Below are 230686 nucleotides of genomic sequence, written 5' to 3'. Positions count from 1 at the left end.
CGACGCGCTCTCCGAGGACTGGCTGCGCGAGGCCGCCCTGAGCCCGCGCACCAAGGACATCGTGCTGGCGGTGACGAAGCGGGAGGGAGAGGCGCCGGAGTCGTACGCGCGGCGTATCCGCACGACGCCGGGCGCCCTGCTGGTGAAGGCCTCGGACCTGGCGCACAACGCGGACCCGGTCCGGCTCGCCGTCCTCGACGAGCACACCCGGGCCCGGCTGACCAAGAAGTACGCGACGATGCGCGCCCTCCTGGGGCTCCCGCCCGGCTGAGGGCTGCGTGCGCCCGCCGGGGATCACGGGACAGCCCTCAGGACGACAGGGGCCGAACAGCGAAGTGCGGGCCCGGAGTTCTCTCCCGGACCCGCACTCCCGCCCGTCAGGGGGCCGTACGACCTGCCGATGTGTGCCGCACGACTCGCCGAGGTGTGCCGTACGGCGCCGCCTACGCCCTGGCCTTCTCCCGCTCGCGGGCCAGCTCCTTGGCGTCCCGCTTGAAGGCCCACTCCATCTTCGGCTCCATCGCGAAGCGGAAGATCCGCTGGAAGGGCCGGGTGCACAGCACGGTGACCGCCGCGGCCGCGACGAGCGTCACGGCGATCTCGCCGAGCGGCCTGTGCAGCCAGGAGGGCTCGTACCAGCCCCAGTAGTCGGCGGCCTTGACCAGGAATCCGTGCAGCAGGTAGCCGTACAGCGTGCCCGCGCCCAGTGCCGTGAACCAGAAGGTGCGCCGCGGCACCCAGGCGAAGAAGCAGGCGGTCAGCAGCAGCGAGCAGCCGAAGAGCGCGAAGGTCATGACCGCGCCGGACCACCACGGGGCGCCCAGGTTCTGCGCCGCGTCACGGTGGTAGAACCACGCCGTGTTCATCCGGGGCACCGCCCACCAGCCGACGACGAGCGCGGCGGCGAAGACCGGAACCGACAGGATCCGCACCTCGCGCCGGCGCACCAGCTGGAAGTGCTCGGGCTTCATGACCAGACCCAGTACGAAGAACGGCAGGAACTGCAGGACGCGCTGGAGGTCCAGGTCGTCGCCGATGTCGGGTGACACCGAGGCCAGCACCGCGATCGTCAGCGCGAGCGGCAGCGGCCAGCGGACCACCTTCCACAGGGGAGTGGTCAGCCGCCAGACGAAGAGCGCGACCAGGAACCAGGTGAGGTACCAGGGGTCGAGCAGGGTGATCGACTGGCTGGGGTCCGGAGCGGCGTAGCGCTGGAAGAGGGAGTACGCCGTCTCGAAGAGGACGTACGGCACGAGCACGCCCGTCACCAGGCGCTTCAGCCGGTCCGGCCGCATGTCGAAACTGCGGGAGAAGTAGCCGGAGATGATGATGAAGGCCGGCATGTGGAAGCTGTACACGACCGTGTACACGGCTTCGACGATGCGGCTCTGGCCCTTCAGCGGCTCCCATGCGTGGCCCATGGCCACGAGCACGATCGCCAGGTACTTCGCGTTGTCGAAGAACGCGTCGCGTTGCTTGGCGGGCTTGGTGCCCGCCGGGGCGGCGTCAGCGGCCGCTCTCGGGGTCTGCGGGGAGCGCGGGCTCGGCACTCCGTCCGCCGGCTCCTGTGCCGGGGGGAGTGGCGCTCTGTGGTGGCCGTTCGGTCGGAGCGAGTTCGTCACAGGCCCTCCCACCAAGCACTCGTGGAGAAGATCCTGGACCTCGCTGCGCATGCGGGGGACGTGGCGGCGTGGAACATCTGAGGCACCCTAGCGTTGTCTGTGCGAGTTAGTAAAACTCTCGACGTCATTCCTGCTTATCGCCTGCGAGTACCCCGTATTTGAAGATGTGTGCCTGCCTCTTCGCAAGTGGTTCCACATACCGATTCGCTTACCGTATGGGTGTGTTCTGTCCTCTTTCATCCTGACTAAATGGTGCATAACGTCTGCGGGCGACTCTGGCGATATGTCCGATTGATTGGTCTTTCAGGTCGGCTTGTGGGGGCCCGGGTGTGCCCGTGGCAACAATTCGAATTACCTGCGAACAGGATGTGTGGACACAGCAACGGTTCCTCTGAATTACATCCGCCGTACTCGTGCGAGGGGAGTCTCGAATTGCCGTACGGGGCCACTCCGTTCACGCACCCCGAGGCGTTGCGCCTGTGCAGGCCGGGCGCGTCCCTGGCCGACGATGCGTCACCGGCCGCATACGCAGGCCGGGTTGGTGGCACGATGGTTTCTGGCGGGGGTGTGCGGGGCTTGCACCTCCGGGCCGGGAGAGCGGACCGACCGTAGGGTGTGATCAGTTGTGGCCATTTCGCTGTCAGTGGTGCTGCTGTTGGCGATCATCCTCGTGGTGCTGATCCGAGGGGGATCGATCAAGGCGGGACCTGCCATAGTCGCGGTGCTCTTCGGCTTCTTCCTCGCGTCCACCGGCATGGCTCCGTCCATCAACCGCTTCCTCAACTCATTGGCGGAGACCATCAACTCGATCAGCTTCTGAGCGGAACCGGACGGATACGCTCGCCCTCGGAACACCGGCGGAAGCCGGGTGACGCGGAAGCGGGGGGCGTACGAGGATGGCGCTGCGTGCATCGGACCCGCCGGAGGTGGGCGGGTACCGCATCGAGGACCGCCTCGGATCGGGCGGCATGGGCGTCGTCTACCTCGCCCGCTCCGCCTCCGGCCGCCGCCTCGCGATCAAGGTCGTGCACGGCCAGTACGCCGACGACGACGAGTTCCGCATCCGCTTCAGCCGCGAGGTGGCCGCGGCCCGGCAGGTGAGCGGAGCCTTCACGGCCCCCGTCGTGGACGCGGACGCCGACGCGCCGCGCCCCTGGATGGCCACGCTCTACATACCGGGCGAGAACCTCGGAACCCGCGTGCGCGACCACGGCCCGCTGCCGCCGGACCGGCTGCGCGAGCTCGCCGCGGGCCTCGCCGAGGCGCTGCGCGACATCCACCGCGCCGGGGTCGTCCACCGCGACCTGAAACCGGCCAACGTCATGCTCGCCGACGACGGGCCCCGCGTCATCGACTTCGGGATCTCGCGCGCGGCCGAGTTCGGCGGCGCCGACGCGCTCACCCAGACCGGGCGCGTGATGGGCACCCCGCCCTTCATGTCCCCGGAGCAGTTCTCGACCCCGCACGACGTCGGCCCGGCCGCCGACATCTTCTCCCTCGGCGCCGTCGTCGCCTACGCCGCCACCGGACGCGGCCCCTTCGACAGCCCCAGCCCCTACGAGACGGCCACCCGTGTCGTCGAGGGCGCCCCCGAACTCGACGGCCTGTCCGCCGGGCTGCGCCCCTTCGTCGAGCTGTGCCTGCAGAAGCACCCCAAGTCCCGGCCGAACCCCGACGAACTCCTCACGCTCCTGCGCGACGGCACCCGTCCGCACCCGAGCCCCGGCCCCGACGGGCCCCCGGAGCAGCCCCCGGGTCCGCCCACCGGGCCCGGCCGCCCCCGGCGCCGCCGTCGCCTCCTCGCCGCCTGCGCGGGGGCCCTGCTGATCGCCGTCGCCGCCTCGGCCGCCGTCGTGCGGTACACCGGCGCCGACCCCGTCCGCAGCGACCTGCCGCCCGGCTGGCGCCCGTGGCACGCCGCCGCGGAGCCGGCCCACCCCGCCGACCGGGCCGGCGGGCCGTTCAGCAGCTGCGGTGCAGCCGGCGGGTCCCTGGTCTGCGCGGGGGACGACGTCAAGGCGGCCCGCTTCTCCCTCGCCACGGGCCGGCACCCGTGGACCCGGCCCGTCGACTCCACCCCCGACGACTTCGGCAGCGACGAGGGCTCCGTCCTGGGTACCCGCGCCGGCCACGTCTACGTCTACGCCAACGACGAGACGGAGTCCCCCAGGGGCCGGGAGACCGGCACGAGCCACGCCCACTACTCGGTCCAGTCGGTGGACGCCGCCACCGGGCGGGTGATCTGGCGGACGCGCACCGCCGACGGCGACAGCGCCCTGGCCCCCGACCTCCAGGACGGCGGCGCCGCGGCGGTCCCCGCGGGCGTCGTCACCGTCTTCGGCGACGACGCCCGCGCGTACGCCCTCCTCGACGCGGACGACGGCCGGATCCGCTGGACGCGGCCCATGCCCGAGGACACGACCTGTGTCGTCGTGGCCGCCGCGCACCGCCCCTACCTGGTGTGCCGGCCCGACGACGGGCAGACCACCAGCGTGTCCGCCCTCGACACCGCCACCGGCAGGCCCCGCTGGACGGCCGTCGCCAAAGGCTCCCTCCACCTCCTCGGCCAGGACCAGGGCCGCCTGATCCTCGCCGAGACGGATCCGGAGACCGCCCACCGCGCGCTCACCACCGTGGACGCCGCCACCCACCGGCTGCTCAGGGTCCCGCTCGCGCGCCCGCAGCCCGCCGGAGCGGCCGTCCACCTCGCACGCGGCACCCTCTACTTCACCCTCGGCAACGGCAGTGTCCGCGCGGTCTCCCCACGCACCGGCCGCCAGGCCTGGGAGAGCAACTCGTCGGTGGAGTTCCCGGGCCCGCCGCTCGCCTCCGCCACCCATGTCTACGTCGCCTCGCCGAACGGCCGCCTGGCCGCCCTGGACCGCCGCACCGGCCGCGTCGACGCCACCCGCCCCGGCCGCAACGACGCCGGCCCCACCGGCATGGCCGACTCCGGCGCCCCGCTCCTCCTGGTCGGCGACGCCCTGTACGTCCCGTACGGAACGCGCTGCGTGTACTCCGTCGACGTACGCCGCCTCTGAAGGCCGGCCTCGAACGCCTGAGCCGAACCCCGAACCCCGGACGCCGTGGCCGAACGCCGTCGCCGGCGGTCGCGCCAGGCTCGCCCACGGTCGTGGTCGGTCGGGTGCACGCGGATCGGGACTCTTCGCCCACCTGGCCTCGCTCGTGCTCGGCTTCGGGGCCGTCCTGGTGGCCGACTACTACGCGCTCCTGTATCTGACGGGCCGGTGCACCCTGCGCGATGCCCTGAACTGCACGGCCCACCTCCACGTCCCCATCTGGACCGGCCTCGCCGGTCTCGTGGCCAGCGGCGCGATGCTCCATCCGAACCTCGCCTCCACCCTGACGCGCGTCAAGCTGGGGCTGGTGCTCGCCCTCACCCTCAACGGCCTCCAGGCCGGGCTCCTGAACAGACGGATGGCGCAACAGGGCGGTGCGGCGCTCACGCCGCGTCTCCTGGCCTGGGGAGCCGCGACGGCTCTGGTGTCCCAGGTCTGCTGGTGGGGCGCCGTGGTCATCGGATTCCGCAACAGCCGGCACTGAAGCCGGTGGCGCCGTCGACTCCTCCTGGGCTCCGCCCGCTCACGGGGCACGGCGGAACGGACGGAGTCCCGGGAAACAGCAAGGGCCAGGCGGAGGAGTGGTCCTCTGCCCGGCCCTGAGCCATGTGGAGCGGGCGACGGGAATCGAACCCGCGTAGCTAGTTTGGAAGACTAGGGCTCTACCATTGAGCTACGCCCGCACAAGCGGCGCCGCAGGTCAGTGACCGCGGCACAGGAGGCATCGTAGCGGGTCGAACCCCTCCGCCGCACACCCCGTTTCCGCGTCGCCCGCACACCCGGGAAATGCGGCAGCCGCACTGCCTGCGGGCATGTACCCTACGTGTCGCACCGACGGGGTGTGGCGCAGCTTGGTAGCGCGTCCGCTTTGGGAGCGGAAGGCCGTGGGTTCAAATCCCGCCACCCCGACCACGAGCCGGAACCCAGCGGGGCTCCGACCCTCCGAAGATCACCTTTTGGGGCGTGTACCGCCTGCGGTTACTATGCAAGCTGCGCGCCCGTGTGTCTGCACTCTCACGTCTCTCAAGGGCCGCGAATCCGCTGAAGGCCCTGCCGGATCCGGCAGGAGCACGCAGCAGAACCCCCAAGAAGTCAGCCACAAGGAGACCGAACCGTGAAGAGCGCCGTGGAGAACCTGAACCCGACCCGGGTTCGGCTCACTGTCGAGGTGCCCTTCGAGGAGCTCAAGGACAGCCTCGACGCGGCGTACAAGAAGATCAACCAGCAGGTCACGGTGAAGGGCTTCCGGAAGGGCAAGATCCCGGCGCGCGTCATCGACCAGCGGTTCGGTCGGGGCGCCGTGCTCGAGGAGGCCGTCAACGACGCGCTCCCGAAGTTCTACACCGAAGCGGTCAACGAGGCTGAGCTGAACGTCCTCGGCCAGCCCGAGGTCGACATCACGGAGCTGAAGGACGGCGAGACGCTGAACTTCACCGCCGAGGTCGACATCCGCCCCGTCATCGAGATCCCGGACTACTCCGGCATCGAGGTCGAGGTCGACGCCGTCGAGGTCACCGACGAGGACATCGACAAGGCCGTCTCCGACCTGCGCGAGCGCTTCGCGTCGACCTCCCCGGTCGAGCGCGCCGCCGAGGACGGCGACGTCGTCACCATCGACCTGGAGGCCAAGGTCGACGGCGAGGTGCTGGAGGACGGCATCGCCAGCGGTGTCTCGTACACCATCGGCTCCGGCGAGCTGCTCGACGGCATCGACGACGCCGTGAAGGGCCTGGAGGCCGGTGGCGAGGCCACCTTCGCCTCGGAGCTCAAGGGCGGCTCCGCCGCCGGCAAGGAGGCCGAGGTCACCGTCAAGGTCACCCAGGTCGCCGCGCGTGAACTCCCCGAGCTCGACGACGACTTCGCGCAGCTCGCCTCGGAGTTCGACACCCTCGACGAGCTCAAGGCGGACAGCCGCAAGCGCCTCGAGAACATGAAGCAGTACGACCAGGCCACGCAGGCCCAGGAGCGCGTCCTGGAGAAGCTGCTCGAGCTGGTCGAGGTGCCCGTCCCCGAGAAGCTGCTCGAGGACGAGATCAACACCCGCAAGCACAACCTGGAGCACCACCAGCTCGGCCAGATGGGCCTCGACCTCGCGAAGTACCTGGAGATCCAGGGCAAGACCGAGGAAGAGTTCGACGCCGAGACCAAGGAAGCGGCGATCAAGGGCATCAAGACGCAGTTCGTCCTTGACGAGCTCGTCAACAAGGAGAAGCTGAACGTCAACCAGGAGGAGCTCACCGAGCACCTCATGCGGCGCGCGGCCTCCTCCGGCATGTCCCCCGACCAGTTCGCCCAGGCCGTCGTCGAGGGTGGCCAGGTGCCGATGCTCGTCGGCGAGGTCGCCCGCGGCAAGGCCCTCGCGGTCGTCGTCGAGGCCGCCACGGTCAAGGACACCAACGGCGAGATCGTCGACCTGGACGACGAGGAGGACGAGACGGCCGAGACCGTCGAGGCCGCCGACGCCGAGGCCGAGGACAAGCCCGAGGCCTGATCGCCTCAGCGGTAGACATTGACGGGCCCCCGGGGACTTCCCAGTCCCCGGGGGCCCGTCGCCGTCCCCGGCGGCGCCCGGGGCCCCTCGTCGCCCTCGCCCAGGGACGCCCGGGGACCTGTCCGCCAGGGTCCCCGTCGGCTCGCTCAGGGGCGCGGGGGACTGCGCGAGCGACCCCCACCTCGCCGCAGCCGCGTCCCGGCCCTCGGGGACCCCCACCGGGTGCGGCCTTTCGGGGGTACACGCGGCCGACCCGAGCGGGCGGACAAGGGGCCCGGGGCCCTGGTGAAGCCGGCGCAGCGCATGCGCTCACAGCGAACAGTTCCCTCTGCGGGATTCCCCGGAGGGAGCCGCGCGTTAGGGTCCATGAATACGAGGGCAGGGGAGTCCCCGGACGCCGCCGGGAGGCGGTGCGGAACCCGGGGTCCCAGGCCCCTGCAGAAGACGTGAGACGGCCCGGCGCCGTCGTAAGACGAGCAGGTGGATACGTGACGAATCTGATGCCCTCCGCCGCCGGTGAGCCCAACTTCGGTGGTGGCCTCGGCGACCAGGTCTACAACCGGCTGCTCAACGAGCGGATCATCTTCCTCGGCCAGCCGGTGGACGACGACATCGCCAACAAGATCACCGCGCAGCTGCTGCTCCTTGCCTCCGACCCGGACAAGGACATCTACCTCTACATCAACAGCCCCGGCGGATCGATCACGGCCGGCATGGCGATCTACGACACCATGCAGTACATCAAGAACGACGTGGTGACGATCGCCATGGGCATGGCGGCCTCGATGGGCCAGTTCCTGCTCAGTGCCGGTACCCCCGGCAAGCGCTTCGCCCTGCCGAACGCCGAGATCCTGATCCACCAGCCCTCCGCCGGCCTCGCCGGCTCCGCGTCGGACATCAAGATCCACGCCGAGCGGCTGCTGCACACCAAGAAGCGGATGGCGGAGCTGACCTCCTTCCACACCGGGCAGACGGTCGAGCAGATCACTCGTGACTCGGACCGCGACCGCTGGTTCGACCCGATCGAGGCCAAGGAGTACGGCCTCATCGACGACATCATGCCCACCGCTGCCGGTATGCCGGGCGGCGGCGGCACCGGGGCGGCGTAACCGGCGTACGCGGCGCACTGTGGCGTGAGCCGGAGTGCATCGACGTACACGCGCCCCTCAAGGCCCCCAGCCGACCGCCTCAGCCCTTTTCAGGCTCTTCAGGAGACACAGTGAACGACTTCCCCGGCAGCGGCCTCTACGCCCGCACGCAGGCCGAGTACACCGGCCCTCGCGCGGAGTCCCGCTACGTCATCCCGCGCTTCGTCGAGCGCACCTCGCAGGGCGTGCGTGAGTACGACCCGTATGCGAAGCTCTTCGAGGAGCGCGTGATCTTCCTCGGCGTGCAGATCGACGACGCCTCCGCCAACGACGTCATGGCACAGCTGCTGTGCCTGGAGTCGATGGACCCCGACCGTGACATCTCGGTCTACATCAACAGCCCCGGCGGCTCCTTCACGGCGCTCACGGCCATCTACGACACGATGCAGTTCGTGAAGCCGGACATCCAGACGGTCTGCATGGGCCAGGCCGCCTCGGCCGCCGCGATCCTGCTGGCCGCCGGTACGCCGGGCAAGCGCATGGCGCTGCCGAACGCCCGTGTGCTGATCCACCAGCCCTACAGCGAGACCGGCCGCGGCCAGGTCTCGGACCTCGAGATCGCGGCGAACGAGATCCTCCGGATGCGTGCGCAGCTGGAAGAGATGCTGGCCAAGCACTCGACCACGCCGATCGAGAAGATCCGCGAGGACATCGAGCGCGACAAGATCCTCACGGCCGAGGACGCCCTGTCGTACGGCCTGATCGACCAGATCATCTCCACCCGGAAGATGAACAACGCCGACGTCCGCTGACGCGGACTCTGTATCGTCTGCCGCCCCTTGGCGTGGTTCACGACAAAGTGAACCACGCCAAGGGGGGCCCGAACGGGGGGCTCGGCAAGGTACCGTCGGACATAAGGCAGCACCAGGAGCCGCTGGACCTAGGCGTCTCCCAGGCGAAGGGGAAGCACACCGTGGCACGCATCGGTGACGGCGGCGATCTGCTCAAGTGCTCGTTCTGTGGCAAGAGCCAGAAGCAGGTCAAGAAGCTCATCGCAGGCCCCGGTGTGTACATCTGCGACGAGTGCATCGATCTCTGCAACGAGATCATCGAAGAGGAGCTCGCCGAGACGAGCGAGGTGCGGTGGGAGGAACTCCCCAAGCCCCGCGAGATCTACGAGTTCCTGGAGGGGTACGTGGTCGGCCAGGAGTCGGCCAAGAAGGCCCTCTCGGTCGCGGTGTACAACCACTACAAGCGGGTCCAGGCCGGCGAGAACAGCACCGGCCAGAACCGTGACGACGCCATCGAGTTGGCGAAGTCGAACATCCTGCTGCTCGGCCCCACGGGCTCGGGCAAGACGCTCCTGGCGCAGACTCTGGCCCGGATGCTGAACGTGCCGTTCGCCATCGCCGACGCGACCGCGCTGACCGAGGCGGGGTATGTCGGCGAGGACGTCGAGAACATCCTGCTGAAGCTCATCCAGGCGGCGGACTACGACGTCAAGAAGGCCGAGACCGGCATCATCTACATCGACGAGATCGACAAGGTCGCCCGTAAGAGCGAGAACCCGTCGATCACGCGTGACGTGTCCGGTGAGGGCGTCCAGCAGGCACTGCTGAAGATCCTGGAGGGCACCACCGCCTCCGTACCGCCCCAGGGCGGCCGCAAGCACCCGCACCAGGAGTTCATCCAGATCGACACGACGAACGTGCTGTTCATCGTGGGCGGTGCCTTCGCGGGCCTGGAGAAGCTCATCGAGGCGCGGGCGGGCGCGAAGGGCATCGGCTTCGGTGCGACCATCCGCTCCAAGCGGGAGCTGGAGTCCAAGGACCAGTTCGAGGACGTCATGCCCGAGGACCTGGTCAAGTTCGGCATGATCCCCGAGTTCATCGGGCGTCTGCCCGTCATCACCTCGGTCCACAACCTGGACCGCGAGGCCCTGCTCCAGATCCTCGTCGAGCCGCGCAACGCTCTGGTGAAGCAGTACCAGCGCCTCTTCGAACTCGACGGCGTGGAGCTGGACTTCGAGCGTGAGGCCCTGGAGGCCATCGCCGACCAGGCCATCCTCCGCCAGACCGGTGCGCGTGGTCTGCGCGCCATCATGGAGGAAGTCCTGATGTCCGTGATGTACGAGGTCCCCTCCCGCAAGGACGTCGCCCGGGTCGTCATCACGGCGGACGTCGTCCACTCGAACGTGAACCCCACCCTGATCCCCCGCGACGCCCGCCGCGGCGGCTCGGGGGAGCAGAAGACGGCGTAACGCCGGCCAGGCATACGCAGAAGGGCGCCCGGTGCATCTCACCGGGCGCCCTTCTGCGTGCGAACAGCCGGTGCGCGTCGGCCGGCCAACTGCCCTGAGCGCAGACGGAGGTGGGGCCCGGCCGTCCGGCCGGGCCCCACCTCCGTCGTCAGGTCCGCGCGTCAGATCTTGACGCGGACGTCCTTGCGGAGCTTGGCGGCGATGTCGGCCGCGGCCTCCGGAGTGCTGCCCTTGCCGGCCATCATGCTGGCGATGTCGATCGGCATGACGAACCCGAGGGTGCTGTGGTCGCCCCAGATGCAGACCGGCATCGTGAACTCGCTGGGGCCGCCCGAGGAGGACTTGTCGTTCTTGACCTTGACCTCCTGGCACTTGAGGACGGCACCGTCGAGGCCGCTCGGCTCGTAGGCCTTGGGGCTGCCGACGAGTTCGCCGTCCTCGGTGCCCTCCTTCTCCTGGTTCTTCTTCATGTCGGCGAACATGTTGTCGACGGCCTTCTCGGGGTCGTCGATGGTGCCGTAGACACCGCCGAACGAGATCTGCTTCATGGCGAGCGGGTTGCTCTCGTCACCCGACTGGTACGCCGCGCTCACGTCCTTGGGGTCCTGCACACCCCAGCCCTCGGCGTCCTTCAGGTCCGACTTGGTCATGCCGCCGGTGTCGTCGGACTTGTCGCTCTTCTTGTACTCGCCGTTGATCACCGTCGCCGGCGTCGTCAGCTTGTGCGGGCCGTCGTCCGCGACGTCCGAGCCGCCGCCTCCGCCGCCGATCACGAAGTACGCGCCCACCGCGATCGCCGCGACGACCGCGACCGCGCCGATGATGAGGCCGGTCTTCTTCTTGCCGCCTTCCGGGGCCGGCGGCTGCGGCACGGCGCCGTAGGGCTGCTGGCCGTACGGCTGCTGGCCGTAGGGAGGGGTCTGCGGCGGGACGCCCTGGGGGGCCTGCTGCGGGTAGCCGTAGCCGGGCTGCTGCTGCGCGGGCGGTGTCTGCTGGGGGTAGCCATAGCCGGGCTGGGGGGCCTGCGGCGGCTGCTGGCCGTACGGGCCCGGCTGACCGTGCGGTCCGGGCTGCTGGGGCTGCCCGCCGTACGGGCCCGGCTGGTTGTAGCTCATTACTGGGTTCCCCTCCAGATGCTTATGTGTTCCGAACATCCTGACGCACAGGTCAGGCGCCCCACCCCCCGGGGGCCGCACCGTTACGAAAGAATCGTGTTTCGGGACAGGGGCGTGACGCCCCTAAACTGACCCCGTGACCGACAACGCTCAGCAGCAGCCGCCAGCATCCACTCCCGAACTGCCGACCCAGTACGCGCCGGCCGAGGTAGAGGGGAAGCTGTACGAGCGCTGGGTGGACAAGGGGTACTTCGCCGCCGACGCGAAGAGCGAGAAGCCGGCGTACACCATCGTCATCCCCCCGCCGAACGTCACCGGTTCCCTGCACCTGGGCCACGCCTTCCAGCACACGCTGATGGACGCCCTCACCCGCCGCAAGCGCATGCAGGGGTACGAGGCCCTGTGGCTGCCCGGCATGGACCACGCCGGCATCGCCACCCAGAACAAGGTCGAGCAGCAGCTCGCCGAGGAGGGCAAGTCCCGGCAGGACCTCGGGCGCGAGGAGTTCGTCGAGCGCGTCTGGCAGTGGAAGGAAGAGTACGGCGGCAAGATCCTCGGCCAGATGCGGCGCCTCGGGGACGGCGTCGACTGGGACCGCGAGCGGTTCACCATGGACGAGGGCCTGTCGAAGGCCGTCCAGACCATCTTCAAGAAGCTGTACGACGACGAGCTGATCTACCGCGCCGAGCGCATCATCAACTGGTGCCCGCGCTGTCTGACGGCGATCTCGGACATCGAGGTCGAGTACCAGGAGGACGACGGCGAGCTCGTCTCCATCAAGTACGGGGAGGGCGACGAGACCCTCGTGGTCGCCACCACCCGTGCCGAGACGATGCTCGGCGACACCGCCGTCGCCGTCCACCCCGACGACGAGCGGTACAAGCACCTGGTGGGCAAGCGGATCAAGCTGCCGCTCACCGACCGGACCATCCCCGTCGTCGCCGACACCCACGTCGACCCCGAGTTCGGCACCGGTGCCGTCAAGGTCACGCCCGCCCACGACCCGAACGACTTCGCGATCGGCCAGCGCCACGGCCTGGAGTCGATCACGGTCATGGACGAGCGGGCCGTCATCACCGTGCACGGGCCCTTCCAGGGCCTGGACCGCTTCGAGGCACGCAGCACCATCGTCGCGGCGCTGCGCTCGCAGGGCCGGATCGTCGCCGAGAAGCGCCCCTACGTCCACTCCGTGGGCCACTGCTCGCGCTGCCGGACGACCGTCGAGCCGCGCCTGTCCATGCAGTGGTGGGTCAAGGTCGGCCCGCTGGCGCAGGCCGCCGGTGACGCGGTCCGTGACGGCCGGGTCGCCATCCACCCCGCCGACATGTCGAAGCGCTACTTCGACTGGGTCGACAACATGCACGACTGGTGCATCTCGCGCCAGCTGTGGTGGGGCCACCGCATCCCCGTCTGGTACGGGCCGGACGGCGAGGTCGTCTGCGTCGGTCCCGACGAGGAGGCGCCGACCGGTGAGGGCTGGCGTCAGGACACGGACGTCCTCGACACCTGGTTCTCCTCGGGCCTGTGGCCGTTCTCCACGCTCGGCTGGCCGGAGAAGACCCCCGACCTGCAGAAGTTCTATTCGACCGACGTCCTGCTCACCGGCCACGACATCATCTTCTTCTGGGTCGCCCGGATGATGATGTTCGGTCTGTACGCGATGGACGGCGAGGTCCCGTTCAAGACCATCGCCCTCACCGGCCTGGTCCGCGACGAGCGCGGCAAGAAGATGTCGAAGTCCTTCGGCAACGTCGTCGACCCGCTCGACTGGATGGACAAGTACGGCTCCGACGCCGTCCGCTTCACCCTGGCCCGCGGTGCCAACCCCGGTACGGACGTGCCGATCGGCGAGGACTGGGTCCAGGCGTCCCGGAACTTCGCCAACAAGATCTGGAACGCCACCCGCTTCGCGCTGATGAACGGCGCGACGGTCGAGGGCCCGCTCCCCGAGCCGGAGAAGCTGTCGGCGACCGACCGCTGGATCCTGTCCCGGCTCAACAAGACCGTGGCCGCGGTCGACGCGTTCTACGAGGACTTCCAGTTCGCGAAGCTCTCCGACGCGCTCTACCACTTCGCCTGGGACGAGGTCTTCGACTGGTACGTCGAGCTGTCCAAGACGACGTTCATGGGCGGCGGCGAGGCCGCGAAGGTCTCCGGCCGGGTCCTCGGCGAGGTCCTGGACGTGACGCTGCGCCTGCTCCACCCGGTCGTCCCGTTCGTGACGGAGACCCTCTGGACCACCCTCACCGGTGGCGAGTCGGTCGTCGTCGCCGACTGGCCGAAGGACAGCGGCTTCCGTGACGACGCCGCGGAGCGGGAGATCGAGTCGCTCCAGCAGGTCATCACCGAGGTCCGCCGGTTCCGCGCCGACCAGGGCCTCCAGCCCGGCCAGCGCGTCCCGGCCCGGCTGACGCTCGACGGCACGGCGTTCGCCCCGCACGAGGCGGCCATCCGCCAGTTGTTGCGTCTGCAGCCGGAGGGCGACGGCTTCTCGGCCACGGCGACCCTGCCGGTCGCGGGCGCCGAGGTCGCCCTCGACCTGTCGGGCACCATCGACGTGGCCGCGGAGCGCAAGCGCCTCGCGAAGGACCTCGCGGCCGCCGAGAAGGAGAAGGCCCAGGCGAACGCCAAGCTCGGCAACGAGGCCTTCCTCGCCAAGGCACCGGACAACGTCGTGGAGAAGATCCGCACGCGGCTCGCCAAGGCGGACGAGGACATCGCCCGTATCCAGGCACAGCTGGACCGCCTGCCCGAGGCGTAGGCACCGGTGCGTGACACCCCGGGGAGCCCCGCTCCCCGGGGTGTTCCGCTGTCCGGCCCGTCCAGCACCCGGGGTGCCCTTCACGCGTGCGGCGCCCGGCGACGGGGATGTCCTCCCGCCCGTCCGGCGCCCGGCGAGCGCGGCGCCCGCCGGCCTGTCCGACGCCCGGCGCCGAGGCCGTACGCGCCTGTGCGGGGCCTCAAAAGCCTCACGTGCACGGACCCGGGACGGGTCGGGCGGACGGGGCGAAAACCCCACACGAACACAACCCCGCGGCGCTCCGTAGACTGGCCTCGTGAGTGACCTGCCCCCGCACGACAGCAGCGAGCCGGACGAGCCGGAGCCCCGCGATCCGCTGGGTCTCTTCGACGAGATCGTCGCGGCCGAGACCGACCGAGACCCCGACCTGGCGGTGATCGAGGCCGGCAGCCGCACCCTGCGCACCCAGGGCGGTGGCGCCCCGACGGCCGACGTCCCCGCGCGCCCGGCCGACCCCGAGGTCGACAAGGCGCTGCGCGAGGTCGAGGCGGAGCTCGCGACCCGCTGGGGCGAGACCAAGCTGGAGCCGTCCGTCGCCCGGATCGCCGCCCTGATGGACGTGCTCGGGGAGCCGCAGCGCGCCTACCCCTCCATCCACATCACCGGGACGAACGGCAAGACGTCCACGGCCCGCATGATCGAGGCCCTCCTCGGCGCCTTCGACCTGCGCACCGGGCGGTACACCAGCCCGCACGTGCAGTCCGTCACCGAGCGGATCAGCCTGGACGGGGCGCCGATCTCCGCCGAGCGGTTCATCGAGACGTACGAGGACATCAAGCCGTACGTGGAGATGGTCGACTCGCAGCAGGAGTACCGGCTGTCCTTCTTCGAGGTGCTGACCGGCATGGCGTACGCGGCCTTCGCGGACGCGCCGGTCGACGTGGCCGTCGTCGAGGTCGGCATGGGCGGCAGCTGGGACGCCACCAACGTGATCGACGGTGACGTCGCCGTGGTGACGCCCATCGACCTCGACCACACCGACCGGCTCGGCGGGACGCCCGGCGAGATCGCCGTGGAGAAGGCCGGCATCGTCAAGCAGGGCGCCACCGTCATCCTGGCGCAGCAGCCGGTCGACGCGGCCCAGGTGCTGCTGAAGAAGGCCGTGGAGGTCGACGCCACCGTCGCCCGCGAGGGCCTGGAGTTCGGCGTCGTCGCACGGCAGGTCGCCGTCGGCGGACAGCTGGTGACGCTGCGCGGGCTCGGCGGGGAGTACGAGGACGTCTTCCTGCCGCTGCACGGGGCGTACCAGGCGCACAACGCGGCCGTGGCGCTCGCCGCGGTCGAGGCGTTCTTCGGCGTCGGCGCCGCCCGCGCCGAGCGGCTCGACATCGACACCGTCCGCAAGGCCTTCGCCTCGGTCTCCTCGCCGGGCCGCCTGGAGATCGTGCGCCGCTCGCCGACCGTCGTCCTGGACGCCGCGCACAATCCGGCCGGAGCCCGGGCGACCGCCGAGGCCGTCAGCGAGGTCTTCGACTTCAGCCGGCTGATCGGTGTCGTCGGCGCGAGCGGCGACAAGAACGTACGCGGGCTGCTGGAGGCCTTCGAGCCGATCTTCGCCGAGGTCGTCGTGACGCAGAACTCCAGCCATCGCGCGATGGACGTGGACGAGCTGGCCGGGGTCGCCGTCGAGATCTTCGGCGACGAGCGGGTGCAGGTCGAGCCGCGGCTCGACGACGCCCTGGAGGCCGCGATCACGCTCGCCGAGGAGGAGGGCGAGTACGCGGGCGGAGGCGTCCTCGTCACCGGTTCGGTCATCACGGTCGGCGAGGCCCGGCTGCTGCTGGGGAGGGGCTGACCCACATGCGTACGCTCTGTGCTTCGACGCTGATCGGCGAGTTCTTCGTGATCGGTTTCGCCGGGCTCGTCGCCATGAAGGACCCGGATCTGTCGACGTCCACGGTGTGGACCGTCAGCGGGATCGTCATGGCGTTGAGCGTGCTGCTCTGCGGCATGATCACCCGGCCCGGGGGTGTCCAGCTCGGCTGGGCGCTGCAGATCGCGCTGATCGCCGCCGGGTTCGTGGTGCCGTCCATGTTCTTCCTCGGCGCGATCTTCGCCGCCCTGTGGTGGGCGTCCGTCCACTACGGTCGCAAGATCGACGAGGCGAAGGCGAGGTTCGCCGCCCAGGCGGAGGCCGGCGGCAACGCGGCGTAGCCGCCCGCGACTTGTCCCTCCCGCGCGCCGCGTGGGAGGGCCCGTCCCGGGAGGCCGGGCGCGTCCGAAGCCCGTCACGGCTGACTCTGCGTAACAGGCACCCGGACACGCCCTGTAGCCTCGGTCATCCGCACACTTGTGACCTGAAGGAGCCACCCCGTGAGCCAGCGCACCCTCGTCCTGCTCAAGCCCGATGCCGTCCGTCGGGGACTGACCGGCGAGATCATCAGCCGTATCGAGCGCAAGGCGGGCTGGCAGATCACCGCGCTGGAGCTGCGGACGCTGGACCAGGACACGCTGGAGCAGCACTACGGCGAACACAAGGGCAAGCCCTTCTACGAGCCGCTCGTGGCGTTCATGTCCTCGGGCCCCGTCGTGGCGCTGGTCGTCGAGGGCGAGCGCGTCATCGAGGGTGTGCGGGCGCTGGCCGGCCCGACCGACCCGATCGCCGCGGCCCCGGGCTCCATCCGTGGTGACTTCGGTGTCATCGTCCGCGAGAACCTGATCCACGCGTCGGACTCCGAGGAGTCGGCCGAGCGTGAGCTGAAGATCTTCTTCCCGGGTCGGGTCTGAGGGTCGCGGACGTCAAGTTTTCGAATTATTTTCTGAGGGGCCGTCACGTCACTCGGATGCCTGACCTGGGACGGCCGATGATTTTCGGCCGTCCCGTGGCATATGCGTGGCGATCGGGGGAACGCATGCCTCCGATGGCCCGTCTCCAGAAGCGAGGCGGTTCATCATCTGCTGACAATGGCGAAGACCCTCGCGCAGTGTTCGGGCAGGCGCGTCTACGATGGAAGCCTTCACGTCGCTGCACCCACCTCGCCGTCCTAAAAAGCCGTCAAAGCTCCACTTGGGAAGGCCAGACGAATCCTGATGGGGAACTCAATGTCGTTCATCGGCCGTGACATGGCTGTCGACCTCGGGACCGCCAACACGCTGGTGTACGTCAGGGGTCGCGGGATCGTACTCAACGAACCGTCCGTCGTCGCGATCAACACCAACACCGGTGGGATCCTGGCGGTCGGCGCGGAAGCGAAGAAGATGATCGGCCGGACGCCGGGCAACATCGTGGCCGTGCGCCCGCTGAAGGACGGTGTGATCGCCGACTTCGAGATCACCGAGCGCATGCTCCGCTACTTCATCCTGAAGATCCACAAGCGGCGCTACCTCGCCCGTCCCCGTGTCGTCGTCTGTGTCCCCTCCGGCATCACCGGCGTCGAGCGCCGTGCCGTCATCGAGGCGTCGTCCCAGGCCGGCGCCCGCCAGGTGCACATCATCGAGGAGCCCATGGCCGCGGCCATCGGATCCGGCCTGCCGGTCCACGAGGCCACGGGCAACATGGTGGTGGACATCGGCGGCGGCACCACGGAGGTCGCGGTCATCTCGCTCGGCGGCATCGTCACCGCCCAGTCCATCCGCGTCGCGGGCGACGAGCTGGACAATGCGATCATCCAGCACATCAAGAAGGAGTACAGCCTCCTCCTCGGTGAGCGCACCGCCGAACAGATCAAGATCACGATCGGTTCGGCGTACGACCTGGACGCCGACGAGCACACCGAGATCCGTGGCCGGGACCTGGTCTCCGGACTGCCCAAGACCGTCGTCATCTCCGCGGCCGAGGTCCGCAAGGCGATCGAGGAGCCGGTCAACGCGATCGTCGACGCCGTGAAGACGACGCTCGACAAGTGCCCGCCCGAGCTCTCCGGCGATGTGATGGACCGCGGAATCGTTCTGACCGGCGGCGGCGCGCTGCTGCGCGGTCTCGACGAGAGGCTGCGGCGCGAGACCGGCATGCCGATCCACATCGCCGAGGACCCGCTGGACAGCGTGGCGCTCGGTTCCGGCAAGTGTGTCGAGGAGTTCGAGGCGCTCCAGCAGGTCCTGGACGCCCAGCCCCGCAGATGACGTAACACTTCGATTCCGCCGTACGAGATCATCCCTTCTCGTGCGGCGGATCGTTGATATGGAGGCATAAACTCCTCCGACATGGAGTCACATCCTCCCCATAACAGCCTGATCGCCCCGTGAGCATCTTCTTGCTCGGGGTTCGCCCCTGTTGAACCATTCCAACGAGGAAGGCACGGCCGCCGCACGTGAGGGACACACGAGAGAGCCGGCTGCTCCTGGTGCTGCTGATCGCCATCGCGTTCGCACTGATCACGGTGGACATCCGCGGCGGGCAGGACTCGCCGGTGGACGGTGCCCGACAGGCCGCCGCCACCGTCTTCGGCCCGATCGAGAACGGGGTGTCGTCCGCGGTCGACCCCGTCGGCAACGCGATCTCGGCGGTCCGTGACTCCGGCGACCGGCACGACCGCATCGCGCAACTGGAGCGTGACAACGCGGCGTTGAAGGCGAAGCTCGGAAGCGACGACCGCAACCGCAGCCGCCTCAAGCAGCTCGACAAGATGATCAAGGTGGCCGGTGAGGGCCAGTACGGCATCAAGGGAGCCGAGGTCATCGCCATAGGGGCCGCCCAGGGCTTCTCCTGGACCGTCACCATCGACGCCGGCGCCAACGACGGCGTCAAGCGCGACATGACCGTCCTGAACGGCGACGGCCTGGTCGGCCGCGTCACCACGGTGGGCCCCGACACCGCGACCGTCCTCCTCGCCAACGACCCCGACTTCACCGTCGGTACGCGCATGGAGTCGACCGACGAACTCGGCTTCGCCTCCGGGCAGGGCGACCGCCCGCTGCGCGTCGAACTCCTCAACGGCAAGGCCAAGATCAAAAAGGGTGACCGGCTGATCACCTTCGGCTCGCAGGCCGACAAGCCCTTCGTGCCCGGCGTCCCCGTCGGTGTCGTCTCCCGTGTCGACCCGTCCGGCGGCGGCCTGACCCGCACGATCTACGTCAAGCCGTTCGTCTCGTTCACCAAACTCGACATCGTCGGCGTCGTCGTCACGGCCCCCCGCAAGGACCCGCGCGACGAAGTGCTGCCGCCCAAACCCAAACCGACGCCCACGCCGACGGTGACCGTCACGGTCACCCCCTCGGCGGACGCGACCGACGACGGCCAGCAGCAGTAGCAGGAGGAGCCGAATCCCATGCGTTTCAACCGGATGCTGCTCTCCGCCACCCTGGTGGTCGTCGCCCTGGTGATCCAGGTGAGCGTCCTCGCCCGGCTCCACCTGCCGGGCGCCGTCCCGGACCTGGTGCTGCTGACCGTCCTCGCCCTCGCCATGGTCTACGGCCACGTCGGCGGAGCCCTCATCGGCTTCGGCGCCGGTCTGCTCGCCGACCTGGCACCGCCCGCCGACCACGCCGCCGGACGCTACGCGCTCGTCCTGTGCGTCATCGGCTACCTCGCCGGACTGGTGAAGCCCGAGACCGGCCAGCTCAAGTCCGCGACCGGACCGATGGCCGTGGTCGTCGCCGCCGCGATCGGATCCACGCTGCTGTACGCCGGTGTCGGCGCCCTCGTCGGCGACACCGCCGCCCGCCATGTGGGCCTCAGCAGCCTGCTGCTCTCGGCCGCGCTCTACGACCTGCTGCTCGCGCCGTTCGTCGTCCCCGCGCTGATGGCCCTGGCCCGGCGGGCCGACAACGACCCGCTCGCCGAGGCCGGTTCCGCCAAGGCCGCCGACGTCTCCGCCGGCTGGCTCTCGTCCGGCACCGGCCTGCGCATCGGCGGTCAGCGCGGCGGCCTGCGCGTCAAGGCGGCCAAGGCGCGTGTCGCCCGCGCCGGACGCATCAAGGGGGTCAAGCGGCTGTGAGCGCACCCCAAGCGCCGCACGCGGCACGGGACTTGACGGGCCCTGGCGCCGCCGCGCACAGGTTCGCCGTGTACTCGTATGTCCCGTACACACACTGAGAGGGGGAGGCACCAGTGACCAACATTCCCGAGACCGGCCGGACCCCACGGGTCCAGATCCGGCTCGTCGTCATCCAGATTCTCGTACTCTCCCTCCTCGGCACGCTCGGCGGACGCCTCTGGTACCTCCAGATCCGCAACGGGGACGAGTACGCCAAGGAAGCCTCCGGCAACCACGTCCAGCAGGTCGTGCAGCCCGCCGTGCGCGGCTCGATCCTGGACGCGCGGGGCGTGCCCATCGCCGACAACGAGACCCGGCTCGTGGTCTCCGCCTCCCGCACCGACCTGCTGAAGATGAAGGACGACGGCAAGGCCGTCCTGACCAAGCTCGCCGCGGTCCTGGGCATGAAGCCCAAGGACGTCATGGAGAAGGTCCGCCTCTGCGACGCCAAGACGCCGCAGCCCTGCTGGAACGGCTCGCCCTACCAGCCGATCCCCATCACCGACGAGGCCACCCCCAGGCAGGCCCTGCAGATCCGCGAGCGCTCCGAGGACTTCCCCGGCATCACCGCCGAGCCCGAGGCCGTGCGCCGCTACGCGGCCCCCGGCAAGGCCAACACCGCACAGGTCCTCGGCTACCTCTCGCCCGTCACCGACGACGAGATCACCAAGGCCAAGGACACCGACTCGCCCTACCTGCGCTCCGACCAGGTCGGCCGCAGCGGCCTGGAGCGCGAGTACGACAAGGAATTGCGCGGCAAGGCCGGCGTCACCCGCTACGAGGTCGACAACCTCGGCCGCGTCATCGGCAAGGCCAAGAGCGACGAGGCCGAACCCGGCGCCAACCTGGTCACCAGCATCGACGCCCGGGTGCAGCGCGTCGCCGAGTACGAACTGAACGAGGCGATGAAGATCGCCCGCACCCAGTTCGACAAGATCACCGGCGAGAACTACAAGGCCGACTCCGGCGCGGTCGTGGTGATGGAGGCCAAGACCGGCCGGGTCGTCGCCATGGCGTCCAACCCGTCGTACGACCCGAACGCCTGGGTCGGCGGCATCTCCGGCAAGGACTACGCGCGGCTCACCGGCAAGAAGTCCAACTACCCGCTGCTGAACCGCGCCATACAGGGTCAGTCGGCGCCCGGCTCGACGTTCAAGGTGGTCTCCACGGCCGCCGCGGTCGAGGCCGGATACGACTTCGACGGCCGGTACCCGTGCACCAGCTCGTACTCCGTCGGCGGCCAGACCTTCAAGAACTTCGAGGGCGAGAGCTTCGGTCCCATCTCGCTCGGCCGGGCGCTGGAGGTCTCCTGCGACACCGTCTTCTACGGACTCGCCGACCGCGAGTGGAAGAAGGACGGCGGCATCAACCCCAAGAAGGGCCAGCCGAAGGACTTCTTCTACAAGGCCGCCCACCAGTTCGGCCTCGGCAAGGAGACCGGCCTCGACCTGCCCAACGAGGTCACCGGCCGCATCCCGGACCGGAAGTGGAAGGCCGACTACTGGAAGGCCAACAAGGACGCCTGGTGCAAGACCGGCAAGAAGAACGGCAGCTACGTCGAGAAGATCGCGTACGAGAACTGCCTCGAAGGCAACAAGATGCGCGAGGGTGACTCGATCAACTACTCCATCGGTCAGGGCGACACGCTCGTCACCCCGATCCAGGAGGCCGTGATCTACGGGGCACTCGCCAACGGCGGCACCATGTACAAGCCGACCATCGGCAAGGCCGTCGTCAGCGCCGACGGCAAGACGGTCCAGGAGATCAAGCCCCGGGTCAGCGGCAAGCTGCCTATCACCAAGGCCACGCTCAAGGGCATGGACGCCGCCCTCGAAGGCGTCGTCACCCGCGGTACGGCCGCCTGGAAGTTCGGCGGCTGGCCGCAGGACAAGATCCCGCTGCACGCCAAGACCGGTACCGCCGAGGTCTACGGCAAGCAGACCACGTCCTGGCTCGCCACGTACTCCAAGGACTACACGATCGTCATGACGATCGCCCAGGCCGGTACGGGTTCCGGCGCCTCCGGTGAGGCCGTGCGCAGCATCTACAACGCGCTCTACGGCGTCGGCACCGACGGCTCGATCGACAAGAAGAGGGCCCTGCTGCCCACCCCGCAGAAGAGCCTGCCGAAGATCCAGAGCGACGGCTCGATCGACGCACCGGCGATGTCCAAGGACCCGGCCAAGGATCTTCAGGCCACCGAGAAGGACACGTCCGAGGACGACGACCAGCAGCTGCCCGCCGGCACCGCACCGTCGCCGACCACGAGCAACCGCGACACCCGCAGGCGCACCGCCCGCCCGAAGAAGCGGCGGAGGAACCTGACATGACGACCGGAGCGACCACGCTGCTGAGGATGCCGACATGACCGGAGCGAACAACTTCTCCGTCTCCGGGTACGGACCCGAACGTGCCGGCTGGACCCGCCTGTTCGCCCGCGACTCGCTGGCCCGCCGGCTCGACTGGCCGATACTGCTGTCGGCGATCGCGCTCTCGCTGATCGGTACCGCGCTCGTCTACTCGGCGACCCGCAACCGCACCGAGATCAACCAGGGCGACCCGTACTACTTCCTCGTCCGGCACCTCATGAACACCGGCATCGGGTTCGCCCTGATGGTCGGCACGATCTGGCTCGGCCACCGCACCCTGCGCACGGCCGTGCCGATCCTGTACGGCGTCTCCGTCTTCATGATCCTGCTGGTGCTGACCCCGCTGGGCGCCACCGTCAACGGCGCCCACGCCTGGATCGTCTTCGGCGGCGGCTTCTCCCTCCAGCCCTCCGAGTTCGTGAAGATCACGATCATCCTGGGCATGGCGATGCTCCTCGCCGCCCGTGTCGACGCGGGCGACAAGCCCTACCCCGACCACCGCACGGTCCTTCAGGCCCTCGGCCTCGCCGCCGTACCGATCATGATCGTGCTGCTCATGCCCGACCTCGGCTCGGTCATGGTGATGGTGATCATCATCCTCGGTGTGCTGCTCGCCTCCGGCGCCTCCAACCGCTGGGTCTTCGGCCTGCTCGGCACCGGCGCCCTCGGCGCGATCGCCGTCTGGCAGCTGCACATCCTGGACGAGTACCAGATCAACCGCTTCGCCGCCTTCGCCAACCCGGACCTCGACCCGGCCGGCGTCGGCTACAACACCAACCAGGCCCGCATCGCCATCGGTTCGGGCGGTCTCTTCGGCACCGGGCTCGGCCACGGCTCGCAGACCACCGGCCAGTTCGTCCCCGAGCAGCAGACCGACTTCGTCTTCACGGTGGCGGGGGAGGAGCTGGGCTTCGTCGGCGCCGGGCTGATCCTCGTCCTGCTGGGCGTCATCCTGTGGCGCGCCTGCCGCATCGCCCGCGAGACGACCGAGCTGTACGGCACGATCGTCGCCGCCGGCATCATCGCCTGGTTCGCCTTCCAGGCCTTCGAGAACGTCGGCATGACCCTCGGCATCATGCCCGTCGCCGGCCTTCCCCTGCCGTTCGTCTCGTACGGCGGCTCGTCCATGTTCGCGGTGTGGGTCGCCGTCGGGCTGTTGCAGTCGATCCGGGTGCAGCGGCCCATGTCGGCGTAGCCGGTGCGGGTGGGGGTGCCGGCGCTGGTCCGGGCCGATGCCGGCCCGAGCCGGGCGCCGGTCCGGGGCCGGGGCGAATTCCGGCCCCTTCCCGCACTCCCGCGGGGCCGGGCACTGCCATCCCGGCCCCGACGGCACTAGATTCGGTTCATGGCGGACACGAAGCGCGAAATCGAGCGGAAGTACGAGGGTTCCTCGGCCGGAGGGGATACCGGCCTGCCGGACCTGACCCGCGTACCGGGAGTCGCCGGCGTCATCGACAAGGGTCTGGCCGAGCTCGACGCCACGTACTACGACACGGCCGACCAGCGGCTCGCCGCGGCCTCCCTCACGCTGCGCCGCCGCACCGGCGGTGACGACGCGGGCTGGCACCTCAAACTCCCGGTCTCCGAAGGCGTCCGCGACGAGGTCCGCGCGCCGCTCTCCGACACCGTCCCCCGCACACTGAGCGGCCTCGTCCGCTCCCGGGTGCGCGACGCCGAACTCGTCCCCCTCGTCCGCCTGCTGTCGGCCCGCGACGTCCGCCACCTCGTCGACGCCTCCGGCGCCCTGCTCGCCGAGGTCAGCCTCGACCGCGTCCACGCGGAGCGGCTCAGCGGCGGCAAGGGCACCGCCGACTGGACCGAGATCGAGGTGGAACTCGCGGACGACGGCGACCCCGCCTTCCTCGACAAGGTCGAGAAGAAGCTCCGCAAGGCGGGCATCAGCCGCTCCTCCTCGCCCTCGAAGCTCGCCAGGGCGCTCGGCGAGACGGGCAAGAAGAAGAAGAAGTCCGCCACCGCCGGGCCCGAGGACACCCCCGTCACGGCGGGGGACCACGTCCTCGCCTACCTCCGCGCCCAGCGCGACGCGATCGTCGAACTCGACCCCGCCGTCCGCCGCGACGTCTACGACTCGGTGCACAGCATGCGCGTCGCCACCCGCCGGATGCGCAGCGCCTTCCGCTCGTACGCCAAGGTCCTCGACCGCTCCGTCACCGATCCGATCGGTGACGAATTGAAGTGGCTCGCGGGTGAGCTGGGCGTCGACCGCGACCAGGAGGTGCTCACCGAACGGCTCACCGAGTCCCTCGACGGCCTTCCCCGCACCCTGGTCGCCGGGCCCGTCCGCACCCGGCTGCGCACCTGGGCCCACGCCCGCCGCGGCGGCTCCCGGCGACGCCTGATCGCCGTACTGGACGGCAGCAGGTACATGGACCTGCTGATCGCGCTCGACGCGCTCGTCACCGGCCCGCCGCTGCTCGAGGCGGCGGGCGGCGACCCCTCGAAGGTGATCGCGAAGGCCGTCCGCAAGGACTACGGGAAGGTCGCCGGCCTGGTCGGACAGGCCCTCGACCTGCCCCCGGGCATCGACCGAGACACCGCGATGCACGAGGCCCGCAAGAAGGCCAAGCGCGCCCGGTACGCGGCCGAGGCCGCCACCCCCGCCCTCGGCGGGCCCGCGGCCGACCTGGTCAAGTCGATGAAGTCCCTGCAGACCCTGCTCGGCGACCACCAGGACAGCGTGATGACCCGCGAGGCGCTGCGCGAGCTGTCGGCACAGGCCCACGGGGCGGGAGAGAACGCCTTCACGTACGGCGTGCTGTACGGGCGCGAGGAGCAGCGGGCGGCGGCGGCCGAGGCGGCGCTGCCCGGCCTGTGGCAGGCCGTGGAGGAGCAGACAGCGGTCTGACCGCCCGGCGGGCCTTCGTGCCCGCCCCCGGGCAGCCTGGCTGGGGCTGGGGCTGGGGCTGGGGCTGGGGCTGGGGCTGGGGCTGGGGCAGGGGCCGGGTCCGCGGCCGACGGTCCGGTGCTCCCCTCCGGCCGCGTTAGGCTAGATGGTCACCCCTGTCAGCTCACGAAGGTTCGCGAGATGCCCGCCGAAACCGCCGAGGCCGCTGAGTCTGTGTTTCCGCAGCTCGAAGCTCTGCTCCCGCACGTGCAGAAGCCGATCCAGTACGTCGGCGGAGAGCTCAACTCCACGGTCAAGCCCTGGGACGCCTGTGACGTCCGCTGGGCGCTGATGTACCCCGACGCCTACGAGGTCGGACTGCCCAACCAGGGCGTCATGATCCTCTACGAGGTGCTGAACGAGCGCGAGGGCGTCCTCGCCGAGCGCACCTACAGCGTGTGGCCGGACCTGGAGGCGCTGATGCGGGAGCACGGCGTCCCGCAGTTCACCGTGGACAGCCACCGCCCGGTGAAGGCCTTCGACGTGTTCGGCCTGTCCTTCTCCACGGAGCTGGGCTACACGAACATGCTCACGGCCCTCGACCTCGCGGGCATCCCCCTGGAGTCCAAGGACCGTACGGTCGACGACCCGATCGTCCTCGCCGGCGGCCACGCGGCCTTCAACCCCGAGCCCATCGCCGACTTCATCGACGCGGCGATCATCGGCGACGGCGAGCAGGCCGTGCTCGACATGACCGAGATCATCCGCGCCTGGAAGGCGGAGGGCCGGCCCGGCGGCCGCGAGGAGGTCCTCTTCCGCCTCGCGAAGACCGGCAGCGTGTACATCCCGGCGTTCTACGACGTCGAGTACCTCCCCGACGGCCGGATCGGCCGCGTGGTCCCGAACAAGTCGGGCGTCCCGTGGCGCGTGTCCAAGCACACGGTGATGGACCTGGACGAGTGGCCCTACCCGAAGCAGCCCCTCGTCCCCCTGGCCGAGACGGTCCACGAGCGCATGTCCGTGGAGATCTTCCGCGGCTGCACGCGCGGCTGCCGCTTCTGCCAGGCCGGCATGATCACGCGCCCCGTGCGGGAGCGAAGCATCACCGGCATCGGCGAGATGGTCGAGAAGGGCCTGAAGGCGACGGGCTTCGAGGAGGTCGGCCTGCTCTCCCTGTCCTCCGCGGACCACTCGGAGATCGGCGACATCGCCAAGGGCCTCGCGGACCGGTACGAGGAGGACAAGATCGGTCTGTCCCTCCCCTCCACCCGCGTGGACGCGTTCAACGTCGACCTGGCCAACGAGCTGACCCGCAACGGCCGCCGCTCCGGCCTCACCTTCGCCCCCGAGGGCGGCAGTGAGCGCATGCGCAAGGTCATCAACAAGATGGTCTCGGAAGAGGACCTCATCCGGACCGTCTCCACCGCCTACGGCAACGGCTGGCGCCAGGTGAAGCTGTACTTCATGTGCGGCCTGCCGACGGAGACGGACGAGGACGTCATGCAGATCGCCGACATGGCGATGAACGTGATCGCCGAGGGCCGCAAGGTCTCCGGCCAGAACGACATCCGCTGCACGGTGTCCATCGGCGGCTTCGTCCCCAAGCCCCACACCCCCTTCCAGTGGGCCCCGCAGCTCTCCGCCGAGGAGACGGACGCCCGTCTGGAGAAGCTCCGCGACAAGATCCGCGGCGACAAGAAGTACGGCCGCTCGATCGGCTTCCGCTACCACGACGGCAAGCCGGGCATCGTCGAGGGCCTGCTCTCCCGCGGCGACCGCCGCATCGGCGCCGTCATCCGCGCCGTCTACGAGGACGGCGGCCGCTTCGACGGCTGGCGCGAGCACTTCTCGTACGACCGCTGGATGGCCTGCGCCGAGAAGACGCTCCCGTCGTTCGGCGTCGACGTCGACTGGTACACCACCCGCGAGCGCACCTACGAGGAGGTCCTCCCCTGGGACCACCTCGACTCGGGCCTCGACAAGGACTGGCTGTGGGAGGACTGGCAGGACGCCCTCGACGAGACCGAGGTCGAGGACTGCCGCTGGACCCCGTGCTTCGACTGCGGCGTCTGCCCGCAGATGGACACCCACATCCAGATCGGCCCCACGGGCCAGAAGCTCCTGCCTCTGACGGTCAAGAACGCCGGCCCGACGCCTGCTTCGAGCGGTCACACGCACTGAGGTGAGGGGGGCGCTCGGTCGAGTGATTGAGGCGCTGGCGGGGGTGAGCGAGGGGGAGGTGGCGGCTGCAGTGGCAGCGGCTGGCGTTTCGCTCCCTCGCCCGTCGGCGCCGTCGACACCCTCTCGGACGCCGCTGCCGGGTCCCGAGGCTTCGCTGCACATCGTTTCTGAGGTGGAGTGGGTCTGAGCGTGACTGTGTGGCCGCGAGCCCCCTTCCCTGACCGGGAAGGGGGCTCGTTGGCGTTTGTCGGTGCGTGGATGTGTGCGACTGAGCGCCCTACGTGCTTTCGTGGTGGGTTCTACTGGCCTGTCTGGTAGGTCTCCCGGTCCTTAAGAAGCTCCCACGCTTTGATGTTCCAGTTTTGCGGCTCTATCACGATCGTCTTTCATACCTTGCTGGTCGTGGTGATCTTTATCCGGTGGTGCGGAAGGCTCCGGTCGATCTTGACAATCTCCACAGGCGGGAACTGATGGGACCCGCCGCTCTCCGTGAAGAAGTGGAAGCCACCCGTGTAGATGGGCACGGCCGTCCCGACGGCATGCCGCTCACCGACCTTGGCGTCCAGGCAAGCTGCGGGACTCGGAGCGCCACTTATACCGATGGCGCTATCCGCCACAACACGGCGGTTCCACGCAAGCACCACACGATTCCGTATCTGAGTCTCCCCGACCCATCCGGCTACAAGCAGCACAGCAAACGCCACCCACGAGTAGTCGTGCGTCATGTCGGCCAGTCCCCATGCGAAGAACCCGAAGAAGAGTGCCGCACCAACAATCTGGCTCGCATCTGCACCAGCCACCTGCTGGTTATGCGCGATTCCGCCTCTTCGACTGCTGCGATCTCTTGCCACTGCTGCTCCTCGGGCGCCTGGTCACTGTGTTGACAGCGGCACTGATACCTACCAGGTCCGCAGCCGGGCGGTCCGGAAACCCCGTCGACAGACGGTCCAGGAGGCCCTGCCGGTATGCGCTGAACAGTGCCACGACCACCTAAACAGGACTCGGGTTTCGACCCACAGGCACAACAGCGACTTGGTTCGGCGCGGTCGGTAGGCAGCCTGCCAGGCCGTGGATGCAGCACTCGGTGCCGCGCGTCACTCGTCCCCAGGGTCCGGGATCGAGTCGAGCAGCGCGTAAGCATCCTCCTCAACCTCCGCCCTGCCCATGCACACGTCCATTTTGACGGCCTGCAACTCAGGCAACTTGAGCCACTCCAACTGCTCCAGCGTGTACGGTCCGTCGGTCTCACCAAACGCCGTCAGCAGCCTGGCAGAGAACCGCCCTACCTCGACCTCGGCCCCACGCCTCTCACACATGGCTTGCCCCATTTGCTGGATGACCGACACATCCTCCTCGCGAACATCCCGCAGCACGGCGAGGGGGGACCGCAGATGCTCGGGCACCGTGTCGTCCGGCCGCACCCCGCACCACTGCTCGGCAACCATTTCCGCGACCCGGCGCACGGGCACCTCCAGGGCCCTGGCCAAGTACGGGTAGAGGCTCGGCTTGGGTGGGGCCTCGATCTCGTCCCACCGCACCTTGTTCCACCAGGTCACCGATCGCTTGAAGTCACAGTCGGCAGCCATCTCCTGGTACGTCTTGCCGGCCTTGAGGTTGAGCTGGGTGACCCGCTCACTAAACACGTTTCCCATGACGGGAGCGTCATCAGAAAAATACAAACTGTCAATTCTCGTTGATGTAAATCCGCGCTTCTGGTAAGGGCTTTGCCCCCTGTTGCGCTGCCCAGGGAGCCGCTGCCTCTGGGCCCGTAGCCATCGGCCGTTTATTCGACTGCTTTTACAGGGGCGTGCTGCCGGAATCCGGGGCATGAGCTAAACCTCCGAGCTGCCGTGGCCCGTACCCGACGAGCGATTCCGCCACTGGGTCGGCCAGTTCGCTGACATGCACGACCTGGTTCGTGACCTCGTGATCCCGTCTGGTCTGCCCCAGGCTGCGGAAAGCGTCCTGACCACGGCACGCGAATTGATCCGCATGAGCTATTACCGCTACGAGTTCATGATGATCGGCGCTGCGACCTCCGTCATCGCCATCGAGACCGCGCTAACCGACCGCTACGGCAAGGGCACCCTAAGGGCTGTCCCGTAATCCCTGGTGGATCAGCGCGCGGCGTCAGATGCGGTGCATCGCAAGGCGGAGGGCCGTCCTCATACTGGGCGTATTCGGGCGATCCGACAACGCGGCGAGGTGCCGTAGCTGTCGTCGTGCGCCCGCCAGGGATTACGGGACAGCCCTTAGCCAGCCACCTCAGGAAGGCCCGCGCTGACGGACTCCTCGCCGAGGAGCAGTACGACCTCCTCGATAGCTGCGGGCGGCCGATCCGGAACAGGTATGCGCACGGGGATCTCACCCATGCCGTGCTGACCCCGCCCCTGGCCATCGGGATGGTCCGTACGTCGATCACGATCCTCGCCAAGTTGCATGCCACGCCCCATCCCGGGACCACGGCCGCGAGCGGATGAGTGTTTCAGCGTGGCCGCAGATGGATACGGCTGCCATACAAATCGCCCCGACCAACGAGAAGTTGCTGCCCAGGCGCTGGAGCAGAGCAGCCGGATGGTCGCGTCGTACTCCGCCGCCTACTCACGGTCTACGGTCACTTCAGGGCGTGGAATGCAATCAATCTCGCCCGCATCGACGCCCACCTCACCCACGCACCATGGGCCCGCACCCGCACCAGCCTTCGCAGCGCTTCGCCCCGCCGACCGGTAGATCGACGGGGCGAAGCGCCAGGGCTGGAATTGACCGACGGCATCGAAGTGTCCGGCGGGTCCCGCGGTGCCGTCGACGGCTACTTCAGCAGGTAGGCCTTGATGACGGTCTGCTTGAAGGAGTTGCCCGCGGCGTCCTTGACGTAGGTGCGCAGGCTGACGGCTCCGCCGGCGGCCTGGCGCGGGCTGTCCACGGTCACGGTGCGCTTCATACCGGAGCCGTGGACCTCGGCGGCTTGCCAGGTCTTGCCCTCGTCGTAGGAGACCTCGACGGTGAGGGTGCGGATCGGTGACTCGGCGGCGCCGGGCGCTCGCTGGATCAGGACCGGGATGTCGAGTTCGCGTCCGGCCCTGGCTCGGTTCCACTCGTCCAGCTCCGGCGACATCCGCACCGCGTACAGCGGCAGAGCCTGGCGTGTCGTCGTGGTCTGCGACCGGAACCGCCACTCCGCCCGCACGTCGGAGGAGATGGAGGAGACGGGGTTGCGGTCGCGCTGCACCTCGAGGTTCAGCTGGTAGTCGGCGGGGGTGGCATCGGCCGGTACCGGGGCATAACCCCACCATTCCGAGACCAGTTCACCGTTGCGCCTCAGCTGCGCCGTGGGCCGGCTGGCGGTCGACGTTCCCGCCGCCAGGTCGAGATTCCCGTTGGCGGAGTCCTGGATGGCGTACTGGATCGTGTCGCCCTCACGGAAGGAGTTCATTCCCTGGGGAGCGAACCCCATGGCCTGTACGCCCTGGTTCCAGCGCTCCTCGACCGTCGCTCCGGCCTTGTAGCCGTGCCGGGTGCTGATGTACATCTGCCCGTTCGGGCTGTCCGGAGCGAGGAAGTCGAACTGGTCGAAGGCGGTCTGCCGGAGCAGGCCGTCGGCCGCCGAGAAGTAGTCGACCCGCTGGCTCGGAACCGGAACGCCCTTCATCATGTGCCAGCCGATACGCAGGTCGTCGACATCCGTGTAGACGAAGCGGAAGGCGGGGGCTCCCGGCGCGGTGGCGGCGAAGGTGGTGTTCACCTTGGCCAGCTCCGACTTGCGGGGGTTGTAGCCGGGATCGGCCGGGATGGCGCCGTGCACCGGCCGGGTGAGGTAGTAGACCGACGAGGGGTTGCCGTCCGCGCCGGCCGGGTCGCCCCAGACGGTGCTGACGAGGTAGGTGAACTTCGAGTCCTGGGCCTGCGCCGTCGGCGTCGCGTACACGCCCTCGATGTGGTCGGTGCCGATCGCGTTGCTCATGGTGACGGAGAGCAGCTCGTGGTGCAGGCTGATGGTGCCGATCTCGGCCGAGATGATGCGCGCGGCGCGGCTCGGCGCCGAGACGGTGACGGGCTTCGCCTTCCGGGCGTCGATGGCGACCTGCCGGTCGGCGGTCATCACGACCTTCGGCACGCCGACGATGATGCCCTCGGTGTACGACGCGTCGAAGAAGAAGCCGCTCACCGAGTAGGTGTCCTTCGGCACGCGCACCACGGTGCTGTTCTTGCCGAGCGCTTCCACCTCGTAGGCCTTGCCATCGGCCGATTGGACGAGCAGGTAGGCGATGTCGGGGGCCGTGCCCGTGCGGCTCTTCAGGTCGATGCGCAGGTCGTAGGAGGGCTGCTCGAGGTCCATGCCGAACGGGACGCGCACCGAGACCTGTCCGTCCGCGGTGGCCGCGCTCACCACGCCGCTGTAGGCGGCGTACAGCGTGGTGGCCTCCGGGGTCGCGGTGAGGGTGACGTCCGCCGTTCCGTGCGCGGGCACGGTGACCGTGTCGGCGCTGAGGCTGAAGAGGCCCTCGGGGGCGGGCACGTCCTTCTTCCCGCTGCGCGCGTTCTGCTTGAGCTGGAGGGTGACCGGCTCGGGGCCCGGGTTGCGGTAGGTGATCGTCTTGGTCACCGGCGGCCGCGCGCCGTCGGTCCAGCGGATCAGCCCGAAGTCCAGTCCGGCTGCGTCGGCGGTGACCTCCTGGTCCACCGCCCGCGCGACGTCGACGCGCCCGGCGCCCTGGAAGTACGCGCCGTGCTCCTTGGCGCCGGTGGCCGACTGCATCAGCTGGCGCTTGACCTGCTCGGCCGTCCAGTTGGGGTGTTGCTGGAAGAGGATGGCGGCGGCTCCGGCCACATGCGGCGTGGCCATGGACGTGCCGCTCATCGCGATGTAGCCGTCGTCTTCGGTGGTGCCGCCCGCCCTGGCGGCGACGACGCCGACGCCCGGGGCGATGAGGTCCGGCTTGAGGCCGGAGTCGCCGGTCCGCGGACCGACCGAGCTGAAGACGGCGACGTCGTCGTCGTCCTCGGCGGCTCCGACGGCCAGCGCCCCACTGGTGGAGGCGGGCGAGGAGACCCTGCTGCCGGAGCCGTTGTTGCCGGCCGCGGCCACGACCAGGGTGCCGTAGTCACGGGTGACGGTGTCGACCATGGCCTCGAGGGCGTCGGTCTCCGGGGTGTCGGTGTCGCCCAGGCTGAGGCTGATCACCTTGGCGCCGTGCTGGGCGGCCCAGGCCATTCCCTCGATGATGTCGGAGTTATCACAGTTGCCGTCCGCGGTGCAGACCTTGCCGAACAGGATCTGCGCGCCCGGTGCCACGCCTTTGTACTTGCCGCCGGAGGCCGCGCCGGAACCGGCGACCGTCGAGGTCACGTGAGTGCCGTGGCCGTTCAGGTCGTCGGTGTTGGGCTCGGTGGTGAAGTTCGCCGAGTCCGCGACGAGGCCCTTGAGGTCCGGGTGGTTCGGGTCGTAACCGGTGTCCAGCACCGCGACCTTGACCCCGCCACCGGTGTAGCCCTTCTCCCAAGCGTGGGGGGCGCCGATGCGCGGCACCGTCCGGTCGAGCTGGACCTTGGAACGGCCGTCGAGCCAGACGCGGCTCACACCCGCGCCGAAGGAAGTGGCACCCGCCTTGGCGGGAGCGATGCCCTGCCAGAACTCCGCGGCGTCCTTGCGCTGTTCGGCGAGGGTTGCGAAGCGGGTCCCGGAGATGGGGCGGACCTTGTCGGCCCCGGCGGCGGTGAGCCGGCGCTCCGCGGTGCCCGCGTCACCCGCGTACTGGACGATCAGCGGCAGGCCGGCGCGCGCGGCGTATTTCCCCTCGACCAGGGCCGAGACGTTGAACAGGGCCCGGTCGAGGCGGTCCGCGGCGAGCAGCGGAAGGGCGTCGACGGGTATGACCGTCCAGTCCCCGCCGTCCTGGCGCTTGAGGAACCTGAGGTGCTCGCGGCCTTCGGCGGGCTCGACCGAGACGCTCTGCTTGCCCGAGCGGTCCGTCTCCAGCGTGACGCGGTCGCCCGTGATCAAGGTGACCTGGTGGCGGGAGACCAACGCCGTCCGGGCGGCGGTCGCCCCGCCCTGCGCGCCCGTGCTGCTCCGTGCGGTGTCCGCGGCGACGTCCCGAGCCGCGGCGGGGGCGGCGGCCAGGCCGGCCAGCAGCGCTACGACGGCTGTGGTGGCCGCGGCACTCCGCGACGCAGGACGCCGGCCCCCGAGGCGCCACCTGTCGTTCATGTATCTCATGAGGTGACAGCGTGCTGTCGAGAAAGGCGCCGGTCAGCAGTTTCCTGTGTCCACAAAGCGACAAGTCGTGGTTACGCCACGGATGAACCTCGATGAATGGTGACGAACACGGGAATCCGCAACCCGACCAAGGGGCACCCGGCCATACGGATCAAAACACTTCTGACATCTACGGGTGACATCGACGACGCCAGACGAAGGCGTACACCAGCGCCTCTGTCCGGCCGCCGCACCAGTCGCTGACACCAGCCGGAGCGGCCTCGGATCGAACTCCTGAAGCGGTGGTCGACAGAGCGTGGCGCGGGTGTGGTTGCCTGACTGCCCGCAGATGGACACCCACATCCAGATCGGCCCCACGGGCCAGAAGCTCCTGCCTCTGACGGGCAAGAACGCCGGCCCGACGCCGGCTTCGAGCGGTCACACGCACTGAGGTGAGCGGGGCGCTCGGTCGAGTGATTGAGGCGCTGGCGGGGGTGAGCGAGGACGAGGTGGTCGCTGTGCTGACTGCTATGGCTCCGTCGAGCCACCGGCGGCCTGCACTCCCGGCTGCATCGCACACGCCTCTGCCGGCGCCTAGCAGAGCCTCGGACATTCACTCTGAGGTGGAGTGGGTCTGAGCCTTCGCAACACTGTGAGGCCTGCTGTAGACGTCGCGAAGCCCCCTTCGATTCGGAGGGGGCTACGCCGTTTCTGGGTGGGGCTGGAGGCCTCGTAGGACATGGCACCGCGGCGCTGTGCGCGCGCTGAGACCTGCGCGGACCACTGATTTCAGCCGCCCGTGGCAAGCGGATGTTCGGGACGGTGATTGCTGGATAAAGTCGTTTTGTCACAACTGGTTGCGGGGGCAACCAAAGTTTGGTCGGTGCTGCCGACGTCCTGGGGAGGGCCTGAGCGTATGAGTCGTCGCTCTGCTGGATTCGTCAACACATGGGCCGAGGCGCAGCGTGCGTACCAGCGCCAGATCGAGGCCGAGCAGAGGCGGCGTCGAGAGGAAGACCGAGCGGCGCGTGCCCACCAGCGACGAGCGGCCCAGGAGTACCGGGAGTACCGGCAGGCGGAGGCCAGGCGACGGACGGACGAGCTGGATGCGCAGGTCGCGACACTGCAGGGATTGCTGAGCGAAGGATGCCGGGCGTCTGCTTTCAGGGCAGCGTCCTTGATGCGGGTGGAAGACGTCCCGCCGTTCGACCCGGGCCCGCTCGCGTGGCCGGTGCGTATGCCGGATCAGAGTCAGTACCGGGCACAGGGCGGCTGGACGGCCAACCGGCGTGCCCAGGCGGAGGCCGAGGCGCGGGCCCGTTTCGAGCACGATTGGCACCAGGCGCAGGTTGCCGAAGCGCAGCGTCAGCAGCAACTGACTGCATTACAGCAGGATTATGAGCAGAGGGCTGAGGCGCACAGAGCCGAGGTGCGACGGCACAACGCGGGCATCACCGAGGTGGTGGCAGGTGTCAGGCGGGGTGACCCTGACCTCGTGGTCGAGTACTTCTCCGCTGCCCTCTATGCGTCGACCGCCTGGCCTGAAGGCTTTCCCCGGCAATTGGCGGCCGCCTTCGATCCGGCGGCCAGGCAGTTGGTGCTGAACTGGGAGCTGTCGGGTTATGAGGTCGTGCCGGAGGCCAAGGCGGTGAGGTACGTACCGACCCAGGACCAGGACAAGGAGACGGCGCGCCCCGTGACGCAACGCCGCGCACTGTACCGAGAGGTACTGGCGCAGAGCGTGCTGCTGGTTCTGCACCAGCTCTTCGCTGCGGACGAGCACCGCATTCTGGATTCGGTCGCCTTGAACGGCTTCGTCGACGCCCCCGACCCCGCGACGGGCAGGCAGTCCCAGATCTTCCTGGCCACCGTCATGGCCGAGCGAGCCGCCTTCACAGACTTGTACTTGGAACAGGTGGACGCGACCAGCTGCCTGACAGAGGCGCTTCGGGGGCAGCTCACGGTCCGGCCTGACCAGCTCACGTCCGTGCGGCCGAGCCGGCAGCCCGAGGAGGTCGGGAACCAGGTCGTCACTCATGGCGGTGGGGGCGAGGAGCCGGACCTGTACGACATGGATCCGCTCGCATTTGAAGCCCTCGTCGCCGACCTCTTCCGCGCCATGGGTATGCAGGCGGTGACGACGCAGCGTTCGAACGACGGCGGCGTGGATGTCGACGCGCTGGACCCGACTCCCATCCGGGGCGGCAAGATCGTCGTCCAGGTGAAGCGGTACCGGAACACCGTCCCGCCCACCGCGGTACGCGACCTGTATGGCACGGTGCAGGACGCGGGCGCCAACAAGGGCGTTCTGGTGACGACGTCGGGATTCGGCCCCGGTTCGCACACCTTCGCCCGCGGCAAGCCGCTGGAGCTGATCTCGGGTGGCGAACTCGTCGACCTGCTGCACCGGCACGGACTCCGCGGACGGCTGGGAGACGGCGGGCGACCGGCTCCCGCGCAGCCTGAGCCGACAGGTCCCGCGACTTCGTCTGATGACTACAACGTGCTCGGCATGATGTGGTCCGGCAACGTTGCGCTGGACGTCTGTGCACTGGTCTGCACGGGCAACCGAGTCCTCACCGAGGACCACTTCGTCTTCTTCAACAACCCGCAGACCCCTGACGGTTCGGTACGCGCGGTGCCGGCCTCGGCGCCAGACAAGGCGGCGATCAGAGTCGCCTTCAACGCGCTGCCACAGGGCGCCGACCGGTTCGTCCTCGTCGCGGCCGTGGACCCTGAGGTCAATCCGGACGCGGATCTTTCCGGGTTCACTGATGCCTGTATCCGGTTGCTCGACCGGTCGATGAGCGACCTCGACCGGCTTGAGGTCTCTGACGGACGCGTAGGCGAAACGGCGTTGGTCCTCGGTTCCTTCCGCCGTAGGTCAAGTGGCGACTGGGACTTCGTACTGGGCGGAAAGGGCTACAGGGGAGGCCTGGAGGAACTCGTCCAGGATTACGGCATCGAGGTGGAGTAGCCGGGGTGATCTCGGGACTATTGCTGAGCCTGCCCGCAGATGGACACCCACATTCAGATCGGCCCCACGGGCCAGAAGCTCCTGCCTCTGACGGTCAAGAACGCCGGCCCGACGCCGGCTTCGAGCGGTCACACGCACTGAGGTGAGCGGGGCGCTCGGTCGGGTGATCGAGGGCCTTGCAGGGGTGAGCGAGGCCGAGGTGGCTGCCGCACTGTCTTCGGCCGGCGCTTCGCGCACTCGCCCGTCTGCGCCGACGGTGTCCCCCTGGACGCCGTTGCCAGAGCCTGGACGAGTTTCGGGGATCGTCTCCGAGGTGGAGCGGGTCTGACTGCAGTCCGGCGCTGCTGTGCGACCGAGACCGGTTGAGGCCACCTTTGAAGTTCTGGTCGGTACCTCGTCCCGAAGCAGGGGCTGTTCCGTGCGTGCAGGGCCGCCGGAAGTTCGGAGCCGCCATTTCGGTGTGTCCCTCACCGAGGCAGGTACCGGCGCTGTTTGAATCGTCATATGACTAGGCGTGACGACGCGGACCTTTTCGGCAACAGGTTCTTGACCGTGCCCGCTCCTTCGGAGGCTTTCCCCGAGGAAGGCATGGATGCGACGGACGCGATGAGGCTGCTGGATGTGGACCTCGCCATGGAGGGCGACCCACAGCGTAACCTCGCCACGTTCGTCACCACGTGGATGGAGCCGCAGGCGCAACGGATCATTGCCGAGAATCTCCACCGCAATTTCATCGACCATGCGGAGTACCCGATCTCCGCCGAGATCGAGCAGCGTTGCGTGCGCATGCTCGCCGACCTCTTCAACGCGCCGGGCAGGACAACGGGATGCCGGACCCAGGGCTCGTCCGAGGCGATCATGCTCGGGGCGCTGTCGCTGAAGTGGAAGTGGCGGGAGCGCCGCCAGGCGGCCAATCTGTCGGTCGACCGACCCAACCTGGTCTTCGGCGGGGACGTCCACGTCGTCTGGGAGAAGTTCTGCCGCTACTTCGACGTCGAGCCGCGGATCGTGCCGCTTGCCGAGGGCAAGTACACGATCGGTCCGGAGGACGTGGAGCCTCACCTCGACGAGAACACGATCGGCGTCGTCGCCGTGCTCGGCACCACGTTCACCGGTCACAAGGACGACGTCGTCGGGATCGACAAGCTCCTGCGCGACGTCCGCAAGGAGCGGGACCTCGACATCCCGATCCACGTCGACGGAGCCAGTGGCGCATTCGTGTGGCCCTTCCTCTACCCGGACTCGAAATGGGACTTCCGGCTCGAGCAGGTCCGTTCGATCAACGTCTCGGGACACAAATACGGGCTGGTCTACCCCGGCATCGGCTGGCTGGTCTTCCGCGAGGAGTCCGACCTGCCCAAGGACCTCGTGTTCCACGAGAACTACTTGGGCAAGACCGACGCGACGTTCACGCTGAACTTCTCCACCGGCGCGTCGATGGTGCTCGCGCAGTACTACAACTTCGTCCGGCTCGGTCGCCAGGGCTACACCTACGTCATGAAGATGTTGCAGGAGAACGCCCACGCATTGGCGGACAACCTGCGTAGCGGCGGTCGCTTCGAAGTGATCGGGAGTGGCCTCGAGCAGCTGCCGCTGGTGGCTTTCCGTCTCGACGGCAAGCACGCCTACGACGAGTCCGACGTCGCCTGGCAGCTGTCGGCCGAGCGCGGCTGGATGGTGCCGGCGTACACGCTCCCGCCCGACGCGGAGCGGGTGAAGATCATGCGTGCCCTGGTCAAGGAGACCCTGAGCCGTGAGCAGATCGATCGCCTGAGCCAGGACATCGAGGACGCGTGTCGCACGTTGGACGACAAGGGTGCGGCCCATGAGAACGAGCGGGCCCAGGTCAAGCGCGGCACCGGCTACTGACGCACCTCTCCTCCCCGGTTGCGTACACCTGCCGGCTCTGTGGGCGTCTCCACCGCGAACCCTGCCTCGGGTGGGTCTGCTGTGTCAGGAGGTGAGGATGCCGATGCCGTCACCGAGCAGTTTCAGGCCGAGAACGAAGAACAGGACCGCCATCACGGCGACGTTGTTCTGGGCTGCCCAGTCCTTCCAGCTTCCGAGCCTGGTCCTGGATCGCTCTCCACCGAGCAGGAAGACTGCCAGCGGGGCCAGCAGGCCGAGAGTGGCGACCAGGACGAAGATTGCCAGCGAGCCGATCTGCTCCCCGACCGGCAGTCCGGCGGAGCCGATGGAGGCGGCCGCGGCGATGGTCAGCGGGGCGTTCTTGGCGTTGAGCGCGGCCAGGGCCAGTCCGAGTCCGAAGACCTTGATCGGCGTGAGGTGGTCGATCGCGCCCATCCACTTCGGCAGCTGAGCTTGCGAGGGATCCTTCGGGCGCCGGTGCCATTGCCGGGCGCCGAAGAGGAGGAGGAACAGGCCCAGGGCGAGCTTGAGGGCTCCCACCCAGGTGGCCGGCTCCTTGTGGGCGGAGGCACCTGCGGGGGAAGCGATCGCCAGCATGACCGCGCCCAGTGCCGAGAGCCCCAGGATCCAGCCGACGGTGAAGAGGACTCCGTTGAGACGTCCCCGAGGCGTGGCAAGTATGAGGATGATGGCGATGATCGGAAGCGGGCTGACCGCGACGGCAGCCGCGAAACCCAGCACGTCACCGAGAACTGCGCCCATGATTGCCTCCGTATGGGGTCAGGGTGGCGATCAAGGTGAGCAGAGCTCGGCGCGAGATGGTGCTCCGACCGCCTCGGCGGCGCAACGGGCTGGTGTCTGATCGGCTGCGCCACCGTCTTCACGACTGTGGGGCAGTGGCTGCCCGTGAAGGGTGACGACGACGTGCACGGCACGTCTCACCGGTTCCATCTTCCTGCGCCTGGCCGAACCTGTCCTCAGGAGTTTCTTGGGACGGGAGGGGACAGGCTGGCCCCCCAGGGACCGGAGTTTCCCGGGAATCCGCCCAGGCGACCACAATGCCCAGGGCCCGGGATGCGAGGCAGTGCATCCGCAGTGAGGATTGATGTGTGGGGGCGATGGCGTCCCATGTTCGGGCGCTTGGTGACCCTCGCGACGATCTGTGACAGGAGGACCTCGCGATGGCTGCGACAGGCGCGACCCAGCCGGCTCACCCTGAGCACCCGGGCAGGACGGATGGGGTCAGTAACGAGTTCACCGTCTTCACCAAGATCAAGCCGGGCGAGGCGGATGCGTTGCGTGAGGATCTCACTTGGCTCGGCGACGCGGCGAATGACGAGAATGTCCATGCGGCGCTGCGCCAGATCGGCACGCTGCACGACGCACGGCACGTCATTTTCGACAACGACACCAGGTTCATGTTCGCCAGCGTCTTCGACGGCTCCTGGGACACCTACATCGACGACTTCGCCAAGACGGTGGTCGGGGCCCGCTTCGACAAGGTCTTCTCACACAGCGAAGGGTTCCCCGGCATCAAAGATCCAGGGGTCAAGGACTGGTTCCTCGCCCACCAGCAGCCCGCGGGGGTCTTCGTCAGCGCCTACCCCGACCTGACCGTTCAGCAGATCTACAAGGACCAGCGCGTGGACGACGCGTTCCAGGATGTGCTGGACACCGCCGAATTCCGGGCCATGTTGGACAACCCGGCCAATTCGGCGTTGGTGGGCACACCCGCCTTCCAGAAACTGCTGGAGGAAGCCTCGGCCTAGGGTCCGAACACAACGCTCAGAGCCCGATCCGTCGAAGGAAGAATCCAAGGATGACTGCGACGCCAGGTGCAGCCCAGCCGACGCACCCCGAGCGGCCGGGCAGGTCGGAGGGGGTCGCAAGCGAGTTCAGCGTCTTCACCAAGATCAAGCCGGGGCATACGGAAGCGCTGCGTGCATTGCTGGCCGATATCGAAGGAAAGTCGGCCGGCGAGGGGAACCGTGGGGCGATACGACAGATCGGCACCCTGCTGGACACCCCTGAGTTCCGGCCGGCGTTGGAGAACCCGGCCAACGCGGAGTTGGTGGCCACGCCCGCCTTTCAGAGGCTGCTGGAGCTGGCCGCGAGCTAGGCATGTCGCGAGCGACACGTCCAGCGTTCATGGCCGGTCCGACGCCGGCGGACCGCGACGGCGGGTGCGGCCGGTCCCTGTCGGGCTGCCCAGGACGAGACCGATACGGAGCACAAACGATCATGAGCACGACGGCAAGCGGCACCGCGGGCCCCGTACGCGTCGAGATCGATGACGTCCAGAGCGGGGCACTGCGCCCACGGCCCGTTCCGTACCACGGGAAGTACGTCTTCCTGCGCGTCGATGACCGGCACGCAGGGCGCGCCCTGCTGCGGCGGCTCCTCCCGTTGACCTCGGGTGGCCTGCCGAGCGCGGACCGTGGTCAGGATGCGTGGGTGGCTGTGGCGTTCACCTTTGAGGGGCTGAGGGCCCTGGGGGTGCCGCAGGAATCGCTGGACAGCTTTCCGCAGGCGTTCCGTGAGGGCATGGCCGCACGGGCGGAGCTGATCGGCGACGTGGGCGAGAGTGCACCGGCCCATTGGGAGGCACCGTTCGGAACCGGCGAAGTCCACATCGCGCTGAGTGCCCTCTCCTCCGATATGGCGCAGCTGGACAAGGAGCTGGAGCGGGCCCGTGTCGCCTACGAGGACACACCCGGTGTCGAGGTGATCTGGCAGCAGGACGTCCACCAGCTCCCGACCGGGCGTACCACCTTCGGATTCCGTGACGGCATCAGCCATCCGAACATCGAGGGTGTCGGCCTGCCCGGCTCCAACCCGCAGGAGACCCCCATCAAGGCCGGCGAGTTCATCCTCGGCTACCCCGACGAAACCGGCAGCCTGCCCCCCATGCCCCAACCTGATGTGCTGGGACGCAACGGCACCTACGCCGCCGTTCGCAAGGCCCACACCGACGTGGCGGCCTGGCGCCGGTTCCTCCGTGCGAACAGCTCCAACGCCGAGGAGGAGACACTCCTGGCGGCGAAGATGGTCGGCCGCTGGCCCAGCGGGGCGCCCTTGACGCTGACGCCGGAGCACGATGATCCGGAGCTGGCGGCCGATCCGCACCGCGTCAACAACTTCCTGTACCGGGAGAACGACGACCGAGGGTTCCGGTGCCCCGCCGGTGCCCATGTCCGGCGCGTCAACCCCCGGGATTCGACGATCATCGGCGACGCGCGGATGCACCGCCTCATCCGCCGCGGCACCACCTACGGCCCGCCGCTGCCCGAGGGCGTGCTGGAGGACGACGGCGCCGACCGCGGCCTGGTCGGAGTCTTCCTCGGAGCCCACCTTGAACGGCAGTTCGAGTTCATCAAGGCCGAATGGGTCAACGACGGAAACTTCATCGGCTACCCCGGCGAGAAGGACCCGGTAGCCGGGCACCACGGCGGAACCGGCAGCCTCACCATCCCGGAGAAGCCGGTCCGGCGTCGCCTGCAGCACCTGCCCAGCTTCGTAGTCATCCGAGGCGGCGAGTACTGCTTCGTGCCGGGTCTGCGCGCCTTGCGCTGGCTCGCCGAACTGGAGGGCTGAAGGCAGTCCCGAGCCGCTGAGGTGTGATCACGGTCTCCAGGAGGAGAGGTCGGAGTCATGGCAGCACAGTTCGTCCGCTACACACCTGACGTCGAAGACGACGACCCGGACTTCGACCGCAACGTGCAGACGGTGATCGAGAAGACCGAGAACTACATCGCCGAGTCGGTCGAGGCCGGCGGCACCGGGCGGGCCCTGCGCGACGCCCATGCCAAGGGCTACGGGCTGGTCCGGGGGGAGGTGGAGATCCTGGACGGGCTTCCCCCCGAGTACGCCCAAGGCATCTACGCCACCCCGGGAACCCACGACGCGCTCATCCGCTTCTCCAACGGCTCACCCCACGCCGGAGCCGACGCGCGACTGGGCGCCGCCACCGGACTGGCGCTGAAGATGTTCGACATCCCCGGCCCGACCCTGCTGGAGGACGAACCGGACACGGGCACGTTCGACTACGCCAACATCAACGGACCGGTCTTCTTCTGCAATACGGTCGAGCACTACCTGTTCATCCAGGAACTGTTCCTGAGCGCGCCGGCCTACTTCGCCCAGGGCCGACCCGGCGCACATCGCTTCTTCACCGATTTTGTGACCGGAAAGGGAACGCTGGACCAGGACAACTGGGCGTGGGACGAGTTCCTGGCCTTCCTGCGCCTGTCGAAGACCCCTCCCGCAAACATATTGCTGTCGAGCTACTGGACCATGGGCGCGGTCCGGCACGGGGACTACATCGCCAAGGTGCGCATCACCCCCGACCCGTCCGCCGCCGCCGCGGTGGTCCGGCGCACCATCGACCCGACCTCGGCGGCGGAGGTCTTTCGGCCGGCCCTGCAGGCCGAGCTGCAGGAGCGGCCCTACGCCTTCGACATCCAGGTCCAGCTCTGCACCGACCTGGAGCGCATGCCGGTGGAGGACACCACGGTGGAGTGGCCCGAGCAACTCTCGCCGTCCGTCACCGTGGCCAAGCTGCGGCTGCCGCAGCAGGACATCTCCGCGCCGGAGAATCTGGAGAAGATGGACGCGCTGTCCTTCACGCCCTGGCGGGTCACCGCCGAGCACGCGCCCCTGGGCAACATCATGCGGGCCCGCAAGGAGGTCTACCGGCGATCCTCCATCGAACGCCACAAGCTCAACAAGCAGCCGCGGACAGAGCCCCGCAGCGTCGATGAGGTATTTGGCGCTTCGTAGACCCTTGCGCCGAGCAGCACCACATCAGCGGATGTACAGCGGGGCAGCACCGCAGCCGTCACGACAGAAGCCGGCCGGGCCGACCGACGGGAAGCAGATCGCTCAGCCTGGCTGACGGTTTTCGAGATCAGTGCGGCCGTCGGCCGTCAGTCGAAGGGAGAGAGCCCGGCAGTCTCGAGGTGATCAAGCAGATCTTGAAGACATGCGTCCGGCGAGGGCTGGTCAGTACGGAAGAACGAATCCTGGCCCAAGGCTCCGCCAGAGACGATCACCATCCATCGTGTGCCCGGGGTGCGCTCGCCGTCAGCTTTGAGGACTGCGCAGCACCCCTGCTCGATCAGCCATTCCATGAGTTCCACGATGTCCATGCCCACCCCTCCCCAGCAGATCTTGCCAGCATCATCACCAGGGGTAGCCTTACCCTCCATTCGAAGCCCCTTGGAGGCTCCCCGTGCACACCGGCGTCTTCTTGCTGCGGAGCGCGCTGGGCCTCGGTGGCGGTCTGATGGCCGTCTGGGAGTTGACCCGACAGGCTTCGGGACCAGGCTGGAGGAAGCGGCGGATCCTCTTCGCTGTGGGAGCTTTGACGCTCGCCGGGCTGCTCGCGGTCTAGGGACGGTCTAGGAGTCCAACCCCGAGCCAAGAGTGATCCACGGACTGCGTTGTCTGTCCGCAGAGGGACACCCACATCCTCTGCTGGAGGAGCGGGAGCCGGCCGCACCGGAGCGCGCGCAGGGGCCACGGGAGGAGGCGGACCGGGTGTTCGCCCCGCTCGCCGAGGCAGAGATCGCCTGGCAGGGGCGTGCACCCTCAGAGACCAATGAACCGGTGGCAGGCGTAGAAGTCGCGCCTCGCCGAGGTCGACAGCAGATGCCTTGCTATTGGTCCGAGCCGCAGGCAGCCTCGGCGGCCGTGAGCCATCCCAGATACCAACCTGCGAAGTCCAGCAGAGAGCCGCCGGCGTCACGTACCGGATGCAGATCCTTGCCATCGGAGCGCGGGTCACGCCATATGCGGCCGCGCTCCGATCCCGTGACGACCAGCCAGGCCGTCAGCCCGCAGCCCTCATCACACAGGCACAGCGCGCCCGCGGTAGAGCGGGGGTCGTACTGCACATCTGCCAGACGCTCTTCCCACACCTCAAGGGCCGCTTCGAAATCGGCGAGGTCGTCGAAGTCCTCCACGAACGGCTGCTCGGCCAGGATCTCTACTGCTGCCTCCGGATCCGCCCCGCCCGGAAACAACTCGGCGGCCATGCCCGGCTCGACCTCCTCAGGGGCATCGCCCATCCAGCGCCAACCGCCGGAGTCCACGCGCCGCACCGGAAAAACGCCGTAAGCCGGACCAGCTCCGCCGGCGCCGACGTGCAGGAGGAACGAGCGATAGTCCTCGGGCAGCTCAACACTCAACCAGGCCTCGAGATCGGCCACCTCGGCCGCCGTCAGAGGTGCGTCGAGCACAAAGCCGTGCCCCATCGACCCGAACACCTTGTTGCTGCTCGAGCCTGCGGCCAGAGCCAGAACCCGCTCGCGTACCCCGGTCCAGTCGGTCATGGCGCCCGACGATATCGGCTGTCCCTCACCGCCCACAGCGCGGCCGCGCACGCCGCACCGCGCCGCGAACGAACTGGCCGGAGTGAGCGGGGTCTTCCGGATGGGGTCGGGTTCACCGACCTCCGCCGGTTCCGGCATGGAACCTCGTCAGCGCAAAGATGATCAGGAGATCGAGTGTCATCACGGGGATGGACCACGCCGGATAGTACGGAACGAACATGAACTGGGTGATCAGGCTGACCCCTGCCACCGCTGTGCCTGCCCCGCGACCCCAGCTCTTGTTCGTCAAGACCCCCAGGCCGGCAATGACCAGCGCCACTCCGATCAAAAGGTGAATCCAGCCCCAAGCGGTCAGGTCGAATCGGTAGGCGTACCGGGACGCGGAGAACACGTTGTCCTGTGCGATGCCGGATGCCCCCATGAGAATGCTGAGCGGCCCGCTGAGCAGCAGCATGGCCCCCGCGAACAGGGACGGGCCGTTGATTTCGCTGCTGTCGGGGCCCCCGCGCCCTCTCTGTGTCTCGCCAGGCACTGCTGTCATGGCCGCTGCCTTCCTGTCCAGCGCGCGCGGTCACTGACGCACCATGCCCGTGCGAAGCCGGCCACGCTCCCCTGACAGGATCACCGCGATCCTTCGGGACCGCGACTGCAAGCCACCAGAGGTGATCCACCGTAGGTGAGGAAGGATCACCGAGTGCAGCCGTGTCCCCCTGGGTGCCTGACTGCCCGCAGATGGATACGGCCCTACCAATCGGCCCGACCGGCGAGAAGCCGCTGCCCCTGACGGTCAAGAACGCGGGTCCGGCGCCGGCATCGAGCGGCCACTCTCGCTGACGTGAGTGAGACACGCGATCCCGTCGTCGCGAAGCGGGCCCCCGCCCATTGACATCAGGATTTGAACACGTTCAAAATGATGTTCGCCGCTTCCTTGAGGCGTGGTTACCGGGCATGTGCGAGACACGAGGGGCAGGGCCGTATGGCTGCCGAACAGCATCAGCGGATACGACGTGCGTTCATGGGCGCTGCGTCGGTATGTGCGGCGACATTCCTGTTGGCCTCCTGCTCCGACTACCCGGTCGAGGTCGACACCGTCGATCAGCTGACGGGCGTGTGGTCGGACTTCGCCGGGAGGACGGTTGAGTTCAAGGACGACGGCACGTTCACGGCCAAGGGCTTGGACAAGGCGGACGTCGGCGCCGACTGCTCCGGGATCGCCGACCGGCAACGGGGAACCGTGTCCCTCTCCGGAACGTATGGCGAGGTCACCTTCGACGGCGTGGACTGCGAGGGCATGAAACTCGCCTTCTACGGCTCCCCGAGCTCCTTCGTCGCCTGCTTCACTCAGGACATGACGTCCGGGGGGTGCACGGACGAATTCAGTCGGAAGGATGACTGATCCGGGTGATCCTGGCCGCGAACCGACTACTTGATCGCCGCGTCACGGGACATGCGCGGGACAACTCGTCAGCCGGAGGGCCGGAGGGCGTATCGGACGAACCGTGACGGCTTCCATGGGCGGCCCGGGCGCCATGGTGCGGGTTCGTTCGATCGACGATGGCGCGTCCGTCGCCGTCGATGGGTTCGCCGGCGCCCTGAGCCGGCTGCGTCCGACAGGTCTGGGCGAGCCGGTCAGGGTGAGTGGACCGTCAGTCCTCCAGGCGGACCGGCATCAGGATCGAGAAGGTGCCCTCGTCGTCGGGCCAGCGGATCGCGATCGGCGTTGCGGGGGTGTCGAGTTCGAGAATCAGTCGGTCCCGGGTCCCGGCGGTCAGCGCGTCCAGCAGGAACTCCCGGTTGACGGCGATGCGGTTCGGGTCTGCGTCACCGTCCGTGCAAAGGGTCGCCGTGCCGCCGTCCTCCACGCTGAGCACACTGAGGTCGGGCGCTCCGGCCCCTCCGCAGCGGACAGGACCGGTCTCCAGGGCTTTCCGGAAGGCCGCCACCTCGACGACGGCGCGGCGCCCCGCGGCCCGGGGGAGGAGACGACGGTAGTCGGGGAAGTCGTGGTCGAGGCACTGACCGGCTGCCTGCCTGTCTCCCGCCTCCAGCGTCACGCGGTCACCGTCGACAGACAGCCGCACAGGTCCCTCGCCGTCCAACAGCGCCCGCATCGCGTCGACGAGCGGGGTGGGCACGACGACCTGCACCCGACTCCCGTCGTGCCCGGCGACATCGGCCTGCGCGACAGCCATCCGGTACCGGTCGGTGGCGACGACGTGGAGTCTCTCGCCCTCGATGTCGAACAGGACCCCGCCGAGCATCGGCAGTTCAGGGTCCGTGCTCGCCGCGAAGCGGACCGCGTCCAGCGCGGCCGCCAGCTCGGGTGCGGCGCCGGACAGCCGGACGGTGGCGATGCGGAGCGAAGTCATGGCATTCTCCCGGTGATCGAGTAGTGCTCGGAGCGCGGAGAACTCGCCGCGGGCGTCGGACAGTTCCTGTTCGAGACGGCGCAGGTGCCCCTCGAGCAGTTTCCGGACCAGATCGGTGTCCGCGCCGGACCAGCTGGCCAGCACCAGCCTGATGTCCGGCAGTGGCATTCCGGCCCGGCGCAAGCGGGCCAGCAGCCGGGCCTCTTCGAGCTGCTCCGGTTCGTACCAGCGGTAGCCGCTCACCGGATCCACCCAGGCCGGGACCAGCACACCGGCACGGTCGTAGAACCGCAGGGCGCTCACGCCCAGACCGCTCTCGCGGGCCATCTCGCCAATGCTGCGCATGTCGTTCTCCACACCCAGCACTCTGGACCCTGCACAAGGTCGAGGGTCAACCCGGCCCGGGTGCGGATCTCGCGACAGCCGAAGGCAGCCCGCCACGGAATGGACCGCCCCTCGACCGGCCCGGTGGTGATCAAGCCTTCACCTGGCGGTGCTGTGTGTTCGGGCCTTGGCGGGCGGCCGGAGGGTTACTGCCGCCGACAGATGATCGGCGAGGTCCGCCCATGAGGGTGGTCCGGTCAACTGCCCTCGCCTGTCGCGTCAGTCGGCGCCCTGTTCGACGTGCAGATGGATCGGGCCGCGAAGCACGGGGCTGCGTCGGTACGGCGGTGGATCGGTGACCAGTCTGGGGCGGTCGAGGCGGCGTACGAGCTCGGTCAGCGCGATCTGAGTTTCCCGTCGGGCCAGTGGGCCGCCGAAGCACAGGTGGATGCCGCTGCCGAAGCCGAGGTGCTGGTTGTCCCGCCGGTCGGGGTCGAAGCGGTCGGGCTCGTGGAAGCGGTCAGGATCGCGGTTGCCCGAGGCCAGCATGAGCATGATCCGGGAGCCCTTGGGGATGACGGTGTCGGCGACGGTGATGTCGCTGTAGGCCGCCCGCCAGGGAATGATGTGCACGGGAGGCTCGTAGCGCAGGAGTTCCTCGACCAGCGGGACGACGAGGTCCGGGTCGTCGCGCAGCCGCTGCAGCACGTGCGGGTGGCGCAGCAGCGTGAGCATGCCGTTGGTGATGAGGTTGACGACGGTCTCGTGGCCGGCGATGAGCAGCAGTTTGGCGGTGGCGACGATTTCGGCGTCGGTCATCCGACCGTCGGGCCCGTCGTCGTCGGCCAGCCGGCCCAACAGATCGTCGCCCGGCCGGCCGTGGCGCTGTTCCACCAGCCCGACGAGGCACTGGCGCACGTCCTTGCGGGCCTGTACGCCCTTGTCCAGTTTCTCCTTCGGGTCGGTCTCGGGGTCGTAGTCGACCGAGTTCATGATGTCGTGCACCCAGAGGTGGAACCTCGGTTCGTCCTCGCGTGGCACGCCGAGCAGGTGGCAGATCACTGTGACGGGGAGCGGGAAGGCGAAGTCGTCGACGATGTCGATCCGCTCCTTGCCCGCCACATCGTCGATCAGGGTGCCGACGGTGGCGGTCAGGAAGCCTTCGAGCCCGGTCACCAGCCCAGGTGTGTGTGGGGGGCCGAAGTGACGCATCGCCGTGTGCCGCAGGCGGTCGTGCTCGGGCGGGTCCTTGTGGATGAACGAGGACGTGGCCCCTCCCTCGACCGACGGCGGACGGGACAGATTGCGCAGGTCGGAGCTCAGGTGCGGGTCATTCAGTGTGTCCCTGATCTCGCGATAGGTACTGATGACGTAGCTGCCGTCCTCCTGCCGGGCCACCGGCGTCCTGCGCAGCTCGGCGTACAGCGGGTACGGGTCGGCCCGGGAGGAGTAGTCGAAGATCCGTTGCAGGGTGCCGGGCGTCTCGGCCGTGGTCGTCCGGCCTTCCTCCCGCCGATGCCGGCGCACGGCCGTGACGCGGCGCTCACCCGGGTCATGGCCTGTGACGACCACCGTGGCTCCCTGGGCGAGCAGGGTGGGGCCGGGGAAGTCGACGGGCACCGGATTCATGTCGGCCGGCTGGTCCGGCGTGGGGCAGGAGGGCGGGAAAGGTGCCGCCGTCTCGATCAACCGCCGGTAGTGGTCCAGCCACCTGGCGTCGTCGAAGCTCACGGCGGCCGTGACGCGGCCCCGATAGCCGTATGCGGTGACGAAGCGGCGGTCGTCCAGTGATCCATGGGTGACGACGGCCTCGTCGGCGAAGGTCGGTACGCCGACGGACTTGATGTTGGCGCCGAACTGGATCGACCAGAACAACGGGATGGACAGGTGGGGCCGGTGGTCGGCCTGGGCGCTGACCATGTTGTGCGCCGCGACCTCGGCCTGCTCCACGGCGTTGGCCCAGTGCTCCAGAGAGATGAGCCGGTATTCGTAGATCGGGTTCGGGCACAGGGCCACGTCTCCCGCGGCGAAGACGTCGTCGGTGACGCGGCCGTTGACGTCGAGGGCGCGGCAGCCCGTGTCGCAGGTGACTCCCCACACGCCCGCCGCCAGCTTCGATTCCCGCAGCCACTCGGTGTTGCGGATGCTCCCGAGTGCCACCACCACCACATCGGCGTCGACCGTATCGCCGTCGGCGAAGTGAGCACGGCGAAATCGTCCCCGCGCGTCGCCCTCCAGCCGGGTCACCTTGACGCCGCAGCGCAGGTCGACGCCGTGCGCGCGCTGCATGTCCGCCGCGACCTCACCGATCATGGCGCCGAGCGCCCCGACCAGCGGGGCCTGCGCGAGTTCGGCGACGGTCACCGGGATGTCCCGCTCGCGGCAGACGGAGGCGATCTCGGAGCCGGTGAATCCCGCGCCGATGATCAGAACGCGGCTCGGTCCGGCGGCGAGGGCCCGCTGCAGGCTTTCGGCGTGCTCGCGCGTACGCACGACGAACACCCCGTCCAGGGCCGCCTCGCTCTCGATGAACCAGGGCCGGGCCCGTACCCCGGTGGAGATCAGCACCCGGTCGAAGGGAACCCCGCGTCCGTCGGCGAGCAGGACGTGGTTCGTCGCGAGGTCCAGCCCGCTGGCGGGCACCCCCAGCAGCCACTCCGCATCGATGTCGCGACGGCGGGGCAAAGTGGTGTCGCAGGCGGGCACCCATCCGGTCAGTACCTGTTTGGACAGGGGAGGCCGGTCGTAGGGCTCGGCCGGCTCGTCGCCGATCATGGTCAGCGAGCCGGTGAAACCCTCGGCGCGCAGCGCCTCCGCGGCCCGCAGCCCCGCCAGCGAGGCTCCGACGATCACGATGCGGCCGTCGCGCTTGAACGCCTGCGGATCGTCGGCACTGGTCATGACGGCGACGCCTCCACCGGTGTCTCCAGCCGCTCCAGCTGGTCGACCAGGATCGCCTGGACCGGGCAGGCCGCCGCGGCGCGCAGCACCCGCTCGTGCTGGGCGTCATCGGGGTTCGAGTCGTACTTGAGCGCTTCCTCGCCGTGCATCCGGAACACGCCCGGAGCCAGGTACGCGCACTGCGCATACGTCTCACATCGGGGAAGACCAGCGACAACTTTCACCCGGACCTCCGCGGGGAGCGGGAGCTGCAGACCATCGAGCCGGCGCCACTTCGGAGCGCAACGAGGGGGATTCGGCCGCTGACCACCCCTGCGAAGTGCGAGGGGGTGCGCCGTGCTCGTCGGGTCTCTATGGAAAGAATTGATCATCGCGGCCAAGGCGGTCGCCGCCTGCCCAGGGACGTATCCCTGGTCGCGGCTGCATTCAGCTTACGTAAGCGGCGCTCTTTTGGATTGCCGTGGCAAGGAGACCGTGGGGCACGGTGCGCCGGAATGCCGTCAGAGAATCAGCGTGGCAGCGGCCACGGCCTCCTGTCTCCCCCGGGCTCCAGCCCGGTCGGCGCCCGTGCCCCGGGCAGCGCGATCAGCCGCTCGGTCCCGGGAAAAGGGGTCCGTCACAGCCGGGGCGGCCGGCTGCGCAACTCAATGGCCATCGAAGCCGCAGCAAGCCTCCGATGGAGCAGCGACCGCCCAGGCAGACCAATTGGAGTGGACAGGCCCCGAGCACCCGGGGCCAACTGGGAGAAGAGGTCCGCCGGGGTCGCTTCCCGCGGCTGCACGGATGCGCCGTCCGACACCATGGAGCGCTCATGAGAGGAACGGCCGCGGCGACAGTGCCGGCGGTCTCCGCCGTGCCGCGTGCTGCTGAGAGCGGCTGTCCCAGCCGGACGACCTCGCAGCACGGCTTCGCGACCGACACGCCGACCTATGACACCGACCGCGAGGAGACCGGCGCGTCCGGCGCCACGGTGGTACGTCCTCAACGCGTCCGGCAGCAAGGTCCAACACGATCGATGGGGGACCGGTGACCGGGCACACGGGCGAGCAGAAGCGGCGTCCCGCACGGACGATGGCGGGCTTCTTGCTGCCCGTAGCGGTCGCGGTGGCGGTGTATGTGTTCGGCCGCACGCACACACCCGACTACACCAGGGGTCTGTTCGGGCAGCACGGCGTCGGCGTCATCGATCTCAAGGCGCGCCTGGGCAGCGCTCTGATGGCACTCGCGGTCGTCCAACTGCTGCTCGGGCTGTGGATGTACCGGCGCCTGCCGGGAGCGGGCGCCGCGCCGCGCCGGGTGCAGCCCACGCACCGGCTCATCGGCCTGCTTGCCTTTCTGCTGTCGCTGCCCATCGCCTACCAGTGCGTCATCGCCTACGGCGTCGAGTTCTCGAGCAGCCGAGTGGCGGTGCACTCCATCGCGGGCTGCCTCCTGTACGGCGTGTTCGTCGCCAAGGTGCTGGTGGTACGCAGCCGCCGACTGCCCGGTTGGGCACTCCCGGCCGCCGGCGGCGCCCTGGTCGTCGTCATCGCACTGCTGTGGTACACGGCCGCCTTGTGGTTCTTCGCCGGATCCGCCCCCGGCTTTTGAAGCCGCCTCCGTGGTCCACGGGGTGAGCCTGGCCGGGGCCAAGGCCGGCGAAGCGCTGCGTGAGTGCGGCTTCGACGTGGGCCGGAGGGCGGGCCGCCGCTGCCGAGCGGTCCGCGTGTCACAGAACGTCGGCGTGGCGGCCCGTCCGCACAATGAGGCGACAGCACTCGAAAGGACACGACCGTGGCCGGTCCGGACCGCACCAGCCTCGACGGCCTGCCCCCGGGCGGCAGCCGATCATGACCGGACGGCACCCGTCGGATGCGAGCATTCCGCGCGAGCCGCAGCAGGCGGTACACGGTGAGGCCCGCTGGCCGATGGCCGCCGCCGTCATCGCCGCCGCGGGGCTGACCCTGCTGCTGCCCGACGACCTGCGCCTGGGACCCCGCTGGGCGCTGCCCCTTGTCGAAGGACTGTTCCTGGTGGCGCTGATCGCGGGCGACCCGGTTCGCATCAGCCGCCGCTCGGCCGCCATGCGTGCCGTATCGATCGCCCTGGTCGGCGTGCTGGCGTGCGGAGCCATCTGGTCGACCGTCCGGCTGGTCGACGACCTCATGCACGGTGGTAGCGAGACCAACTCCGCCGATGCCCTGCTGCGGGCCGGCGGCAGCGTGTGGGCCCTGACCGTCCTCGCGTTCTCCCTGCTGTACTTCGAACTCGACAGCGGCGGGGCGGCCGCCCGGGCTCACTGCACGCCGCCCACTCCCGCTCTCGCCTTCCCTCAACACCTCACCCCCGAACTGGCCGCCACGAACTGGCGCCCCCGCTACGTCGACTACCTCTACCTCGGATTCACCAACGCCACCGCCTTCAGTCCCACCGACGTCATGCCGCTGGTCCCTTGGGCCAAGATCGTCATGGCTGTCCAGTCCGTCGTCTCCCTGCTCATCCTCGGACTCGTCGTCGCCAGGGCCGTCAACGTCCTCGCCTGACAGGCTCGCATGCACCTGCATTTAATGCTCACGCATTAGATGCTCTTGCATTTCAATTACGAGCATGTCAGCGTATCGGCATGAGCCCTTCCGCGCCATCACCCTTGTCCACGTCCCCCCTCACCTGGGACGCACGGCAGTGGGGAATCCTGCTCACCGTTTCGATCGTCGGGTTCCTCGACCCGCTGGACGTGAACATGGTGGGTGTCGCCCTGCCCTCGATCCAGGCCGACGTCGGCCTGTCCACGAGCGCACTGCAGTGGATCGTCAGCGGTTACGTCCTCGGCTACGGCGGCTTTCTGCTGCTGGGCGGACGCGCCGCCGACATCCTCGGCCGCCGCCGCGTCTTTCTGGTGGCGGTCGCCGTCTTCACCCTGACCTCGCTGGTCGGCGGCCTGGTCGACGACGGGACCCTGCTGATCGTCACCCGCTTCCTGAAGGGCGTGTCGGCGGCGTTCACGCTGCCCGCGGCGCTGTCCATCATCACGACCACGTTCGCCGAGGGGCCGGCCCGCAACAAGGCGATCGGGATCTTCACCCTCATGGGGGCCAGCGGCTTCTCGAGCGGTCTGGTGCTGTCCGGCGCGCTGACCGAGCTCGGCTGGCGCTGGACTTTCCTCGTGCCGGTCCCCGTCGCGCTGATAGCCCTGGTGGCGGCCATCCGCATCCTGCCGAAGGACGGCCCGCGCAGCGTCGGCGGCTACGACCTGCCCGGCGCGCTCACCCTGGTCGGCGGAATGCTGCTGCTGGTCTACACCGTGGTCGAAGTGCCGCAGAAGGGCTGGGCCGCGGCGAGCACGCTGGTGCAGTTCGGGCTCGCGGCCGCACTGCTGGCCGTCTTCGTCGTGGTCGAGCTCCGTGGCGCGCATCCGCTGATCCGTCTGGGCATCCTGCGCTCAAGCTCCCTGGTGCGTGCCAACGTGGGCCTGTCGGTGTTCTTCGGCGCCTACGTCGGCTTCCAGTTCGTCGCGACGCTGTACTTCCAGCAGGTGCTGCAGTGGTCGGCGCTGCAGACCGCATTCGGCTTCCTTCCCGCCGCCGCCGTCGTCACCGTCGCCTCACCGCGCATCCCGCACCTGATCGCACGATTCGGCACCTCGCGCACCATCGTCGCCGGCGTCAGCACGCACGTCGCCGCCTACGCGCTCTTCCTGGCCGTCGCCCGGGACAACCCCTACGCCGTGGGTGTGCTGCCGACCATGCTCCTGCTCAGCATCGGCATGACACTCGCGTTCGCGCCCTTCCAGATCGAGGGCACCTCGGGAATCCCCGACCACGAACAAGGCCTGGCCGGCGGCCTGTTGAACTCCTCCATGCAGGTCGGCGGCGCCGTCGGCCTCGCCGTCGTCACCGCGGTCCTGACCGCGGGAGGCGAAGGCAGGAGCGGGCCCGACGCCCTGCTCGCCGGTTTCACCCCCGCCATGACCACCGTCACCGTGCTCGCGGCCATCGGCCTGCTCACCGCCCTGTCCGGAACGCTGGGACGCCGCACGGCGACAGCGCGGACGGACAGCAGCACCGACCGACCGAAGCTCGACAAGGTCGTCTGACGCCACCGGGGGACGGCCGACCGCCGGGCCCGAACCGCCACATCCGCCCCAGACTCGAAAGGCAAGACAATCTCATGAGCAAGATCGTCCGTTTTCACGCCGCCGGCGGCCCCGAGGTCCTGACCCTGGAGGACGTCGAGGTCCGCGCACCCGGACAGGGCGAGATCCGTATCCGCACCCGGGCTCTCGGGCTGAACCGAGCGGATGCCATGCTCCGCGGCGGCCACCTCGGGGAGTTCCCCTCCGGTATCGGATGGGAGGCCTCCGGTGAGGTCGACGCCATCGGCCCGGATGTCGAAGGTTTCACCGTCGGTGATGCCGTCAGCCTGATCCCCTGCTTCAGGGCCACCGACTACCCCGTCCACGGCGAGCTGGCCATCGCGCCCGCCACCGCGGTGGTCAAGCACCCCGGCACGCTGTCCTGGGAGCAGGCCGCGGCCCTGTGGGGGCAGTACCTGACCGCATACGGAGCCCTCGTCGAGACCGCGGACCTGAAGACCGGTGACACGGTGCTCATCCCGGCCGCCTCCAGCAGCGTCGGGCTGGCAGCGATCCAGGTCGCCCGCAGTGTGGGGGCCCGCCCGGTGGCACTGACCCGCAGCAGCGCGAAGCGCCGGCGGCTCCTGGACGAGGGCGCCGAGGCAGTGGTCGTCACGGGCGAGGAAGACGTGGTCACCCGCGTGAACGAGCTCACCGACGGCCACGGCGCGCGCGTCATGTTCGACCCGGTGGGAGGACCCGCTCTGGCGGACCTGACCGGCGCCGCCGCACCCGGCGGGACCGTGATCCTCTACGGCGCGCTGAGCGGCGAGGCCACCACGCTGCCGGTGCTGCAGGTGATCGGCAAGAGCCTGACCATCCGGGGATACAAGGTCTTCGATCTCACCACCGACGTCGAACGCCGCAAGGCCGCCGTCAACTGGATCGTCGACGGTGTCGCCCGCAAGGTCCTGCGGCCGGTCATCGACACCGTCTTCCCGCTGGAGGACATCGTCGGGGCCCACCGTCGTCTCGAGTCCGGAGCCCAGGTCGGCAAGATCGTCGTGACCGTCCCCCGCTGACCCGGCACACCTCACGGGCGCCATGAACCCGCGTCCACGCCCGCACAACGCAAGTGACTCGACTTACTCGTCTCAGGGAGATGTCCACCCATGCGATACACCACCTTCGGGCGCAACAACGGCCTGCGCGTGTCCGAGTACGGCCTCGGCACCGCCAACTTCGGCACCGGCTGGCGCGCCGGCGGCGGCTGGGGCCCCGGCGCCGAGCCCGCCGAGGCCCACAAGATCTTCGACCGGTTCGCCGAAGCCGGCGGCACGCTCATCGACACCGCCGAGAACTACCAGGCCGGCGAATCCGAGCAGTTGCTCGGCGAGTTCCTGGGCGCCGACCGGGACCACTTCGTGCTGGCCGGCAAGTACGGCATGAACGGCGCCGGACCGCAGACCGTCTCCAACACCGGCAACAGCCGCCGGTACATGGTCCAGGCCCTCGAGACCACCCTGCGCCGCCTGAACACCGATCACCTCGACATGTACTGGGTGCACGCCCCTGACGGCCTGACCCCGATGGAGGAGATCCTGCGCGGCCTGGACGACCTGGTCAGCGCCGGAAAGATCCGCTACTTCGGGCTGTCGAACTTCCCGGCCTGGCGGGTGTCGCGGGCCACCGCCATCGCCGAGCTGCGCGGCTGGTCCCCGGTCGCCGGCATCCAGGCCGAGTACAGCCTGGTCGACCGCACCGCCGAGCGGGAACTGCTGCCCATGGCGCAGGCGCTCGGCCTCGGCGCGGCGCTGTGGAGCCCGCTCGGCGGCGGTCTGCTGACCGGCAAGTACCGCCAGGGTGCCACCGGCCGGATCAGCGACCTCAAGGCCGTCGGGTTCTTCGAGGACACCCCGCAGAAGTCCGCGATCGTCGATGCCGTCCTCGACATCGCGGCCGAGCTCGGCGTGCCGGCCTCCCGTGTCGCCATCGCCTGGATGCGGGAGCAGGGCGCGCGTGCGGCCACGGCGTACGTGCCGATCATCGGCCCGCGCAGCGTCGCGCAGCTCGACGACTACCTGGGCGCGCTGGACGTGACGCTGACCCCGGCGCAGTTCGCCCGGCTCGACGAGGTGAGCGCCATCAGGCTCGGCACCCCGCACGAGCTGAACGCGTGGAGCGTGGGTGCCCTCCGTGGCGGTGACGCCGGCGTGATCGACGAGCCCGTGATCCCGGCAGCGTGATCTGCGGGGCCGGACGTTCCGAAGGCTTTGCGTCAGGCGCACGAATGCGAGCCTGGGGCCCAGGTCTCCTCCAGGAGCCGGACCGCCCCGGAGGAGACGTGAATCGCGGGCCCCATGACCGGTTGACGGCTGCCGCGCTGTTACTCGTGGCGGGCGGCCTGTGGCAGACGTTCGGGGCCGGTACGTCAGGCGGCGGCCGCTTCTGGGGCGTCGTCATCGCGTTCCCGGCGGCGGTCTCCCTCTGGTTCTGCGTCAGAGCGCAGGCCAGGGCCGTCAAGGAGGGCAATCGGCAGGCGCGGATCCGCAGAGAGCAGCGGAGGCGGTCGCGTGGGTGACGACGCACGGCGGACGGACGGCACCGGGCAGGGAGCGGGCTCGGCCCGGACCGCTGAAGCGGGTGTCGCAGATCCGAGTCCTTCCGGGGCGCAGGCAGAAGGGCCGGTTCGGGAGGGGGTCCTCCAGGACCGGCCCTTCGTCGTTCCGGTGCCGTGCCACTCGTGGGCCCACTGTGTCCGGGCGAAGTCGGCTACCGGAGGCGCAGCCCCACCACCAGGCCGGCGTGGTCGGACGGCCACAAGCCCTTGGGAGTGCGGTCCCTCACCTTGTCTCCGATCAGGTGGGCGGAGACGGCGGAAAGGTGTGTGGGCTGGTGGAAGACGTAGTCGATGCGCGCGCTGAGTTTGGACGGCAGGTTGCGCAGATCGGGGTCCTGGACGGCGGTGAATCCGCCCCCGGGGCCGTGGACGGTCCGCCAGGCGTCGTCGTAGCCGCCGTCGGTGAACGTGGCGTACGGTCCGGTCGTTTTGACGGGCAGGGTGTTGAAGTCACCTAGAGCGGTGACGGGATACGGCGACTGTGCCAGCGCGGCGTACAGCTCCTGCCCCTGGGCGTTTCGGATGTCCGGCACCCCTGGCTGCAGGTGCGTGGTGGCCACCCGTACCCGTGTCGGCTCGCCCTTGACGGCGACGTCCACCGCGGACCAGCCCCTCGCGGTGGTGAAGGTGACTCCGAACGGGGTGGTGACGACGAGCTTCGCGGCATAGAGGTGCGACTGCGCGTTCGTCACCGGGAGGCCGTCCTGCACCAGGATCGCGTCCCGGTTCGTGAAGCTCGCCCGTTCGGTGGCACTGATCGGCAGGGTGGTGGTGCCGGTGTTGTCGACCGCGGCGGCCCGGTAGTGGAGACCGGCCCGGCGCAGCTCGCGGAGCAGGATGTCCAGGAAGTCGTAGGTGGTGTGGAGGGGACCGGTCAGCGGGCCCTTCTTCCACAGGGCCACCTCCTGCAGGCCGATGACCTCGGGGCGCTCGTTCCTGACCAGGCGCGAGATGGCCCGGGCGCGGGACGGGAAGTCGGTGGCGACCACCTGGTCGTAGGCGATCCCGGCTCGCTCGACGAGCTGCTGCGGGGTCTGTGCGAGGGCCAGAGGCGCGAGGTCGGCGCCCAGATAGATGTTGTACGTGGCGACCTTGAGCTGCCGCGTACCGGCTTGAGCCGGCGCGGCCAGGCCGAGTGTCGCGGCGACCAGTCCCACGGCGACCAGAAGTGACGCCCATCTTCGTGCCATGCGCTTCTCCTTTCACTGTCCGGGTCAGATCACGACGTCCGGGGCGTGAAGCCGTCCCGGATGTGTTTGTCTGTTCCGAACAATCCGATAACGTCCTGTAATCGCATGATTGCCCGGACGTGAGTGCGAGAGCCCGTGGGTCGGGCAGCGCCACTCAAAAGCACTCGTTTTCATGAAGTGGCAGTGGCAACGGCAGTGGCAGCGGCAGTGACGGTGGCAGTGACAGCACCGAGCACCACCGTGACTCGCGGTGAAGGAGGCCGGGACGGGGCGGGAGTGAGGCATGAGTCTGGTGCTGTCCGGGTCAAGGCTTAGTGTTGGTGGGTAGACGAAGCGGCCAGTCGGGGACCTGTGACCGGCCCCGTACGGCTGCACCGGGTGCTCATCTCGAGCCGGGGTCCAGCGGCTCGTGAGGGCGAGGCGACGTGAGTGATGGGCCTGCGCAACGCTCACCGGCCACCGCGGTCTCGGAGAGTTCTGCGGCGGGACGGGCGCGGGTGCGTCGGGAGGCCCGCCGTACGCAGCTGCAGACCCTTTCGGTCATTGCCGTGGGCGGTGCCCTGGGTTCTTGTGCCCGCTACGGAGCGGCGGTGATCTGGCCCACGGGGAAGGCGGCGTTCCCCTGGACGACTCTGGGCGTCAACGCGGTCGGGTGCTTCGTCATCGGCGTGTTCCTGGTGATGATCACTGAAGCCTTCACCGTGCATCCATTGCTGCGGCCGTTCTTCGGGACCGGAGTCCTGGGAGGCTTCACGACCTTCTCCACGTACTGCGTCGACATCGAACGTCTGGTGCGAGCGGACAGGGCCGGCCTCGCTCTGACGTACCTGGCGGCGACCGTGGTCATCGCACTGGCCGCGGCGAAGATCGGCATGGTCTCCACCAGACGCATCCTCGCGACGAGAGGACCGTGATCATGCGACTCCACGGACACGCACTGCGCCTGACGATCATCGTGGACGACACGGACACCTGGCAGCACAAGCCCCTGTTCACGGAGATCGTGCACCGGGCCCATGCCTTCGGCCTGGCCGGTGCGACGGTTCTCCGAGGTGTGGAGGGGTTCGGAGCGACCTCGGTCGTGCACACCACACGGCTGCTGTCCATGGCCGACGACCTGCCGACGGCCGTCATCATCATCGATGAAGAGGACCGCATCCGGGCCTTCATGTCTCAGCTCGAAGAACTGCCCATCAGTGGCCTCGTCACCGTCCAGCCGGTCGAGGTGGTCCACTACAAGGGCCGGGAGGCTGCAGCCACATGAGGTACTTGCTCGTCATTCTCGGAGGGGCCATCGGCGCCCCCATGCGGTACCTGATCGACCGGAGCGTCCAGGCGCGCCATGGCACCACATTCCCCTGGGGCACGTTCGGAGCCAATGTCACCGGATCGGTGATCCTGGGCACGCTGACCGGGGCGACGCTCGCCGGGGCCGCCTCGCAGAACGTCCAGCTCTTCCTGGGCTCGGGCCTGTGCGGGGCCCTGACCACCTACTCGACGTTCTCCTACGAAACGCTCAGTCTCGCCGAGGCCGGAGCGCGCTTTCTCGCCGCGGTCAACGTGGTCGCCTCGATCGTGGCCGGGCTCGGCGCCGTGTTCATCGGCATGACCTTCGCGCAGGCGGCTTTCGGCTAGGCCGACGCCCAGGGGGTCCCCGAACGATCCGTACCCGCCCCCTCGGGCGTCTGCCGGGAGCCGGCCCCCTCAGACATGTGCGGGCACGGAATCCTGGTCGGTGCACTGCATGATCCCGACCCTTTCGACGATCACGAGCCCTTCGTCGATCAGCTCGCGCAGTGTCGGAAGGAATCCGCGTACCCGTTCCTCGTCGTCGACGATGACGATCACCAACGGCAGGTCCTGCTTGATCGACAGCAATCGAGGGGCATGCATGACCGATGAGGCTCCGAAGCCCTCGACGCCACGGAAGGCCGTCGCGCCGGCCAGCCCCGCCTCATGGGCGCGATGCACGATCTCCGCGAACAGTGGCCGGTGATGCCAGGTGTCGCACTCCTCTATGAAGATCGTCAGCTGCAGGGCCGATCCCATGGGCATCATGACGTCCTCCCGGCCATCACACAGGCGCCTTGCGCTGCGCCCGCGGCCAACCCCGGCGGCAACCGTCGTGTCCCGGGCTCTACCGAGCCGCGACAGATCCAACCCGAAGAACCGGCCTCTACGCCCACCCGGACGGCCGGACGACATGAGCTGCGGTCGGGGCCTTCCATTCCGTAGCCCTCCTACTCGCGTGGGCCGACAGAAGGGCCAAGATCACTTCACGAGTAGGGACTGTTGGTGGCATCGCATGCCACGGTTGGGGTACGGCGAGCCCCACCGCCGCGTAACCGCAGCCGGCAGACGACTTCGGCCACACGTCCAAGATATCGCTCTTCAGCACACTATGGAATGAATTCTTCCGGCGCCCGTACGCCTCCGGCGAGGTGCTGCTGGGGATCCGGACGAGGGCCGGGTACGGCTGTCTCCCGCGATCAGGCCGGCGCAGGCATGAAGCCACCCCGCGCGGTGCCCGAGGACAGCAGGGCAGACCAGTCGAGTGCCTCGGGCAGCTCGTCCAAAGACATCACGACTGCTCCGCCGGCCTGCGCCGCGTCCGCGCACCAGTCGCCCATGTCGTTCGATGCCGTGCCACCGTCCGCCTCACCGACCACCGGCGCGGCGAGGGCGGGGACGACGAGTCCGTGGTCGCCGGGTCCGTCCACGACGCACAGGGTGAGTCGGGGGACGATGCTCCATCCCTCGCACAAGGGCACCGCTCCGTCCGGCGCGATCAGGGGCGGCAGGGCATCGTGGACGGTCGCGCCGGCCAGCAGGAGCACGGGCGTGGCACCACGAACGAACAGAGTGTTCTCAGGATCCAGCAGCACGGGAACACTCTCGCAGGCCGGAGCATCGGGGCGGCAGGCGGGTGCCGAGAGCATGGCATCCGGAACCGCGGGCCTGCAGCGGGACCTGGGAGGCGCGCTGATGCAGTCGGTCTTCGGCGCGCCGCTCACCGCCTGTCATGAGATCCCCCCCGGCCCCCCGAACGGCCCAACTCGCCGGGCCTATCCGCCGGAGATAGGTTGGTGAGCGGGGCGCGATGGCGGCCGGGGCTGATTTTTCCTTCGCCCCGGCAGGACCGGACAAGGCTCCGAGGGCGGTGGCCGGCATGACCGAGGCGCAGTACTACGACGTCATTGTCATCGGCACCGGTGCGGGTGGTGGCACCCTCGCCCACCGGCTGGCGGACACGGGAAAACGTGTCCTCCTCCTCGAACGCGGCGGCTATCTGCCCCGTGAGCGCGACAACTGGGATTCCACCGCGGTCTTCGTCAAAGGGAAGTACCGTGCCCCGGAGTTCTGGTTCGACAAGGACGGAAACAGATTTCCGCCCGAGGTCAATTACTACGTGGGCGGCAATACCAAGTTCTACGGCGCCGCGCTCTTCCGGATGCGCCCGGAGGACTTCGGCGAGGTACGTCACCACGACGGCGTCTCGCCCGCCTGGCCGCTGCGCTACGAAGACTTCGAGCCGTACTACACACAGGCCGAACATCTCTACCTGGTGCACGGCCGGCACGGCGAGGATCCCACGGAGGGTCCCACCAGCGCGCAGTACGCCTGCCCGCCGGTCCGGCACGAGCCGCGCATCGAGCAGCTCAGCCACGATCTGGAGAAGCGGGGGCTGCACCCCTTCCATCTCCCGATCGGGGTGAACCTCATCCAGGACGACCGGGGCCGGGCCGTACACACCAGCGCCTGCATCCGCTGCGACCGCGTCGACGGCTTCCCCTGTCTGGTCGGCGCGAAGTCCGACGCCCAGGTGATCTGCGTCGACCCCGCCCTGGAACGCGCGAACGTCGAGATGATCACGTACGCGGACGTACAGCGCCTCGAAACGGACGCGACCGGCCGGACGGTGACCGCGGTCGTCGCCACCGTGGGGGACAAGGACCCCGCCACCGTGCGGTTCGGCGCCGACATCGTGGTCGTGGCCTGCGGCGCCGTCAACTCCGCCGTCCTGTTGCTGCGTTCGGCCGACGACCGGCATCCGCGGGGGCTGGCCAACAGTTCGGACGTGGTGGGCCGGTACTACATGCGGCACAACAACATGGCCCTGATGGCCGTGTCCCGGGAACCGAACGACACCAAGTTCCAGAAGACTCTGGCGCTGCACGACTGGTATCTGGGATCCGACGACTGGGACTACCCCTTGGGCGGTATCCAGATGCTCGGAAAGTCCGATGCCGAGCAGATCCACGGCGAGGCGCCCCGCTGGGCCGGGGCGGTCTCCCCGGACATGCCGTTCGAAGTGCTGGCCCACCACGCGGTCGACTTCTGGCTGTGCGGCGAGGACCTGCCGGCCTCCGGCAACCGCGTCACCCTGGACGGGGACGGCGGGATCCACCTCGCCCTCGACGAGAAGAACAACATCGCCGGGCTGGAGCGCCTTCGGCACAAACTGCAGGACATGCTCGGCCACTTGGGCATGCACCCGCACCGTCTCCTGTCGCGCAGCATCTACCTGCACAAGGGCATGCCCATCGGTGCCACGGCGCACCAGGCGGGCACGGTCCGTTTCGGCCGGGACCCCGCGAGTTCGGCCCTGGACGTCAACTGCAAGGCCCACGACCTCGACAACCTGTACGTCGTCGACACGAGCTTCTTCCCGAGCATCGCGGCAGTGAATCCCTCACTGACGGCCATGGCCAACGCCTTGCGGGTCGGCGACCACATCGCGGAGCGACTGCGATGACGTCCCGCGTCCCGTCCGACAACGGCACCGGGCACGTTCGCCGGGCTCTGCGCCCACCGGCACGAGAGGGACCGCCAGGCCTCGTCGATGCCGTTCGTGCGGGACGGGTCCCGGCGGCAGGAGCCTGAGCGGGGAACCAGCAAGGAGACCGTCATGGACCGCTATCCGCCCATCGCCGACCACGGGCTCGTCGGGGACCTGCAGACCACGGCTCTGGTGTCGTCGCACGGCGTGGTCGACTGGTTCGCGGCGCCGCGCTTCGACTCGCCCAGCGTCTTCGCCGCCCTGCTCGACCACGACGGCGGCGGCTACTTCCTCCTCGCGCCGGACCACCCCGAAGGCACCTGGAAGCAGCTCTACTACCCGGACACCGCCGTCCTGGTGACCCGCTTCATGTCGCCCGACGGAGTGGGCGAGATCATCGACTACATGCCGGTCCAGCCGGGTCCGCGAGCGAGTGACCGGCACCAATTGGTGCGTGTGGCCCGCACGGTGCGCGGCACCGTCCGATTCGCCCTCGAATGCCGGCCGCGGTTCGATTACGCGCGGGCCGGCCACCGACTCGAGGTGACGCCCGGGCGGGCGACGTTCCACGCCCCGGGCGCGACCGCCCACCTCCAGGGTGACATCCCGCTGGAACAGGACGGGCAGGACGTCCGGGGCTCCATCACGCTCAACGCGGGAGGGGTCGCCGCCATGGTGTTCACCATGTGCCCGCCGGGCGGAGAGGCGCCACCGTCACCCACCACCGAGGGGATCACCGAGGACGTCGGGGACACCATCAACTTCTGGCAGCTGTGGGTGCGCACCTCGCGTTACCACGGCCGCTGGACGGACATGGTGTACCGGTCCGCCATCACCCTCAAGCTCCTGACCTACGCCCCCACGGGCGCACCGGTCGCGGCCGCCACCATGGGGCTGCCCGAGCAGGTCGGCGGTGAGCGCAACTGGGACTACCGCTACACCTGGGTGCGCGACGGGTCCCTGTCGGTCCGGGCCCTGCTCGATCTCGGCTTCGTGGAGGAGGCGACCCGCTTCACCCACTGGCTCGGCGACCGTCTGGGCGCCCGCGAGGGACCGGACGGCGAACCCCTGCAGATCATGTACCGGGTCGACGGCGACGCTCACCTGACCGAGGAGATACTGGACCACTTCGAGGGCTACCGCGGCTCCTACCCGGTCCGGGCCGGGAACGCCGCCTCCGACCAGTTGCAGCTCGACATCTACGGTGAGGCCCTGTACGGGCTGACCGAGGGCCGTGAGGTCGGCGAACACGCGGGATACCACGGGTGGAAGAGCCTCGCCGGCACCTTGGACTGGCTCGCCGACACCTGGGACCGGCCCGACGAGGGGATCTGGGAGACCCGGGGCGGACGCAAGGACTTCACCTACAGCCGGGTGATGTGCTGGACCGCGTTCGACCGTGGTCTGAAGCTGGCGGCCGAGTTCAGCAGGCCCGCCGACACCGCGCGCTGGACCCGCGCCCGGGACGAGATCCTGGAACAGGTCATGCAACGCGGCTGGAACGAGAAGGAGCAGGCCCTCGTCCAGTACTACGGAGGCGACGTCCTGGACGCCTCCCTCCTGCTCGCACCCCGGGTCGGATTCATCTCCCCCCGAAGCCCCGGCTGGCTGAGCACCCTGGACGCCATGGACCGCGTCCTCGTGTCCGACAGCCTGGTCTACCGGTACGACCCCCAGGCGTCCCCCGACGGACTGCGCGGCACCGAAGGAACCTTCAGTCTCTGCACGTTCCTCTACGTCGACGCCCTCGTCCGTGCCGGGCGGCTCTCCCAGGCGCGCTACGCCTTCGAGAAGATGCAGACCTACGCGAACCATGTCGGTCTGTTCGCCGAGGAGATCGGCCCGAGCGGTGAACAACTCGGCAACTTCCCGCAGGCCTTCACCCACCTCTCCCTCATCATGGCCGCCACGACGCTCAACGACGCGCTGGACAGGCTCCGGCACTGAGCGCCGTTCGGCCCGTCCGGCGGGCTCGCCGGCGAGCAGCGGCCACGAGAACGAACGCGAACTACGGGTCCCGCTCGGCCACCGCCTGCAGCGCCGCCGCCAGAACCTGCTCCCGGTCGCCGGAAGCGTCGACGGTGAGACCCGGCTCGTCGGCCTCGAGCGGATCCAGGATCTCGTACTGGGAGTCGAGCAGCCGCGGAGGCATGAAGTGTCCCTTGCGACGGGCGATCCGCTCCGCGGCCACTGCCCGGTCCAGGGCCAGGTGGACGAAGCACAGGTCGGCGCCGGTCCGCCGGAACCGGTCCCGGTACTCACGTTTGAGCGCGGAACACGTGGCGACGCCCCCGCGCCCGCCTGCGGCCGTCGCTCGGATCCACTCCGTGAAGGCGGCCAGCCACGGCTCGCGATCGGCGTCGTCGAGGGGATGCCCGGCAGCCATCTTGGCGCGGTTGGCTGGGGGGTGGAGGTCGTCGCCGTCCAGGAACGGCACGTCGAGCCGTCGCGCGAGGCGTGGTCCGACGGTGGACTTGCCGGACGCCGACACACCCATCACGATCACCACGCGTGAACCGCCGACCGCGCCGGTCAACGAGCCTCCCTGGGACGACGGCGGAGGACTGGGGCCACCTCCACTATCACCCGTCCCTCCCGGACGTGCTGGACGAGCCGGCTCGCCGCGGGACGCGTCCCGCTCGCTCCGGACCTCACCCGCGGCGGATCGTCGCGCGGGGATGCGCCCGGTGACTTCCGCCAAGACCTCGGACGGGGCCGGAAGACACGGCCGCACAACAGGACGCTCCCGGCCTGACGGTGGAAAACGTCAGGCCGGGAGTGGCCCGTCGGTGGGTCTTCGGCTGTCGCGTCAGCCGGTGCCCTGTTCGACGTGCAGATGGATCGGGCCGCGAAGCACGGGGCTGCGTCGGTACGGCGGTGGATCGGTGACCAGCGTGGGGCGGTCGAGGCGGCGTACGAGCTCGGTCAGCGCGATCTGGGTCTCGCGTCGGGCCAGTGGGCCGCCGAAGCACAGGTGGATGCCGCTGCCGAAGCCGAGGTGCTGGTTGTCCCGCCGGTCGGGGTCGAAGCGGTCGGGCTCGTGGAAGCGGTCAGGATCGCGGCTGCCCGACGCTAGCATCAGCATGATCTGCGCGCCCTTGGGGATGACGGTGTCGGCGACGGTGATGTCGCTGTAGGCCGCCCGCCAGGGAATGATGTGCACGGGAGGCTCGTAGCGCAGGAGTTCCTCGACCAGCGGGACGACGAGGTCCGGGTCGTCGCGCAGCCGCTGCAGCACCTCCGGGTGGCGCAGCAGCGTGAGCATGCCGTTGGTGATGAGGTTGACGGTGGTCTCGTGGCCGGCGATCAGCAGCAGGTTGGCGGTGGCGATGATCTCCTCGTCGGTCATCCGTCCGTCCGGCCCGTCGTCGTTGGCGAGCCGCGTCAACAGGTCGTCGCCCGGCCGGCCGTGGCGCTGCTCCAGCAGTCCGCCGAGGTACTGGCGCAGGTCCTTGCGGGCCTGTACGCCCTTTTCCAGTTTCTCCTTCGGGTCGGTCTTGGGGTTGTAGTCGATCGAGTTGACGAGGGCGTCCACCCACACGTGGAACTTCGGTTCGTCCTCGCGTGGCACGCCGAGCAGGTGGCAGATCACCGTGACGGGGAACGGGTAGGCGAAGTCGTCGACGATGTCGATCCGCTCCTTGCCCGCGAAGCCGTCGATCAGACCGCTCACGACGGCGGTCAGATCGCCGTCCATGCCGGACACCAGCCCCGGGGTGTGCGGGGGCCCGAAGTGACGCATGGCCATACGCCGCAGGCGGTCGTGCTCGGGCGGGTCCATGTTGATGAACGCCGGTGTGGTGTCCGACTGGACCGAGGGCATCGGATGCGCCAGATTGCGGACGTCGGAGCTCAGGTGCGGATCGTGCAGCAGTTCGGTGAGCTCGCGGTAGGTGCTGACGACGTAGCTGCCGTCCTCCTGCCGGGCCACCGGCGTCCTGCGCAGCTCGGCGTACAGCGGGTACGGGTCGGCCCGGGAGGAGTAGTCGAGGATCCGGCGCAGCGTGTCGGGCATCTGGGTCGTGGTCATCTTCCCTCCTACCGGTGGTGCTGCTGCAGAGATGTGACGCGCCGCTCACTCGGGGCGTTGCCGGTGACGACCACCGTGGCTCCCTGGGCGATCAGGGCGGGGCCGGGGAAGTCGACGGGCACCGGTTTGGAGTCGACGGGCTGGTCGGGCGTGGGACAGGGCGGCGGGAAGGGCGCGGCCGTCTCGATCAACTGCCGGTAGTGGTCGAGCCACTTCGCGTTGTTGAAGCTCACCGCCGCGGTGACACGGCCCTGGTAGCCGTACGCGGCGACGAAGCGGCGGTCGGACACCGACCCCTGGGTGACGACGACCTCGTCGGCGAAGGTCGGCACGCCGACGGACTTGATGTTGGCGCCGAACTGGATCGACCAGAACAACGGGATGGACAGGTGGGGCCAGCGGTCCGCCTGGGCGCTGACCATGTTGTGCGCCGCGACCTCGGCCTGCTCCACGGCGTTGGCCCAGTGCTCCAGCGAGATCAGCCGGTACTCGTAGATCGGGTTCGGGCAGCGTGCCACGTCACCGGCGACGAAGACGTCGTCGGTGATCAGGCCGTTGATGTCGAGGGCACGGCAGCCCGTGTCGCAGGCGATTCCCCAGATACCCGCCGCCAGTCCCGAGTCCCGCAGCCAGTCGGTGTTGCGGATGCCCCCGAGCGCCACCACCGCGACGTCGGCGTCGATCGTGCTGCCGTCGTCGAAGTGGGCGCGGCGGAGGTGTCCCTGTGCGTCGCCCTCCAGCCGGGTCACCTTGACGCCGCAGCGCAGGTCGACACCGTGCGCGCGCTGCATGTCCGCCGCGACCTCACCGATCATGGCGCCGAGCGCCCCGACCAGCGGGGCCGGCGCGAGTTCGGCGACGGTCACCGAGATGTCGCGCTCGCGGCAGATGGAGGCGATCTCGGAGCCGGTGAATCCGGCGCCGATGACCAGGACACGGGAGGGCCCGGCGGCGAGGGCCCGCTGCAGACCCTCGGCGTGCTCACGCGTACGGACGACGAACACCCCGTCCAGGGCCGCCTCGGACTCGACGAACCAGGGCCGGGCCCGTACCCCCGTGGAGATCAGCACCCGGTCGAAGGGAACCTCGCGTCCGTCGGCGAGACGCACGACGTTGCTTGCCATGTCCAGGCCGCTGGCGGGCACGCCCAGCAGCCACTCGGCATTGACGTCACGGCGTCGCGGCAGCGTGGTGCCGTCGGCCGGCACCCATCCGGTCAGTACCTGCTTGGACAGGGGAGGCCGGTCGTAGGGCTCGCCCAGCTCGTCGCCGATCATGGTCAGCGAGCCGGTGAAACCCTCGGCGCGCAGCGCCTCCGCGGCCCGCAGCCCCGCCAGCGAGGCTCCGACGATCACGATGCGGCCGTCGCGCTTGAACGCCCGCAGATTGTCGGCACTGGTCATGACGGCGACGCCTCCACCGGTGTCTCCAGCCCCTCCAGCTGGTCGACCAGGATCGCCTGGACCGGGCAGGCCGCCGCGGCGCGCAGCACCCGCTCGCGCTGGGCGTCATCGGGGCTCGGGTCGTACATCAGCGCTTCTTCGCCGTGCATCCGGAACGCGTCCGGAGCCAGGAAGGCGCATTGCGCATAACCTTCACATCGGGAAAGATCAACGACAATTCTCATCCCGGCCTCCACGGGCACTGCACACTGCGGACCCTGGAGCCGGTGCCACTGCGGCACGCCCTGCGCGGGACATGCATGGGGAGGAATTCGGTCGTTGCTCGGCCCTGCGGACTGCGAGGGGTGCACACCGGGTCTGTCGGGTCTCCACAGAAAGAAATTGTTCGCCGCGAACAGAACGACTGGCATCTGCAGGAGCGACTGGCGTCTGTAGAACCGCCCAGAGAACCTGACTTGTCGAGAAAAGCCTATCCCGCGCGCCCCTCACCTGCACTTGGGGAACCAGGGCCGCAATGCGGTCCGTCCCCCGCATGCCGCGTGCCCCTGCGGCCATGACCGTGGTCGGTGATCCTTTGTACGTGGCTGGAGCGACCCGGTCCGCGGAGTGCTCCCGCATCGGGGTGTTCGGGTGTCCGTCGCGCCGACGGTCGCGATCGGTGCAGTTCTTCGATGTGCCGGAGGCACGCATGGGAAACGTACTGGGCGATGTACTGGGCCTGGCGGCGGCTGTCGCCATCAGTCCGCTTCCGATCGTGGCCATCATCATCGTGCTGGCAACGCCCCATGGACGCGTGAACGGTTTGGTGTTCGCCACCGGCTGGGTGGTGGGGCTGTCGGCCCTGGGCGCGGTGATGCTGCTGATCGGCGGCAAGGGGAGTGCCGACAGCCACGGGCATCCCGCCGACTGGGTGGGGATCCTCAAGCTCGTGCTGGGAGTGGCGCTGGCCCTCTTCGCCGTGCGGCTGTGGCGTCGCCGCCCCACCGATGTCACGCGGGCGCAGTTGCCGCAGTGGATGGCCGCGATCGACGGCTTCACGCCGGTGAAGATCTTCCTCCTCGCCCTCCTGCTGTCGGCCGGAAACCTGAAGAACGCCCCGCTGACCATTGCCGCAGCGGCGTCGATCAGCGCGTCGGGGCTGCCGGTCGGACAGCAGATCGCCGCGATGGCGATCTTCGTCGTCATCGCTTCCCTCGGACTCCTGACCCCGCTCGGGGTGTTCCTGGTCATGGGGGACCGGGCGAAGCACATGCTGGGCAACTGGAAGGAATGGGCCGCGCGGCACAACATCGCCATCATGGCGGTCCTGTTCTTCGTGTTCGGGCTGAAACTGCTGGGGGACGGGATCGACGTGCTGACTTCCTGACCGCGGGTGTGCGGTGCCGCCCGGCCGGGATGTGGAGTGCTCCCGGGCCCCGGTGCGCGGGCCGCTGTGCGGACTTCGATGTGAGCGGCAACAACGCGCCGCCCGGCTGCGCCAAGGGCCCGCCCTACCGTCTGCGCTGAATGCGCGGAGACGCACGCGTCGGCCCCGCGCCGCGGGGGAGGGAACAGGCCCGGTGAGCCCGTCCGTCGTGGTGCGCCGTGTGCGTGTGCCGGGGGCGACGTGCCGGGGCGGTGGTTGCGTCCCGCGTGGGGGACGGCGACCGTGAACGGGTGATTCTCGTTCCGGGGTGGCTGTGGCAGCGCGGGGCGGTGAGCCGCGCCGTGGCCGTCGGCCTCGCCGCCGGCGTCTTCTTCGGGGCGTTCGTTCTCGTCGAGTCGGGGTCCTGGGCGGGCGCCGCGGTGGTCTTCGTGGTGCTGAGCCTGTTCTGCGGGATCCGCACGGCGCGCCGGATGGACCGGATCTGGCCCGCGGCGAAGGACATGCCGTACGCCGACCGCGTGGCCGTGGTGCGCGCCACCCGGCACGGCGAGGCCGTCGACGATCCCAGGCTGGCGCCCTCGGTCGTCGCCTACGCCGATGGCCTGCACCGGGCCGCCGAGGACGACCGCCTGCACCGCCCGCTCGTCCTGCTCGTCACCGCGCTCGCGGTCGCTCTCGCCGTGTACGACACCCTGACGGGCGAGACCGGCGAGACGGTCGTCTCGTGGCTGGTGGTCGTACTCCTGCTGGCCGACCTGATGTGGTGGCCCCGCAGACGGGAGCGCCTGCTGGCCCGTGCCGGTCGGGCGGAGGCGTCGGCCCTGCGCATGACGGACACGGACAGGGGCCGCGCGACGGGCGACTCCTGATCACGGGCGGCGGTCCGCCTGTCCGGTCGAGCCCCCTGCCCGATGGAGAGGGGGCCCGACCGGGTTCGTGATCCGTTCAGTCGCGGCCGGAGCCGGGACCGTAGACCGCGGCGATGTCCTTCGACGTCACCCACCGGCTGTAAGTGGGCGACTGGGGCCAGCCTTCGGGCGAGTCCTGCCATTCCTCCTGGCGTCCGTACGGCAGGAGGTCGATCAGCGGGAAGGTGTGGCTGAGCTGCTCGGTACCGCGTCCGTCGGTGTGCCAGGTGCGGTAGACGGTGTCGCCGTCGCGCAGGAACACGTTGACCGCGAATCCTCCCTCGGGCGGTGCGCCGACGTCGGCCCCGAACGAGCTGTTGGCGGTCGAGTACCAGGTCATCCGGTTGCCGACCCGCTGCTTGTAGGCGAGCGCCTCGTCGATCGGCCCCTGGGTGACGACGACGAAGCGCGCGTCGTAGTTGTCCAGGAATTCCAGGCGGGTGTACTGCGAGGTGAATCCGGTGCAGCCGGGGCACTGCCATTCCTGGCCCGCGGACCACATGTGGTTGTAGACGATCAGTTGCCGCCTGCCGTCGAAGACGTCCGCCAGCCGGACGGCGCCGTCCTCGCCTTCGAGGGTGTAGTCGGGCATCTCGACCATCGGCAGGCGGCGACGCTCGGCGGCGATGGCGTCGAGCTCCCGCGTCGCGGCCTTCTCGCGGGCACGCAGTTCTTCGAGCCGGCGCTCCCAGGTCGCGGTGTCGACGACAGGTGGTAGGGCGTGGGTGGTCATGGTCCCCTCACAGAGCTCGTGCGCGACTTTCGCTTGTGCAGGGGTGGACTCCGGCGGACTCCGGAACTCATCGGCCGCCGGCCCGGCAAAGCGGTGGTGTCCCGGAAACGGGCGCACTGGGGGGCGCGTGGCGTCCGGGGGCGTGCGCCGAGCGCGAACCGACTCCTGGGATCCGCCGTTTGAGCTTCTTTCCAGGTCGGAGGCCCTCTCAAGTTCACCGTCGTGATCACCGAATGATCTTGCAGGAGCGATGAAGTCGAGAAAGGGCTGGTTCCTGTGACGTTTGTTTCGGTGCCGCGGTCGGACGCGGGGCTGGACTCGGTGACGGTCGCCGTCGAGGAGTTGCGGGCCGGCCGGCCCGTGATCGTGGTGGACGACGTGGACCGCGAGAACGAGGGCGACCTCGTCATGGCGGCCCAGTTCGCGACCGCCGAGTCCCTGAGCTTCTTCGTGCGCTGGACCAGCGGTCTGATCTGCGCGCCGATGGCGCCGGAGGTCGCCGACCGGCTGGAACTGCCGCTCATGGTCCCGACCGCCTCGGCCGTCGACTCGACGGCCTACACCGTCTCCGTGGACGCGGTCGGTGTCGGCTCGGGCATCTCCGCCGCGGACCGGGCGCTGACCGCCCGTACGCTCGCCGACCCCCACTGCCGTCCCGACGGGCTGATCCGTCCCGGGCACGTTCTTCCGCTGCGCGCCCGCTCCGGGGGGATCGCGGAGCGGCGCGGGCACACCGAGGCCACCGTCGACCTGCTGCGCCTGGCGGGGCTGTCCCCGGTCGGTGTGATCAGCGAGGTCTGCGAGGACGACGGCTCCGTCGCCCGCTTCGACCGGCTGCGGGCGTTCGCGGACCTGCACGGGCTGGCGCTGGTCTCGATCGAGCAGGTGTCGCAGGCGCTGCGGCGCCCGGACCCCGCGGCGGTGTGACGTCGGTGCGGCGAGCAGCGACGATCTTCGATCTGGACGACACGCTGGTCGACAGCGGCGCGGCGTGGGGACGGGTGTGCGCCGCCTTCGCCGCCCGGCACGGGCACCGCTGGCGAGCCGAGGACGACGCCGCGCTGCACGGCAACGGCGGCTGGGCGTCGTACGTCGCGGGGTTGTGCGGCGGCGCGGCGGGCGTCGCGGAGGTGGTGGAGACCTGCACGGCCGCGATGGCCGTCGAGTGCGCGGCGGGCCGGGTTCCGGCGCTGCCCGGAGCGCTGGACCTCGTGCGTGAGGCCGGTCGCCACGGGCCGGTCGCCGTGGCCACGGCCAGCCCGCGCCGCTACGTCGTGGCGATCCTGGCGGAGCTGGGCCTGGCGGCGCGGTTGCGGGCCGTCGTGTGCGGCGAGGACGTGACCTCCGGCAAACCCGCTCCCGACGCCTACCTGCGCGCTGCCGCGGGCATCGGCGTCCCGCCCGCGGACTGTGTCGCGGTGGAGGACTCCGCGAACGGCATCCGGTCGGCGTTCGCCGCCGGCATGCGCGTCCTCGCCGTCCCCCGCGCGGGATCCACCTTGTCGGCCGATGTGGCCCGGCTGCCCACGGCGCAGGCCCGCAGCGCGGCCGACGCGCTTCCCCTGCTCACCCGGATGCTGGACCTCCGTCCCGAGCCGCGGGCCGCCGAGCCCTCGGGCCCGCGGCTGGTCCGCGAGGGCGCGCCATGACGCGCCGCACGACCGGCGGAGGAGGCCACGGAACGCGGAGCCCACGGCAGGGGGCGACACAAAGGCGACAAAGCGACGGCAGGGGGGCGATGCAAGCCGCACCGCAGGGGGCGACGCCGGCCTCACGACACGGGGCGACGCAAGCCCCACGGCGGGTTTCTCCGCCAGGCCGTGTGACCTGCTGAGCCCCTTCCCGGTCCGGAGGGTTCCGCGGCGTTTGGGCCCTGCGGACGCCCCGCTGTTGCGGAGGGCCGTGGCCCGGCGTTGGAATCAAGTGTGAGGCACTTCGGCGGAGCCGAGTCCCCCGCCCGCCCCGCACCCGGGACGGGGGCCGGCCAAAAAGGGCTCAAGAACGACGCCCTCGGCATGTTCTCCTCGGTGGTCATCGGGCTGGCTTCCACCGCTCCCGCCTACAGCCTCGCCGCGACGCTCGGCCTCATCGTGGCGGCGGTCGGCCTCCAGGCCCCGATCGTCACCATGCTGGCGTTCGTCCCGATGCTGCTGATCGCGTACGCCTTCCGGGAGCTCAACGCGAGCAACGCGGACTGCGGCACCACCTTCACCTGGGCGACCCGCGCCTTCGGCCCCCGCACCGGCTGGATGGGCGGCTGGGGCATCATCGTCGCCAACGTCATCGTCATGGCGAGCCTCGCCGAGATCGCCGGGATCTACAGCTTCCGGCTGGTGGGCCTGGACGGGCTGGCGGAGGACCGGCTGTGGACCACGGTCGCGGGCATCGTCTGGATCGCCGTGATGACCGCGGTCTGCTACATCGGCATCGAGTTCTCTGCCGCCATCCAGCGCTGGCTGCTGTGCCTCGAAGTGGGGATGCTGGTCGTCTTCGCCGTCGCCGCGCTGGTCAGGGCCTACACCGACGCCCCGCCGACGGCGATCCACGTCTCCGCCTCCTGGTTCAACCCCTTCGAGGTGTCGTCGGTGAAGGGCCTCACGTCGGGCCTGTTGGCGGGCGTCTTCATCTACTGGGGCTGGGACACCGCGGTCTCGATCAACGAAGAGACCGTCGACAGCACCCGGATCCCCGGACGCGCGGCGGTCATGTCGACCGTACTGCTGCTGATCATGTACGCGCTGGTGACGACCTCCGCGCAGGCCTACGCCGGGATCGGTACCTCGGGCATCGGGCTGGGCAACTCAGGGAACTCGGACGACGTGTTCTCCGGACTCGGCGAGGCCGTCTTCGGGAACGAGGACGCGGGACTCGTCCTGACGGCCCTGCTGGTCCTGATGGTGCTGACCTCGGCACTGGCCTCCACCCAGACCACCATCCTGCCGCTGGCCAGGACCGTCTTCTCCATGGCGGTCCACAAGGCCCTCCCCTCGCGGCTCGCCCGGGTCCACCGCCGGTTCCTCACCCCGACCTGGTCGACCGTCGGCATGGGCGCGGTCTCCATCGCCCTGCTCGTGCTGCTGACCTCCTTCAGCGGGAACGTACTGGCCGACTCGATCGACTCGGTCGGCCTCGCGATCACGTTCCACTACGGGCTGACCGGGTTCGCCTGCCTCTGGTACTACCGCAAGATCCTCACCCGCAGCACCAAGGACTTCGTCTTCAAGGGCGTACTGCCGGGGCTGGGCGGGCTGTTGATGCTCTGTCTGTTCGTCTACGCCACCATCGTCTACGCGGCCCCCGACTACGGCGCGACCAGCGTCGACCTGCCCCTGATCGGGCCGACCGGCGGGGTCACCGTCGTGGGCCTGGGCGCCCTGCTGCTCGGCTTCCTGCTGATGCCGGTGGTCACCCGCGGCCATGGGGTGACCCTCAGACTCCAGCGCAGTCTGCTGCCGCGCCGCCTGCCGCAGCACACCGCCCTCGACTCGGCGAGCCGCTACCTGCCCGCCGACAGCGGAAGCGGCGTGGGCGGCGACTGGTACGACGTCATTCCCCTGTCGGGAACCCGGATCGGCCTGGTCGTGGGGGACGTGCTCGGCCACGGCCTGCGCGCCGCGGCCACCATGGGGCGGCTGCGCACCGGGGTGCGCGTCCTGGCCCGGCTGGACCTGAGCCCGGACGAACTGCTGTCCCGCCTGGACGACCTGGTCGAGCAGACCGAACACGAGCGGCGCCTGACCGGCCACGGCCGGGGTCATCTGAGGATGCCGGCCGACGCCGCCCTCGGCGTGACGTGCCTGTACGCGGTGTACGACCCCGTCACGGGGAAGTGCAGCCTGGCACGGGCCGGGGAGTCGGTGCTGGCGGTCGTCGAACCGCACAAGGGCGTCGTGCACTATCCGGAGCTGCCTCCCGGACCACAGCTGGGATTCGGGGGCCCGCCCTACCAGAGCAAGGAGCTGGACCTGCCGGCGGGCAGTCTCGTCGCCCTCTTCACGGGTGGCCTCCTCCAGGCGGCCGACAGCCGTGAAGAGGGGCTCGCACAGCTGTCCCAGGCCCTCGCCGACGACACCGCGTCCCTGGACGAGCTGTGCGACCGGGCGGTGACCGCACTGCTGCCGGGGCCGGTGGACGAGGACGCGACACTGCTCCTGGCCCGTACGCGCCTGCTCGACCGGAACCAGTTCACCCAGTGGGAGCTGCCCCCGGACCCGGCGGCGGTCGCCACCATCCGCACCGCTGCCAGCAAACAGCTCCGCGACTGGGGCCTGGACGACCTGACGTTCACCACCGAGCTCATCGTCAGCGAACTGGTCACCAACGCCATCCGCTACGTCGGCGGCCCGATCCAGGTTTGCTTGATCCGCGACCGGACCCTGATCTGCGAGGTCTCCGACACCGGCCACACCACCCCCAACCTGCGGCATGCCGCGAGCGACGACGAGGGCGGCCGGGGCCTGTTCATCATCGCGCAGATGACCCGCCACTGGGGCACGCGCTACACGCCCACCGGCAAGACGATCTGGACCGAGCAGGACCTGCCACCGGCGGACGAGGGGTAGCCCCCGCCACACGTGATCGGCGTTCCCGACTTGCGATCAGCGTCCGCGCGGCTTGGAGTGGAGTCAGCCCTGTCTGCACGCGGCCGGAGGCATATGCGTGTGCCTGTGCCGGGTGCCGCGCCGGGGACCCTGTGCCGTCCGGAGGACGAGAAGAGGGATGGCCATGCGAACGAGCATCATCCGCAGCGAGCGCCTGGCCATCAGTTACGACGTGGTCAACGGCTGGACCGTGCTCGAGGTCGACGGCGAGATCGACGTCCACACCTCGCCCGGCATCCGGCAGGCAGTGGTGGAACTGCTCGGTGAGGGCCACCGTCACTTCGTCCTGGACCTGTGCTTCGTGCCGTTCCTGGACTCCGTCGGGCTGGGGACGGTCGTGGCCAGCACGAAGCGCATCCGGGAGCAGGAGGGTTCGCTCCGGATCGCCTGCCCCTCCGGCCGGTTGCTCAAGGTCTTCGAGATCAGCGGCCTCCACGACGCCTACGACTTCTACGTCTCGCCGGAGGAGGCGACGGTCGACGCCCCGTCGGCCGACGGGCTGGCGCACTGGCCGCACGGCGAGGCCGGGGCGTGAGCCGTCCGCCGGGAGCGGCGGCGCGGTCGCGGCGCTCGGACGTCCGGCGATCAAGGGAGGGCGCCACCACCGTGCGAGCCGTGACCGGCACCTGGAGATGCGCATGACGGGCGCCACGGCCGGTGGTCCCGGCACCGACGGCCGGCCCGGTCTCGACGGCCGGACCGTCGTCGTGATCGGCGGCAGCTCGGGCATCGGACTGGAGACCGCGCGCCAGGTCCGCGCGGACGGCGGGCAGGTGGTCCTGGTGGGCCGCGACCCCGAACGGCTGCGGCGGGCCGCCGATGAGCTGGACGCCGTGAGCACGGCGGCGTTCGACGCCGCCGACAGCGATCGGGTAGCGCGGTTCTTCCACGACCTGCCCGGCCCGGTCGACCATGTGATGGTCACCGCGGGCAGCCCTTCGTACGCACCGCTGGCGGAGCTGGACCTCGACGTGGCCCGCCGTGAGTTCGGCGACCGCCTCGCCCTCACGCTCGGGATCGCCCTGCACAGCCGTGACAAGGTCAGAGCCGGAGGCACGCTCGTGTTCATCGGCGGCACCGGCGGCCGGCGTCCCGGCGTCGGCCTTGCCGTCGTCTCCGCGATGACCGCGGCGCTGCCCGCCCTCGTCGCCAACCTGGCGCTCGAACTCGCGCCGGTCCGGGTGAACCTCATCGCGGCCGGATTCGTCGACACCCCCCTGTCCGCCTCGCTCCTGGGCGATCAGCTGGAGGCCCGGCGTGAAGACCTGCGCGCCAGGCTCCCCATCGGACGCGTCGTCGGTCCGGCCGACGTCGCCGCCCTGGCCGTGCACATCATGTGCAACGACGCGCTCACCGGGGCCACGTACGACATCGACGGAGGCCAGCAGCTCCTGCCGCACTGACGGGACCGCAGTGGTCCGGGCCTCCTCGCAGGGCACGGCGGGGCGTGAATCACCCACGGAGGGTGAGGCCCCGGCGCCCGGGCCGGGCGGAAGCTGCTGGTGCACGACGAGCGGGCGCCCGAGGGCGCCGCGGGCCGGGCGACGAGAGGGCGTGCGGTGATGGCCGAGGACAGAGCCGAACGCATTGCGGAGTTCATCAGGCCACTGAGGGTCGAGCCCGGTACGAAGGTGCATCTGGCGAGGGACTTCGACCCCGGGTACAAGGCGGGCATCCGGAAGAAGAAGGACGGCGTCGAACTGCTCCGCGAAGGCGTCGAGTTGCTCGCCGACTACCAGCGGCGGCTGGCCGCCCAGGACACGTACGGAGTGCTCATGTGCCTCCAGGCGCTGGACGCCGGCGGCAAGGACGGAACGATCCGCCATGTGATGAGCGGCATCAACCCCCAGGGCGTGCGGGTGGCCGGGTTCAAAGTGCCCTCGGCCGAGGAACTGGACCACGACTTCCTCTGGCGCTACACCCGCGAACTGCCCCGGCGCGGCGAGATCGGCATCTTCAACCGGTCCCACTACGAAGAGGTCCTGGTGGTGCGGGTGCACCCCGAGAACCTCGACCGGCAGAAGCTGCCGGAGGCGGCGCGCGGTCCTGACGTGTGGGAGCGGCGCTACCGCGAGATCAACGACTGGGAACGCTACCTGTGCGACAACGGCTTCAAGGTCGTGAAGGTGTTCCTGAACCTGTCGAAGGAGCAGCAGCGCCTCCGCTTCCTCAAACGCATCGACGTGCCCGAGCGGAACTGGAAGTTCTCCTCGGCGGACGTCCGGGAGCGCGCCCGGTGGGACGACTACCAGCGGGCGTTCTCGCAGATGCTGTCCGCCACGAGTACGGAATGGGCGCCCTGGTACGTCGTGCCCGCCGACCACAAGTGGTTCGCACGCGTCTGCGCCGCGGCCGTACTGGCACACACCCTGATCGACATCGACCCCCAGTACCCGCACGTCAGCGCCCGGACACGCCGGGAGCTGGCCGAGGTGAAACGTGAGCTGGAACGGCAGGCCCCACAGGGCGAGCCCCGCGATCCGTACGCCGCCGAGGCCGCGAAGCGGGCCGGCAGGGCCAAGGGCGGCGGCAAGCGGAAGCGCGGGGGCGGCAAGGGCTGAGGGGGCGGGAGCACCGAAGGGGCGGACAGCACTCGGGCCGAGCGGGCCGGATCGGAGGCACGGGGATGACCGCGCAGACAGAAGCTCCGCACGAGCCGACGGGCGACGGCCGGACCTGGTACACGAGTGCGCCGGAGGAGGTCGCCGCCGCCTTCGACGTCGACCCGGCCGTGGGGCTCCCCTCGGCGCGGGCGGCGGAGGTCCTCCGGGCAAGCGGTCCGAACGCCCTGCCGGAGGAGAAGCCGCTCCCGGGCTGGCGCCGCTACCTCGCGCAGTACCGCAGCTACATGCAACTGGTGCTGGTGGCCGCCGCCGTGGTGTCCCTGGTGATCAAGGAGTGGAGCACAGGGGTGCTGCTGCTCGTCCTGACGGTGCTCAACGCGGTCGTCGGGATGCGCCAGGAGGGCAAGGCGGAGAGCGCCATGAACGCGCTCAAGTCGATGATGAAGGCGACCGCCCGGGTGCGCAGGGACGGAACGGAGTCCGAGATCCCGGCGGAGGAGGTCGTCGTCGGCGACGTGGTGCTCGTCACCGCGGGGGACGAGGTGCCCGCCGACGGCCGGATCGTCGCGGCCAACGCGCTGCAGATCGACGAGTCGGCGCTGACGGGGGAGAGCGTGCCCGCCGCCAAGGACACCGGGCGGCTGGCCGGGAAGGACCTGGGACCCGGCGACCGGACGAACATGGCGTTCATGAACACCCCGGTCACGCACGGCAGCGGAACGATGATCGTCACGGCCACGGGAGCCGACACCGAGCTCGGCCGGATCTCCGGAATGCTGTCGGCGACGCACCGCGAGGCCTCGCCGCTCACCCGCGAGCTGGACCGCCTCACCCTGTGGATCACGGGCGCCGCCGGACTCACCATGATCGTGATGTTCGTCCTGGGCCGCAGCCGCGGCACCGCCTGGGACGTGCTGTTCGTGAGCGCCGTGTCGCTGGCGATCGCCGCCATCCCGGAGGCCCTGCCCACGGTCACCCAGACCATCCTGTCGATCGGTGCGGTCGACCTCGCGCGGCGCGAGGCCATCGTCAAGGACCTGCCGTCGGTGGAGTCGCTGGGCTTCACCTCGGCCATCAACTCCGACAAGACCGGCACGCTCACGATGAACCAGATGACCGTCGTGGAGCTGATCGATCCGGGCGACCGCTACACCGTCTCGGGCACCGGGTACGGCCTGGAGGGCAGGATCCATCACGCCGTCGGCAGCTCACCCGACCTCGGGGACGCGATCCTGCCGTACCTCGTCGCCAACGACGCCCGCCTCGTCGACGGCCAGGTGGTCGGCGACCCCACCGAGGGCGCGCTGCTGGTCCTCGGTCACAAGGCGGGGGTGGACGTGGAGGCCACCCGGAAGCGGCTGCCCCGGCTGGCCACGCTGCCGTTCGACCCGTCGTACAAGCTGATGGCGACCTTCAACTCGGCCACGGACACCGACGGCCGCCCGGTCGTGCGGTGCTTCGTGAAGGGAGCGGCGCCCGCGGTGATGGAACGGTCGGCCACCGCCCTGGCGCAGGGCGCGGCCGTGCCGTGGGACGAAGAGGCGCAGCGCAAGGCACAGACGCACATCGAACGCATGGGGGGCGAGGGGCTGCGGGTGATGGCCGCCGCGCGGCGCGACCTCGATCCCGCCGCGTTCGACCCCGCCGGCGATCTGCTCGGTCACGTCACGGACCTCCAGATGACGAGTCTGGTCGGCATGGTCGACCCGCCGCGGGACGAGGCGCGGGCGGCGGTGGCCGACGCGCAGGCCGCGCACATCCGGGTCCGGATGGTGACGGGCGACGACGTCGTCACGGGCGCCGCCATCGCCCGGCAACTGGGGATCGAGGGGGAGGCCGTGCTCGGCGCGGACTTCGCCGCCCTGGACGAGAGCGAGCGGCTCGCCCGGATCGAGGACATCGGCGTGGTCGGCCGGGTGGCCCCCGAGCACAAGGTGCTGCTCGCCGACACGCTGAAGAAGAAGGGCCATGTGGTGGCCATGACCGGCGACGGGGTGAACGACGCGCCGGCCATCAAGGCGGCCGACGTGGGGATCTCCATGGGATCCGGCACCGAGGTCGCCAAGAACGCCGGGCGCATGGTGCTGGCCGACGACAACTTCGCCACGATCGTGTTCGCCGTCGAGCAGGGCCGCAAGATCTACGACAACCTCACGAAGTACATCCGCTTCGTGCTGGTCCTGCTCGTCGTGTTCGTGCTGACGTTCCTCGGCGCGACCCTGTTCAACATCGCCGCCGGTGAGCCCTTCACCCCGGCGCAGGTGCTGTGGATCCACTTCTTCGTCAACGCCGCCTTCGGCTTCGCGCTCGGCTTCGACCAGCAGAGTCCCGGACTGATGGCGCGACGGCCGCGTCCGCGGGGCGAGCCCGTGCTGACCCGGAGCGTGATGATCACGGTCGGCCTCTCCGGACTGGCGATCACCATCGGACTGCTCGCCCTGATCAAGCTCGGCGAGTCGCACTTCGACAGCGTCGCCGTCGGCCAGTCGATGGCGTTCACGACCTTCGCGCTCTGTCTGATCGTGGCCGCGCTGGAGTGCCGCAGCGAGACGGAGACGGTCCTGACCACGGCCAGCTTCGACAGCAAGCAGATGAACCGGGCGATGCTCGTGGAGTTCGTCCTCGCCGTGCTGGTCACACAGATGGACGCCTTCCGGCGGCTGCTGGGGACGACCGAGCTCGACCTGGAGCAGTTCGCGTGGACGCTGGTGCCGCCGCTCGTGCTGCTGGCCCTGTGGGAGCTCGGCAAGCTCATCGCGCGGCGCGTCGTCGGGGGAACTAGCGCGGGACGGGCGTGACGGCGGTCGTGTGACGTGCGTGACGCCGGCCGTGGGGCGGGGCGTGCCGACCACGGAGTGCAGCGGGTGCCGGGGGCGCAGGGTGCCGGGTACGGGCCGAGGGGAGAGGTCCGGGATCGGCCCCCGGGCCCGGTTCACGTGTCGTCGTGGGAGCCGGGCCGAGGGGACCGCGTCCTACTTGCTGATGGCGAAGCGCATCAGGGCGTGCTCGTCGCCCTGCTTGATCTTGCCCGTCACATTGATCACTTCCAGCTTCCAGCTCGCGCCGGCCCGCACGGCCTTGGCGACGGCGCAGCCGTTGTCCTGCGTGAGCAGGCTCGGCCAGATGTCGGCGACCTGCTGGGTGCTGCCGCCGGACGCGTCGTACACCTTGAAGCTGATGTTGCGGGCCTTCTGGAAGGAACTGCCCTTCTTGAACGCCGCCGCGACGAACACGATCGACGTGATCTGGGGCGGGATGCGCGAGAACTCGACGGTCACCGTCTCGTCGTCGCCCTCCCCGCGCCCGGTCTGGTTGTCGCCGCTGTGCACCAGTGAGCCGTTGCCCATGGGGTCCAGCGAGTCGAGGCCGGCCAGACGCACGGGGTCGGACCCCTGCATGGCGACGGCTATCAGGTCGAGGTCGGTGCCGGTCTTGCGACGGAGTATGCCGACCACCCCGCCGCTGGCGCCGGCGGTGGGGTCCCAGGACACCCCGATGGACAGATGGGTGACTCCGTCCAGGTCCGCAGGGCCGTCTTCCTTCGTGAGCGTAATCATGAATGGATCATCCTCTTGATGGCGGGACTGCGACACGCAAAGTGTGCCTGGAACTTCCGGCGATCCACACAACTGGCCCGCGGGTTCCCGTTTCGCCCCCTTTGCGATGCCGGGTCTGTGTCAACCGCCGCCCGGAGGGGGCGACATGGCGGTCATGTCGAGGGCGAGGGCCAGTCGCTCCCGGTGCCCACCGGACGTGCGCCGGGCCCGCCACACGGGCCCGGCAGGGCAGTTGACGCCTCCTCATGTCCCTTGCCTGTGTGCTCCCCGGGAGCGGAGCGGTGATCCGCGCGGGACGTCGCGGCACCGGATTGCCGGGGACCGCATCCATCCGGGCACCTGACGCGTCTACGCGGGTATGGAATGGGAAAAGACGCCTGCTGAGCGGCCCCCTGCACAGGACCGAGGGCCGCAGCCCGAGGGGTGCCTCGCCGTCGCCATCCGCATTCCCGTACGGATCGTGGTGCTCGTCCTGGTCGTACCGGTGCGGATGGTGTGGGACGCGCTCGTCGTCGCCGGAAGGTTTCTGCGGGACACCGTGCTGCGCCCGCTGGGGCGGGCGCTCGCCCGGGCCGCGTGGGCCGTGTTCGTCTGGCCGTGGGTGACGCTGTGGCGATACGCCCTCGTGCCGTTCGGCAGGGCGCTGGCCTGGCTCGGCCACGTGCTGCTCGTGGTGCCCGCGGTGTGGCTGTACCGCACCGTGCTGACACCGATCGGGCACGCGATCGCCTGGGTGGCCCGGGGCGTGGGCGCGGCCGTCGCCTGGGTGGCCCGCGGCGTGGGCGCGATCGTCGCCTGGATCCTCGGCGGCATCGCGGCGGCGCTCGGCTGGGTGTACGCGCGGTTGCTGACCCCGGTCGGGCGGGCGATCGCCTGGCTGGTCAGGGGTGTCGGTCTGATCCTCGCCGCCGTGGGCCTCGGGCTGTACACCGCCGGCGCCTGGCTGGTCCGGTACCTCGTCGTGGTCCCGGCCCTGTGGCTGTACGCGTGGGTCCTCACCCCCGTCGGCAAGGGGATCGCCTGGCTGGCGGGCGGTCTCGTGTGGCTCGTACGGATGATCTTCATCGGCGTCGGTGCCGCGTTCTACTGGACGGGCCGTGTCCTCCTGGTGCTGCCCGCGCTCGCGCTGTGGCGATGGGTGCTCGTGCCGGTCGGACGGGTGCTCGCCGTCATCGGCAGGGAGATCGGCGAGGCCCTCGGTCACGCCTGGCGCGTCGCCGGACACATCTCGCTCGCCGTCGGCCGGTTCCTCGCGAAAGTCCTGCGGTGGACCTTCGTGGAGCCGGTGCGCTGGGCGTACCGGACCCTGCTGACGCCCGTCGGGCACGCCGTGCGGGACCTGGTGCTGCGGCCCGCGGCCGAGGCCGCACGCAGCGTCGGACGGACCACCCGGCAGGCCCTGAACGCCGCCCGGGACGCCGCCCGGCAGGCCCGCGCCGACTTCCGGCGGATGCTCTTCGGCCCGCCCCACGAGCCGCAGCCCGTGGCCCGCCGGGAACCGACGGCCGGTGAGACACGTACTCTAGGTAGCAGTACGACCGCTCTCACGAAGGACTGAACGACACTGGGCAAGCGACAGCCCGAAGGCCCGCCGCCCGCACCCGCGGTGCAGCGCATCCGACTGCGCTACACCAAGCGCGGCCGCCTCCGGTTCACCAGCCACCGTGACTTCCAGCGCGCCTTCGAGCGTGCGCTGCGCCGAGCCGAGGTGCCCATGGCGTACTCGGCCGGGTTCACGCCGCATCCGAAGGTGTCGTACGCCAATGCCGCACCCACCGGCACCGGCAGTGAAGCGGAGTATCTGGAGATCGCGCTCACCGAGGCGCGCGACCCGGAAACCCTGCGCGTACTCCTCGACGAGTCGATGCCCGACGGGCTCGACATCATCGACGCCGTCGAGGCCCGCACCTCGGGCCTCGCCGACCGGCTCACCGCCTCCGTGTGGGAGCTGCGCCTCGACGGCGTGGTTCCTCAGGAGGCCGAGCGCGCCGTCGGCGCCTTCCGCGCGGCCGGGACCGTCGAGGTCCAGCGCAGGACGAAGAACGGCATGCGGACCTTCGACGCCCGCGCCGCCGTCGCGAGCCTGGAGACGCACACCCCCCAGGCTGATAGGCCGACCGACCAGCCCTGTGCGATACTGCGGCTGGTTGTTCGGCACGTGACGCCTGCCGTTCGACCCGACGACGTCCTGTCCGGTCTCCGCGCCGTGGCCGACCTGGCGCCGCCGGTCCCCGCAGCGGTGACCAGGCTGGCGCAGGGGCTGTTCGATGAAGAGACCGGCACGGTGACCGACCCGCTCGCGCCCGACCGCGAGGCAGTCACGGCCGCCCCAGCCGATCGCTCCGGGGCCGCCTCATCTGCCGCCGCGAAGGCGCCGGCGTAAGGAAGGTCCCGCGTAAGGACGGACGTCGTAGCGCCGCCCTCGAATCCGGGAGCCACCTGGGTCGGGCAGCGCACCGACCAGAAGACTTTCGCCAGGCCGTACGCACACATGGCGTACGGAACCGGCGAGACAGGACACAGAGAGCTCCCGTGCGGCGCCCGCGCCCCGGACGGCGGCACCGCGCATCGCGCGAGCCGCGGACGTCACCGGCATCGCCGGACCAGGCGCGGCGCCCGGGAGCCTGACGGGAGATCCACCCGCATGCTTGAGCCGACCGAACCCGCTGAGCCCTCCACGGGCTCCGAGAACAACGACACCCCCAGCGACACCCTGCCGCCGCGGCGCCGCCGCCGCGCGGCGTCGCGCCCCGCGGGCCCGCCGGCCGCCGCCTCCGAGGCCGCGGCCGAGACCACCGCTCCGGCCATACCGGCCGTCGCCTCGGCCGACGAACTCGCGGAGGAAGAGACCGCCGAGGCCGTCGAGACCGAGCAGGCCGTCGCCGAGGAGACCCCGGCCGCCGCCGAGGCGGCCGAGCCCGAGACCCCTTCCGCCGAGGACGCGGCTCCGCGCCGCACGCGTCGCCGCGCCACCCGCCGGGCCTCCGCGCCCGCCGGTGCGCCCGCGTCGGTGGAGACGGCCGAGGCCGCCGAGACCGTGGTGACCGCCGCCGAAGCGGTGACCGCTGAGCCCGAGCCGGTGGCCGAGGCCCCGGCTCCCACGGCGGAGGAAGCCGCGCCCGCCGGGCGTACGCGCCGTCGTGCGACCCGCCGCGCCTCCGCACCCACCGGTGCGCCCAAGGAGACCGAGGCCGTCGTGATCGACGAGGCCGAGGAGATGCCCGAGGCCGAGGAGAAGCCCGAGGCCGAGGAGACGCCCGAGGCCGTGGAGCCCGCCGCGGCGCAGGTGACCGCCCCGGCCGAGCCCGTCGCCGAGACCGAGGAGGCCGCGCCCCGCCGCACCACGCGCCGGCGCGCCACCCGCCGGGTCTCCGCGCCCGCCGCCACGCCCGAGGGCGAGGCCGTCGAGGAGCGCGCCGAGACGCCCGAGCCCGTCGCCGAGACCGCGCCCGCCGAGACCGCGCCCGCCGAGACCGTGCCGGCCGCGGCCGCCGAGGTGACCGACGGCGAGGCCGCGCCCGCCGAGGACGGCGGACCGCGCCGCACCCGCCGCCGCGCCACCCGCAAGGCCGCCGGTGGCTTCTCCGCGCCCGCGGCGAAGGACAAGGAGACCGACGAGACCGGTCGGCGCCCGGCACGTCCGGCCGTCGCCGTGTTCCAGGCGCCCGTGTTCACCGAGCCGATGTTCCAGACCCCGGAGCGGGCCGCGGCCGCGGCTGCCGCCGAGGCCGCGGAGGCGGCCGAGGAAGCCGCCGAGGAGGTTGCCGAGGAGGTTGCCGGGACCGAGGTCGCCGAAGCCGCCGAGGAGAGCACCGGCGGACGCCGGCGCCGCCGTCGCCGGGCCGTCGAGGACGAGCCGGTGACCGTGTCGGCCGCCGTCGACGAGGCCGAGGAGGAGCCCGAGGAGGGCGCCGAGTCCGCCGAGGACGCCGTCGAGGGTGACGAGGGCGAGGAGGAGTCCGCAGGCTCCCGTCGCCGCCGTCGTCGTGGTGGCCGCCGCCGTCGTCGTGGCGAGTCCGCCGAGGCGGACGGCGAGTCCGCGGACGACGAGTTCGCCGCCGAGCAGGCCGCGCAGGACGCCGAGGACACCGCCGAGCAGGTCGAGGAGGACGCCGAGGAGGCGGACGAGCGCGAGGAGGCGGCCGGTTCCGGCTCCAGCAGCAGCCGTCGCCGTCGTCGTCGCCGTCGTCGCGCCGGTGACTCCGGCGGCGAGGCCGAGCCCGGCGAGAACGACCCCGAGCGCACCGTCGTCAAGGTCCGCGAGCCCCGCAAGAAGGACGAGCACCCGGTCGACGAGGTGCAGTCCATCAAGGGCTCGACCCGCCTGGAGGCGAAGAAGCAGCGCCGCCGCGAGGGCCGCGAGCAGGGCCGCCGCCGCGTCCCGATCATCACCGAGGCCGAGTTCCTGGCCCGCCGCGAGGCCGTCGAGCGCGTGATGGTCGTCCGTCAGAGCGGCGAGCGCACCCAGATCGGCGTCCTCGAGGACAACGTGCTCGTCGAGCACTACGTCAACAAGGAGCAGTCGACCTCGTACGTCGGCAACGTCTACCTCGGCAAGGTGCAGAACGTCCTGCCGTCGATGGAGGCCGCCTTCATCGACATCGGCAAGGGCCGCAACGCCGTCCTGTACGCGGGCGAGGTGAACTTCGAGGCGCTCGGCCTGGCCAACGGGCCGCGCCGCATCGAGACCGCGCTGAAGTCCGGCCAGTCCGTCCTCGTGCAGGTCACGAAGGACCCGATCGGCCACAAGGGCGCCCGCCTCACCAGCCAGGTCTCGCTGCCCGGCCGCTACCTGGTCTACGTGCCCGAGGGCTCGATGACCGGTATCAGCCGCAAGCTGCCCGACACCGAGCGCGCCCGGCTGAAGACCATCCTCAAGAAGATCGTCCCCGAGGACGCGGGCGTCATCGTGCGCACCGCCGCCGAGGGAGCGAGCGAGGACGAGCTGCGCCGTGACGTCGAACGGCTCCAGGCGCAGTGGGAGGACATCCAGAAGAAGGCGAAGAGCGGCAACGCCCCGACGCTGCTCTACGGCGAGCCGGACATGACCGTCCGCGTCGTCCGCGACATCTTCAACGAGGACTTCTCGAAGGTCATCGTCAGCGGCGACGAGGCGTGGGAGACCATCCACGGCTACGTCTCGCACGTGGCGCCCGACCTGAGCGACCGGCTGTCGAAGTGGACCTCCGAGGTCGACGTCTTCGCCACGTACCGGATCGACGAGCAGCTGATGAAGGCGCTGGACCGCAAGGTCTGGCTGCCGAGCGGCGGTTCGCTGGTGATCGACAAGACCGAGGCGATGGTCGTGGTCGACGTCAACACCGGCAAGTTCACCGGTCAGGGCGGCAACCTCGAAGAGACCGTGACCAGGAACAACCTGGAGGCGGCCGAGGAGATCGTGCGCCAGCTGCGGCTGCGCGACCTGGGCGGCATCGTCGTCATCGACTTCATCGACATGGTCCTGGAGTCCAACCGCGACCTGGTGCTGCGGCGCCTGCTGGAGTGCCTGGGCCGCGACCGCACCAAGCACCAGGTGGCCGAGGTCACCTCGCTGGGTCTGGTGCAGATGACGCGCAAGCGTGTCGGCCAGGGTCTGCTGGAGTCCTTCTCCGAGACCTGCGTCCACTGCAACGGCCGCGGTGTCATCGTGCACATGGAGCAGCCGGCCTCCGCCGGTGGCGGCGGCAAGCGCAAGAAGCGCGGCCGCGGCGGTGCCGAGCAGCCCCACGAGCACGAGCACGAGGCCGTGGCGGCGGAGACCACCGAGGCGGCCGAGACCGTCGAGGCGGAGACCGAGGCCGAGGTGGCCGCCGAGGCCGCCGCGCCCGCCGCGCTGCCCGCACCCGAGTTCGCCCCGGACGAGGAGCTGTACAGCAGCGCCGCCGAGGCCGAGGCCGCCGCGGGCCGGGGCCGTTCGCGCCGCCGGGCCACCCGGCGGGCGTCCGCTCCGGCGGGTGCGCCGCGGGCGGAGGGGCGTCCCTCGAAGCGCGCGGAGCGTGCCGAGCGGGCCGCCAGGTCGCGTGAGGCCGCCGAGTCCGAGCCGGTCGCCGTCGAGGACCCGGTCGTCGAGGCGCCGCAGGAACTCGTCGCCGAGGCCGCCGAGGTCCCTGCGGTCGTCGAGGCTCCGGTGGTCGCCGAAGCCGCCGTCGTGGAGTCCGTCCAGGACGAGGCCGCGCCCAAGGGCCGTACGCGGCGTCGTGCCACCCGCAAGGTGTCGGCCCCGGCCGGTTCGCCGAAGGCCTCCGAGGAGGCCGTGGTGACGGTCACGGAGCCGGTCGCGGCGCCCGTGGCCGAGCCGGAGACGGCTGCCGAGCCGCAGCCCGAGCCCGTGGCGGAGACCGCCGCCGAGGCGCCCGCGGAGAGCGCCGCCCCGGCGCGTCCGCGTCGCCGCGCCGTCCGCAAGGCCACCGCGCCCACCGCGTCCCAGGAGGCGGCCGTCATGGTCGTCCCGTCGGCCGCGGCCCCCGCGGAGGAGACGGCCGCCGCCGAGGCAGTGGTCGCCGAGACCGAGGCCGACGAGGCCGAGGCTCCGGCCGCCGCGAAGAAGGCGGCGGCGCGCAAGACGGCCAAGAAGGCGACGGCGAAGAAGGCCGCCACCAAGAAGACGGTGGCCAAGAAGACGGCCGCCAAGAAGGCCACGGCCAAGAAGGCGACCGCCAAGAAGGCCGCCACCAAGGCCGCGTCGAAGAAGACGGCGGCGGCGGAGCAGACCCTGTCCGCCGTCACCGCCTCCACCGACGAGGGCTGAGTCCCCGTCCGGCGTCCCGGACCGGCACATCCGCCGGGCCGGGACGCCGAGTGACGGGCGGCACACCCGCGGGGCCCGGCCTGGTTTGACCCTTTCGGCCGTGGCCCCGTAACCTTGACCGTCGGCGTGTCACAGACGCGCCGCATCCCCGTAAACCTCTTCCTCCCGGAATCACGCGCGTCATGCGCTCCGGGAGAGGCCGCTCGCTCCGCGCGCGGCTGGACTGCGGGGTTCCGTTCCGAGCGAGAGAGAGATCCGCGTGTACGCCATCGTGCGCAGCGGTGGTCGCCAGCACAAGGTTGCTGTCGGCGACATCGTTGAGGTTGACAAGATTTCCACTGCCAAGGTTGGCGACACGGTCGAGCTCTCGACCCTGCTCGTTGTCGACGGCGACGCTGTGACCAGTGACCCGTGGGTGCTGGCCGGCATCAAGGTCCAGGCCGAGGTCGTGGACCACCACAAGGGCGCGAAGATCGACATCCTTCGCTACAAGAACAAGACCGGCTACCGCCGTCGTCAGGGCCACCGCCAGCAGTACACGGCGATCAAGGTCACTGAGATCCCCGCGGCTGCGAAGTAAGGGTAGGGACTGAGACATGGCACACAAGAAGGGCGCATCGTCCACTCGGAACGGTCGCGACTCCAACGCTCAGCGGCTCGGTGTGAAGCGCTTCGGCGGTCAGACCGTGAACGCCGGTGAGATCCTGGTCCGCCAGCGTGGCACCCACTTCCACCCCGGCACCGGTGTCGGCCGTGGCAAGGACGACACGCTGTTCGCGCTGGACGCCGGTGCGGTCGAGTTCGGCACCCACCGTGGCCGCAAGGTCGTGAACATCGTTCCGGTCGCCTGAACCAGCCCCACCAGGGCTCAGGCTCCGTAGAACAGAGTTCTTCGCGAGGCGGACCTCACTTCCCGCAGGGGAAGCGGGTCCGCCTTTCGCGTGTTGACGAAGAGACATTCCGTACGTAACCGAAGTGCTGGAGGCACCACCATGACCACCTTCGTGGACCGCGTCGAGCTGCATGTCGCCGCGGGTAACGGAGGCCACGGCTGTGCCTCCGTACACCGGGAGAAGTTCAAGCCGCTCGGCGGCCCCGACGGGGGCAACGGCGGGCGGGGCGGCGACGTGACCCTGGTCGTCGACCAGTCCGTGACCACGCTGCTCGACTACCACCACAAGCCGCACCGCAACGCCACCAACGGCAAGCCCGGCGAGGGCGGCAACCGCTCCGGCAAGGACGGCCAGGACCTGGTCCTGCCCGTGCCGGACGGCACGGTCGTCCTCGACAAGGCGGGCAACGTGCTCGCCGACCTGGTCGGGCACGGCACGGCCTACGTCGCCGCGCAGGGCGGCCGGGGCGGCCTCGGCAACGCGGCGCTGGCCTCGGCCCGCCGCAAGGCGCCCGGCTTCGCGCTGCTCGGCGAGCCCGGCGACCTCCAGGACATCGTGCTGGAGCTGAAGACCGTCGCCGACGTGGCCCTGGTCGGCTACCCGAGCGCCGGCAAGTCGTCGCTCATCTCGGTCCTGTCGGCCGCCAAGCCGAAGATCGCCGACTACCCGTTCACGACCCTCGTCCCCAACCTCGGCGTGGTCACGGCGGGCGAGACGGTGTACACGATCGCGGACGTCCCCGGTCTGATCCCGGGCGCGAGCCAGGGCAAGGGCCTCGGCCTGGAATTCCTGCGTCACGTGGAGCGGTGCAGCGTGCTGGTGCACGTCCTGGACACCGCCACCCTCGAATCCGACCGCGACCCGGTCTCCGACCTCGACGTCATCGAGGAGGAGCTCAAGCAGTACGGCGGTCTCGGCAACCGTCCGCGCATCGTCGTCCTCAACAAGATCGACGTGCCCGACGGCAAGGACCTGGCCGACATGGTGCGCCCCGACCTGGAGGCCCGCGGCTACCGCGTCTTCGAGGTGTCCGCCGTCGCGCACATGGGACTCAAGGAGCTCTCCTTCGCCCTCGCCGACCTGGTCGGACGGGCCCGGGCGGCCAAGCCGCGCGAGGAGGCGACCCGCATCGTCATCCGCCCGAAGGCGGTCGACGACGCCGGCTTCACCGTGACCCAGGAGGAGGACGGCCTCTTCCGCGTCCGCGGCGAGAAGCCCGAACGCTGGGTCCGCCAGACCGACTTCAACAACGACGAGGCCGTCGGCTACCTCGCCGACCGCCTCAACCGCCTCGGTGTCGAGGAGGAGTTGATGAAGGCGGGCGCCCGCTCGGGCGACGGCGTCGCCATCGGTCCCGAGGAGAACGCGGTCGTCTTCGACTGGGAGCCGACCGTCATGGCCGGTGCGGAGATGCTCGGCCGCCGCGGTGAGGACCACCGCTTCGACGCCCCGCGTCCCGCGGCCCAGCGCCGCCGCGACAAGCAGGCGGAGCGGGACGAGTCGCAGCAGGAGTACGACGACTTCGAGCCGTTCTAGGGCTCGTTGCAGCACCACCACGGCATGCGCCCGGGGCACCATGACGGTGCCCCGGGCGCTGTCATGAGCGCTCGGTACGCGGTGGTGCCGTCGCGGGCTCCCGGATGAACGCTGTGGAAAGTCGTGGCGCACGACAGGGCAACCGTGCGGGACGGCGGGGAGTCGTACTGGGCACGCATGGGGATCTTGAGGCTGTGGACCCCCGTGCGTCCAACTGCCGTCCAGTCGCCCGGAGTCCACATGTCCGAGCCCGTCCTGCCGAGACCGGGAACGCGTCGAGCGGCCGTCGTCGCGACGGCCGCGAGCGGCACCCTCCCGCGCGCCGTCCACGCCGGGCCCGCCACCGGCGTCGCCGGGACCACGCCCGCCAAGGGTGAGCGGCCCGAGGGCCTCGCCCCGCCCACCACGCCGACGGACGGGCGGGGCCGTCGTGCCGAGGCGGGGGAGAGCCTCGCGCCCGGGGAGGCGAGCGGCGACGGCCGCGCGAGCCACGCCGTCGGCGCGCGCCGCGAGGGCGGGGACGCCCGTCCGGCGTGGGCGCTCCGCTCCACCGTCTCCGGGGCCGCCGCCGCGCAGCCCGTCTCTTTCGGCGGCTCCGGCACGCTCGGCTCGGACCAGTCATTCGCCCTCCTCCGGGGCGAGTTCGCCCGCTGAGGCCCGGACTTCCCCTCCATCCCCGGGACGTGCCGGAGCTGACGGGCGACGCCGCGACGACTCCGGCCACCACCGACCCCCTCTACGTCAGGAACGCTCATGTCCCCGCACACGCACCGCCGTTCCTTCCTCTCCCGTCGCAGACGCGTCGTCCTCGGCGCGGGCGTCGCGGTCGTGGCCGGCGCCCTCGTGGTGCCCACCGTCAACGCGGCTACCACACCGGCGACTTCGGCGACCCCCAGCGTCAAGCGCCTGCACGACGACTACAACGGCGACGGCTATCCGGACCTGGCGATCGGCGCGCCCGGCACGACAGCCGACGGGCACGCCAAGGCCGGCGCGATCAGCGTGGTGTACGGGGCGGCAGGCGGCCTGTCGACGTCGCGCAAGCAGATCCTGACCTGGCCGGCCCGCTGGAACTCGGTCAACACGCTGACCAGTTACGGGACGCAGCTCCAGAGCGCCGATCTCGACGAGGACGGTTACGCCGATCTGCTGTCGTCCGTGGCGATGAAGCACTTCGACGGGTATTCCGGGAAGGTCGTGGTCGTCAACTGGGGCGGTCCCAAGGGTCTTTCGGCCGAGCCGACGATGCTGACCGGCATGCCGGACGCGATGCACATGCGGGGCTTCACCGTGGCGGACGTCGACGGCGACAAGCACCCCGATCTCGTGCGGCTGGGCGTCGACGCCACGTCGACCGACCCGCAGGGGCAGCACGGCGCCGAGTCGGTCACCGCGGACGGCGCCGTGCGGCACGGCCCGTTCACCCGGGACCGGCTGGGCACCAGGACCACGTACTTCGACATCACCCCCGGTGAGTTCGAGATCGCCGACATCGTCACGTCCGGCGACGTGAACGGCGACGGCATCGCCGACATCGCCGTGAGCACCCATTCGACCGAGGAATCCGATTCACGCGGCGTCGCCCTGCTGACCGGCGGCGCGGACGGCTTCACCAGTAAGGGCCTGCTCAAGGACGCCACGGGACGCCTCATCGGCGGCGAGGACCTGGCGATCGGTGACCTGAACAAGGACGGATACGGCGACATCGTCGTCGGCCACTCCTTCGACAACTACGACAGCGACGTCGAACTCCCCACCCAGGGCGGTGCGCTGGGCGTCGTCTACGGCGGCCCGGGCGGCCTGTCCACCACCCGCAAGCCGGTGTGGATCAACCAGGACACCGCGGGCGTGCCCGGCGCGGGCGAGCACGGCGACGGCATGGGCACCGGACTGTCGATCGGCGACACCGACGGCGACGGCTACCTCGACGTGGCGACCGGCCTCCCGAACGAGGACCTCGGCAGCCTCACCGACGCGGGCAGCGCGCTCGTCCTGCGCGGCGGCGCCAAGGGGCTCACCGGCACCGGGGCGAAGGTGTTCACGCAGGACACCGCAGGAGTGCCCGGGACCGCGGAGAAGCAGGACCGCTTCGGCGCCGAGACCGCCCTGCTCGACGCCAACGGCGACAAGAAGGACGGCCTGATCGTCGGGGACGCGGACGAGAACGCCGGCAACGGCTCCGTCTGGATCCTCTCCGCCACGGCGAGCGGCATCACCGCGAGCGGCGCGTCGTCCTTCGGCGGCACCACGCTCGGGCTGCCCGCGACGGGTTCCCGTTTCGGCCAGTTCCTGAACGACTGAACCACCGGGACCGGCCTCGCGACCACCGGGACCGGCCTCGCGACCCGCGGGCCGGTCCCGTGACACGGGGGTGACCCGCCCCGTCCGTGCGCTTCCGGCCACCTGAACACCCCCATGGGGAATGTCCGCTGACGTTCCGTCCGACCCGTTGTGGCAAGATCACGTTCTTCGTGCTGTTCCTGTGCCGCAACGGGTCTTCCGTTGTCTGCCCATTTGTCATGCACGCGAAGGTCTCCGTTCAGCGGGCGGACCGTCCTCCCGTGGGAGCTTCCGAGTGTCACAAGAGCCCAGCGAGGCAAGGGAGTTCGTCGATGACCGGAGAAGTGTCGCCCGACCGCCGCCGCTTTCTGACCGCCGGTGCCGCCGTGCTCGGTGCCGCGGCGTCCGCACAGCTGTGGCTGCCGACCACCGCGCGGGCGGCCGAAACCCCCCTTCCCGAAGGCGTGTTCAGCCTCGGCGTGGCCTCCGGTGACCCGCTGCCCGACGGCATCGTGCTGTGGACGCGGCTCGCTCCCGACCCGCTGAACGGCGGCGGCATGCCCGACACCGTCGTGCCGGTGGAGTGGGAGATCGCCGAGGACGACCGGTTCAGGAAGAGCGTGCGCCGGGGCGTCGCCCAGGCCAGGCCCGAGTACGGGCACAGCGTTCACGTCGATGTCCGCGGACTGCGCCCGGACCGTGCGTACTGGTACCGGTTCCGCGCCTCCGGACGGCTCTCGCCCGTCGGACGGACCCGCACCGCGCCCCACCCGCACAGCAGGGGCGGCTCCCTGCGCGTCGCCCTCGCCTCCTGCCAGAACTGGCAGAACGGCTACTTCACGCCGTACGCCGACATGCTCGCCCAGGACCCCGACGTCGTGCTCTTCGTCGGCGACTACATCTACGAGTCCAAGCCGTCGGCGACGGCGGTGCGCAAGCACGAGGGCAGCGACGAGCCGTACACCCTCGTCCAGTACCGCAATCGCTACGCCCAGTACCGCAGCGATCCGCACCTCGCGGCGATGCACGCGGGCGCCCCCTGGGTCGTCACCTTCGACGACCACGAGGTCGACAACGACTACGCCGGCCAGATCCCGCAGGACCCCGACAAGCAGTCGCCCGACGCGTTCGTCGCCCGGCTGACCGCCGCCTACCAGGCGTACTACGAGCACATGCCGGTCCGGGCCGCCGCGATCCCGGACGGGCCGCACATCCAGATGTACCGGCGGCTCGACTTCGGGCGTCTCGCCCGCCTCAACGTCCTGGACACCCGGCAGTTCCGGAGCAATCAGGCGACCAGCCAGGCCGGTGCCGAGGACCCCTCGCTCACCATGCTCGGGGCCGAGCAGAAGGAGTGGCTGCTCGACGGCCTGCACCACTCGCCGACCCGCTGGAACCTGATCGCCTCGCAGATCATGATGGCCGAGACCGACCTCCAGGTCGGCGAGGGCAAACTCTGGTACTACGACGCGTGGGACGGCTACCAGGCCGAACGCAACGCCCTCATGGGGGAGTTCGCGAGCGTCCGCAACCCCGTGGTGCTCACCGGCGACCGGCACTTGACGATGGTCAGCGACCTCAAGGAGGACTTCGCCGACCCGGACTCCGGCGTCGTGGGCGCCGAGTTCGTCGGGACCTCCATCTCCAGCGGCGGCGACCAGGACCAGGCGGCATTCCACAAGGAGTGGGACCCGCGCATGGCGGACAACCCGCACTGGAAGTTCATCGACGCCCACCGCGGCTACCACCTCTTCGACATCCGCCGCGACGGCATCGACGCCCAGGTGCGCGTCCCCGAGACGGTGCTCAGCCCGGAGGCGGCCTCCAGCACGCTGGCCCGGCTGCGCGTCGAGGACGGGAAGCCGGGCGTACGGCTCGTGTGACCGCTCCGCGGACCGCGGTGCCCTGGGACTCACCCGAGTCCCAGGGCATTCTCAGCCTGCCTTCAGGAAGGCTCCTTAACGTCCTCTCACCATGGAGACCGACTGTTCGACCCACCTCTCGACGGCCGCCGGGAGCGCCGCGCCCGCCCCGCTGCCCACCGGCACCCGGCTGCTGCACATAGGCCCGCACAAGACCGGGACCACATCCATCCAGGGCGCCCTGTTCGCCGCCGGGGAGGCGATGGCCCGGCACGGCGTCGACTTCCCCGCGCACAGCAGGCACCCCATGGAGGCGGCCCTCGCGGTGTGCGCCCGGCCCGGCATGATGGGCGACGCCCGGCCCACCGAGGGCCACTGGCAGCGGCTCGTGGACGCGGTGCACGCCACCGGGAGGCGCACCTCGGTCGTCAGCAGCGAGTTCTTCGCGGACGCCCCCGACGACGAGACCGTCGCGCGGATCGTCGGTGACCTGGGCGCTGACCGGGTGCACGTCCTGGTGACCCTGCGTCCGCTGGCCAGGATCATGCCGTCGCAGTGGCAGCAGTACGTGCAGAACGGGCTGCGCATGGGCTACGAGGACTGGCTCGACCACATGCTGCGCAGGGCCCCCTACGAGAAGCCCAACCCGAGCTTCTGGCGCCGCCACCGGCACGACCGGCTCGTCGAGCGCTGGGCGCGGGTCGCCGGAGCCGGGAATGTCACCGTCGTCGTGGTCGACGACCGGGACCGTGACGGACTGATGCGCACCTTCGAATCCCTCCTCGGTCTGACGGACGGACTTCTGGTGGAGGTGCCGGACACGGCCAACCGCTCCCTCACACTCGCCGAGACCGAAATGCTGCGGATGCTCAACACGGAATTCCGCGGCAATGGACTGCCCGACGAGATCTATTCCAGGCTCGTGCGCAACGGCGCCGTGATGCATATGAAGAACACCTGCCGGCCGGCGTCGGACGACGCCCGGATCAGCACTCCGGAATGGGCCGTGCGGGCGGCCGCGGACATCGGCGCGGAGATGGCCGGACGGATCGCGGCGCTGGACGTACGGGTCCTGGGGGACCCCGCGCTGCTGTCCGCCGTACCGGCGCCCGAGACCGCGCGCACGGCGCCGGTGGCCCCCCGTATGGACCCGGAGGTGGCGGCCCGGGCGCTGTACGGAGCCCTTGCCGTGGCCGCCGCCTCGGCGTCGGCCGCACCGGCGCGCACGGTGCATCAGACTTCTTCGAAGGAACTGGTGAGGGTTCTCGGCCACCGGGTACTCAAGCGTCTCAAGCGAGCGTGAGGTCGGGTGCCGCGATGGCCGAGAATCGCGGTGCCACAAGTATCGCGGGCCGGAACCGTGGTACCGGAGACGGACGGTGGTCGCGGTGAATACGAGCCGTGACACCTGAAGTCGAAAGGGGTGCGGCGCCCGGGACCGGAGTGCGGTCCGTGACGTGAAGGACGCACGGAAATCGTGTGCAGTTACTCACAGCAAAACAGGACAATCCGGTCTCGTTTCTCGGAAGTCTCCTGCGCACAAGGTGAATAACCGGTTGCGCGCACATATGCAGTAGAGGGCGCTCACCTTGCATGGCAGTAACCGTAAGTGGGACCATTCCCGGGTTCCCTGTCGCCCCAAGGTAGGTCACCTGTGTCTGAGCACTTTGCCAAGCCCCGTACCACCGCAGTGATCCTGGCTGGTGGCACCGGTCAGCGCGTGGGTCTGTCGATTCCGAAGCAGCTGCTGAAGATCGCCGGCAAGGCCGTCATCGAGCACACGCTGACGACCTTCGAGAAGGCCGACTCCATCGACGACATCATCGTGCTGATGGCCCCGGGTTACGTGCCGGACGTCGAGAAGATCGTCGCCAAGGCCGGGCTGGAGAAGGTCACCAAGGTGATCGAGGGCGGTTCGACGCGGAACGAGACCACCGAGCGCGCCATCAGCGCCCTCGGTGAGGGCCTCGCCGAGGGCGAGGACCGCAACGTGCTGTTCCACGACGCCGTGCGCCCGTTGCTGTCCGAGCGCGTCATAGACGACTGCGTCACGGCTCTGGAGCGCTACCAGGCCGTCGACGTCGCCATCCCGTCCGCGGACACGATCATCGTGACCCGCACCCACGGCGAGGACGGCGAGTTCATCACCGAGATCCCGGACCGCTCCCGGCTGCGCCGCGGCCAGACGCCCCAGGCGTTCAAGCTGTCCACCATCCGCCGCGCCTACGAGGTCGCGGCCGGTGACCCCAACTTCCAGGCCACCGACGACTGCTCCGTGGTGCTCAAGTACCTGCCGGACGTGCCGATCCACGTCGTCGCGGGTGACGAGTACAACATGAAGGTCACGCAGCCCGTCGACGTCTTCATCGCCGACAAGCTCTTCCAGCTGGCCTCCACCGCAGCGCCCGAGCAGGCCGACGAGGCCGCCTACCGCGAACTGCTCACGGGCAAGACCGTGGTGGTCTTCGGCGGTTCGTACGGCATCGGCAAGGACATCGCCGAACTCGCCGAGGGCTACGGCGCGAAGACGTACGCGCTCGGCCGCTCGACCACCGGCACGCATGTCGAGAACCCCGAGGAGGTCGACGACGCGCTGTCCACGGCGTACGCGGAGACCGGGCGCATCGACTACGTCATCAACACCGCGGGCGTGCTGCGCATCGGCAAGCTCGCCGAGACGGACAACGCCACGATCGAGGAAGCGCTGAAGGTCAACTACCTGGCCCCGGTGCAGATCGCGCGCTCCTCCTACAAGTACCTCGCCGAGACCAAGGGCCAGTTGCTGCTCTACACCTCCAGCAGCTACACCCGCGGCCGCGCCGAGTACAGCCTCTACTCCTCGACCAAGGCCGCCATGGTGAACCTCACCCAGGCGCTGTCCGACGAGTGGGCCGGCGACGGCATCCGCGTCAACTGCATCAACCCCGAGCGCACCGCGACCCCCATGCGCACCAAGGCGTTCGGCCAGGAGCCCGCGGGCTCGCTGCTGTCCTCCGAGGCGGTGGCGCACACCTCGCTCGACGTCCTGCTCTCCGAGCTCACCGGGCACGTCATCGACGTCCGCCAGCAGGACCCGACCGCGGGCGCGGGCAAGGCCTCCGGATTCGAGGCGGCGCTGGCCAGCGTTCTGGACCGCCAGGACGGCGTGGCATAATTACCGCATAGCTTTTTATGGAATTCAGGCCTCTGTGGCTGCGTGTTTGCCGCGCATTCGCAGAGGCCTGAATCCGTAAGATTCCGGATCGCCGCGTAATGCCGTTTCCTGCATTTTTCCGGCCTTCTGGAGTGAAGCTCCAATTTCGTACCAAACCGGCACTCTCTCAAGAGCAGGTTTCTTCGTGATTTCCACCGCTATTCGCGTTGCCCGGGTGGGCAGCGCGGCCGAGCTGGCCGCGGCGGCCCTCATGATGCTGGGCTTCCCCTGCCTGATGCTGGCCGCGCTCCTGCCGAGCGTCGCAGCCTTCGCGGCCGCGGCCGCCGTGACGTATCTGGCGGACCACTATCTGCACCGGCGCGGCAGCTATCTGATCAACCGCCTCAGCAAGGTGCGGGCCGGTCTGTCCATCAGATTCCTGATCCGCCAGCTGCTCCTGGTGCTGTTGCTGGCGCGGTTGGAGCTGTCCGACAGCCTGGTCTTCTACGCGGCGATCGCCTGCTTCCTGGCCTTCTACGGCTTCCAGGCCCCGCACGGCGCGCTGATCACGTTGATCCGGCTGCGCCGCAAGATGCCCGTCGCCACCCGCAATGTCGACCTGGCCTCGCGCATCCGCATCCCGGACGCGCCCCCGCGCCGGCTGCTGTCCCGGTCGGCCGAGAAGATGCTCCACCTCGACCTGGCGGCCGTCGTCGGCGTCCTGGTGACCGCGGCGACCGACAACAACGTCTACGGGTTCGTGGGCATCGGTCTCACCATGGCGCTCGGCTTCGGGTACGTCGCCGGGCTGGTGCCGTACGTCCGTGGCCGGAAGACCCCGCCGAACGCCGAGAAGGTCCTCGCCGCGGTCGACGACTGGCTGCGCGAGTACCGCCCGGAGACGGTGCTCTACTTCTCGGGCTCCAAGGACTCGGCGTACCAGGTCAACATGTGGCTGGAGACGATGGAGCAGCTGGACACCCGTCCGCTGATCATCCTTCGTGAGCGGGCCATCCTGGACCGCATGGCGCCGACCACCGTGCCGGTCGTCTGCGTGCCCGGCGGTGTGCACCTGATGAACATGGACCTGTCCACGGTGCGGGTCGCGCTCTACGCGGCGAACGTCGGCAAGAACATCCACATGCTGCGCGTGCCGACCATGAAGCACGTCTTCATCGGCCACGGCGACAGCGACAAGCTCGCCAGCGTCAACCCGTTCAGCAAGGCGTACGACGAGGTGTGGACCGCGGGCCGCGCGGGCCGCGACCGCTACGCCATCGCCGACGTCGGCGTCCGTGACGACGACATCGTCGAGGTGGGCCGCCCGCAGCTGGCCCCGATCCAGTCGTGGCAGGGCGTGCCCGAGGGCCGTATCCCCACCGTGCTGTACGCCCCCACCTGGGAGGGCTGGGACGGCAACCCCGGCAACACCTCGATCGTCCTCGCCGGCGAGAACATCGTGAACAAGCTGGTGAAGGCCGACCCGCCGGTCCGCGTCCTGTACAAGCCGCACCCCTTCACCGGCACGGTCAGCGCCGAGGCGGGTGCCGCCCACCGGCGCATCACCGCCCTGGTCGAGAAGGCCGGCACCGAGCGTGCCGCCGACTCGCGCTTCACGGCCGATGCCGCCGTCCAGACGCAGGCCAAGGCCGACCTGTCCCGCATCGAGGCCCGGCTGGCCGAGCTGTCCGGCGCCGCCGCCGACAAGGGCGACGAGGCCGAGGCCACCCGTGACGGCGTCGTCGACGTCGAGCGGCACGAGGAGGTCGCCCGGCTGCGCGGCGAGTGGAACGAGGCGTACTGGCGTTCCTTCGGCAGCTTCGAGCACCGGGTCATCACGGGCGCCGAGCCGCGTCTGTACGACTGCTTCAACGTGTCCGACGCGATGGTCTCCGACATCTCCAGCGTCGTCTCCGACTTCATCGCGAGCGGGAAGCCGTACGCGGTCACCGACTCCGCCGAGCTCGGCGTCGAGGAGTTCAAGCGGCAGAACACCGCGGTGCGCGCCGCCGTCATCCTGTCCAACTCCGCCGCCGAACTGGGCGACTTGCTGACCGCGGTCGCCGACCCGGCCGCCGACGCGCAGGACGCCGACCGCCGGGAGCTGAAGCGGTACCTGCTCGGCCCCGACGAGCCGGCGTCGATAGACCAGTTCAACGCGGCGGTGCGGGACCTGGCGCGCAAGGCCGAGACGCGCAACCTCGGCCAGGAGGGCGGCGCGCCCGTCGGCGCCGACCTGTCGAGCGACAGCGAGCTGGTCGCGGACGATGGTCTGGCGAACGTCCTGCCGGGCCAGCGGGTGACCGGCGACACGGACGGCGCGGCGATCACGGGCTGACGCCACCGGTCTTCACCAGGGCATGACCCCGAGGAGCACTCCTCGGGGTCATGCCCTTTTCTTACGCTTCTTCCCGTTCCTCTTACGTCCTCCTGCCAGCCTGGCGCGTGGAACACCTCACGCCGGGCGGCCTTCCTCTCCTGTGAGCTGGATCACTAACTGAGCGCTCCCGGGCAACCGGTACGTACTTTCAGTCGTCTTCTAGGTAGCGATTGAGGTGATAAGAGGGAAATGTTCCACGACACTTCCCGTAACGAGGGGGAAACGTGACGCAGCCTGATGTGACCGTCGTCATCGGGGCGTACGAAGCGATGCCGTACCTGGTCAAGTGTCTGGAGTCGGTGGAACACCAGACCCTCGACCCCGCACGGATCGAAGTGATCGCCGTCGACGACGGGTCCACGGACGGCACGGGGGAGTACCTGGAGAAGTTCGCCGAACGCGCGCCCATGGCCGTCACGGTCATCGGCCAGCCGAACTCGGGCGGCCCCAGCGGCCCGCGCAACGTCGGCCTCGGCAAGGCCCGCGGACGGTACGTCTTCTTCCTCGACGCCGACGACCACCTCGGCCCCGAGGCCCTGGAGCGCATGGTCGCCATGGCCGACGAACACGGCACGGACGTGGTCCTCGGCAAGGTCGTCGGGGTCAACAGGAACGCCCCGAAGTCGATGTGGGGCAAGAACCTGCCCCGTACCGACGTCTTCTCCTCGAACATCAAGTTCACGCTCAGCGCGCAGAAGCTCTTCCGCCGCAACCTGCTCACCCGGCACGGCATGCACTTCGACGAGTCGCTGAAGACCGGCGAGGACGCACTGTTCACGATGGAGGCCTACCTCCGCGCCGACGGAGTCTCCGTGATCGCCGACTACGACTGCTACTACCTGGTGGGCCGCGACGACGGCAAACACGCCACCAAGAGCGGCGGTTACACCCTGCGCTTCGACTCGGCGCGCGCCCTGATGGGCCTCATCGCCGACCTGGTGCCCCCGGGGCCGCGCCGCGACGCCCTGATGATCCGGCCCTTACTCGTGACCCTGATCCCGCAGTTCGGCCCCGGCTACCTCAAGCAGAGCGAGAAGGTCCGGCGCCACAAACTCGACCTGGCCGAACCGCTGTTGGCCGCGCACTGGCACCCCGGTGTCGCGGGCCGCCTCAAGGTCCACGAGCGGCTGCGGCTCCACCTCGTCGCCCAGGGGCGAGGCGATCTCCTCGTCGACGTGATCGAGTTCATCAAGGCCAAGAAGGAACCCGAGGCGGTCCTCGAGGACCGGGGCCGCAAGGCCTACCTCGGCTATCCCCACTTCCGCGACCCGGCCGCGGGTGTCCCCGACAGCTGCTACGCCCCCACGAGCCGCGAGGCGGCCGCCATCGAGGGCTTCAGGCCGCGCAAGCGGCGTCTGCCGCGGCTGCGCAGGCTGGCCCGCCGTGTGCTGGGCCCGCGCCGCGCGACGGCGTAGGCGCCCCGGAGGCCCCGTCCCCACCGCCCCACCATGCGCGGGCCCGCCGGCCGGACTGCTGCCGGCCGGACGCCGGACTACTGCCGGCCGGACTGAAGTGCCTTGCGCAGGGGCCGCCCCACCGCTCGCCGGGCCCGCCGGTAGACCGAGCGCTCTCCCGTACCGCCCGGCCCCGCCAGAGCCCTCGACACCTTGCCGGTCCGTGCCAGGTCCCGCCGCAACTGGGCGTTGTCCGTGGACAGTTCGGTGATACGTGTCTGGAGCCAGCCGAAACGCGCGCTGAGCGAGGCGATGTCCGTCTCGTTCCAGGGGCGGATCCCGGGCGGGAAGCGCAGGGAGCGGATGCGCTCCTCGTAGGCCGCGCCCGCGTCGCCGTGCGTGAAGGTGTTCTCCAGGCCATTGCGGTCCAGGAACCCGATGAAGCGCTCGAAGCGCTCCTGGTGGCCGCCCGTCAGGGCGGTGAAGTCGGCCTCCGCGTACAGCTCGGCCGGGTCGAGGTCCTGCGGCAGCTTGGTGATCTGCCGGTGCGGGATGCCGAAGTAGCGGCACAGCTCCAGGGTGCGCGAGTCGCCGCACAGCACCGTCGCGGGCGTACCCGCGAGCAGCGCCGCGATGTTGCCGTGGATGCGGGAGCCGAAGGAGAAGTCGAAATCCCGCAGGTCGTCGATCCAGGTGACCGGGTCGATGTACACGCGGACCTTGTCCTCGCGGTACATCGGGTGGTCGGGGTGCGTGGGCATGGCGGTCACGCCCGCGTTCGGGTCCGACAGGTCGCGCCAGTGCAACTGCCGGGCGTCGCTGAGGTTCTGGCCGATGAAGCGCAGTTGCGGGTAGCGCGCGTGGGCGCGGTCGATGACACGCCCGAGCCCCTGCGACTTCACCGCGCTGTGCGAGCCGTTCACCGCGATCCGGGCCTCCGGACCGAGCGACTCCGCACGCTTGCGCACGTCGAGGTCCTTGCCGTACATGAACAGCGAAGGACAGCCGATGACCTCGACGTCCTTGAACCCCATGTCCTTCAGATAGCGCTCGGTGAACTCGCCGCGCACCCCGATCGAGGCGCTGTGGTCCAGGACCGCGGAGACGAAGTCGCGGACGGACGGTTCCATGGGCTTGAGCCGGGCCGGGTTGTAGCCGAGGCCGGTCTGCGCACCGATGCCCGGCACGACCACCGGGATCTTCAACTTCCTTATGAGCCGCGTCAGTCGCCTGAGCTGCGGCTCGAACGAGGGCCGGAACGCGTTGGCCAGGGGGATGACGAACGCGTCGAACTCCTCGTTGATCCGGCCCGCGGCGCTCACGTCGGTGCGGATGCCGTTGGACACGACCTCGGTCCGCGGTGTTTCGAGGATCTTGTGCGCGGCGTCGCTGAAGATCAGATTGCCCGAGTTGGTGGCGATCACATCCTGGTGGAGGGCCTCCTCCAGGGGGATCACGTCGTACGGGCTCTTCCCGGATCTCAGGAGTATGCGCTTCACAGGGTGATCGTTGGCCACGACATTCAACTTAACTTTGCGTTGCCTTTATTTACTATGCGGAACCAGTACAACCTTTTCTGCATGCGCGACCTGTGAGCGTGCGACTACGGGGCGCCGTCCGGCAGCTGGACCGGCGGGCGCCGCGCCTTCCCCTTCGCGTAGATTGCCGGGCGGGGCAACGGACCTACGCGAGGGGACATACGGCACGTGGCAGGCGCAAGGCAGAGCGAGACGCACGCCGACGGAAGTGCTGGGGCGCACGACCACGGGAGTGCGGTGGCGCCCGCCCACCGAAGTGCTGTGGCACAGGCCCACCGGGTCGTCGTCAAAGTGGGCTCCTCGTCGCTGACCACGGCCTCCGGCGGGCTCGACGCGGACCGTGTCGACGCCCTGGTCGACGTCCTCGCCAAGGGCCGCAGCGGGGGCGAGAGGGAGATCGTCCTCGTCTCGTCCGGCGCCATCGCCGCCGGACTCGCGCCGCTGGGGCTGCGCCGCCGCCCCAAGGACCTCGCCCGGCAGCAGGCCGCCGCCAGCGTCGGCCAGGGACTCCTCGTCGCCCGCTACACCGCCTCCTTCGCCCGCTACGGCATCCGCGTCGGGCAGGTGCTCCTCACCTCCGACGACACCAGCCGCCGCGCCCACCACCGCAACGCCTCCCGCACCCTCGACAAGCTCCTCGCGATGGGCGCCCTCCCGGTCGTCAACGAGAACGACACCGTGGCCACGGACGAGATCCGCTTCGGCGACAACGACCGTCTCGCCGCCCTCGTCGCCCATCTCGTCCGGGCCGATCTGTTGGTCCTCCTCTCCGACGTCGACGGCGTGTACGACGGCGACCCGAGCAAGCCGGGCACCTCGCGGATAGCGCAGGTGCACGGCCCCGACGACCTCGCGCACGTCGAGATCGGCAGTGCGGGCAAGGCCGGCGTCGGCACCGGCGGCATGGTCACCAAGGTCGAGGCCGCCCGGATCGCCGCCGCGGCCGGCATCCCGGTGGTGCTGACCAGCGCCGTCCACGCCGCCGACGCCCTCGCGGGCGGGGACACCGGCACGTACTTCCACCCCACCGGCAAGCGGTCCGCCGACCGGCTGCTGTGGCTCCAGCACGCCTCCACCCCGCAGGGCGCGCTCGTGCTGGACGACGGGGCCGTGCGCGCCGTGGTCGAACGGCGCACGTCCCTGCTGCCGGCGGGCATCGCGGCCGTCGAGGGCGAGTTCACCGCGGGCGACCCGGTCGAACTGCGCGACGGCACGGGCCGGGCGGTCGCACGGGGCCTGGTGAACTTCGACGCCAAGGAGATCCCACAGCTCATCGGCCGTTCGACCCGGGAGCTGGCGCGCGAGCTGGGCCCGGAGTACGAGCGGGAGGTCATCCACCGGGACGACCTCGTCCTCCTGAACCCGTAGCCCCGCCGGCCGGCGCGCCGCAGTGGGGCCACGAGCCCGAACCTCCGGTCCAAAAATGTTGTGAACGTTTCGCGGACGCCGGCCGCGGCGAGGTGAAACTCCGTAAAAGTGCCACGCGAGGGCTCCCCACCTGCTCAACTTTGTGGCAGGGAGAGTCCGGGATTCAGTACGAACATCGCGTGAAGGAGGCCGTCGTGAGACGAGTGCGCCCTGGGGCGGCGGCGTCCCGCGGTGGTTCCTCTCCCGCCCTCGGCTCCACCCGGGCGGGAGGACACCCGTCCCGAGCCGCGGGCGAGGAACGCGCCCTGACGAGCGTGGCCGCCGGTGATGCCTACGAGGGCGAGGCGCCCGCCGACCTGCCACGACTGTGGCACGTCACGCTGAGCGTCTCGGGCGAGGAGGCCCCGCTCAAGGAGGTCCGGCGCGGCCTCGAACAGCTCGCCCACGACCACCCCTTCCTGCTGACCAGCCGCTACGCCAACGACCACGCGGAGATCCGCTACTGGGAGGAGGCCCGCGACCTGCACGACGCCGCGGCCGTCGCGCTGCGCCTGTGGGGCGAGCACCGGCAGACCGCCCAGCTCCCGCCCTGGGAGATCGTCGGCCTGGAGGTCATCGACCGCGAGACGTACCACCAGCGGATCGCGGAGGGGTACGGGCCGCTGCCCGCCACACCTGTCGGAGTTCACCCCTTTTGAGCCCGTCTCGCGGTGTGGGATGACGAGTGGATCCGTCCCCCCGGCGCACTACCCTTCCTCCATGACCACGCTCTCGCCGTACGACTCCATGTCTCCGGTCACCCAGGCCGCCTACCGCGCGAAGGCCGCAGCCGCCGACCTGGCGCCCCTCCCGCGGGCCGACAAGGACGACGCCCTGCTCGCGATCGCGGACGCGCTGGAGGTCCGTACGAGCGAGATCGTCGAGGCCAACGCGAAGGACATCACCCGCGCCCGCGAGGCGGGGACGAGCGAGACCGTCATCGACCGCCTCACCCTCACGCCCGAGCGGGTCCGCGCGATCGCCTCGGACGTCCGCGACGTGGTGTCACTGCCCGACCCGGTCGGCGAGGTCGTCCGCGGCTCGACCCTGCCGAACGGCATCGACCTGCGCCAGGTCCGCGTCCCGCTCGGCGTCGTCGGGATCATCTACGAGGCCCGCCCGAACGTGACGGTCGACGCCGCCGCCCTCTGCCTGAAGTCCGGCAACGCGGTCCTGCTGCGCGGCTCCTCCTCCGCGTACGAGTCGAACACCGCCCTGGTGCGGGTTCTGCGCGACGCCGTGGGCGGCGCGGGCCTGCCCGCCGACGCCGTCCAGCTGGTGCCCGGCGAGAATCGTGAGTCCGTACGCGAGCTGATGCGCGCCCGAGGCCTCGTGGACGTCCTCATCCCGCGCGGCGGCGCCTCCCTGATCCGCACGGTCGTCCAGGAGTCCACCGTCCCGGTCATCGAGACCGGCACCGGCAACTGCCACGTCTACGTCGACGCCCATGCCGACCTCGACATGGCGATCGACATCCTGATCAACTCCAAGGCGCAGCGGCCCAGTGTCTGCAACGCCGCCGAGACACTCCTCGTGCACCAGGACATCGCCCCCCAGTTCCTGCCGCGCGCCCTGGACGCCCTCGCGGCCGCCGGGGTCACCGTGCACGGCGACGAGCGGGTCCTCGCCTACGCCAAGGACTCCAAGGCCACCGTCGTCGAGGCCACCCCCGAGGACTGGGAGGCGGAGTACCTCTCCTACGACATCGCGGCCGCCGTCGTCGACTCGCTCGACAGGGCCGTGGAGCACATCCGGCTGTGGACCTCCGGCCACACCGAGGCCATCGTCACCACCTCGCAGCCGGCCGCCCGCCGATTCACCCAATTGGTCGATTCGACCACTGTCGCCGTGAACGCCTCGACGCGCTTCACCGACGGCGGCCAGTTCGGCTTCGGCGCCGAGATCGGCATCTCCACCCAGAAGCTGCACGCCCGGGGGCCCATGGGGCTTCCGGAGCTCACGAGCACCAAGTACATCGTCACCGGGGACGGGCACATCCGGCGCTGACACCCGCCCCGGCGGAACCGTCTCGTCAGGTGGATGAATTTCCATACCGTCTGCCCAAATTGACCCCCCAGGTCTACTCTGGATCCGTGCCGGAGGACGTGGGGGGCACGCCGTTCCCTGACGGCTGGGAGCCCGACGACGACCGCGACCGCGGGGGTGCGGACGAAGAGTTCGCCACCGTGGTCTTCGACGAGGACTTCGTACGGGCGGCGGTGATCCACGAGCCGACCGCCGTGGAAAGACTCCTCGCAGCCGCCGAGGCCCGCGCCGAGGCCTCCGAGGCGGAGGCGCGCCGCACACACTCCCGGGGCGCCCGGGGCGACGACGAGCGGTACGAGGACGGCTTCGGCCGCGGCGATTTCGGCCATGATCCCGACCTGGACGATCTGGACGACACGGAGGTCCTGGACGGCCACTACGGCGCGCCGGGGACCTACGGCAGGCCCTACGGGAAGCAGACCCGCTGGCACCGTCCCGTCGCCTGGATCCTCGCGCTCGTGATGGGCATCGGCATGGTCGCCCTGGCCTTCACGGCGGTCTACCGGGGAGCATCCTCCAGCCGCCAGGAACAGGTCCCGCCGCCCGCCTCCACGGGGCTGGAGCAGGGCCAGGAGAGCGTGACCGGTACCGGCCCCTCCGCCTCGGCCGACTACTCCCAGCCGGCGGTCTCGGCGGACCCCAGGAGGCCCTGACACCGCGCCCGACGGGGCACCGGCCCGCGGGCCGGGAGGACAAGGCCTTCGGGCCCGGGGAGGACAAGACATTCGGGCCCGGAGAGGACACGGCATACGGCCCCTCGGACGGCCCGGTGACGGCCCCTCGGACGGCCCGGTGACGGTCCCTCGAACGGCCTGACGGTCCTGGTGAGAACCTGTCAGAACTTGTCGTGTACCACGGCGTTTACCTGAGCTCCGGGAGACCTACTCTGAATGTATGGGCGGGCCTGGAGACCCACCTGAGGGGACACCCGAGGGCGCTCCCGCAGGTGGAGAGGACGAGTACCGATCCGTCGTCTTCGACGAGTCGTTCGTCCGCGCTGCCCGCCTCCAGGAGTTCTCCGCCCAGGAGCGCATGGCCGATCACACACCGGCCGTCCGCCGCCGCCCGACCCTGCAGCGCGGCCTGTCCCGGCAGGCGCTCATCCTCGTCCTGCTGATCGCCATAGCCTTCGGCACGGCGATCTACATGGGCGTACGCCACCCGTACCAGGCCCCCACCGCCCAGCCCCCCGAACCGCTGCGGATGACGGTCATCCCCCTGTCCCCGCAGACCGCCGTCCCCGGCTCCACCAGCACCGACGAGCTGTACGGGCACAGCCCCGCCGCACAGTTCCGCATCGGCGCCGAGGGCATCACGCTGCCCGCTTCCCGGCGCACCGCGCACTTCTCCGACAGCCAGGTCGTCACCGCCCTGACCACCGCGAAGGACTATCTCGTCGAGTCCGCGCTCGACCCCGACGTGCTCACCGGCGGCGCCACCCGGCCCGTGCGCATCCTGCTCGATCCTCAGCAGCTCGATCAGTTCGACCAGAGTTTCGAACGGCCGATGGCCGACGGGCGGCACGCCCCTACCGGCTGGCTGGTCCGCTTCGACCCCGCCGGCGCCCAGCTCGCCGACAGCAAGATCCGCGTACAGGGCACCCTCCAGGCCGCCGAATTCGACGCGAACACCCTGGAGGTCATCGCCGACCACACCTTCGTGTACGCGCTGAAGCCGACAGGTTCGGACGCGAAGGCGAAGGCCTCGCTGTTCACCGTCCGGCGCGAGCTGCACTTCCGCTTCGACCGCGACGACCTGCGCATGCACCAGGCCGAGCTGGCCGTCTCCTACGTCCAGGCCGGCCCGCTCGCCTGCTCCGAGGACTCGGTCAGCCGGCTGCATCCGCTGCTCGCGGGACAGACGGCCAAGGCGGGCGGCCCGGCCGGCACCGACCCGTACGCCACCGGGAGCGCCACGGCCCTGTGCGGCTCACTGGCGAAGAGCGCCCAGCCGAAGGTGTGACCGCTCGCCGGGCCCGTGGCGAGGAGTGACTGCGTGCGGAGCCGCGTCGCGCTCCGGCCCTCCGGCGGAGCCGGGACGCTCGCCGGCCCGCTCCCGGTGGAGGCGGAGCGCTCGCCGGCCCGTGCCCGGTGGAGGCGGAACGCTCTCCGGCCCGTGCCCGGTGGGTGGGAGCCTCCGCCTCGGTCAGCTGTCGCCGTCGGGACGCCCGTCGCCCGGGTGGTCGTCGCCGGACCCGCCGCCGGAATCGCGCGGCGGAGCGTCCTTGGTCGTGCTGCCCGTGAAGCCGCCGAAGCCGCGCCGCACCCGGCCCCCGAGGTCTCCCGCACCGCCCGCGATGTCGCTGACCAGCTTCATCAGCGGGTCCTTGGAGTTCTTCACGTCGCTGGCGTAGCTCGCCGCCGACTGGCGGAAGGAGTCCGACACCGAGGTGTCCTTGTCCTCGCTGCGCCGCGGGTAGTGACCGTCCATGATCCGCTGGTAGTCGCGGGACTCCGCCCACTTTTTCAGCTCCGCCGCACGCACCGTGGTGAAGGGGTGGGTGCGGGGCATGACGTTGAGGATCTTCAGGACGGAGTCCCGCAGGTCGCCCCCGGCCTCGTACTCCTCGGCCTGCGCGAGGAACGCGTCCACGTTCATCTCGTGCAGATGGTTGCCGCCCGCGATCTTCATCAGGCCGCGCATCGAGGCGCGCAGGTCCTGGCCGACCAACAGACCGGCGCGGTCCGCGGACAGCTCGGACTTGCGGAACCACTCGCGCAGCGCCGTGACGATCGCCATGATCGCGAGGTTGCCCAGCGGGATCCAGGCGACCCGGAGGGCGAGGCTGGTGAGGAACAGCAGGATCGTGCGGTACACGGAGTGACCGGACAGCGCGTGGCCGACCTCGTGCCCGACGACGGCGCGCATCTCCTCCTCGTCCAGCAGCTCGACGAGCCCCGTCGTCACCACGATGATCGGCTCGTCCAGGCCGATGCACATCGCGTTCGGCTGCGGGTCCTGGGTGACGTACATCGGGGGGACCTTCTCCAGGTCCAGGATGTAGCAGGCGTCCCGCAGCATGGCGTTGAGGTGCGCGAACTGGGCGTCGGAGACGCGCACCGAGTCGGACAGGAACAGCAGCCGCAGGCTGCGCTCGGGCAGCAGGCCGCTGAGCGCCTTGAAGACCGTGTCGAAGCCGCTGAGCTTGCGCAGGGCCACCAGGGCCGAGCGGTCCGCCGGGTGTTCGTACGCCCGCGAGGAGATCCCCTCGAAGCGCCTGCGCTGCCTGCTCGGCACGTTCTCGTGCCCGTTCTGCTCGTGGCCGTCGTCGGACATGTCTTCCCCCATGTGCGTCTGTGTGCCCTATGTGCCCCCAAGGCAGAGCCCAGCCTAGGCGGAGATACCGTTGACGGGCAGTACAGAGAAGGAGTCGTACGCCATGGAGCACATCCCCACAGCCGCCTGGCTCACCGAGGCCGCGAACGCGGCGGACAAGCAGGGGCCGGGCAATCTGCTCCGCGTCGTGCTGATCGTCATGGTCGTCGGCGTGGCCCTGACCGCATGGTTCCTGCTGCGCGGGTACAAGCGGGACGACTGAGCGCCCACGACGCCCGATTCCGGCGCCGCGAGGCAACCGGCGTCCCCAACGGCGGAGTCGGCGTGATCGTGGCCGAGGCCCCCGCATACGATGAGCCGACGTCTTTATCCCGCCCACACCGGATAGGTCCTGCCGAGATGAGCTTCCACAGCACCGCTGCACAGTTGGTCACCGTCGCCGCCGAGGGTGAGAACGGCGGCAACCACGAGAGCCTCAGCCCGTACCTGACCGGCGGTGGCGCCCTCTTCATCCTCCTTCTGCTGCTGTGGATCACCACGCGCTTCAACCGGGACCGCTGAGCCCCACAGGGCCCGCTCAGGGCCCCTGTCGGCCGGAGCCCGTCGGCCGGGCCGGTAGGGTCTGCACGCATGGGAGAGCAGGACATGCCTACCGGTCCGGCGAGTGACACGGAGAGCGGCACCGGCGGTTCCGCCAAGGGCGGCACGGCCGGCATCGTCGGCCGTGTGACGACCGGCCCCGGAAACGGTCCCTCGAATCCGGGCAAGCGCCGCCTCGGCGTCATGGGCGGAACGTTCGACCCGATCCACCACGGGCACCTCGTGGCGGCCAGCGAGGTCGCCGCGCAGTTCCACCTCGACGAGGTCGTCTTCGTGCCGACGGGTCAGCCGTGGCAGAAGACCGACCGCAAGGTCACTCCGGCCGAGGACCGCTACCTGATGACGGTCATCGCGACCGCCGAGAACCCCCAGTTCTCGGTGAGCCGCATCGACATCGACCGCGGGGGCCCGACCTACACCACGGACACCCTGCGCGACCTGCGCGCGCTCAACCCCGACACGGACCTCTTCTTCATCACCGGCGCCGACGCCCTGGGCCAGATCCTCACCTGGCGGTACACGGAAGAACTGTTCTCCCTCGCGCACTTCATCGGGGTCACCCGGCCCGGTCACACCCTGACCGACCCGGGGCTGCCCGAGGGCGGTGTCTCGCTCGTCGAGGTTCCCGCGCTCGCCATCTCGTCCACAGACTGCCGTGCGAGAGTCGCCAAGGGCGACCCTGTCTGGTACCTGGTGCCGGACGGTGTGGTGCGCTACATCGACAAGCGCGAGTTGTACCGCGGCGAGTGAGCCGAGAGGGGCACCGGTGAACGACCGATACGACGGATACGCGGGCGGCGACCAGTACGAGCTCGTCGGCTACGACGAGTTCGGGCAGCCTGTGTACCGACAGGTGTCGCAGCAGCCCCCGCAGCAGGGCTACGACCCCTACGGCTCCCAGCCGCAGGGCTACGGCTACGACCCGTACGCCTCGGGGCGCCCGCAGCCCGGCCGGCCCTACGACACGGACGGACAGCAGTCGGCGTCGTACGACACCGGGCAGCAGCAGGCCGTACCGCCCTACGACCCCGCCCGACGGCCCCCCGCGCCCTCGTACGACCCCTACGGCACCGGTGCCCCGGCCGCGGGCGCCCCGGGCCCGTACGACCCCTACGGGCAGGCCGCGGGCCCGGGCGGCGCCGGCACCGGGCAGCAGCCCCGCGTGGCCGAGCAGACCGCCTACATCCCGCAGCAGGCGGGTCCCGCGGAGGGCGACGAGCCCCGGGCGGGCCGCGACTACCGCACCGAGCAGTTCGCGTTCGTCGAGGAGCAGGAGGACGACTCCGAGGACGTCATCGACTGGCTGGCGTTCACCGAGAACCGCACCGAGCGCCGCGAGGAGGCGAGGCGCCGCGCCCGCAGCCGCGTCGTCGCCCTGGTCGTGGTGCTCGCCCTCGTCGCGGTCGGCGGCGTCGGCTACCTCTGGTACGCGGGCAAGCTGCCCGGCACCTCCTCGGACGGCAAGCCGGGCGCGACGACCGCCGTGGGCGCCCAGAACCGCGACGTGATCGTCGTCCACCTGCACAACACGAAGGGCGGCGGCACCTCCACGGCCCTGCTCGTCGACAACACCACCACCAAGCAGGGCACCACCGTCCTGCTGCCCAATTCGCTCGCCATGACGGACGACAACGGCTCGACGACCACGCTGGCCAAGTCCGTCGACGACGACGGAACCTCCGGTACCCGGGACGCGATCGACACGGTGCTCGGGACCGACATCCAGGGCACCTGGCGCCTCGACACCCCCTACCTGAACAACCTCGTCGAACTCGTCGGCAACATCGACATCACCACCAACACCGACGTGCCCGACCCCGACGCGAAGAAGAAGGGTCAGGCGCCCCTCGTCAAGAAGGGCGAGGACCAGACCCTCAGCGGCAGGATGGCCGTCGCCTACGCCACCTACCGGGCCTCCGGCGAGTCCCAGAACGCGCAGCTGGAGCGGTTCGGAGCGGTCATGCAGGGCGTGCTGCGCAAGCTGTCCTCGGACAAGCAGGCCGCGACCACCACCGTGCAGACGCTCGCCCAGATCCTCGACCCGCCGCTGACCGACGCGGACCTCGGCGCCTTCCTCGCGAAGCTCGCCGACCTCGCCAAGGGCGGCGACTACAAGACCGCGCTGCTGCCCGTGCAGCAGGACGGCACGCTCAGCGAGAGCGCCAGCAACAGCGTGATCAAGGACGTGCTCGGCGGCACCGCCAAGAGCCCCGACGCCGACGCGGCCGTCCGGGTCGGGATCAAGAACGCCACGGGCACCAAGGGCGCCACCCAGCAGGCCCGCGTCGTCCTGGTCAACGGCGGCTACACCTTCCTCGACTCGGGAACGGGTACCGCGCAGACCGTGTCGCGGATCACCTACTCCGACGCCGCCAAGAAGGCCGACGCCACCGAGGTCGCCAAGACACTGGGTCTCCCCGCCAGCTCCGTGAAGAAGGGCACGGTGACGTCCAACGCGGACGTGTCCGTGGTCCTCGGCCAGGACTACAAGCTGAGCAGCCCCACGGGCTGACCGGCGTCTTTCCCGGGGCGGCCGACGCCCCGCCCCGGGAGGTCCGGGGGCCGCCCGCCGGGCGCCCCGGACCGGGGCCCGGTAAACGCGTGGGGCCTCCTCGGCGGTCCGTGAGACCCTTGAGTCATTACTGACCGCCTACGGAAAGCCGCGTAGTGACCGCCACGGACCGCTCCATCGAGCTCATCAACACCGCCGCACAGGCGGCCGCCGACAAGCTCGCGCACGACATCATCGCCTACGACGTGAGCGACGTACTGTCGATCACCGACGCCTTCCTGCTGGCGTCCGCTCCCAACGACCGCCAGGTCAAGTCGATCGTCGACGAGATCGAGGAGCGGCTCAGCAAGGAGCTCGGCGCCAAGCCGGTGCGCCGCGAGGGCGACCGCGAGGCCCGCTGGGTACTGCTCGACTACGTGGACATCGTGGTGCACGTGCAGCACAGCGAGGAGCGTGTCTTCTACGCCCTGGAGCGGCTCTGGAAGGACTGCCCGGAGCTGGACCTGCCCGCCGACGCCAAGGCGACCCGGGGCAAGGCCGCCGAGCACGCCAAGCTCCAGGCCGAGGAGGACGCCGCCGAACTGGGAGAGCTCCGGTGACCGCCGAGGCCGGGAACAAGCCCGGCCGGGGCCGCCGCATCATCCTGTGGCGGCACGGCCAGACCTCCTGGAACCTGGAGCGCCGCTTCCAGGGCTCGACGGACATCGAGCTGACCGACACCGGCGTCGGCCAGGCCCGTCGCGCCGCCCGGCTGCTCGCCTCGCTGAAGCCCGACGCCATCGTCGCCTCGGACCTCAAGCGCGCCGCGGCGACGGCCGCGGAGCTGTCCGAGCTCACCGACCTCGACGTCACCCACGACGAGGGCCTGCGCGAGACGTACGCGGGCGTCTGGCAGGGGCTGACGCACGAGGAGATCATCGGCCGCTACGGCGACGAGTACGCCGCCTGGAAGCGCGGTGAGGCGGTGCGCCGCGGCGGGGGCGAACTGGAGACCGAGGTCGCCGACCGCGCCGCCCCCGTGGTGCTGCGGTACGCCGACAAGCTCCCCGAGGACGGCACCCTCGTGGTGGTCAGCCACGGCGGCACCATCCGCACCACCATCGGCCGTCTCCTCGGCCTGGAGTCCCGTCACTGGGAGAGCCTCGGCGGCCTCTCCAACTGCTGCTGGTCCGTCCTCGGGGAGGGCGCCCGCGGCTGGCGGCTCCTGGAGCACAACGCCGGCACCCTGCCGGAGCCCGTGCTCGGGGACGACGACTGAGCGGCCCGCTGTCCGGTCCCGGGACCCGGCGGGACCGGATTTCACTTTCTGGCTGGTCGCAGGCTAAGGTTCTTCTTGTTCGGCCCGCTGAGCGGGAAGAACGCAAGGGGCTATAGCTCAGTTGGTAGAGCGCCTGCATGGCATGCAGGAGGTCAGGAGTTCAATTCTCCTTAGCTCCACACAATGACTCTCTTTGGAGTTGTCAAAGATCGGTGATGAAGGATCCCGTTCCCGTCAGGGGGCGGGATTTTTCGTTGTCGTCCCCGTGGTCTCCCGCGTCATCAGCGCCCGCAGTCGCGCCACGCGCAGGCCCGTCTCCTCGTCCACCGGCTGGTAGACCACGATCCGGCACTCCGGCAGGCCGTGGATGGACAGGGAGATCGAGGTCATCCGCATCTCACCGACCGCCGCGTGCCGGAACGTCTTCACCCGCGGGCCGGGCGGCACCACGTCGCCGTTGCGCCACAGCCGGGCGAAGTGCGGACTCGCCTCCGACAGGCGGCATATGAAGTCCTCCCACGCCGGCTCGCCGGCGTGCAGCCCGTAGGACGAACGCAGCGTCGCCACCATCACCGGGAGCTCGGACTCCCGGAACACCAGGGGACAGGCCGGCTCGGGCACGGTGAACAGCGTCCACAGCGCGTTGCCCATGCCCGAGTTGGCGGTCTGGGGCGTGAAGAACACGTCGCGGTAGGCGCGGTTGGTGGCGAGGATGTCGAAGCGCGCGTTGTAGACCACGGCCGGGTGCGGGTCGACGGCGTCGATGACGCCCTGGATCTCCGGACCGACGGCTCGTGCGGCGGCCGGGGGATCCTGCTCGTAAGGCACCTCGGCCAGGTGGTACAGGTGCTCGCGCTCGGGCTGGTCGAGGCGCAGTGTCCGGGCGACCGCGTCCAGGACCTGCGGGGAGGCGTTGATCGGCCGCCCCTGTTCGAGCCAGGTGTACCAGGTGACACCGACGCCGGAGAGCTGGGCCACCTCCTCGCGGCGCAGCCCCGGCGTCCGCCGCCGGAAACCCGGCGGCATCCCGACGTCCGCGGGTGTCACCCGCGCCCGCCTGCTGCGCAGAAAGGCGGCCAGCTCCGGCCTGCGGCGTTGTGTCGTGCTCATCGGCTCCACATCCCCCGTCACCATGGTCCGTGCCGGACCCGACCGCTGCCAGGTGCTGTCACTACCAGCATCGAGGGGCTCTCGTTACCGGTATCCGGCCGCCGCCACGCTCGACGGCATGACGACGACAACCCCCGCGGGCACAGGGCCCGTACGCGGTCCAAGTCCTGCTGACAGTAAAAACCCTGGCACTGACAATCGGCCGGGACGACTGCTCGCGGTCGTGCTCGCGGCCCAGTTCATGGCCCTGCTCGACGTGTTCATCGTGAACGTCGCGGTACCCACCATCGGTGCCGAACTCCACGCGTCCGGCGCGGGGCTGCAGCTGGTGGTCGCCGGATACTCCATCTCCTACGCCGTGCTGCTGATCACCGGAGCACGGCTGGGTGACCGGCTCGGCCACCGCCGTGTCTACCTGGCCGGACTCGCCGTCTTCACCGCCGCCTCGCTGGCCTGCGGACTGGCCCAGGGAACGGGGGAGTTGGTCGCCTTCCGGCTGGTGCAGGGTGCCGGTTCGGCCGTGATGATCCCGCAGGTCCTCAGTCTGATCCAGCGCAACTTCACCGGCGAGGCACGGGCGCGCGCCCTCGGCGCGTACGCGGCCGTCCTGGCCACCGGCGCCGCCGCCGGACAGGTGCTGGGCGGCGTGCTCGTCAGCGCCGACCTGTTCGGCACGGGCTGGCGTCCGGTGTTCCTCGTCAACGTGCCCGTCGGTCTCGTCCTCCTCTTCGTCGGCCGACGGGTCCTGCCGCGGGACGACACCCGGGCCCTGGAACGCTCGCGCGGCCTCGATGTGCCCGGGCTCGTGCTGCTCGCCGCCGCCGTCTCCCTGTTCACCGTGCCGCTCGTGCTCGGACAGGAGGAGGACTGGCCGCTGTGGTCGTGGTTCTCGCTCGGGTCGGCGGCGGTGTTCTTCGCCCTGTTCTGCCGGTACGAGTCCCGGCTGGCCCGGCGCGGCGGAGCGCCGCTGATCGCGCCGCGGGTGCTGCGTCATCCCGGCATCGGTCTCGCGGTCTTCCGGCTGCTGGCCGTGATGGCCGTCAACGCGGGCTTCCTGTTCTCGCTCACCCTGCACATCCAGGGCGGGCTCGGCTACAGCGCCCTGCGGGCCGGCCTCACCTTCGCGCCGACCGCGGTGATCTTCGGCATGGTCGGTCTGACCTGGCGCAACTGGCCCGCGTCCTGGCAGCGCGCCCTGATACCGGCCGGCTTCGTGCTCGCCGCGGGCTCCGTGGCCGGCGTCGGAGCGGTCCTCGACGGCGGGGGCGACGGCGGCGCGTGGCTGTACGTGGCGTTCGCGGGCGTCGGGGCCGGGCTCGCGCTCGGGTTCAGCCCCACGCTCACCAAGGCGCTGGCGACGGTACGGCCCGAGGACGCGGCGGACGCCAGCGGACTGCTCGCGACCGTCACCCAGCTCGGTCAGCTGATGGGTGTCGCGGCCTTCGGCACCCTGTTCTTGAACCGGCTTGAGTCACTTGGGGCTCCTGGGGCGTATACCTCTGCGGACGCGCTCCTCACATGCATGTACGCGCTGGCCGCGACGGCCTTGGTGGGTGCCGTGTCCGGACTGGTACGCAGGCGTCGCTGACCGTATTGCTCCGGCCGTGGCAGAATCAAACGGCCGGAAGGGGGCGCGGCCCGACGGGAGGGAGTAGCGATGCCTGCGAGCATCCGCGAGGAGGTCGACGATCTCCTCGAAGTGGCACCGAGACGGAAAAATGCCACTCTCCTCGACTGCCCTTCCTGCGGATCGGTCCACGTCGCCCAGGTCCTCGGCGACAACGGCGGGATCTCCTACGTGTGCACGGCCTGCGGCCACAGCTGGAGCTGATCGATGGGTGCACACAGGCGGAAGTGCGATTGGTGCGGCAGTGGTACGCCGATCGTCCGCGACATGGAGCCGGTCAACCACGACTACCAGTACTGGTGCGAGGAGTGCGCGCGGGCGCTGATCATAAAAGGCGACCCGATCGAGACGTACCGCGAGCTGGAGGGCGAGCCGATCTACGGACGGCTCCTCGACGAGCACTGCACCCTCAAGCGGTTCTACTCGTTCGCCACAGCCTGACCCCGACCAGGGCCAGGAAGGCGCAACCGGCTCCCACGTAGAGGGACGACAGCGTCAACTCGACGCCGTTCTGGTGCAGTTCCCGCCTGCCCGGGCCGTGTGGCACCCACCACAGGGAGTAGGTGCAAAAGGCCAGAGCCGCGCAGACGGCCGCCGTGCGGCTCTTCGTGGCGAGGAGCAGCACCATCGGCACGCACCACACCCAGTGGTGCGACCACGACACGGGACTGATCAGCAGGGCCGTCACCGCGCAGGCGACCGTCGCCCAGGCCCGCAGCCCGCGCAGCTCGGCGGCGACGGCCACGGCTAGGCCCAGAACGCCCGTCAGGGCCGCTGCGACGGCCCACAGGGCCCCGGGCTCGGTGGTGTGCAGCAACCGGGCCAGGAGGCCGCGCAGCGACTGGTTGGCGGTGTCCTCGACGAGCCCGACCCGGCCGGCCTCGAAGACCATGCGGGTCCAGAACCGCGAGGAGTCGTGCGGCAGCAGGGCCGCCGCCAGCAGTGTCGCCCCGGCGAACGCGACGGCGGCCCCGCGCGCATGCCGCAGCCAAGGCCCCGCCGAGCCCCTGCCGTAGCGTTCCACGACACCGGTGGCCAGCAGGAACACCGCGAACAGCGCGGGCGTCAGCTTGATCGCCGCGGCGACCCCGATGCCCACCCCGGCCCAGCGGTACCCCGGTCGCCGTGACAGATCCCACAGCACCAGTACGGCCAGCAGCAGATTGATCTGGCCGTACCGCAGCGTCGTCCACACCGGCTCGCACCACACGGCCGCCGCCGCCACCCACCAGGCGCCCTCCACACGCGCGTGGCCCACGAGTCGCAGCGAGAGTGCGACGAACACCACAAGGAGGGCCAGGTTCCCGGTGGTGGCCACCGCGCGCATGCTCGTCGTGTCCAGCAGCGTCAGCGGTGTGAACAGCAGCGCCGCGAACGGCGGGTAGGTGGTGGGCAGATGGGCCTCGGTCGTGCGCAGCGCGTAGAGGTCGCCACCGGCACGGACCGTCTGCCCCTCCGCCCGGTAGACCATCAGATCGATCATCGACACGTTCGCCGCCCGCTGCGCCCACCAGAAGGCCGCGAACGACAGCAGGCACACCCCCACGGCGACGGGCGTACGGCGTCTGACACGGGGGAGCGCGATCACGGTCACGAAGGCCGACACTAGCCCCCGAATCCGTACAGAAGGGAAACGATTTGGTGATGCACCCAGGTGACCGTGTAATGTTGGCGTCGCCGCCGGGGGAACCGGGCGACACGGTCCACATGCGGCTCAGCCGCAAGACCGCGAGGGGCTATAGCTCAGTTGGTAGAGCGCCTGCATGGCATGCAGGAGGTCAGGAGTTCAATTCTCCTTAGCTCCACAGACGTTGATGGCGGGCCACCCGATCGGGTGGCCCGCTTCTTCGTGTTCAGCGGCCGCTGCCGAGCGCCCGGCGGCCGCGTCCCTGGGAGAGCACCGGCAGGTTGTTCCGGGCGGGGGCCGAGGACCGGGTGTCCTCCTCGATACGCAGGGCGAGCGCCGGGCAGCGCCGCACGGCGCGCAGCGCCTTCGCCTCCGCGTAGCGGGGCACGGCGGCCTGGGCGACGGTGGGGAAGCCGTCGGCGCCCAGTTCGAAGACCTCGGGGAGGATGTCGGCGCACAGCCCGTGCCCGCGGCACAGCGTCCAGTCCACGAAGATCTTCTGCCGGCTCGGGCCGGTCTCCTCCTGGGCCTGGCCGCCCGGGATGCCCGTGGGCTGCCTGCCGCCTTCGAAGAGCGGCAGAACGCCCTCCACGGGCCTTCCGCAGCCGTTTCCGAGCACGTGCGCGGCGAGGTCGTCGGTGAACGCCTTGATGGTCGACTCGATGAACATCGCCGAGCCGTCCGGATGGGAGCAGGCGCCGCGCCGCTTCACGGCCTTGGCGACCTGCTTGACGGCCTCCAGGGCGGCCGGGCCACCGCCGTTGAGGATGTCCTCCAGGCCGCGCGCCGCGGCGGGCAGGCCGAGGTAGCAGGGGCCGCACTGACCCGCGCTCTCCTCGGCCAGCCACTGCGCCACGCGCAGCGACTCGCCCAGGGGGCACGTCTGCTGGGTGATCGGGAGGATCGCGCCCGCGCCGAGCGAGCCGCCCACCGCGTCCAGCGAGTTGCGCGAGACGATCGCCTCGTTGAGCGTCGCCGCGTCCAGCCACTTGCCGTGGTAGCCGCCGGTCAGCACGCCCTGCGGCATCGGCGGGGCGCCGGCGAGCTGGAGCACGTAGCGCAGCGGCACGCCGGTCGGCACCTCGATCACCATGGGGCGGGCGACCGCCCCGGAGACGGTGAGCATGACGGTGCCGGGCTCGTCGTACAGGCCGGTGTTGCGGTAGCGGTCGGGGCCGATGCGCGCGGCGATCGCCAGCTGGGCGAAGGTCTCGGCATTGGACAGCAGCGTCGGCGCCCCGCCGACGCCGCTCTGCGACGCACTGATCTTGCGGCCGGGCGGGATGGCCGGGCCGCCGTCGATGGAGCGGATCAGTGAGGCGGCGGCGCCGGTCACCATCCGCACCGGGTTGCGCTGCACGCGCGCGCGGAGGGCCGATCCGCGCCGGTTGCTCAACCCGCGCTCGGCGAGCGCGGCTTCCATCGAGGCCTGCGTGGACGCACGCGTCACCCCGATGACCAGGGTGCGCGCACCCATGGCCTCCGCCGCCAGCAGGGCGCCGTCCAGGATGAGGTGCGGGGCACGGTTGATGAGCACCGTGTCCTTGCGGCAGGCCGGTTCGTCCTCACTTCCGTTCACGACCACCACGGGGCGGATGCCCTTCTGGATGGCCGATTCGGCGACCGAGCGCAGTTTCTTGGCGAAGGGGAAACCCGCGCCACCGCGCCCCTTCAGAGAGATGGCCTCGGCGAGGCCCGCGAGTTGTTCGCCGCCCATCGGTTCGAGCGGCCCGTGCACCTTGAGGTGCATGGGCAGATCGAGTCGTTCGACCAGGTCGAAGCCCGACGTGAGCTGCGGAAGTCCGACTACACGGACTTCCGGGACGTCGGGCAGGGCCTCGTTCACCTAAAGCCTCCGCTGGGGGCGTTCCATGATTCACCAGGGCCAGGAGCGTCGTAGGCGCCCGGCAGTACGTCAGTCGTGGGACCGCTGTCGTACGTGTCGTTGGTGTTGTACGTGCCGTAGGAGGGGTTCGTCTCACCGGTGTCGTACAAGTCACTTGTTCCGTAGGCGCCGGCGGCCGAATTGTCGTAGAAGGGGACGTTGTATCCCGTGTCGTTCAGCGGGTCGTAGGCAGACTGGGGCGCCTCGCCGACGGGGGGCGGCGAGGGGATGGGCCAGCTGCCCGACGTGCTGCTGCCGTCGACGCGCGGGAACGTCTCCGTGGGCTGCATCTCCAGGGGCATCTGGTAGCGCTCGGTCTGGCCCTGCCCGGCGCCGTCCGTGCCCGGTGTGCCGCCCGACACGGCGCGGTAGGCGGCCGCGAAGCCGGACATGCCGGTGGCGGCGGTGTCCTGAGCGGCGTCGTACAGGCCCGCCGCGGACGGGGTGCGCTGCGGCGGTACGAACGTGTCCTGGGCGGACTGCCTGGCGGAGCGTCCCGCGTAGCCGGGCAGCGGGGACTGCGCCGCGGCGCCGCGGGGGGCCTCCTGCTCCTCGCGGAAGGAACGGGCGCCGGGGCCGTTGCTCTCCCCGAGGACCGTCAGGATGCGGTCGGCGACCTTGCGCTTGAACGGGGCGGACGCCGAGCGCAGCGCCAGGGCGCCCATGACGGCGATCAGGCACAGGCTGTAGGACACGGTGACGTACGGCTTGGCCGCGCGACCCGCGTAGAGGCCGTGCACCAGGGCCGAGCACCAGGCCGGGTAGGCCAGCATGTGGACGGCCCGCCAGCGTGCCGCGACCGGTGCGGGGGACGCGAAGGCGCTGCGCAGCGCGCCGGTGATGGCCGTGAAGATCATCAGCAGACCGGCCAGCGAGCCCAGGCCGATCAGCCCGTTGCTGCCGGTGACGCCGAGCCCGAAGGGGATCAGCGCGGCGATCAGGGTGGTGTGGTCGAGCGCCAGCTTGACCGTGATGTGCAGCAGCAGGAAGGCGACCGAGGAGACAGCGGTCGTCCGGTGCACGGCCTGGGCGACCAGCCGCTGGCGCGTGTTCAGGAAGAGCCGGTCGGTGGCGAGGAGTCCCCAGATGACCGAGCAGGTGAGGGCGACCAGCGAGAGCACGCCGGCGCCGAAGTTGAGGAAGTCGCGCAGGCCGTCACCTCCGACCAGCACGACCAGGGGTATGAGCAACAGAGCGGCAGCCGTCATCGCCCCGTAGGCCGAGCGGCCCGGCCGGGGTGTCGAGCTGTTGTTGCGACGAGGGTTCATGGGGGGTTACTCCCAACGGTTCGGGGAAGCGGTCCCGAAGCGGCACTCTAAGTGGAGCCATACCGAGGAGTACGAGGTTTGAGTTATTGCGTTGTTACCAAAGGGCAATCGGGTCTTTGTGTTGTCCCTTAGAGGCTGTTACGCGAAGTAATATTTGAATATTGTTCAGCTTTTTTCGGTGATCGGGACGGTGGCACGGCGTGCCGAGCGGCCCGGAACCTCGTCGCGACGCCCGCGGCCGCTGCGGTACCCTGACGCCATGCGTGCCGTACGCCTTCTGCTTAGCGAGCCGCGCTGATCAGTCCTGACCACTGAAGAGATCGTGGTCGGAATCGGCGCGGCGTCCCCTCCTGTGCGAGGGGCTTTTTCATTTCCGCTGGCAGAGACGATCGATGGAGCTTTGAGGATCATGAGCGAGACGACTACCGCTGCCACCGCCGAGGTGGCGGCGCCGCACCGCTACACGGCCGCGCTGGCCGCTGAGATCGAGGCACGCTGGCAGGACTTCTGGGACGCCGACGGCACCTACCAGGCGCCCAACCCGAGCGGTGACCTGGCCGGGGACCCCGAGCTGGTCGCCAAGCCCAAGAAGTTCATCATGGACATGTTCCCGTACCCCTCCGGTGCGGGCCTGCACGTCGGCCACCCCCTGGGCTACATCGCCACCGATGTATTCGCCCGGTTCCAGCGGATGACCGGCCACAACGTCCTGCACACCCTGGGCTTCGACGCCTTCGGCCTGCCCGCCGAGCAGTACGCCGTGCAGACGGGCACGCACCCGCGGGTCTCCACCGAGGCCAACATCGAGAACATGAAGGCCCAGCTGCGCGGCCTGGGCCTGGGCCACGACAAGCGCCGGTCGTTCGCCACGATCGACCCGGACTACTACAAGTGGACCCAGTGGATCTTCCTGCAGATCTTCAACTCCTGGTACGACGACGAGGCCTCCAAGGCCCGCCCCATCAGCGAGCTGGTCGCCCAGTTCGAGAGCGGTGACCGCGCCGTCCAGGCCGCCGACGGCACCACGCGCGCGTGGAACGAACTGACCGCCGCCGAGCGTGCCGACGTCCTGAGCGAGTACCGCCTGGCGTACGCCTCCGAAGCGCCGGTCAACTGGTGCCCCGGGCTGGGCACCGTGCTGGCCAACGAGGAGGTCACCGCCGAGGGCCGCTCCGAGCGCGGCAACTTCCCCGTCTTCAAGGCCAAGCTGCGCCAGTGGAACATGCGCATCACCGCGTACGCCGACCGGCTGCTGGACGACCTGGACGCGCTGGACTGGCCCGAGGCCATCAAGCTGCAGCAGCGCAACTGGATCGGCCGCTCCGAGGGTGCCCGCGTCGATTTCCCGATCGACGGCGAAGCGATCACGGTCTTCACCACCCGCCAGGACACCCTGTTCGGCGCCACCTACATGGTGCTGGCCCCCGAACACCCGCTGGTCGAGAAGTTCACCCCGGACACCTGGCCCGAGGGCACCCACGAGGTGTGGACGGGCGGGCACGCGACCCCCGCCGAGGCCGTCGCCGCCTACCGCGCCCAGGCGGCCTCCAAGTCCGACGTCGAGCGCCAGGCCGAGGCCAAGGACAAGACCGGCGTCTTCACCGGCACGTTCGCCACCAACCCGGTCAACGGCGAGCAGGTCCCGGTCTTCATCGCCGACTACGTGCTGATGGGCTACGGCACCGGCGCGATCATGGCCGTCCCCGCGCACGACACCCGCGACTTCGCGTTCGCCCGCGCCTTCGAGCTGCCCATGCGCTGCGTCGTGGAGCCCTCGGACGACCGCGGTACGGACGCGTCCACCTGGGACGACGCCTTCGCCTCGTACGACGCGAAGATCGTCAACTCCGCCGGCGAGGAGATCTCCCTGGACGGCCTGGGCGTCGTCGACGCCAAGGCCCGCATGACGGAGTGGCTGGAGCGCAAGGGCATCGGCGAGGGCACGGTCAACTTCCGGCTGCGCGACTGGCTGTTCAGCCGCCAGCGCTACTGGGGCGAGCCCTTCCCGATCGTCTACGACGAGGACGGCATCGCCCACTCGCTGCCCGAGTCGATGCTGCCCCTGGAGCTGCCCGAGGTCGAGGACTACTCGCCGCGCACCTTCGACCCGGACGACGCGAACACGTCCCCCGAGACGCCGCTGTCCCGCAACGAGGACTGGGTCAACGTCACGCTGGACCTGGGCGACGGCCCCAAGAAGTACCGCCGCGAGACCAACACCATGCCCAACTGGGCCGGTTCCTGCTGGTACGAGCTGCGCTACCTGGACCCGCACAACGACCAGAAGCTGGTCGACCCGGCCATCGAGCAGTACTGGATGGGCCCGCGCGAGGGCCAGCCGCACGGCGGCGTCGACCTGTACGTCGGCGGCGCCGAGCACGCCGTGCTGCACCTGCTGTACGCGCGCTTCTGGTCCAAGGTGCTGTTCGACCTGGGCTACGTCTCCTCGGCCGAGCCGTTCCACAAGCTGTTCAACCAGGGCATGATCCAGGCCTTCGTGTACCGGGACAGCCGTGGCATCGCGGTGCCGGCCGCCGAGGTGGAGGAGCGCGACGGCGCCTACTACCACCAGGGCGAGAAGGTCTCCCGGCTGCTGGGCAAGATGGGCAAGTCCCTGAAGAACGCCGTCACCCCGGACGAGATCTGCGCCGAGTACGGCGCGGACACCCTGCGTCTGTACGAGATGGCGATGGGCCCCCTGGACGTCTCCCGGCCGTGGGACACGCGCGCGGTGGTGGGTCAGTTCCGCCTGCTGCAGCGGCTGTGGCGCAACGTCGTCGACGAGGCGACCGGTGAGGTCACCGTCGTCGACGCCGAACCGGACGAGGAGACGCTGCGCGCCCTGCACAAGGCGATCGACGGCGTCCGCCAGGACCTGGAGGGCATGCGGTTCAACACCGCCATCGCCAAGGTCACCGAGCTGAACAACCACCTGACCAAGGCGGGCGGACCCGTCGCGCGCTCGGTCGCCGAGCCCCTGGTGCTGCTGATCGCGCCGCTGGCCCCGCACATCGCCGAGGAGCTGTGGCGCCGGCTGGGCCGCACCGACTCGGTCGTCCACCACGACTTCCCGGTCGCCGACCCGGCCTACGTCGTCGACGAGACCGTGACCTGCGTCGTGCAGATCAAGGGCAAGGTCAAGGCACGCCTGGAGGTCTCCCCGGCGATCTCCGACGAGGAGCTGGAGAAGGCGGCCCTGGCCGACGGGAAGGTCGTCGCGGCGCTGGGCGGCGCGGGCATCCGCAAGGTGATCGTGCGCGCGCCGAAGCTGGTGAACATCGTGACGGCCTAGCCGCTCTGCCCGCCCGGCCGCCGGGCGGGCTCGGGGTAGTCCCCTACGGGCAGGTTCGGGGTTCTCCAGGAACTCCGGACCTGCCCGTGGCGTTTACCGTTGAAGAGCGCGACGACACCTGTCGCGGCACCGGAGGAGGAGCGTGGTGGGAACCTTGATCACAGTAATCGCGCTGCTCTTCCTGCTGTTCGTGGTGCTCGGCGCGTACGCCACGGTGAAGGTGATCGGCGCCGCCAAGCGCGGCGTGGACCGCACGATCTCGCAGGCACGCCGCACGGTCGAGGACACCACGCTGCGCGCCAGGACCTTCGCCCAGCCCGGCCCGACGGGCGAGCTCGCCGAGCTCCGCCTCAAGCTGCGCACCTCCATGCGGGCCACGCAGGACGCGCTGCACGCGGGCGTGGCGGACGACGAGTCCCTCAAGGAGTCCCTGGGCCTCTTCGAGCGGCTCAGCGCGCACGGGCACGAACTGGACGACGAGCTCAAGCGCCTGGAGAGCGAGCCCGACCGGGCCACGCTCGCCGCCCGGCTGCCCGCCCTGCGCGAGCGCACGGAGCGCGTCACCCGGTCCGCGGACTCGCTGCGCTGGGCCGCGCGCGACCGGGCCCGCCGCTTCGCCGACGACGACCTGGACTCACTGAGCGCGCAGATCGACGTGGAAGCCGGCGCGCTGCGGCACTGGACCGAGGAACCGGGACCGGCCGCTGCCGGCTGGCCCGAGGCACCGGCGGCGGACGAGGCCGCGTCCGGCGGACAGACCTGGCCGGAGAGCCCGCAGTCCCGCCGGGCCGAGGAGCCGACCCGCACCGCCATCGACCCGCCGGTCCGAGGCCCTGCCTACCCCTGGCAGAAGAAGCCCCGCCCCGAGAGCACGACTTGATCCGGTCGCTGCGACAAGAGCTGGTAGGGGCCGGGCTGCCGCCCGGCCACGCCGACAGGTAACCTCCAGCTCATGTCCCGCCATGTCGCGATCGTCACCGATTCAACGGCCTACCTGCCGCCGCGGACGATGGAGCGCCACGGCATCACAGCGGTGCCCCTGACCGTGGTCCTCGGCGACCAGGCACTCGAAGAGGGCACCGAGATCTCGGCCCGCGCCCTGGCCCAGGCGCTGCAGAAACGCCGCTCCGTCACCACGTCCCGGCCCAGCCCCGAGGTCTTCGCCAAGGCCTATCGCAAGGTCGCCGAATCGGGCGCCACCGGCATCGTCTCCCTCCATCTGTCCGCGGAGCTGTCCGGCACGTACGACGCGGCGGTCCTCGCGGCACGGGAGGCTCCGCTGCCCGTGCGCGTGGTGGACACCGGAATGATCGCGATGGCGCTCGGCTTCTGCGCCCTCGCCGCGGCAGAGTCCGCCGAGGCGGGCGGCACGGTCGACGAGGCGGTCACCGCCGCCGAGAAGCGGGCAGCGGGCACCTCCGCCTACTTCTACGTCGACACCCTCGACTACCTGCGCCGCGGCGGCCGGATCGGAGCGGCCCAGGCGCTGCTGGGTTCCGCGCTCGCGGTGAAGCCGCTGCTGCGCCTGGACGACGGCCGCATCGAACCGCTGGAGAAGGTGCGGACGGCGTCCAAGGCGATCGCCCGGCTGGAGGAGATCGTGGCCGAGCGCGCGGGCAGCGCCCAGGTCGACATCGCCGTTCATCACCTGGCCGCCCCCGAGAAGGCGTCGGCGCTCGCGGACCGCCTGCGCGAGCGGGTCCCGGGGCTTGCGGATCTTCACGTCAGCGAGGTGGGCGCGGTGATCGGGGCGCACACGGGCCCTGGACTGCTCGGGGCGGTCGTCTCGCCTCGGTGAGAGGGCGACCGCGGGCGGTGGGTGACCGACGACGCTCCGCGCCGCGATCCGGGCGGGCCGCGCGGGCCGCCCAGCGCGCCCGGGCGCCGCATGGTCCGTGCCGCCCCGCGTGTGGCGGGGACGCCGTCCGCAGCCGTTCGGCCCCGCGTTAGTGGTGGACGCCGTCCGCAGCCGTCCGGCCCCATGCGTGGCGGTGGACGCCGTCCGCAGCTCGTGCGAGTGACGGAGTTATCCACAACTGAGTGGTAATCCACTGGAATTGAGCAAGATCATCGCGAGAGCGGTGTCATGCCGGATTCTCGTCGCATGGCACTTCGACCACACACACGCACAGCCACTCCGACCAGCGGCCCCGGACGCGGGCCCTCTTCCGACGGCCGCGACGGCCGTCGACGCCGGCACCCGCGAAGCCGCGCCCTGCGCCGCGAGGCGTCCGTCGAGGCGCTCCGGCTGCGCGCGGAGGCGCTCTTCACCACAAGGCCCGTGGAGCGGCGGGAGTTGGGGCACGGGCCGCCGAGGGCGGACCACGCGACAAGGGATGCGGACGAGTCCGCCGCCGGGCTCACCGTGGCGAGGGTCGCGGCTCGTGCGGCCCCGCGCATGGGCGCGGATCTGCCCGAGGAGGCAGATCTGCACGAGGAGGCCGATCTTCAGGGGAGCGCCGCTCGGAAGAGGCGTGCCGACCTGCGCGCGGGCGCCGTACGGCAGGAGGAACCCGCTTCGGACGTGCCGGAGCGGGCAGCCTGGCGGTACCGGGCGGGCCTCGCCGTGCGGGAGCGGCTGCCGTTGTGGTTGCAGCCGAGGTGCGGTCTTGAGCGCAGGGGCCTCGTCGCCCTCACGGTGGTGCTCGTGGCCGCGGCGGTCCTCGCCGTGCAGCACTTCTGGACCGGCCGGACCCAGTCGGTTCGCGCTCCAGAGGTGGTGCGGGCAGCGGCTCCCTACGGCGACGAGGAGGGGCGGGGCGGGGAGCAGGGGAAATCGGGGACGAGCCCCGATGCCTCGACGGGGGCGCCGGCTCCCGCCGGTGCCGCCGGGAGCGGGATCGTCGTGGACGTCGGCGGAAAGGTGCGCAGCCCCGGCCTGCAACGGCTGCCGGCCGGTTCCCGGGTCGAGGACGCGCTTCGTGCGGCGGGCGGAGTGCGGCCGGGCACGGACACCGACGCGCTCAACCGCGCGCGACTCCTCGTGGACGGCGAACAGATCGTGGTCGGTGGACCGGCCCTCGCGTCGGGGCCCGGCACGGGCGGTGCGGGTCCGGCCGGAGCGGGCGGATCCGTCGCCGGGGCTGCACCCTCCGCTCCGGTCGCCCTCAACACGGCCACCGTCGAACAACTCGACGGGCTCCCCGGAGTCGGTCCCGTCCTCGCCCGGCACATCATCGACTACCGCACCCAGCACGGAGGCTTCCGCTCCGTGGACGAGCTGCGAGAGGTGAACGGGATCGGCGATCGCCGCTTCGCGGACCTGCGGAATCTGGTGCGGCCATGAGCGGGCCGCCACCGATGGGGCCGCGGGGCACGGTGGAGGGCCCACTCGACGGCGCCGCGAGCCGACGGGCCGTCCACGCCGCCTCGGGGAGGCGCCTCGGTGCCGCGAATCCGAGGGAAGAGGGGCCGACGGATCTCCGCCTGGTGCCTCCGGCCCTGGCGGCCTGGGCGACCGCGGCCGTGACGGTGGCCGTCCCGCCCGGATGGGCGACGGGTGTGGTCGTCGTCTCCCTGCTCGCGGGCCTCGCGCTGTTGCTGACCGTGTGGAGGCACTCCCGCACGGCACACGGAGACGGGGAAGGACCCGCGCGTTCCTGGAGGCGGGTCTCCGCGGCGGCCGTCCTGCTCTGCGTCGCCGCGGCTGCGGCCTCGGCGGGGTTGCACGGAGCGGACCGGCGACGCGGCCCCGTGCCCGAACTGGCGAAGCGGTTCGCCCACGCGACCGTGGAGCTGGAGGTCACGTCCGATCCCCGGCTCACCCGGCCACGAATCACGGGAGACCACATGGCACCCACGGCCGTGCTGCTCGACGCGGAGATCCGGCGCGTCACGCGGTCGGACGGCACGGCGGTCGCCACGCGGACACCCGTGCTCGTGATCGTCGACGCGCGTTCGGCGAGGGGCTCACCTGGGACCTCCGGTGACGGTTCGTCCTGGCTGTCCCTGCTGCCGTCCACGCGGCTGCGGGTGTCGGGGCGACTCGTGCCGGCGCTGTCGGACGGTGACGACACCGCGGCCGTACTGCGCGTGCCGGGACGCGTGCGTCCCGAGGTGGTGGGAGAACCGTCGGGGCCGCAGCGGTTCGCCGGCCGTCTGCGCGAGGGGCTGCGGGAGGCCACCGACGGGCTGGACGCGGACGCACGGGCACTGCTGCCGGGGCTGGTGGTCGGAGACACGTCCCACGTCACGACAGAGCTGGACGACGCCTTCAAGGCGACCGATCTCACGCACCTCCTGGCGGTCAGCGGCGGCAACTTCACCATCCTGCTGGCCCTGTTCATCGGCCCGCCCGGGCTGGCCCAGCGTGCCGAGCGGCGCGGCCTGGCGCGCCTGATCGGGGTGCCGCTCAGAGCGACCGCGCTGCTCGGCGGAGCGCTCACGCTCGCCTTCGTGATCGTGTGCCGACCGGACCCGAGTGTGCTGCGGGCGGCGGCCTGCGGGTCGATCGCGCTGCTCGCCATCGCGACCGGCCGCCGCAGATCGCTGATTCCCGCGCTGGCCACGGCCGTCCTGCTGCTGGTGCTGTACGACCCGTGGCTCGCGCGGAGTTACGGCTTCCTGCTCTCCGTCCTGGCGACCGGCGCCCTGCTCACACTCGCCCCGCGCTGGAGTGCCGCTCTCCGGAGGCGTCGTGTGCCGCAATGCCTGGCCGAGGCGCTCGCCGCTGCCGCCGCGGCTCAGGCGCTGTGCGCGCCGGTCGTCGCGCTCCTGTCGGCCCGGGTGAGCCTGGTGGCCGTGCCGTGCAATCTCCTCGCGGAGTTCGCGGTCGCGCCGGCGACGGTGCTGGGGTTCGCGGCACTGGCGACGGCCTCCGTGGCGATGCCGGTCGCCGAGGCCTTCGCGTGGTCGGCGAGTTGGCCGGCCGGATGGATCGCGGACATCGCCCGAACGGGCGCGGCCCTGCCCGGCGGGGGAGTGGACTGGCCGGCCGACTGGACGGGGGCCGTGCTGCTCGCCCTGGCCACGGTGGTCGTCGTGATCGCCTGTCGGCGACTCGTGGGCCGTCCATGGCTGAGCGGCGCCTTCGTGCTGCTGTTCCTGCTGCTCGTGGTGCAGCCGCCCCCGCTCACCAGGGTCATCACGGGATGGCCGCCGCCGGGCTGGCGGTTCGCGATGTGCGACGTGGGACAGGGGGACGCCACGGTGCTCGCGGCGGGGGACGGCAGCGCGGTCGTGGTGGACGCCGGGCCGGACCCGGTGCTCGTCGACCGCTGCCTGAGTGCCCTCGGCGTCACCCGGATTCCGCTCGTCGTGCTGACCCACTTCCATGCCGACCATGTGGCGGGGCTGCCGGGCGTGCTGCGCGGGCGTTCGGTGGGCGCGATCGAGACGACGGGTCTGGAAGAGCCACCGGATCAGGCGGAGTTCGTGCGGAGGGAGGCTGCGGCACGGCACGTCCCGGTGACGCGGGCGGCGGCCGGGGAGCGGCGGCGCACCGGAGGCCTGGACTGGCAGGTGCTGTGGCCGCCCTCCGCCCCGCCCTCTGAGCCGGCCCCGCTCCTGGACGACCCGAACGACGCGAGTGTGGCCCTGCTGGTGCGTTCCGGAGGCCTGAGACTGCTGCTCCTCGGCGACCTCGAACCTCCAGCGCAACAAGCCCTGTTGAGGACACCGGCGGCCGCGGAGCTCGGCCGGGTGGACGTGCTCAAGGTCGCCCACCACGGGTCGGCCTACCAGGACCCCGACCTCATACGCAGGATCGCCCCGCGGCTCGCGCTGATCTCCTGCGGCAGGGACAACCCGTACGGACATCCGGCTCCGAGCACCGTCGCGGCGCTGCGGGCGGCGGGCGCGGAGGTGCTGCGCACGGACGAGGACGGGGCGCTGGCGGTCGTGGGTGCGGGCGGAGCGCTGAGCGTGGCGAGAGACTGAACTCATGAACTCCGCACAGGCCGACGCCTACCTCCGCCGGATCGGGGCCCAGCACCCCGCGTGGCCCACGTCCGATGTACTGCGCGAGCTCCAGTTGCGCCATCTGGAGACGGTGCCGTTCGAGAACCTGTCGATCCACCTCGCCGAGGAGATCGTGCTGGAGGAACGGCGGCTGCTGGACAAGCTGGTCGGCGCGCACAGGGGCGGCTTCTGCTACGAACTGAACGGCGCGTTCGGGGCGTTGCTCGGGGCCCTGGGCTTCGACGTGACCCTGCTCGCGGCGCGGGTGTACGGGAAGGAGGGGATGCTCGGGATTCCGTACGACCACCTCGCCCTGCGGGTGCGGACGGTGGACGGGGGCGACTGGCTGGCCGATGTCGGCTTCGGGGCGCACAGCCACTACCCGCTGGCCTTCGGCGGCAGAGGGGAGCAGAAGGACCCGGGCGGCACGTTCCGGATCGTCGAGTCGGGTCCGGACACCGCCGGAGTGCGGGGGCCCGGCGCGAGCCGCGAGGACAGCGACCTCGACGTCGTCCGGGACGGTAAGGCGCAGTACCGCATGGAGGTACGGCCGAGGGTGCTCAAGGACTTCGTCGTCGGGGCGTGGTGGCACAGCACCTCACCGGAGTCGCACTTCGCTCGGTCGCTCGTCTGCTCACGGGTCACGGAGGAGGGCGGAAGGATCACGCTCAGCGGCCGGAAGTTCACGGTGACGACGGCCGACGGGGCGAAGGAGGTCTCGGAGCTGGCGACGGACGAGGAGGTACTGGACACCTATCGGAAGCGCTTCGGGATCGAGTTGGAGCGGGTGCCCGAGGTGCGGGCGAGGGCGTAGCGCGGAGGGCGGGCAGCCGTCGTGGCGCGGGCGGCGCGGAATGCGGAGCCGGCATTTCGGCCCCCGGCGCGGGCGGCGTCGGGCGTATCGGAAAATGTCCACGTGAGTGATGTGAGACATGTGCTGGTACTGCCCGACCGCGACGCGGCGGAAGAGGCGGCCGAGGCGGTCGGTGACCGGTTCACGCTGGATGAGGAGCCGCAGCTCGTCCGGGACGCGCTGGCCGGTGAGGACGATGCCGAGGACGCCCAGTGGCTGGTCGTCCTGACGGACCCGGAGGAGCGGCTCGACCCCAAGGAGCTGGACGAGTTCGCGGGGGAGTGGGACGGCTGGCGCGAGGAGCCGTGACCCGCTCGCGGTTCCGGGCGGGCTGCCCGCACGGCACGCGTTGTCAGTACCGCGTGGGATGCTTTCGGTGATGGCCAGGAAGACAGCTCAAGACGACCCTCTCGCCCCCGTCACGCTCGCGGTGGGCCAGGAGGATCTCCTGCTCGACCGTGCCGTGCAGGAGGTGGTGGCCGCCGCCCGGGCCGCCGACGCCGACACGGACGTACGCGACCTCACCTCGGACCAGTTGCAGCCCGGCACGCTCGCCGAGCTGACGAGCCCGTCGCTCTTCTCCGAGCGCAAGGTCGTGGTCGTGCGCAATGCCCAGGATCTTTCGGCCGACACGGTCAAGGACGTGAAGGGGTATCTGGGGGCGCCGGTCGAGGAGATCACCCTCGTGCTGCTGCACGCGGGCGGGGCCAAGGGCAAGGGACTGCTCGACGCCGCGCGCAAGGCGGGGGCGCGGGAGGTGGCGTGCCCCAAGATGACGAAGCCGGCAGACCGGCTGGCGTTCGTGCGGGGCGAGTTCCGTGCGCTCGGGAGGTCGGCGACGCCGGAGGCGTGCCAGACGCTCGTCGACGCCATCGGGAGCGACCTGAGGGAGTTGGCCTCCGCGGTGTCCCAGTTGACCGCGGACGTCGAGGGGACGATCGACGAGGCGATCGTCGGGCGGTACTACACGGGACGGGCCGAGGCGTCGAGTTTCACCGTGGCCGACCGGGCCGTGGAGGGACGGGCCGCGGAGGCGTTGGAGGCGCTGCGGTGGTCCCTGGCGACCGGGGTGGCGCCCGTGATGATCACCAGCGCGCTGGCGCAGGGGGTGCGGGCGATCGGGAAGCTGTCGTCCGCACGGGGCGGCAGGCCGGCCGACCTCGCGCGCGAGCTGGGGATGCCGCCGTGGAAGATCGATCGGGTGCGGCAGCAGATGCGGGGCTGGACTCCCGACGGGGTTGCCGTCGCGCTGCGGGCCGTCGCCGAGGCCGACGCGGGGGTCAAGGGCGGCGGGGACGACCCCGAGTACGCGCTGGAGAAGGCGGTCGTGGCGATCGCCCGCGCGGCTCGGTCCGGCCGGGGCTAGAGGGCTTCGTTTGGATCAGCCTGGGTCCGCGACGCCCGGCACGGCACCTCGCCGCGTTGTCGGACCACCCGAGTACGCCCGGTACGCGGGTGGGGCTCCGCCTTGCGATGCACCGCACCGCACCGGACGCCGCGGCCTGATCCGACCTGATCCGAACGAAACCCAAGCCGTTCGGGCTGCCGAGCCCCCAGTGCCCACTGAGCCTCCGCGGTCCCGCTTCCGCTTGCTCCGACCTGGCCGGCTGGGCCGACTGGCCGGCTGGGCCGGCTGAGACTGCCCAGCCACCACCACCCGGAGCCGCCGCTGCGCCCCGAGCCGGACGCCCAGCCCCCCCCAAGTTGGCCACCCAGTCCCCAAGTCCGCCGCCCAGTCCCCAAGTCGGCCACCGCGCCCCGAGCCGACGCGGTGGGTGCGGTCCGGCGTCTGCTCTTCGCGAGGCTGACGACCAGAGGCCGAGGGGCACGAGAGGTGCACCGGTACGCCGAAGGCCCCGTCCGCCTTCCTGGGGAAGGAAGGAGCACGGGGCCTTCGGTTCAAGCTGCTGGTTCCACGCCCGCGTGGCGAACGCAGGCCGCGCGTGGATCCGGGGTGTCGGACGGGAGCGGATGAGAGAGGGCCCGCTCTGGTCCGGCCGACGGTCAAGTCAGGGGTTGAGCCCTCAGGGGCTCAGCCGACTCAGCCCTTGAGGGAGGCGACCTTCGAAGCAAGCGCCGACTTCTTGTTGGCGGCCTGGTTCTTGTGGATGACGCCCTTCGAGACGGCCTTGTCGAGCTGGCGCGACGCGGCGCGCGTGTACTCGGTGGCCTTCTCGACGTCACCCGCGGCAGCGGCCTCGCGGGCCTTGCGGATCGCGGTCTTCAGGGAAGACTTGACGGCCTTGTTGCGCAGCCGGGCCTTCTCGTTGGTCTTGATCCGCTTGATCTGGGACTTGATGTTCGCCACGAAATGAGCCTTTACAGGTTCAGGCGCACGAGACAGCACGTCTCGCACGCCGTTTGATTTCCTTGAGGTGTGCCTCCTGCAGAGAGGGCATGAGACACAGCGACCCAGGCTACCAGTCGTCCCGCGACCGCCCCAAACCGGTCGTCGCCCCTTCGCGCGGGACCGCCCCAAACCCGGTCGTCGCCCCCTCGCGCGGGACCGTCCACGCTGCTCGTTCCCGCGTTCGCCCCGTCCCGTCCAGGGCCTGCACCCGCGGGCCGCCGCTCCGGTGGGCCCCTCCCGTCCCGGGCCTGCACCCGCGGGCCGCCGCCCCTGCGTCTCCCGGGGAGAAAAACCGACGCGACCCCGTGGCGACCCCCGTCCCACCCCCCGAAACCCCCGGTAGGCATCCACTCATGCGGCCCAAACCGGTCGCAGGTCCCCACGCGTGGGACCATGGAACCTACGTATCGATCCGACCCGAGGCGACAGGCGCCTCAAGAGACAGGACCCTGCGTGCCCGCGACCCCTAACAATGTGCCCGAGCCGAGCCGTACCGCCCCGGCTCTGATCCGCAATTTCTGCATCATCGCGCACATCGACCACGGCAAGTCCACGCTCGCCGACCGCATGCTCCAGCTGACCGGGGTGGTCGAGCAGCGGCAGATGCGCGCTCAGTACCTCGACCGCATGGACATCGAGCGCGAGCGCGGCATCACGATCAAGTCCCAGGCGGTCCGGCTGCCCTGGGCCCCGACCGAGGACCCGGGCAACACCCACATCCTCAACATGATCGACACCCCCGGGCACGTGGACTTCACGTACGAGGTGTCGCGGTCGCTGGCCGCCTGCGAGGGGACCGTCCTCCTCGTCGACGCGGCCCAGGGCATCGAGGCCCAGACCCTCGCCAACCTCTACCTGGCGATGGAGAACGACCTCACCATCATTCCGGTGCTCAACAAGATCGACCTGCCGGCCGCCCAGCCCGAGAAGTTCGCCGAGGAGCTCGCCAACCTGGTCGGCTGCGACCCGGACGACGTGCTCCGGGTCTCCGCCAAGACCGGTATGGGCGTCGAGGGGCTGCTGGACAAGGTCGTCGCCGAGATCCCGGCCCCGGTCGGTGTCGCCGACGCTCCCGCCCGCGCGATGATCTTCGACTCCGTGTACGACTCGTACCGGGGCGTCGTCACCTACGTGCGTGTCATCGACGGCCAGCTCAACAAGCGTGAGCGCATCCGGATGATGTCCACGGGCGCGGCGCACGAGCTGCTGGAGATCGGGACCAACTCGCCCGAGATGCTGCCGGCCGACGGGCTCGGTGTCGGTGAGGTGGGTTACCTCATCACCGGCGTGAAGGACGTCCGTCAGTCCAAGGTCGGTGACACGATCACCACCCTGCACAAGGGCGCGACCGTGCCGCTCGGCGGTTACAAGGACCCCAAGCCCATGGTGTTCTCCGGGCTGTATCCGCTGGACGGGTCCGACTACCCCGAGCTGCGCGACGCTCTCGACAAGCTCCAGCTCAACGACGCCGCGCTCGTCTACGAGCCGGAGACCTCGGCGGCGCTGGGCTTCGGCTTCCGTGTCGGCTTCCTCGGCCTGCTGCACCTCGACGTGATCCGTGAGCGGCTGGAGCGCGAGTTCGGGCTGGACCTGATCGCGACCGCGCCCAACGTGGTCTACCGGGTCGTGATGGAGGACCGCAGCGAGCACACCGTCACCAACCCGAGCGAGTTCCCCGAGGGCAAGATCGACGAGGTGTACGAGCCCGTCGTGCGCGCCACGATCCTCGCGCCCTCCGAGTTCATCGGCTCGATCATGGAGCTGTGCCAGACCCGTCGGGGCACGCTGCTCGGCATGGACTACCTCTCCGAGGACCGCGTCGAGATCCGCTACACCCTGCCGCTCGCGGAGATCGTCTTCGACTTCTTCGACCAGCTGAAGTCCAAGACCCGCGGCTACGCCTCGCTCGACTACGAGCCCACCGGCGAGCAGGCGTCCAGCCTGGTGAAGGTCGACATCCTGCTGCACGGCGACAAGGTCGACGCGTTCTCGGCGATCACGCACAAGGACCAGGCGTACGCGTACGGTGTGCGGCTCGTCGCCAAGCTGCGTGAGCTGATCCCCCGGCAGGCCTTCGAGGTGCCCGTCCAGGCGGCCATCGGCTCCCGGGTCATCGCCCGCGAGACCATCCGCGCGATCCGCAAGGACGTGCTGGCCAAGTGCTACGGCGGTGACATCTCCCGTAAGCGGAAGCTGCTGGAGAAGCAGAAGGAAGGCAAGAAGCGGATGAAGATGGTGGGCTCTGTGGAGGTTCCGCAAGAGGCCTTCATCGCCGTCCTGTCCAGCGACGACAGCGGTGGTTCGGCCAAGGGCAAGAAGTAGCCACCTGTTACCCCCGGAAACTGGGGCACAATGCGGGCTCGTCGCGCTTCGGCGCGGCGAGCCCGTACGCGTGCGTAGGTTCGCTCTCTGTAGGAAGTGACAGTCCGCCGCCCCTTACGCACTGGCCGGACGCGCTTTACTCTGATCTCTGCTCGATGGTTACTCGCGAGTTAAACAACAGCCGCAACCAGCCAGCCGCACAGCAGCAGTCGGCAGTCAGCAGCCAACAGTCGGTCGAGCCAAGACGCACGCACTGTCGCGGGCCCCGGAGGATGTCGTGAGCGACACACAGACCCTGATCGAGAACCGTCCGCCGTCCGTGGCGGCCCTCTTCCTGGAGCGCGTGGCTGCCACGCCGGACGCCGAGGCGTACCGCTACCCGGTGCCACCGGCGTCGGGCGAGGGCCCGGACGAGTGGAAGTCGCTGAGCTGGGGGCAGGCCGCCGAGCGCGTCTTCGCCATCGCGGCCGGACTGATCGAACTGGGCGTGCAGCCGGAGCAGCGCGTCGCGCTGGCCTCCTCCACGCGGGTCGAGTGGATCCTCGCCGACCTGGGCATCCTGTGCGCGGGCGCGGCCACGACGACCATCTACCCGCAGACCAACGCCGAGGAGTCGGCGTTCATCCTCTCGGACTCCGGGAGCCGGGTCCTGATCGCGGAGGACGCCGCCCAGCTCGCCAAGGCGCAGGAGAAGCGTGCCGAGCTGCCCGAACTCACCCATGTGGTCGTCGTCGACGCGGCCGGGGTCGAGACCGGTGACGGGGTCCTCTCGCTCGCCGAGCTGGAGGCGCGGGGCGCCGCGTACCTGGAGAAGCACACCGAACTGATCAAGGAGCGCGTCGGCGCGATCACCGCCGACCAGCTCGCCACCCTGATCTACACCTCGGGAACCACGGGCCGCCCCAAGGGTGTCCGTCTGCCGCACGACAACTGGGCATACATGGCGAAGGCCATCTCGGCGACCGGGCTGGTCGGCCAGGACGACGTGCAGTACCTGTGGCTCCCGCTCGCACACGTCTTCGGCAAGGTGCTCACCTCCGGCCAGATCGAGGTCGGGCACGTCACCGCCGTCGACGGCCGCGTGGACAAGATCATCGAGAACCTGCCGGTGGTGCAGCCGACGTACATGGCGGCCGTCCCGCGCATCTTCGAGAAGGTCTACAACGGGGTCGCGGCCAAGGCGCGGGCCGGCGGCGGCGCCAAGTACAAGATCTTCCAGTGGGCGTCCGAGGTCTCCCGCGAGTACGCGAAGGTCAGCCAGGACAACTTCCGCCGCACCGGCACCGCTTCCGTGCCCTTCGCGCTCGGCGCCAAGCACAAGGTGGCCGACACGCTCGTCTTCGCCAAGATCCGTGAGGCGTTCGGCGGCAACCTGCGGGCCTGCGTCTCCGGTTCCGCGGCGCTCGCGCCCGAGATCGGCTACTTCTTCGCCGGTGCCGGCATCCACATCCTGGAGGGGTACGGCCTCACGGAGTCCTCCGCCGCCTCCTTCGTGAACCCCGGCGAGGCGTACCGCACCGGCACGGTCGGCAAGCCGCTGCCCGGCACCGAGGTGCGCATCGCGGACGACGGCGAGATCCTGCTGCGCGGCCCGGGCATCATGGAGGGCTACCACGGGCTGCCCGAGAAGACGGCCGAGGTCCTGGAGTCGGACGGCTGGTTCCACACGGGCGACATCGGCGAGCTGTCGCCCGACGGCTACCTGCGCATCACGGACCGCAAGAAGGACCTCATCAAGACGTCCGGCGGCAAGTACATCGCGCCCGCCGAGGTCGAGGGCCAGTTCAAGGCCGTCTGCCCCTACGTCTCCAACATCCTCGTCCACGGTGCGGACCGGAACTTCTGCACCGCGCTCATCGCCCTGGACGAGCCGTCCATCCTGGAGTGGGCGAAGGAGAACGGCCTGGGCGGCAAGTCCTACGCCGAGATCGTCGCGGCGCCCGCCACCGTCGCCCTCGTCGAGGGCTACGTCAAGGAGCTCAACGAGGGTCTCCAGCGCTGGCAGACCATCAAGAAGTTCCGGCTGCTGCCCCGCGACCTCGACGTCGAGCACGGCGAGATCACTCCCAGCCTCAAGCTCAAGCGCCCGGTCGTCGAGCGCGAGTACAAGCACCTGATCGACGAGATGTACGCGGGCACGCGCGAGGCGTAGCCCCGCCGCCCGGCCCGGTACGGGGGCTCCGCCGCACGGCGGAGCCCCCGTACCGTCGCCGTATCGCGCGCGGACGCCCGGCGGCGGTCAAGTCGTCCGCCTCACACGCCCCGTCCCCGGCGCATCGCCCGGACCAGGTCCTGCACCTGCCGCACCTGGTGGCGCAGATCGGGTACGTCCTGGTGGTCGGTGGCCATGTGACGCTCGATGCTCCGCAGACGGTCGGCGAGGTCGTCGAACTGCTCCTGTTCGTGCGCGAGCATGCGCTCCAGTTGCTGGTTCTTGCGGTGCAGGTCGAGGAAGACGCTGACCTTGGCCCGCAGGACCCAGGGGTCGAAAGGCTTGGTCAGATAGTCGGCGGCTCCGGTCGCGTATCCGCGGAAGGCGTAGCCCGCGTCGGCGTCGGTGCCGGTCAGGAAGATGATCGGGACGTCCTTGGTCTGGTCGAGCCGCTTGATGTTCGCGGCGGTCTCGAAGCCGTCCATGCCCGGCATCCGGATGTCCAGCAGGACGACGGCGAACCGCTGCCTCAGCAGTGCCTTCATCGCCTCCTCGCCGGAACGCGCGCGCACCAGCGGTTCGTTGAGGGACCCCAGGACGGCCTCCAGCGCGATCAGGTTGTCCTCCATGTCGTCGACGAGGAGGATGCTGGCGCGCTCGCCGGTCGTTGCCTCAGCGCTCATGGTGACGGTGCCTCACTCGGTCGTCGGCGGGACGGCGGCATCACCCCGGGGACCCGGAGCGGGCGCGACGGCCCCGCCTGTGGCGTCCTCGACCCGGGCGCCCGCGCTCTCCCGGTCGTCCGCGTCCCGCGGTTTCTCCGCGTTCTCCGCGCTCGGCGGCCCGGCCCCGCCCTCCGGGGAGCCGGCCCCCTCCAGGGCCGCCGTGTGCACGCTGCCGGCGCCCGTGCCGCCGCCCTCCGGGTCGAGGAGGGCGCAGACGACGGTGAGGAGCCGGTCGACGTCCACCGGCTTCGGCACGTAGTCGTTGGCGCCCCGCGCGATGGACTTCTCGCGGTCGCCGGGCATGGCCTTCGCGGTCAGCGCGACGATGGGCAGGCCCGTCCAGCGGGGGGTGCGGCGGATCGCGGAGATCGTCTCGTAGCCGTCCATTTCCGGCATCATGATGTCCATCAGGACCAGTTCGACGTCGGGGTTGCGTTCCAGGGTCTCGACACCCTCCCGGCCGTTCTCCGCGTACAGGACCGGCATGCCGACGCGGCCCAGGACATGGGTGAGCGCGAAGACGTTGCGGATGTCGTCGTCCACGATCAGCACGCGCCGCCCGGGCAGGACCTGGCCCGCCCGGCCGGACTTCCAGGCCTCCAGCTTCGTGGGCGTCGGCCAGGTGTCGTCCGTGTCGTGAGCGGGGTACGGCTCGCTGGAAAGCTGCTCGGGCACCGGCACCGGCCGGTCCTCGGGCACCGGGCCGGTCGCCGTGTGTCCGGGGCTCACGACGGGGACGTACAGCGTGAAGGTGGACCCCGTGCCGGGCTTGCTCTCGGCGATGATCCGGCCGCCGAGCAGGCCCGCGATCTCCCGGCTGATGGACAGGCCGAGACCCGTGCCGCCGTACTTGCGGTTGGTGGTGCCGTCGGCCTGCTGGAACGCCTCGAAGATCACCGGGAGTTTCTCCGCGGCGATGCCGATGCCGGTGTCGGACACCGCGAAGGCGATCACGTCGTCGCTGTGCTCGCGGGTGAAGATGTGCCCCGGGTCCTTGAGGCGGCTGACGCGCAGTTCGACCCGGCCCGTCGCGGTGAACTTGATCGCGTTGGAGAGCAGGTTGCGCAGGATCTGCTGGAGCCGCTGCTCGTCGGAGTACATCTCGCGCGGTACGTCCTCGCCGACCGACACCTCGAAGGCGAGCCCCCGGTCGAGGGTGAGCGGGCGGAAGGTCGCGTGGACGTAGTCGAGCAGCTTGATGAGGGGCAGCTTCTTGGGTCGAACGTCCATGCGGCCGGCCTCGATCTTCGACAGGTCGAGGATGTCGTTGATGAGCTGGAGCAGGTCGGATCCGGAGCGGTGGATCGTGGTCGCGAACTGCACCTCCTGGTCGGAGAGATGCCCGTCGGGGTTGTCGGACAGCAGCCGCGCCAGGATGAGCAGCGAGTTGAGCGGGGTGCGCAGCTCGTGCGACATGTTCGCCAGGAACTCGGACTTGTACTGCGAACTCGTCGCGAGCAGGGCCGCCTTCTCCTCCAGCTCCGCGTTCGAACGCTGCAACTCCGCCTGTTGCGACTGGAGTTCGTCCGAGCGGTCCTGCAACTGCACGGCCAGCCGCTGGGACTCGCCGAGCAGCGACTCGGTGCGCGAGTTGGCGATGATGGTGTTGATGGCGACGCCGATGGTGTTCACGAACTGGTCGAAGAAGGCCAGGTGGACGTCGGAGAAGCGGGAGAAGGACGCCAGCTCGATCACACCGAGCAGCGTGTCCTCGAACAGGATCGGGATGATGACGACGCTGGCGGGAGCGGCCTCCCCCAGACCACTGTTGATCTTGATGTAGTCCGGCGGGGCCTCCTCCACCAGGATCCGCTTCTTCTCGCGCGCCGCCTGCCGTACGAGCCCGTGCACGGGCATGCCGCCCGTGTCGACGGTCGCGCCCTGCGCCGAGCCGTAGCCGGCGATGAAGGCGAGTCCCTTGGCCGGGACGGCCGTGCGCAGCGAGGTCCCGTCCTCCTCCGGGTCGGCGAGGAAGAAGGCGCCGTACTGCGCGTTCACCAGGGGGGTCAGCTCGCGCAGGATCAGGTCCGCCACCTCCATCAGGTCGCGGTGGCCCTGCATCAGCGCGGCGAGGCGGGCGAGGTTGGACTCCAGCCAGTCCTTCGCGCGCGTGGTCTCGCGCAGGTTGGCCACCATCAGATTGATGTTGTCCTTCAGCTCGGCGACCTCGCCCCGCGTCTCCACCGTGATGGAGCGGGACATGTCGCCCTGGGCCACCGCGGACGCCACCTCGGCGATGGCGCGGACCTGGGTGGTGAGGTTGGAGGCGAGCTCGTTCACGTTCGTCGTGAGGCGCTTCCAGGTGCCGTACACGCCCTCCACCCGGGCCTGGCCGCCGAGCTGGCCCTCGGAGCCCACCTCACGGGCCACGCGGGTGACCTCCGAGGAGAAGGACGAGAGGGTGTCGACCATCGTGTTGATCGTCGTCTTCAGTTCGAGGATCTCGCCGCGGGCGTCCACGTCGATCTTCTTCGACAGGTCGCCCTGGGCGACCGCGGTGGCGACCTGGGCGATGTTGCGGACCTGTGAGGTCAGGTTGTCGGCCATGTAGTTGACGTTGTCGGTCAGGTCCCGCCAGACGCCCGACACACCGAGCACCTGGGCACGTCCGCCGAGCCGGCCGTCGGTGCCGACCTCGCGGGCGACGCGGGTGACCTCGTCGGCGAAGGCGCGCAGCTGTTCCACCATCGTGTTGACGGTGTCCTTCAGTTCCAGGATCTCGCCGCGCGCGTCGACGGTGATCTTCTTGGACAGGTCGCCGTTGGCGACGGCCGTGGTCACCTGGGCGATGTTGCGGACCTGCGAAGTCAGGTTCAACGCCATGAAGTTGACGTTGTCGGTGAGGTCCTTCCAGACGCCGGAGACGCCCCGGACCTGCGCCTGGCCGCCGAGGTTGCCCTCGGTGCCGACCTCGCGGGCGACGCGGGTGACCTCGTCGGCGAAGGCGGAGAGCTGGTCGACCATCGTGTTGATCGTCGACTTCAGCTCCAGGATCTCGCCCTTCGCCTCCACCGTGATCTTCTTGCCGAGGTCACCCTGGGCCACGGCCGTGGAGACGAGGGCGATGTTGCGGACCTGCGAGGTCAGGTTGTCCGCCATGAAGTTGACGTTGTCGGTGAGGTCCTTCCAGACGCCGGAGACGCCACGGACCTGGGCACGGCCGCCGAGGTTGCCCTCGGTGCCGACCTCGCGGGCGACGCGGGTGACCTCGTCGGCGAAGGCGGAGAGCTGGTCGACCATCGTGTTGATCGTCGACTTCAGCTCCAGGATCTCGCCCTGCGCGTCGACGGTGATCTTCTGACTCAGGTCGCCGTTGGCGACGGCCGTCGTCACCTGGGCGATGTTGCGGACCTGCGAGGTCAGGTTCGAGGCCATGAAGTTGACGTTGTCGGTGAGGTCCTTCCAGACCCCGGACACACCGCGCACCTGCGCGCGCCCGCCGAGCTGGCCCTCGGTGCCGACCTCGCGGGCGACGCGGGTGACCTCGTCGGCGAACGCGGAGAGCTGGTCGACCATCGTGTTCACGGTCAGCTTCAGTTCGAGCAGCTCACCGGTCGCCTCGACGGTGACCGTACGGGTCAGGTCGCCACGTGCCACCGCCGTGGTGACCAGAGCGATGTCCCGCACCTGCGCCGTCAGCCGTGACGCCATCGTGTTGACCGCCTCGGTCACGTCCCGCCAACTCCCGGACAGGCCGGTCACCTTGGCGCGTCCGCCGAGCCGGCCCTCGGTGCCCACCTCGCGGGCGACCCGGGTCACCTCGCCGGTGAACAGCGACAGCTGGTCCACCATCTTGTTGACGGCGCGGCCCAGCCGGCGCAGATCGCCCCGGAGTTGACGGTTGCCGTCGTGCAGGTCGACCCGCTGGGTCAGATCGCCGCCGGCCACCGCGTCGAGGACCCGCGTCGCGTTCGCCGCGGGCGCGACCAGGGCGTCGAGCAGCTGGTTCACGTCGTTGACGCGAGTCGTCCAGCTGCCCTGGCCCGGGCTCGCCGACAGGCGCTCGTCGAGCCGGCCGTGGCGCACCAGCTCCCTGCGCACCCGCTGCACCTCGGAGTTGAAGTGGGTGCTGCGGTCCATGATCTGGTTGAAGACGGTGCTCAGCTCGGCCACCAGGCCATGGCCCGTCTCCGGAACCTTGCCGAAATCGCCGTCCCGCGCGGCGGTCATCGCGGCGAGCAGCGGGCGCAGATCCGATGCTCGAATCTGTCCGTCTTCGAGCACTTGCATACCACTGTTCTCACTCATGGCGGCCCACTTCGGTAACTCGGCGCTTATGGGCGTGGTCAGTCTGTCACCCTGTCCGCATCGGCTGAGGCGTATTCGTCCGAACTGCTCAGGGAGCCGCACAGTGGGGGCCATTCCGACGCAACGGGAGTTCATGGCGCGTGCCCCTGATGCGCCTGCGCACCACCGCGCCGGTCAGGACGTCGTGGTGCGCACCTCGCTGCCGGGCACCCCACTGGCCTCGGGGACCGCGCGCAGGTTCCTGCGCGACACCCTGGACGAATGGGCCGAACTCGCCCTGCCCGGGGCCGCGATGATCGACGAGCGGCTCACCGGCGACGCCCTGCTGATCGTCAGCGAACTCGTCACCAACGCGGTCGTGCACGCGGGCACCGACGTGGGCGTGCTGTGCCGCCTCGAATGTCCCGCGGACGGACTGCCCGGCCTCCTGGTCGTCGAGGTCTCCGACCACCACCCCTCGCGAGGCCTGCGCGACGAGACCGTCGAACGGCCCTACGGGACACCGGAGTACGGGCGGGGCCTGCGACTCGTCTCCGCGCTCTCCGAGGCCTGGGGGATCACCTACCGCCCCGGCATGAAGACCGTGTGGGCGCGCGTCCCCCTCGACGGCCGCACGGGCGGCGACGGCATGGCGGAGGACGGCCTGTTCTCCGGCACCGGCTCGGCACCGGACCTCAGGGGCACCGCGGAGGCGGCGAAGCAGCCGGACGCGACGAAGCAACCGGACGCCGTGGAGAGGGCGGAAGCGGAGACAGGGCCGCACACCGCGAAGACGGCGGACGGCGTGGGGGACGCGGACACCGGGCACGGCGGCGGGAGCACGGCGCCGGTGCGGCACGGGGAGAGGACACGGAGGTACGCCGGTGAGCGGGGCCCGGGGCCCGAACCCCGGACCGGCGTCACGTCCGTCCCCGGGATACGCGTACCCGAACCCGGCCGCGACGCCCAGCCCGACCAGGACTGGCTCAACCGGGGAGCCCTCTCCTTCCTCGCCGAGGCCTCCGACCTGCTCGCCGGCCAGCTCGACGAGGACCTGGTCGCCGCGCTCGCCGGACAACTGCTGGTGCCCCGCCTCGCCGACTGGTGCGCGGTGTGGCTGGAGGACGAGGCCACCGACCGGGCCGGCGGACTGGGCCTCGCCCTGGGGCCCCGGCTCGCCCGCGTCTGGCACGGCAGCGAGAACCGCATCGAGGAGCTGCGCCTCGCCCTGGAAAAAGACCCGCCGCGGCTCCCGGACGCGGTGCGCTCCCGGGCCGTGCCGGTGCCCTGGCCCGGCGAGGCCCTGGGCACCCCCGGGGCGAGCGGGGCGGCGCTCGCGTACCGGCTGATCGCGGGTGGCCGGCCGCTCGGCACGCTCGTCATCGGGCGGTCCGGAGCGGCCGACTTCCCCGACGAGGTCACCGGGCTCGTCGAGGACCTCAGCCGCCGTGTCGCCCTCGCCATCGGCGCGGCCCGCCAGTACGCGCGCCAGGCCACCATCAGCCGGGTCCTCCAGCGCGGTCTGCTGCCCGGAGCGGTCGCCGAGATCCCCGGCGTGCGCAGCGCCCTCGTGTACGAGCCGCTCGACAAGGGCGGGCCCAGCGGCGACTTCTACGACCTGTTCCCGGCCGGCGACGGCCGCTGGTGCTTCGCCGTCGGCGACGTCCAGGGCAAGGGGCCCGAGGCCGCCGTGGTGATCGGGCTGGCCCGGCCGTGGCTGCGGCTGCTGGCCCGTGAGGGCTACCACGTCGCGGACGTCCTCGACCGGCTCAACCAGCTCCTGCTCGACGACGCGACGGAGGCCGCGGACGCGGCGGCCCGGGCGCTCGTGGCCGCGGGCGGGCCCGGGCTCGGCGCGGACCTCGGCCCGCAGACGCGGTTCCTGTCCATGCTCTACGGCGAGCTCGTCCCCTTCGACGGCGGGGTGCGCTGCACGCTGGCCTCCGCCGGGCATCCGCTGCCGCTGCTGCTGGGGCCCGACGGGGACGTACGGGAGGTGGCCCGGCCGCAGACCCTGCTCGGCGTGGTCGAGGACGCCGCGTACACCTCCGAGACCTTCGAGCTGCACCCCGGCGACAGCCTGCTGTGCGTCACCGACGGGGTGACGGAGCGGCGCAGCGGTGCCAGTCAGTTCGACGACGACGACGGTCTGGCCGAGGCCCTCGCGGGCTGTGCGGGGCTGACCGCGGAGCTGATCGCGGAACGTATCCGCAGGCTGGTGCACGAGTTCGGGGCGGGGCCTTCGGAGGACGACATGGCGCTTCTGGTGCTTCAGGCCGAGTAGCGCGGGGCCGTCCCGGGGGGTTGCTCTTTCCCCGGGGCTCCGCCCCCGGACCCCGGTCGGCCTGGACGGCCTCGTCCTCGAGCGCCGGACGGGCTGTTGCCTCTCGGTCGCCTGGCGGGCTGGGGTGTCCTGGTCGCCAGGCGGGCTCGGGTGTCTCGGTCGGCTGGTGGGCTGGGGTGTCTCGGTCGCCTCCGGGGCGGAGTCTCCGCCGCGGGGCGGGACGCCGGTCGTCCGTGCGTGCGGAGCCCGCCCGGCGGTCCGGAATCCGGTACCCCCGGCCGTGCTGGACAATGGAACGCATGCCTTCCGCACTTCCCGACGGTGAGCCCGTCCCCGACGACGGGGCGTTGCCCGCGCATGCCCTTGCCGGGGCGGCCGAGCGGCCCCTCGGGTTCTACCTGCACGTCCCGTACTGCGCGACCCGCTGCGGCTACTGCGACTTCAACACGTACACGGCGACCGAGCTGCGGGGCACCGGAGGCGTGCTCGCCTCCCGGGACAACTACGCGTCGACGCTGATCGACGAGGTCCGACTCGCCCGCAAGGTGCTCGGCGACGACCCGCGCCCGGTCCGCACGGTCTTCGTGGGCGGCGGCACGCCCACCCTGCTGGCCGCCGACGACCTCGTCCGGATGCTGGGGGCGATCCGCGACGAGTTCGGGCTCGCGGACGACGCGGAGATCACCACGGAGGCGAACCCGGAGTCGGTCGGCCCGGAGTACCTGGCGACCCTGCGCGCCGGGGGCTTCAACCGGATCTCCTTCGGCATGCAGAGCGCCCGGCAGCACGTGCTGAAGGTGCTCGACCGCACGCACACCCCCGGCCGCCCCGAGGCCTGCGTCGCCGAGGCGCGCGCGGCGGGCTTCGAGCATGTGAACCTCGACCTGATCTACGGCACCCCGGGGGAGTCCGACGACGACTGGCGTGCCTCGCTCGACGCGGCGCTCGGCGCCGGGCCGGACCACATCTCCGCGTACGCCCTGATCGTCGAGGAGGGCACCCAGCTCGCCCGCCGCATCCGCCGCGGCGAGGTCCCGATGACGGACGACGACGTGCACGCGGACCGTTATCTCATCGCGGACGAGGTGATGTCGGCGGCGGGCTTCGAGTGGTACGAGGTGTCGAACTGGGCCACCTCCGAGGCGGGCCGCTGCCTGCACAACGAGCTGTACTGGCGCGGCGCCGACTGGTGGGGAGCGGGCCCCGGCGCCCACAGCCACGTCGGCGGCGTCCGCTGGTGGAACGTGAAGCACCCGGGCGCCTACGCGGCGGCGCTGGCCGGCGGCAGGTCCCCGGGGGCGGGGCGCGAGTTCCTCGCCGACGAGGACCGCCGCGTCGAGCGCATCCTGCTCGAACTGCGGCTGCGCGAGGGCTGCCCGCTCTCCCTGCTGCGCCCGGACGGCCTCGCGGCCTCCCGCCGGGCCCTGTCCGACGGGCTCCTCGAAGCCGGTCCGTACGAGGACGGCCGGGCGGTGCTCACGCTGCGCGGGCGGCTGCTCGCGGATGCCGTCGTCAGGGACCTGGTGGACTGAACCACTGTTCGCGTACAGTCCGCGGCCATGATCTCTGGTGGATGGCCCGACGGGGACGCGACCGTCCTGCGGTACGGGCTGCGGCGGCTGCTCATGTCGCTGCCGATCGGGCTGCTGCTGACCGCCGGCGGTGTGACGGGGGTATGGATCGGCGTCGAGCACGACGGGAACGGGGCCGGCTGGATACCGCTCGGGATGCTGATGGCGATGGGTGTCGCCGGAGTGATCCTGCTCGTCTCACGCTGGCGGGCCCGCCATTGGATCACCGCCTTCGACGCGACCGGTTTCTGGTGGATGCGCGGCAAGGAGACGGCGCTGATCCGCTGGGACTCCCTGGCCGGCGCGGGCATCCACTGGGCTCGCGGCAGCAAGAGGGTCGTCTTCACGGTCGAGCTCTGCCCCAAGGACGAGATCGACCGCGACGATCCGCTGCTGTGGAAGTTCGTCCGCGACACGGAGCCGCTCAGGCCGGGACTGCCCCGGCTCCGCTACCGCATCGACGTGGGTGACTCGCACAAGGCGTACGAGAAGGCCTTCCAGCAGTGGGCGCCCGGGCTGTGGTTCGGCCGCCGGGAACAGCCGATGTCGTACCTGGGCGGGCCGGATCACGCGGGCCACCAGGAGCGGACGGCCGCGTCGGCCGGCTCCTCGGCGCCCGAGCCGCTGGTGTTCGAGGCCGTCGACATCGGGGACACGGTGGTCGTCCACCGGGGCGTGATCCTGGCCCGCCGGCGCATCGCCGTGGCGCTGCCGACCGTCGTGCTCTGCGCGTGGATCACGTGGCTGCTCGTCCACGGGCACGCGCACGGCGCGGCCGCGGTCGTCCGATACGCGGCAGCCGTCCTGCCGGTGCTGCTCGCCGGGGCGGCCGTGGTGTTCGCCGTCCGAGGTCTGCGATGGCAGTGGAGCAGTGTCGTCACGATGGACGCGGCAGGCGTGCATGTCTCCCGGCGCGGAGAATCCGCGACCGTCGCGTGGGACTCGCTGGCCGGTGTCGGCATCTACGAGGCGCGGCCCCTGCGCACGCTCGAACTCTGCCCGAAGGACGAGATCGACCGCGACGACCCGTTGCTGTGGCTGTTCGTGCGCGACAGCGAGCCGTTGCAGCCCGGACTGCCCCGGCTGCGCCTCCGCGTCTCCCTGCGGCCCTCCGACGGGCGGCACGCCGTGGCGGCGGGCTGCCTGCGGTGGGCACCGGACCTCTGGTTCGGCGGGCGGCGGATGGTCTCCGGCTACAGCGGGGACCCCGACCTGAAGGGGCACCGGCGTCGCACCCGTGGAACCGGCGGCAGGACCGTCACTCCGGCGCCGTGACGAAGTCGATCAACTCCTCCACGCGGCCCAGAAGTTCCGGCTCCAGGTCCTTGTAGGAGCGCACCCGGGACAGGATGTGCTGCCAGGCCGCGCCGGTGTTCTCCGGCCAGCCCAGGGCCCGGCACACGCCCGTCTTCCAGTCCTGCCCGCGCGGGATCCGGGGCCAGCCCGCGATGCCCACGGCCGACGGTTTCACGGCCTCCCAGATGTCGATGTACGGGTGGCCGAGCACCAGGGCGTGGTCGCTGGTGACCGCCTCGGCGATGCGGGACTCCTTCGTGCCGGGCACCAGGTGGTCGACCAGGACGCCCAGCCGGGCGTCGGGGCCGGGACCGAATTCCTCGACGATGGAGGGAAGGTCGTCGACGCCCTCCAGGTACTCGACGACGACGCCCTCGATGCGCAGGTCGTCGCCCCAGACCTTCTCGACGAGCTCGGCGTCGTGGCGGCCCTCCACGTAGATGCGGCCCGCGCGGGCGACCCGGGCCCGCGCACCGGGCACGGCCACCGAGCCGGACGCCGTGCGGGACGGGCGGGCCGGCGCCGACGACGGCCGTACGAGCGTCACCACCCGCCCCTCCAGCAGGAAGCCGCGCGGCTCCAGCGGGAACACCCGGTGCTTGCCGAAGCGGTCCTCCAGGGTGACCGTGCCCGCCTCGCAGCGGATCACGGCACCGCAGAAGCCGGTACCGGGCTCCTCGACCACCAGACCCGGGTCCGCCGCGACCTCCGGCACGGGCTTGGGCTTCTTCCACGGCGGAGTCAGGTCGGGAGAGTACTGGCGCATTCGGATGACGATAGGAGAAGCGGCGGGGCCGTGCGGGGGAGATCGCTACGACACGCCGAAACGCGCCGCCAGCGCGTCCCGCTGGGCGCGCACGAACGCCGCGTCCACCGTCGCTCCGTGACCGGGCACGTACACCGCGTCCTCGCCGCCCAGGTCGAGCAGCCGGTCCAGGGCGGCCGGCCAGTGTGAGGGGATCGCGTCGGGACCCGCCTGGGGTTCGCCCGACTCCTCCACCAGATCGCCGCAGAAGACGGTCTCCGGTCCGCCCGGCCCGCCGGGGACCAGGACCGCGAGATCGTGCGCGGTGTGTCCCGGGCCCACGTTCGCCAGCAGGACCTGGACACCGCCGAGGTCGAGCGTCCACTCGCCGGACACCGTGTGCCGGGGGTGCACCAGAAGGTCCGCCGCCTCGGCCGCCGCGCTCGGTGCGAGGCCGTGGCGCACCGCGTCCGCGCGCAGTTCGTCACGCCCGTGCGCGAGGACCGTGTCCAGCCCGACCGCCCCGAAGACCTCCACCCCCGAGAACGCGGCCGCCCCGAAGACGTGGTCGAAGTGCGGGTGCGTCAGTGCGAGGTGCGTCACTCTGCGGCCGGGTCCGAGCAGCCGCAGCGCCTCGGCGCGCAGTCGTGCGCCCTCCCCGAGGCTCGACCCGGCGTCGATCACGAGCGCGGCGTCCTCGCCCACCACGAGCCCGACGGTGCAGTCCCAGACCGGGAGCCGCCGTCGCCCGACCCGGGGTGTCACTCTTTCCCACCCCGGCTCTTCCCAAGTCACGCTCATACGGAGACGCTAGCCGTGCGGACGTGGTGAGCACGACATCGCAGGCCGGCCCTTGCCCGGGCCGTACCTCACAGCCGTACACTGGGCCGGGGAACGCTGGCACTCGCGTGCGCTGAGTGCCAGGCCAGGGGCCACGAAGACCACGGAGCCGACTACTGGAGGTGTGCGCGATGCTCAGTGAACGCAGGCTCGAAGTGCTGCGCGCCATCGTCCAGGACTACGTGGGCACCGAGGAGCCGGTCGGTTCCAAGGCGCTCACCGAGCGGCACCGGCTCGGCGTCTCGCCCGCGACCGTGCGCAACGACATGGCGGCCCTGGAGGACGAGGGGTACATCGCCCAGCCGCACACCAGTGCCGGGCGCATCCCCACCGACAAGGGCTACCGGCTCTTCGTCGACAAGCTCGCCGGGGTCAAGCCGATGACGGCGCCCGAGCGGCGGGCCATCCAGAACTTCCTCGACGGCGCGGTCGACCTCGACGACGTCGTGGCCCGGACCGTGCGGCTGCTCGCGCAGCTCACCCGGCAGGTCGCCGTCGTGCAGTACCCGTCCCTGACCCGCTCCACCGTGCGGCACGTGGAGCTTCTGTCGCTCGCCCCGGCGCGCGTCATGCTCGTCCTGATCACGGACACCGGGCGGGTCGAACAGCGCATGATCGACTGTCCCGCGCCGTTCGGCGAGATGTCGCTCGCGGACCTGCGGGCGCGGCTCAACAGCCGGGTCGCGGGCCGCCGTTTCGCGGACGTCCCGCAGCTCGTGCAGGACCTCCCGGAGGCATTCGAGGAGCCCGAGGACCGCGGTACGGTCGCCACGGTGCTCTCCACCCTCCTGGAGACACTCGTCGAGGAGACCGAGGAGCGGCTGATGATCGGCGGCACCGCCAATCTCACCCGCTTCGGACATGACTTCCCTCTCACCATCCGGCCGGTGCTCGAAGCGCTGGAGGAGCAGGTCGTGCTCCTCAAGTTGCTTGGGGAGGCCGGGGATTCGAGCATGACCGTGCGAATCGGGCACGAGAACGCGTACGAGGGACTCAACTCCACGTCCGTGGTCTCCGTCGGCTACGGTTCGGGCGGCGAGGCAGTAGCCAAACTCGGCGTGGTCGGCCCGACCCGCATGGATTACCCGGGAACGATGGGAGCGGTACGAGCGGTGGCACGGTACGTCGGACAGATCCTGGCGGAGTCGTAAGTGGCCACGGACTACTACGCCGTGCTCGGCGTGCGCCGCGACGCTTCCCAGGACGAGATCAAGAAGGCGTTCCGGAGGCTCGCGCGCGAGCTGCATCCGGACGTCAACCCCGATCCGAAGACGCAGGAGCGGTTCAAGGAGATCAACGCCGCCTACGAGGTGTTGTCGGACCCGCAGAAGAAGCAGGTCTACGACCTCGGCGGCGACCCGCTGTCCCAGGCGGGCGGCGGAGGCGCGGGCGGCTTCGGCGCCGGTGGCTTCGGGAACTTCTCGGACATCATGGACGCCTTCTTCGGCACGGCGTCGCAGCGCGGACCGCGCTCGCGCACCCGCCGGGGCCAGGACGCCATGATCCGTCTGGAGATCGAGCTGGACGAGGCGGCCTTCGGCACCACGAAGGACATCCAGGTCGACACGGCCGTCGTCTGCGCCACCTGCAACGGCGAGGGCGCCGCTCCGGGCACCTCCGCGCAGACCTGCGACATGTGCCGTGGCCGTGGTGAGGTCTCCCAGGTCACCCGGTCCTTCCTGGGCCAGGTCATGACCTCCCGCCCCTGCCCGCAGTGCCAGGGCTTCGGCACCGTCGTCCCGACCCCGTGCCCCGAGTGCGCGGGCGACGGCCGGGTCCGCTCCCGGCGCACCCTCACGGTGAAGATCCCGGCCGGTGTCGACAACGGCACCCGGATCCAGCTCGCGGGCGAGGGCGAGGTCGGCCCCGGCGGCGGCCCCGCCGGCGACCTGTACGTGGAGATCCACGAACTGCCGCACAACGTCTTCCAGCGGCGCGGCGACGACCTGCACTGCACGGTCACCATCCCGATGACCGCGGCGTCCCTCGGCACGAAGGTGCCGCTGGAGACGCTCGACGGCCTGGAGGAGGTCGACATCCGTCCGGGCACGCAGTCCGGGCAGTCGATCCCGCTGCACGGGCGGGGCGTCACGCACCTGCGCGGCGGCGGCCGCGGCGACCTGATCGTCCATGTCGAGGTCACCACGCCGACCAAGCTCGACCCCGAGCAGGAGCGGCTGCTGCGCGAACTGGCGAAGCTGCGCGGCGAGGAGCGGCCCACGGGGCAGTTCCAGCCCGGCCAGCAGGGTCTGTTCTCGCGTCTGAAGGACGCGTTCAACGGCCGCTGACGCGACCGTCGAGAGCCGGGACCGCAGCCGCGGAGGGCGCTGACCAGGTGCCCTTCCGGCCGGTTCCGGACAGGCGGAAGGGCGGATTCGGACTTGTACGGGCGACGTGACAACATGCGGTCATGTCCTCCGCGCTGACCGATCTCTTCCCGCTGCCGATCGTGCAGGCCCCCATGGCGGGCGGCGTCTCCGTGCCGCAGCTCGCGGCGGCGGTGTCCGAGGCCGGCGGACTCGGTTTCCTGGCGGCCGGGTACAAGACCGCCGACGGCATGTACCAGGAGATCAAGCAGCTGCGCGGACTCACGTCCCAGCCCTTCGGCGTGAACCTCTTCATGCCGCAGCCCGAGTACGCGGACCGGTCGGCCGTCGAGGTGTACGCCAACCAGCTCGCCGGAGAGGCCGCCTGGTACGAGACCGAGCTCGGTGACCCGGACAGCGGCCGCGACGACGGCTACGACGCCAAGCTCGCCGTCCTCCTCGACAACCCGGTGCCGGTGGTCTCCTTCCACTTCGGCTGCCCCGCCCCCGAGGTCCTGGAGTCCCTCGCCCGCGTCGGCACCCTCACCCTGATCGCCGCGACCACGGCCGAGGAGGCCCTCGCGGTGCAGCGGGCGGGCGCCGACGCCGTCGTCGTGCAGGGCGTCGAGGCGGGCGGCCACCAGGGCACCCACCGCGACAACCCGGAGACGGACGGCACCGGCATCGGTCTGCTCTCGCTGATCGCGCAGGTCCGCGAGACCGTGCGGATCCCGATCGTCGCGGCCGGCGGCATCATGCGCGGCAGCCAGATCGCCGCCGCCCTCGCGGCCGGCGCGAGCGCCGCCCAGCTCGGCACCGCGTTCCTCGCCACCCACGAGTCCGGCGCGAACGCCGTGCACAAGCAGGCGCTGACCAATCCGCTCTACGTCCGTACGGAGCTGACGCGGGCGTTCTCCGGCCGCCCCGCGCGCGGACTCGTCAACCGGTTCCTGCGCGAGCACGGGCCGTACGCGCCCGCCGCCTACCCCGAGGTCCACCATCTGACCTCGCCGCTGCGCAAGGCGGCTGCCCGGGCGGGCGACGCGCAGGGCATGGCGCTGTGGGCCGGCCAGGGCCACCGCATGGCGCGGGAGCTGCCCGCCGCCCGGCTGGTGGAGGTGCTGAGCGCCGAACTCGCCGCCGCCCGGACAGCGTTGTCGGCGGCGCCCGGGCTGTCGGGCCTGCCGGGCCCGGACACGTCGGCGTTCCCGGACGAGGAAGCGGGTGCGGGCCGATGACGGCACCGGTGTTCGTGGTCGAGCACTTCGACGCGGGCGACGACGGACGCTACGTCCTCGACGGCCCCGAGGGCCGGCACGCCGTCTCGGTGAAGCGGCTGCGCCCCGGTGAGGACGTCGTCCTCACCGACGGGGCCGGACGCCACGCGGAGTGCGTGGTGCTCGACACCGAGGGCAAGGACCGGCTGGTCGTCCGGATGGACTCGGTCATCGAGGAGCCCGCGGAGCAGCCGCGCATCACCGTCGTACAGGCCCTCCCCAAGGGCGACCGGGGCGAACTCGCCGTCGAGACCATGACGGAGACCGGTGTGGACGCGATCGTCCCCTGGGCGGCCTCCCGCTGCATCACCCAGTGGAAGGGCGACCGCGGGGCGAAGTCGCTCGCCAAGTGGCGGGCCACGGCCCGGGAGGCCGGCAAGCAGTCCCGCCGGGTCCGCTTCCCCGACGTCGCGGACGCGATGACGACCGGGCAGGTTGCCGCACTTCTCGCCAAAGCCGATCTGGCGGCGGTGCTGCACGAGGACACGGAGCTGGGCACCGAGCCGTTCGCCACGGCGGACCTGCCCACCGCCGGGGAGATCGTGCTGGTGGTGGGACCCGAGGGAGGGATCTCCCCCGAGGAGGTCGAGATCTTCACCGGGGCGGGGGCGCGGACGTTCCACCTGGGGCGTACCGTTCTGCGCACATCGACCGCCGGGACGGTGGCGACGGCGCTGCTGCTGGCACGCACCGGCCGCTGGTCCTGACACGCACGGGGGATCGCCTTGGAACTCGCCCAAGTACGGCTGCTCGTCTCCGACTTCGCCGCCTGCTACCACTTCTACGCGGACGTCCTCGGCCTCAAGCCCCAGTCGGGCTCGGCCGAGGGCCCCTACGAGAAGTTCAGCCCCTCCACCGGCTCGGCGGGCATCGCCATACAGGACCGCTCGATGATGGCCGAGGTCCTCGGTGAGCTGGGCGATCTGGCGACCGGTCACCGCTCGCTGGTCGTGCTGCGGGTGGACGACCTGGACGCGTACTGCGAGCAGATCACCTCGCGCGGCGCGACGATCCTGCACGGCCCGGCCCCCATGACCGAGCGGATGCGCGTCGCCCACCTCAAGGACCCCGAGGGAAATCTGGTGGAGCTCCAGGAGTGGCTGCTCCTCCTGGGCTGACGTCCCGGGAGGAAGTACCCGCGTTCGCCCGCGCGTTCGGCCCTGGCGCGGGCGCTCGAACCGGAATCGCACGGACGGGCGGTGCACTCCACGCAGTGTCCGCATGCGGTCTACCGCGGCCGCCGGGAGAGTGGCACGCTGCCGTTCATGGGGGCTTTGAGGCGTACAGGGCGCCGGGCGGGGCGTCGACAGGTACTGCTGGCGGCCGGGTTCGCGGCGGCCGGGATCTTCGGTGTGGCCGCCTGCGACCCGGTGGACGGGCTGAGCCCGGCGGCGGTCGCGTACACGACCGACAAGACCGCCACCAAGGAGCTCGAACGGCAGCACGTGAACGTGCGCTGGCTCAGCTGCACCGCCTCCTACGGCGGCAACAACAAGGCCTACACGCCCGGCAAGTCGCCCCGGCCGACGGAGAACACGGTCGCCTCCGTCGACTGCCAGGGACAGTCGGACGACGGGCGGGAGATCACCGTCAAGGGCCGGGTCACCCGGGCCGTCGACGGCGCCTGCGTGCGCGGCGACCTCGTCGCGACCGTCGGCGGCAAGGAGTGGTTCCACGTGCGGGGCCTCGGGAACTGCGACGCCACCACCAACCCCGCCCCGCCCGTCACCTACCAGCCGACGAACGGGCAGCCGAACCCCACCGTCACGGTGACGGTGACGAAAACCATGTGGTGCAAGGGCGATCCCACCTGCTGGCCCTCCCAGGGCAAGTGATCGTGACCCCTTTCAGCGTGCGCCCCGGCTGCATAGGGTGACCGGGTGACAGAGCCCGCAGCCTCCGCGTATCTCCGTTTCCCGCACCTGCACGGCGACTTGGTCGTCTTCACGGCCGAGGACGACGTCTGGGCCGCCCCGCTCGACGGCGGGGGCCGGGCCTGGCGGATCAGCGCCGACAACGTGCCGGTGAACCATCCGCGCATCTCCCCGGACGGTACGACCGTCGCCTGGACGTCGACCCGCGACGGGGCGCCCGAGGTGCACGCCGCGCCCCTGGCCGGCGGCCCGTCCAAACGGCTCACCTACTGGGGCAGTCCCAAGACCCAGGTGCGCGGCTGGACCTCCGACGGGCAGGTGCTCGCGCTCAGCACGCAGGGCCGGGAGAGCCTGCGCCGCAGCTGGGCGCGTTCGGTCCCGCTCGACGGCGGTCCGGCGGCGGTCCTTCCGTACGGCCCGGTCGGCGAGGTCGCCCAGGGCGACCCCGGCACCGTGCTGCTGTCCGCGCCGATGGGCCGCGAGGCCGCCTGGTGGAAGCGGTACCGCGGCGGCACGGCGGGCAAGCTGTGGATCGACCGGGCGGGCGACGGCGAGTTCGTCCGCCTGCACGAGGACCTCGACGGCAATCTCGAATATCCCCTCTGGGTGGGGGACCGCATCGCCTTCCTGTCCGACCACGAGGGCGTCGGGGCGCTGTACTCCTCCCTCGCCGACGGCTCGGACCTGCGCCGGCACACACCCGTCGACCGCTTCTACGCCCGGCAGGCGGCCGGCGACGGCGCCCGGGTCGTGTACGCGTCCGCCGGTGAACTCTGGCTCCTCGACGACCTCGACGGCGCCGAACCGCGCCGGCTGGACATCCGGCTCGGCGGCCAGCGCGCCGACCTCCAGCCGCACCCCGTCAGGGCCTCCCGCTGGTTCTCGTCCGCCACACCCGACCACACCGGACGCGGCAGCGCGATCTCCGTGCGCGGCGCCGTGCACTGGGTCACGCACCGCTCGGGCCCGGCCCGCACGCTCGCCGCCGGACAGGGTGTACGCGCCCGGCTGCCCCGCGCCTTCCGCGCCGACGGCGAGGAACACGTCGTGTGGGTCACCGACGCGGAGGGCGACGACGCGCTGGAGTTCGCCCCCGCGACCGGCGTCGCCCCCGGAGCGACCCCGCGGCGGCTCGCCGCCGGACAGCTCGGGCGCGTCCTCGGACTCGCGATGGCTCCCGACGGCAGCCGCGCCGCCGTCGCCTCGCACGACGGACGGGTCCTGCTCGTCGAGCGCGACAGCGGCGAGGTCCGCGAGCTCGACCGCAGCGAGGACGGCGAGGCGACCGGGCTGGTCTTCTCGCCCGACTCGGGGTGGCTCGCCTGGTCGCACCCCGGGCCGCGCCCGCTGCGGCAGCTGAAGCTCGCCAACACCGCCGACCTGTCGGTGACCGAGGCGACCCCGCTCCGCTTCCGGGACTACGCGCCGGCGTTCACCCTCGACGGCAAGCACCTCGCCTTCCTGTCGGCCCGCTCCTTCGATCCCGTCTACGACGAGCACGTCTTCGACCTCGCGTTCGTCGGCGGATCACGGCCCTACCTGATCACCCTGGCCGCGACGACGCCGTCGCCCTTCGGGCCGCAGCGCCACGGCCGTCCCTTCGAAGCGCCGGACAAGGACGAGACCCCCGACAGCGAGGGCGCGCCGACGACCCGTATCGACCTCGACGGGCTCGCCGACCGGATCGTGGCGTTCCCCGTCGAGGCCGCCCGTTACTCGACGCTGCGCGCCGCCAAGGACGGGGTGCTGTGGCTGCGCCACCCGGTGCGCGGTGTGCTCGGTGCCTCCCGTGCCACCCCGGACGCCCCGGACCCGAAGAGCGAACTGGAGCGGTACGACCTCGCCCAGCAGCGCATCGAGCACCTCGCCGCCGACGCCGACCACTTCGCCGTCAGCGGCGACGGCAAGCGGGTGCTGCTGTGGACCGACGGACGACTCAAGGTCGTCCCCAGCGACCGGCGCGCCTCGAACGACGACGAGAGCGACTCGAACATCACCGTCGACCTGTCGAGGGTGCGGCAGACCGTCGACCCCGCCGCCGAGTGGCGGCAGATGTACGACGAGACGGGCCGCCTCATGCGGGACAACTTCTGGCGGCCCGACCTGGCCGGGGTCGACTGGCAGGGCGTCCTCGACCGGTACCGGCCGGTGCTGGAGCGCGTCGCCACCCACGACGACCTCGTGGACCTGCTGTGGGAGGTGCAGGGCGAGCTCGGCACCTCGCACGCCTACGTCCTGCCCAGCGGCGGAGGCGGCGGCGACCGGGCGCAAGGACTGCTCGGCGCGGACATCTCCCGTCACGAGGACGGCAGTTGGCGTATCGACCGGATCCTGCCCTCCGAGACGTCCGACCCCGAGGCCCGGGCGCCGCTCGCCGCGCCCGGCGTCGCGGTGCGGGCCGGCGACGCGATCGTCGCGATCGGTGGGCAGCCGGTGGACCCGGTGGCGGGTCCCGGACCGTTGCTCGTCGGCACGGCCGGCAAGCCGGTGGAGCTGACCGTGTCGCCCGCGGGCGGCGGCGATCCGCGTCACGCGGTCGTGATCCCGCTCGCCGACGAGGAGCCGCTGCGCTACCACGCATGGGTCGCCGACCGGCGCGCCTACGTCCACGAGCGGTCCGGGGGCCGCCTCGGCTATCTGCACGTGCCGGACATGGTGGGCTCCGGCTGGGCCCAGCTCCACCGTGACCTGCGGGTCGAGGTGGCCAGGGACGGGCTGGTCGTGGACGTCCGCGAGAACCGCGGCGGCCACACCTCCCAGCTGATCGTGGAGAAGCTCGCACGGCGGATCGTCGGCTGGGACCTGCCGCGCGGACTGCGCCCGTACAGCTATCCGGAGGACGCGCCCCGCGGTCCGGTCGTCGCCGTCGCCAACGAGTTCTCCGGCTCCGACGGCGACATCGTCAACGCGGCGATCAAGGCCCTCGGCATCGGTCCGGTGGTCGGCACTCGCACCTGGGGCGGTGTGATCGGCATCGACAGCCGCTACCGGCTCGTCGACGGCACGCTCGTCACCCAGCCCAAGTACGCCTTCTGGATGGAGGGTTACGAGTGGGGCGTCGAGAACCACGGCGTCGACCCCGACGTCGAGGTCGTCCAGACGCCGCAGGACCACGCCGCCGGGCGTGACACCCAGCTCGACGAGGCGATCCGGATCGCCCTCGCCGCCCTGGCGGAGAACCCGGCGAGGACCGCCCCGGCGCTGCCGGAGAACTGACGCACCCGGGTCCGGGGCGGCCGTCCGCGAGGACGGTCGCCCCGGACCCCGTTGTCGCGCTGAAGAATTGCTCCGGTGGATACGATGCCGTCGTAGCGATCAACGGCGTGAAGGAGGCACACGCATGGCGGGAGAGCCGCAGGACGACTGCCTGTTCTGCAAGATCGTCGCGGGGCAGATTCCGGCGACCCTGGTCAGGGAGACCGACACCACCGTCGCGTTCCGTGACATCAACCCTCAGGCGCCCACCCACATCCTCGTCATCCCCAAGGTGCACTACCGGGACGCCGCGGCGCTGGCGGTGGCCGAGCCCGCCGTCGTCGCCGACCTGCTGCGCGAGGCCGGCGAGGTCGCGGGCGAGGAGAAGCTGGAGAGCTACCGCGTCGTCTTCAACACCGGCAGCGGCGCCGGACAGACCGTCTTCCACGCGCACGCCCATGTGCTGGGCGGTCGCGGCATGCAGTGGCCTCCGGGGTAACCGGCCTTGTCCGTACGTGAATTGGTGGTTCTCGGCACCGCCAGCCAGGTCCCGACGCGACACCGCAACCACAACGGCTACCTGCTGCGGTGGGACGGCGAGGGGCTGCTCTTCGACCCCGGCGAGGGCACGCAGCGGCAGATGCTGCGTGCCGGGGTCGCCGCGCACGACCTGCACCGGATCTGCGTCACCCACTTCCACGGGGACCACTCGCTCGGACTCGCCGGGGTGATCCAGCGCATCAATCTCGACCGCGTGCCGCACGAGGTGACCGCGCACTATCCGGCGTCCGGGCAGCGGTTCTTCGACCGGCTGCGCCATGCCACGGCCTATCGCGAGACGGTGGCGCTGACCGAGGCCCCGGTCGACGACGACGGGGTTCTCGCGGCCACGCCGTCGTACACCCTGGAGGCGCGCCGGCTCTCGCACCCCGTGGAGTCCTTCGGCTACCGGCTGGTCGAGCCGGACGGGCGGCGGATACTGCCCGAGCGGCTCGCGGAGCACGGGATCAGGGGGCCGGACGTCGGGCGCATCCAGCGGGACGGCCTGCTGCGCGGCGTGACCCTCGAGGACGTCAGCGAGGTGCGGCGCGGGCAGCGCTTCGCGTTCGTCATGGACACCCGGATGTGCGAGGGGGTCGGCGCCCTCGCCGAAGGGTGCGACCTGCTCGTCATCGAGTCGACCTTTCTGGACGAGGACGAGCGGCTCGCCGAGGACCACGGGCATCTGACGGCGGGCCAGGCGGCGCGGGTGGCCAGGGACGCCGGGGTGCGGCATCTCGTGCTGACCCACTTCAGTCAGCGCTACTCCGATCCGGGCGAGTTCGAGCGGCAGGCCCGCGCGGCCGGGTTCGACGGCGATCTGACGGTGGCGTACGACCTGCTGCGGGTCCCGGTGCCGAAGCGCCGGTAGCGGCGGCCCGTGTCCGGGCGGGCGGCCGGCGCCGGACGCGAGGCGGCGGTGTCGACGGCCGGCTCGGTGCACCGGTGCCGGGGCGCCGGGCGGTGCCCTGCCGGGCGGGGCGGCAGCCGGGCGACGCGGCCGACGGCGGCGCGGCGTTGGGTTCCGTTGTGTCGAGCCATCGCCCGTACGATGCTTCGATGCCCCTCCCCAAAGCTGAACTGCACCTCCACATCGAAGGCACGCTCGAACCCGAGCTCGCCTTCGCGCTCGCCGCGCGCAACGGCGTCACGTTGCCCTACGAGGACACCGAGGAGCTGCGCAAGGCGTACCTCTTCGACGATCTCCAGTCGTTCCTGAACCTGTACTACGAGCTCATGGCCGTCCTGCGGACCGAACAGGACTTCGCCGACCTGGCGGACGCCTACCTGGAGCGCGCCGCCGCGCAGGGCGTGCGGCACGCGGAGATCTTCTTCGACCCGCAGGCCCACATCGCCCGCGGTGTGGAGATGGGGACGGTCGTCGACGGACTGTGGCGGGCGCTGGCGCACAGCGAGGAGAAGCACGGCGTCTCCACCCAGCTGATCATGTGCTTCCTGCGCGACGAGTCCGCCGAGTCGGCCATGGAGACCCTGGAGGCCGCGAAGCCCCACCTCGACCGGATCACCGGCGTCGGGCTCGACTCCGCCGAGGTCGGCCACCCGCCGGTCAAGTTCCGTGAGGTGTACGAGGCCGCCGCCGCGCTCGGTCTGCGGCGCGTCGCCCACGCGGGCGAGGAGGGGCCGCCCGAGTACATCACCGAGGCCCTCGACGTCCTCGGCGTCGAGCGCGTCGACCACGGGCTGCGCTGCATGGAGGACCCGCAGCTCGTGGAGCGGCTCGTGCGGGAGCGGGTGCCGCTGACGCTGTGCCCGCTGTCGAACGTCAGGCTGCGGGCCGTACGCGTCCTGGAGGACCACCCGCTGCGCGCCATGCTCGACGCCGGCCTGCTGTGCACGGTGAACTCCGACGACCCCGCCTACTTCGGCGGCTACGTGGCCGACAACTACCACGCGGTCCGCGACGCCCTCGGCCTCGAACTGGAGCAGATGCGGGAGCTGGCGCGCAACTCGTTCCTGGCGTCCTTCCTCGAACACGACGAGGAGCGGCGGGCCCGCTACCTCGCCGAGGTCGACGCGTACGAGTTCGGGCGGTAGCCGTCAGCCGGTTCCGGGCCCCGGTGCGGTGGCTGCCGCGGCCGGCCGGGGTCCGGCCGTGCCGTACGCCGCCCGCTCGGCGGGAGCCGTCTCCAGCGGGATCTCGACGACCGGGGTGACCGGGACGCCGCGCCGCGGCCGGACGGCCACGAGGGTCATCGGTACGGCGATCACGAGCAGTCCGACGGCCAGGACCGTGCCCATGGCCGGGTATCCGGCCCGAGCCGAGAGCAAGCTGCCGGTGAGGGGGCCGCAGGCCGTGCCGAGCGAGGACGCGGAGCCGACCAGGACCGCCCACCGGCCGCGCGGGTCGAGGGAGGCGGCCAGGCCGATCACGTACGACAGGACGACCGGGTAGAGCGTGTTCCAGGCGATCTCGCCCGCCGCGAACGACGTGAGGTCGGTGGCCGCAGCGCTGAGCGCGATGCACCCGGCGATCAGTGCCGTGCCGACGCCGATGGGCAGGGCCAGGCCGAGCCGGGGGCCCAGCGCGCTCGCGCCGATCACCCCCAGCAGACCCGCGCCCAGCGCCGTCGCGAACACCGCGCCGACCGTGACCTCGGTGAGTCCCGCCTGGGTCAGCCCGATGCGGCCGCTGACGCCCCACAGGGAGTTCTGGGCGAGGGACCAGAAGAGCATCGTGCCGGCGAGGAGCAGGCCGGAACGCGGGTGGGGGAGCGGCGTCGTGGTGCGCAGGGCCCGCGCGGCGGGGGTGCGGTCCGGCAGCCGTCCGGTCACGGGCAGCACGAGCAGCGCCGTGCAGGCGATCGCGGCGAGGGGCAGGCCGTGGGCCGGGCCCAGGTGGGGGATCGTCAGATACAGCGCGCCGGCCAGGGCGGAGACCCCGAACAGGCCCATCGTGGTGGTGCGGTGGGGGTCGCGCCGGCCGGCGATGCCGGTGGCGGCGACCGTGGTGGCCGCGCCGGAGCCGAAGCCGCCGACGACCGCGCCGGTGACGACCAGGGGCACGGTGGTCGTCAGGGCGGCGGTGCCGTAGCCGGCGGCGGCGAGGAGCAGACCGGTGCGGGCGAGTCCGCGGGGGCCGAAGCGGTCCACGCGGGACGCGAGGAGGAACCCGGCGGTCGCCGAACTCAGCAGCAGGGCGCTGCCGATGGCGCCGGCCTGGGTGGCCGAGAGCGGGAGGCCCGCGTCCAGTCTGCCGACGGTGGTCGGCAGCAGGTACGCGGCGAGGTACCCGGCCGTGAAAAGGGCGACGAGGGGCCAGGGCATGGTGGTGCGGGCGGACACGGGCGTTCCCAGGGCATGCGAAAGAAGCGGCTCGGAAGGGGGGTTGAGCGGCTGTCGACGGACAGGAACGCGCGGGCAATTTGTATCAAGGGGCCGGGCGCGCGAAGAAGGTCGGACGGTGTGATCTACGGCACTTTCCGTTTGGCCCCGCAGAGCCGGGGTAAGCGCGAGCTTTTGCTCTGCCGGAGAGGGCGCCGGAGGTGCCCCTCGCGGGGTGTCGCGGGGGCGGTGCCGCTCCGCCCGGCACGGGACGCCACCCCGCCCGGCACGGGCCGCCGTTCGGCCTTGCGGCGGGGTGCGCTCCGGCCCGCGGGCGGGTCCGTCGCCCGCGGGCCGGGGCCGCCGGGGCATGACCCGTCCCCGTACGACCACGGTGTGTCGTGGCCGACTTGGTGCACACTGGCCTGATCCGCACCATCTCAGGGAGCGCACCGTGATCACGCCCGACGGAGAGCGACCGCTCGGCCAGGCCCATGTCGACCCGCTCGCCGGCCTGCGCACCCCCCAGGATCCGTCCTGGGACGTCTACCTCACGGGCACGGTCTTCCTGGACATCATCTTCACCGGGCTCGACTCGGCCCCCGTGCGCGGCACGGAGTCGTGGGCGAGGGGCATGGGATCGAGCCCGGGCGGCGTCGCGAACATGGCGACGGCGCTGGCCCGGCTGGGACTGCGGACCTCCCTCGCCGCCGCGTTCGGCGACGACCACTACGGGGAGTACTGCTGGGACGCCCTGGAGCAGGGCGAGGGCATCGACCTCTCCCCGTCGCGCACCGTGCCCGGCTGGCACTCCCCGGTCACCGTGTCGATGGCGTACGAGGGCGAGCGCACGATGGTCAGCCACGGGCACGAGCCGCCGCCCGAGGAGCCGGCGCCCGACTGCCCGCCCCGCGCGCGTGCGGCGGTCGCCTCGCTGACGCCCGGCACGCGCGCGCACTGGATCGAGGAGGCGGCGAAGAGCGGCACCCGGATCTTCGCGGACGTCGGCTGGGACGACACCGGCCGCTGGGACCTGGCCGGCCTCGCCGACCTGGAGTACTGCGAGGCGTTCCTGCCGAACGCCGAGGAGGCGATGCGCTACACCGGCGCGGACTGCCCGCGTGCGGCGGCACGCGCGCTGACGGACCACGTGCCGCTGGCCGTGGTCACCCTGGGCTCGGACGGCGCGTACGCCGTGGACGGCCGCACCGGGGAGACCGCCGAGGTCCCGGCGATCGCGGTGGAGGCCCTGGACCCCACGGGCGCGGGCGACGTCTTCGTGGCCGGCTTCGTCACGGGGACACTGGCCGCCTGGCCGCTCGCGGACCGGCTCGCCTTCGCCGGGCTGACCGCGGCCCTGTCCGTGCAGGAGTTCGGCGGGTCCCTGTCGGCGCCGGGCTGGTCCGAGATCGCCGCCTGGTGGCGCAAGGTCCAGTCCGTCGAGGCCCAGGACCCCACGGCGCTGAGCCGGTACGCGTTCCTGGAGGGACTGCTCCCGGAGGTGACGCGCCCGTGGCCACTGCGCCGGGCAGTGCCGACGATCGGTTTCGGGCGCTCGGCGTGACATCCGCGCCGGGATCCGGCGGGGCGCCCCGAACCCTCCCGCCCCCGGCGTGCGCCGTCGTGCGCGGGGCGCGGATGCTCGGCGCGGGGTGACGAAAAGCCCTACGGCTCTGTCAGTGCAGCGACGTACCCTTGGAACCGCAAGGCTGCCCGTGTGGCAAGCGTGCCGACCGAGGAGGATTCGCAGGCCTACAGAGCCGGCCCATGACTCAGACACCCACAGCTCACAGCTCCGCTCAGGAGCAGGCGCGAGCGCACTTCACCGTCCCTGCCAAGCACCCCATGGTGACCGTGCTGGGTTCCGGAGACGCGCTCCTGCGCGTGATCGAGAAGGCCTTCCCGGCGGCCGACATCCACGTCCGGGGCAATGAGATCAGTGCGGTCGGCGACGCCGGTGAAGTCGCCCTCGTCCAGCGCCTGTTCGACGAGATGATGCTGGTGCTCCGCACGGGGCAGCCGATGACGGAGGACGCAGTGGAACGCTCGATCGCCATGCTCAGGGCGAGCGAGAACGGGGAGGGCGACGGCCAGGAGACCCCGGCCGAGGTGCTCACGCAGAACATCCTGTCCTCGCGGGGCCGCACCATCCGCCCCAAGACGCTCAACCAGAAGCGGTACGTCGACGCGATCGACAAGCACACGATCGTCTTCGGCATCGGCCCCGCCGGTACCGGAAAGACGTACCTGGCCATGGCCAAGGCGGTGCAGGCCCTGCAGTCCAAGCAGGTCAACCGCATCATCCTGACCCGTCCGGCGGTGGAGGCGGGCGAGCGCCTCGGCTTCCTGCCCGGCACGCTCTACGAGAAGATCGACCCCTACCTGCGCCCGCTGTACGACGCGCTGCACGACATGCTCGACCCCGACTCGATCCCCCGCCTCATGGCGGCGGGCACCATCGAGGTCGCGCCCCTGGCCTACATGCGCGGCCGCACGCTCAACGACGCCTTCATCATCCTGGACGAGGCCCAGAACACGAGCGCCGAGCAGATGAAGATGTTCCTCACCCGCCTCGGCTTCGACTCGAAGATCGTGGTCACGGGTGACGTGACCCAGGTCGACCTCCCGACCGGGACGAAGTCCGGTCTGCGCCAGGTCCAGGACATCCTGGAAGGCGTCGCGGACGTCCACTTCTCGCGGCTCACGTCCCACGATGTCGTACGGCACAAGCTGGTCGGCCGTATCGTCGACGCGTACGAGAAGTACGACATCGAGAACGGCACCGAGAACGGCTCCCACAAGGGCCGCGGCAAAGCCGGCCACAAGGGGAAGTAGACCAGCACGACCATGTCGATCGACGTCAACAACGAGTCCGGAACCGAGGTCGACGAGCAGGCGATCCTCGACATCGCCCGCTACGCGCTCACACGGATGCGTATCCACCCGCTCTCCGAGCTCTCGGTGATCGTCGTGGACAGCGACGCCATGGAGCAGCTGCACATCCAGTGGATGGACCTGCCCGGCCCCACGGATGTCATGTCCTTCCCCATGGACGAGCTGCGCCCGCCGTCCAAGGACGACGACGAGCCCCCGCAGGGCCTGCTCGGCGACATCGTGCTGTGTCCGGAGGTCGCCGAGCGGCAGGGCCGGGAGGCCCCGACGCAGCACTCCATGGACGAGGAGCTCCAGCTCCTGACCGTCCACGGAGTGCTGCACCTGCTGGGGTACGACCACGAGGAGGCGGACGAGAAGGCCGAGATGTTCGGCCTCCAGGCGGCCATCGTGGACGGGTGGCGTGCGGAGAAGGGCCTGACCGGCCCGTCCCCGGCCCCGACCGTGTCATGAGTCCCCAGCTCGTCATCGGCGCCATCGCGCTGGTCGTCGTCGCCTGGCTCGCCGCCTGCGCGGAGGCGGGCCTCGCGCGCATCTCCAGCTTCCGGGCCGAGGAGGCCGTCCGGTCGGGCCGGCGCGGCAGCGCCAAGCTCGCCCAGGTCGCCGCCGACCCCACCCGCTATCTGAACGTGGCGCTGCTGGTCCGTGTCGCCTGCGAGATGGCCGCCGCCGCGCTCGTCACGTACGCGTGCCTGAAGGAGTTCGACGAGACCTGGCAGGCCCTCGCGGTCGCCATCGGCGTCATGGTCCTCGTGTCGTACGTCGCGGTGGGCGTGTCCCCGCGCACCATCGGCCGCCAGCACCCGCTGAACACCGCGACGGCCGCCTCGTACGTCCTGCTCCCGCTGGCACGGGTCATGGGGCCGATCCCGCCGCTGCTCATCCTCATCGGCAACGCGCTCACGCCGGGCAAGGGCTTCCGGCGCGGCCCGTTCGCCTCCGAGGCGGAGCTGCGCGCGATGGTCGACCTCGCGGAGAAGGAGTCGCTCATCGAGGACGAGGAGCGCCGCATGGTGCACTCCGTCTTCGAACTGGGCGACACACTGGTGCGCGAGGTGATGGTCCCGCGGACCGACCTGGTGGCCATCGAGCGCTACAAGACGATCCGTCAGGCCCTCACGCTCGCCCTGCGCTCCGGTTTCTCGCGCATCCCGGTCACGGGGGAGAACGAGGACGACATCGTCGGCATCGTGTATCTGAAGGACCTGGCCCGCAAGACGCACATCAGCCGGGACGCGGAGTCGGAGCTGGTGTCCACGGCGATGCGGCCCGCCACCTTCGTGCCCGACACGAAGAACGCGGGCGACCTGCTGCGCGAGATGCAGCAGGAGCGCAACCACGTCGCCGTCGTGATCGACGAGTACGGCGGCACGGCCGGCATCGTGACCATCGAGGACATCCTCGAGGAGATCGTCGGCGAGATCACCGACGAGTACGACCGCGAGCTGCCGCCCGTGCAGGAGCTCGGCGACGACCGCTACCGGGTGACCGCCCGCCTCGACATCGGCGACCTCGGCGAGCTGTACGGCTACGAGGCGTACGACGACGAGGACGTGGAGACCGTCGGCGGACTGCTCGCCAAGGCGCTCGGGCGGGTCCCGATCGCCGGGGCCTCGTCGGTGGTCGAACTGCCCGACGGGCGGGAGCTGAGGCTGACCGCCGAGGCCGCGGCCGGGCGCCGCAACAAAATCGTCACCGTGCTCGTCGAGCCGGTCGGCCCGGTGGAGCCCCCCGAGGAGGAGAAGCCGGAGTGACCCCGCAGGAGCTGCGCACGTTCTGTCTGTCCTTCAACGCGGCCGTCGAGGACTTCCCCTTCAACCCGCAGACGTCGGTGTTCAAGGTGCTGGGGAAGCTCTTCGCACTGACCCACCTGGACGCGGCTCCGCTGACGGTCAATCTGAAGTGCGATCCGGAGGACGCGGTACGGCTGCGCGGCGAGTACCCCGGGCTCGTCGTCCCCGGCTATCACATGAACAAGCGGCACTGGAACACGGTGACCGCGGACGGGTCCCTCCCGGACAAGCTGGTGCGGGAGCTGATCGAGGACTCGTACGACCTGGTGGTCGCGGGACTGCCGCGCGCCGAGCGGCTCCGGCTCGACCGGGCGTGAACCCGTCCCTCGGCCGACCGGGTTCCGACGGCTCGCCAGGACGGGAAAATCGCGGCAGAATGATGAGTTCGGCGGGCTCTCGACAGGCCCACTCCGTGTAGGCCGAGCAAGCACACTCGGAGTGGAACCTGCTCCTGCTGGCGTCCGCTTCCATGGCCCCGGTCTTCTTGGCCGGGGCCGTTTTCTCTCACACGTGGTGGAGCACCTCTTCGATGATCTTGTAGATCAGGAAGATGAGACTCATCCAGGGGACGATGTGGGACACCCTGTCGGTCCACGTGTTGCGGCGCCCCTCCGGCTCTGTGGCCATGGGGCTTTTCCTCCTTCCCGGCGGCTCCACATACCTTGTGGATACCGCGGTGATCCACAGGTGGTGAGTCGGAGGAAGTCGGGCGGTTCCCAAGGAGGTTGGCGTCAACCTCGCTACCGCTTGGTCGAACCTCCTTTCGTGGAACCGGAGTTGAGGCGGTTGCCGTCCGTGCGACAACGTTCCCTCTGACAATGTAGCCTCCGCGCAGACGGGTGAACAGTCCTAGATGCTGACTCCAGGTCGGTGTGTCCGATACGTTGGCTCCGATGTGCGACATAGCATCCCGAGAGTTGGCGCTCCAGCGCGACCCCCGCCACCAGTGGTGATCTGTGTCGCGTCCTGAGCGTGCGTTCTCTCGGAGAGGTACCGATGTGTAACCATCGAAATCGCCATGTCGCACCTTGCTCGGTCCTCATGGGGGTGGGGGACCATGAGTGAGGCGAAGCCGCCGAGCCCGGCGATCCAGCGGATCCGGCTCCGCACCGAACTGCGCAAGGCCCGCACCAAGACCGGGCTGACGCAGCGTCAGGTGGCCGAGAAGATGGAGTGGAGTCCCTCCAAACTGATCCGCATCGAGGCGGGCGAGGTCGGCATCACGGTCAACGACCTGCGCCCGCTGCTCGCGGTGTACGAGATCAGCAGCCAGCGCAAGGTCGACGAACTGCTGGACCTGGCACGGGGCAGCCGGAAGATGCCGTTCACGGAGTTCCGGGACATCTACTCCAAGGAGTTTCTCCAGTTCCTGGCGATGGAGACGTCGGCGTCGATCATCCGGCACTTCAACTCCCTCCAGATTCCAGGGCTGTTGCAGACCGAGGAGTACGGGCGCGCCATCATGCGCGCGTACAGCAGCGGGCTGGCCCAGGACACCCTGGACCGCTACATCGAGGCGCGGCTGGCACGGCAGGAACTGCTCCAGGGCGACGAGGGCCCGGAGTTCTTCTTCATCCTCGACGAGTCGGTGATCCGCAGGCAGGTCGGCGGACGCGGGGTGATGCGCGCCCAGCTGGAGCGCCTGGCCGAGCTGGCCGCCCGCCCTCGCGTGCACATCATGGTCCTGCCGTTCAGCGCCGGCGCCCACGCCGGTATGCAAGGACCCTTCACGCTCTTCGAGTTCGAGGCGGACGAGATGCCGGACTCGTTCTATCTGGAGAACCCGCGCGGCGACTCGTACGCCAGCAGCGACTCCGAGGAGACGGGCCGCTATGTGGAGCGGTTCTGGGAGCTGGAGGACCTGAGCATCAAGGACGACGTCGAGGTCCTGCTGCGCCGGATGGCCGAGCGGACCGGCGAGGGAAGCGACGACCTGGCCTCGCTGCTCCGCGACGGGACGGCCTCCACGGACGCCTGACTGCCCCTGTCCGCGGGGAGCTTGGCGGGAAACGCCTCGTTCATATTCGTATGAGGCGCCGTTATTCTGGAAGAGGTGCTGCGTGTCCACACCCAGGTTGGAGGGGACGGCGTGGGTGGCTCATGGTCGTGGCGCAAGAGCAGTGCGAGCGGAGGCGGCGACAACGACTGCGTGGAGGTCGCCTGGACCGGTGAAGCGGTCCTCGTCCGCGACTCCCGGACCCCGCGGGGCTCGGTTCTCGTCTTCGACCCTGCTGCCTGGCGGACCTTTCTGAGCTCCGTGGCCCCCGGCCCGGCTCCCGGCACGCCGACGGCCCGCCCCTGACATCAGGAGGCGGGCCGTCCGGCGGAGCGGGCCCGGCATCAGGCGCGGCGGCCGAGCCCCAGGCTCACCAGTACCGCTGCCGCCAGCACGATCACCGCGTCCAGGGCGAGGACCGTGTGGACCCCGGTCAGCAGGTCGCCCGACGTGGTGGCCAGGACGCCGAGGAGCGGGATGCCGACCGTGAGTCCCACCTGCTGGGTGGACGTCACCAGACCGGTGGCCAGACCCTGTTCCTCGTCCGGGACACCCGACGTGACGGTCAGGCCGTACGCGATGATCGCGCCCAGATGGCACATGCTGGCCAGGGAGACCGCGGCCGTGGCGATCCAGACCGACCAGGTGTGGGCGTTCAGCAGCACCAGCGTCGCCACGAACAGACCCTGCCCGGCCAGTGAACCCACCAGCGTGCGACGCGCGCCGACGCGGCCGATGACCTTCGGGGCGTACGCCCCCGCCACCGCCGACAGCACACCCTGCACACCGAAGACCAGACCCGTCTCGAAGGCGGACAGGCCGAGGGTCTCCTGCAGGTACAGGGTCAGGACGAAGACCACCGTCGACATCATCGAGAAGGTGACCAGACCGGCCAGGTTGCCCCACGCCACGGTGCGGCGGCGCAGCATCGGCAGGGAGACGAGCGGCGCCGCGCTGCGCGACTCGACGTACCCGAAGGCACTGAGCAGCAGCACGCCCGCGACGAGTGACACGAGCACGTCGGCGCCGCCGAAGCCGCGCTCCGCGGCCGTGGAGAGGGCGTAGATCAGGGCCAGCAGGCCTCCGGTGACGGTGACCGCGCCGGGGACGTCCAGGCGCGGGCGGTCCGGGGTGCGGGACTCGGGCAGCAGACCCGGCGCCAGCGGCAGCACGATCAGCGCGAACACCGACAGCAGACCCATCGTGGAGCGCCAGCCCAGCGCGTCGGTCAGGACGCCGCCGGCCACCATGCCGACCGTGAAGCCGAGGGACAGCAGCGTGCCGGAGATGCCCAGGGCGCGGTCGCGGGCCGGCCCCTCGGGGAACGTCGTCGTCAGCAGCGACATGCCCGTCGGCACGATGGCCGCCGCGCCCAGACCCTGCAGCGCACGGGCCGTCAGGAAGGACGCCGGGTCCCAGGCGCAGGTCGCGAGCACCGAGGCCGCACCGAAGAGCGCGAGGCCGGTCAGGAAGAACCTGCGGCGCCCGTACAGGTCGCCGATGCGGCCGAACAGCAGCAGGAAGCCGCCGGACGGCAGCGCGAAGGCGGTGACCGCCCACTGCAGGGCGGACCGGCTCATGCCCAGGTCCGAGCCCAGCACGGGCAGCGCCACGTTCAGGACGGAGAAGTCGAGCGCGACCATGAACTGCGCCGCGCACAGCACGAAGAGGACGAGCTTGTCGCGGACCGAGAGCCGCGTGCCGGGCGGGGTGTCGGCCGCCGGTGCCGGCGGGGTGCGTACGGGAGTGGACTCGAGGTCGGTGGTGTCGATCGCCATGGCCAAGAGCTTCGTGCGGTCGGAATAAGCGTGGGGAGCGGGAACTTATGCTGGTGGTCGCACCACCAGTCACCAAGAGGGGGATTCGAACGTGACGGAGGACGCGCTCAGGAGTCGCCGACGGCGGGAGCTGCGCGACTTCCTGATGAGCCGTCGGGCCAAGGTGTCCCCGGCACAGGCAGGTCTCCCGGACGGCGGCGCGCGACGGCGCACCCCGGGGCTGCGCCGTGAGGAGGTCGCCGTGCTCGCGGGCGTCGGCGCCTCCTGGTACCAGTGGCTGGAACAGGGACGGGACATCTCGGTGTCCCCGCAGGTCCTCGACTCGGTCGCCCGCGTACTGCTGCTCAGCGGCGCCGAGCGGCGCCATCTGTACGTGCTGGCCGGGCTCAACCCGCCCGCGCCCGAGACGGCTCCCGAGAACCGGGACATGTGCGACGGGCTGCGGCGGCTGATCGACACGTGGATGCCGTACCCCGCGCACATCATGGACGCGTACTACAACTGCGTGATGTACAACGGCGCCGCCGCGATGGTCCTCGGCATGCGCCCCGAGAACACGCAGAACTGCATCGTCGACTTCTTCACCGACCCCCTCTACCGCGGGCAGTCCCGGTCCTGGGAGACCAACGCGCGCACCGTCGTCGCGCAGTTCCGCGCCTCGTGCGCGGCCGCGCCCGACGACGAGGGCTTCCAGGAGTTGCTGGCGCGGCTCAAGGAGGCCAGCACCGAGTTCGCCGGGCTGTGGGAGGAGCGGGACATCGAGGACGCGGGTCAGATCCGCAAGGAGCTCGACCATCCGCTGGTGGGGCTGCTGTCCGTCGAGTCGACGGCCATGAAGGTGCCGGCGCGGCCCGACCTGACGATCGTGCTGCACACGCCGCTGCCGGAGGCGAACACCGCGGCCAAGCTGGAGTGGCTGGCCTCGCCGGAGGGGCGGCGCGGCTCGATGTACCCGGTGGCGGGCTGACCCCCTCGACCCCCTTGGGCGGGGTGCCGCGCCGGCACTTCGTATGCTCAGGGCATGACCGACAGCAGCGCGCTTGACCCCGAGGACCGCAAGATCGTGACCCTGGCCCGTTCCGCGCGGGCGCGCAACGGAGTGCCCGAGGGGGCGGCCGTGCGTGACGAGACGGGCCGTACGTATGTCGCCGGGACCGTGGAGCTGCCGTCTCTGCGGCTGAGTGCTCTGCGGACCGCGGTGGCCATGGCCGTGGCGTCCGGGGCGAAGTCCCTGGAGGCGGCGGCGGTCGTCTCCGACGCGGAGGGGGTGTCCGAGGAGGACCGTGCGGCGGTTCTGGACCTCGGGGGGCCCGGGACGCCCGTGTTCGTCGCGGGGGCCGACGGGGTCGTACGGGGTGTCGTCGCCGCGGGCTGACTCTGTCCGGTGGGCGGAGGGTTTCGCCCCCTCCGCCCCTGCCCGTCCCTTGTTCCCGGGGGCTCCGCCCCCGGACCCCCGGATCGGCCTGGACGGCCTCGTCCTCAAGCGCCGGACGGGCTGAAGCGTGGGTCAGAAGCCCAGTTTGCGGAGCTGGCGGGGGTCGCGCTGCCAGTCCTTGGCCACCTTCACGTGGAGGTCGAGGAAGACCGGGGTGCCCAGCAGCGCCTCGATCTGCTTGCGGGACTTGATCCCGACCTCCTTCAGGCGCTTGCCCTTGGGGCCGATGATGATGCCCTTCTGGCTGGGGCGCTCGATGTAGACGAAGGCGTGGATGTCGAGGAGCGGCCTGTCGGCGGGCCGGTCCTCGCGGGGGAGCATCTCCTCGACGACGACGGCGATGGAGTGCGGCAGCTCGTCGCGGACGCCCTCCAGCGCGGCCTCGCGGATCAGCTCGGCGACCATGACCTGCTCGGGCTCGTCCGTGAGCTCGCCGTCGGGGTAGAGGGCCGGGCCCTCGGGCAGCAGCGGGACGAGCAGGTCGGCGAGCAGGTCGACCTGCTTGTCGCGGACCGCCGACACCGGCACGATCTCCGCCCACTCGAAGCCGAGCTCCTTGCCGAGCTGGTCGATCGCGATGAGCTGCTCGGCGAGCGCCTTGCTGTCCACGAGGTCGGTCTTGGTGACGATGGCGATCTTCGGCGTCTTCTTGATCGACGCCAGTTCCTTGGCGATGAAGCGGTCGCCGGGGCCGAGCTTCTCGTTCGCCGGGAGGCAGAAGCCGATCACGTCGACCTCGGCCCAGGTCGTGCGGACCACGTCGTTGAGCCGCTCGCCGAGCAGGGTGCGCGGCTTGTGCAGCCCGGGGGTGTCCACCAGGATCAGCTGGGCGTCGGGACGGTGCACGATGCCGCGCACCGTGTGCCGCGTGGTCTGCGGCTGGTCGGCGGTGATCGCCACCTTCTTGCCGACGAGAGCATTCGTGAGGGTGGACTTGCCCGCGTTGGGGCGGCCCACGAAGCAGGCGAAGCCGGCGCGATGGGTGGCCTCGGACGGCTCGGATGACGGGGTACGAACGCTCATGGCGCCCATTGTCCCTGATCCTCGGGCGCCCGCCGCACGCCGTGCGCCCGAGTGGTGCGCGGTGAGGTTCCGGAAACCCTGGCGCAACACGAAACACGACGGAAACCTGGGCGTGCACGGACGGAAACGAGCGCCGACGACTCTCTGACGCAGCCCCCACCCCGTTGGAGACACCGTGACGCCGGCCACCGCCCTGCCCCTGGTCCTCGCCTCCGCTCCCGGTGGGAAACCACCCGTCGACACCGGTGACACGGCATGGCTGCTCGCCGCCACCGCGCTGGTCCTGCTGATGACGCCCGGCCTCGCCCTGTTCTACGGCGGCATGGTCCGCACGAAGAGCGTCCTCAACATGCTGATGATGAGCTTCGTGTCGATCGCCCTGGTCACGGTGGTGTGGCTGGCGGCCGGGTACTCCCTGGCCTTCGGGGACGACGCCTTCGGCGGGCTGGTCGGAGGGCTGCGGCACGCGGGCATGGCCGGGATCGGCCCGGACGGTGTGCACGGCACCGTGCCGACCCTGCTGTTCGCCACCTTCCAGCTCACCTTCGCGATCATCACGGCCGCGCTGATCAGCGGCGCGGTCGCGGACCGGGCGAAGTTCTCCGCGTGGCTGGTGTTCGTGCCGGTCTGGGCGCTGCTCGTATACGTTCCCGTCGCGCACTGGGTGTGGGGTCCGGGCGGCTGGATCGTCGACGCGCTGGGTGCGCTGGACTTCGCGGGCGGACTGCCCGTCGAGATCACCTCGGGCGCCTCCGGTCTCGCCCTGTGCCTGGTCCTCGGCCCGCGCCTCGGTTTCAAGAAGGACGCGATGCGCCCGCACAACCTGCCGATGGTGATGCTGGGCGCCGGGCTGCTGTGGTTCGGCTGGTTCGGCTTCAACGCGGGATCCGCGATGGGCGCGAACGGGCTGGCCGCCGCGGCCTTCCTCAACACCCTCGCCGCCGGCTGCACCGGTCTGCTCGGCTGGCTCTTCGTGGAGCAGCGCCGCGACGGCCACCCGACCACCCTGGGCGCCGCGTCCGGTGCGGTCGCGGGCCTGGTCGCGATCACCCCGTCGTGCGGCACCGTGTCGTTGCTCGGGGCGCTGGTCGTCGGACTCGCCGCCGGTGTCGTCTGCTCGTACGCCGTGGGCTGGAAGTTCAAGCTGAACTACGACGACTCGCTGGACGTCGTCGGTGTGCACCTGGTCGGCGGCATCGTCGGCACCCTGCTCATCGGCGTCTTCGCCGTCAAGGAGATGACGGGCGGGGCGGAGGGCCTGCTGTACGGCGGCGGGCTCGGCCAGCTCGGCAGGCAGCTGGTCGCCGTGGTGGCCGTCGGGACGTACGCCTTCGCGGTCACCTACGGCATCGGCAAGGTCATCGACCGGCTGATGGGCCTGCGGGCGGACGAGGAGCACGAGCGGACCGGCCTGGACCTTACGGTGCACGCCGAGACGGCCTACGATCACGGGGTCCTGGGGCACGGAGCCCCGGTCTCCGCATCCCTCCCCACCGCCCAGAAGGCCAAGACCCAGGCATGAAGCTCATCACCGCGATCGTCAAGCCGTACCGACTCGACGAGGTCAAGACCGCCCTCCAGGAAATCGGCGTGCACGGGCTGACCGTGACCGAGGCCAGCGGATACGGGCGGCAGCGCGGCCACACCGAGGTGTACCGCGGGGCCGAGTACCGGATCGACCTCGTCCCCAAGGTCCGGATCGAGGTCGTCGTCGAGGACGCCGACGCGGAGGCCGTCATCGACGAGATCGTGAAGGCCGCGCAGACGGGGAAGATCGGCGACGGAAAGGTGTGGTCCGTACCGGTGGAGACGGTCGTACGGGTACGGACGGGCGAGCGCGGTCCCGACGCGCTCTGATCACCAGCACGGCCGCGGCGATCCCGGCCGCCACCATCGCTGCGACGAGCCACGGCAGGGCGAAGAAGGACGCGCTCGCCGAGTCGCGGGTCCCGGCCGCGTCGGCCGTCAGTGTCACGTCGCCCCAGTCGAGCTGCGGGGCGCCGGACCACGGCTCGCTCAGCCGGACCCGCTGACCGGGGAGCAGCTCGGAGGGGACCTTGTCGAGGCCGCGGGCGAGCAGGGTGCGGCCGAAGAGTCCTTCCGCCCTGAGGCGCACCTTCGGGTTCAGGGTCACGTTGCCGGTGTTGTGGAGGGTGTAGGAGACGGTCGCCGTGGCGGCCCCGAGGCCCGGGACCAGGGGCTGGTGGTGGCTGACGCGGACCTTCTCGACGGCGAGGGCGGGCACGGTGGGGCCGCCGACGCGCAGATAGACGCGCGCGGCCACCGCCCGCTGCACCCCGACGGCGAGTGAGCCGTCGCCCGCCTCGACGCGTTCGTCCAGCGCGACCAGCGCGCCGGGATGGTCGCCGGGTTCGGCCCGTTCGGGCACCCGGAGCGTGAACGGCACGGTCACCGAGCCGTGCGCGGGCACCCTCACCCGGGAGCGTGCCGGTTCGGCCCACGCGCCCACCCCGCGCTGCTTCTCGCGCACGGTGCGCACGGCGAATCCGCCGTCGCGGGCGGTGTTGTAGGCGTCGGCCGCGTACAGCCGGAAGGTCAGCGGCCGGCCGGTCCTGTTGGCGACGGTGACCTTGTCCCGGAGGGTCTGTCCGGGGTCGGCGGAGAGGTAGAAGTACGGGCGCGCCGCCAGACGCGTGGAGACGGGGTAGACGGACCAGCTGCCGTTGTCGGCGGCGTACGACGGCACCGTCACGCAGCCGAGCAGGGCGGTCAGGAGGAGGACGTACAGCTTGCGCATGGGTGCGGACCCCCACGGACGAGGCGGACGGGCGGGTGCGCGCCCGGCCACCGAAGGTGCGGACGGACTGGTCAGCTGAGCGTCAGCGTGAGCACGCCGGAGTACGAACCGGGCGGGGTGAACGCGGGCACGTCGAGCGACAGCCCGGCGTCGACCGTGAACTCACCGCCGGTGAGCGTGCCGTCGGGGGTGGAGGCCAGCGTCGCGCCCGAGGAGCCCACCGTGCCGGACGAGCCTGCCCGGCAGGTGCTCGGACTGCCCGCCTTGGTCACGCAGGCCGGGGTCCAGCTCAGCGCACCGGCGTCGATCTTCGCGCCGGGGCCGGTGAAGTCGGTGACCTTGCCGGTCAGGGACCAGCCCGCGGGGCCGCCGCGGAAGTCCTTGACGGTCACCGTCCGCAGGGCGCCGTTCGAGGCCCCGCCCTTGCCGAAGTCGACCGCCGACAGTTCGACGGCGTCCCCGGCCTGCGTCATGGACAGCGTCCCCGCCTTCACCGTGGTGGTGAGTCGCTGGGCGTTGTCGGGGACGGGGGTGTCGTCGACGACGACGTACGTGGCGGGACCCGCGCCCTTGTCGGCGCTCCAGCTCGCGCCCTCGTACGCCACCACGCCGGTCGTCGTCCGGTCGTTGACGACGAGCGTGCCGTTGAAGGCGCCCTGACCGTCCGCGGTCACGGTCGCGGTGTCGGCGGTCTGGGTGTCGCCGGAGCGTCCGGCGAGGGTGACGGTGGCGCCCGGGGTGAAGTCGCTGCCGGTGACAGTCACGCCGTCACCGGGGTTCCCGGAGGCCGAACCGAGCTGGATGGCACGGTTGTTGGTCTGTCCGCCACCGTTCGTCGCGGTGACGGTCTCGGACACCGGGGCGGGCGGGTTCGTCACCGTGCACGGGGTGTCCAGCTCCATGATGTAGCTGGTGTGGATGTTGTAGTCGCCCGGCGAGAGCGTGATGGCGCCCGGCGCGGTGACCGTGAACGTGCCGGTCATGCTGAACGACGGGAAGGCGCCCTTGCCCGGCACCGGGTCGTTCTTCTTGGGCCCGGCGACCGTGACGGCGCCGGTCTGCGCCCCGCCGAGCGTGACCTTGCCGGTGGGCGTCATGATGTCGGCCGGCAGGGCCAGGTCGACGGGGTTGCTCGCGGCGGGCTTGACCACCGTGTACGTCACGGTGACGGTGTCGCCGACCTTGGGGGCGGCGTTGTCGACCGTGATCTTCGCGGTGGTGGTGCCGTCGATCGGCGGGATGCCCGCGATCGCCGGTGGGATGCAGTGCGTGGGGAAGTCCACGTCCGTGGGCGCGGCTCCGGCCGGGGCGGCCAGTGCGCCTCCCGCGGTGACCGCGAGGGCGGTCGCCCCGAGCAGCGCCGCCCAGCGGCGTCTTCGGGTTGTCGGACCCGTGGTTCTCATGGTGGTTGCCCCCTCCTGAGGGATGCGGGCGCAGCGGCTCGTCTGCGCCGACAGGGGGCCATTGATGTGCGGGTTGTGTGAGAAGTCAATGGAGTCCCGATACGCGAACTGATGACCCATCAGGTTCTGTCAATGTCATCAACCCGCCTTCCAGGAAGGTCTGTTGAGAGGTCTCGGTGGCTGCGGAACCGGCGCCGCTGCGCGCGGGCGGCGCCGGCCCTCACGCATGGGCGCCTACTCGAACACGAACGGGCCGGGGGACTGCGCCGCGTCCGCGGTGCAGGTGATGGTGATGCCGAAGACCACCATCTGCAGGGAGCCGCCGAAGGCCTCCAGGCTGTCGCCGGAGGCGACGGTGCCGTCCAGCGGGCCCACCGCGACCCCGCCGCCCGCGGCGATGGCGGGGTTCTTCGTGCCGCTGAAGACGGTGGTGCCGCCGCTCGCCTTCACCATCGTCAGTGTCGAGCTGATCGAGTCCTGCGCGACGCTGATCGGAGCCGTGATGTCGCTGGAACTCAGGGTGACGGTCGCGGCGGTGCCGCTCTGGGTGGCCGTGAGGGTGGCCGAACCGCTGCCGCCGATGCTGCAGGTGGCGTTGATGGTGGCCGTCTGGGGGGTGACGGCCGCGGCGGCCGGCGCGAAGGCCAGTGCGGTCGCGGCGAGGGTGCCCCCGGCCAACGCCGTGGTGATTCCGAGTCGCTTGCCTCTCATCGTGTTCCCTTCCCTTGTACGGGAATTGCCATGTGGGGATGGTCGGACGGAACCGGCCCCGTCCGGGCACACGGTCTCCTCACCGCCGTGCAGGTGAGGGTGCGGGGAGGTGGTGTGCGCGGACGGACCCCGCGAGCGGGGTGCGGGACGCCGCGCGGGGCATCTGACGGTCCGTCGGAACGTGCGGTTCCATTGATGCGCGGGGGACTCACGATTGCAAGGGACGCCGGCCCTTTCCTTCAAGGGTCGTCAAAAGTGGCCGAAGTCGGCCCCCGGGCACCGCTCAGCGCGAGAGCGGAGGGTGAGGACGGCGAGCGGGCGTCATGTCCTGAAGACCCACCACCCGCAGCAGCTGGAGCCGCTCGTGGGACTCGGTGCCGGGGCGGGCCGTGTGGACGATCAGGATCTGATGGTCCTCCGAGCTGAGCAGGATCTCGCAGTCCAGATCGAGCAGCCCCACCGTGGGGTGCGCGAACCGCTTCGTGGAGACGCGCCGCACCGCGACCTCGTGCTCCTCCCACAGCCGGGCGAACTCCGGGCTGGCGGCGCGCAGTTCGGCCACGAGACCGGCGGGGGCGGGGTCGCCGGGCCGGGCCGCGGTGACCGCGCGCAGATGGGACACATGGCTGCGGGCGAGCTCGGCGTGGTCCTCCGGCGGGAAGAGGGCGCGGGCCCGCGGATCGGTGAAGAAGCGCCGTACGAGATTGCGCTCCGGGCCCGCCTCGCCGACGAGGGCCACCGCCATCGTGTTCTGCGCGAGGACGTCGCCGTAGTCGGTCATGACCTGCGCGGGCGCGTCGTGCAGCCGGTCGAGGACGAGCAGCAGACCGGGCCGGACATGCCCCGAGGCGCTCTCGGCGCGCGGCGGCTCCTCGCCCACCAGGTGGAAGAGATGGTCCCGCTCGTCACCGGTGAGCCGCAGCGCCCGCGCCAGCGCGCCCAGCATCTGCCGTGACGGGCGGGGGCCGCGGGACTGTTCGAGCCGGGTGTAGTAGTCCACGGACATGCCGGCGAGGGCAGCCACCTCCTCGCGGCGCAGGCCCGGTGTGCGGCGCCGGGCGCCGGCGGCGAGCCCCACGTCGGAGGGTTCGAGGCGGGCGCGGCTGCGGCGCAGGAAGTCGGCTAGTTCGGCTCGGTTCACCCCTCCAGCGTGTCCGAAGCCGCCCGGCTTATCCAGGCACTGCCGGTCCCCGGATAGGGAGGTCTCTGCCGCCTTCCCCGCTCCGGCGCGAGGCTCGTCACCGGAGCGACGACGAGGAGCACATGATGCTGACATTGGTGACAGGGACGACCGGCCAGGTGGGCAGGCGACTGGTGCCGAGGCTGCTGGCGCAGACCCGGCCGGGAGAGCGGGTACGGGTCCTGGTGCGTGACGCGGGGCGCGGCGAGCCCTTCGCGGAGCTGGGCGCCGAGGTCGTGGTCGGCGATCTGCGGGACGCGGAGGCGCTCGGCAGGGCCGTGGCGGGGGTGGACGCGGTCGTCAACGTGGCGGCGGCGTTCCGCGGTGTGCCGGACGAGGAGGCGCGGGCGGTGAACCGGGACGCGGCCGTGGAACTCGGCCGCGCCGCTCGGGCCCGCGGTGTACGGCGTTTCGTGCAGGTCAGCACGAATCTGGTGTACGGGGCGGGGCGGGGGCGTCCGCACACCGAGGACGACCCGGTGCGGCCCGGCGGCGCGATGTGGGGTGCCTACCCCGAGTCCAAGGCGGAGGCCGAACGGCTGCTTCTGGCATTGGAGGGGCTGCCCGTACGGATCGGCCGGCTCGCCTTCGTGTACGGCGAGGGCGACCCGCACCTCGCCCGGTCCCTGGACTGGGCCGGGCACTGGGCGGCGGCCCAGCGGCTGCAGATGGTCCACCACGCCGACGTGGCCCAGGGACTGCTGCGCCTGCTCCACACGCCGGGCATCGACGGCCGGGCCTACAACATCGCCGACGACGTCCCCGTCACGGCGGTCGAACTGCACCAGCTCAACCAGGCCGACGTCCCGGCCGCCCTGCACGAGCGCACCGACCCCGACCCGTGGCTCGGGGTCGTCTCCACCGACCGCATCCGCCGCGAGCTCGGCTACCGCCCGCTGTTCCCCTCGGCCTGGGCGGCCCGGGACGCCGGAGCCCTGTGACCCCTACTCCACCCCTTGGATCCTGCGCACCAGCACCGCCCCGGCGAGCCCGATCGCCGCCGACACCAGGTACAGCACCCGGTACCCGCCGAGATGGGTCACGATCGGCGCGGCCAGCGCGGGCGCCGCGACCTGGGGGAGGGCGTTGGCGATGTTGATGACGCCGAGGTCCTTGCCGCGGTCGAGCGCCTCGGGCAGCACGTCGGTCATCAGGGCGAAGTCGACGGACGTGAAGACGCCGAAGCCGATGCCGAGCACCGCCGACGCGACGATCGCCCCCGGCCAGGTCTGCCAGCCGGCCAGGGCGGCCGTGGCCACCGCCATCAGGACGCCCGACCAGATGACGAACGGCTTGCGGCGTCCCACCCGGTCCGACCAGACCCCGCCCACGACGACCGTGGCGAGCAGGGTGACGGCGTTGACCGCCGTGAGGACGAGGACGCCCTGCTCCGGGTCGTGGTGGTGCAGCCGGTCGCGCAGGTAGTACAGCAGGTAGAGCAGCACGAGCGCATTGCTCAGGTTGATGAGGAAACGGGTCAGCCAGGCCCACGCCAGATCGGGGTGGCGGCGCGGGCTCAGCCGGAGGGAGGCGAGGAAGGGCCGCCAGGCCCAGGGCGCGCGGGCCGACGCGGGCAGCCGCAGATCCGGGTGCCGCAGGACGTACGGCAGGACGCCCGCCAGCGTGAACACCGCGCACGCCGCGTACCCCGCGCCCGTGCCGCCCGCGGCCGCCGCGAGCCCTGTCCCGCCGACCACGCCCAGGATCTGCGCGGCGCCCAGCCAGCCGCCCACCGCACCCCGCTGGAGCCGTGGCACCCGGTCCGGGACCGCCGCCGTGATCGCGGCGAAGGCGGCGTTCAGCGTCAGCTGGACCAGGCACCAGCCGGCCGCCATCGTCCACACCCCGCCGGCGCCCGCCAGGAGCAGCAGCGACAGCGCGCCGCCCGCCGCCCCGGCCACGATCCACGGCGTACGGCGGCCCCAGCGGGCGGTCGTACGGTCGGAGAGCGCGCCGAAGAACGGGTTGGCGGCCAGTGAGACCACCGCTCCCGCCCCCGTGACCCAGGCGAGCACCGTCTCCTTGGACATGCCGGTGCCGGGCGCGAAGTCCTCCGCCTGGGAGGCGAGGAGGATCTGCAGCGGCCCGAACCAGCCCACCCAGATCGCGCCGTTGGCGAGCGAGAGCGCCGTGGTCCAGCCGCGCCCCACCCGCTCGACGGGCTCGGCGAGCGCGCCGTCCCCCGCGGGCACGACGGGATCGGCGGCCGTCATCTGCGGGCCTGCGCGCGCAGGGCGTCCCGCAGCCACGCGTACGACGCCTTGGGGGTCCGCTCCAGCGTGTCGTAGTCGACGTGGACGAGTCCGAAGCGCCGGGCGTAGCCCTCGGCCCACTCGAAGTTGTCCATCAGCGACCAGACGAAGTAGCCGCGCACGTCGACGCCCTGTTCCAGCGCCCGGTGCAGGGCGCGGACATGACCGTCCAGGAAGGCGATCCGCTCCTGGTCGTCGATGCCCTCGTACGAGCAGCCGTTCTCGGTGATGACGACGGGCGGGAGCCGGTCGCCGTAGCGCTCGCGGAGGCCGACCAGCAGCTCGGTGAGGGCCTCCGGGACGACCGGCCAGCCGAAGTCGGTGACCGGGTAGCCCTCCAGTTCGCGTACGGAGAAGGGGAGGTCGGCGGGCAGGGTCAGTCCGCTGAACTCGATCTCCGCGCCCTCGGGGGCACCCACCTTCGTCGGCTGGTAGTAGTTCACGCCGTACCAGTCCAGCGGTTCGGCGATCACCTTCAGGTCGGACTCGACGTCGCCGGGCAGCAGCTCGCCGATGCCCTCCGGGTACCGGCCGAGGAGCAGCGGGTCGGCGAACAGCCGGTTGAGGAGGACGTCGTAGAAGTCGGCGGCCTCCACGTCCTCGGTGCGCCGGGACGCCGCCCAGGTGGGTCCGTGCGAGTTGGCGATCCCGATGTCGTCGGCTCCGGCGGCGCGCAGCGCCCGTACGGCGAGGCCGTGGGCCAGGAGCTGGTGGTGGGCCACCGGCAGCGCGTCGAACAGCAGCCGTCTGCCGGGGGCGTGCGCGCCGAGCGCGTGGCCCAGCAGCGTGTGTTCGGCCGGTTCGTTGAGGGTGATCCACTTTTTCACCCGGTCACCGAGGCGTTCGGCGACGACGGCGGCATGGTCGGCGAACCGGGCCGCCGTGTCGCGGGACATCCAGTCCAGCTCCAGCGGCAGGTCCCAGTGGAAGAGGGTGGGGACGGGGCGTACGTCCGCCGCGCACAGCTCGTCGACGAGGCGGTCGTAGAAGTCGAGGCCGCCGGGGGAGTTCACCCGGGGCCAGGAGACGGAGAAGCGGTACGCGTCCACGCCGAGACCGGCGAGCAGCGCGACGTCCTCGGGGTAGCGGTGGTAGTGGTCGCAGGCCACCTCCGCGGTCGAGCCGTCCTTGATCCGCCCTGGTTCGGCCGTGAAGGCGTCCCACACCGAGGGGTCGCGCTCGTCGGCGGCCCCCTCGATCTGGTGGGCCGAGGTGGACACGCCCCAGAGGAAGCCGGGCGGGAACTGCGGGAGGGGGTTCGTCGCCATGCGCGCGATCATCCGTACCGGCGGTAACAGAAGTCAACGGGGCGGTGGGAAAAGGTTGTCGCCCGTCGGGCGCCCAGGGGAAGAGGCCCCGGTCACGGCGTGACCGGCGGTCGTCGGGACGGGCCGGCGGCCCGCGCCCCGGACGGATCTCCCCCTCGGCGGCCGCCGGCTACGCGCCCTCCTTCAGCACTCTGGAGATCAGTGTCCGCTGCTCCTGGGTGAGCCGGGGATCGGCCGCGTACACCGTCTTCCCGTCCACGGTGATCTGGTAGCTGAAGCCGTCCGGAACGCCGACGGGGGGCGTGCCCCGGCCGGCGGCGACCGCCTGCTCGGCCAGGGCCTGCCACTCGTGGGCGTCGGACCGTCCCGAGGTGTCCACCTCGGCATGACGCTCGATGCCCGCGAATCCGCCCGTGCGCCTCACCTGAATACGCATGGGTCCTGTCTAGTACGAGTCGCGCGCCGGGGCTACGCGGCCGGTACCCCGACCTGCTCCCAGGCCTTCAGCACCGACTGGAGCTCCTCGCCGTCCCCGTACCGGTCGCGTGCCTGGGCGACGGTCAGCGCGGCGAAGTCGGCGAAGCTCGCCTGGGACTGGAGCTGCCCGCCGGTGAGGACGTCGAACCAGATCTGCCCGGCCCGCTCCCAGGCGTGGCCGCCGAGTGCCTGGGCGACCAGGTAGAAGGCGTGGTTGGGGATGCCCGAGTTGATGTGGACGCCGCCGTTGTCGCGGCCGGTACGGACGTAGCCGTCCATGGTGCCGGGCTGCGGGTCCTTGCCGAGCACGTCGTCGTCGTACGCGCTGCCCGGCTCCTTCATGGAGCGCAGGGCCGTACCGGTGACGCGCGGGGCGAGCAGGCCCGCACCGATCAGCCAGTCGGCCTCGGCGGTGGTCTGGCCGAGCGTGTACTGCTTGATCAGCGAGCCGAAGACGTCCGACATGGACTCGTTCAGGGCGCCCGGCTGGCCGAAGTAGGTGAGGTTCGCCGTGTACTGGGTGACGCCGTGGGTCAGCTCGTGCCCGATGACGTCGACCGGGATGGTGAAGTCGAGGAAGATCTCGCCGTCGCCGTCGCCGAACACCATCTGCTCGCCGTTCCAGAAGGCGTTGTTGTAGTCCCGGTCGAAGTGCACCGTCGCGTCCAGCGGCAGGCCCGCGCCGTCGATCGAGTTGCGCCCGTACGCCTTCAGGTAGAGCTCGAAGGTCGCGCCCAGACCGGCGTGGGCGCGGTTGACCGTGGCGTCCTTGCCGGGCTTGTCGTTCTCGCCGCGCACCTTCTTGCCGGGCAGGTCCTGGTGGTGGCGGGCGTCGTAGATCGTGCGGTGCGGCTTGTCCTCCTCCGCCTCGGCGGGCGGGGCGACGGTCGGGGCGCCGATGACCGTGGTCAGCCGGCGGTGGGTGCGCTCGTAGGCGTCGCGCTCCAGGGTCTGGCGGGCGGGACCGGCGAGTGCGGGGTCCTCGTGCTGGGCGAGCTTGTCGAGGACGTGGGGCGGCACGATGGTGCAGAAGACGGGCTCGAAGCCCCCGTTGGTCGTCATGCCCGGCACCCTTGCACTGAGTTATGCCACTGTCACTACCTGCAACCATGATTGGTGAAATGCGGCGATAAGGAGCATCGGAAGCCGTCGTCGAGTGGTATGGCGCACTTTTTGTCCGTTTTATGCATGCGGTCCCGCATACTGGAACACCACCCCGCACGGGGCACGGCTCGGCTAGGCTGCGGAGCATCATGCGTTTCGGGCTGCTTCTCCTTAGCTGCCGCGGCGAGGGCCTGTAGTCGAGGCCGACCCCCTCCCCGCGGAGTTTGGCGCTGCGCCGTCGGCCGTCCTTCCGGACTCGCGGACAGCGGATACCGCGGACACATCGAGGAGCCCACGCAATCATGGCGAACCGCCAGCAGCCCAGTTCCATGCCGATCAAGAAGTACGGCCGGTACGACCAGGTCGACATCCCCGACCGCACCTGGCCCGAGAAGCGGATCACCGCCGCCCCCCGCTGGCTCTCCACCGACCTGCGCGACGGCAACCAGGCCCTGATCGACCCGATGTCGCCCGAGCGCAAGCGCCGGATGTTCGACCAGCTGGTCAAGATGGGCTACAAGGAGATCGAGGTCGGCTTCCCCGCCTCCGGCCAGACCGACTTCGACTTCGTGCGCTCGATCATCGAGGAAGAGGGCGCGATCCCGGACGACGTGACGATCTCCGTACTGACCCAGGCCCGTGAGGACCTGATCGAGCGGACCGTCGAGTCGCTGAAGGGCGCCAAGCGTGCCACCGTGCACCTGTACAACGCCACCGCGCCGGTCTTCCGCCGGGTCGTCTTCCGCGGCTCCAAGGACGACATCAAGCAGATCGCCATCGACGGCACCCGCCTGGTCATGGAGTACGCGGAGAAGCTGCTGGACCCCGAGACCGAGTTCGGCTACCAGTACAGCCCCGAGATCTTCACCGACACCGAGCTGGACTTCGCCCTGGAGGTCTGCGAGGCGGTCATGGACGTCTACCAGCCCGGCCCGGGCCGCGAGATCATCCTGAACCTGCCCGCCACCGTCGAGCGCTCCACCCCCTCCACGCACGCGGACCGCTTCGAGTGGATGCACCGCAACCTGTCCCGCCGCGAGCACGTCGTGCTGTCGGTCCACCCGCACAACGACCGCGGCACCGCCGTCGCCGCCGCCGAGCTGGCCGTGATGGCCGGCGCCGACCGCGTCGAGGGCTGCCTGTTCGGCCAGGGCGAGCGCACCGGCAACGTCGACCTGGTCACCCTGGGCATGAACCTGTTCTCGCAGGGCGTCGACCCGCAGATCGACTTCTCCGACATCGACGAGATCCGTCGTACGTGGGAGTACTGCAACCAGATGGAGGTCCACCCGCGCCACCCGTACGTGGGCGACCTGGTCTACACGTCCTTCTCCGGCTCCCACCAGGACGCCATCAAGAAGGGCTTCGACGCCATGGAGGCCGACGCCGCGGCCAAGGGCGTCACCGTCGACGACATCGAGTGGGCCGTCCCGTACCTGCCGATCGACCCGAAGGACGTCGGCCGCTCCTACGAGGCCGTCATCCGCGTCAACTCGCAGTCCGGCAAGGGCGGTATCGCCTACGTCCTGAAGAACGACCACAAGCTGGACCTGCCGCGCCGTATGCAGATCGAGTTCTCGAAGCTCATCCAGGCGAAGACGGACGCCGAGGGCGGCGAGATCACGCCGAAGGACATCTGGGCGACCTTCCAGGACGAGTACCTGCCCAACCCCGAGAACCCGTGGGGCCGCATCCAGGTCAAGAACGGCCAGTCCACCACGGACAAGGACGGCGTGGACACGCTCACCGTCGAGGCGTCGGTCGACGGCGCCGACACCGTCCTGAGCGGCTCCGGGAATGGCCCGATCTCGGCGTTCTTCGACGCGCTGCAGTCCATCGGCATCGACGTACGCCTGCTGGACTACCAGGAGCACACGATGAGCGAGGGCGCCTCCGCGCAGGCCGCCTCGTACATCGAATGCGCGATCGACGGCAAGGTCCTGTGGGGGATCGGGATCGACGCGAATACGACACGTGCCTCGCTGAAGGCCGTCGTCTCCGCCGTCAACCGCGCGACCCGCTGACCTCGTTCACCTGGTTCTTCCCGGCCCCGTCCGCCTTTCGAGGCGGGCGGGGCCCCGTCGTTTACCGGCCAATCCCTGTGGAGGTCACGGGAAGGTCTCGTCCTGGGTACTGACTCCACATCAACAATGTGGCTAACATCACGCCAGCGCGGCGATGTTGCCGCGGGGTCACCTCTCACGCCCAAAAGGCGGTGGGGGAGCAACGGAGGTGTGCGACGTGCTGCCAGGATGGGGACGAAACGGTCGTGCAGTTCAGGTTCCCCGCATCCTGGGCACCCGCACCGCCTGGACCACCGTCGGCGACGGCGAATTCTTCTGCCCCGGCTGCGGAGGCGACCGCAACTACCAGCGCCTGACCGGCCGCCGCCGCTTCACCCTCCTCGGCGTCCCCGTCGTGCCGCGCGGCGAGACCGGGCCCGTCGTCGAATGCGCCGCCTGCCGCCACCACTACGGCGCCGACGTCCTCGACCACCCCACCACCACCCGCTTCTCGGCGATGCTCCGCGACGCCGTCCACACCGTCGCTCTCGCCGTGCTCGCCGCCGGGGGAACCTGCGCCCGTACGTCCCTGGAGACCGCCGCGAGCACCGTGCGCTCCGCCGGCTTCGACGACTGCACCGAGGACCAGCTCGGAGCCCTCGTCGAGGCGCTCGCCGCCGACACCGGCCGGGTCCTCGGAGGACCGTGCGGAGCAAGCCTGGCCATAGAGCTCCACGAGGCGCTGGACCCGCTGGCCCCGCACCTCGCCCCCACCGGCCGTGAGGCGATCCTCCTCCAGGGCGCCCGCATCGCCCTCGCCGACGGGCCCTACACCCCCGCCGAGCGCGACGCCCTGGCGACCGTGGGCGCCGCGCTCACGATCTGCGCGGACGACGTGACCCGGCTGCTGGCGGCGGCGCGCACCCCCTCGTAGGCCGGCCCGCGCGTACACCGACGCGTGCGCGCGCCGTACTCCCGTGGGAGTAGTCCGGCTGTCCGGCCGCCCCGCGCAGTACCCGTGAACTCGCCCTTCGGCGCGACGAATCCGCGTCCGCGCGCCGGGAGTCTGGTGCCTGTCCAGACATCCGGCCAGGAGGGGAGGACCCCGTCATGGGGCCCGGAGAGACAACCACGCGTACACGGCGAAGGGCCGTTCCCTGGGTGCTGCTCGGTCTGTGGGTGGCCGTCCTGGCCGTCGTCGGACCGTTCGCGTCGAAACTCGCGGACGTACAGCACGACCGCGCCGTGGACTACCTGCCCGCGAGCGCGGACTCCACCCAGGTGGCGAAGATCGAGGACCGGCTGCCGGGCGGTGAGACCACCGAACTCGTCCTCGTCTACCACCGCGACGGGGGACTGAGCGCCGCCGACCGGGCGACGGCCGCCCGCCAGGTCGCCGACATCGCCGGCCGCGAACCGCTGACGGTGCCCCCGAAGGGCGTGCCGTCCCGGGACGGCACCACCCTGATGTATCCGGTCGCCAGCTCCGCGCCCGGCAACGACGAGAAGAAGCGCGACGCGTTCGTCGACGGCGTACGCGACGTCGCCCGCTCCGAGAACGGGATGGACGTCGAGGTGGGCGGGCCGGGCGCGCTCGCCACCGACGCCTCCGAGGTGTACGGCTCCCTCGGCGGACCACTGCTCTACACCACCGTCGCCGTGGTCGCCGTCCTGCTGATCCTCATCTACCGCAGCCCGCTGCTGTGGCTCGTGCCGCTCGCCGTCGCGGGCGTCGCCGACTACCTCTCCATGGGCGTCGCCTACGGACTCCACCAGGCCTTCGGCACCACCATCTCCGGCCAGAGCTCCGGAGTGATGACGATCCTCGTGTTCGGCGCCGGGACCGACTATGCCCTGCTGCTCATCTCCCGCTACCGGGAGGAACTGCGGCGGGTGGAACGGCCCTACGACGCCATGCGCCAGGCCCTGCGCGGCTGCGCCCCCGCCGTGCTCGCCTCCTCCGGCACCGTCGCGGCCGGTCTGCTGTGCCTGCTCGCCGCCGACCTCAACAGCAGCCGGGGCATGGGCCCGATGGGCACCGTCGGCGTGCTGTGCGCGCTCGTCGCCATGCTGACCCTGCTGCCCGCGATCCTCGTCGTGCTCGGCCGCCGCGTGTTCTGGCCGCTCGTGCCCGCGTTCGGGAGCGAACCCAAACAGCGGCGCGGCCTGTTCGCCGCGATGGGGTCCTCCGCGGGCCGCCGGCCGCTCACCGTCCTCGCGGGCGGCGCCGTCCTCCTCGGCGCGCTCGCCGTCGGCGCGCTGAACCTGCCCGGCTCACTCAAGCAGGAGGACTCCTTCGTCGACACCCCCGACTCCGTCGCCGCGATGGAGACCCTCGCCCGCGCCTACCCGGGTCAGGGCACCCAGCCCATCACCGTGATGGCCCCCACGGACCGCGCCGGGGCGGCCCTCGCCGAGATCCGCCACCACCGGGGCGTGGCGAGCGCCGATCCGGGCCGCAGCGGAAAGGGCTGGACGGAGATCTCCGTCACCGCGAAGGGCGCGCCCCAGTCGGCCGCCGAGACCGCCACCATCGAGTCCCTGCGCGAGGACCTGGACCGGGGGGAGACCAAGGGCTCGTACGTCGGCGGTCCGAGCGCCCAGCAGATCGACCTCCAGGACACCAACGCCCGCGACCGGCTCGTCGTCGTACCGATCGTGCTCGTGTCCGTCCTGCTGATCCTGATCGCCCTGCTGCGCAGCCTGGTCGCCCCGCTGCTCCTCGTCGTCGCCGTGGTCGCGGTGTGGGGTGCGGCCCTCGGCATCGGCGGGCTGGTCTTCGGACCGCTGTTCGGATTCGAGGGGACGGACCCGGGACTCGGCCTGCTGTCCTTCGTCTTCCTGGTCGCCCTCGGCGTCGACTACGGCATCTTCCTCATGCACCGCATGCGCGAGGAGTCCCTGAACGGCGCCGAACCGGCCGCCGCCGCGCTCACCGCGCTGCGCACCACCGGAGGGGTCATCGCCTCCGCGGGCCTGGTGCTGGCGGCCACCTTCGCGGTCCTCACGAACATGGGTCTGGTCCAGCTCGTCGAACTCGGATTCGTGATCGCGGTCGGCGTGCTCCTCGACACCTTCCTCGTCCGGACCTACCTGGTGACCAGCGCGAGCGTGGCGCTGCGGCGCAAGGTGTGGTGGCCGGGCCGGCTGGCGCGGGAGCCGCAGCCGCCGGAACCCCCGGAGACCCGGCCCGCCCCGACCGTCGCCGTCGGCTGAACCGCCGGGTGCCCCTCCGCCGCGGAGGGGCACCCGACCCTCCCTGCCGAACGGGCGCCCGACTGACGGAAGATGGACAACGTGCAGGCACACACCGGAACGGTCACGACACCCGCACGGCCCGCGGGCACGGCTGCGGGGGCGGAGCCCACCAGGACGGCGGGCCGGCGGGCGCGCGCCGGCGAGCGGCTGCGCGCCGTCGTCGCCCGTATGTCCGGCGGCCCCTCCCCGCACGCGGTCCGCAACGACGCCTGCCGCGCCGCCGCACTCGCCGTCCTCGCCGTCGCCCTGGGCCTGGCCCTCCCGGACAGCCACCGGCGGCCCGACACGCTCGGCTGGACCCTGCTGCTCCTCGCCCACGTCCCGCTGGTGTGGCGCCGCCGGGCGCCGCTGCTGGTGCTGTGCGTCATGGTCCCCGTCATCGCGACGTACCACGCGCACGACTACAACCACACCGCACCGCTGGGCGCCACACTCGTCGCGCTCTACACCGTGGCGGCGACCGGCCGGCCGCTGCGCGCGCTGCTCACCGGGGTCTCGGTCATCGGCACCATGGTCGTGCTGAAGACCTCAGACGGCATGGCGGGTGTCGCGGAGAGCCTGCGGATCGCCGGCTGGATCGTCGCGGTGCTGCTCTGCGGCGGCTATGTGCGCGTGCACCGCCAGTACGTCTCCTCGGTCGTCGAACGCGCCGAACGCGCCGAACGCACCCGCGAGGAGGAGGCGCGCCGCCGGGTCGCCGAGGAACGCCTGCGCATCGCCCGGGACCTGCACGACCTGCTCGCCCACAGCATCACGCTGATCGGTGTGCAGACCGCCGTCGCCGCGCACGTCCTGACCGCCGACCCCGACCGTCTCGACCGCACGGCGGTCGCCGGGGCCCTGGACGACATCGCCGAGACCTGCCGCACCGCCCGCGGTGAGCTGCGCACCACGCTGGAGGTGCTGCGTGCCTCGGAGCTCGGCGGCGACGGCCGGGGCCCGCTGCCCGGCCTGGACGGGGTGCCCGACCTGGTCACGGCGGCACGCACCGCGGGCGCCCGGGTGACGGCGGACGTCGCCGCCCCGGCGGCCGGCGTCCCGTCCGCCGTGGGCGCCGCCGCCTACCGCGTCGTGCAGGAGGCCCTCACCAACGCGGTCCGGCACGCGGGCCCCGGCGCGCACGTCCGCGTCCGCCTGCACGCGGAGGACTGGGCGCTGCGCGTGACGGTCACCGACGACGGCGTGGGCGCCCCGGGCGCCCCGCCCGGTTTCGGGCTCGTCGGGATGCGGGAGCGGGTGCGCAGCGTGGGCGGAACCCTGGACGCCGGGCCGCGCGAGGGCGGCGGGTTCGCGGTGTCGGCGGTGCTGCCGCTGGGCAGCGGTGCCGCCGCGCGTCCGGCGCCCGGACCGGCCCCCGTGCGGACGTCCGGGCCCGCGGAAGGAGAGCGCCGATGACCATCCGGGTACTCCTCGCCGACGACCAGACCCTCGTACGGGCCGCGTTCGCCCTGCTCGTCGAATCCGCACGCGACATGGAGGTCGTCGGCCAGGCGGCCACCGGACGGGAGGCCGTGGCGCTGGCCCGCAGCGCCCGGGCCGACCTGATCGTCATGGACATCCGCATGCCCGACCTGGACGGCATCGAGGCGACCCGCCTCATCGCCTCCGACAAGGACCTCGCCGACGTCAGGGTCCTCGTCCTCACCACGTACGACACCGACGAGCACATCGCGGAGGCGTTGCGCGCGGGCGCCTCCGGCTTCCTGGTCAAGGACACCAGGCCCGCCGAACTCCTCGACGCCATCCGTACGGTGGCCGCGGGCGAGGCACTGCTCTCGCCCGGCCCCACCGCCCGGCTGATCGCGCGCTTCCTGCGCGGCCCGGCGCTGTCCCCGCCCCTGGTGGGCGGTCCCGACGGCCTGTCCGACCGCGAGCGCGAGGTGCTCACACTGGTCGCGCGCGGCCTCAACAACGCCGAGATCGCGGGTGCGTTGGGGCTGAGCCCGCTCACCGCGAAGACCCATGTCAGCCGCATCATGGGCAAGCTGGGCGCCCGCGACCGTGCCCAGCTGGTGATCGTCGCGTACGAGTCGGGCCTCGTCACCCCCGGCGCCCCGGACCTGGACTGACGCCGCGTCACTCCACGCCCACGGCGCGCCGGGCTTCGGCCCTGACTGACGCCTCATCAACACGCCGTGCTGACACGGATGTTGTCGCGACGCTCCGGGCGCACTACGTTCGGTGGACATCCCATGTCACACGTCCCATGTCCATGGTGGTCCGATCCAGCCCAGGGAGCGTCATGACCTTCACCCGCCGCACGGCCGCGTCGGCGGCAGCCGCCGGACTCCTCACCGCCCTCGTGGTCACGGGTGCCGGCACCGCCACCGCCGCTCCGCTCGCCCCCCGCGGCTGCACGTCCTCCGTGCCGTACACCGCGGGCCTGGACGGCTACGACACCTACCGCATCCCGGCGACCGTCACGACCGCCGCGGGTACCGTGCTGGCCTTCGCCGAGGGAAGGCACAACGGCGCGGGCGACACCGGGAACATCGACGTCGTCCTCAGACGCTCCGCCGACGGCGGCTGCACCTGGGGCCCGCTCCAGGTGGTGGCCTCCGGGGGCGGCGACACCCGCGGCAACCCCGCGCCGGTCGTCGACCCCAGGACCGGCCGGATCGTCCTCCTCACGTCCTACAACAGCGGTGCCGTGACCGAGGCCCAGATCATGCGGGGCGAGGTCACCGCTGAGCAGAGCCGGCGCGTCTTCGTGCAGACCAGCCGCGACGACGGCCGGCACTTCAGCGCCCCACGGGACATCACGGCGGACACGAAGCTGCCCGGCTGGCGGTGGTACGCCACCGGCCCCGGGCACGCCATCGCCCTGAGACACGGTCCCCACGCCGGGCGCCTCGTCGTCCCCGCCAACCACTCCGCCGCCCCGCCCGCCGGCTCCGCCGACACCGGACAGGAGGCCAAGTACTACGGCGCCCACGCCCTCTACAGCGACGACGGCGGCGCCACCTGGAAGCTGGGCTTCGTCGACGACAGCTACGACGGGGTGGTCAACTCCAACGAGAGCATGGCCGCCGAACTGCCAGACGGGCGGATCTACTTCACCTCGCGCGACCAGAACGGCACGAGCGCGGGGAACCGGCTCGACTCCTACTCCGGCGACGGCGCCGAGACCCTCGACCGGCCCTACGCCGTCCAGCCCGACCTGAACGACGTCCCCGTCGTCCAGGGCGCCGTCCTCCAACTCCGCGGGCGGGGCGCGCCCCTCCTCTTCAGCGGCCCCTCCGTACCGACCGCCCGGCAGACGATGGCGGTGTGGCGCAGCACGGACGCGGGCGCGACCTTCACCAAGGCGCTCACCCTCTCCACCCTGCGGGCCGCGTACTCCGATCTCGTCCAGCTCGGCCCGCGCCGGGTGGGACTCCTGTACGAGACCGGGACGACGGGCACGTACGACACGATCGAGTTCCGCCGGGTGCCGGTGGGCGACCTGTTGGAGTAGGCGTTCCCCGGCCCGGGCCACGCTCCTCGCACGCCGGACGGGCAGCGGCTCCGGGGCGGGAGGACGCCACTACAACAGGCCTGCAGCGGCCAGGTACTTGCCGACGCGCTCGGTCTCGCCCTCGGAGAGGGGGATCTGCGGCTCGGCCGTGGCGGGGCACGCGATGACGCCCCTCAGGTGCAGCGCCGCCTTGAAGGCGCCCAGCGCCGAGGAACTCCCGCCCATCCGCGCCGGATCCCCGGCCCCGACCAGTCCGAACAGCGCGCACAGCCGCTCCTGTTCGACCCGCGCCCCCGCCCAGTCCCCTTCCCCGCACCGCAGGAACAGCCGCACGTACCCCTCGGGATCGACGTTCGCGAGACCGGGCACCGCCCCGTCGGCCCCGAGGGCGAGCGCCGAGTCGACGACGAGCTCGGACCCGGTGAGCAGGGCGAACCCGCGGATGTCGGGGTGGGCGCGCACACCGGTGACGACGGAGCGGAACGCGCCGAGGTCCCCGCTGGAGTCCTTGACCCCGGCGAGGACCCCGTCGGCGGCGAGTTCCAGGAGCAGCTCGGCGCTCAGCTTGGTGTGGACGGACACGGGCAGGTCGTAGGCGAAGACGGGCACGCCCGTCCGCTCGGCGATCAAACGGTAGTGGCGGGCGATCTCCGCGGGATGGGTGCGGGTGTAGAAGGGCGCGGTCGCGACGATCGCGTCGGCCCCGGCGGCGGTGACGGCGGCGGCATGGGCCAGGACCCGCGGCGTGGTCATGTCGATCGCGCCCGCGAGGACGGGCAGCTGTCCGGCGACGTGCCCGGCCACGGTCTCGACCACGAGACGGCGCTGCGGATCCGTCAGATAGGCCGCCTCCGACGTGGAGCCGAGGACGAACAGTCCGTGCACACCCCCGTCCACCAGATGGTCGACGAGCCTGAGGAGCGAGGGGACGTCCACCTCGCGTTCCGGTGTCAGGGGGGTGCAGACGGGCGGTACGACACCGGTCAGCGGGGCGGGGACGGTCATGAAGGCTCCCTGATGTGCTGCTGGAACGGGACGTCGGCCTTGGCGGTGGCCGGGGCGGCGGACTCGGCCTGCGCGACCAGGGCGCGCGTCGACCGGCCCTCCTCCACAGGATGGTGACACCGGAAGCGGTGTCCCGGGGCCGACGCGGCCGTCGGTCCGGGCATCGTGTCCGCGCACACGTCGTCCGCCCGCCAGCAGCGGGTGCGGAACGGGCAGCCACTCGGCGGCCGGGTCGCGGAGGGGACGGGACCGGCCAGCGGGATGGGGTCGATGGGGTCGAGGAGCCCGGGGGTCGCGGAGAACAGCGCCCGCGTGTACGGGTGCCGGGAGCGGTCGGTGACCTCGCCGGCGGGCGACTCCTCCACGATCCGGCCGAGATACATCGTGATCACCCGGTCGCTCATCCGCCGGACCGTCTGGATGTCGTGCGAGACGAACACCATGGCGAGACCCAGGCGTTCCTTCAGATCGAGGAGGAGGTTGAGGATCTGTGCGCGCACCGACACGTCCAGCGCGCTCGTCGGCTCGTCGGCCACGACGAGGTCCGGGTCCAGGGCGAGTGCCCGTGCGATGGCGACGCGCTGACGCTGGCCGCCGGACAGCTGGCCCGGCAGCGCGTCCGCGAGAGCGCGCGGCAGCCCGACGAGTCCCATCAGCTCCCGTACCCGGTCGTCGCGTGCGGCGCTGGTGCCGCGCCGGTGCACGTCCAGCGGGTCGCGCAGCGTCTGCCGCACGGTCAGCCGCCGGTTCAGCGCGGTCGACGGGTCCTGGAAGATCATGCCGGTGCTGCTGCCGACCGCGGTGCGCCGTTCGGCCGGGCCCATGGCCCACAGGTCCCGGCCCCCGAAGGTGACGCTGCCGGACGTCGGCCGCTGCACACCGACCAGGACCTTCGCGAGCGTCGACTTGCCGCAGCCGGACTCGCCGACGACGCCGACCGTCTCGCCGGGCGCGACGGTGAGGTCGGCGCCGGTGAGCGCGTACACCCTGTCCCGGGTGAACAGCCCGCCGCTGCGGGCCTTGTGGACGACGTGCACGTCGGCCAGCTCGACGATCGGGCGGACGGACCGCTCTGCCGGCGTGCTCACGTGACCGCCTCGCTCTCCGTGGTGACCAGGTCGACGGCCGGATGATGGCAGGCGGCCGTGTGCGCGGGCGTGCCCAGCAGGTCCGGGGCCGTCGTCCGGCACACCTCGCTCGCCAGCGGGCAGCGGTCGGCGAAGCGGCAGCCGGCCGGGAAGTCGGCGGGGGAGGGCACGACCCCCTTGATCTGCGTCATCCGCTCGGCCGCGGACTCCAGGGACAGGACACTGCCCAGCAGCCCGCGCGTGTAGTGGTGCGCGGGGGCCTCCACGAGGTCGGCGGTCACCCCGGTCTCCACGATCTGCCCGCCGTACATCACGATCACCCGGTCGGTGACCGCGGAGACGAGCGCCAGGTCGTGCGAGACGAGGATCAGCGCGAAACCCAGTTCCTCGCGCAGTCGCAGCAGCAGTTCGATGACCTGCGCCTGCACGGTCACGTCCAGCGCCGTCGTCGGTTCGTCGGCGACGATCAGCTTGGGGCTGCGGGACAGGGCCATCGCGATCAGGACGCGCTGGCGCTGGCCGCCGGACAGCTCGTGGGGGTAGCTGCGCAGGGTGCGTTCGGGATCCAGGCCGACCAGTTCCAGCAGCTCGGCGGGCGAGCGCCGGCCGCCGCGGCGCACCACCTGCTTCAGCTGCGCCCTGATCGTCATGGCCGGGTTCAGGGACGACAGCGCGTCCTGGTAGACCATGGCCATCTCGTGGCCCAGCAGTCGGCGCCGCACCCGCATCGGCTCGCCGATCAACTGCCGTTGGCTGAACCGGACATGCCCCCGCACGCGGGCGCCCTCGGGTTCCAGACCCATGATCGTCAGCGCCGTCAGCGACTTGCCGCAGCCGGATTCGCCGACCAGGCCGAGCACCTCGCCGGGCTGCACCTCGAAGCTGATGCCGTCGACGATGTCGACACCGCCGTGGCGGGCGTCGAAGCCGATGGCCAGGTTCTCCACGGCGAGCACCGGCTGTCCGCCGGCCGGCAGCGGGCGGGCCCGTGCGCGCAGCCGCGCGGCGGCCTCAGCGAGGCCGGGAAGGGCGAGGACCACGCCGCTGCCGGGCTCGGGCGCCTCCAGCCGGTCGCCCGCCCCGGGGACCTCCACGTCCCTGGCCGCCGGGGCCGCCCACGCGTCGGAGACCCCCTCGGAGAGGATGTTCAGCGACAGCACGGTGATCAGCATCAGCAGGCCCGGGAAGACGGTGGCCCACCAGCCGCCGGTCAGGACCATGTTCTTGCCGTCCGCGATGACACTGCCCCACGACGGGTCCGGGGGCCGCACACCCGCGCCGATGAACGACAGCGACGCCTCGAAGACGATGGCCTCGGCGACCTGCACGGTGCAGAACACCAGCACGGGCGCCGCGCAGTTCACGGCGACGTGCCGGACGACGATGTGCGGGGTGCGGGCGCCGATGACGTGCTCGGCGGTCACGTAGTCCTCGCCGTACTGGTCGAGCACGTTGGCCCGGACGACACGGGCCACCGGCGGGGTGAACAGGAACGCGATCGCGCAGATCAGTACCGTGATGCCGCCGCCGAAGACGGCGACGAGGACGGCGGCGAGCGCGATGCCGGGGAACGCCATCACGACGTCCAGACAGCGCATCAGCGTCTCGTCGACGGCCTTGCGCGAGGTCGCGGCCACGGCGCCGAGGAGCGCTCCCACGACGAGGGCGAGCGCGGTCGCCCCGAGTCCGATCGCGAGGGACCAGCGCGCCCCGTACATCAGCCGGCTGAGGATGTCGCGGCCGAGACTGTCCTGCCCCATCCAGTGCGCGCCGGAGGGGTGCCCGGTGCCGTCGACGAGCGGCTGCTGGTCCAGCGGGTCGTCCGGTGCCAGCAGCGGCGCGAACAGGGCCGTCAGGACGACGACCGCGAGGAAGCAGACGGCGGCCTTCGACAGCAGCGGCAGCCGGCGCGGCCCGCGCAGCCGGATGCCGGGCCGGGCGAGGACATCGGTGAGGTTCTTGCGGGTGAGCATCAGGTCGCGCCCCTCAGCCGTGGGTTGACCAGCAGATACAGGATGTCGATGACGAGGTTCACGACCACGAAGCCGGTGGCGGTGGTCAGGACGACGCCCTGCACGACCGCCGGGTCGCCGTTCTTGACGGCGTCGATCATCAGCTTCCCCATGCCGGGCAGCGAGAAGATCGTCTCGATGACCACGGCACCGCCGAGCAGATATCCCACGCGCAGGCCCAGCACGGTGAGCGGGTTGATCAGGGCGTTGCGCAGCACGTTGCGGCCGACGACCACGCGGGGCGGCAGTCCGCTCCCGACGGCCGTGCGCACATAGTCCTTGTCGAGTTCCTCGACCACCGAGGTCCGCACGATGCGGGTGAGCTGGGCCGCGACGGGCAGCGACAGGGCGAGAGCGGGCAGGGTCATGGTCTTCAGCCAGCCGCTGAGCGAGTCGGCCGGGTTGACGTAGCCGCCCGTCGGGAACCAGCCCTGGTCGACGGCCAGGTACTGGATCATCAGCAGGGCCAGCCAGAAGCCCGGGGCCGCGACACCGGTCAGGGAGACCACGCGGATGATCTGGTCGGGCAGCCGGTCCCGGTAGATCGCGGCGGTCACCCCGCCGAGCAGCGAGAGCACCACCGCGATGCCGAGCCCGAGGAAGGTGAGCTGGAGGGTGAGCGGCAGCGCGGTGGTGACCTGTTCGAGGACCGGGGCGCGGGTCAGCGCGCTGGTGCCCATGTCGCCGTGGAGCAGGTCCCCGACGAAATGGGCGTAGCGGACCGGGAGCGGGTCGAGCAGACCGTTCTGCTCCCGGAAGTCGTGCAGTTGCTGCGGGGTGGGGTTGGCTCCCTGGAAGAACGCCGACGCCGGGTCGACGTCGGAGAACCGCATCACGAGGAACACGAACAGGACGATCCCGAGCATCAGCGGCACGAGCAGCGCGACGCGGCGCAGCAGGATCCTGGTGATGGCGACCACGTACGGACTCCTCCGTCGCCTAGACCCACTTGGCCTGGAGCAGGTTGATGCCGGGGTACGGCTGTGCCCTTATCCCGGTGAGCCGCTTCGCGTTCCACGCCGTCATCAGCTCGTTGTGCACGACCGGGTAGAGCACGGCCTGTTCGGCGACGATGTCGATGTAGTCCTGGATCATCGTCTTCTTCTTGTCGGCGTCCGGTTCCTGCGTCGCCTGGTCCATGTCCTTGAAGAGCTTCTTGGCGACGGGGTCGGCGGCCCAGCGGGCGTAGCCCATCCAGAGGTTCTCGGGGCCGTAGTTGTAGTGCATGATCAGGTCGGCGTCGAGCCCGAACTGGTTGGGGTTCGAGGCGGCGGCCACGACCTGGTAGTCCTGCTTCTGGTCCATCTTGGTGAAGACGGCCGTGGTCTCCTGCGGGGCCAGGGTGGTCTCCACGCCGATGGCGTCCCAGGAAGCCTTGATGGTCGGCAGACAGTCCACGATCCAGCTGACGTTGACGGCCAGGATCTCGATCTTCAGGCCCTTGACCCCGGCCTCCTTCAGCAGCTTCTCGGCCTTCTCGGGGTCGTATCCGTAGACGGTCTTCGCGGGCCGGTAGGACGGGTTGGCCTCGTTGAGGAACGACGACGACGGCTTGCCGTGCCCCTTGAGGGCGACCTCCACCATCTTGTCGGTGTCGATGGCGTAGTGCAGCGCCTGCCGCACCCGCACGTCGTCGAAGGGCTTGTGCTTCGTGTTGAACATGAGGAAGAGGTTGTTCATGCCCGCGCCGCCCTGGACGTCCATGCCGCCCTTCTTGAGCTGCTCGATGTTGGCGTACGGGATGTTGTCGGCGATCTGCGCGCCGGCGCTCGCCCCGGAGATCTTGGCGACACGGGGTGCGGCATCCACTATGGTCAGCCAGTTCATCTTCTTGAACGCGGGCTTGCGCGGGCCGTTGTAGGCGGCGAAGGCCTCGAAGGTGGTGTTCGACTTCGGGTGGTGCGCGGTCTGCCGGTACGGCCCCGAGCCGATCGCCTTGCCCTTGATCGCGTCGTCCCAGGCGCCCGGCTGCGAGAACACGTGCTTCGGCATGATCTTCGCGAGGGTGAGCCGGGAAATCCCCTCGGGGAAGGGGAACTTGAGGACCAGCTCGACGTTCTGCGCGTCGATCTTGCGGACCTCCTTCAGCCAGCTCGCGAAGAAGCCCTTGGCGAGGGTCTGCGTCTTCGGGTCGAGGATGCGGTCGAAGACGAAGACCACGTCGTCGGCGGTGACCGGCTTGCCGTCGTGGAAGGTGGCGCCCGCCCGCAGCGTGAACTTCCAGGAGGTGCCGCTGAGGTCGGAGGGCACCTCGGTGGCGAGCGCGGCGTACGGCTCCCGCGAGATGGGGTCGGTGTCGAGCAGGCCCTCGTAGATGTGGTTGTTGGCGGCCATGCAGAAGGCGGACGCGGTCTGGGTGGGGTCCCAGCTGCCGTCGTTGCCGTAGCCGATGACGGCCGTCAGGGTGGCGTCCTTGCCGCCGCCCCCGCCGCCGGTGTCGTTCGTGGACTCCGGCCCGGACGAGCAGGCCGCCAGTGACGAGGAGAGGGCGGCGGCCGCGCCGAGTGCGCCGGTGTACTTCAGGAACGACCGGCGGTGCAGCGCCGGAGTGTGGGTCACGTCGCGCACGGTTCCTCCAGCAAGGAGTGGTCCAGCGGATGGGAGATACGACGTCCTACGTCATAGGGGGCAGCGTGACCATAAGAGGGCCCGTGAAGACGGTCAAGGGATCGCACACGAATGGCGTATCTTCCACAGGTGCGACCAATGACGGTGTGAATCAGGCTAGTTGGCGTTTAATCAGCCCGGAGGTGGGACGTCCGATGTCCAGCGAGCGTACGATGCGGCGCATGTCAGAGGAGAGCGGGTACCGGCGCCGGCCCGAGCGTCGGGTGAGCAGTCAGATCCAGCGCGAGGTCATGCAGCTGATCCTCGACCGCAAGCTTCCGGCCGGGGCGGCGCTGCCCACCGAGACCGAGCTGATGACCGATCTCGGTGTGAGCCGGAACTCCGTCCGTGAGGCGCTCAAGGCCCTCCAGGCGCTCGACATAGTCGAGATCAGGCACGGCTACGGCACCTACGTCGGCCAGGCCTCCCTGACGCCCCTCGTCGACGGCCTCACCTTCCGCACGCTCGCCCAGCTGGACGACGAGACGGGTGCGCTCGCGGAGATCCTCCAGGTCCGCGAGGTCCTGGAGGAGGGGCTGATCCGCCGGGTCGCCGCGACGCTCTCGGAGGAGGAACTCGACCGGCTCGAAGAGGTCGTGGCCCGGATGGAGGAGGCGGGGCGCGAGGGCGTGCCCTTCCCCGAACTGGACCGCGAGTTCCACGAGCTGCTGTACGCGTCGCTGGGGAACGCGCTGGTGCCGCAGCTGCTCGGTGCCTTCTGGACCGTCTTCCGGCGGGTCGCGGGGGTGCGCGGCTGGACCGACGACCCGGCGCCCGAGGTGACCGTCCGCCGCCACCGCGACATCGTCACCGCGCTGCGCGCGCGGGACGTCGAGGGCGCGCAGCGGGCGATGGCCGACCACTTCCGCGGCATCGAGTCGCGCGCCGCCCAGGCCACCCGGGGCGTGAGCTGACCCCGGGCGCCGGCCCGGCGTCCCGAATCCCCGGGGCTCCGCCCCGGACCCCGATCGGCCCGGACGGCCTCGTCCTCAAGCACCGGACGGGCCGGGGGTCTCCTGCCCTCGGCCGGAACTCCTCGTCCCCGGGACTCCTCGTCCCCGGAACTCCTCGTCCCCGGAACTCCCCGTCCCCGGGACTCCGCGCCCCGGCTCAGCGGGTGCTGCCCGTCCGCGACAGCGTTTCTTCGCCCCCTCCGCCCCTGACCGTCCCTTGTTCCTGGGGGCTCCGCCCCCAGACCCCCGGATCGGCCTGGACGGCCTCGTCCTCAAGCGCCGGACGGGCTGAAATCAGCCCCTCCGGCGTTTGAGGAGCGGGGTCCGGGGCGGAGCCCCGGGTACGGGACGGGCAGGGGCGGAGGGGGCGAGGACCCCGCCGGTGACCGCCCGCACGCCTAGGCTGAGCCGCATGGACGGGACTTGGGATCCGGACGGCGCCGGCGTGCTGCGGCTGCCCTCCGGCCGACTGGTGCGGGGAAGGGCGCTGCGCCACGGACCGGCACCGGACGGAGCGCAGCCGACGTACGGCGTGTACCTGCTCGCCAAGCGGCCCCCCGAGCCGCCCTGGGACGCCCACTGGCTGCGCTGGCCGGACTTCCGGCTCCCCACCGACCACGCGGAGACCCGCACCGTCCTCACCGAGGCCTGGCGCCGCGCGGAGACCGGCCGCGTCGAGATCGCCTGCGGCGGCGGCCGCGGCCGCACGGGCACCGCCCTCGCCTGCCTCGCGGTCCTCGACGGCGTACCGCCGCACGAGGCCGTGGACTACGTGCGCCGGCACTACGACCGGCACGCCGTCGAGACCCCGTGGCAGCGCCGCTACGTACGCCGGTTCGCCGACCCCGCCCCGCCGCGACCCGCCCGCACCCGGCTCACACGTCGCGGCGGTCCACCGACAGCACGGTGACGACCGCGGCCACCGCGGCCCACGCCGCGTAGGTGGTCCAGCCGCCCGCGACGGTCGCCTGGTACCGCGGGACCAGCGTGTAGGGGCTGTGCCCGTAGTCGATGTCGACCAGCCGGGACCACGCGTTGACGGGCTGGGCGTGCCGGACGGCGGCCGTCCACCGGTAGCGGTCGGTGATGAACGCGGGGATCAGCAGGAGCACGGCGGTGGTGGCGACCATTGTGGTCGCACTGTGCCGGATCAGCGCGCCCAGGGCCATGCCGGCCAGCGCGCCGACGGGGGCGAGCAGCGCCGACGCGGCGACGACGCGGAAGGCGCCGGGGTGACCGATCGGGACGCCGGCGCCCCGGGTGGACAGGATCGCCTGGGTCGAGGCGAAGGAGACACCCGCGACGAGCACGCCGTACACGGTCATGACGGCCGTCACCAGTGTCACCTTCGCCGTCATCACCGCCCGCCGGTCGGGGACCGCCGCGAACGTCGTACGGATCATCCCCGTCGCGTACTCGCCGACGACGGTGACCGCGCCGATGCTCGCCACGGCGAGGAGCAGGATCATCGCGGAGCCGTCGGTGAACGCGTCGCGCAGGGCCAGTTCGACGACGCTGTCCCGCTGCGACGGGTCGAAGCGGGGGTGGTCGCCGGCGTCGACCCGGGCCGCGTTCGCGTTGAAGGCGATGACGGCCAGCGCTCCGGCGCCGAGCGCCCAGTACGTCGAGCGCAGTGACCGCATCTTGATCCACTCGGCGGCGAGGAGGTCCGTGAACCGGGCGGCGGCCGGGGCGAGGGTCGTCATCGGGCGTCTCCGGCGAGGAATTCGGCGCTGTCGGCGGTCAGTTCCATGAAGGCGGCCTCCAGGGACGCGGCCTGCGGGGTCAGCTCTTCGAGCAGGACCCGGTGCTGGAAGGCGAGTTCACCGATACGGGCCGCGCTCAGGGCCGTCACCTTCAGGGTCCGCTCGTCGTACGGCGCGACCGCCGCTCCCTCGGCGGACAGCACGGCGGCCAGCCGTCCGGTGTCGGGCGTGCGGACCGTCACGGTGAGCCGGGTGCCGCGTGCGGCGAAGTCCGCGAGGCTCTCCGCGGCGATCAGTTCGCCCCGGCCGATGACAATCAACTGGTCGGCGGTGTTCTCCATCTCGGACATGAGGTGGCTGGAGACGAAGACCGTGCGGCCCTCGGCGGCAAGCCTCCGGAAGAGTCCGCGCACCCACCGCACTCCTTCCGGGTCGAGGCCGTTGAGCGGTTCGTCGAACAGCAGCACCGGCGGGTCGCCGAGCAGCGCCGTCGCGATGCCGAGGCGCTGCTTCATGCCGAGGGAGTATCCGTCGACACGGCGCCCGGCCGCGGGGCCCGCCAGCCCCACCTCCTCCAGCACCTCGTCGACCCGCGGGGAGGGGATGCGGTTGCCGCGGGCCAGCGCCGACAGATGGGCGCGTGCGCTGCGTCCGCCGTGCACGTCGCCCGCGTCGAGCAGCGCGCCGACGTGCCGCAGTCCGCGCGGCCGCTCCCGGAAGGCCCGTCCGTCGACGGTGGCGGTTCCGCCGGTCGGGGCGACCAGGCCGAGCAGCATGCGCAGGGTCGTCGTCTTGCCCGCGCCGTTCGGGCCGAGGAACCCGGTGACGTGCCCCGGGCGCACCCGGAACGACAACTGCCGTACGGCCGTGGTGTCTTTGTAGCGCTTGGTCAGTTCGTCGACTTCGATCACGAGAACACCGTCCCGCCGCGGCGGGGCCGGAGGCATCGGCCCCGCGCGGACATTGCCCGGCCACGGATGCCGACCCTGGTCGTACGTCCCCGGGACGATGCCCGCGTGCACGGGCACACCTACGATCACCGCATGCACGTGACGCCGCCCCTTCCCCTGCTCAAGCGTGTGCCGCCCGGTGCCTGGGTGGCCGTGGCCTGGTGCGCGAGCGCCGTGTTCACCTTCCTCGCACGTCTGCGGCTGCCCGGCGAGGAGGCCCCCAGCGAGCAGGTCGCGGCCCAGTTCTTCCGCTGGGACGGCCTGTTGATCCTGGCGATCGCCTGCGCGCTGGCCCTGGCCGCCGGCCGTCAGCTGTCGCGCCGGCCTCTGACCGCCCTCGCCCTGCTGCTGACGGCGGCAGCCTTCGTGACGACCAACCTGGCCGTCGGGGCGATCCAGTTGGCGCAGTTCCTCGCCGTCGACGTCGCGCTCTACTTCGTCGCGGCCGGCCGTCCGCGCCGCACCGGTGTCGTCGCGCTCGGCATGTCCCTCGGCGTGCTGGTGGCCTGGCTCGCGGTGCGGCTGGCGTGCGGATGGGGCGTCGGCACGCTGGCGGGTCTGACCGTGGCGCTCACCGCCGTGGTCTCCTGGCTGCTCGGGGACGCCTCGCGCCGCACCCGCGAGTACGCGGAGACGCTGCGCGTCCGTGCCGCCGCCCAGGCCGTCACCGACGAACGTCTGCGCATCGCCCGCGAGATGCACGACATGGTCGCGCACAGCATCGGCATCGTCGCCCTCCAGGCCGGGGCGGCGGCCAGGGTCGTCCACACCCGGCCGGACGCGGCGCGCGAGGCGATGACGGCGGTGGAGACGGCGGGCCGCGAGACCCTGGCGGGGCTGCGGCGCATGCTGGTCGCGCTGCGCGAGGCCGACCGGTCCCGGGGCCCCGGCACCGGTCCGTCCCCGGACGAGGAGGCATCGCGGCTGCGTCCCGCGGAGGGGCTCGCCGACCTCGACCGGCTGGCCGCCGTCACGACGGCCGCGGGGGTGCGCGTGGAGGTCAGCCGGCGGGGCGAGCCGCGCCCGCTCCCCGCGGACATCGACCTGTCCGCGTTCCGCATCGTCCAGGAGTCGGTGACGAACGTCGTACGGCACGCGGGCACGACGGCCTGCCGGGTGACCGTCGACCACCGCGACGACGAGGTCGTCGTCGACGTCACGGACGACGGCCGGGGCCGGGGCAGCACCACCGACACGGGCTTCGGGCTCCTCGGCATGCGGGAGCGGGTCGCCCTGCTGCACGGCGAGTTCAGCGCCGGACCCAGGCCCGAAGGCGGCTTCCGGGTGACGGCCCGCCTTCCGCTCCGCGCCACGGCGGTGGCGCCCTGATGCCGGTCCGCGTGGTCCTCGCCGACGACCAGCAGCTCATCCGCACGGCCCTGCGCATGGTCATCGCCGACATCGAGGACGTCGAGGTGGTGGGCGAGGCCGCGAACGGCGAGGAGGCGGTGACCCTGACGGCCGAACTGAGCCCCGACGTCGTCGTCATGGACATCCGTATGCCGGGCATGGACGGCATCGAGGCGACGCGCCGGATCACCGGGGGCGACGGGGAGTCGAGGGTCGTCGTCCTCACCACGTTCGACGACGACGACTACGTGTACGGGGCGCTGCGCGCGGGCGCGTCCGGCTTCCTCGTCAAGGACATGGCGCTGGACGACATCATCGGCGCCGTCCGCGTCGTGGCGGCCGGCGACGCCCTGATCGCACCCGGCGTCACCCGCCGTCTCATCCGCGACTTCACCGCGGTCCGCACCGAACAGACCCGGGCACACCGGGAGTTGAAGGGCATCACCGACCGGGAGCGCGAGGTCCTCACCCTGGTCGGCACGGGCCTGTCCAACACCGAGATAGCCGAGCGGCTCTTCATCAGCGTGGCCACGGCGAAGACCTACCTCACCCGCCTGCTGTCCAAGCTGGACGCCCGGGACCGGGTCCAGCTGGTGATCATCGCGTACGAGGCGGGGCTGGTGTCCGTGGACCGGTGAGCCCTCCCTCGCGTCACAGACGCAGCATCATCAGGAGCCGGTGCTCGCCCGGCCCGAAGTAGTCCTCCCGTACAGCGCCCTGGTGCACGAAGCCCAGCGATCCGTACAACGCGATCGCGGCGTCGTTGGCGGGTTCCACGCTGAGCCACACCTCGCTCACGTCACGGCCGCGCAGCTTGTGGAGCGCTTCGCGCATGAGCTGCCTGCCCTGGCCCTGCCCCCGCAGATCCTTCGTGACGCCCAGGCCCAGGACCCAGCTCTCCCGACGGCCCGGTTGCGTCGCGCTCAGTACGTATCCGCAGAGGGACGAGCCGTCGTCGAGCACGAGAAAGTCCTGGGCGTACACGTCGAGGAACTGGCGCAGAACGAAGTAGGGGTAGGTGAAGTCCGGGAACAACTCCGCGTCGAGGTCGTGCAGGGCGGACAGGTCGGCCTCGCAGGCCGGCCGTATCCGCAGGCGCCGAGAGGGGGACGACGAAGGGAGCGGCTCCCAGGGAAGGGCGGGCATCCGGACAGCATCGCGTGGCGCGATATGGCCCTTCAAGGGGTGGTCGGCAGTTGTATTGCTGACTGCCCCAGTGCGCCCCCCATGCATCGTGTGTCGATTCGGATCATGCCTGAAGGGCGTCCGGTTCCACTACGTGGTTGATACCTTGTGGCATGGATTCGAGATCGCCGGGGGACGGTATTGATCAACTGAATGCGGACGTCGCCTGGGACACGTTCGACCCCGCGGCGTACATCGATCACAACTACCGCCACCTGCTTGCCGAGGACCAGGAGATCGTTTCCGTCGTCCGGCGCCATTTCTCCGATCACTTCCGTAGAAATCCGGGCCGCCGGATCACGGGAATCGACGTGGGTGCGGGGGCCAATCTCTATCCCGCCCTGTCCATGCTTCCCTGGTGCGAAGAGATCACGTTGCTGGACCGTTCGGCCGCGAACGTGGGCTACCTGAAGAGCCAGGTGGAAGGGTACGACGCGAACTGGGACCAGTTCTGGGACGTCCTGTGCGAAGACGCGTCGTACACCGCGCTCGGCGACGACCCGCGGGTACGGTTCCGGCAGGTTGTGCGGGTCGAACAGGGCGACCTCTTCGACCTGGCCGGTCGCCGGGGGAACTGGTCCATGGGCACCATGTTCTTCGTGGCCGAGTCGCTGTCCACCTCCCGCGCGGAGTTCCAGGGAGCGGTGGACAACTTCATGCGGGCCCTGGTCCCCGGAGCGCCCTTCGCCGCCGCGTTCATGGAACATTCCTTGGGATACAGCGTGGGAGACAACCACTTCCCCGCGTGTGACATCAGTGAATCGGACGTGCGGGAGAGCTTCGGGAGATACGCGGGAAAACTGGATACATGTCCTATCGGGGAACCGAATGTGGTACGCGAAGGATATTCGGGAATGATCGTGGCCTGGGGCCTGCGTGATCCCGACGCCTCCGCGGAGGATCCGGCGGGATGACGTCATCTCTGAGGGGGGATAGGGGTGCGGATCAAGCCGCGTCAGCACCTGTTGGACATATGGCGGGCGATGGCCCGGAATTCTTTCGACGGGGGTGAATGGTCCTGGGGCAAATGGGGCGGTCTCAGTAGCGTGGCCGATGCGGAGCGCTTGCTCTGCCTCATGTATCCGGCCACCGAGATCCCGGGATTCCGCCTGGACGACCCGGATCTCACCCAGGACGACGTCGTAAGGGCTCTGGAGGGAGCCGGCGGACGGACGGAGATCCCCGTGCTCCTGATGGGGGCCGTCGCCGACTTCATGCGCGCGCACACCGGCCACGACGGGAGGCCCACGTTCGCCGGCGGCCACTACTTCGCCTCCGAGGACGGCGGCCGGGAACTCACCGCCGAGCAGCGGGAGGTCGAGGTGGTGGACTCCTACTCGATGTCCGTCACCCTCTGCCTCGCCACCCTCGGATTCCTCAGGGTGTACGGGACGAACACGGCCCGCAGGGACGTGCTGCACCTGATCGAGGAGCTCAGGAACGCCTGCGGCAAGCGGCTCACCGCCGCGATGGTCGGCCTGCTGCGCTCCTTCACCGTCAAGGTCTTCGACGAGGGATCCCCCGAGGGACGCACGCTGTGCGAACTCCTCGGCCAGGGGCAGCTGCCCGCGCGCCTCGTCCCGCAGAAGTTCCAGCGCCGTTTCAGAGCACTCCGCACCACCCTCGGTGAAGATCTCTTCCTGGGCGTCGACGTGCACGAGGCTCTTCGTGACGAAGGCCGGCTCTTCGAGTGCGGCTGGGCCTGGAGCCTGGTCAAGGACGCGCCCCGGGTGGACGTGGACACGGACATCGGTGTGCAGCCGGACGGCATCGCCGCCCCCGTCCCGCATCTCCACTTCACGGTCGTGGCCCTCGACGGCATCCAGGACCTGTTCTCCGACCGCACCCTCACCCTCGGCCTGCTCGACGGGGAACAGCAGAGGCTTGCCGAAGCCCTCCGTCTGCGGTGGGAGATCACTCAGCGGTACTGGTCGGGTGTCGCCCGCTTCACCGACGAGCGCTGGCCACTGGAGGACATCCCCTGGCGGACCACGGGCCGGCAGCTGGAGTCCTCCTACCTCTCGCTCTCCGTCGCCGCCATCCTCGTCCAGGACCTGGTGCGCCGCCGGGCCACGGACGAGGACCTCACCCGCACCGTCGCCGTGATGGAGCGTCTCGCGGACCGCGGCCGCATCACCACGCGGATGACCCGTGAGGACGCGGCCCTCGCACTCCATCGTCCGGGAGTCGCACTGCCCCTGGAAGGCAGTGAGGCCCTGGGGCCGTCGATGCGATGGACGATGACCGACTTCTCGGCCCAGCTGCTCAAACGGACGGTCCAGCTCTGCGCTCTGTCCCGCAACCTGCCCGCGTACGACCGGCTGGTGCGGCTCGCGGAACACGTCTTCGAGCACGTGTGGCAGCGCCGCATGACGGAGGGCGAGGGCGCAGGCCTGTGGGACGACGTCCAGGCCGTCTACCCGGAAGCGCCACGTCAGGAGGACCCTCCGTCGTGGGCGGTCACGGAGCGCGTCACCGAGTGCATGGTCGCCGCCCATCACCTGTACGAGCAGAACCCGATCCGCAGCGCGGAACTCGCCTCTCTGGCACGTGGTCTGCTCAGTGAGGCCACCCATCTTCTGGGCCGCGAGCAGCTCCAGGCGGAGCCGACCGCGGGCGGTCAGCGGGGCCGGGCACTGAAGCGCGCCGAAGTCACCCTGCGCCGCGCGGACCGGATCCTCGACGAACTGCCGGGCACGGCCTACGCCTTGACCGTGTCGGTGCTCAGCGAACTCGACGCCCTGGCCCAGGCCAGGCACGACGGCCAGGGGGTCTGAACGGTGATCGTCTTCGCCGCCTCCGACAAGGGAGGCACCGGCCGTTCCGTCACCAGTGCGAACCTCGCCTATCAGCGGGCACTGGGCGGAGACGACGTGTGCTATCTGGATTTCGACTTCGGCTCGCCCACCGCCGTCGCCGTCTTCGACGTGCCCGGAGCGCCGCGTGGTGACGGCCTGCACGCGTATCTGACAGGGCACACCGGTGAACCGCTCCGCCTGGACGTCTGGAGGCTGACCGAGCACGCGGTCCTGCGTCACAAGCCCAACGGGGCGGGCCGTCTCGTCCTGCTCCCCGGGGACGGCGGTGGCGGCGAGTTCGCCACGGACCAGGAGGTCGTCCAGCGCTGCGCGGATCTCATGCTCCGGCTGAACAGCGAGTTCGACCTGATCATCGTGGACCTGAGTGCCGGCCGCAGCTACGCGGTGGACATGGCTCTCGAAGTGACCGCGCGTCCGGAGATGCGTGGTGTCGAGACCCGGTGGCTGGTCTTCCACCGCTGGACCCGACAGCATGTGAAGGCCGTGCACGGGCTGGTGTTCGAGGAGTTCGGCATCCTGGAGGCAGGGGAGGAACGAGGACACGACAGGGACGCGCTGCGCGACGCCGTCCGCTTCGTCCGGGCCGCGGTGCCCGATCCCGATTCGCCGTTGTGGTCCCACGTGTCTCCCGCACAGTCCGCCTGGATGCGCGCGTGCGACGAGACCTTGCGGCGGCTGGCCGCCGAGCTGGGCATCGGTGACAGCAGGGTGCTCGGCACCGTCCCGCTGGAACCCGTCCTGCAGTGGAGGGAGCAGCTCATCACCGACGCGGACGTCGTCTCCACCCAGATCGCCAACAAGGAGACCCTGGAAGCCTTCACGGAGCTGGCCCGACGACTGACCGACGACACGTACTGGGGGCAGCTGTGACCGAGCACGTCTTCCGGGAGACCACCGCCGAGCCCAGCACACGGTCCGTGCCGCTCTCGCACCTGTCCCTGGAGCTGGGCCACCTGTACATGGAGGACATCGAAGGCGGCCCCGAACGACTGCGACAGCACTTCGAGCGGGTACGGCCCTGGGTGGACGCGGCCCGCGCGGACGCGGGCATCGGCATCCGGGGCAGATCCCCCCGGATCAGCACCTGCTTCCTCATCGACGACTACTTCACCCGCTTCTCGTCTCCCGCCGAGCTCGTCCCGCTGGTGCTCGGCGAGGCCGCGCGGGCCGGACTGGTCATCGACTACCTGGCCAGGGAGTCCGGTTGCGCCGTCGCCGACAAGGTTCCGCTGGCCGAGTCCGTCTCCCAGCGCCTCGTCGAATCGCCGCCGCCCGGCACCTACGGTCAGCGACCGCCCGTCGGCGAGACCGGCTGGCTCGCCAACGGCGAACGCGTCCAGCACTCCAGGACCACCCGGGCGATGTCGGCCGCCGTGGAGTGGCGGCCGCCTCGCGAGACCGCCGCACGACGGCACTCGGTCTTCCTCGACGTCGAACTGTGGGACTACGACAGAGACGGGCGCCGCACCTGGTCCTGCCCCTTCCTCGCGGCCGTCTGGCAACTGGCCAGGCTCGGCCTGCTCCGCAACGAGGGCGAGCCCGTGCTCAGCCCGCGCCCGTGGGACTCCGGCACCTTCCCCCGCGACTGGGACGACATGCCCCCGCTGCTCCGGCTCAACACCGCCGCCGCTCCCTTCAGCGCCTACCGCACCTGTTCGGTGCTGCCCGCCCGGTTCCTGCCCGTCGAGCACGCGGTGCGCGTCGTGCTGGATCAGACGGACGTGGACAGCGGGGCCCTGCGGCAGATCACGGAGCGCTCCCGGCACGAGGGCGCGTCCGTGCCGGACGCCGTCGCGGACCGCGTCGCTTACGTCTTCTACCGGGGGCTGTGACATGCGGCCCCCGACGAACACGGCGGCCGCCGTGCTGGCCTGCGGCGAGGTACGCACCGGGCTGCTGCCCTCCTTCCAGCCCCTGGACTCCCGGGCCGCGGCCCATCTCCTGCAACTGCGCGCCGACGAACGGGTACTCGTCTCCGAACGGCCCCAGTTGTACGCGCTCTCGCCGGACACGCTGACGGGCGTGGACTGCCGGCTGCCCGCCGCCGACGGCGCGAAGGTGCGCGTGGTCGGCACCGTGGCCGCGCGTGCCGCGCTCACCGAAGGACGCGTCCTCCAGGCCACCGCGTACTTCCGGACCCCGTCCACGGGCCCGGACCGACGACAGCCGTGGGGCCACTACCTGGTGCGCCCCGGAGTGCTGGAGCCCTTCGGGAAACTGTCCGAACAGGCCGTCGCGACCGGGTTGTCGCGGGGACCGCAGAAAGGGGAGCTGGATCTCGGACTGATCGCCGAGGGCCTGCTCACCCGACTGTGCAGACACCCGCTGCTCGACCACAAGGCCCCCTTCAAATCCGCGGGCACCCGGCTGCGCTGGGTGGCGCGGCGCGCCCCGGACGGCGAAGGTCCCTCGCTCACCCGCTTCACCCTCGCCGAGGACCAGCTGCGCATCGTGGAACTCCGCGTACCGGCCCCGGAGGAGGCGTCGGCGGTCGCGGGTCTGTGCGAGGACCTGGCGCTGCACGACTGGCTGCTGACATCCGTCGTGCGGATGCTGGACAACAGCCGGCTCGGGGCGACGGGCGGAGCCGCGGCCGTACTGGCGCTGCGCCCGGCCGTGGACCATCTGCTCCATCTGTGGATGCCGGCGGCACGAGTGGACCGGACCCTGAGCCCCTTGTGGGAGGTGCTTGAGCGAGAGCCCGGATTCAGCCGCCAATGGCAGAGCCTGGTCCAGCGCATCAGGGACCAACTGGCCCTCCAGGCAATACCGTTGCTGCGCGAGGCACTGGCATCGCGCTGAGCGGAGCTATCCCAGTATCGATCCCGGCGGGGGAGACACAGGAATGGACGGATCGTCAGGGGCGTCGACACCGGCACCGGGCTCGGCGTCCACGGAGGGCCTGCGCATACCGCCGGTCCTGCTGAAGACACTGGTCACCGCGATCGTGGCCACGATCGCCTATGTGATCACCAATCTGATCGACCAGGAGCAGGACAAGCTGTGGCAGATCGCCGTGTCCGTCGTGATCGGCGGGGCGACCCTGATCGTCCAGTACATGATCGAGTTCGAGCGGCGGCTGACCCAGGTGGTGGGCGGTCAACGCACCCACGCCGATGACGTCGTGGACCGCCTGACCGCCCACCACGGCGAGATGCAGAACCTGGTCGACCAGAAATTCGCCGACATCAGTGAGGCGACCGAACTCTTCTGCGAGCTCGACCGGTCGGTCCTGCGCTCCGACGGGGTGCCGCGGCTGGCCCGGAGCGCCACACGCGTCACCTCGTTGGGCCACGGGCTGGTGAGTGCCTTCGCGCACGAGGAGATCGACCGCCTCGCGTCGATGATGGAGAACCTCACGTCGCTGAGCACCGACTGCCCCGGGGAGAACCACGACTGGCTCATGGCGCTCACGAAGTGCGCCAAGGTCACGATGGACGCCACCAGCAGCTTCGTGGAGCGTGACTACTGGAACAGCGAGCCCGCGCTGCGCTATCTGCAGGCGCAGGCGGATGCGATGCAGCAGCGGGGGATGAGCATTCGGCGACTGTTCATCGTCCAGCGGCCGGAGCACGTCGACAACGATCTGCGCCGGCTGTGCGAGTCGCAGAGCGACATCGGCATCGAGACGCGGGTGGTGACCGTCTCCGAACTCCCGCTGAGAGTCCGACGCGGCACGACGAACGACTTCGTCATCTTCGACGACGCGCTCTGCTACGAAGTCGAGCCGGACCTGCTGCAGATGAACGCCAAGACCACGCTGAACGCGCGCGAGGACCACGTCAGGCAGCGGATCAAGCGGTTCGCGGAGCTCTGGGACGTGGGTGAGAGCGTCGCGGGCAACCCCACGGCGTCCACCGGTACTTGAGGGCCATGCGGTCACCGGTCCGATGAACTCCACCCTGCCCTGGCGGCCCGGACGGACAGCCGGGACCGTGGACCGGCGACCGCGGCCTCCAAGGGGACGAATCGTTTCGGCATGATCTATTCCGTAGATTTGGGTGAAAGTCGCACAAGTCAGGGGCCTGGGCGGCAATATGGCCTGATCTTCCGCCGAACTACGGACCCGAGGCCGCTCCATGACCACACCGCAGTCCCCGACGGACCCCTACGCGAGGCGGCAGCATCCGCCGCACCAGGGGCGCCCGGCCGCAGGATCGGGGGACTCCCACCGCACCGCGCTCGTCGTGGCCCTGATCGGTGCCGCCGCCACCATCGTGGCGGCGCTGATCGGATTGTTCGTGCAGCTCAGCGGGGACTCGGAGCGGCGCGACGCCGACTCGTCGGTCAGCGGCGCGTCGCCCACGTCCGGTGCGTCCGGCGCGCCCGGTCCCGGCACGTCCAGTGCGCCCGGTCCGTCCGGCCCCTCCGGCCCGTCCGCGACGCCCACCCCGTCCGCGACGCCGACCACCCCGTCGGCGGCCCCGGCGCTCGCCGGCATGCCGGAGGCGTTCCTCGGGCGCTGGCAGGGGTACGCCGAGGAGCTCGACGCCTCCGAGACCGATCACTACCGGGTCACCCTGGAGCTGAACCAGGGCTCCCCGCGGGAACAGGTCGGCAGCATCCACTACGCCATGGAGTCCTCCGACTGCTACGGCGTCGTCACGCTGACCGCGGTCGGCGGCAGTGACCGCCTGACGCTCGGAGAGGACATCCAGTCGGGCAACTGCGTGAAGAACGGCCGGATCACCCTCACGCTGCGGGCCGGCGACACCGTGGACTTCGCCTACGAGTCGACCAAGCGTGACGGCACTCAGCAGTCCGTGCGGGCCGGCCTGGACAGGGTCGCCTGATGAGCCACGAAGCCGGCCCAGGCGGCTGACGGGAAGACCAGAGCGGGGCCGTCCGGGACCTTGCTGTCCCGGACGGGGACGACGCCGGGGACTCCGGCGGCCACCTCTACGCAGCTGCCGCCGTTGTCGTCGCTGTAGCTGCTCTTGCGCCACTGGGCGAGGCTCAGGTCGTACTCGCGCATCGTCTGTGGTCCTCCGCCGCCGACTCGATCAGGGCCAGGGACGCCTCCCGTGGCAGCGCGGCGGCCCTGAGCAGATCGTATGCTCCGCGCACCCGCTTCACCAGGGCCGGATCGTCCAGCAGGGTCCCTGAATACACCGCCTCTGTATAGGCAGTTGGCGGGGCCTCCTCGAACTCCATGAGCTGCACCATGCGGCCCATGAGGGGGTAGGCCCCGACCGCGTAAGGCAGTGTCTGCACCAGCACCTTCCGCCGGCGAGCCAGGGACGCGACGTGGTCGAGCTGCTCGGCCATCGCGGCGGAGCCGCCGACGGGGATCCTCAGCACGTGTTCGTGCAGGATCGCCCAGTACTCGGGCGGGGTCGCGCCGTCCAGCACCCGGGCCCGCTCCCGACGCGCCTCGATCTTCTCCTCGATGCTGTCGTCGGAGGCGAACGGGTTGCCCGCAAGCATCACGGCGCGGGAGTAAGTCGGTGTCTGGAGAAGCCCCGGCACGAGCGTCGGCGCGAACTCGCAGATCTTCGTCGCCGTCCGTTCCAGTTCGACGACCTCCGCGAAGTATTCCGCGTACCGCTTGTCGTCGATGAGTTTCCGCCATGTGCGTTCGAAAAAACCCTCGGTTTGCAGGATTTCGTCGATTCGCCGGGCCACGTCCAACTGGGGTTTGCGAATCGCTTGTTCGAACTGGCCGATGTATCCGCCGGAAACGAAAACCCGTGCCCCCAACTCCACCTGGGTGAGTCCGGCATCCTCCCGGCGCCGTTTCAACTCCGCCCCGAAGAACTCCCACGCCGCCTGCCGCGAACCGTTGGCCATGGCCAACCCCCTTGTACTGCCGGGTACTTGCAGTGCACAGACTCCTGCCGAGTGTAGGCGCGCGGCGTCACCATCGAGAGGTGAAGAGTGAAAGAGGAATGGGAAGGGGAGCAGGGTGACGGCAGAACACGGACCACTCGGGGGACGGCACTCGGCGCGTTGCGTCGAAGAGGCGGAGGAAACAGTGAGGGAATTGCGGATGGCACTCGCGAACGCGGGAATCACCTTGCCGTCACTCCGGCTGGACGCGGCATCCCTCGCCCGCGAGGCACCGTGCCCGCGCGTCGAACTGGGCGGCGGCTCCGCCGAGGTCGCCGCCCGGCTCGCGGCGGCGCTGCGATGAGGCCGCCGCGGCAGCAGCCGCCGGTCGGCTCGTACGCCGTCGACACGCGCACGGGACGGGTGGGCCTGGTCATGGGACACGAGGGCCCCTACGTACAGCTCAGACCGCTCGGCGGCGGGAGGGAGTGGGACTGCGACCCGGACGCGGTCCGCGGAGCCACCGCCGCGGAGCGGCTCAGCGCGGCGACCGCGTACGCCAACGCGCGCAGCCGCGGTGAGGTCCCTTGAAGGGGCGGCGCGGGGGCGGCGGGGAGGAGAACCGCGTGACGTAGGGTGCGGCCGCATGGCGATATGGAACCGTCGCGGCCGGAAGGTCACGCGCAAGTACCCCGTTCCGCTCACCATGCACCAGTTGTGGATGGTGTCGCTGAGCGCGCCGGTGAACCGGGACCGGGACGCCTCCCGGACGACCCTGTACCCGTTCACCCGCATCGACGACGACAAGGCCCGGCGCTGGCTGGCCGACCAGTGGGAGATCACCTCGCGCGAGGCGCTGGCCGGCCGCCTCGACGGCCTGGCACGGTCCGGCTACCGCACGGGAGCCCGGCAGCGGCTCGGTGTCGAACCGCTGGCGTGGGACGCCGGACTGTACGTGGACATCTCGCGCAGGGGATTCGCGGCGGGCATGCTGAGCGAGGCCGAGGCGTGGACCGCGCTGAAGAACATCGTGCCGGCGGTGGTGCGGTCGTACGCCTCCTGGTCCGAGTACGCCGACCACTACCTGCTGGGCCGCATGGTCTGGCGCGACAACCTCCGAAGCCGCGGGGGCGAGGACCTCCCGGCACCGCAGGCCGTGTCCGACGCGCACCTGAAGTCCCTCCTGGACCCGGCGAACCGGGCCAGCCCCTGGAACATGGCTCCCTGGGAGGCGATCGGCCGCCCCGACCACGGACGCTGAATCCGTACGGGAGAATGGGCCCATGAGTCTGTTCCGCGACGACGGCATCGTGCTGCGCACCCAGAAGCTGGGTGAGGCGGACCGGATCATCACGCTGCTCACCCGCGGTCACGGACGGGTACGTGCGGTGGCCCGCGGTGTCCGGCGCACCAAGTCGAAGTTCGGCGCCAGGCTGGAGCCCTTCTCGCACGTCGACGTGCAGTTCTTCGCGCGCGGCAGTGAACTCGTCGGGCGCGGGCTGCCGCTGTGCACGCAGAGCGAGACGATCGCTCCGTACGGTGGCGGGATCGTCACCGACTACGCGCGCTACACCGCGGGCACGGCCATGCTGGAGACCGCCGAGCGGTTCACCGACCACGAGGGGGAGCCGGCCGTGCAGCAGTACCTGCTGCTGGTCGGCGGGCTGCGCACGCTCGCCCGCGGCGAGCACGAGCCGCATCTCGTCCTGGACGCCTTCCTGCTGCGCTCCCTCGCGGTGAACGGCTACGCGCCGAGCTTCGGCGACTGCGCGAAATGCGGCATGCCGGGTCCGAACCGGTTCTTCTCGGTCGCGGCGGGAGGTTCCGTCTGCGTCGACTGCCGGGTGCCCGGCAGCGTCGTACCCTCGGCCCAGGCCCTGGAACTGCTCGGGGCGCTGCTCACGGGAGACTGGGAGACCGCGGACGCGAGCGAGCCGCGGTACGTCAGGGAGGGCAGCGGGCTGGTGTCGGCCTATCTGCACTGGCACTTGGAGCGCGGACTGCGTTCCCTTCGGTACGTCGAGAAGCAGTGACAGCAAGCGCAAGCAGCAAGAGGAGACGAGAAGCACATGGCCGTACGCGGGATCCTGGGACGCCAGCGCCGCGAGTACCAGTCGCCCGAACCACACCCGTCAGGCGCCCGCGCGCCGAAGCTCCCCGGTGAACTGGTCCCGGGCCATGTGGCGATCGTCATGGACGGGAACGGCCGGTGGGCCAAGGAGCGCGGACTGCCGCGCACCGAGGGGCACAAGGTCGGCGCCGAGCGTGTGGTGGACGTGCTCCAGGGCGCGATCGAGATGGGCGTCGGGGCGATCTCGCTGTACGCCTTCTCCACGGAGAACTGGAAGCGCTCGCCCGACGAGGTGCGCTTCCTGATGAACTTCAACCGCGACTTCATCCGCAAGACCCGCGACCAGCTCGACGACCTCGGCATCCGGGTGCGCTGGGTGGGCCGGATGCCCAAGCTGTGGAAGTCCGTCGCCAAGGAGCTCCAGATCTCCCAGGAGCAGACGAAGGACAACGACCGGCTCACGCTGTACTTCTGCATGAACTACGGCGGCCGTGCCGAGATCGCCGACGCGGCGCAGGCCATGGCGGAGGACGTGAAGGCCGGACGGCTCGACCCGTCGAAGGTCACCGAGAAGACGTTCGCGAAGTACCTCTACTACCCGGACATGCCGGACGTCGACCTGTTCCTGCGGCCGAGCGGTGAGCAGCGCACCTCCAACTACCTTCTCTGGCAGAGCGCGTACGCCGAGATGGTCTTCCAGGACGTGCTGTGGCCCGACTTCGACCGGCGTGACCTGTGGCGTGCGTGCGTCGAATACGCCTCGCGCGACCGCCGCTTCGGCGGCGCCGTCCCGAACGAGGAGCTCATCGCGATGGAGGCGGCCATGAAGGGGCGGCCCGACGCCGAGGGCGTCTGACGCCGATGGACGAGGGGGAGCGCGTCGAGCTGGTGTACCGGGCCACGGCCGGGGAGTTCCGTGAGGCGCTGCGCGTCGCGGAGAACGCCTCGGCCGCCGGGCGCTGGGGCCGGCGCCTCCTGCTCGCCTCCGGCGTCCTCGGGGTGCTCGTCGGTGTGCTGCCGATGGCTCTCGGGGCCTCCGCCGATCCCCGGGTGGCCGTGATGCTCGGTGCGGCCGTGCTGGGCCTCGGGGTGCTGCCGTGGTGGCAGGCCCGGCTCGTCCAGCGGCGCGCCGCCGCCCGGGGCGAGTACCGGGCCGTGGTGGACGCGTGGGGGGTGCGGGTCACGCACGAGCGGGGCAGCCGGCTGACCGGCTGGCCGCGGATGGCCCGCTACGCGGAGACGCGCCGTTCCTTCGTCCTGCTGGGTTCCGGGCCCGAGGCGCCCGCCTCGATCCTGCTGCCGAAGCGCGGGGCCGGCAGCCCTCTGGACGTCGAGAGGCTGCGCTCGATCCTCGACCGCAACCTCACCCGCGTCTGACCGGCCCACCTCCTCGGCCGCGGTCCGGATCCCGCCCGAAACCCGTCCGGCTCCCGTGTCAGGGGCGGCGGCCCGAGGCGGGCGGCGTCAGTCCTTGGACGACGGGCACTGCGCACAGTCCGCGCACGTGCCGAAGATCTCCACGGTGTGCGCGACGTTCACATAGCCGTGCTCCGTCGCGATCGACTCCGCCCACTTCTCGACGGCCGGGCCCTCGACCTCGACGGCCTTGCCGCACACGCGGCACACCAGGTGGTGGTGGTGCTCGCCCGAGGAGCAGCGGCGGTAGACGGACTCGCCCTCGGTGGTGCGCAGGACATCGACCTCGCCCGCGTCGGCGAGCGACTGAAGGGTGCGGTAGACGGTGGTGAGCCCGACCGAGTCACCCTTGTGCTTGAGCATGTCGTGGAGCTCCTGAGCGCTGCGGAACTCGTCGACCTCGTCGAGAGCCGCCGCCACGGCGGCACGCTGCCGGGTGGAACGGCCCCGAACGGGCGATCCAGCGGTTGTCACCGTTGCCTCCTCACGTCTGCCCTTGCCCGGCCATTGTGCCAGTCCGGGCTGTGCCCGGTCAGACGCCGACGTCCGTCCGCTCACCCCGCGTGGCCGGAATCGCACACTCCGCGGGGTCGCCCGAGGCCTGTGCCGCCGCTGCCGCGCGGGCCCGTCGGCGGGCCAGCGGAGTCGCCAGCGCCGTCAGCGCGATGAACGCGCCGATCGTCAGCAGCACGATGGTCGCGCCGGGCGGCACGTCCTGGTAGTACGACGTCACGGTGCCGCCGATGGTCACGCTCACCCCGATCGCCACGGCGATGGCGAAGGTGGCCGCGAAGCTGCGGCTCAGCTGCTGGGCGGCGGCCACCGGGACCACCATCAGCGCGCTCACCAGGAGCAGTCCGACCACCCGCATGGCGACCGTCACGGTCACCGCGGCCGTGACCGCGGTCAGCAGGTTCAGGGCGCGCACCGGCAGGCCGGTCACCCGCGCGAACTCCTCGTCCTGGCTGACCGCGAACAGCTGACGGCGCAGCCCCAGGGTGACGAGCACGACGAACGCGGCGAGCAGGCAGATCGCCGTCACGTCGGACTCCGAGACGGTGGACAGCGAGCCGAAGAGGTACGAGGTCAGGTTGGCGTTCGAGCCGCCCGGCGCGAGGTTGATGAACATCACGCCGCCCGCCATGCCGCCGTAGAACAGCATCGCGAGGGCGATGTCGCCGCGCGTCCTGCCGTACCAGCGGATCAACTCCATCAGGACGGCACCGAGCACCGAGACGGCCGTCGCCATCCACACCGGCGAGGTCGACAGGAGGAAGCCGAGGCCCACTCCGGTCATCGCGACGTGGCCGATGCCGTCGCCCATCAGGGCCTGGCGGCGCTGCACGAGGTAGATGCCGACGGCGGGCGCGGTGATGCCCACCAGGACGGCGGCGAGCAGGGCCCGCTGCATGAAGGCGTAGTCGAGGATCTCCATCAGCTCAGCAGTCCCGTCCGGATCGGTTCGGCGTCGTGAGCCGCGTGCGGGTGTACGTGGTCGTGGCCGGGCAGCGCGTGCTGGCCGACCGCCCGCGGGGGCGGGCCGTCGTGCAGGACGCAGCCGTCGCGCAGCACGACCGCACGGTCGATCAGCGGCTCCAGCGGACCCAGTTCGTGCAGGACGAGGAGGACGGAGACGCCCTGCGCGACCTGCTCGCGCAGGGTCGCGGCCAGTACCTCCTGGCTGGCGAGGTCGACGCCCGCCATCGGCTCGTCCATGATCAGCAGCTCGGGTTCGGAGGCCAGCGCGCGGGCGATCAGCACGCGCTGGTGCTGGCCGCCGGAGAGCGCGTCGACGGGGTCCTTGGCGCGGTCGGCCATGCCGACGAGCTCCAGGGCGCGCCGTACGGCCGCGTGGTCGGCCTTGCGCAGCACGCCGAAGCGGGCGCGCGACAGCCGGCCGGACGCCACGATCTCGGCGACCGTCGCGGGCACGCCGCCGGCCGCGGTGGTGCGCTGCGGCACGTACCCGACGCGCTTCCAGTCCCGGAAGCGGTTCCGCGGGGTGCCGAAGATCTCGATGTCGCCGCCGCTGACGCCGACCTGTCCGATGATGCTGCGCACGGCGGTCGACTTGCCGGAGCCGTTGGCGCCGAGCAGCGCGACGACCTCGCCGCGGTGCACGGCCAGGTCGATGCCGCGCAGGACCGGGCGCGAACCCAGCCGGGCGGTCACCTGGCGCAGGGATATGACGGGCTCGCTCAAGGCTTCCTCCATGGCGGTCACTTGGCGCCCAGGGCCGTCTGGAGCGCCTTCAGGTTCGACTCCATGACCTGCACGTAGTCGTCGCCCCTGGACTTGTCGGTGATGCCCTCGATCGGGTCGAGGACGTCCGTCTTCAGGTGGGCGTCGTCGGCGATCGTCCGGGCCGTCTTGTCGCTCACGAGGGTTTCGTAGAACACGGTGGTGACGCCGTCGGCGCGGGCCATCTCCTCCAGCCCCTTCACACGGTTCGCGCTGGGCTCCGACTCCGGGTCCAGGCCGTTGATGGCCTCCTCGGTGAGGCCGTAGCGCTCGGCGAGGTAGCCGAAGGCGGCGTGGGTGGTGATGAAGACCTTGGTCCCGGTGTTCTTCAGGCCGTCCGTGAAGCGGGTGTTCAGCGCGTCCAGCTTCTTCACCAGCGCCTCGGTGTTCTTCTGGTAGTCCGCCGCGTGGTCGGGGTCGGCCTTCACGAAGGCCGAGCCGACACCCTTGGCGACCTCGGCGTACTTCACCGGGTCGAGCCAGATGTGCGGGTCGCTGCCGCCGCTCTCCTCGCCCTCGCCGTGGTCGTGGGCCGCGGCGTGCCCACCGACCTCGTTGCCGTGCTTCTCCAGGGAGGTCAGCGACGCGGCGTCGATCTTGGTCTTGACCTCGGACTGCGCCACGGCGTCGTCGACGGCCGGCTGGAGGTTCTTCAGGTAGAGGACGGCGTCCGCCTCCTGGAGCTGCGCGGTCTGCCGCGCGCTGATCTCCAGGTCGTGCGGTTCCTGGCCGGGCTGGGTCAGCGTCGTGACGTTCACGTGCGTCCCGCCGATCTGCTCGGCGAGGTACTGCATCGGGTAGAACGACGCCACCACGTCGAGCTTCCCCCCGCCCTTGCCGCCGGCGGAGGCCGAGCCGGAGCAGGCGGAGAGGGTGCCGAGACCGAGGACGGTGGCGGCGGCCACGGCGGTCCCGGATATGAGGCGTCGCTGTACGTTCATGACAGTCATTTTCAACAAACTTGGAAACGGTTGTCAACAAGCGCTCCGACGGGCCCCGGGGGGACCCTGGAGGGAGCGGTTCCGGAAGCCCTGGTGAGCGGATCAAACAGCAGCAAGCGGCAGGAAGCGGCCGGGACCGCGAACCGATTTGATACAGGGGTGGGCCGCGCCGGTAACCTGAAGCATTCGTCCGCCCGTCTCCCGATCTCCACCCCTCACCGAGGCGCTCCGCGCCGCCCCCATCCATCTCCGTTCGTAATGAAGAGAGCACCGTGGCCGCCGACAAGATCGACACCATCGTCAGCCTGAGCAAGCGCCGTGGCTTCGTTTTCCCCTGTAGTGAGATCTACGGCGGCCAGCGCGCCGCCTGGGACTACGGCCCGCTGGGCGTCGAGCTCAAGGAGAACATCAAGCGCCAGTGGTGGCGCTACATGGTCACCTCCCGTGAGGACGTCGTCGGTATCGACTCGTCGGTGATCCTGGCCACCGAGGTCTGGGTCGCGTCGGGTCACGTCGCCACCTTCACGGACCCGCTCACCGAGTGCACCTCCTGCCACAAGCGCTTCCGCGCCGACCACCTGGAGGAGGCCTACGAGGCGAAGCACAACCGCCTCCCGGAGAACGGCCTCGCGGACATCAACTGCCCCAACTGCGGCAACAAGGGCCAGTTCACCGAGCCCAAGCAGTTCTCGGGCCTGCTGTCCACCCACCTCGGCCCCACGCAGGACAGCGGCTCCGTCGCCTACCTGCGCCCCGAGACCGCGCAGGGCATCTTCACCAACTTCTCCCAGGTGCAGACCACCTCGCGCCGCAAGCCGCCGTTCGGCATCGCGCAGATGGGCAAGTCCTTCCGCAACGAGATCACGCCCGGCAACTTCATCTTCCGCACCCGCGAGTTCGAGCAGATGGAGATGGAGTTCTTCGTCAAGCCGGGCGAGGACGAGAAGTGGCAGGAGTACTGGATGCAGGAGCGCTGGAACTGGTACACCGGCCTCGGCCTGCGCGAGGAGAACATGCGGTGGTACGACCACCCGCAGGAGAAGCTCTCCCACTACTCCAAGCGCACCGCGGACATCGAGTACCGCTTCCAGTTCGGCGGCAACGAGTGGGGTGAGCTGGAGGGCGTCGCCAACCGTACGGACTACGACCTCTCGGCCCACTCCAAGGCCTCGGGCCAGGACCTGTCGTACTTCGACCAGGAAGCCGGCGAGCGCTGGACCCCGTACGTCATCGAGCCCGCCGCCGGTGTCGGCCGCGCCATGCTCGCCTTCCTCCTCGACGCCTACGTCGAGGACGAGGCGCCGAACGCCAAGGGCAAGATGGAGAAGCGCACCGTGCTCCGCCTCGACCCGCGCCTGTCGCCGGTCAAGGTCGCCGTGCTGCCGCTCTCCCGCAACCCCGAGCTGTCGCCGAAGGCCAAGGGCCTCGCGTCCGCGCTGCGCCAGCACTGGAACATCGACTTCGACGACGCCGGCGCCATCGGCCGCCGCTACCGTCGCCAGGACGAGATCGGCACGCCGTTCTGCGTCACCGTCGACTTCGACACCCTGGACGACAACGCCGTCACCGTCCGCGAGCGCGACTCCATGAAGCAGGAGCGCGTCTCCCTCGACCAGATCGAGGGCTACCTCGCCGCGCGTCTGATCGGCTGCTGACCGCGCCCCGCGCCTGATCGGCCGCCGGGCCGCACGCCCGGCCCGGCGCGCACGAGCCCCCGGTTCCACACGGAACCGGGGGCTCGTCTCGCTCAACGCCCCTGCAGTGCCTTGACGTTGTCGCCGAACGTCCAGTTCTTCGAGCCGTCCCAGTTGATCGACCAGGTCATCAGGCCCTTGAGGGACGTGCCGTAGTGCCGCCACGCCTGGGACACCAGGCTCGGCGACATGTAGCCGCCGCCCGCGCCCGACTGGGCGGGCAGGCCCGGGACCTGCTTGTCGTACGGCACCCTGATCGTGGTGCCCTGGACGACCAGCCCCTTGTTCAGGCAGTCGGTCTGGGCGGTGAAGCCCTGCACGGTGCCCGCGGAGTACGAGTCGCCGGAGCAGCCGTACATGCTGCCGTTGTAGTACTGCATGTTGAGCCACCACAGGCGTCCGTTGTCCGCGTACTTCTTCACGATCGGCAGGTATGCGCCCCAGATCGACCCGTACGTGATGCTGCCGCCCGTGACGTAGGCGGTCTCCGGCGCCATGGTCAGGCCGAAGTTCGACGGCATCCGGGACAGCACCCCGTCGATGATCCGGATCAGGTTGGCCTGCGACGTGGACGGCTGACCGATGCTTCCGCTGCCGACGAGACCGGTCTCGATGTCGATGTCGATGCCGTCGAAGTTGTACTTCTTCAGGATCGGCACGATCGTGTCGACGAAGCGGTCGGCGACCGTGGACGAGCTGAGGTCGATGCCCGCGGCGGCGCCGCCGATCGACAGCAGGATCGTCTGCCCGGACGCCTTGGCCGCGCACATCTCCGCCGGCGTCGCGACCTTCACGCCCGCGTCCATGCCGTCCTCCCACAGCGCCGTGCCGTCCGAGCGGATGACGGGGAACGCGGCGTTGATCACGTTGTAGCCGTGCGCGGCGATACGGGAGTCGGTGATGGGGGTCCAGCCGAAGGGCGGGTGGACGCCGTTGGACGAGCCGTCCCAGTTCTCCCAGTACCCCTGGAGGACCTTCCCGGTGGGGCGGGACTTCACGGCGCAGGTGTCGGCGGCGGACGCGCCGGGCGCGCCGGCGATGGTCATGAGCTGTGCGAGACAGGCCGCCGCGAGTGCGGCGCCCAGCAGACGGAGTTTCCGGCGGATCATGCGGGCCTCCCGGGTGGGGGTACGGCGAGGTGTCCGTGGAGCTGGCAAGAGATGTCGTAGGCATGACAGTGCTCGCGGTCCAGACCTTTCGTCAATAGGTCTGGACCAAAGTGGCGGCGGGGTGGGCTGACAAATGACAGATGACAGATATTGAAATCTGTCATCTGTCATGTCAGGCTGGGGACGAACCACCCCCCTCGGGACACAAGGAGTCCTCATGCGCACCCGCACCCTCGGAACCACCGGCCCCCAGGTCTCCGCCCTCGGCCTCGGCTGCATGGGCATGTCCGCGCTGTACGGCGACACCGACCGGGCCGAGTGCGTCGCGACGGTCCACGCCGCGCTCGAAGCGGGCGTGACCCTGCTCGACACCGGCGACTTCTACGCCATGGGCCACAACGAGATGCTGATCGGCGAAGCGCTCCGCTCCGCCCCGCCCGCCCTGCGCGAACAGGCCCTGACCAGCGTCAAGTTCGGTGCGCTGCGCGACCCGGACGGCGGCTGGACGGGCTTCGACGGCCGCCCCGCCGCCGTGAAGAACTTCGCCGCCTACTCGCTCCAGCGCCTGGGTGTGGACCACATCGACGTGTACCGGATCGCGCGGGTCGACCCCGACGTGCCGATCGAGGAGACGGTCGGCGCCATCGCCGAACTGGTCCAGGCCGGGCACGTCCGGCACATCGGCCTGAGCGAGGTCGGCGCCGACACCGTCCGCCGGGCCGCCGCGACCGCGCCCGTCGCCGACGTCCAGATCGAGTACTCGCTCATCTCCCGCGGCATCGAGCGGGAGATCCTCCCGGCCGTCCGGGACCTGGGCATCGGCATCACCGCGTACGGCGTGCTGTCCCGCGGGCTGATCTCCGGCCACTTCACGGCCGACCGGCAGCTCACCGCGAACGACTTCCGGGCCATGAGCCCCCGCTTCCAGGGCGAGAACCTGCGGCACAACCTCACGCTCGTCGAAGCCCTGCGGAAGATCGCCGAACAGAAGGGCGTCAGCGTCGCGCAGATCGCGATCGCCTGGGTGCTGTCGCGCGGCGAGGACATCGTGCCGCTCGTCGGCGCGCGCAGCCGCGACCGTCTCACGGAGGCGCTGGGCGCCCGCGACGTCACGCTCGGCCCGGACGACCTCGCCGCGATCGAGGAAGCGGTGCCGGCGGGCGCCGCCGCGGGCGACCGCTACCCGGCGGCCCAGATGGCACACCTCGACAGCGAACGCTGACGGCACCGGCAGGTACGGTCTTCGTCATGGCACCGACCTCCGAGACCCTGACCGCCGAGCGCATCCTCGCAGCCACCGAGGAGGTGCTGCGCCGCCACGGCCCGGCCAAGGCCACCGTGGTGGACGTGGCCCGCGCGCTCGGCGTCAGCCACGGCAGCGTCTACCGCCACTTCCGCACGAAGGCGGCGCTGCGGGAAGCGGTCACCCAGCGCTGGCTGGACCGCACGTCCGAGGCCCTCGCCGGCATCGTCGCCGAGGACCGCGACCCCGCGTCGCGGCTGCGCGACTGGTTCACCGGTCTGTTCGCGGCCAAGCGCAAGAAGGCGGGCGACGACCCGCAGCTCTTCGCCACCTACACGGTGCTGATCGGCGAGAACAGCGCGGTCGTCGAGCGGCACATCGCCGACCTCACCGGCCAGCTCACCGAGATCGTCCGGGACGGCGCCGCGCGGGGCGTGTTCGACGCCGCCGACCCCGCCGTCTCGGCCCGCGCCGCCTTCGACGCCACAGGCCGCTTCCACGATCCCTGCTACGCCCGCGAGTGGGAACAGCCGGGCATCGAGGCGGACTTCGAGGCGGTCGTCGCCCTGGTCCTGCGCGGCCTGCGCGCCTGACCCGCCGGGCGCCCGGCCCCCGGGCCGCCGGACGCCCGGCCTCGCGTCCCCCTCACGCGTCGGCCGGATCCACCGTCGCCTGATGCGCCTCGGCGAGATGTTCCTCCGCCTTCAGCCACGGGAGGAACTGCGCACCCTTGCGCCAGCCGCACGTGTCGCATCTGATCGTCCGCTGCACGCCCGCGCGTTGCACATGGACGACATGCTCCCGACCGTGCTGGTCCCAGCGGCTCACCTTGCTCGTGTTGATCTGAAGCATGACGCCCTCCAATGACAGCGCTCCGCTCGTGCGCTTAGGAGTGTGCAGCAAGGAGAAGATCAACGGGGTGTCTTCGGCGGCGAGTTGAACTTCTTCGGGGTCAGCTGATCGTGCGCGGCAGGCGGAGGCTCAGCGCTGTGGTCAGGGCCACGCCCGCGAGTTGGACCAGGAGCGTGGTCACCACGGCGTCCCGCATGCCGTGCGAGGGGACCAGGGCCAGGAAGAGGGAGCCCAGGGTGGCGACACCCAGGGCGAGGGCCGACTGCTGGGTGGTGATCATGACTCCGCTGCCGACGCCGGCCCGGGCGGGCGGCACCTCGGAGAGGATGATCCGGAAGATGACCGGCAGCTGGAGGGCCTGGCCTGCGCCCGCCACCGCCGCGCCGGGCAGCAGTTCCCGCACGCCGAGGTCCGGCCACGACCGCCAGGCGGCCAGCGCCAGCAGCGTTACGCCCACCGCCTGGACGATGCCGCCGACGGTGACGACACGGGTGCCGTGCCGGGCGACCAGCCGGGGCCCGCACAGGGAGACGGCGAGAAAGACGACGGCCATGGGCGCGAGGGCGAGCCCCGCGGGCACCGGACCGAGGCCCGCACCGCGCTGCAACGCCACCGCGATCACGAACATGAAGCCGCTGAAGCCGATCGAGAACGGCACGATCATCACCAGGCCGCGGCGCAGCGACGTCAGCTCGAACAGGCTCGGCGGAACCAGCGGCGTACGGCCGCTCCGGTCCTTGCGGCGTTCGACCAGATAGAACGCCGCCGCCGCGAGCGGGAACAGGGCCAGCGACAGCCAGGTCCACAACGGCCAGCCCGCCGCCCGGCCCTCGGTCAGCGGAGCGAGCAGGGCGAGCAGGGACACCGCGAGCAGGACCGTGCCCAGGGTGTCGACCGGCTCCGGGTGCTGCGAGCGGGTCTCCGGTACGGCGCGCGCGGCGAGGACCAGGCCGACGATCACGACGGGCACGTTCACGAGGAACACCGAGCGCCAGCCCGTGCCCGCGATGTCCGCGGCGACCAGGACACCGCCGAGGATCTGCCCGGCGACCATGGAGAGCCCGGCCGTGGCTCCGTACAGGCCCATCGCCTTGGCGCGGCGCGGCCCGCTGGTCGCCGACTGGATGGTCGCGAGGACCTGCGGCAGCATCGCGGCGGACGCCGCGCCCTGCGCGACGCGTGCCGCGACCAGCGTCCAGGCGGAGGGCGCGAGCCCGCACGCGAGGGACGTCAGGCCGAAGGCGGCCATGCCGCCGAGGAAGAACTGCCGCCGGCCGAAGAGGTCGCCGAGGCGTCCGCCCAGGACGAGGAGGACGGCGTAGGCGACCCCGTAGCCGGCGACGACGAGTTCGAGGACGGCCTCGCCCGCGTTCAGGTCACGGCCGATGGTCGGCAGGGCGACGTTGACGATGAAGAAGTCGATGAGGGGCAGTGCCGCACCGAGCAGCACGGTGAAGAGCCCGAGGCCGCCGAGCACGGGTGGGGCGACTCGGGAGCCGGTCGGGGTTGTGAGAGTTCCGGTATCGGTCACGTCCCTCAGCCTTCTCCCCGCCTCAGGCTGGTACCAGAGTGTTCTTATCCTGGTAGAAGCACTACCTGGAAACAGGTTCCGGTGAGGCTCAGGCTGGAGGCATGACGACGATGGTGTGGGAGACGACCACGACCCCGGCCCCGCGGGCAGCACACCCGGCCCCGGCCGCGCGGGCCGGGACACCGGCCCGCACCCCGGCCGACGCGCCGGCTCCCGCCCCGGCCGGACGGGCCCGCCCCCCGGCCGCCGCACCGCGGCCGGGACCGGACGCCCCCGCCGCGGACCGGCCCTCCGCCACCGCCGCACCCCGCGGCAGCGAGATCAGGCGTCACGAACTCGCCGGCTTCCTGCGCAGCCGACGCGAACGCATCCCGCCGGAGCAGGTCGGACTGCCCCGCGGCCGGCGCCGGCGCACCCCGGGACTGCGCCGCGAGGAGGTCGCGCAGCTCTCCGCCGTGGGCGTCACCTGGTACACGTGGCTCGAACAGGCGAGAGACATCCAGGTCTCCGAGCAGGTCCTCGACGCGCTGGCCCGCACCCTGCTGCTGGACGCGAGCGAGCGTGCCCACCTCTTCCAGCTGGCGGGCGCCGTGGATCCCTCGCCCGCCGCGCAGTGCCCGACGATCACCCCGGCGCTGCGGCACATGCTGACCCAGCTGGAGCCGGTCCCCGCCTGCATCCAGAACAGCCGGTACGACATCCTCGCGTACAACAGGACGTACGCCCGCCTGCTGATGAGCGACCTCGACGCGGTGCCGCCCGAGGACCGCAACTGCATGATCCTCGTCTACACGAACGCCGAGTGGCGCAGGTCGATCGTGCAGCTCGACGACGCGATGCGCATGATGGCCGCGAAGCTGCGCGGCTCGATGGCCGGACACCTCGGCGAGCCCGCCTGGAAGATGCTGGTCAAGCGGCTGACGACGGAATCCGCGGAGTTCCGTGAGCACTGGGAGCGGTACGAGGTGGTGGGCGGCGCCCGCAGCAGGACCAAGCAGTTCCTCAACCCGTACGTGGGGCTGGTCACCGTCGACCACACCGACCTGTGGCTCGCCCCCGACCTGGGGGCCCGCATGGTGACGTACGTCCCGACGGACGAGGAGAGCCGCGAGCGGCTGGAGCGGCTGCACGCCCTGGCGTCGGCGGACGGGAATCCGGAGCGGGACGCCCGGTCCGCGTGACGTCGGGCCCGTGTGACGGCCGCCCGCGCCGACCGGTCACGGCCCCCGTCGCCGTACGCCGGCCCGGTCGGGGAGGTGGTGCCCGGCCTATGATCGGCGCGGCCGTCGGAGGCCGGAGAGGCGAGGGGTCGTGCACGAGGACGGTTCATTGCGTGAGGTCGCCTGGAGGCGGGATCTGCCCCTGCGCTTCGCGCTCGTCAGCGAGGAGTGGGACGGCGAGCAGACGGTC

At 70.8% G+C, this 230686-nt stretch carries 196 protein-coding genes, 4 tRNA genes and 2 pseudogenes (2 of these 202 cut by a window edge); 139 read left to right on the top strand and 63 right to left on the bottom strand.

Translation table 11 applies throughout. The features are described 5' to 3' along the window. Window positions 1–271, top strand: partial view of an HD domain-containing protein gene (locus tag ACSYGO_RS18225; RefSeq protein WP_257004744.1) — the 3' portion only. 185 nt of this gene lie to the left of the window's left edge; 271 of the gene's 456 nt are visible here — the last part of the coding sequence; its start codon lies beyond the left edge, outside the window; its stop codon occupies window positions 269–271. Between the two features lie 172 nt (window positions 272–443). Here ACSYGO_RS18225 and ACSYGO_RS18220 read toward each other — a convergent pair whose 3' ends face one another. Continuing rightward, window positions 444–1622 (bottom strand): acyltransferase family protein, encoded by a 1179-nt coding sequence (locus ACSYGO_RS18220; protein ID WP_426682414.1) that lies wholly within the window; start codon window positions 1620–1622, stop codon window positions 444–446. A 625-nt stretch (window positions 1623–2247) separates the two neighbouring features. Here ACSYGO_RS18220 and ACSYGO_RS18215 point away from each other — a divergent pair. The 3 genes from ACSYGO_RS18215 to ACSYGO_RS18205 all read left to right on the top strand — a co-directional run bounded on the left by ACSYGO_RS18215 (window position 2248) and on the right by ACSYGO_RS18205 (window position 5186). Further along, complete coding sequence (locus ACSYGO_RS18215; RefSeq protein WP_028802639.1) at window positions 2248–2442, top strand: hypothetical protein; 195 nt, start codon at window positions 2248–2250, stop codon at window positions 2440–2442. A gap of 76 nt (window positions 2443–2518) precedes the next feature. Continuing rightward, window positions 2519–4663 carry a serine/threonine-protein kinase gene (locus ACSYGO_RS18210; protein WP_460387068.1) on the top strand — a complete coding sequence of 715 codons (2145 nt, stop codon included), beginning with the start codon at window positions 2519–2521 and terminating at the stop codon, window positions 4661–4663. 145 nt (window positions 4664–4808) lie between these two features. After that, complete coding sequence (locus ACSYGO_RS18205) at window positions 4809–5186, top strand: hypothetical protein (protein ID WP_460387067.1); 378 nt, start codon at window positions 4809–4811, stop codon at window positions 5184–5186. A 125-nt stretch (window positions 5187–5311) separates the two neighbouring features. On the opposite strand, the gene ACSYGO_RS18200 is transcribed toward ACSYGO_RS18205, so the two are convergent. Next, a tRNA-Gly gene (locus ACSYGO_RS18200) sits at window positions 5312–5385 on the bottom strand. Window positions 5386–5537: 152 nt separating this feature from the next. Between ACSYGO_RS18200 and ACSYGO_RS18195 the strand changes: the two genes are divergently transcribed. The 5 genes from ACSYGO_RS18195 (at window position 5538) to clpX (ending at window position 10541) form a co-directional block, all read left to right on the top strand. Further along, window positions 5538–5614 (top strand) — tRNA-Pro (locus tag ACSYGO_RS18195). Between the two features lie 202 nt (window positions 5615–5816). Then, window positions 5817–7193: a trigger factor gene (tig, locus tag ACSYGO_RS18190; RefSeq protein WP_435227854.1), complete on the top strand. Its 1377-nt coding sequence runs from the start codon at window positions 5817–5819 to the stop codon at window positions 7191–7193. Window positions 7194–7693: 500 nt separating this feature from the next. Further along, the gene (locus ACSYGO_RS18185) at window positions 7694–8302 is read left to right on the top strand and encodes an ATP-dependent Clp protease proteolytic subunit (RefSeq protein WP_028802636.1); all 609 of its coding nucleotides are present in this window, start codon (window positions 7694–7696) and stop codon (window positions 8300–8302) included. Between the two features lie 110 nt (window positions 8303–8412). Then, window positions 8413–9093 carry an ATP-dependent Clp protease proteolytic subunit gene (locus ACSYGO_RS18180; RefSeq protein WP_426682410.1) on the top strand — a complete coding sequence of 227 codons (681 nt, stop codon included), beginning with the start codon at window positions 8413–8415 and terminating at the stop codon, window positions 9091–9093. 161 nt (window positions 9094–9254) lie between these two features. Beyond that, window positions 9255–10541 carry an ATP-dependent Clp protease ATP-binding subunit ClpX gene (gene clpX, locus ACSYGO_RS18175; protein WP_028802634.1) on the top strand — a complete coding sequence of 429 codons (1287 nt, stop codon included), beginning with the start codon at window positions 9255–9257 and terminating at the stop codon, window positions 10539–10541. 161 nt (window positions 10542–10702) lie between these two features. Here clpX and ACSYGO_RS18170 read toward each other — a convergent pair whose 3' ends face one another. Next, window positions 10703–11656 (bottom strand): hypothetical protein, encoded by a 954-nt coding sequence (locus ACSYGO_RS18170; RefSeq protein ID WP_460387066.1) that lies wholly within the window; start codon window positions 11654–11656, stop codon window positions 10703–10705. Between the two features lie 136 nt (window positions 11657–11792). Here ACSYGO_RS18170 and ACSYGO_RS18165 point away from each other — a divergent pair, with 136 nt between their 5' ends. The 11 genes from ACSYGO_RS18165 (at window position 11793) to ACSYGO_RS18115 (ending at window position 27766) form a co-directional block, all read left to right on the top strand. After that, window positions 11793–14417: a valine--tRNA ligase gene (locus ACSYGO_RS18165; protein WP_426682408.1), complete on the top strand. Its 2625-nt coding sequence runs from the start codon at window positions 11793–11795 to the stop codon at window positions 14415–14417. A gap of 295 nt (window positions 14418–14712) precedes the next feature. Further along, window positions 14713–16251, top strand: coding sequence for a bifunctional tetrahydrofolate synthase/dihydrofolate synthase (gene folC / locus ACSYGO_RS18160; protein ID WP_426682407.1), 1539 nt, complete (start codon window positions 14713–14715; stop codon window positions 16249–16251). A gap of 5 nt (window positions 16252–16256) precedes the next feature. Further along, window positions 16257–16610 carry a DUF4233 domain-containing protein gene (locus tag ACSYGO_RS18155; protein ID WP_426682406.1) on the top strand — a complete coding sequence of 118 codons (354 nt, stop codon included), beginning with the start codon at window positions 16257–16259 and terminating at the stop codon, window positions 16608–16610. 159 nt (window positions 16611–16769) lie between these two features. Continuing rightward, a complete protein-coding gene (gene ndk / locus ACSYGO_RS18150) occupies window positions 16770–17183 on the top strand; it encodes a nucleoside-diphosphate kinase (protein WP_095934321.1) in 414 nt (137 codons plus the stop codon). A 315-nt stretch (window positions 17184–17498) separates the two neighbouring features. After that, window positions 17499–18518 (top strand): rod shape-determining protein, encoded by a 1020-nt coding sequence (locus ACSYGO_RS18145; RefSeq protein ID WP_028802628.1) that lies wholly within the window; start codon window positions 17499–17501, stop codon window positions 18516–18518. A 188-nt stretch (window positions 18519–18706) separates the two neighbouring features. Continuing rightward, entirely contained in the window at window positions 18707–19645 is a 939-nt protein-coding gene (gene mreC / locus ACSYGO_RS18140) for a rod shape-determining protein MreC (RefSeq protein ID WP_426682405.1), read from the top strand. 18 nt (window positions 19646–19663) lie between these two features. Beyond that, on the top strand, window positions 19664–20332 hold the full coding sequence (gene mreD, locus ACSYGO_RS18135; RefSeq protein ID WP_426682404.1) for a rod shape-determining protein MreD: 669 nt from the start codon (window positions 19664–19666) through the stop codon (window positions 20330–20332). Window positions 20333–20445: 113 nt separating this feature from the next. Next, a complete protein-coding gene (gene mrdA, locus ACSYGO_RS18130; protein ID WP_432176800.1) occupies window positions 20446–22701 on the top strand; it encodes a penicillin-binding protein 2 in 2256 nt (751 codons plus the stop codon). A 34-nt stretch (window positions 22702–22735) separates the two neighbouring features. Next, window positions 22736–23935, top strand: a complete 1200-nt coding sequence (gene rodA / locus ACSYGO_RS18125) for a rod shape-determining protein RodA (RefSeq protein WP_028802624.1) — start codon at window positions 22736–22738, stop codon at window positions 23933–23935. A 150-nt stretch (window positions 23936–24085) separates the two neighbouring features. Then, window positions 24086–25606, top strand: a complete 1521-nt coding sequence (locus ACSYGO_RS18120) for a CYTH and CHAD domain-containing protein (RefSeq protein ID WP_460387065.1) — start codon at window positions 24086–24088, stop codon at window positions 25604–25606. Window positions 25607–25786: 180 nt separating this feature from the next. Further along, a complete protein-coding gene (locus ACSYGO_RS18115) occupies window positions 25787–27766 on the top strand; it encodes a TIGR03960 family B12-binding radical SAM protein (protein ID WP_426682401.1) in 1980 nt (659 codons plus the stop codon). A gap of 386 nt (window positions 27767–28152) precedes the next feature. Here ACSYGO_RS18115 and ACSYGO_RS18110 read toward each other — a convergent pair whose 3' ends face one another. Together ACSYGO_RS18110 and ACSYGO_RS18105 are read right to left on the bottom strand one after the other, a co-directional pair. After that, on the bottom strand, window positions 28153–28617 hold the full coding sequence (locus ACSYGO_RS18110; RefSeq protein ID WP_460387064.1) for a hypothetical protein: 465 nt from the start codon (window positions 28615–28617) through the stop codon (window positions 28153–28155). 243 nt (window positions 28618–28860) lie between these two features. After that, window positions 28861–29418, bottom strand: a complete 558-nt coding sequence (locus tag ACSYGO_RS18105) for a hypothetical protein (RefSeq protein ID WP_460387063.1) — start codon at window positions 29416–29418, stop codon at window positions 28861–28863. 250 nt (window positions 29419–29668) lie between these two features. Between ACSYGO_RS18105 and ACSYGO_RS18100 the strand changes: the two genes are divergently transcribed. Further along, window positions 29669–29872: a hypothetical protein gene (locus ACSYGO_RS18100; RefSeq protein WP_460387062.1), complete on the top strand. Its 204-nt coding sequence runs from the start codon at window positions 29669–29671 to the stop codon at window positions 29870–29872. A gap of 703 nt (window positions 29873–30575) precedes the next feature. Here the strand turns inward: ACSYGO_RS18100 and ACSYGO_RS18095 are convergent. Next, entirely contained in the window at window positions 30576–33974 is a 3399-nt protein-coding gene (locus tag ACSYGO_RS18095) for a S8 family peptidase (protein ID WP_460387061.1), read from the bottom strand. A 904-nt stretch (window positions 33975–34878) separates the two neighbouring features. Here ACSYGO_RS18095 and ACSYGO_RS18090 point away from each other — a divergent pair. Together ACSYGO_RS18090 and ACSYGO_RS18085 are read left to right on the top strand one after the other, a co-directional pair. Continuing rightward, entirely contained in the window at window positions 34879–36939 is a 2061-nt protein-coding gene (locus ACSYGO_RS18090; RefSeq protein WP_460387060.1) for a restriction endonuclease, read from the top strand. 504 nt (window positions 36940–37443) lie between these two features. Further along, window positions 37444–38808 carry a glutamate decarboxylase gene (locus tag ACSYGO_RS18085; RefSeq protein WP_435220509.1) on the top strand — a complete coding sequence of 455 codons (1365 nt, stop codon included), beginning with the start codon at window positions 37444–37446 and terminating at the stop codon, window positions 38806–38808. Window positions 38809–38892: 84 nt separating this feature from the next. On the opposite strand, the gene ACSYGO_RS18080 is transcribed toward ACSYGO_RS18085, so the two are convergent. Then, window positions 38893–39570, bottom strand: a complete 678-nt coding sequence (locus ACSYGO_RS18080; RefSeq protein WP_460387059.1) for a GAP family protein — start codon at window positions 39568–39570, stop codon at window positions 38893–38895. A gap of 419 nt (window positions 39571–39989) precedes the next feature. On the opposite strand from ACSYGO_RS18080, the gene ACSYGO_RS18075 reads away from it, so the two are divergent. The 4 genes from ACSYGO_RS18075 (at window position 39990) to ACSYGO_RS18060 (ending at window position 43587) form a co-directional block, all read left to right on the top strand. Further along, window positions 39990–40577 carry a hypothetical protein gene (locus tag ACSYGO_RS18075; protein ID WP_426682396.1) on the top strand — a complete coding sequence of 196 codons (588 nt, stop codon included), beginning with the start codon at window positions 39990–39992 and terminating at the stop codon, window positions 40575–40577. 50 nt (window positions 40578–40627) lie between these two features. Further along, window positions 40628–40927: a hypothetical protein gene (locus tag ACSYGO_RS18070; protein WP_426682395.1), complete on the top strand. Its 300-nt coding sequence runs from the start codon at window positions 40628–40630 to the stop codon at window positions 40925–40927. Between the two features lie 122 nt (window positions 40928–41049). Then, a complete protein-coding gene (locus ACSYGO_RS18065) occupies window positions 41050–42402 on the top strand; it encodes a Dyp-type peroxidase (RefSeq protein ID WP_460387058.1) in 1353 nt (450 codons plus the stop codon). A gap of 57 nt (window positions 42403–42459) precedes the next feature. Further along, window positions 42460–43587, top strand: coding sequence for a catalase family protein (locus ACSYGO_RS18060; RefSeq protein WP_460387057.1), 1128 nt, complete (start codon window positions 42460–42462; stop codon window positions 43585–43587). A gap of 146 nt (window positions 43588–43733) precedes the next feature. Here ACSYGO_RS18060 and ACSYGO_RS18055 read toward each other — a convergent pair whose 3' ends face one another. The 3 genes from ACSYGO_RS18055 to ACSYGO_RS18045 form a co-directional block, all read right to left on the bottom strand. Beyond that, on the bottom strand, window positions 43734–43955 hold the full coding sequence (locus ACSYGO_RS18055) for a hypothetical protein (protein ID WP_460387056.1): 222 nt from the start codon (window positions 43953–43955) through the stop codon (window positions 43734–43736). Window positions 43956–44465: 510 nt separating this feature from the next. After that, a complete protein-coding gene (locus tag ACSYGO_RS18050; RefSeq protein ID WP_432186683.1) occupies window positions 44466–45140 on the bottom strand; it encodes an SMI1/KNR4 family protein in 675 nt (224 codons plus the stop codon). 112 nt (window positions 45141–45252) lie between these two features. Beyond that, window positions 45253–45681 carry a DUF7144 family membrane protein gene (locus ACSYGO_RS18045; protein WP_426682389.1) on the bottom strand — a complete coding sequence of 143 codons (429 nt, stop codon included), beginning with the start codon at window positions 45679–45681 and terminating at the stop codon, window positions 45253–45255. A gap of 435 nt (window positions 45682–46116) precedes the next feature. Here ACSYGO_RS18045 and ACSYGO_RS18040 point away from each other — a divergent pair, with 435 nt between their 5' ends. Next, window positions 46117–46536, top strand: coding sequence for a hypothetical protein (locus tag ACSYGO_RS18040; RefSeq protein ID WP_460387055.1), 420 nt, complete (start codon window positions 46117–46119; stop codon window positions 46534–46536). A 250-nt stretch (window positions 46537–46786) separates the two neighbouring features. On the opposite strand, the gene ACSYGO_RS18035 is transcribed toward ACSYGO_RS18040, so the two are convergent. The 4 genes and pseudogenes from ACSYGO_RS18035 to ACSYGO_RS18020 form a co-directional block, all read right to left on the bottom strand. Continuing rightward, window positions 46787–47854, bottom strand: a complete 1068-nt coding sequence (locus tag ACSYGO_RS18035) for a DNA polymerase III subunit beta family protein (protein ID WP_460387054.1) — start codon at window positions 47852–47854, stop codon at window positions 46787–46789. Between the two features lie 258 nt (window positions 47855–48112). Then, window positions 48113–49231 (bottom strand): cytochrome P450, encoded by a 1119-nt coding sequence (locus ACSYGO_RS18030; RefSeq protein WP_460389730.1) that lies wholly within the window; start codon window positions 49229–49231, stop codon window positions 48113–48115. Window positions 49232–49363: 132 nt separating this feature from the next. Beyond that, window positions 49364–50734 (bottom strand): annotated as a pseudogene (locus tag ACSYGO_RS18025) (NAD(P)/FAD-dependent oxidoreductase); the annotation flags it as partial. Then, on the bottom strand, window positions 50731–50958 hold the full coding sequence (locus ACSYGO_RS18020) for a ferredoxin (protein ID WP_460387053.1): 228 nt from the start codon (window positions 50956–50958) through the stop codon (window positions 50731–50733). The gene ACSYGO_RS18020 and the pseudogene ACSYGO_RS18025, both read right to left, overlap by 4 nt. Before the next feature lie 847 nt (window positions 50959–51805). Between ACSYGO_RS18020 and ACSYGO_RS18015 the strand changes: the two genes are divergently transcribed. The 5 genes from ACSYGO_RS18015 (at window position 51806) to ACSYGO_RS17995 (ending at window position 57031) form a co-directional block, all read left to right on the top strand. Then, the gene (locus tag ACSYGO_RS18015; protein ID WP_426682444.1) at window positions 51806–52324 is read left to right on the top strand and encodes a DUF6529 family protein; all 519 of its coding nucleotides are present in this window, start codon (window positions 51806–51808) and stop codon (window positions 52322–52324) included. A 239-nt stretch (window positions 52325–52563) separates the two neighbouring features. Continuing rightward, window positions 52564–53256 (top strand): hypothetical protein, encoded by a 693-nt coding sequence (locus ACSYGO_RS18010; protein WP_460387052.1) that lies wholly within the window; start codon window positions 52564–52566, stop codon window positions 53254–53256. An 80-nt stretch (window positions 53257–53336) separates the two neighbouring features. Next, window positions 53337–54806 (top strand): MFS transporter, encoded by a 1470-nt coding sequence (locus ACSYGO_RS18005; RefSeq protein WP_460387051.1) that lies wholly within the window; start codon window positions 53337–53339, stop codon window positions 54804–54806. A 74-nt stretch (window positions 54807–54880) separates the two neighbouring features. Further along, a complete protein-coding gene (locus tag ACSYGO_RS18000) occupies window positions 54881–55867 on the top strand; it encodes a zinc-dependent alcohol dehydrogenase family protein (protein ID WP_460387050.1) in 987 nt (328 codons plus the stop codon). A 90-nt stretch (window positions 55868–55957) separates the two neighbouring features. Beyond that, entirely contained in the window at window positions 55958–57031 is a 1074-nt protein-coding gene (locus tag ACSYGO_RS17995) for an aldo/keto reductase (RefSeq protein WP_460387049.1), read from the top strand. Between the two features lie 526 nt (window positions 57032–57557). Here ACSYGO_RS17995 and ACSYGO_RS17990 read toward each other — a convergent pair. Then, entirely contained in the window at window positions 57558–58595 is a 1038-nt protein-coding gene (locus ACSYGO_RS17990; RefSeq protein ID WP_432173362.1) for an endonuclease/exonuclease/phosphatase family protein, read from the bottom strand. Window positions 58596–59020: 425 nt separating this feature from the next. Here ACSYGO_RS17990 and crcB (ACSYGO_RS17985) point away from each other — a divergent pair, with 425 nt between their 5' ends. Genes crcB (ACSYGO_RS17985) through crcB (ACSYGO_RS17975) form a run of 3 tightly spaced genes read left to right on the top strand, consistent with a single transcriptional unit; the run spans window position 59021 to window position 60230 of the window. Then, window positions 59021–59509: a fluoride efflux transporter CrcB gene (crcB, locus tag ACSYGO_RS17985; protein WP_426682380.1), complete on the top strand. Its 489-nt coding sequence runs from the start codon at window positions 59021–59023 to the stop codon at window positions 59507–59509. Continuing rightward, window positions 59509–59859 (top strand): DUF190 domain-containing protein, encoded by a 351-nt coding sequence (locus tag ACSYGO_RS17980; protein WP_179332423.1) that lies wholly within the window; start codon window positions 59509–59511, stop codon window positions 59857–59859. The genes crcB (ACSYGO_RS17985) and ACSYGO_RS17980 overlap by 1 nt, the downstream gene beginning before the upstream one ends. Then, window positions 59856–60230 (top strand): fluoride efflux transporter CrcB, encoded by a 375-nt coding sequence (gene crcB / locus ACSYGO_RS17975; RefSeq protein WP_426682379.1) that lies wholly within the window; start codon window positions 59856–59858, stop codon window positions 60228–60230. The genes ACSYGO_RS17980 and crcB (ACSYGO_RS17975) overlap by 4 nt, the downstream gene beginning before the upstream one ends. Window positions 60231–60299: 69 nt before the next feature. Here the strand turns inward: crcB (ACSYGO_RS17975) and ACSYGO_RS17970 are convergent, their stop codons facing one another. Continuing rightward, entirely contained in the window at window positions 60300–60653 is a 354-nt protein-coding gene (locus ACSYGO_RS17970) for a DUF190 domain-containing protein (protein ID WP_426682378.1), read from the bottom strand. Window positions 60654–61084: 431 nt separating this feature from the next. Beyond that, window positions 61085–61480, bottom strand: coding sequence for a hypothetical protein (locus ACSYGO_RS17965; RefSeq protein ID WP_432173364.1), 396 nt, complete (start codon window positions 61478–61480; stop codon window positions 61085–61087). Window positions 61481–61764: 284 nt separating this feature from the next. On the opposite strand from ACSYGO_RS17965, the gene ACSYGO_RS17960 reads away from it, so the two are divergent. Beyond that, window positions 61765–63351: a GMC oxidoreductase gene (locus ACSYGO_RS17960; RefSeq protein ID WP_460387048.1), complete on the top strand. Its 1587-nt coding sequence runs from the start codon at window positions 61765–61767 to the stop codon at window positions 63349–63351. A gap of 153 nt (window positions 63352–63504) precedes the next feature. Beyond that, window positions 63505–65322 (top strand): glycoside hydrolase family 15 protein, encoded by a 1818-nt coding sequence (locus tag ACSYGO_RS17955; protein ID WP_426682375.1) that lies wholly within the window; start codon window positions 63505–63507, stop codon window positions 65320–65322. 61 nt (window positions 65323–65383) lie between these two features. Here ACSYGO_RS17955 and ACSYGO_RS17950 read toward each other — a convergent pair whose 3' ends face one another. From ACSYGO_RS17950 to ACSYGO_RS17935, 4 genes are all read right to left on the bottom strand, one after another. Further along, window positions 65384–65872 (bottom strand): gluconokinase, encoded by a 489-nt coding sequence (locus ACSYGO_RS17950; RefSeq protein WP_426682443.1) that lies wholly within the window; start codon window positions 65870–65872, stop codon window positions 65384–65386. A 312-nt stretch (window positions 65873–66184) separates the two neighbouring features. After that, the gene (locus ACSYGO_RS17945; protein ID WP_460387047.1) at window positions 66185–67405 is read right to left on the bottom strand and encodes a cytochrome P450; all 1221 of its coding nucleotides are present in this window, start codon (window positions 67403–67405) and stop codon (window positions 66185–66187) included. A gap of 8 nt (window positions 67406–67413) precedes the next feature. Next, window positions 67414–68808, bottom strand: a complete 1395-nt coding sequence (locus ACSYGO_RS17940) for an NAD(P)/FAD-dependent oxidoreductase (RefSeq protein WP_460387046.1) — start codon at window positions 68806–68808, stop codon at window positions 67414–67416. Further along, window positions 68805–69032: a ferredoxin gene (locus tag ACSYGO_RS17935; protein WP_432186670.1), complete on the bottom strand. Its 228-nt coding sequence runs from the start codon at window positions 69030–69032 to the stop codon at window positions 68805–68807. The genes ACSYGO_RS17940 and ACSYGO_RS17935 overlap by 4 nt, the downstream gene beginning before the upstream one ends. A gap of 434 nt (window positions 69033–69466) precedes the next feature. Between ACSYGO_RS17935 and ACSYGO_RS17930 the strand changes: the two genes are divergently transcribed. Both ACSYGO_RS17930 and ACSYGO_RS17925 read left to right on the top strand, forming a co-directional pair. Continuing rightward, window positions 69467–70174 carry a GAP family protein gene (locus tag ACSYGO_RS17930; RefSeq protein ID WP_460387045.1) on the top strand — a complete coding sequence of 236 codons (708 nt, stop codon included), beginning with the start codon at window positions 69467–69469 and terminating at the stop codon, window positions 70172–70174. 290 nt (window positions 70175–70464) lie between these two features. Further along, window positions 70465–71043 carry a hypothetical protein gene (locus ACSYGO_RS17925; protein ID WP_460387044.1) on the top strand — a complete coding sequence of 193 codons (579 nt, stop codon included), beginning with the start codon at window positions 70465–70467 and terminating at the stop codon, window positions 71041–71043. Between the two features lie 76 nt (window positions 71044–71119). Here the strand turns inward: ACSYGO_RS17925 and ACSYGO_RS17920 are convergent, their stop codons facing one another. Beyond that, entirely contained in the window at window positions 71120–71815 is a 696-nt protein-coding gene (locus ACSYGO_RS17920; RefSeq protein WP_426682328.1) for a DUF899 domain-containing protein, read from the bottom strand. A 276-nt stretch (window positions 71816–72091) separates the two neighbouring features. Between ACSYGO_RS17920 and ribB the strand changes: the two genes are divergently transcribed. From ribB to ACSYGO_RS17885, 7 genes are all read left to right on the top strand, one after another. Next, entirely contained in the window at window positions 72092–72742 is a 651-nt protein-coding gene (gene ribB, locus ACSYGO_RS17915; protein WP_432173371.1) for a 3,4-dihydroxy-2-butanone-4-phosphate synthase, read from the top strand. Window positions 72743–72747: 5 nt separating this feature from the next. Next, window positions 72748–73464 carry an HAD family hydrolase gene (locus tag ACSYGO_RS17910; RefSeq protein WP_426682326.1) on the top strand — a complete coding sequence of 239 codons (717 nt, stop codon included), beginning with the start codon at window positions 72748–72750 and terminating at the stop codon, window positions 73462–73464. 276 nt (window positions 73465–73740) lie between these two features. Further along, on the top strand, window positions 73741–76377 hold the full coding sequence (locus tag ACSYGO_RS17905; RefSeq protein ID WP_460387043.1) for an amino acid permease: 2637 nt from the start codon (window positions 73741–73743) through the stop codon (window positions 76375–76377). A gap of 163 nt (window positions 76378–76540) precedes the next feature. Next, window positions 76541–76951 carry an STAS domain-containing protein gene (locus tag ACSYGO_RS17900; protein ID WP_426682324.1) on the top strand — a complete coding sequence of 137 codons (411 nt, stop codon included), beginning with the start codon at window positions 76541–76543 and terminating at the stop codon, window positions 76949–76951. Between the two features lie 103 nt (window positions 76952–77054). Then, on the top strand, window positions 77055–77819 hold the full coding sequence (locus ACSYGO_RS17895) for an SDR family oxidoreductase (RefSeq protein WP_426682323.1): 765 nt from the start codon (window positions 77055–77057) through the stop codon (window positions 77817–77819). A gap of 159 nt (window positions 77820–77978) precedes the next feature. After that, window positions 77979–78977 (top strand): polyphosphate kinase 2 family protein, encoded by a 999-nt coding sequence (locus tag ACSYGO_RS17890; RefSeq protein WP_460387042.1) that lies wholly within the window; start codon window positions 77979–77981, stop codon window positions 78975–78977. Window positions 78978–79042: 65 nt separating this feature from the next. Next, window positions 79043–81778, top strand: coding sequence for a cation-translocating P-type ATPase (locus ACSYGO_RS17885; protein ID WP_460387041.1), 2736 nt, complete (start codon window positions 79043–79045; stop codon window positions 81776–81778). A gap of 174 nt (window positions 81779–81952) precedes the next feature. On the opposite strand, the gene ACSYGO_RS17880 is transcribed toward ACSYGO_RS17885, so the two are convergent. After that, window positions 81953–82537 carry a TerD family protein gene (locus ACSYGO_RS17880; protein ID WP_426682320.1) on the bottom strand — a complete coding sequence of 195 codons (585 nt, stop codon included), beginning with the start codon at window positions 82535–82537 and terminating at the stop codon, window positions 81953–81955. A 358-nt stretch (window positions 82538–82895) separates the two neighbouring features. On the opposite strand from ACSYGO_RS17880, the gene ACSYGO_RS17875 reads away from it, so the two are divergent. The 13 genes from ACSYGO_RS17875 to ACSYGO_RS17815 all read left to right on the top strand — a co-directional run bounded on the left by ACSYGO_RS17875 (window position 82896) and on the right by ACSYGO_RS17815 (window position 102784). Beyond that, entirely contained in the window at window positions 82896–84095 is a 1200-nt protein-coding gene (locus tag ACSYGO_RS17875) for a hypothetical protein (RefSeq protein WP_460387040.1), read from the top strand. A 48-nt stretch (window positions 84096–84143) separates the two neighbouring features. Further along, on the top strand, window positions 84144–84920 hold the full coding sequence (locus tag ACSYGO_RS17870; protein ID WP_460387039.1) for a TIGR03936 family radical SAM-associated protein: 777 nt from the start codon (window positions 84144–84146) through the stop codon (window positions 84918–84920). A gap of 261 nt (window positions 84921–85181) precedes the next feature. Beyond that, window positions 85182–89285, top strand: a complete 4104-nt coding sequence (locus ACSYGO_RS17865; RefSeq protein ID WP_460387038.1) for an Rne/Rng family ribonuclease — start codon at window positions 85182–85184, stop codon at window positions 89283–89285. 259 nt (window positions 89286–89544) lie between these two features. Continuing rightward, window positions 89545–89865 (top strand): 50S ribosomal protein L21, encoded by a 321-nt coding sequence (gene rplU, locus ACSYGO_RS17860; protein WP_028802589.1) that lies wholly within the window; start codon window positions 89545–89547, stop codon window positions 89863–89865. Window positions 89866–89881: 16 nt separating this feature from the next. After that, window positions 89882–90136, top strand: coding sequence for a 50S ribosomal protein L27 (rpmA, locus tag ACSYGO_RS17855; RefSeq protein WP_030362615.1), 255 nt, complete (start codon window positions 89882–89884; stop codon window positions 90134–90136). A 141-nt stretch (window positions 90137–90277) separates the two neighbouring features. Then, complete coding sequence (gene obgE / locus ACSYGO_RS17850) at window positions 90278–91714, top strand: GTPase ObgE (protein WP_426682316.1); 1437 nt, start codon at window positions 90278–90280, stop codon at window positions 91712–91714. A gap of 240 nt (window positions 91715–91954) precedes the next feature. Further along, on the top strand, window positions 91955–92368 hold the full coding sequence (locus tag ACSYGO_RS17845) for a hypothetical protein (protein ID WP_426682315.1): 414 nt from the start codon (window positions 91955–91957) through the stop codon (window positions 92366–92368). A 99-nt stretch (window positions 92369–92467) separates the two neighbouring features. Continuing rightward, window positions 92468–94015, top strand: coding sequence for an FG-GAP-like repeat-containing protein (locus ACSYGO_RS17840; RefSeq protein ID WP_426682314.1), 1548 nt, complete (start codon window positions 92468–92470; stop codon window positions 94013–94015). Window positions 94016–94326: 311 nt separating this feature from the next. Then, entirely contained in the window at window positions 94327–95877 is a 1551-nt protein-coding gene (locus tag ACSYGO_RS17835; protein ID WP_426682313.1) for an alkaline phosphatase D family protein, read from the top strand. Between the two features lie 91 nt (window positions 95878–95968). Further along, entirely contained in the window at window positions 95969–97159 is a 1191-nt protein-coding gene (locus ACSYGO_RS17830) for a hypothetical protein (RefSeq protein WP_460387037.1), read from the top strand. Window positions 97160–97510: 351 nt separating this feature from the next. After that, window positions 97511–99010 (top strand): D-ribitol-5-phosphate cytidylyltransferase, encoded by a 1500-nt coding sequence (locus ACSYGO_RS17825; RefSeq protein WP_426682311.1) that lies wholly within the window; start codon window positions 97511–97513, stop codon window positions 99008–99010. Between the two features lie 184 nt (window positions 99011–99194). Continuing rightward, window positions 99195–101327, top strand: coding sequence for a hypothetical protein (locus tag ACSYGO_RS17820; protein ID WP_460387036.1), 2133 nt, complete (start codon window positions 99195–99197; stop codon window positions 101325–101327). A gap of 311 nt (window positions 101328–101638) precedes the next feature. After that, the gene (locus ACSYGO_RS17815; protein ID WP_460389729.1) at window positions 101639–102784 is read left to right on the top strand and encodes a glycosyltransferase family 2 protein; all 1146 of its coding nucleotides are present in this window, start codon (window positions 101639–101641) and stop codon (window positions 102782–102784) included. A 77-nt stretch (window positions 102785–102861) separates the two neighbouring features. Here the strand turns inward: ACSYGO_RS17815 and ACSYGO_RS17810 are convergent, their stop codons facing one another. Further along, entirely contained in the window at window positions 102862–104262 is a 1401-nt protein-coding gene (locus ACSYGO_RS17810) for a polysaccharide pyruvyl transferase family protein (RefSeq protein ID WP_426682308.1), read from the bottom strand. A gap of 300 nt (window positions 104263–104562) precedes the next feature. Here ACSYGO_RS17810 and proB point away from each other — a divergent pair, with 300 nt between their 5' ends. The 5 genes from proB (at window position 104563) to ACSYGO_RS17785 (ending at window position 109716) form a co-directional block, all read left to right on the top strand. Beyond that, window positions 104563–105669: a glutamate 5-kinase gene (gene proB, locus ACSYGO_RS17805; protein WP_426682307.1), complete on the top strand. Its 1107-nt coding sequence runs from the start codon at window positions 104563–104565 to the stop codon at window positions 105667–105669. Window positions 105670–105872: 203 nt separating this feature from the next. Continuing rightward, window positions 105873–106367: a hypothetical protein gene (locus ACSYGO_RS17800; RefSeq protein WP_426682336.1), complete on the top strand. Its 495-nt coding sequence runs from the start codon at window positions 105873–105875 to the stop codon at window positions 106365–106367. 61 nt (window positions 106368–106428) lie between these two features. After that, window positions 106429–107715 (top strand): glutamate-5-semialdehyde dehydrogenase, encoded by a 1287-nt coding sequence (locus ACSYGO_RS17795; protein ID WP_432173385.1) that lies wholly within the window; start codon window positions 106429–106431, stop codon window positions 107713–107715. 86 nt (window positions 107716–107801) lie between these two features. Then, the gene (locus tag ACSYGO_RS17790) at window positions 107802–108407 is read left to right on the top strand and encodes an SCO2584 family spore wall biosynthesis protein (RefSeq protein WP_460387035.1); all 606 of its coding nucleotides are present in this window, start codon (window positions 107802–107804) and stop codon (window positions 108405–108407) included. 241 nt (window positions 108408–108648) lie between these two features. Then, a complete protein-coding gene (locus ACSYGO_RS17785; protein ID WP_460387034.1) occupies window positions 108649–109716 on the top strand; it encodes an SCO2583 family membrane protein in 1068 nt (355 codons plus the stop codon). A gap of 183 nt (window positions 109717–109899) precedes the next feature. Here the strand turns inward: ACSYGO_RS17785 and ACSYGO_RS17780 are convergent, their stop codons facing one another. Next, window positions 109900–111030: a M48 family metallopeptidase gene (locus ACSYGO_RS17780; protein WP_426682335.1), complete on the bottom strand. Its 1131-nt coding sequence runs from the start codon at window positions 111028–111030 to the stop codon at window positions 109900–109902. A gap of 70 nt (window positions 111031–111100) precedes the next feature. Between ACSYGO_RS17780 and ACSYGO_RS17775 the strand changes: the two genes are divergently transcribed. The 7 genes from ACSYGO_RS17775 to ACSYGO_RS17745 all read left to right on the top strand — a co-directional run bounded on the left by ACSYGO_RS17775 (window position 111101) and on the right by ACSYGO_RS17745 (window position 115579). Beyond that, window positions 111101–111292, top strand: a complete 192-nt coding sequence (locus ACSYGO_RS17775) for a hypothetical protein (RefSeq protein WP_426682337.1) — start codon at window positions 111101–111103, stop codon at window positions 111290–111292. A 137-nt stretch (window positions 111293–111429) separates the two neighbouring features. After that, entirely contained in the window at window positions 111430–111591 is a 162-nt protein-coding gene (locus tag ACSYGO_RS17770) for a hypothetical protein (RefSeq protein WP_095934250.1), read from the top strand. Between the two features lie 69 nt (window positions 111592–111660). Continuing rightward, window positions 111661–112380 carry a nicotinate-nucleotide adenylyltransferase gene (nadD, locus tag ACSYGO_RS17765; protein WP_095934249.1) on the top strand — a complete coding sequence of 240 codons (720 nt, stop codon included), beginning with the start codon at window positions 111661–111663 and terminating at the stop codon, window positions 112378–112380. Between the two features lie 16 nt (window positions 112381–112396). Continuing rightward, entirely contained in the window at window positions 112397–114142 is a 1746-nt protein-coding gene (locus tag ACSYGO_RS17760; protein WP_460387033.1) for an LCP family protein, read from the top strand. Window positions 114143–114297: 155 nt separating this feature from the next. Further along, on the top strand, window positions 114298–114741 hold the full coding sequence (gene rsfS / locus ACSYGO_RS17755) for a ribosome silencing factor (RefSeq protein ID WP_028802570.1): 444 nt from the start codon (window positions 114298–114300) through the stop codon (window positions 114739–114741). After that, on the top strand, window positions 114738–115400 hold the full coding sequence (locus tag ACSYGO_RS17750; RefSeq protein ID WP_426682303.1) for a histidine phosphatase family protein: 663 nt from the start codon (window positions 114738–114740) through the stop codon (window positions 115398–115400). The genes rsfS and ACSYGO_RS17750 overlap by 4 nt, the downstream gene beginning before the upstream one ends. Before the next feature lie 106 nt (window positions 115401–115506). Then, window positions 115507–115579: transfer RNA gene (locus tag ACSYGO_RS17745), tRNA-Ala, on the top strand. A 55-nt stretch (window positions 115580–115634) separates the two neighbouring features. Here ACSYGO_RS17745 and ACSYGO_RS17740 read toward each other — a convergent pair. Continuing rightward, the gene (locus ACSYGO_RS17740) at window positions 115635–116510 is read right to left on the bottom strand and encodes a helix-turn-helix transcriptional regulator (protein WP_426682302.1); all 876 of its coding nucleotides are present in this window, start codon (window positions 116508–116510) and stop codon (window positions 115635–115637) included. Between the two features lie 223 nt (window positions 116511–116733). Between ACSYGO_RS17740 and ACSYGO_RS17735 the strand changes: the two genes are divergently transcribed. From ACSYGO_RS17735 to ACSYGO_RS17725, 3 genes are all read left to right on the top strand, one after another. Then, window positions 116734–118098 carry an MFS transporter gene (locus tag ACSYGO_RS17735; RefSeq protein WP_435220482.1) on the top strand — a complete coding sequence of 455 codons (1365 nt, stop codon included), beginning with the start codon at window positions 116734–116736 and terminating at the stop codon, window positions 118096–118098. Window positions 118099–118167: 69 nt separating this feature from the next. Then, window positions 118168–118341: a hypothetical protein gene (locus ACSYGO_RS17730; RefSeq protein WP_426682300.1), complete on the top strand. Its 174-nt coding sequence runs from the start codon at window positions 118168–118170 to the stop codon at window positions 118339–118341. 3 nt (window positions 118342–118344) lie between these two features. Then, window positions 118345–118578 carry a hypothetical protein gene (locus tag ACSYGO_RS17725; RefSeq protein ID WP_010986886.1) on the top strand — a complete coding sequence of 78 codons (234 nt, stop codon included), beginning with the start codon at window positions 118345–118347 and terminating at the stop codon, window positions 118576–118578. On the opposite strand, the gene ACSYGO_RS17720 is transcribed toward ACSYGO_RS17725, so the two are convergent. Beyond that, on the bottom strand, window positions 118547–119731 hold the full coding sequence (locus ACSYGO_RS17720; RefSeq protein ID WP_426682299.1) for a glycosyltransferase 87 family protein: 1185 nt from the start codon (window positions 119729–119731) through the stop codon (window positions 118547–118549). The two genes, ACSYGO_RS17725 and ACSYGO_RS17720, sit on opposite strands and share 32 nt — an antisense overlap. Window positions 119732–119869: 138 nt before the next feature. Here ACSYGO_RS17720 and ACSYGO_RS17715 point away from each other — a divergent pair. Next, a tRNA-Ala gene (locus ACSYGO_RS17715) sits at window positions 119870–119942 on the top strand. 48 nt (window positions 119943–119990) lie between these two features. On the opposite strand, the gene ACSYGO_RS17710 is transcribed toward ACSYGO_RS17715, so the two are convergent. Beyond that, window positions 119991–121610 carry an NADH-ubiquinone oxidoreductase-F iron-sulfur binding region domain-containing protein gene (locus ACSYGO_RS17710; RefSeq protein ID WP_426682298.1) on the bottom strand — a complete coding sequence of 540 codons (1620 nt, stop codon included), beginning with the start codon at window positions 121608–121610 and terminating at the stop codon, window positions 119991–119993. Then, complete coding sequence (locus ACSYGO_RS17705; protein ID WP_460387032.1) at window positions 121607–122917, bottom strand: cytochrome b/b6 domain-containing protein; 1311 nt, start codon at window positions 122915–122917, stop codon at window positions 121607–121609. Before ACSYGO_RS17705 ends, ACSYGO_RS17710 begins: the two co-directional genes overlap by 4 nt. Window positions 122918–123326: 409 nt before the next feature. Here ACSYGO_RS17705 and leuS point away from each other — a divergent pair, with 409 nt between their 5' ends. The 8 genes from leuS (at window position 123327) to holA (ending at window position 134326) form a co-directional block, all read left to right on the top strand. Then, window positions 123327–126209: a leucine--tRNA ligase gene (leuS, locus tag ACSYGO_RS17700; protein ID WP_460387031.1), complete on the top strand. Its 2883-nt coding sequence runs from the start codon at window positions 123327–123329 to the stop codon at window positions 126207–126209. Between the two features lie 154 nt (window positions 126210–126363). Beyond that, entirely contained in the window at window positions 126364–127089 is a 726-nt protein-coding gene (locus tag ACSYGO_RS17695; protein WP_460387030.1) for a hypothetical protein, read from the top strand. Between the two features lie 72 nt (window positions 127090–127161). Then, complete coding sequence (locus tag ACSYGO_RS17690; RefSeq protein WP_426682294.1) at window positions 127162–128007, top strand: DegV family protein; 846 nt, start codon at window positions 127162–127164, stop codon at window positions 128005–128007. A gap of 306 nt (window positions 128008–128313) precedes the next feature. After that, window positions 128314–129495, top strand: coding sequence for a helix-hairpin-helix domain-containing protein (locus tag ACSYGO_RS17685; RefSeq protein WP_460387029.1), 1182 nt, complete (start codon window positions 128314–128316; stop codon window positions 129493–129495). A 14-nt stretch (window positions 129496–129509) separates the two neighbouring features. Then, window positions 129510–132086 carry a ComEC/Rec2 family competence protein gene (locus ACSYGO_RS17680; protein WP_460389728.1) on the top strand — a complete coding sequence of 859 codons (2577 nt, stop codon included), beginning with the start codon at window positions 129510–129512 and terminating at the stop codon, window positions 132084–132086. 4 nt (window positions 132087–132090) lie between these two features. Further along, window positions 132091–132921 (top strand): arylamine N-acetyltransferase family protein, encoded by an 831-nt coding sequence (locus tag ACSYGO_RS17675; RefSeq protein ID WP_426682292.1) that lies wholly within the window; start codon window positions 132091–132093, stop codon window positions 132919–132921. Window positions 132922–133023: 102 nt separating this feature from the next. Further along, a complete protein-coding gene (locus ACSYGO_RS17670; protein ID WP_426682291.1) occupies window positions 133024–133269 on the top strand; it encodes a hypothetical protein in 246 nt (81 codons plus the stop codon). 70 nt (window positions 133270–133339) lie between these two features. Then, window positions 133340–134326 carry a DNA polymerase III subunit delta gene (gene holA, locus ACSYGO_RS17665; RefSeq protein ID WP_460387028.1) on the top strand — a complete coding sequence of 329 codons (987 nt, stop codon included), beginning with the start codon at window positions 133340–133342 and terminating at the stop codon, window positions 134324–134326. Between the two features lie 675 nt (window positions 134327–135001). Here holA and rpsT read toward each other — a convergent pair. Continuing rightward, entirely contained in the window at window positions 135002–135268 is a 267-nt protein-coding gene (rpsT, locus tag ACSYGO_RS17660; RefSeq protein ID WP_028802556.1) for a 30S ribosomal protein S20, read from the bottom strand. Window positions 135269–135763: 495 nt separating this feature from the next. Between rpsT and lepA the strand changes: the two genes are divergently transcribed. Together lepA and ACSYGO_RS17650 are read left to right on the top strand one after the other, a co-directional pair. Continuing rightward, a complete protein-coding gene (gene lepA / locus ACSYGO_RS17655) occupies window positions 135764–137632 on the top strand; it encodes a translation elongation factor 4 (protein ID WP_426682289.1) in 1869 nt (622 codons plus the stop codon). Window positions 137633–137909: 277 nt separating this feature from the next. Continuing rightward, entirely contained in the window at window positions 137910–139784 is a 1875-nt protein-coding gene (locus ACSYGO_RS17650; RefSeq protein WP_426682288.1) for an AMP-dependent synthetase/ligase, read from the top strand. Between the two features lie 101 nt (window positions 139785–139885). Here the strand turns inward: ACSYGO_RS17650 and ACSYGO_RS17645 are convergent, their stop codons facing one another. Both ACSYGO_RS17645 and ACSYGO_RS17640 read right to left on the bottom strand, forming a co-directional pair. Continuing rightward, window positions 139886–140467 (bottom strand): response regulator, encoded by a 582-nt coding sequence (locus ACSYGO_RS17645; protein WP_426682287.1) that lies wholly within the window; start codon window positions 140465–140467, stop codon window positions 139886–139888. Between the two features lie 12 nt (window positions 140468–140479). Beyond that, complete coding sequence (locus ACSYGO_RS17640) at window positions 140480–144757, bottom strand: HAMP domain-containing protein (RefSeq protein WP_435220478.1); 4278 nt, start codon at window positions 144755–144757, stop codon at window positions 140480–140482. Between the two features lie 103 nt (window positions 144758–144860). On the opposite strand from ACSYGO_RS17640, the gene ACSYGO_RS17635 reads away from it, so the two are divergent. The 3 genes from ACSYGO_RS17635 (at window position 144861) to ACSYGO_RS17625 (ending at window position 149866) form a co-directional block, all read left to right on the top strand. Further along, window positions 144861–147020 carry a SpoIIE family protein phosphatase gene (locus ACSYGO_RS17635; protein ID WP_460387027.1) on the top strand — a complete coding sequence of 720 codons (2160 nt, stop codon included), beginning with the start codon at window positions 144861–144863 and terminating at the stop codon, window positions 147018–147020. 299 nt (window positions 147021–147319) lie between these two features. Beyond that, window positions 147320–148552: a radical SAM family heme chaperone HemW gene (gene hemW / locus ACSYGO_RS17630; RefSeq protein WP_460387026.1), complete on the top strand. Its 1233-nt coding sequence runs from the start codon at window positions 147320–147322 to the stop codon at window positions 148550–148552. A 27-nt stretch (window positions 148553–148579) separates the two neighbouring features. Next, window positions 148580–149866, top strand: a complete 1287-nt coding sequence (locus tag ACSYGO_RS17625) for a hypothetical protein (protein ID WP_432173395.1) — start codon at window positions 148580–148582, stop codon at window positions 149864–149866. Here ACSYGO_RS17625 and ACSYGO_RS17620 read toward each other — a convergent pair. Next, window positions 149850–150653 carry a DUF3097 domain-containing protein gene (locus ACSYGO_RS17620; RefSeq protein ID WP_426682282.1) on the bottom strand — a complete coding sequence of 268 codons (804 nt, stop codon included), beginning with the start codon at window positions 150651–150653 and terminating at the stop codon, window positions 149850–149852. The genes ACSYGO_RS17625 and ACSYGO_RS17620 overlap by 17 nt on opposite strands. A 45-nt stretch (window positions 150654–150698) precedes the next feature. Beyond that, entirely contained in the window at window positions 150699–151433 is a 735-nt protein-coding gene (locus ACSYGO_RS17615; protein WP_432173396.1) for an MBL fold metallo-hydrolase, read from the bottom strand. Between the two features lie 170 nt (window positions 151434–151603). Between ACSYGO_RS17615 and hrcA the strand changes: the two genes are divergently transcribed. The 10 genes from hrcA (at window position 151604) to ACSYGO_RS17565 (ending at window position 162719) form a co-directional block, all read left to right on the top strand. Beyond that, window positions 151604–152623 carry a heat-inducible transcriptional repressor HrcA gene (hrcA, locus tag ACSYGO_RS17610; RefSeq protein ID WP_426682280.1) on the top strand — a complete coding sequence of 340 codons (1020 nt, stop codon included), beginning with the start codon at window positions 151604–151606 and terminating at the stop codon, window positions 152621–152623. Continuing rightward, window positions 152624–153760: a molecular chaperone DnaJ gene (dnaJ, locus tag ACSYGO_RS17605; protein ID WP_028804624.1), complete on the top strand. Its 1137-nt coding sequence runs from the start codon at window positions 152624–152626 to the stop codon at window positions 153758–153760. Window positions 153761–153882: 122 nt separating this feature from the next. Continuing rightward, complete coding sequence (locus ACSYGO_RS17600; RefSeq protein ID WP_435220474.1) at window positions 153883–155016, top strand: nitronate monooxygenase; 1134 nt, start codon at window positions 153883–153885, stop codon at window positions 155014–155016. Next, window positions 155013–155762, top strand: a complete 750-nt coding sequence (locus ACSYGO_RS17595; protein WP_432173398.1) for a 16S rRNA (uracil(1498)-N(3))-methyltransferase — start codon at window positions 155013–155015, stop codon at window positions 155760–155762. Before ACSYGO_RS17600 ends, ACSYGO_RS17595 begins: the two co-directional genes overlap by 4 nt. A gap of 18 nt (window positions 155763–155780) precedes the next feature. After that, window positions 155781–156173, top strand: coding sequence for a VOC family protein (locus tag ACSYGO_RS17590; protein WP_028804622.1), 393 nt, complete (start codon window positions 155781–155783; stop codon window positions 156171–156173). A gap of 147 nt (window positions 156174–156320) precedes the next feature. Further along, window positions 156321–156890 (top strand): hypothetical protein, encoded by a 570-nt coding sequence (locus ACSYGO_RS17585; protein ID WP_426682277.1) that lies wholly within the window; start codon window positions 156321–156323, stop codon window positions 156888–156890. 45 nt (window positions 156891–156935) lie between these two features. Beyond that, entirely contained in the window at window positions 156936–160145 is a 3210-nt protein-coding gene (locus tag ACSYGO_RS17580) for a S41 family peptidase (RefSeq protein ID WP_426682276.1), read from the top strand. 124 nt (window positions 160146–160269) lie between these two features. Further along, on the top strand, window positions 160270–160623 hold the full coding sequence (locus tag ACSYGO_RS17575) for a histidine triad nucleotide-binding protein (RefSeq protein WP_426682275.1): 354 nt from the start codon (window positions 160270–160272) through the stop codon (window positions 160621–160623). A 6-nt stretch (window positions 160624–160629) separates the two neighbouring features. Further along, window positions 160630–161535, top strand: coding sequence for a ribonuclease Z (locus ACSYGO_RS17570; RefSeq protein ID WP_426682274.1), 906 nt, complete (start codon window positions 160630–160632; stop codon window positions 161533–161535). Window positions 161536–161723: 188 nt separating this feature from the next. Beyond that, window positions 161724–162719, top strand: a complete 996-nt coding sequence (locus ACSYGO_RS17565) for an adenosine deaminase (RefSeq protein WP_426682273.1) — start codon at window positions 161724–161726, stop codon at window positions 162717–162719. A gap of 3 nt (window positions 162720–162722) precedes the next feature. Here the strand turns inward: ACSYGO_RS17565 and ACSYGO_RS17560 are convergent, their stop codons facing one another. Then, window positions 162723–163967 (bottom strand): MFS transporter, encoded by a 1245-nt coding sequence (locus ACSYGO_RS17560; RefSeq protein WP_426682272.1) that lies wholly within the window; start codon window positions 163965–163967, stop codon window positions 162723–162725. 433 nt (window positions 163968–164400) lie between these two features. Here ACSYGO_RS17560 and ACSYGO_RS17555 point away from each other — a divergent pair, with 433 nt between their 5' ends. The 5 genes from ACSYGO_RS17555 (at window position 164401) to ACSYGO_RS17535 (ending at window position 168948) form a co-directional block, all read left to right on the top strand. Further along, window positions 164401–165510, top strand: coding sequence for a carbohydrate kinase family protein (locus tag ACSYGO_RS17555; RefSeq protein WP_426682271.1), 1110 nt, complete (start codon window positions 164401–164403; stop codon window positions 165508–165510). 203 nt (window positions 165511–165713) lie between these two features. Beyond that, window positions 165714–166781 (top strand): PhoH family protein, encoded by a 1068-nt coding sequence (locus ACSYGO_RS17550; protein ID WP_345642049.1) that lies wholly within the window; start codon window positions 165714–165716, stop codon window positions 166779–166781. A gap of 12 nt (window positions 166782–166793) precedes the next feature. Next, window positions 166794–167291 (top strand): rRNA maturation RNase YbeY, encoded by a 498-nt coding sequence (gene ybeY, locus ACSYGO_RS17545; RefSeq protein ID WP_426682270.1) that lies wholly within the window; start codon window positions 166794–166796, stop codon window positions 167289–167291. Next, window positions 167288–168592: a hemolysin family protein gene (locus ACSYGO_RS17540; RefSeq protein WP_426682269.1), complete on the top strand. Its 1305-nt coding sequence runs from the start codon at window positions 167288–167290 to the stop codon at window positions 168590–168592. Before ybeY ends, ACSYGO_RS17540 begins: the two co-directional genes overlap by 4 nt. Next, window positions 168589–168948 carry an MmcQ/YjbR family DNA-binding protein gene (locus ACSYGO_RS17535; RefSeq protein ID WP_460387025.1) on the top strand — a complete coding sequence of 120 codons (360 nt, stop codon included), beginning with the start codon at window positions 168589–168591 and terminating at the stop codon, window positions 168946–168948. The genes ACSYGO_RS17540 and ACSYGO_RS17535 overlap by 4 nt, the downstream gene beginning before the upstream one ends. Window positions 168949–169135: 187 nt before the next feature. On the opposite strand, the gene ACSYGO_RS17530 is transcribed toward ACSYGO_RS17535, so the two are convergent. After that, window positions 169136–169258 (bottom strand): hypothetical protein, encoded by a 123-nt coding sequence (locus ACSYGO_RS17530; RefSeq protein WP_257004723.1) that lies wholly within the window; start codon window positions 169256–169258, stop codon window positions 169136–169138. A 430-nt stretch (window positions 169259–169688) separates the two neighbouring features. Between ACSYGO_RS17530 and ACSYGO_RS17525 the strand changes: the two genes are divergently transcribed. Together ACSYGO_RS17525 and ACSYGO_RS17520 are read left to right on the top strand one after the other, a co-directional pair. Next, a complete protein-coding gene (locus ACSYGO_RS17525) occupies window positions 169689–170609 on the top strand; it encodes a helix-turn-helix domain-containing protein (protein WP_426682267.1) in 921 nt (306 codons plus the stop codon). Between the two features lie 111 nt (window positions 170610–170720). Beyond that, window positions 170721–170933, top strand: a complete 213-nt coding sequence (locus tag ACSYGO_RS17520) for a DUF397 domain-containing protein (protein WP_426682266.1) — start codon at window positions 170721–170723, stop codon at window positions 170931–170933. Window positions 170934–170971: 38 nt separating this feature from the next. On the opposite strand, the gene ACSYGO_RS17515 is transcribed toward ACSYGO_RS17520, so the two are convergent. Beyond that, entirely contained in the window at window positions 170972–172405 is a 1434-nt protein-coding gene (locus ACSYGO_RS17515; protein WP_460387024.1) for an MFS transporter, read from the bottom strand. Window positions 172406–172550: 145 nt separating this feature from the next. Between ACSYGO_RS17515 and ACSYGO_RS17510 the strand changes: the two genes are divergently transcribed. Then, window positions 172551–173372: a helix-turn-helix transcriptional regulator gene (locus ACSYGO_RS17510; protein ID WP_460389727.1), complete on the top strand. Its 822-nt coding sequence runs from the start codon at window positions 172551–172553 to the stop codon at window positions 173370–173372. 54 nt (window positions 173373–173426) lie between these two features. Next, window positions 173427–173780, top strand: a complete 354-nt coding sequence (locus ACSYGO_RS17505) for a cytidine deaminase (RefSeq protein ID WP_426682264.1) — start codon at window positions 173427–173429, stop codon at window positions 173778–173780. Between the two features lie 132 nt (window positions 173781–173912). Here the strand turns inward: ACSYGO_RS17505 and era are convergent, their stop codons facing one another. Next, window positions 173913–174872, bottom strand: a complete 960-nt coding sequence (gene era / locus ACSYGO_RS17500; RefSeq protein ID WP_028804606.1) for a GTPase Era — start codon at window positions 174870–174872, stop codon at window positions 173913–173915. Window positions 174873–175038: 166 nt separating this feature from the next. Between era and ACSYGO_RS17495 the strand changes: the two genes are divergently transcribed. Together ACSYGO_RS17495 and ACSYGO_RS17490 are read left to right on the top strand one after the other, a co-directional pair. After that, window positions 175039–176385: an ammonium transporter gene (locus ACSYGO_RS17495; RefSeq protein ID WP_426682263.1), complete on the top strand. Its 1347-nt coding sequence runs from the start codon at window positions 175039–175041 to the stop codon at window positions 176383–176385. Continuing rightward, window positions 176382–176720, top strand: coding sequence for a P-II family nitrogen regulator (locus tag ACSYGO_RS17490; RefSeq protein WP_028804604.1), 339 nt, complete (start codon window positions 176382–176384; stop codon window positions 176718–176720). The genes ACSYGO_RS17495 and ACSYGO_RS17490 overlap by 4 nt, the downstream gene beginning before the upstream one ends. On the opposite strand, the pseudogene ACSYGO_RS17485 reads toward ACSYGO_RS17490, so the two are convergent. The 4 genes and pseudogenes from ACSYGO_RS17485 to ACSYGO_RS17470 all read right to left on the bottom strand — a co-directional run. Then, window positions 176617–177621 (bottom strand): annotated as a pseudogene (locus ACSYGO_RS17485) (WxL protein peptidoglycan domain-containing protein); the annotation flags it as partial. The gene ACSYGO_RS17490 and the pseudogene ACSYGO_RS17485 overlap by 104 nt on opposite strands. A 71-nt stretch (window positions 177622–177692) precedes the next feature. Beyond that, complete coding sequence (locus ACSYGO_RS17480) at window positions 177693–179024, bottom strand: beta-xylosidase (protein ID WP_426682262.1); 1332 nt, start codon at window positions 179022–179024, stop codon at window positions 177693–177695. 234 nt (window positions 179025–179258) lie between these two features. Beyond that, window positions 179259–179735: a hypothetical protein gene (locus ACSYGO_RS17475; protein WP_460387023.1), complete on the bottom strand. Its 477-nt coding sequence runs from the start codon at window positions 179733–179735 to the stop codon at window positions 179259–179261. 283 nt (window positions 179736–180018) lie between these two features. Further along, window positions 180019–180876 (bottom strand): helix-turn-helix transcriptional regulator, encoded by an 858-nt coding sequence (locus ACSYGO_RS17470; protein ID WP_460387022.1) that lies wholly within the window; start codon window positions 180874–180876, stop codon window positions 180019–180021. 125 nt (window positions 180877–181001) lie between these two features. Here ACSYGO_RS17470 and ACSYGO_RS17465 point away from each other — a divergent pair, with 125 nt between their 5' ends. Continuing rightward, a complete protein-coding gene (locus tag ACSYGO_RS17465) occupies window positions 181002–181856 on the top strand; it encodes an NAD-dependent epimerase/dehydratase family protein (protein ID WP_426682333.1) in 855 nt (284 codons plus the stop codon). A 3-nt stretch (window positions 181857–181859) separates the two neighbouring features. Here ACSYGO_RS17465 and ACSYGO_RS17460 read toward each other — a convergent pair whose 3' ends face one another. The 4 genes from ACSYGO_RS17460 to ACSYGO_RS17445 all read right to left on the bottom strand — a co-directional run bounded on the left by ACSYGO_RS17460 (window position 181860) and on the right by ACSYGO_RS17445 (window position 185974). Further along, a complete protein-coding gene (locus tag ACSYGO_RS17460; protein WP_460387021.1) occupies window positions 181860–183128 on the bottom strand; it encodes an MFS transporter in 1269 nt (422 codons plus the stop codon). Further along, window positions 183125–184447 (bottom strand): GH1 family beta-glucosidase, encoded by a 1323-nt coding sequence (locus tag ACSYGO_RS17455; protein WP_432173407.1) that lies wholly within the window; start codon window positions 184445–184447, stop codon window positions 183125–183127. The genes ACSYGO_RS17460 and ACSYGO_RS17455 overlap by 4 nt, the downstream gene beginning before the upstream one ends. A gap of 157 nt (window positions 184448–184604) precedes the next feature. Further along, window positions 184605–184871: a protealysin inhibitor emfourin gene (locus ACSYGO_RS17450; RefSeq protein WP_095934207.1), complete on the bottom strand. Its 267-nt coding sequence runs from the start codon at window positions 184869–184871 to the stop codon at window positions 184605–184607. Between the two features lie 32 nt (window positions 184872–184903). Beyond that, a complete protein-coding gene (locus tag ACSYGO_RS17445) occupies window positions 184904–185974 on the bottom strand; it encodes a M4 family metallopeptidase (protein ID WP_426682257.1) in 1071 nt (356 codons plus the stop codon). 344 nt (window positions 185975–186318) lie between these two features. On the opposite strand from ACSYGO_RS17445, the gene leuA reads away from it, so the two are divergent. The 6 genes from leuA (at window position 186319) to ACSYGO_RS17415 (ending at window position 194734) form a co-directional block, all read left to right on the top strand. Then, window positions 186319–188040: a 2-isopropylmalate synthase gene (gene leuA, locus ACSYGO_RS17440; protein ID WP_460387020.1), complete on the top strand. Its 1722-nt coding sequence runs from the start codon at window positions 186319–186321 to the stop codon at window positions 188038–188040. A 217-nt stretch (window positions 188041–188257) separates the two neighbouring features. After that, the gene (locus ACSYGO_RS17435) at window positions 188258–188953 is read left to right on the top strand and encodes a tellurite resistance TerB family protein (RefSeq protein WP_095934299.1); all 696 of its coding nucleotides are present in this window, start codon (window positions 188258–188260) and stop codon (window positions 188951–188953) included. Between the two features lie 176 nt (window positions 188954–189129). Beyond that, the gene (locus ACSYGO_RS17430) at window positions 189130–191235 is read left to right on the top strand and encodes an MMPL family transporter (protein WP_460387019.1); all 2106 of its coding nucleotides are present in this window, start codon (window positions 189130–189132) and stop codon (window positions 191233–191235) included. A 72-nt stretch (window positions 191236–191307) separates the two neighbouring features. Then, window positions 191308–192672, top strand: a complete 1365-nt coding sequence (locus ACSYGO_RS17425) for a sensor histidine kinase (RefSeq protein WP_460387018.1) — start codon at window positions 191308–191310, stop codon at window positions 192670–192672. After that, window positions 192669–193346: a response regulator gene (locus ACSYGO_RS17420; protein WP_426682253.1), complete on the top strand. Its 678-nt coding sequence runs from the start codon at window positions 192669–192671 to the stop codon at window positions 193344–193346. Before ACSYGO_RS17425 ends, ACSYGO_RS17420 begins: the two co-directional genes overlap by 4 nt. A 173-nt stretch (window positions 193347–193519) precedes the next feature. After that, window positions 193520–194734, top strand: coding sequence for a sialidase family protein (locus tag ACSYGO_RS17415; protein WP_460387017.1), 1215 nt, complete (start codon window positions 193520–193522; stop codon window positions 194732–194734). 69 nt (window positions 194735–194803) lie between these two features. On the opposite strand, the gene ACSYGO_RS17410 is transcribed toward ACSYGO_RS17415, so the two are convergent. Genes ACSYGO_RS17410 through ACSYGO_RS17390 form a run of 5 tightly spaced genes read right to left on the bottom strand, consistent with a single transcriptional unit; the run spans window position 194804 to window position 201407 of the window. Continuing rightward, entirely contained in the window at window positions 194804–195739 is a 936-nt protein-coding gene (locus ACSYGO_RS17410) for a dihydrodipicolinate synthase family protein (protein WP_432173413.1), read from the bottom strand. Further along, a complete protein-coding gene (locus ACSYGO_RS17405) occupies window positions 195736–196827 on the bottom strand; it encodes an oligopeptide/dipeptide ABC transporter ATP-binding protein (RefSeq protein WP_426682250.1) in 1092 nt (363 codons plus the stop codon). Before ACSYGO_RS17405 ends, ACSYGO_RS17410 begins: the two co-directional genes overlap by 4 nt. After that, on the bottom strand, window positions 196824–198800 hold the full coding sequence (locus ACSYGO_RS17400; RefSeq protein ID WP_460387016.1) for a dipeptide/oligopeptide/nickel ABC transporter permease/ATP-binding protein: 1977 nt from the start codon (window positions 198798–198800) through the stop codon (window positions 196824–196826). The genes ACSYGO_RS17405 and ACSYGO_RS17400 overlap by 4 nt, the downstream gene beginning before the upstream one ends. Then, window positions 198800–199759, bottom strand: a complete 960-nt coding sequence (locus ACSYGO_RS17395; RefSeq protein WP_028804592.1) for an ABC transporter permease — start codon at window positions 199757–199759, stop codon at window positions 198800–198802. The genes ACSYGO_RS17400 and ACSYGO_RS17395 overlap by 1 nt, the downstream gene beginning before the upstream one ends. Window positions 199760–199778: 19 nt before the next feature. After that, entirely contained in the window at window positions 199779–201407 is a 1629-nt protein-coding gene (locus ACSYGO_RS17390) for an ABC transporter substrate-binding protein (RefSeq protein ID WP_432173416.1), read from the bottom strand. Between the two features lie 212 nt (window positions 201408–201619). Here ACSYGO_RS17390 and ACSYGO_RS17385 point away from each other — a divergent pair, with 212 nt between their 5' ends. Further along, entirely contained in the window at window positions 201620–202360 is a 741-nt protein-coding gene (locus ACSYGO_RS17385) for a FadR/GntR family transcriptional regulator (RefSeq protein WP_345644101.1), read from the top strand. Window positions 202361–202811: 451 nt separating this feature from the next. After that, window positions 202812–203309: a protein-tyrosine phosphatase family protein gene (locus tag ACSYGO_RS17380; RefSeq protein ID WP_426680584.1), complete on the top strand. Its 498-nt coding sequence runs from the start codon at window positions 202812–202814 to the stop codon at window positions 203307–203309. Here ACSYGO_RS17380 and ACSYGO_RS17375 read toward each other — a convergent pair. Beyond that, a complete protein-coding gene (locus tag ACSYGO_RS17375) occupies window positions 203275–204105 on the bottom strand; it encodes an ABC transporter permease (RefSeq protein ID WP_460387015.1) in 831 nt (276 codons plus the stop codon). The genes ACSYGO_RS17380 and ACSYGO_RS17375 overlap by 35 nt on opposite strands. Beyond that, window positions 204102–205016: an ATP-binding cassette domain-containing protein gene (locus ACSYGO_RS17370; protein ID WP_460387014.1), complete on the bottom strand. Its 915-nt coding sequence runs from the start codon at window positions 205014–205016 to the stop codon at window positions 204102–204104. Before ACSYGO_RS17370 ends, ACSYGO_RS17375 begins: the two co-directional genes overlap by 4 nt. 132 nt (window positions 205017–205148) lie before the next feature. On the opposite strand from ACSYGO_RS17370, the gene ACSYGO_RS17365 reads away from it, so the two are divergent. Together ACSYGO_RS17365 and ACSYGO_RS17360 are read left to right on the top strand one after the other, a co-directional pair. After that, window positions 205149–206384 carry a sensor histidine kinase gene (locus ACSYGO_RS17365; RefSeq protein WP_432186623.1) on the top strand — a complete coding sequence of 412 codons (1236 nt, stop codon included), beginning with the start codon at window positions 205149–205151 and terminating at the stop codon, window positions 206382–206384. Continuing rightward, on the top strand, window positions 206384–207043 hold the full coding sequence (locus ACSYGO_RS17360) for a response regulator (protein ID WP_460387013.1): 660 nt from the start codon (window positions 206384–206386) through the stop codon (window positions 207041–207043). Before ACSYGO_RS17365 ends, ACSYGO_RS17360 begins: the two co-directional genes overlap by 1 nt. Before the next feature lie 13 nt (window positions 207044–207056). On the opposite strand, the gene ACSYGO_RS17355 is transcribed toward ACSYGO_RS17360, so the two are convergent. Next, complete coding sequence (locus tag ACSYGO_RS17355) at window positions 207057–207551, bottom strand: GNAT family N-acetyltransferase (RefSeq protein ID WP_460387012.1); 495 nt, start codon at window positions 207549–207551, stop codon at window positions 207057–207059. Window positions 207552–207703: 152 nt separating this feature from the next. Here ACSYGO_RS17355 and ACSYGO_RS17350 point away from each other — a divergent pair, with 152 nt between their 5' ends. The 7 genes from ACSYGO_RS17350 (at window position 207704) to ACSYGO_RS17320 (ending at window position 215202) form a co-directional block, all read left to right on the top strand. After that, on the top strand, window positions 207704–208504 hold the full coding sequence (locus ACSYGO_RS17350; RefSeq protein WP_432173421.1) for an SCO2525 family SAM-dependent methyltransferase: 801 nt from the start codon (window positions 207704–207706) through the stop codon (window positions 208502–208504). Between the two features lie 24 nt (window positions 208505–208528). Continuing rightward, window positions 208529–210367, top strand: a complete 1839-nt coding sequence (locus ACSYGO_RS17345; protein WP_460387011.1) for an SCO2524 family protein — start codon at window positions 208529–208531, stop codon at window positions 210365–210367. A gap of 3 nt (window positions 210368–210370) precedes the next feature. Continuing rightward, window positions 210371–211279, top strand: coding sequence for an SCO2523 family variant P-loop protein (locus ACSYGO_RS17340; RefSeq protein ID WP_432186620.1), 909 nt, complete (start codon window positions 210371–210373; stop codon window positions 211277–211279). Beyond that, window positions 211276–212241 (top strand): SCO2522 family protein, encoded by a 966-nt coding sequence (locus ACSYGO_RS17335; RefSeq protein ID WP_426680575.1) that lies wholly within the window; start codon window positions 211276–211278, stop codon window positions 212239–212241. Before ACSYGO_RS17340 ends, ACSYGO_RS17335 begins: the two co-directional genes overlap by 4 nt. A 1-nt stretch (window position 212242) precedes the next feature. Further along, entirely contained in the window at window positions 212243–213211 is a 969-nt protein-coding gene (locus ACSYGO_RS17330; protein WP_432173424.1) for an SCO2521 family protein, read from the top strand. 43 nt (window positions 213212–213254) lie between these two features. After that, on the top strand, window positions 213255–214277 hold the full coding sequence (locus ACSYGO_RS17325) for a DUF6879 family protein (protein WP_426680573.1): 1023 nt from the start codon (window positions 213255–213257) through the stop codon (window positions 214275–214277). Between the two features lie 211 nt (window positions 214278–214488). Further along, window positions 214489–215202, top strand: coding sequence for a hypothetical protein (locus ACSYGO_RS17320; protein ID WP_426680572.1), 714 nt, complete (start codon window positions 214489–214491; stop codon window positions 215200–215202). Here ACSYGO_RS17320 and ACSYGO_RS17315 read toward each other — a convergent pair. Continuing rightward, window positions 215163–215384 (bottom strand): DUF397 domain-containing protein, encoded by a 222-nt coding sequence (locus ACSYGO_RS17315; protein ID WP_460387010.1) that lies wholly within the window; start codon window positions 215382–215384, stop codon window positions 215163–215165. The two genes, ACSYGO_RS17320 and ACSYGO_RS17315, sit on opposite strands and share 40 nt — an antisense overlap. After that, a complete protein-coding gene (locus ACSYGO_RS17310) occupies window positions 215366–216199 on the bottom strand; it encodes a helix-turn-helix domain-containing protein (protein WP_460387009.1) in 834 nt (277 codons plus the stop codon). The genes ACSYGO_RS17315 and ACSYGO_RS17310 overlap by 19 nt, the downstream gene beginning before the upstream one ends. Window positions 216200–216398: 199 nt before the next feature. Here ACSYGO_RS17310 and ACSYGO_RS17305 point away from each other — a divergent pair, with 199 nt between their 5' ends. The 6 genes from ACSYGO_RS17305 to ACSYGO_RS17280 are packed head-to-tail and all read left to right on the top strand — an operon-like array spanning window position 216399 to window position 219626. Continuing rightward, entirely contained in the window at window positions 216399–216542 is a 144-nt protein-coding gene (locus ACSYGO_RS17305) for a hypothetical protein (RefSeq protein WP_460387008.1), read from the top strand. Continuing rightward, window positions 216539–216769 carry a hypothetical protein gene (locus tag ACSYGO_RS17300; RefSeq protein ID WP_028804582.1) on the top strand — a complete coding sequence of 77 codons (231 nt, stop codon included), beginning with the start codon at window positions 216539–216541 and terminating at the stop codon, window positions 216767–216769. The genes ACSYGO_RS17305 and ACSYGO_RS17300 overlap by 4 nt, the downstream gene beginning before the upstream one ends. 55 nt (window positions 216770–216824) lie before the next feature. Then, window positions 216825–217439: a DUF1266 domain-containing protein gene (locus tag ACSYGO_RS17295; protein ID WP_460387007.1), complete on the top strand. Its 615-nt coding sequence runs from the start codon at window positions 216825–216827 to the stop codon at window positions 217437–217439. 22 nt (window positions 217440–217461) lie between these two features. Continuing rightward, window positions 217462–218211 carry a DNA repair protein RecO gene (recO, locus tag ACSYGO_RS17290; protein ID WP_095934181.1) on the top strand — a complete coding sequence of 250 codons (750 nt, stop codon included), beginning with the start codon at window positions 217462–217464 and terminating at the stop codon, window positions 218209–218211. Window positions 218212–218247: 36 nt separating this feature from the next. Continuing rightward, complete coding sequence (locus ACSYGO_RS17285) at window positions 218248–219105, top strand: isoprenyl transferase (RefSeq protein WP_426680568.1); 858 nt, start codon at window positions 218248–218250, stop codon at window positions 219103–219105. A 5-nt stretch (window positions 219106–219110) separates the two neighbouring features. Further along, window positions 219111–219626, top strand: coding sequence for a YcxB family protein (locus ACSYGO_RS17280; protein WP_426680567.1), 516 nt, complete (start codon window positions 219111–219113; stop codon window positions 219624–219626). 87 nt (window positions 219627–219713) lie between these two features. Here ACSYGO_RS17280 and ACSYGO_RS17275 read toward each other — a convergent pair whose 3' ends face one another. Genes ACSYGO_RS17275 through ACSYGO_RS17260 form a run of 4 tightly spaced genes read right to left on the bottom strand, consistent with a single transcriptional unit; the run spans window position 219714 to window position 222847 of the window. Beyond that, window positions 219714–220139: a Fur family transcriptional regulator gene (locus ACSYGO_RS17275; protein WP_426680566.1), complete on the bottom strand. Its 426-nt coding sequence runs from the start codon at window positions 220137–220139 to the stop codon at window positions 219714–219716. Window positions 220140–220197: 58 nt separating this feature from the next. Beyond that, the gene (locus ACSYGO_RS17270; RefSeq protein ID WP_426680565.1) at window positions 220198–221100 is read right to left on the bottom strand and encodes a metal ABC transporter permease; all 903 of its coding nucleotides are present in this window, start codon (window positions 221098–221100) and stop codon (window positions 220198–220200) included. Then, window positions 221100–221879 (bottom strand): metal ABC transporter ATP-binding protein, encoded by a 780-nt coding sequence (locus ACSYGO_RS17265; RefSeq protein WP_345642207.1) that lies wholly within the window; start codon window positions 221877–221879, stop codon window positions 221100–221102. The genes ACSYGO_RS17270 and ACSYGO_RS17265 overlap by 1 nt, the downstream gene beginning before the upstream one ends. Before the next feature lie 5 nt (window positions 221880–221884). Then, a complete protein-coding gene (locus ACSYGO_RS17260; RefSeq protein WP_432173426.1) occupies window positions 221885–222847 on the bottom strand; it encodes a metal ABC transporter solute-binding protein, Zn/Mn family in 963 nt (320 codons plus the stop codon). 272 nt (window positions 222848–223119) lie between these two features. Between ACSYGO_RS17260 and ACSYGO_RS17255 the strand changes: the two genes are divergently transcribed. Beyond that, window positions 223120–224502: a glycine--tRNA ligase gene (locus tag ACSYGO_RS17255; RefSeq protein WP_426680563.1), complete on the top strand. Its 1383-nt coding sequence runs from the start codon at window positions 223120–223122 to the stop codon at window positions 224500–224502. A 92-nt stretch (window positions 224503–224594) separates the two neighbouring features. Here ACSYGO_RS17255 and ACSYGO_RS17250 read toward each other — a convergent pair whose 3' ends face one another. Beyond that, window positions 224595–225650 (bottom strand): chitinase, encoded by a 1056-nt coding sequence (locus ACSYGO_RS17250; RefSeq protein WP_426680562.1) that lies wholly within the window; start codon window positions 225648–225650, stop codon window positions 224595–224597. 217 nt (window positions 225651–225867) lie between these two features. Here ACSYGO_RS17250 and ACSYGO_RS17245 point away from each other — a divergent pair, with 217 nt between their 5' ends. Together ACSYGO_RS17245 and ACSYGO_RS17240 are read left to right on the top strand one after the other, a co-directional pair. Then, window positions 225868–226872, top strand: a complete 1005-nt coding sequence (locus tag ACSYGO_RS17245) for an aldo/keto reductase (RefSeq protein WP_426680561.1) — start codon at window positions 225868–225870, stop codon at window positions 226870–226872. 26 nt (window positions 226873–226898) lie between these two features. Beyond that, complete coding sequence (locus ACSYGO_RS17240) at window positions 226899–227486, top strand: TetR family transcriptional regulator (RefSeq protein ID WP_426680560.1); 588 nt, start codon at window positions 226899–226901, stop codon at window positions 227484–227486. A 52-nt stretch (window positions 227487–227538) separates the two neighbouring features. On the opposite strand, the gene ACSYGO_RS17235 is transcribed toward ACSYGO_RS17240, so the two are convergent. Next, entirely contained in the window at window positions 227539–227745 is a 207-nt protein-coding gene (locus ACSYGO_RS17235) for a hypothetical protein (RefSeq protein WP_028804569.1), read from the bottom strand. Between the two features lie 100 nt (window positions 227746–227845). After that, a complete protein-coding gene (locus tag ACSYGO_RS17230) occupies window positions 227846–229276 on the bottom strand; it encodes an MFS transporter (protein WP_426680559.1) in 1431 nt (476 codons plus the stop codon). Between the two features lie 101 nt (window positions 229277–229377). Here ACSYGO_RS17230 and ACSYGO_RS17225 point away from each other — a divergent pair, with 101 nt between their 5' ends. Next, window positions 229378–230457: a helix-turn-helix transcriptional regulator gene (locus ACSYGO_RS17225; RefSeq protein ID WP_426680558.1), complete on the top strand. Its 1080-nt coding sequence runs from the start codon at window positions 229378–229380 to the stop codon at window positions 230455–230457. A 148-nt stretch (window positions 230458–230605) separates the two neighbouring features. Next, window positions 230606–230686, top strand: partial view of a barstar family protein gene (locus tag ACSYGO_RS17220; RefSeq protein WP_460387006.1) — the beginning only. The gene runs 1092 nt beyond the window's last position; 81 of the gene's 1173 nt are visible here — the first part of the coding sequence; it begins with the start codon at window positions 230606–230608; the stop codon falls past the right edge of the window.

The organism is Streptomyces krungchingensis (assembly GCF_054729265.1).
Note: the sequence above shows the minus strand (reverse complement) of the source record. Positions and strands in the feature narration are given on the sequence as shown.

Bases quoted from the DNA above. Each gene is read 5' to 3' on its own strand.
- ACSYGO_RS18210 (WP_460387068.1), top strand. From the start codon at position 2,519: ATGGCGCTGCGTGCATCGGACCCGCCGGAGGTGGGCGGGTACCGCATC.
- ACSYGO_RS18185 (WP_028802636.1), top strand. From the start codon at position 7,694: ATGCCCTCCGCCGCCGGTGAGCCCAACTTCGGTGGTGGCCTCGGCGAC.
- ACSYGO_RS18170 (WP_460387066.1), bottom strand. From the start codon at position 11,656: ATGAGCTACAACCAGCCGGGCCCGTACGGCGGGCAGCCCCAGCAGCCC.
- ACSYGO_RS18155 (WP_426682406.1), top strand. From the start codon at position 16,257: ATGCGTACGCTCTGTGCTTCGACGCTGATCGGCGAGTTCTTCGTGATC.
- ACSYGO_RS18145 (WP_028802628.1), top strand. From the start codon at position 17,499: ATGTCGTTCATCGGCCGTGACATGGCTGTCGACCTCGGGACCGCCAAC.
- mreD (WP_426682404.1), top strand. From the start codon at position 19,664: ATGCGTTTCAACCGGATGCTGCTCTCCGCCACCCTGGTGGTCGTCGCC.
- rodA (WP_028802624.1), top strand. From the start codon at position 22,736: ATGACCGGAGCGAACAACTTCTCCGTCTCCGGGTACGGACCCGAACGT.
- ACSYGO_RS18120 (WP_460387065.1), top strand. From the start codon at position 24,086: ATGGCGGACACGAAGCGCGAAATCGAGCGGAAGTACGAGGGTTCCTCG.
- ACSYGO_RS18115 (WP_426682401.1), top strand. From the start codon at position 25,787: ATGCCCGCCGAAACCGCCGAGGCCGCTGAGTCTGTGTTTCCGCAGCTC.
- ACSYGO_RS18105 (WP_460387063.1), bottom strand. From the start codon at position 29,418: ATGGGAAACGTGTTTAGTGAGCGGGTCACCCAGCTCAACCTCAAGGCC.
- ACSYGO_RS18100 (WP_460387062.1), top strand. From the start codon at position 29,669: ATGCACGACCTGGTTCGTGACCTCGTGATCCCGTCTGGTCTGCCCCAG.
- ACSYGO_RS18095 (WP_460387061.1), bottom strand. From the start codon at position 33,974: ATGAACGACAGGTGGCGCCTCGGGGGCCGGCGTCCTGCGTCGCGGAGT.
- ACSYGO_RS18090 (WP_460387060.1), top strand. From the start codon at position 34,879: ATGAGTCGTCGCTCTGCTGGATTCGTCAACACATGGGCCGAGGCGCAG.
- ACSYGO_RS18085 (WP_435220509.1), top strand. From the start codon at position 37,444: ATGACTAGGCGTGACGACGCGGACCTTTTCGGCAACAGGTTCTTGACC.
- ACSYGO_RS18080 (WP_460387059.1), bottom strand. From the start codon at position 39,570: ATGGGCGCAGTTCTCGGTGACGTGCTGGGTTTCGCGGCTGCCGTCGCG.
- ACSYGO_RS18075 (WP_426682396.1), top strand. From the start codon at position 39,990: ATGGCTGCGACAGGCGCGACCCAGCCGGCTCACCCTGAGCACCCGGGC.
- ACSYGO_RS18070 (WP_426682395.1), top strand. From the start codon at position 40,628: ATGACTGCGACGCCAGGTGCAGCCCAGCCGACGCACCCCGAGCGGCCG.
- ACSYGO_RS18065 (WP_460387058.1), top strand. From the start codon at position 41,050: ATGAGCACGACGGCAAGCGGCACCGCGGGCCCCGTACGCGTCGAGATC.
- ACSYGO_RS18060 (WP_460387057.1), top strand. From the start codon at position 42,460: ATGGCAGCACAGTTCGTCCGCTACACACCTGACGTCGAAGACGACGAC.
- ACSYGO_RS18055 (WP_460387056.1), bottom strand. From the start codon at position 43,955: ATGGACATCGTGGAACTCATGGAATGGCTGATCGAGCAGGGGTGCTGC.
- ACSYGO_RS18050 (WP_432186683.1), bottom strand. From the start codon at position 45,140: ATGACCGACTGGACCGGGGTACGCGAGCGGGTTCTGGCTCTGGCCGCA.
- ACSYGO_RS18045 (WP_426682389.1), bottom strand. From the start codon at position 45,681: ATGACAGCAGTGCCTGGCGAGACACAGAGAGGGCGCGGGGGCCCCGAC.
- ACSYGO_RS18040 (WP_460387055.1), top strand. From the start codon at position 46,117: ATGGCTGCCGAACAGCATCAGCGGATACGACGTGCGTTCATGGGCGCT.
- ACSYGO_RS18035 (WP_460387054.1), bottom strand. From the start codon at position 47,854: ATGCGCAGCATTGGCGAGATGGCCCGCGAGAGCGGTCTGGGCGTGAGC.
- ACSYGO_RS18015 (WP_426682444.1), top strand. From the start codon at position 51,806: ATGGCGGGCTTCTTGCTGCCCGTAGCGGTCGCGGTGGCGGTGTATGTG.
- ACSYGO_RS18010 (WP_460387052.1), top strand. From the start codon at position 52,564: ATGACCGGACGGCACCCGTCGGATGCGAGCATTCCGCGCGAGCCGCAG.
- ACSYGO_RS18005 (WP_460387051.1), top strand. From the start codon at position 53,337: ATGAGCCCTTCCGCGCCATCACCCTTGTCCACGTCCCCCCTCACCTGG.
- ACSYGO_RS18000 (WP_460387050.1), top strand. From the start codon at position 54,881: ATGAGCAAGATCGTCCGTTTTCACGCCGCCGGCGGCCCCGAGGTCCTG.
- ACSYGO_RS17995 (WP_460387049.1), top strand. From the start codon at position 55,958: ATGCGATACACCACCTTCGGGCGCAACAACGGCCTGCGCGTGTCCGAG.
- ACSYGO_RS17990 (WP_432173362.1), bottom strand. From the start codon at position 58,595: ATGGCACGAAGATGGGCGTCACTTCTGGTCGCCGTGGGACTGGTCGCC.
- crcB (WP_426682379.1), top strand. From the start codon at position 59,856: ATGAGGTACTTGCTCGTCATTCTCGGAGGGGCCATCGGCGCCCCCATG.
- ACSYGO_RS17970 (WP_426682378.1), bottom strand. From the start codon at position 60,653: ATGATGCCCATGGGATCGGCCCTGCAGCTGACGATCTTCATAGAGGAG.
- ACSYGO_RS17960 (WP_460387048.1), top strand. From the start codon at position 61,765: ATGACCGAGGCGCAGTACTACGACGTCATTGTCATCGGCACCGGTGCG.
- ACSYGO_RS17955 (WP_426682375.1), top strand. From the start codon at position 63,505: ATGGACCGCTATCCGCCCATCGCCGACCACGGGCTCGTCGGGGACCTG.
- ACSYGO_RS17950 (WP_426682443.1), bottom strand. From the start codon at position 65,872: ATGGGTGTGTCGGCGTCCGGCAAGTCCACCGTCGGACCACGCCTCGCG.
- ACSYGO_RS17945 (WP_460387047.1), bottom strand. From the start codon at position 67,405: ATGACCACGACCCAGATGCCCGACACGCTGCGCCGGATCCTCGACTAC.
- ACSYGO_RS17940 (WP_460387046.1), bottom strand. From the start codon at position 68,808: ATGACCAGTGCCGACAATCTGCGGGCGTTCAAGCGCGACGGCCGCATC.
- ACSYGO_RS17935 (WP_432186670.1), bottom strand. From the start codon at position 69,032: ATGAGAATTGTCGTTGATCTTTCCCGATGTGAAGGTTATGCGCAATGC.
- ACSYGO_RS17920 (WP_426682328.1), bottom strand. From the start codon at position 71,815: ATGACCACCCACGCCCTACCACCTGTCGTCGACACCGCGACCTGGGAG.
- ACSYGO_RS17900 (WP_426682324.1), top strand. From the start codon at position 76,541: ATGCGAACGAGCATCATCCGCAGCGAGCGCCTGGCCATCAGTTACGAC.
- ACSYGO_RS17895 (WP_426682323.1), top strand. From the start codon at position 77,055: ATGACGGGCGCCACGGCCGGTGGTCCCGGCACCGACGGCCGGCCCGGT.
- ACSYGO_RS17890 (WP_460387042.1), top strand. From the start codon at position 77,979: ATGGCCGAGGACAGAGCCGAACGCATTGCGGAGTTCATCAGGCCACTG.
- ACSYGO_RS17885 (WP_460387041.1), top strand. From the start codon at position 79,043: ATGACCGCGCAGACAGAAGCTCCGCACGAGCCGACGGGCGACGGCCGG.
- ACSYGO_RS17880 (WP_426682320.1), bottom strand. From the start codon at position 82,537: ATGATTACGCTCACGAAGGAAGACGGCCCTGCGGACCTGGACGGAGTC.
- ACSYGO_RS17875 (WP_460387040.1), top strand. From the start codon at position 82,896: ATGGAATGGGAAAAGACGCCTGCTGAGCGGCCCCCTGCACAGGACCGA.
- ACSYGO_RS17865 (WP_460387038.1), top strand. From the start codon at position 85,182: ATGCTTGAGCCGACCGAACCCGCTGAGCCCTCCACGGGCTCCGAGAAC.
- rpmA (WP_030362615.1), top strand. From the start codon at position 89,882: ATGGCACACAAGAAGGGCGCATCGTCCACTCGGAACGGTCGCGACTCC.
- obgE (WP_426682316.1), top strand. From the start codon at position 90,278: ATGACCACCTTCGTGGACCGCGTCGAGCTGCATGTCGCCGCGGGTAAC.
- ACSYGO_RS17845 (WP_426682315.1), top strand. From the start codon at position 91,955: ATGTCCGAGCCCGTCCTGCCGAGACCGGGAACGCGTCGAGCGGCCGTC.
- ACSYGO_RS17840 (WP_426682314.1), top strand. From the start codon at position 92,468: ATGTCCCCGCACACGCACCGCCGTTCCTTCCTCTCCCGTCGCAGACGC.
- ACSYGO_RS17835 (WP_426682313.1), top strand. From the start codon at position 94,327: ATGACCGGAGAAGTGTCGCCCGACCGCCGCCGCTTTCTGACCGCCGGT.
- ACSYGO_RS17830 (WP_460387037.1), top strand. From the start codon at position 95,969: ATGGAGACCGACTGTTCGACCCACCTCTCGACGGCCGCCGGGAGCGCC.
- ACSYGO_RS17815 (WP_460389729.1), top strand. From the start codon at position 101,639: ATGCCGTACCTGGTCAAGTGTCTGGAGTCGGTGGAACACCAGACCCTC.
- ACSYGO_RS17795 (WP_432173385.1), top strand. From the start codon at position 106,429: ATGACCACGCTCTCGCCGTACGACTCCATGTCTCCGGTCACCCAGGCC.
- ACSYGO_RS17785 (WP_460387034.1), top strand. From the start codon at position 108,649: ATGGGCGGGCCTGGAGACCCACCTGAGGGGACACCCGAGGGCGCTCCC.
- ACSYGO_RS17780 (WP_426682335.1), bottom strand. From the start codon at position 111,030: ATGTCCGACGACGGCCACGAGCAGAACGGGCACGAGAACGTGCCGAGC.
- ACSYGO_RS17770 (WP_095934250.1), top strand. From the start codon at position 111,430: ATGAGCTTCCACAGCACCGCTGCACAGTTGGTCACCGTCGCCGCCGAG.
- nadD (WP_095934249.1), top strand. From the start codon at position 111,661: ATGGGAGAGCAGGACATGCCTACCGGTCCGGCGAGTGACACGGAGAGC.
- ACSYGO_RS17740 (WP_426682302.1), bottom strand. From the start codon at position 116,510: ATGAGCACGACACAACGCCGCAGGCCGGAGCTGGCCGCCTTTCTGCGC.
- ACSYGO_RS17730 (WP_426682300.1), top strand. From the start codon at position 118,168: ATGCCTGCGAGCATCCGCGAGGAGGTCGACGATCTCCTCGAAGTGGCA.
- ACSYGO_RS17725 (WP_010986886.1), top strand. From the start codon at position 118,345: ATGGGTGCACACAGGCGGAAGTGCGATTGGTGCGGCAGTGGTACGCCG.
- ACSYGO_RS17705 (WP_460387032.1), bottom strand. From the start codon at position 122,917: ATGAACCCTCGTCGCAACAACAGCTCGACACCCCGGCCGGGCCGCTCG.
- leuS (WP_460387031.1), top strand. From the start codon at position 123,327: ATGAGCGAGACGACTACCGCTGCCACCGCCGAGGTGGCGGCGCCGCAC.
- ACSYGO_RS17690 (WP_426682294.1), top strand. From the start codon at position 127,162: ATGTCCCGCCATGTCGCGATCGTCACCGATTCAACGGCCTACCTGCCG.
- ACSYGO_RS17685 (WP_460387029.1), top strand. From the start codon at position 128,314: ATGGCACTTCGACCACACACACGCACAGCCACTCCGACCAGCGGCCCC.
- ACSYGO_RS17680 (WP_460389728.1), top strand. From the start codon at position 129,510: ATGGGGCCGCGGGGCACGGTGGAGGGCCCACTCGACGGCGCCGCGAGC.
- ACSYGO_RS17675 (WP_426682292.1), top strand. From the start codon at position 132,091: ATGAACTCCGCACAGGCCGACGCCTACCTCCGCCGGATCGGGGCCCAG.
- holA (WP_460387028.1), top strand. From the start codon at position 133,340: ATGGCCAGGAAGACAGCTCAAGACGACCCTCTCGCCCCCGTCACGCTC.
- ACSYGO_RS17645 (WP_426682287.1), bottom strand. From the start codon at position 140,467: ATGAGCGCTGAGGCAACGACCGGCGAGCGCGCCAGCATCCTCCTCGTC.
- ACSYGO_RS17640 (WP_435220478.1), bottom strand. From the start codon at position 144,757: ATGAGTGAGAACAGTGGTATGCAAGTGCTCGAAGACGGACAGATTCGA.
- hemW (WP_460387026.1), top strand. From the start codon at position 147,320: ATGCCTTCCGCACTTCCCGACGGTGAGCCCGTCCCCGACGACGGGGCG.
- ACSYGO_RS17625 (WP_432173395.1), top strand. From the start codon at position 148,580: ATGATCTCTGGTGGATGGCCCGACGGGGACGCGACCGTCCTGCGGTAC.
- ACSYGO_RS17620 (WP_426682282.1), bottom strand. From the start codon at position 150,653: ATGCGCCAGTACTCTCCCGACCTGACTCCGCCGTGGAAGAAGCCCAAG.
- ACSYGO_RS17615 (WP_432173396.1), bottom strand. From the start codon at position 151,433: ATGAGCGTGACTTGGGAAGAGCCGGGGTGGGAAAGAGTGACACCCCGG.
- hrcA (WP_426682280.1), top strand. From the start codon at position 151,604: ATGCTCAGTGAACGCAGGCTCGAAGTGCTGCGCGCCATCGTCCAGGAC.
- ACSYGO_RS17600 (WP_435220474.1), top strand. From the start codon at position 153,883: ATGTCCTCCGCGCTGACCGATCTCTTCCCGCTGCCGATCGTGCAGGCC.
- ACSYGO_RS17595 (WP_432173398.1), top strand. From the start codon at position 155,013: ATGACGGCACCGGTGTTCGTGGTCGAGCACTTCGACGCGGGCGACGAC.
- ACSYGO_RS17585 (WP_426682277.1), top strand. From the start codon at position 156,321: ATGGGGGCTTTGAGGCGTACAGGGCGCCGGGCGGGGCGTCGACAGGTA.
- ACSYGO_RS17575 (WP_426682275.1), top strand. From the start codon at position 160,270: ATGGCGGGAGAGCCGCAGGACGACTGCCTGTTCTGCAAGATCGTCGCG.
- ACSYGO_RS17565 (WP_426682273.1), top strand. From the start codon at position 161,724: ATGCCCCTCCCCAAAGCTGAACTGCACCTCCACATCGAAGGCACGCTC.
- ACSYGO_RS17550 (WP_345642049.1), top strand. From the start codon at position 165,714: ATGACTCAGACACCCACAGCTCACAGCTCCGCTCAGGAGCAGGCGCGA.
- ybeY (WP_426682270.1), top strand. From the start codon at position 166,794: ATGTCGATCGACGTCAACAACGAGTCCGGAACCGAGGTCGACGAGCAG.
- ACSYGO_RS17540 (WP_426682269.1), top strand. From the start codon at position 167,288: ATGAGTCCCCAGCTCGTCATCGGCGCCATCGCGCTGGTCGTCGTCGCC.
- ACSYGO_RS17530 (WP_257004723.1), bottom strand. From the start codon at position 169,258: ATGGCCACAGAGCCGGAGGGGCGCCGCAACACGTGGACCGACAGGGTG.
- ACSYGO_RS17525 (WP_426682267.1), top strand. From the start codon at position 169,689: ATGAGTGAGGCGAAGCCGCCGAGCCCGGCGATCCAGCGGATCCGGCTC.
- ACSYGO_RS17515 (WP_460387024.1), bottom strand. From the start codon at position 172,405: ATGGCGATCGACACCACCGACCTCGAGTCCACTCCCGTACGCACCCCG.
- ACSYGO_RS17510 (WP_460389727.1), top strand. From the start codon at position 172,551: ATGAGCCGTCGGGCCAAGGTGTCCCCGGCACAGGCAGGTCTCCCGGAC.
- ACSYGO_RS17505 (WP_426682264.1), top strand. From the start codon at position 173,427: ATGACCGACAGCAGCGCGCTTGACCCCGAGGACCGCAAGATCGTGACC.
- era (WP_028804606.1), bottom strand. From the start codon at position 174,872: ATGGGCGCCATGAGCGTTCGTACCCCGTCATCCGAGCCGTCCGAGGCC.
- ACSYGO_RS17490 (WP_028804604.1), top strand. From the start codon at position 176,382: ATGAAGCTCATCACCGCGATCGTCAAGCCGTACCGACTCGACGAGGTC.
- ACSYGO_RS17480 (WP_426682262.1), bottom strand. From the start codon at position 179,024: ATGAGAACCACGGGTCCGACAACCCGAAGACGCCGCTGGGCGGCGCTG.
- ACSYGO_RS17475 (WP_460387023.1), bottom strand. From the start codon at position 179,735: ATGAGAGGCAAGCGACTCGGAATCACCACGGCGTTGGCCGGGGGCACC.
- ACSYGO_RS17465 (WP_426682333.1), top strand. From the start codon at position 181,002: ATGCTGACATTGGTGACAGGGACGACCGGCCAGGTGGGCAGGCGACTG.
- ACSYGO_RS17460 (WP_460387021.1), bottom strand. From the start codon at position 183,128: ATGACGGCCGCCGATCCCGTCGTGCCCGCGGGGGACGGCGCGCTCGCC.
- ACSYGO_RS17455 (WP_432173407.1), bottom strand. From the start codon at position 184,447: ATGATCGCGCGCATGGCGACGAACCCCCTCCCGCAGTTCCCGCCCGGC.
- ACSYGO_RS17450 (WP_095934207.1), bottom strand. From the start codon at position 184,871: ATGCGTATTCAGGTGAGGCGCACGGGCGGATTCGCGGGCATCGAGCGT.
- ACSYGO_RS17445 (WP_426682257.1), bottom strand. From the start codon at position 185,974: ATGACGACCAACGGGGGCTTCGAGCCCGTCTTCTGCACCATCGTGCCG.
- leuA (WP_460387020.1), top strand. From the start codon at position 186,319: ATGGCGAACCGCCAGCAGCCCAGTTCCATGCCGATCAAGAAGTACGGC.
- ACSYGO_RS17430 (WP_460387019.1), top strand. From the start codon at position 189,130: ATGGGGCCCGGAGAGACAACCACGCGTACACGGCGAAGGGCCGTTCCC.
- ACSYGO_RS17425 (WP_460387018.1), top strand. From the start codon at position 191,308: ATGGACAACGTGCAGGCACACACCGGAACGGTCACGACACCCGCACGG.
- ACSYGO_RS17420 (WP_426682253.1), top strand. From the start codon at position 192,669: ATGACCATCCGGGTACTCCTCGCCGACGACCAGACCCTCGTACGGGCC.
- ACSYGO_RS17415 (WP_460387017.1), top strand. From the start codon at position 193,520: ATGACCTTCACCCGCCGCACGGCCGCGTCGGCGGCAGCCGCCGGACTC.
- ACSYGO_RS17410 (WP_432173413.1), bottom strand. From the start codon at position 195,739: ATGACCGTCCCCGCCCCGCTGACCGGTGTCGTACCGCCCGTCTGCACC.
- ACSYGO_RS17400 (WP_460387016.1), bottom strand. From the start codon at position 198,800: ATGCTCACCCGCAAGAACCTCACCGATGTCCTCGCCCGGCCCGGCATC.
- ACSYGO_RS17385 (WP_345644101.1), top strand. From the start codon at position 201,620: ATGCGGCGCATGTCAGAGGAGAGCGGGTACCGGCGCCGGCCCGAGCGT.
- ACSYGO_RS17380 (WP_426680584.1), top strand. From the start codon at position 202,812: ATGGACGGGACTTGGGATCCGGACGGCGCCGGCGTGCTGCGGCTGCCC.
- ACSYGO_RS17375 (WP_460387015.1), bottom strand. From the start codon at position 204,105: ATGACGACCCTCGCCCCGGCCGCCGCCCGGTTCACGGACCTCCTCGCC.
- ACSYGO_RS17365 (WP_432186623.1), top strand. From the start codon at position 205,149: ATGCACGTGACGCCGCCCCTTCCCCTGCTCAAGCGTGTGCCGCCCGGT.
- ACSYGO_RS17360 (WP_460387013.1), top strand. From the start codon at position 206,384: ATGCCGGTCCGCGTGGTCCTCGCCGACGACCAGCAGCTCATCCGCACG.
- ACSYGO_RS17355 (WP_460387012.1), bottom strand. From the start codon at position 207,551: ATGCCCGCCCTTCCCTGGGAGCCGCTCCCTTCGTCGTCCCCCTCTCGG.
- ACSYGO_RS17350 (WP_432173421.1), top strand. From the start codon at position 207,704: ATGGATTCGAGATCGCCGGGGGACGGTATTGATCAACTGAATGCGGAC.
- ACSYGO_RS17330 (WP_432173424.1), top strand. From the start codon at position 212,243: ATGCGGCCCCCGACGAACACGGCGGCCGCCGTGCTGGCCTGCGGCGAG.
- ACSYGO_RS17325 (WP_426680573.1), top strand. From the start codon at position 213,255: ATGGACGGATCGTCAGGGGCGTCGACACCGGCACCGGGCTCGGCGTCC.
- ACSYGO_RS17320 (WP_426680572.1), top strand. From the start codon at position 214,489: ATGACCACACCGCAGTCCCCGACGGACCCCTACGCGAGGCGGCAGCAT.
- ACSYGO_RS17315 (WP_460387010.1), bottom strand. From the start codon at position 215,384: ATGCGCGAGTACGACCTGAGCCTCGCCCAGTGGCGCAAGAGCAGCTAC.
- ACSYGO_RS17310 (WP_460387009.1), bottom strand. From the start codon at position 216,199: ATGGCCAACGGTTCGCGGCAGGCGGCGTGGGAGTTCTTCGGGGCGGAG.
- ACSYGO_RS17305 (WP_460387008.1), top strand. From the start codon at position 216,399: ATGGCACTCGCGAACGCGGGAATCACCTTGCCGTCACTCCGGCTGGAC.
- ACSYGO_RS17300 (WP_028804582.1), top strand. From the start codon at position 216,539: ATGAGGCCGCCGCGGCAGCAGCCGCCGGTCGGCTCGTACGCCGTCGAC.
- ACSYGO_RS17295 (WP_460387007.1), top strand. From the start codon at position 216,825: ATGGCGATATGGAACCGTCGCGGCCGGAAGGTCACGCGCAAGTACCCC.
- recO (WP_095934181.1), top strand. From the start codon at position 217,462: ATGAGTCTGTTCCGCGACGACGGCATCGTGCTGCGCACCCAGAAGCTG.
- ACSYGO_RS17285 (WP_426680568.1), top strand. From the start codon at position 218,248: ATGGCCGTACGCGGGATCCTGGGACGCCAGCGCCGCGAGTACCAGTCG.
- ACSYGO_RS17280 (WP_426680567.1), top strand. From the start codon at position 219,111: ATGGACGAGGGGGAGCGCGTCGAGCTGGTGTACCGGGCCACGGCCGGG.
- ACSYGO_RS17270 (WP_426680565.1), bottom strand. From the start codon at position 221,100: ATGGAGATCCTCGACTACGCCTTCATGCAGCGGGCCCTGCTCGCCGCC.
- ACSYGO_RS17265 (WP_345642207.1), bottom strand. From the start codon at position 221,879: ATGGAGGAAGCCTTGAGCGAGCCCGTCATATCCCTGCGCCAGGTGACC.
- ACSYGO_RS17260 (WP_432173426.1), bottom strand. From the start codon at position 222,847: ATGAACGTACAGCGACGCCTCATATCCGGGACCGCCGTGGCCGCCGCC.
- ACSYGO_RS17250 (WP_426680562.1), bottom strand. From the start codon at position 225,650: ATGATCCGCCGGAAACTCCGTCTGCTGGGCGCCGCACTCGCGGCGGCC.
- ACSYGO_RS17245 (WP_426680561.1), top strand. From the start codon at position 225,868: ATGCGCACCCGCACCCTCGGAACCACCGGCCCCCAGGTCTCCGCCCTC.
- ACSYGO_RS17240 (WP_426680560.1), top strand. From the start codon at position 226,899: ATGGCACCGACCTCCGAGACCCTGACCGCCGAGCGCATCCTCGCAGCC.
- ACSYGO_RS17235 (WP_028804569.1), bottom strand. From the start codon at position 227,745: ATGCTTCAGATCAACACGAGCAAGGTGAGCCGCTGGGACCAGCACGGT.
- ACSYGO_RS17225 (WP_426680558.1), top strand. From the start codon at position 229,378: ATGACGACGATGGTGTGGGAGACGACCACGACCCCGGCCCCGCGGGCA.